General features: G+C 51.2%; 182 protein-coding genes, 1 tRNA gene and 1 pseudogene. 98 read left to right on the plus strand and 86 right to left on the minus strand.

Features of this window, described 5'->3' with window-relative positions; genetic code table 11:
• Positions 1-73 (minus strand) — tRNA-Gly (locus L975_RS13390).
• Between the two features lie 368 nt (positions 74-441).
• Between L975_RS13390 and L975_RS13395 the strand changes: the two genes are divergently transcribed.
• Both L975_RS13395 and pfkB read left to right on the plus strand, forming a co-directional pair.
• Positions 442-1,431 (plus strand): VirK/YbjX family protein, encoded by a 990-nt coding sequence (locus L975_RS13395; protein ID WP_081995698.1) that lies wholly within the window; start codon positions 442-444, stop codon positions 1,429-1,431.
• Between the two features lie 170 nt (positions 1,432-1,601).
• Positions 1,602-2,534: a 1-phosphofructokinase gene (gene pfkB, locus L975_RS13400; protein WP_010863820.1), complete on the plus strand. Its 933-nt coding sequence runs from the start codon at positions 1,602-1,604 to the stop codon at positions 2,532-2,534.
• A gap of 156 nt (positions 2,535-2,690) precedes the next feature.
• On the opposite strand, the gene L975_RS13405 is transcribed toward pfkB, so the two are convergent.
• A complete protein-coding gene (locus L975_RS13405) occupies positions 2,691-4,346 on the minus strand; it encodes an ATP-dependent endonuclease (RefSeq protein WP_047709016.1) in 1,656 nt (551 codons plus the stop codon).
• A gap of 229 nt (positions 4,347-4,575) precedes the next feature.
• Between L975_RS13405 and L975_RS13410 the strand changes: the two genes are divergently transcribed.
• From L975_RS13410 to hcr, 3 genes are all read left to right on the plus strand, one after another.
• Positions 4,576-5,475 carry a lysine exporter LysO family protein gene (locus L975_RS13410; protein ID WP_010863822.1) on the plus strand — a complete coding sequence of 300 codons (900 nt, stop codon included), beginning with the start codon at positions 4,576-4,578 and terminating at the stop codon, positions 5,473-5,475.
• A gap of 328 nt (positions 5,476-5,803) precedes the next feature.
• Complete coding sequence (gene hcp / locus L975_RS13415; RefSeq protein ID WP_047709017.1) at positions 5,804-7,459, plus strand: hydroxylamine reductase; 1,656 nt, start codon at positions 5,804-5,806, stop codon at positions 7,457-7,459.
• Between the two features lie 117 nt (positions 7,460-7,576).
• Positions 7,577-8,701: an NADH oxidoreductase gene (gene hcr / locus L975_RS13425; protein WP_081995699.1), complete on the plus strand. Its 1,125-nt coding sequence runs from the start codon at positions 7,577-7,579 to the stop codon at positions 8,699-8,701.
• A 165-nt stretch (positions 8,702-8,866) separates the two neighbouring features.
• On the opposite strand, the gene kch is transcribed toward hcr, so the two are convergent.
• From kch to L975_RS13445, 4 genes are all read right to left on the minus strand, one after another.
• Positions 8,867-10,132: a voltage-gated potassium channel protein gene (kch, locus tag L975_RS13430; RefSeq protein ID WP_072033080.1), complete on the minus strand. Its 1,266-nt coding sequence runs from the start codon at positions 10,130-10,132 to the stop codon at positions 8,867-8,869.
• 185 nt (positions 10,133-10,317) lie between these two features.
• Entirely contained in the window at positions 10,318-10,770 is a 453-nt protein-coding gene (locus L975_RS13435) for a nuclear transport factor 2 family protein (protein WP_052181477.1), read from the minus strand.
• A 165-nt stretch (positions 10,771-10,935) separates the two neighbouring features.
• Positions 10,936-12,186 carry a uracil-xanthine permease family protein gene (locus L975_RS13440; RefSeq protein WP_039044817.1) on the minus strand — a complete coding sequence of 417 codons (1,251 nt, stop codon included), beginning with the start codon at positions 12,184-12,186 and terminating at the stop codon, positions 10,936-10,938.
• Between the two features lie 364 nt (positions 12,187-12,550).
• Complete coding sequence (locus L975_RS13445; RefSeq protein WP_170919720.1) at positions 12,551-12,892, minus strand: Grx4 family monothiol glutaredoxin; 342 nt, start codon at positions 12,890-12,892, stop codon at positions 12,551-12,553.
• Positions 12,893-13,291: 399 nt separating this feature from the next.
• Here L975_RS13445 and sodB point away from each other — a divergent pair, with 399 nt between their 5' ends.
• The 3 genes from sodB (at position 13,292) to L975_RS13460 (ending at position 17,596) form a co-directional block, all read left to right on the plus strand.
• Positions 13,292-13,873, plus strand: coding sequence for a superoxide dismutase [Fe] (gene sodB, locus L975_RS13450; protein ID WP_010863829.1), 582 nt, complete (start codon positions 13,292-13,294; stop codon positions 13,871-13,873).
• Positions 13,874-14,162: 289 nt separating this feature from the next.
• Positions 14,163-14,879, plus strand: a complete 717-nt coding sequence (aphA, locus tag L975_RS13455; RefSeq protein ID WP_010863830.1) for an acid phosphatase AphA — start codon at positions 14,163-14,165, stop codon at positions 14,877-14,879.
• Between the two features lie 539 nt (positions 14,880-15,418).
• Entirely contained in the window at positions 15,419-17,596 is a 2,178-nt protein-coding gene (locus tag L975_RS13460; RefSeq protein ID WP_047709021.1) for a hypothetical protein, read from the plus strand.
• A 111-nt stretch (positions 17,597-17,707) separates the two neighbouring features.
• Here L975_RS13460 and pnuC read toward each other — a convergent pair whose 3' ends face one another.
• The 4 genes from pnuC to miaE form a co-directional block, all read right to left on the minus strand.
• Positions 17,708-18,436 carry a nicotinamide riboside transporter PnuC gene (pnuC, locus tag L975_RS13465; protein ID WP_047709022.1) on the minus strand — a complete coding sequence of 243 codons (729 nt, stop codon included), beginning with the start codon at positions 18,434-18,436 and terminating at the stop codon, positions 17,708-17,710.
• Positions 18,436-19,185, minus strand: a complete 750-nt coding sequence (locus L975_RS13470) for a nucleoside phosphorylase (protein WP_081995712.1) — start codon at positions 19,183-19,185, stop codon at positions 18,436-18,438. Before L975_RS13470 ends, pnuC begins: the two co-directional genes overlap by 1 nt.
• Before the next feature lie 126 nt (positions 19,186-19,311).
• Entirely contained in the window at positions 19,312-20,004 is a 693-nt protein-coding gene (locus L975_RS13475) for a Crp/Fnr family transcriptional regulator (protein ID WP_081995700.1), read from the minus strand.
• A gap of 504 nt (positions 20,005-20,508) precedes the next feature.
• Positions 20,509-21,273, minus strand: a complete 765-nt coding sequence (gene miaE, locus L975_RS13480; protein WP_047709025.1) for a tRNA isopentenyl-2-thiomethyl-A-37 hydroxylase MiaE — start codon at positions 21,271-21,273, stop codon at positions 20,509-20,511.
• 224 nt (positions 21,274-21,497) lie between these two features.
• Between miaE and L975_RS13485 the strand changes: the two genes are divergently transcribed.
• A complete protein-coding gene (locus L975_RS13485) occupies positions 21,498-22,274 on the plus strand; it encodes a hypothetical protein (protein WP_052181478.1) in 777 nt (258 codons plus the stop codon).
• On the opposite strand, the gene catB is transcribed toward L975_RS13485, so the two are convergent.
• Positions 22,226-22,879 (minus strand): type B chloramphenicol O-acetyltransferase, encoded by a 654-nt coding sequence (gene catB, locus L975_RS13490; RefSeq protein WP_047709026.1) that lies wholly within the window; start codon positions 22,877-22,879, stop codon positions 22,226-22,228. The two genes, L975_RS13485 and catB, sit on opposite strands and share 49 nt — an antisense overlap.
• A gap of 292 nt (positions 22,880-23,171) precedes the next feature.
• On the opposite strand from catB, the gene L975_RS13495 reads away from it, so the two are divergent.
• Positions 23,172-24,329, plus strand: coding sequence for an iron-containing alcohol dehydrogenase (locus L975_RS13495; RefSeq protein ID WP_047709027.1), 1,158 nt, complete (start codon positions 23,172-23,174; stop codon positions 24,327-24,329).
• Between the two features lie 325 nt (positions 24,330-24,654).
• Entirely contained in the window at positions 24,655-25,377 is a 723-nt protein-coding gene (locus L975_RS13500) for a DUF3581 family protein (protein WP_039044826.1), read from the plus strand.
• 229 nt (positions 25,378-25,606) lie between these two features.
• Here L975_RS13500 and L975_RS13505 read toward each other — a convergent pair whose 3' ends face one another.
• Positions 25,607-26,026, minus strand: a complete 420-nt coding sequence (locus L975_RS13505; protein WP_039044953.1) for a thioesterase family protein — start codon at positions 26,024-26,026, stop codon at positions 25,607-25,609.
• Between the two features lie 187 nt (positions 26,027-26,213).
• Positions 26,214-26,696: a hypothetical protein gene (locus L975_RS13510; protein WP_047709028.1), complete on the minus strand. Its 483-nt coding sequence runs from the start codon at positions 26,694-26,696 to the stop codon at positions 26,214-26,216.
• Between the two features lie 598 nt (positions 26,697-27,294).
• Between L975_RS13510 and ccoN the strand changes: the two genes are divergently transcribed.
• From ccoN to uspE, 10 genes are all read left to right on the plus strand, one after another.
• Complete coding sequence (ccoN, locus tag L975_RS13515; protein WP_036769819.1) at positions 27,295-28,737, plus strand: cytochrome-c oxidase, cbb3-type subunit I; 1,443 nt, start codon at positions 27,295-27,297, stop codon at positions 28,735-28,737.
• A 15-nt stretch (positions 28,738-28,752) separates the two neighbouring features.
• On the plus strand, positions 28,753-29,370 hold the full coding sequence (gene ccoO / locus L975_RS13520; RefSeq protein WP_010863843.1) for a cytochrome-c oxidase, cbb3-type subunit II: 618 nt from the start codon (positions 28,753-28,755) through the stop codon (positions 29,368-29,370).
• 11 nt (positions 29,371-29,381) lie between these two features.
• Complete coding sequence (locus tag L975_RS13525) at positions 29,382-29,567, plus strand: CcoQ/FixQ family Cbb3-type cytochrome c oxidase assembly chaperone (protein WP_010863844.1); 186 nt, start codon at positions 29,382-29,384, stop codon at positions 29,565-29,567.
• Positions 29,564-30,586 carry a cytochrome-c oxidase, cbb3-type subunit III gene (ccoP, locus tag L975_RS13530; RefSeq protein ID WP_052181480.1) on the plus strand — a complete coding sequence of 341 codons (1,023 nt, stop codon included), beginning with the start codon at positions 29,564-29,566 and terminating at the stop codon, positions 30,584-30,586. The genes L975_RS13525 and ccoP overlap by 4 nt, the downstream gene beginning before the upstream one ends.
• 185 nt (positions 30,587-30,771) lie before the next feature.
• A complete protein-coding gene (locus tag L975_RS13535; RefSeq protein ID WP_052181481.1) occupies positions 30,772-31,260 on the plus strand; it encodes a FixH family protein in 489 nt (162 codons plus the stop codon).
• Between the two features lie 18 nt (positions 31,261-31,278).
• Positions 31,279-33,738 carry a heavy metal translocating P-type ATPase gene (locus L975_RS13540; protein WP_047709029.1) on the plus strand — a complete coding sequence of 820 codons (2,460 nt, stop codon included), beginning with the start codon at positions 31,279-31,281 and terminating at the stop codon, positions 33,736-33,738.
• A gap of 6 nt (positions 33,739-33,744) precedes the next feature.
• The gene (gene ccoS / locus L975_RS13545; RefSeq protein ID WP_047709030.1) at positions 33,745-33,972 is read left to right on the plus strand and encodes a cbb3-type cytochrome oxidase assembly protein CcoS; all 228 of its coding nucleotides are present in this window, start codon (positions 33,745-33,747) and stop codon (positions 33,970-33,972) included.
• A complete protein-coding gene (locus tag L975_RS13550; RefSeq protein ID WP_047709031.1) occupies positions 33,969-34,652 on the plus strand; it encodes a sulfite exporter TauE/SafE family protein in 684 nt (227 codons plus the stop codon). The genes ccoS and L975_RS13550 overlap by 4 nt, the downstream gene beginning before the upstream one ends.
• A gap of 65 nt (positions 34,653-34,717) precedes the next feature.
• On the plus strand, positions 34,718-35,467 hold the full coding sequence (locus tag L975_RS13555) for an FNR family transcription factor (RefSeq protein WP_010863850.1): 750 nt from the start codon (positions 34,718-34,720) through the stop codon (positions 35,465-35,467).
• Positions 35,468-35,609: 142 nt separating this feature from the next.
• The gene (uspE, locus tag L975_RS13560) at positions 35,610-36,557 is read left to right on the plus strand and encodes a universal stress protein UspE (protein ID WP_010863851.1); all 948 of its coding nucleotides are present in this window, start codon (positions 35,610-35,612) and stop codon (positions 36,555-36,557) included.
• A 146-nt stretch (positions 36,558-36,703) separates the two neighbouring features.
• Here uspE and L975_RS13565 read toward each other — a convergent pair whose 3' ends face one another.
• Both L975_RS13565 and L975_RS13570 read right to left on the minus strand, forming a co-directional pair.
• Complete coding sequence (locus L975_RS13565; RefSeq protein WP_047709032.1) at positions 36,704-37,624, minus strand: cation diffusion facilitator family transporter; 921 nt, start codon at positions 37,622-37,624, stop codon at positions 36,704-36,706.
• A 528-nt stretch (positions 37,625-38,152) separates the two neighbouring features.
• A complete protein-coding gene (locus L975_RS13570) occupies positions 38,153-38,869 on the minus strand; it encodes an SIMPL domain-containing protein (protein ID WP_039044831.1) in 717 nt (238 codons plus the stop codon).
• A 481-nt stretch (positions 38,870-39,350) separates the two neighbouring features.
• Between L975_RS13570 and ttcA the strand changes: the two genes are divergently transcribed.
• Positions 39,351-40,283 carry a tRNA 2-thiocytidine(32) synthetase TtcA gene (gene ttcA, locus L975_RS13575; RefSeq protein ID WP_369795338.1) on the plus strand — a complete coding sequence of 311 codons (933 nt, stop codon included), beginning with the start codon at positions 39,351-39,353 and terminating at the stop codon, positions 40,281-40,283.
• 99 nt (positions 40,284-40,382) lie between these two features.
• On the opposite strand, the gene efp is transcribed toward ttcA, so the two are convergent.
• Both efp and earP read right to left on the minus strand, forming a co-directional pair.
• The gene (gene efp, locus L975_RS13580; RefSeq protein WP_010863855.1) at positions 40,383-40,952 is read right to left on the minus strand and encodes an elongation factor P; all 570 of its coding nucleotides are present in this window, start codon (positions 40,950-40,952) and stop codon (positions 40,383-40,385) included.
• 44 nt (positions 40,953-40,996) lie between these two features.
• On the minus strand, positions 40,997-42,142 hold the full coding sequence (gene earP, locus L975_RS13585) for an elongation factor P maturation arginine rhamnosyltransferase EarP (RefSeq protein WP_047709034.1): 1,146 nt from the start codon (positions 42,140-42,142) through the stop codon (positions 40,997-40,999).
• Positions 42,143-42,375: 233 nt separating this feature from the next.
• Between earP and L975_RS13590 the strand changes: the two genes are divergently transcribed.
• Entirely contained in the window at positions 42,376-43,971 is a 1,596-nt protein-coding gene (locus tag L975_RS13590; RefSeq protein ID WP_039044833.1) for an ABC-F family ATPase, read from the plus strand.
• Between the two features lie 69 nt (positions 43,972-44,040).
• Here the strand turns inward: L975_RS13590 and L975_RS13595 are convergent, their stop codons facing one another.
• From L975_RS13595 to lolC, 7 genes are all read right to left on the minus strand, one after another.
• A complete protein-coding gene (locus L975_RS13595; RefSeq protein WP_039044834.1) occupies positions 44,041-46,065 on the minus strand; it encodes an EAL domain-containing protein in 2,025 nt (674 codons plus the stop codon).
• A 324-nt stretch (positions 46,066-46,389) separates the two neighbouring features.
• On the minus strand, positions 46,390-46,926 hold the full coding sequence (locus L975_RS13600; RefSeq protein ID WP_010863866.1) for a YaeQ family protein: 537 nt from the start codon (positions 46,924-46,926) through the stop codon (positions 46,390-46,392).
• A gap of 189 nt (positions 46,927-47,115) precedes the next feature.
• Positions 47,116-47,574 carry an NfeD family protein gene (locus L975_RS13605; RefSeq protein WP_010863867.1) on the minus strand — a complete coding sequence of 153 codons (459 nt, stop codon included), beginning with the start codon at positions 47,572-47,574 and terminating at the stop codon, positions 47,116-47,118.
• Entirely contained in the window at positions 47,571-48,479 is a 909-nt protein-coding gene (locus L975_RS13610) for an SPFH domain-containing protein (protein ID WP_369795339.1), read from the minus strand. Before L975_RS13610 ends, L975_RS13605 begins: the two co-directional genes overlap by 4 nt.
• 118 nt (positions 48,480-48,597) lie before the next feature.
• Complete coding sequence (gene lolE, locus L975_RS13615; protein ID WP_039044835.1) at positions 48,598-49,842, minus strand: lipoprotein-releasing ABC transporter permease subunit LolE; 1,245 nt, start codon at positions 49,840-49,842, stop codon at positions 48,598-48,600.
• Positions 49,842-50,546 carry a lipoprotein-releasing ABC transporter ATP-binding protein LolD gene (gene lolD, locus L975_RS13620; protein ID WP_010863870.1) on the minus strand — a complete coding sequence of 235 codons (705 nt, stop codon included), beginning with the start codon at positions 50,544-50,546 and terminating at the stop codon, positions 49,842-49,844. Before lolD ends, lolE begins: the two co-directional genes overlap by 1 nt.
• The gene (lolC, locus tag L975_RS13625; protein ID WP_047709035.1) at positions 50,539-51,744 is read right to left on the minus strand and encodes a lipoprotein-releasing ABC transporter permease subunit LolC; all 1,206 of its coding nucleotides are present in this window, start codon (positions 51,742-51,744) and stop codon (positions 50,539-50,541) included. The genes lolD and lolC overlap by 8 nt, the downstream gene beginning before the upstream one ends.
• 289 nt (positions 51,745-52,033) lie before the next feature.
• On the opposite strand from lolC, the gene L975_RS13630 reads away from it, so the two are divergent.
• Together L975_RS13630 and mfd are read left to right on the plus strand one after the other, a co-directional pair.
• Positions 52,034-52,600 carry a PilZ domain-containing protein gene (locus tag L975_RS13630; RefSeq protein WP_010863872.1) on the plus strand — a complete coding sequence of 189 codons (567 nt, stop codon included), beginning with the start codon at positions 52,034-52,036 and terminating at the stop codon, positions 52,598-52,600.
• A 3-nt stretch (positions 52,601-52,603) separates the two neighbouring features.
• Entirely contained in the window at positions 52,604-56,074 is a 3,471-nt protein-coding gene (gene mfd, locus L975_RS13635) for a transcription-repair coupling factor (protein ID WP_047709036.1), read from the plus strand.
• A 187-nt stretch (positions 56,075-56,261) separates the two neighbouring features.
• Here mfd and L975_RS13640 read toward each other — a convergent pair whose 3' ends face one another.
• The 9 genes from L975_RS13640 to hinT form a co-directional block, all read right to left on the minus strand.
• On the minus strand, positions 56,262-57,554 hold the full coding sequence (locus L975_RS13640) for an NAD(P)/FAD-dependent oxidoreductase (protein ID WP_010863874.1): 1,293 nt from the start codon (positions 57,552-57,554) through the stop codon (positions 56,262-56,264).
• A gap of 131 nt (positions 57,555-57,685) precedes the next feature.
• Positions 57,686-58,228, minus strand: coding sequence for an alpha/beta hydrolase YcfP (gene ycfP, locus L975_RS13645; protein WP_010863875.1), 543 nt, complete (start codon positions 58,226-58,228; stop codon positions 57,686-57,688).
• A gap of 361 nt (positions 58,229-58,589) precedes the next feature.
• Positions 58,590-59,441 (minus strand): glyoxalase III HchA, encoded by an 852-nt coding sequence (hchA, locus tag L975_RS13650; protein WP_047709037.1) that lies wholly within the window; start codon positions 59,439-59,441, stop codon positions 58,590-58,592.
• A gap of 344 nt (positions 59,442-59,785) precedes the next feature.
• Positions 59,786-60,394, minus strand: a complete 609-nt coding sequence (locus L975_RS13655) for a sugar O-acetyltransferase (protein ID WP_039044839.1) — start codon at positions 60,392-60,394, stop codon at positions 59,786-59,788.
• A 57-nt stretch (positions 60,395-60,451) separates the two neighbouring features.
• Positions 60,452-61,858 carry an EAL domain-containing protein gene (locus L975_RS13660; RefSeq protein WP_177326646.1) on the minus strand — a complete coding sequence of 469 codons (1,407 nt, stop codon included), beginning with the start codon at positions 61,856-61,858 and terminating at the stop codon, positions 60,452-60,454.
• 644 nt (positions 61,859-62,502) lie between these two features.
• Positions 62,503-63,534, minus strand: coding sequence for a beta-N-acetylhexosaminidase (gene nagZ / locus L975_RS13665; RefSeq protein ID WP_047709039.1), 1,032 nt, complete (start codon positions 63,532-63,534; stop codon positions 62,503-62,505).
• A 179-nt stretch (positions 63,535-63,713) separates the two neighbouring features.
• Positions 63,714-64,652 (minus strand): phosphotransferase, encoded by a 939-nt coding sequence (locus tag L975_RS13670; RefSeq protein WP_047709040.1) that lies wholly within the window; start codon positions 64,650-64,652, stop codon positions 63,714-63,716.
• Positions 64,649-65,098, minus strand: a complete 450-nt coding sequence (locus tag L975_RS13675) for a YcfL family protein (RefSeq protein WP_156121217.1) — start codon at positions 65,096-65,098, stop codon at positions 64,649-64,651. Before L975_RS13675 ends, L975_RS13670 begins: the two co-directional genes overlap by 4 nt.
• A 152-nt stretch (positions 65,099-65,250) precedes the next feature.
• Positions 65,251-65,601: a purine nucleoside phosphoramidase gene (gene hinT, locus L975_RS13680; RefSeq protein WP_010863882.1), complete on the minus strand. Its 351-nt coding sequence runs from the start codon at positions 65,599-65,601 to the stop codon at positions 65,251-65,253.
• A 308-nt stretch (positions 65,602-65,909) separates the two neighbouring features.
• On the opposite strand from hinT, the gene L975_RS13685 reads away from it, so the two are divergent.
• On the plus strand, positions 65,910-67,907 hold the full coding sequence (locus tag L975_RS13685) for a methyl-accepting chemotaxis protein (RefSeq protein WP_052181483.1): 1,998 nt from the start codon (positions 65,910-65,912) through the stop codon (positions 67,905-67,907).
• A gap of 287 nt (positions 67,908-68,194) precedes the next feature.
• Complete coding sequence (locus tag L975_RS13690; protein ID WP_047709042.1) at positions 68,195-69,544, plus strand: dihydroorotase; 1,350 nt, start codon at positions 68,195-68,197, stop codon at positions 69,542-69,544.
• A 168-nt stretch (positions 69,545-69,712) separates the two neighbouring features.
• Here L975_RS13690 and ptsG read toward each other — a convergent pair whose 3' ends face one another.
• The 14 genes from ptsG to yceD form a co-directional block, all read right to left on the minus strand.
• On the minus strand, positions 69,713-71,170 hold the full coding sequence (ptsG, locus tag L975_RS13695; protein WP_047709043.1) for a PTS glucose transporter subunit IIBC: 1,458 nt from the start codon (positions 71,168-71,170) through the stop codon (positions 69,713-69,715).
• 928 nt (positions 71,171-72,098) lie between these two features.
• Entirely contained in the window at positions 72,099-72,887 is a 789-nt protein-coding gene (locus tag L975_RS13700; protein WP_047709044.1) for a YchF/TatD family DNA exonuclease, read from the minus strand.
• Between the two features lie 10 nt (positions 72,888-72,897).
• Positions 72,898-73,878 carry a DNA polymerase III subunit delta' gene (gene holB / locus L975_RS13705; RefSeq protein ID WP_047709045.1) on the minus strand — a complete coding sequence of 327 codons (981 nt, stop codon included), beginning with the start codon at positions 73,876-73,878 and terminating at the stop codon, positions 72,898-72,900.
• Between the two features lies 1 nt (position 73,879).
• Entirely contained in the window at positions 73,880-74,515 is a 636-nt protein-coding gene (gene tmk, locus L975_RS13710; RefSeq protein WP_039044847.1) for a dTMP kinase, read from the minus strand.
• On the minus strand, positions 74,512-75,528 hold the full coding sequence (mltG, locus tag L975_RS13715) for an endolytic transglycosylase MltG (protein ID WP_047709046.1): 1,017 nt from the start codon (positions 75,526-75,528) through the stop codon (positions 74,512-74,514). The genes tmk and mltG overlap by 4 nt, the downstream gene beginning before the upstream one ends.
• Positions 75,528-76,337, minus strand: a complete 810-nt coding sequence (gene pabC, locus L975_RS13720) for an aminodeoxychorismate lyase (protein WP_047709120.1) — start codon at positions 76,335-76,337, stop codon at positions 75,528-75,530. The genes mltG and pabC overlap by 1 nt, the downstream gene beginning before the upstream one ends.
• Before the next feature lie 186 nt (positions 76,338-76,523).
• Positions 76,524-77,762, minus strand: a complete 1,239-nt coding sequence (gene fabF, locus L975_RS13725; RefSeq protein ID WP_010863891.1) for a beta-ketoacyl-ACP synthase II — start codon at positions 77,760-77,762, stop codon at positions 76,524-76,526.
• Between the two features lie 79 nt (positions 77,763-77,841).
• Positions 77,842-78,075 (minus strand): acyl carrier protein, encoded by a 234-nt coding sequence (gene acpP / locus L975_RS13730; RefSeq protein WP_010863892.1) that lies wholly within the window; start codon positions 78,073-78,075, stop codon positions 77,842-77,844.
• A gap of 158 nt (positions 78,076-78,233) precedes the next feature.
• Positions 78,234-78,968: a 3-oxoacyl-ACP reductase FabG gene (fabG, locus tag L975_RS13735; protein ID WP_010863893.1), complete on the minus strand. Its 735-nt coding sequence runs from the start codon at positions 78,966-78,968 to the stop codon at positions 78,234-78,236.
• Between the two features lie 78 nt (positions 78,969-79,046).
• The gene (gene fabD, locus L975_RS13740; protein ID WP_047709047.1) at positions 79,047-79,976 is read right to left on the minus strand and encodes an ACP S-malonyltransferase; all 930 of its coding nucleotides are present in this window, start codon (positions 79,974-79,976) and stop codon (positions 79,047-79,049) included.
• A 219-nt stretch (positions 79,977-80,195) separates the two neighbouring features.
• Positions 80,196-81,155 carry a beta-ketoacyl-ACP synthase III gene (locus L975_RS13745; RefSeq protein ID WP_047709048.1) on the minus strand — a complete coding sequence of 320 codons (960 nt, stop codon included), beginning with the start codon at positions 81,153-81,155 and terminating at the stop codon, positions 80,196-80,198.
• A 6-nt stretch (positions 81,156-81,161) separates the two neighbouring features.
• A complete protein-coding gene (gene plsX, locus L975_RS13750; RefSeq protein WP_072033081.1) occupies positions 81,162-82,187 on the minus strand; it encodes a phosphate acyltransferase PlsX in 1,026 nt (341 codons plus the stop codon).
• A gap of 16 nt (positions 82,188-82,203) precedes the next feature.
• A complete protein-coding gene (rpmF, locus tag L975_RS13755; protein ID WP_010863897.1) occupies positions 82,204-82,371 on the minus strand; it encodes a 50S ribosomal protein L32 in 168 nt (55 codons plus the stop codon).
• Positions 82,372-82,390: 19 nt separating this feature from the next.
• Positions 82,391-82,912, minus strand: coding sequence for a 23S rRNA accumulation protein YceD (gene yceD / locus L975_RS13760; protein WP_010863898.1), 522 nt, complete (start codon positions 82,910-82,912; stop codon positions 82,391-82,393).
• 155 nt (positions 82,913-83,067) lie between these two features.
• Here yceD and L975_RS13765 point away from each other — a divergent pair, with 155 nt between their 5' ends.
• On the plus strand, positions 83,068-83,655 hold the full coding sequence (locus L975_RS13765) for a nucleoside triphosphate pyrophosphatase (protein WP_047709050.1): 588 nt from the start codon (positions 83,068-83,070) through the stop codon (positions 83,653-83,655).
• A 193-nt stretch (positions 83,656-83,848) separates the two neighbouring features.
• Here L975_RS13765 and rluC read toward each other — a convergent pair whose 3' ends face one another.
• Positions 83,849-84,811, minus strand: a complete 963-nt coding sequence (gene rluC / locus L975_RS13770; RefSeq protein ID WP_047709051.1) for a 23S rRNA pseudouridine(955/2504/2580) synthase RluC — start codon at positions 84,809-84,811, stop codon at positions 83,849-83,851.
• Between the two features lie 489 nt (positions 84,812-85,300).
• Between rluC and rne the strand changes: the two genes are divergently transcribed.
• Positions 85,301-88,819, plus strand: a complete 3,519-nt coding sequence (gene rne / locus L975_RS13775) for a ribonuclease E (protein ID WP_047709052.1) — start codon at positions 85,301-85,303, stop codon at positions 88,817-88,819.
• 198 nt (positions 88,820-89,017) lie between these two features.
• Here rne and L975_RS13780 read toward each other — a convergent pair whose 3' ends face one another.
• The 6 genes from L975_RS13780 to apbC form a co-directional block, all read right to left on the minus strand.
• Positions 89,018-89,821, minus strand: coding sequence for a hypothetical protein (locus L975_RS13780; protein ID WP_039044854.1), 804 nt, complete (start codon positions 89,819-89,821; stop codon positions 89,018-89,020).
• A 206-nt stretch (positions 89,822-90,027) separates the two neighbouring features.
• Entirely contained in the window at positions 90,028-91,119 is a 1,092-nt protein-coding gene (locus L975_RS13785) for an anhydro-N-acetylmuramic acid kinase (RefSeq protein WP_081995704.1), read from the minus strand.
• 116 nt (positions 91,120-91,235) lie between these two features.
• Positions 91,236-93,212, minus strand: coding sequence for an AsmA family protein (locus L975_RS13790; RefSeq protein WP_047709054.1), 1,977 nt, complete (start codon positions 93,210-93,212; stop codon positions 91,236-91,238).
• Positions 93,213-93,272: 60 nt separating this feature from the next.
• Positions 93,273-93,854: a dCTP deaminase gene (gene dcd, locus L975_RS13795; protein WP_039044857.1), complete on the minus strand. Its 582-nt coding sequence runs from the start codon at positions 93,852-93,854 to the stop codon at positions 93,273-93,275.
• Positions 93,855-94,019: 165 nt separating this feature from the next.
• On the minus strand, positions 94,020-94,664 hold the full coding sequence (udk, locus tag L975_RS13800) for a uridine kinase (RefSeq protein ID WP_010863906.1): 645 nt from the start codon (positions 94,662-94,664) through the stop codon (positions 94,020-94,022).
• 84 nt (positions 94,665-94,748) lie between these two features.
• Positions 94,749-95,861, minus strand: a complete 1,113-nt coding sequence (gene apbC, locus L975_RS13805) for an iron-sulfur cluster carrier protein ApbC (RefSeq protein WP_010863907.1) — start codon at positions 95,859-95,861, stop codon at positions 94,749-94,751.
• Positions 95,862-96,126: 265 nt separating this feature from the next.
• Between apbC and metG the strand changes: the two genes are divergently transcribed.
• Entirely contained in the window at positions 96,127-98,172 is a 2,046-nt protein-coding gene (gene metG / locus L975_RS13810) for a methionine--tRNA ligase (protein ID WP_047709055.1), read from the plus strand.
• 108 nt (positions 98,173-98,280) lie between these two features.
• Here the strand turns inward: metG and L975_RS13815 are convergent, their stop codons facing one another.
• From L975_RS13815 to L975_RS13845, 7 genes are all read right to left on the minus strand, one after another.
• Positions 98,281-99,243, minus strand: coding sequence for a D-2-hydroxyacid dehydrogenase (locus L975_RS13815; protein WP_039044860.1), 963 nt, complete (start codon positions 99,241-99,243; stop codon positions 98,281-98,283).
• A 191-nt stretch (positions 99,244-99,434) separates the two neighbouring features.
• Positions 99,435-99,968 carry a [NiFe]-hydrogenase assembly chaperone HybE gene (gene hybE, locus L975_RS13820; RefSeq protein WP_010863910.1) on the minus strand — a complete coding sequence of 178 codons (534 nt, stop codon included), beginning with the start codon at positions 99,966-99,968 and terminating at the stop codon, positions 99,435-99,437.
• A 30-nt stretch (positions 99,969-99,998) separates the two neighbouring features.
• Positions 99,999-100,199 (minus strand): rubredoxin, encoded by a 201-nt coding sequence (locus tag L975_RS13825; protein ID WP_010863911.1) that lies wholly within the window; start codon positions 100,197-100,199, stop codon positions 99,999-100,001.
• The gene (locus L975_RS13830; RefSeq protein WP_047709056.1) at positions 100,192-101,052 is read right to left on the minus strand and encodes a hydrogenase expression/formation protein; all 861 of its coding nucleotides are present in this window, start codon (positions 101,050-101,052) and stop codon (positions 100,192-100,194) included. The genes L975_RS13825 and L975_RS13830 overlap by 8 nt, the downstream gene beginning before the upstream one ends.
• Complete coding sequence (locus tag L975_RS13835) at positions 101,045-101,479, minus strand: hypothetical protein (RefSeq protein WP_047709057.1); 435 nt, start codon at positions 101,477-101,479, stop codon at positions 101,045-101,047. Before L975_RS13835 ends, L975_RS13830 begins: the two co-directional genes overlap by 8 nt.
• Positions 101,466-102,107: a hydrogenase 1 maturation protease gene (gene hyaD, locus L975_RS13840; protein WP_072033075.1), complete on the minus strand. Its 642-nt coding sequence runs from the start codon at positions 102,105-102,107 to the stop codon at positions 101,466-101,468. Before hyaD ends, L975_RS13835 begins: the two co-directional genes overlap by 14 nt.
• 269 nt (positions 102,108-102,376) lie before the next feature.
• Positions 102,377-103,021: a S24 family peptidase gene (locus tag L975_RS13845; protein WP_218185603.1), complete on the minus strand. Its 645-nt coding sequence runs from the start codon at positions 103,019-103,021 to the stop codon at positions 102,377-102,379.
• 193 nt (positions 103,022-103,214) lie between these two features.
• On the opposite strand from L975_RS13845, the gene L975_RS13850 reads away from it, so the two are divergent.
• The 42 genes from L975_RS13850 to L975_RS17355 all read left to right on the plus strand — a co-directional run bounded on the left by L975_RS13850 (position 103,215) and on the right by L975_RS17355 (position 133,749).
• Positions 103,215-103,451 carry a helix-turn-helix transcriptional regulator gene (locus tag L975_RS13850; RefSeq protein ID WP_047709058.1) on the plus strand — a complete coding sequence of 79 codons (237 nt, stop codon included), beginning with the start codon at positions 103,215-103,217 and terminating at the stop codon, positions 103,449-103,451.
• Between the two features lie 11 nt (positions 103,452-103,462).
• A complete protein-coding gene (locus L975_RS13855; RefSeq protein WP_047709059.1) occupies positions 103,463-105,475 on the plus strand; it encodes a transposase domain-containing protein in 2,013 nt (670 codons plus the stop codon).
• 47 nt (positions 105,476-105,522) lie between these two features.
• Positions 105,523-106,470, plus strand: coding sequence for an AAA family ATPase (locus L975_RS13860; RefSeq protein WP_230400818.1), 948 nt, complete (start codon positions 105,523-105,525; stop codon positions 106,468-106,470).
• 66 nt (positions 106,471-106,536) lie between these two features.
• On the plus strand, positions 106,537-106,908 hold the full coding sequence (locus tag L975_RS17340; protein WP_052181485.1) for a hypothetical protein: 372 nt from the start codon (positions 106,537-106,539) through the stop codon (positions 106,906-106,908).
• Positions 106,905-107,222 carry a hypothetical protein gene (locus L975_RS13870; protein WP_047709061.1) on the plus strand — a complete coding sequence of 106 codons (318 nt, stop codon included), beginning with the start codon at positions 106,905-106,907 and terminating at the stop codon, positions 107,220-107,222. The genes L975_RS17340 and L975_RS13870 overlap by 4 nt, the downstream gene beginning before the upstream one ends.
• A complete protein-coding gene (locus L975_RS13875) occupies positions 107,212-107,841 on the plus strand; it encodes a DUF3164 family protein (protein ID WP_047709062.1) in 630 nt (209 codons plus the stop codon). The genes L975_RS13870 and L975_RS13875 overlap by 11 nt, the downstream gene beginning before the upstream one ends.
• Positions 107,842-107,848: 7 nt before the next feature.
• Complete coding sequence (locus tag L975_RS13880) at positions 107,849-108,238, plus strand: hypothetical protein (protein WP_156121219.1); 390 nt, start codon at positions 107,849-107,851, stop codon at positions 108,236-108,238.
• Positions 108,228-108,503: a hypothetical protein gene (locus L975_RS13885; protein WP_047709064.1), complete on the plus strand. Its 276-nt coding sequence runs from the start codon at positions 108,228-108,230 to the stop codon at positions 108,501-108,503. Before L975_RS13880 ends, L975_RS13885 begins: the two co-directional genes overlap by 11 nt.
• Entirely contained in the window at positions 108,493-108,762 is a 270-nt protein-coding gene (locus tag L975_RS13890; RefSeq protein ID WP_072033076.1) for an ANR family transcriptional regulator, read from the plus strand. The genes L975_RS13885 and L975_RS13890 overlap by 11 nt, the downstream gene beginning before the upstream one ends.
• Positions 108,759-109,259 (plus strand): hypothetical protein, encoded by a 501-nt coding sequence (locus L975_RS13895; RefSeq protein ID WP_047709065.1) that lies wholly within the window; start codon positions 108,759-108,761, stop codon positions 109,257-109,259. The genes L975_RS13890 and L975_RS13895 overlap by 4 nt, the downstream gene beginning before the upstream one ends.
• Entirely contained in the window at positions 109,225-109,452 is a 228-nt protein-coding gene (locus tag L975_RS17720; RefSeq protein WP_047709066.1) for a hypothetical protein, read from the plus strand. Before L975_RS13895 ends, L975_RS17720 begins: the two co-directional genes overlap by 35 nt.
• Entirely contained in the window at positions 109,427-110,086 is a 660-nt protein-coding gene (locus tag L975_RS13905; RefSeq protein ID WP_218185604.1) for a gp16 family protein, read from the plus strand. The genes L975_RS17720 and L975_RS13905 overlap by 26 nt, the downstream gene beginning before the upstream one ends.
• A 118-nt stretch (positions 110,087-110,204) precedes the next feature.
• The gene (locus tag L975_RS13910) at positions 110,205-110,624 is read left to right on the plus strand and encodes a Mor transcription activator family protein (RefSeq protein WP_047709067.1); all 420 of its coding nucleotides are present in this window, start codon (positions 110,205-110,207) and stop codon (positions 110,622-110,624) included.
• Positions 110,624-111,088: a hypothetical protein gene (locus L975_RS13915; RefSeq protein ID WP_047709068.1), complete on the plus strand. Its 465-nt coding sequence runs from the start codon at positions 110,624-110,626 to the stop codon at positions 111,086-111,088. The genes L975_RS13910 and L975_RS13915 overlap by 1 nt, the downstream gene beginning before the upstream one ends.
• 93 nt (positions 111,089-111,181) lie before the next feature.
• A complete protein-coding gene (locus L975_RS13920) occupies positions 111,182-111,652 on the plus strand; it encodes a glycoside hydrolase family protein (RefSeq protein ID WP_047709069.1) in 471 nt (156 codons plus the stop codon).
• A gap of 330 nt (positions 111,653-111,982) precedes the next feature.
• Positions 111,983-112,591: a hypothetical protein gene (locus L975_RS13925; protein WP_047709070.1), complete on the plus strand. Its 609-nt coding sequence runs from the start codon at positions 111,983-111,985 to the stop codon at positions 112,589-112,591.
• Positions 112,588-112,824, plus strand: a complete 237-nt coding sequence (locus L975_RS13930; RefSeq protein ID WP_047709071.1) for a TraR/DksA C4-type zinc finger protein — start codon at positions 112,588-112,590, stop codon at positions 112,822-112,824. The genes L975_RS13925 and L975_RS13930 overlap by 4 nt, the downstream gene beginning before the upstream one ends.
• Positions 112,814-113,137, plus strand: coding sequence for a DUF2730 family protein (locus L975_RS13935; RefSeq protein ID WP_047709072.1), 324 nt, complete (start codon positions 112,814-112,816; stop codon positions 113,135-113,137). Before L975_RS13930 ends, L975_RS13935 begins: the two co-directional genes overlap by 11 nt.
• A gap of 11 nt (positions 113,138-113,148) precedes the next feature.
• Positions 113,149-113,442 (plus strand): hypothetical protein, encoded by a 294-nt coding sequence (locus L975_RS13940; protein ID WP_047709073.1) that lies wholly within the window; start codon positions 113,149-113,151, stop codon positions 113,440-113,442.
• A gap of 19 nt (positions 113,443-113,461) precedes the next feature.
• Positions 113,462-114,046 carry a DUF3486 family protein gene (locus L975_RS13945; RefSeq protein ID WP_047709074.1) on the plus strand — a complete coding sequence of 195 codons (585 nt, stop codon included), beginning with the start codon at positions 113,462-113,464 and terminating at the stop codon, positions 114,044-114,046.
• Between the two features lie 145 nt (positions 114,047-114,191).
• Positions 114,192-115,805, plus strand: a complete 1,614-nt coding sequence (locus L975_RS13950) for a terminase large subunit domain-containing protein (protein ID WP_047709075.1) — start codon at positions 114,192-114,194, stop codon at positions 115,803-115,805.
• Complete coding sequence (locus L975_RS13955; protein ID WP_047709076.1) at positions 115,802-117,364, plus strand: DUF935 domain-containing protein; 1,563 nt, start codon at positions 115,802-115,804, stop codon at positions 117,362-117,364. Before L975_RS13950 ends, L975_RS13955 begins: the two co-directional genes overlap by 4 nt.
• Positions 117,357-118,142: a phage minor head protein gene (locus L975_RS13960; protein ID WP_047709077.1), complete on the plus strand. Its 786-nt coding sequence runs from the start codon at positions 117,357-117,359 to the stop codon at positions 118,140-118,142. Before L975_RS13955 ends, L975_RS13960 begins: the two co-directional genes overlap by 8 nt.
• Before the next feature lie 366 nt (positions 118,143-118,508).
• On the plus strand, positions 118,509-119,465 hold the full coding sequence (locus tag L975_RS13965) for a phage protease (protein WP_218185605.1): 957 nt from the start codon (positions 118,509-118,511) through the stop codon (positions 119,463-119,465).
• A gap of 2 nt (positions 119,466-119,467) precedes the next feature.
• The gene (locus L975_RS13970) at positions 119,468-120,367 is read left to right on the plus strand and encodes a Mu-like prophage major head subunit gpT family protein (RefSeq protein ID WP_047709079.1); all 900 of its coding nucleotides are present in this window, start codon (positions 119,468-119,470) and stop codon (positions 120,365-120,367) included.
• 119 nt (positions 120,368-120,486) lie between these two features.
• Entirely contained in the window at positions 120,487-120,909 is a 423-nt protein-coding gene (locus L975_RS17345; protein WP_052181486.1) for a hypothetical protein, read from the plus strand.
• Positions 120,909-121,343, plus strand: coding sequence for a gp436 family protein (locus L975_RS13980; RefSeq protein ID WP_047709080.1), 435 nt, complete (start codon positions 120,909-120,911; stop codon positions 121,341-121,343). The genes L975_RS17345 and L975_RS13980 overlap by 1 nt, the downstream gene beginning before the upstream one ends.
• Positions 121,343-121,900: a phage virion morphogenesis protein gene (locus tag L975_RS13985; protein ID WP_047709081.1), complete on the plus strand. Its 558-nt coding sequence runs from the start codon at positions 121,343-121,345 to the stop codon at positions 121,898-121,900. Before L975_RS13980 ends, L975_RS13985 begins: the two co-directional genes overlap by 1 nt.
• Positions 121,897-122,517 carry a hypothetical protein gene (locus L975_RS13990; protein ID WP_047709082.1) on the plus strand — a complete coding sequence of 207 codons (621 nt, stop codon included), beginning with the start codon at positions 121,897-121,899 and terminating at the stop codon, positions 122,515-122,517. The genes L975_RS13985 and L975_RS13990 overlap by 4 nt, the downstream gene beginning before the upstream one ends.
• Before the next feature lie 7 nt (positions 122,518-122,524).
• A complete protein-coding gene (locus tag L975_RS13995; protein ID WP_047709083.1) occupies positions 122,525-122,728 on the plus strand; it encodes a DUF2635 domain-containing protein in 204 nt (67 codons plus the stop codon).
• Positions 122,729-122,731: 3 nt separating this feature from the next.
• Positions 122,732-124,210 (plus strand): phage tail sheath subtilisin-like domain-containing protein, encoded by a 1,479-nt coding sequence (locus L975_RS14000; protein ID WP_047709084.1) that lies wholly within the window; start codon positions 122,732-122,734, stop codon positions 124,208-124,210.
• Positions 124,211-124,219: 9 nt separating this feature from the next.
• Complete coding sequence (locus L975_RS14005) at positions 124,220-124,576, plus strand: phage tail tube protein (RefSeq protein ID WP_047709085.1); 357 nt, start codon at positions 124,220-124,222, stop codon at positions 124,574-124,576.
• 2 nt (positions 124,577-124,578) lie between these two features.
• Positions 124,579-124,950, plus strand: coding sequence for a phage tail assembly protein (locus L975_RS14010; RefSeq protein WP_047709086.1), 372 nt, complete (start codon positions 124,579-124,581; stop codon positions 124,948-124,950).
• 139 nt (positions 124,951-125,089) lie between these two features.
• Positions 125,090-126,898 carry a hypothetical protein gene (locus L975_RS14015; protein WP_047709087.1) on the plus strand — a complete coding sequence of 603 codons (1,809 nt, stop codon included), beginning with the start codon at positions 125,090-125,092 and terminating at the stop codon, positions 126,896-126,898.
• A gap of 11 nt (positions 126,899-126,909) precedes the next feature.
• Complete coding sequence (locus L975_RS14020) at positions 126,910-128,304, plus strand: DNA circularization protein (protein ID WP_047709088.1); 1,395 nt, start codon at positions 126,910-126,912, stop codon at positions 128,302-128,304.
• Complete coding sequence (locus tag L975_RS14025) at positions 128,297-129,379, plus strand: phage baseplate assembly protein (protein ID WP_047709089.1); 1,083 nt, start codon at positions 128,297-128,299, stop codon at positions 129,377-129,379. Before L975_RS14020 ends, L975_RS14025 begins: the two co-directional genes overlap by 8 nt.
• A complete protein-coding gene (locus L975_RS14030; RefSeq protein WP_047709090.1) occupies positions 129,370-129,915 on the plus strand; it encodes a phage baseplate assembly protein V in 546 nt (181 codons plus the stop codon). Before L975_RS14025 ends, L975_RS14030 begins: the two co-directional genes overlap by 10 nt.
• Positions 129,916-129,922: 7 nt before the next feature.
• Positions 129,923-130,375 carry a phage GP46 family protein gene (locus L975_RS14035; protein ID WP_047709127.1) on the plus strand — a complete coding sequence of 151 codons (453 nt, stop codon included), beginning with the start codon at positions 129,923-129,925 and terminating at the stop codon, positions 130,373-130,375.
• Complete coding sequence (locus tag L975_RS14040; protein ID WP_047709091.1) at positions 130,365-131,432, plus strand: baseplate J/gp47 family protein; 1,068 nt, start codon at positions 130,365-130,367, stop codon at positions 131,430-131,432. The genes L975_RS14035 and L975_RS14040 overlap by 11 nt, the downstream gene beginning before the upstream one ends.
• A complete protein-coding gene (locus L975_RS14045; RefSeq protein ID WP_047709092.1) occupies positions 131,417-131,998 on the plus strand; it encodes a YmfQ family protein in 582 nt (193 codons plus the stop codon). Before L975_RS14040 ends, L975_RS14045 begins: the two co-directional genes overlap by 16 nt.
• Before the next feature lie 2 nt (positions 131,999-132,000).
• A complete protein-coding gene (locus tag L975_RS17350) occupies positions 132,001-133,371 on the plus strand; it encodes a hypothetical protein (RefSeq protein ID WP_052181487.1) in 1,371 nt (456 codons plus the stop codon).
• Between the two features lie 3 nt (positions 133,372-133,374).
• Positions 133,375-133,749: a tail fiber assembly protein gene (locus tag L975_RS17355; protein ID WP_052181488.1), complete on the plus strand. Its 375-nt coding sequence runs from the start codon at positions 133,375-133,377 to the stop codon at positions 133,747-133,749.
• A 177-nt stretch (positions 133,750-133,926) separates the two neighbouring features.
• Here the strand turns inward: L975_RS17355 and cybH are convergent.
• The 10 genes and pseudogenes from cybH to ylqF all read right to left on the minus strand — a co-directional run.
• Positions 133,927-134,667, minus strand: a pseudogene (gene cybH, locus L975_RS14060) (Ni/Fe-hydrogenase, b-type cytochrome subunit); the annotation flags it as partial.
• 29 nt (positions 134,668-134,696) lie between these two features.
• Positions 134,697-136,490, minus strand: coding sequence for a Ni/Fe-hydrogenase large subunit (gene hyaB / locus L975_RS14065; protein ID WP_047709093.1), 1,794 nt, complete (start codon positions 136,488-136,490; stop codon positions 134,697-134,699).
• An 11-nt stretch (positions 136,491-136,501) separates the two neighbouring features.
• A complete protein-coding gene (locus L975_RS14070; protein WP_010863917.1) occupies positions 136,502-137,629 on the minus strand; it encodes a hydrogenase small subunit in 1,128 nt (375 codons plus the stop codon).
• Between the two features lie 210 nt (positions 137,630-137,839).
• Positions 137,840-138,871, minus strand: coding sequence for a lipoate--protein ligase (locus L975_RS14075; RefSeq protein WP_047709094.1), 1,032 nt, complete (start codon positions 138,869-138,871; stop codon positions 137,840-137,842).
• A 150-nt stretch (positions 138,872-139,021) separates the two neighbouring features.
• Complete coding sequence (gene hdhA, locus L975_RS14080; protein WP_010863919.1) at positions 139,022-139,789, minus strand: 7-alpha-hydroxysteroid dehydrogenase; 768 nt, start codon at positions 139,787-139,789, stop codon at positions 139,022-139,024.
• Between the two features lie 98 nt (positions 139,790-139,887).
• A complete protein-coding gene (locus L975_RS14085; protein ID WP_047709095.1) occupies positions 139,888-140,451 on the minus strand; it encodes an ABC-type transport auxiliary lipoprotein family protein in 564 nt (187 codons plus the stop codon).
• 15 nt (positions 140,452-140,466) lie between these two features.
• Positions 140,467-142,104, minus strand: coding sequence for an intermembrane transport protein PqiB (gene pqiB, locus L975_RS14090; protein ID WP_010863921.1), 1,638 nt, complete (start codon positions 142,102-142,104; stop codon positions 140,467-140,469).
• Positions 142,094-143,323, minus strand: a complete 1,230-nt coding sequence (locus L975_RS14095) for a PqiA/YebS family transporter subunit (RefSeq protein WP_039044866.1) — start codon at positions 143,321-143,323, stop codon at positions 142,094-142,096. Before L975_RS14095 ends, pqiB begins: the two co-directional genes overlap by 11 nt.
• Positions 143,324-143,702: 379 nt before the next feature.
• A complete protein-coding gene (locus tag L975_RS14100) occupies positions 143,703-145,277 on the minus strand; it encodes a lytic polysaccharide monooxygenase (protein ID WP_047709131.1) in 1,575 nt (524 codons plus the stop codon).
• Positions 145,278-145,731: 454 nt separating this feature from the next.
• Entirely contained in the window at positions 145,732-146,652 is a 921-nt protein-coding gene (gene ylqF, locus L975_RS14105) for a ribosome biogenesis GTPase YlqF (RefSeq protein WP_047709096.1), read from the minus strand.
• 481 nt (positions 146,653-147,133) lie between these two features.
• On the opposite strand from ylqF, the gene L975_RS18220 reads away from it, so the two are divergent.
• Both L975_RS18220 and pykF read left to right on the plus strand, forming a co-directional pair.
• Positions 147,134-147,307 (plus strand): hypothetical protein, encoded by a 174-nt coding sequence (locus L975_RS18220; protein ID WP_156121220.1) that lies wholly within the window; start codon positions 147,134-147,136, stop codon positions 147,305-147,307.
• 567 nt (positions 147,308-147,874) lie between these two features.
• Positions 147,875-149,287, plus strand: a complete 1,413-nt coding sequence (pykF, locus tag L975_RS14110) for a pyruvate kinase PykF (protein WP_039044867.1) — start codon at positions 147,875-147,877, stop codon at positions 149,285-149,287.
• Positions 149,288-149,407: 120 nt separating this feature from the next.
• Here pykF and L975_RS17940 read toward each other — a convergent pair whose 3' ends face one another.
• Positions 149,408-149,794 carry a hypothetical protein gene (locus L975_RS17940; RefSeq protein WP_010863926.1) on the minus strand — a complete coding sequence of 129 codons (387 nt, stop codon included), beginning with the start codon at positions 149,792-149,794 and terminating at the stop codon, positions 149,408-149,410.
• A 115-nt stretch (positions 149,795-149,909) separates the two neighbouring features.
• On the opposite strand from L975_RS17940, the gene L975_RS18470 reads away from it, so the two are divergent.
• Together L975_RS18470 and L975_RS14120 are read left to right on the plus strand one after the other, a co-directional pair.
• Positions 149,910-150,065, plus strand: a complete 156-nt coding sequence (locus L975_RS18470; RefSeq protein ID WP_156121221.1) for a hypothetical protein — start codon at positions 149,910-149,912, stop codon at positions 150,063-150,065.
• 203 nt (positions 150,066-150,268) lie between these two features.
• Positions 150,269-151,603: an NCS2 family permease gene (locus L975_RS14120; RefSeq protein WP_036769848.1), complete on the plus strand. Its 1,335-nt coding sequence runs from the start codon at positions 150,269-150,271 to the stop codon at positions 151,601-151,603.
• Positions 151,604-151,725: 122 nt separating this feature from the next.
• On the opposite strand, the gene L975_RS14125 is transcribed toward L975_RS14120, so the two are convergent.
• Together L975_RS14125 and L975_RS14130 are read right to left on the minus strand one after the other, a co-directional pair.
• Entirely contained in the window at positions 151,726-151,983 is a 258-nt protein-coding gene (locus L975_RS14125; protein ID WP_039044868.1) for a YoaH family protein, read from the minus strand.
• Positions 151,984-152,145: 162 nt separating this feature from the next.
• Positions 152,146-153,660: a fumarate hydratase gene (locus L975_RS14130; RefSeq protein WP_047709097.1), complete on the minus strand. Its 1,515-nt coding sequence runs from the start codon at positions 153,658-153,660 to the stop codon at positions 152,146-152,148.
• 203 nt (positions 153,661-153,863) lie between these two features.
• On the opposite strand from L975_RS14130, the gene pabB reads away from it, so the two are divergent.
• The 4 genes from pabB (at position 153,864) to L975_RS14150 (ending at position 158,977) form a co-directional block, all read left to right on the plus strand.
• A complete protein-coding gene (gene pabB / locus L975_RS14135; RefSeq protein WP_072033078.1) occupies positions 153,864-155,408 on the plus strand; it encodes an aminodeoxychorismate synthase component 1 in 1,545 nt (514 codons plus the stop codon).
• Positions 155,383-155,955, plus strand: a complete 573-nt coding sequence (locus L975_RS14140; RefSeq protein WP_047709098.1) for a CoA pyrophosphatase — start codon at positions 155,383-155,385, stop codon at positions 155,953-155,955. Before pabB ends, L975_RS14140 begins: the two co-directional genes overlap by 26 nt.
• Positions 155,956-156,155: 200 nt before the next feature.
• Positions 156,156-157,430, plus strand: coding sequence for an HAAAP family serine/threonine permease (locus L975_RS14145; RefSeq protein WP_039044871.1), 1,275 nt, complete (start codon positions 156,156-156,158; stop codon positions 157,428-157,430).
• A gap of 179 nt (positions 157,431-157,609) precedes the next feature.
• Positions 157,610-158,977, plus strand: a complete 1,368-nt coding sequence (locus L975_RS14150) for an L-serine ammonia-lyase (protein ID WP_010863933.1) — start codon at positions 157,610-157,612, stop codon at positions 158,975-158,977.
• Between the two features lie 103 nt (positions 158,978-159,080).
• Here the strand turns inward: L975_RS14150 and L975_RS14155 are convergent, their stop codons facing one another.
• Together L975_RS14155 and cysB are read right to left on the minus strand one after the other, a co-directional pair.
• Complete coding sequence (locus tag L975_RS14155; RefSeq protein ID WP_052181489.1) at positions 159,081-160,316, minus strand: methyltransferase; 1,236 nt, start codon at positions 160,314-160,316, stop codon at positions 159,081-159,083.
• Between the two features lie 393 nt (positions 160,317-160,709).
• Positions 160,710-161,684 (minus strand): HTH-type transcriptional regulator CysB, encoded by a 975-nt coding sequence (gene cysB / locus L975_RS14160; RefSeq protein WP_010863935.1) that lies wholly within the window; start codon positions 161,682-161,684, stop codon positions 160,710-160,712.
• A gap of 291 nt (positions 161,685-161,975) precedes the next feature.
• Here cysB and L975_RS14165 point away from each other — a divergent pair, with 291 nt between their 5' ends.
• On the plus strand, positions 161,976-162,737 hold the full coding sequence (locus L975_RS14165) for a hypothetical protein (protein WP_010863936.1): 762 nt from the start codon (positions 161,976-161,978) through the stop codon (positions 162,735-162,737).
• A gap of 543 nt (positions 162,738-163,280) precedes the next feature.
• On the opposite strand, the gene topA is transcribed toward L975_RS14165, so the two are convergent.
• Positions 163,281-165,896: a type I DNA topoisomerase gene (gene topA / locus L975_RS14170; RefSeq protein WP_047709099.1), complete on the minus strand. Its 2,616-nt coding sequence runs from the start codon at positions 165,894-165,896 to the stop codon at positions 163,281-163,283.
• 292 nt (positions 165,897-166,188) lie between these two features.
• Between topA and astB the strand changes: the two genes are divergently transcribed.
• Positions 166,189-167,562 (plus strand): N-succinylarginine dihydrolase, encoded by a 1,374-nt coding sequence (gene astB / locus L975_RS14175; RefSeq protein ID WP_047709100.1) that lies wholly within the window; start codon positions 166,189-166,191, stop codon positions 167,560-167,562.
• Between the two features lie 123 nt (positions 167,563-167,685).
• Positions 167,686-167,952, plus strand: coding sequence for a YciN family protein (locus tag L975_RS14180; protein ID WP_039044963.1), 267 nt, complete (start codon positions 167,686-167,688; stop codon positions 167,950-167,952).
• Between the two features lie 110 nt (positions 167,953-168,062).
• Here L975_RS14180 and L975_RS14185 read toward each other — a convergent pair whose 3' ends face one another.
• Together L975_RS14185 and sohB are read right to left on the minus strand one after the other, a co-directional pair.
• Positions 168,063-168,485 (minus strand): DUF805 domain-containing protein, encoded by a 423-nt coding sequence (locus L975_RS14185; protein WP_081995709.1) that lies wholly within the window; start codon positions 168,483-168,485, stop codon positions 168,063-168,065.
• A gap of 193 nt (positions 168,486-168,678) precedes the next feature.
• Positions 168,679-169,743 carry a protease SohB gene (gene sohB, locus L975_RS14190; protein ID WP_047709102.1) on the minus strand — a complete coding sequence of 355 codons (1,065 nt, stop codon included), beginning with the start codon at positions 169,741-169,743 and terminating at the stop codon, positions 168,679-168,681.
• Between the two features lie 145 nt (positions 169,744-169,888).
• Here sohB and L975_RS14195 point away from each other — a divergent pair, with 145 nt between their 5' ends.
• Positions 169,889-170,650: a YciK family oxidoreductase gene (locus tag L975_RS14195; RefSeq protein WP_039044874.1), complete on the plus strand. Its 762-nt coding sequence runs from the start codon at positions 169,889-169,891 to the stop codon at positions 170,648-170,650.
• Between the two features lie 220 nt (positions 170,651-170,870).
• Positions 170,871-171,434 carry a hypothetical protein gene (locus L975_RS14200; RefSeq protein WP_047709103.1) on the plus strand — a complete coding sequence of 188 codons (564 nt, stop codon included), beginning with the start codon at positions 170,871-170,873 and terminating at the stop codon, positions 171,432-171,434.
• Positions 171,435-171,526: 92 nt separating this feature from the next.
• Here the strand turns inward: L975_RS14200 and rluB are convergent, their stop codons facing one another.
• From rluB to L975_RS14215, 3 genes are all read right to left on the minus strand, one after another.
• Complete coding sequence (gene rluB / locus L975_RS14205) at positions 171,527-172,393, minus strand: 23S rRNA pseudouridine(2605) synthase RluB (RefSeq protein ID WP_010863944.1); 867 nt, start codon at positions 172,391-172,393, stop codon at positions 171,527-171,529.
• Between the two features lie 130 nt (positions 172,394-172,523).
• Positions 172,524-173,144, minus strand: coding sequence for an L-threonylcarbamoyladenylate synthase (locus L975_RS14210; protein WP_047709104.1), 621 nt, complete (start codon positions 173,142-173,144; stop codon positions 172,524-172,526).
• 1 nt (position 173,145) lies between these two features.
• A complete protein-coding gene (locus L975_RS14215; protein ID WP_081995710.1) occupies positions 173,146-174,069 on the minus strand; it encodes a PHP domain-containing protein in 924 nt (307 codons plus the stop codon).
• A 541-nt stretch (positions 174,070-174,610) separates the two neighbouring features.
• Here L975_RS14215 and L975_RS14220 point away from each other — a divergent pair.
• The 8 genes from L975_RS14220 (at position 174,611) to L975_RS14255 (ending at position 182,951) form a co-directional block, all read left to right on the plus strand.
• The gene (locus L975_RS14220) at positions 174,611-176,239 is read left to right on the plus strand and encodes an anthranilate synthase component 1 (protein WP_072033079.1); all 1,629 of its coding nucleotides are present in this window, start codon (positions 174,611-174,613) and stop codon (positions 176,237-176,239) included.
• Between the two features lie 53 nt (positions 176,240-176,292).
• Entirely contained in the window at positions 176,293-176,901 is a 609-nt protein-coding gene (locus L975_RS14225) for an aminodeoxychorismate/anthranilate synthase component II (protein WP_047709136.1), read from the plus strand.
• Between the two features lie 66 nt (positions 176,902-176,967).
• Positions 176,968-177,966 carry an anthranilate phosphoribosyltransferase gene (trpD, locus tag L975_RS14230; RefSeq protein WP_047709105.1) on the plus strand — a complete coding sequence of 333 codons (999 nt, stop codon included), beginning with the start codon at positions 176,968-176,970 and terminating at the stop codon, positions 177,964-177,966.
• Positions 177,967-177,968: 2 nt separating this feature from the next.
• Positions 177,969-179,354 carry a bifunctional indole-3-glycerol-phosphate synthase TrpC/phosphoribosylanthranilate isomerase TrpF gene (gene trpCF / locus L975_RS14235; RefSeq protein ID WP_010863950.1) on the plus strand — a complete coding sequence of 462 codons (1,386 nt, stop codon included), beginning with the start codon at positions 177,969-177,971 and terminating at the stop codon, positions 179,352-179,354.
• Complete coding sequence (gene trpB / locus L975_RS14240; protein ID WP_047709106.1) at positions 179,351-180,544, plus strand: tryptophan synthase subunit beta; 1,194 nt, start codon at positions 179,351-179,353, stop codon at positions 180,542-180,544. The genes trpCF and trpB overlap by 4 nt, the downstream gene beginning before the upstream one ends.
• Positions 180,541-181,350: a tryptophan synthase subunit alpha gene (gene trpA, locus L975_RS14245; RefSeq protein ID WP_047709107.1), complete on the plus strand. Its 810-nt coding sequence runs from the start codon at positions 180,541-180,543 to the stop codon at positions 181,348-181,350. The genes trpB and trpA overlap by 4 nt, the downstream gene beginning before the upstream one ends.
• Positions 181,351-181,698: 348 nt before the next feature.
• Complete coding sequence (locus L975_RS14250) at positions 181,699-182,076, plus strand: YkgJ family cysteine cluster protein (RefSeq protein WP_010863953.1); 378 nt, start codon at positions 181,699-181,701, stop codon at positions 182,074-182,076.
• A gap of 149 nt (positions 182,077-182,225) precedes the next feature.
• On the plus strand, positions 182,226-182,951 hold the full coding sequence (locus tag L975_RS14255; RefSeq protein WP_047709108.1) for a YciC family protein: 726 nt from the start codon (positions 182,226-182,228) through the stop codon (positions 182,949-182,951).
• A gap of 172 nt (positions 182,952-183,123) precedes the next feature.
• Here L975_RS14255 and L975_RS14260 read toward each other — a convergent pair whose 3' ends face one another.
• Together L975_RS14260 and L975_RS14265 are read right to left on the minus strand one after the other, a co-directional pair.
• Positions 183,124-184,842, minus strand: a complete 1,719-nt coding sequence (locus L975_RS14260) for a SulP family inorganic anion transporter (protein ID WP_039044880.1) — start codon at positions 184,840-184,842, stop codon at positions 183,124-183,126.
• Positions 184,843-185,082: 240 nt separating this feature from the next.
• On the minus strand, positions 185,083-187,131 hold the full coding sequence (locus L975_RS14265; protein WP_047709109.1) for a S9 family peptidase: 2,049 nt from the start codon (positions 187,129-187,131) through the stop codon (positions 185,083-185,085).
• A 95-nt stretch (positions 187,132-187,226) separates the two neighbouring features.
• Between L975_RS14265 and L975_RS14270 the strand changes: the two genes are divergently transcribed.
• The 5 genes from L975_RS14270 (at position 187,227) to L975_RS14290 (ending at position 192,391) form a co-directional block, all read left to right on the plus strand.
• Positions 187,227-188,102, plus strand: a complete 876-nt coding sequence (locus tag L975_RS14270; RefSeq protein ID WP_047709110.1) for an NAD(P)-dependent oxidoreductase — start codon at positions 187,227-187,229, stop codon at positions 188,100-188,102.
• Between the two features lie 122 nt (positions 188,103-188,224).
• Positions 188,225-188,794, plus strand: a complete 570-nt coding sequence (locus L975_RS14275) for a septation protein A (protein WP_047709111.1) — start codon at positions 188,225-188,227, stop codon at positions 188,792-188,794.
• 110 nt (positions 188,795-188,904) lie between these two features.
• Positions 188,905-189,345, plus strand: coding sequence for an acyl-CoA thioester hydrolase YciA (yciA, locus tag L975_RS14280; RefSeq protein WP_010863959.1), 441 nt, complete (start codon positions 188,905-188,907; stop codon positions 189,343-189,345).
• Positions 189,346-189,580: 235 nt separating this feature from the next.
• The gene (locus L975_RS14285) at positions 189,581-189,982 is read left to right on the plus strand and encodes a MerR family DNA-binding transcriptional regulator (protein ID WP_010863960.1); all 402 of its coding nucleotides are present in this window, start codon (positions 189,581-189,583) and stop codon (positions 189,980-189,982) included.
• A 516-nt stretch (positions 189,983-190,498) separates the two neighbouring features.
• Positions 190,499-192,391: a methyl-accepting chemotaxis protein gene (locus L975_RS14290; protein ID WP_047709112.1), complete on the plus strand. Its 1,893-nt coding sequence runs from the start codon at positions 190,499-190,501 to the stop codon at positions 192,389-192,391.
• A 180-nt stretch (positions 192,392-192,571) separates the two neighbouring features.
• Here L975_RS14290 and nuoN read toward each other — a convergent pair whose 3' ends face one another.
• Positions 192,572-194,035, minus strand: a complete 1,464-nt coding sequence (gene nuoN, locus L975_RS14295) for an NADH-quinone oxidoreductase subunit NuoN (RefSeq protein ID WP_039044885.1) — start codon at positions 194,033-194,035, stop codon at positions 192,572-192,574.
• A gap of 4 nt (positions 194,036-194,039) precedes the next feature.
• A partial coding sequence (locus L975_RS14300) for an NADH-quinone oxidoreductase subunit M (RefSeq protein ID WP_047709113.1) occupies positions 194,040-194,752 on the minus strand: 713 nt, incomplete at its 5' end.

Raw genomic sequence — 194,752 nt, forward strand, 5'->3', positions numbered from 1 at the left:
AGCGGGAAACGAGACTCGAACTCGCGACCCCGACCTTGGCAAGGTCGTGCTCTACCAACTGAGCTATTCCCGCATATCGCTTTCAATTACCACTTTTTATTTTCCCTTTAACATCAAAACGTTATGTTTTCATGTCCCCGGGAACGGATGCAGATACTACCTGATTCCTGCGTTATGTCAACACCCGAAACCAGAATTAACGGCCATCTGGCTGACATTCATGCACAATGTGCAGTTTTCAAGCAAAAAAGTCTAGAAGAGCGGTAAAAATCACATTAATCGTGTTTTGTGACGACTTTTATCTCTTTCTATACCGCTATCGCATGCGGTGTCTATCTGATTGTTCAGATATGCAACAAACCTCAGTTCAGTTGTCCTACCGTTTAGGTGACAGCGCGTATATATGGCGCCATTGATCCACGGCTATACGACAGAGACGTTATGAACCACCTGCTTTTTTCACCTGAACTTTGCCCTTCCCTACGTAATACTGATACCCCAATAACGTCTGCCGGTGTGCGGATGCTGTTTAACCTCAGTAGTGGTCGCCTGACTCAGCAAGGTTGTTTGCATCATCCTAAAAATCGGATCAAGTTTTTCCTGCGCTCATTGCTCACCTTTCCGTGGACGCTACGCTGGCTGAGTACGATTGGCCAAACCGATGCGCTGTGCTCGTTGGCGCAAAAAGAGCCGTCGGTTGCCTTACGTTTGCATCGCCCGTACTTAAGCCGAGGCTTGAATCTGAGCCAGCGCCTAAATTTACTCAGCCAGCACTATCAACTGCTGCTAAATCATCTGCCAAGTGATGTGGTACAAGCGTGCTTGTCCAATGAGGGTTTTACGCTGGCAGAGCTGGAAGGCAAATCAGGGGAGTTTTATCCGGTACAGATCTCCGCGCTGCACTCATTTGATAAAGAAGGCGAGCTATCTTTACGCTTATACAACCCGCAGGGACAAGTACTAGTCACCGTCACCTTCAATTTGATTGAGCTGGAAGGTCGCCCGGCTATCTATATTGGTGGCTTACAGGGACCGCGCCAAAGGACGCCTCATGAAGTGATCAAAGTCGCAACCAAAGATTTACACGGTTTGTTCCCGAAAAAATTGGCGATTGATGCCCTCGCAGCCTTTGTCATGGCTCTGGATGGTCAGCAAATTATCGCCACCAGCAACCAAACGCATATCTACCGTTCACTGCGCTATCGCAAGACCATTCAAGCGGATTACGACAGTTTCTGGGAAACGTTTGCCGGCGAAGCACTCAACTCCGGCCATTACCGATTGGCACTGCCTCTGCCGCGCAAAGCACTGCAAGATGTGGTGAGTAAAAAACGCGGCGAATATCAGCGCCGTTATGCACTAATAGATCACATGAGTAACGAAATTACTCTAAAAATGCATAATAAATCTGCTATTATCCGCACGCCCTGAGCGCAAGGCTAAAAAAGCGATTGCGCGCATTATAATCAGCTAGTGCTGATTCGGTTCAGCCTGTACTATAATAAAGAACTGAACAACTGGCGGTATTACATTGATTGCGGAACATCAGTGACAGTGCTGTGACGTTGTCACTGATTTTTACTTTTTAGGAGTCATCGCGGATGCAGCGCGTCATTGCGGTAACGTTAAATCCGGCTATCGACCTCACCGGTAACATTGATGAATTACACCCGGGTGAGCTGAATCTGGTTAATGATTTCAGCCGTCACTGTGCGGGCAAAGGGATCAATGTCGCTCGTATTTTGGCCGATCTGGGTGCCGACGTTACAGTCACCGGCTTTCTCGGCAATAACAACCAGATGGGATTTGAGAGCCTGTTTGAGCAAAAAGGACTGAAAGATCAGTTCTTACGCGTCGACGGCCGTACTCGAGTCAACATTAAGCTGGCTGAAAGTAATACCCGCACAACCGAGATTAACTTTCCCGGCTTCCATGTTGATACGGCCATTCAGCAACGTCTGTTTGATCAGCTGCGTCATCAGGCGGGTCCTGACTCGTTGTTTATCCTCAGTGGTAGCCTGCCACAAGGTGTCGAGCCGTGGTTCTATGCCGAATTGATCCGCGCCCTGCGTGCCAAAGGCGCGACGGTTTACTTCGACTCCAGTTCAGCCGCGCTGACGGAGGGTGTAAAAGCCGGTCCGCATTTGATCAAACCGAACCTGAAAGAGCTGTCGCACTGGTGCGGTAAAGAGATCACCACCTTAGAACAAGCTCTGCCATTCGCTCATCAGTTACACCAAAACGGTGTAGCGCAGGTGGTGATTTCGGCCAGCTGTCAGGGGGCGATTACGGTCAGTGGACAAGGCGTCTTCCGTAGCACGCCACCGAAGGTCAATGTGGTCTCTGAAGTGGGTGCCGGTGATACTTTGGTAGCCGGTCTGGCTTGGGCGGCCATTAAAGGCTGGGATATTGCCCAAGGGCTGCGTTTTGCCACTGCGCTGGCAAGCTGGACAGTTTCCGATCACGGCGTGCATGTTCCATCTATGGAAGCGCTGGACTATGTGCTGAACAACACGCAAGTCGAGTCGCTCTAAGGCTATGCGGTCTTAAGATTCAGCGCCTACTCTACGCCTAGGCCGTGCGGAGTTATCCATAGATAATCCGTGACCGGCGGTACAAAACAGGAGACCTAGGTCTCCTGTTTTATTTTGCGCGCCTTATGTTTTACTTCTCGACGTTGTGCCTCGCGCTTAACCGGCTCGTCCGCGTGATAACCAGACTACCCGTGAGAACATCTGTCGCAGCAAACGTGGCACGGAATCGGCTCCACGCTGCTCCGCCGCTTCCACAATCGCCAGCGCCAAATCTGGTTTCGAACTTTTGTGGATCGCTTTATCGATCACTCGCCGTGGAGACATCGGAATGCCCTGCGGAATTTGCGCCACTTGGTGAAACACGCTAGCAAATCCTTCCCGATACAGATACATCTCCATATCCGACACCGGTAAGAAGGTTAACCGCTCTCGCTCAGTGTCATTGTTACGCAGCGCGCCTCGCACCGTTGCGGCATATTTTTTCCCCGCATCATCGCCATCGGTCAGCACGTGCCACTCAATCCCCATCCCGCGAGCAAATTTGATCAGCGGTTTTAAGCCACACTGCGCAAACTCGATGATTTTGATCCCTTCCGAATGGAAATGATAACCAGACAAACTCGCAAGCTGGGTCAACAACCACACCTCCGTCTCCCCTTCCACTAGCAGCCAACTGCGTGCAAATAAAGAAGCTGCGCGGTTAAAACAGATATGGAAAGCGATGCGGCGGCTGTCCTCACGACTGAGCATGCCAGGGAATACCCGATACGCTGAAACCTTGTTAGAGTTACGCACTAGGCGGCAAATACGCTCCACCGGCACATAGGAAAGCAGCTCACCCGAGTTAGTGGTCGTCAGACGTTGTAACGGTAGTTCCGATAAAACACCCCATGCCACCGACAACATAATCGGGTGCAATCGGGTTTCTGGATCTTCGATAATCAACAGTGGCCTTGCCTCAGGCGCAAGCGCGTCAATGCCGCGCGAATGCAGTAAGCTGGCAAACATACCCAAAAACAGCAGACGGATATTGCGATTCTCTGGCCGTTTCGCCAATCCACGCAAAATCTCCAATGATTGCCATGAGTTATGCTGAGTTAAATCAGGAATACGGCGCCGTTTTTGCGGCAAAGGGGCTGAGTCATGAATGGCAAAATAGTGCTCTAACAGTTGGCGCGCGGCCTCCAAGCCTTCACGGATCTCACGGTTGGTAATATTTTCTGGACATTCACTTAAGCTGTGCGCTAACCGGTCGGTTATCTCAGAAAAACCTTCGAGCGGGACCCCGTTCTCGGTCAACTCTTGCACCCGATGGCGCACCTGCCGCGCATCGCGTAAACGCAGAACTGGATGCAAGCGGATCAGTTGCCGGATCAGCACATCAATATTAGCCACGTGAATCGAGCGCCCTGCAGCATCGATAAAATTGCGCCACGTCGCGACGCTACCGTCTTCGCACCACTCGCCTTCGAGGCGAAAGTGGATCCGGTGCAGATTATCGACCCCAAGCGTACACACCGGGCTAAATAACTGGTATTTGTCCGCAGACCAATGTCCCACGGTGTGCTCGCAAAAGGTCAGTACAATGTGCAGATGACGCTCTTTGGCCGTCTCTTCTCCCGGCGGGTGATAAAAATCACTGACCTGAAAACGATACAACTCTTGCGCAGGCGAAAGGATCAGGCGCAAGGCATCCAACAAACTGGATTTACCCCATGCGTTTTCCCCGATCAGCACCGTGTTGTCATCCAGCTGCAGTGACAGGCGGTTGATCCCACGAAACCCTACCATCTCAATCCGTTCGAGAAACATCACTCATCCCCATTACCTGCAATGTAGTTAGCATTATAAGACAGCCTAACTCGGTCAAGTCTTTTGGTATTTCATCCTGTGGCATCTCACAGATATTGGTAATAATTTGGCGACGTTCCCGCCAAGTGCGTTATAACATGCTATCGCTGACACATTTCTTTACACGAGTAACCGTTTGCTATAGCTTGGTACAGATATGTCTGTCTGATTTATGGTTAAGGGTTAAAGGATGTACTCCGGCCTTCTGATTGTAATTGTTCCGCTGTTAATCGGTTATTTGCTCCCCGTTCGTCATCCGCGTTTTGCCCCTTGGATCAGCAAAGTCTGTGGTTGGATGGTGTACATCATTCTGTTTTTGATGGGCGCCAGTCTCTCTTATCTGGATAATTTGACCAGTAACCTACAGCACATTTTTAGCACCGCAGTGGTCTTTTTTGTCTGCATCTGCGTTATCAATATGCTGGCACTGTGCATCATGGATAAGCGCTGGGAATGGCGCGTCAAACTGCACCAACAAAAACTGCCTTCGCGCCTGCGGATGGCGGTTGATTCTTTGCAACTGCTCGGGGTGGTCGCCGGCGGTTTTATTCTCGGCTTGATGACGCAACCTTTACTGGCCAATGCCGGAAAAGCCAGTGAATATGCGCTGATATTCCTGCTCTGGCTGATTGGTATGCAGCTGCGCAACAGTAATATGCCGCTGCGCCAAATCCTGCTTAATCGTCGTGGGTTGGTGATTGCCGTGGTGGTGTTTTTCAGTTCATTAGGCGGTGGCGCACTGGCCGCTTGGTTATTGGGGCTGCCTTGGAATACCGGTTTAGCGATCGCATCCGGTTTTGGCTGGTATTCACTATCAGGCATTATGCTGACTGATGCGCTGGGGCCGGTGTTAGGCAGCGCAGCATTCTTTAATGATCTGCTGCGTGAGTTAGTCGCGATTATGCTGATCCCATCGTTGATACGCCGTTATACCTCCACTGCCGTCGGCATTGGTGGCGCTACTGCCATGGATTTCACCCTTCCGGTTATCCAGCGCGCAGGCAGCGTTGATTTAGTGCCCGCCGCGATTGTCAGTGGCTTTTTACTCAGCCTGAGCGCTCCGGTATTAATGGCGCTATTTGCGCTCTAATAATAAACGCCAAATCTACTGACTGAACTTATCAGCATAAACTTCAGGATGCCGTTATCTCTGCAAAATGCAGCAAAGTACAGCGGCTTCCTGAAGTTTACCTCACTCGTCCTACCTTCCCTTTCGTTTATCTGCTTGTTTTTGCTTATTTCTTCGCTTCAGTACACTGATTACGCCAACGCTTGGTAGCGTTTCACCGCATGCGATTTTTATCGGCTAAATTGATGTACATCAACTGACCATTAAGTTGCATTTGAAATGTTATTTTATTACCCCTATCCTCGCTCAATAAGAAGCATACTAAATACACCTTATAAGAGGGATAGCAATGTACTGCGTACAATGTGAGCAAACTATACGAACTCCAGCCGGCAATGGCTGCTCCTACGCACAGGGTATGTGCGGTAAAACCGCCGAAACCTCTGACCTGCAAGACTTGCTGGTTGCAGTGCTGGAAGGCTTGTCCGCTTGGGCATTAAAAGCGCGTGAACTGAATATTATTGATGATGCTATCGATGCGTTTGTCCCAAAGGCATTTTTCTCTACGCTGACCAACGTTAACTTCGATTCTGCGCGCATCATCGAATACACCGAACAAGCCATTGCCATGCGTGAAGCATTAGCTGCACGTTGCCGGCAGGTTGAACCGAATGCCCATGTTGAGCTACCCGTTGCCGCAATTACCTTAAGCGATCTGAGCATACCAGCGCTGCTGGCACAATCCGCTGACTATGCCCTGAACAAAGACAAAGCCGAATGCGGCGATGATATCCACGGCTTACGCATGCTGTGCCTGTACGGCCTCAAAGGTGCGGCAGCCTATTTGGAGCATGCCCGTGTTTTAGAACAACAAGATCGCGCTATTTACGCGCAGTTCCACGCGTTTATGGCGTGGTTAGGCAGCAATCCTACCGATGTCGCCACCCTGCTGGATAACGCCATGGCAATTGGCCGCATGAACTTTGATGTAATGGCGATGCTGGATACCGGTGAAACCGCACTGTACGGTAACCCAGTGCCGACGCAGGTGAACGTGCGTCCGGTAAAAGGCAAAGCGATTTTGATCTCCGGTCACGACCTCAAAGATCTCAAAGCCCTGCTGGAGCAAACCGAAGGCACCGGTATCAATGTGTACACCAACGGTGAAATGCTGCCAGCTCACGGTTATCCCGAACTGAAAAAGTACACTCATCTGGCCGGTAACTACGGTAGTGCTTGGCAAAACCAGCAAGCGGAATTTGCACGCTTCCCTGGCCCTATCATCATGACCTCCAACTGCATTATCGATCCGAATGTGGGTAACTATGCTGACCGCATCTGGACTCGCAGCATTGTCGGCTGGCCAGGTGTACAGCATTTGGAAGGCGAAGATTTCTCTGCCGTGATCGCGCAAGCGCAAGCCATGCCAGGCTTCCTGCATACCGAAATCGAACAGCTGATCACCGTGGGCTTTGGTCGGGAAACCCTGCTCGGTGCAGCCGATACCGTGATCGATATGGTCGCCGCCAAGCAACTGCGTCATGTTTTCTTGGTGGGGGGCTGTGATGGTAGCCGCGGTGAGCGCCATTACTACACCGATTTTGCCCGCGCCGTACCGCAAGATTGCCTGATCATGACGCTGGCATGCGGTAAATATCGCTTCAACACCTTGGATTTCGGCACCATCGGCGCGCTGCCGCGCTTGCTGGATGTCGGTCAATGTAACGATGCCTACTCCGCCATCATGCTGGCCGTGCGTTTGGCTGAGAAGCTGGGCTGTGGCGTGAACGATCTGCCATTGACGTTGGTGCTGTCATGGTTCGAGCAAAAAGCCATTGTGATCTTGCTGACTCTGCTGGCGCTCGGAGTGAAAAATATCTATACCGGCCCAACCGCGCCAGCGTTCTTAACCGACAATTTGCTCGCCATTTTGAACGAAAAGTTTGGCATGCGCCCAATCACCACCGTGGAAGCTGACTTAGCCGAGATGCTGCCAACCGCCTGATAACCGTGCGCACAGGCTGGAATAACGGCTTATCTCTCGGCTTTTTCGCCAACGCCTCACAAAGGCCGCTCTGCGGCCTTTATCATCTCTTTTGTTCATTTTGCCGGAATTAGTCCCATGACGTTGACTGAAACTCGCGCCCCTACCGCCTCGAACACCCATAATACATCCGCTGCCGATTTCAGCGCCGCAGTACAGGATCTGTGCCACCATCCAATGCAGGTGCTGGATATCCATCAAGAAACCCGTGATGTCTGGACTCTTAGCCTTCAACCAGCAACGCCTTATGCCTATCAGCCCGGTCAATATGCGCTGGTGCGTATTGGCCATGAAAGTCATACCGTTCGCGCATACACCTTGTCTTCTTCGCCTGATGTTTCCACCAATTTAAGTATTACCGTGCGCCGTATTGCAAACGGGCAAGGCTCGACATGGCTTACCGAAGAAGTGAACGTCGGAGATACGCTGTGGCTCAGTGATGCCCAAGGTGAGTTTACCTGTGCATCGCACCCTGACAATGCACACTATCTGATGCTGGGAGCCGGTTGCGGGATCACGCCGCTGATGTCAATGGCGCGCTGGCTGTTAGCGTTTCGGCCACAGACGCACATCACGCTGCTGTATCACGCCAGTGATGTTGAAGATCTGATTTTCGCCGACCATTGGCAGCAACTGGCCGCCCGCTTTCCACAGGAACTCACGGTTCATCTGCTTGCCCGTCAGCCGTATTGGCCTGATGAGCTGCGCTCACGGCTAAATCAAGCTACCTTGGAAATGCTGGTGCCGGATATCCGTGAGCGAATTGTGATGACTTGTGGCCCTGAGGGCTACATGCAAAGCGCGGTACAACTGGCTAAGACGTTAGGTGTACCGGCGGAGCAGATCCATCAAGAAGCCTTTTTCACTGCAACTGCCAGTGAAACGATCACTCATACAGATAACGAAAACGCCTGTTCTTTTAATGAACAAGCCGCCGCCCCTAACGCGGTGCGTATGCATATTCGCCATGCCTTGCGTGACATCGATGTGCCAGTGGGTACGTCACTGCTTGCCGCCATGGAGCTGCATAATCTACCAGTATTTGCCGCTTGTCGCGCCGGTGTTTGCGGCTCATGCAAAGTGCAAATTATCGAAGGCGAGGTCGACTCCACCAGCCAAAGTGGACTGACGCAAGCAGAGATCGAGCAAGGTTATGTATTGGCGTGCAGCTGCCGAATTAAACAGAACATCACTTTGGCCTAAGTGAATATCTTACTGACATCTCACTAAGCGAATAAAGAAGCCAAGTTATCCGCAGATTTTCTGCGCGGCACTCGCCGTGAGCAAACCACCTTCGAGATCCCGTACAAAAAAACGGCCAACATTGTTGTTGGCCGTTTTCTTACGCAAACAGTAAAAGTATCCGTATTACTTTTTGTCAGATGAATCACTGCTGGTAGCACTATCGTCACTGTTTTTGTCGCTGTCTTTATCAGTAAAGATACCGTGTCCAGAGTTGAGTAGCATCGAAACCAACATATTATTGTCGATTTCTTCACCGTTTAAGATCCGAGCTAGAATCTCGCTACCAAATAATTGCGGCGACAAAATGATATCTGGCTGAACTTTCTTAATCTTATTCAGGTTTTTGCTGTCACTGACCGCCAATACAGTTTTGACATCTTTGCTCAAATCTTTGGCTGACAAGACCACAAACGCATTATCGGCATCATTATCGCTCAAGGCCAAAATCGCTCGGCAGCTATCGATACCGGCTTTTTTCAGCACAGCGCTGTCATTACTGTCACCAGAGATAATATCGAACTTACCACCTAAACGCTGTTCCAGTTGATTGGCTTCATCTTCCGACAAATTAGTGATAACGGTAACATTTTGACCACGTTGCTTGAGCTGCAAAATAGTATTGATAGCCAAAATGGAATGTCCGCAGACAATAAAGTGATCTTTACGATTCATAGTATGCTTGTTCCCTTTCACTAGTCGGTTCAGCCCTCCGCTGATCAGCGGGCCGAAAATAGAAGTCATGGATGTCGCAAATACGGTAATGCCAGAAATGATGACCGAGATGGTAAACAATCGCGCCGCCTCAGATACCGGCACGATATCCCCGTAACCCACCGTGGTCATGGTCTCTATCGAGAAATAAAATGCCGTCATCAGACTATGAATTTTAGGGTTAAATCCTTCCCCTAAATACAGCGAGCCATAGGTTGAGTAAAACAACAAAGTCGCAAAACTGATGAAGGCAAAAATACTACCGGCAGTAGCACTGCTATGGGAAAAATCTTTACGCAGTAAAACCAGCACCAGAATAGAAAAAATACAAAATCCGATACTGAATTTTAAATAAGGATAAAAATGGATAGTGTAGATCAGCGTGATCAATAGCAGAATAATACTAATAGCCCACGCAAGTTTGGCCCGAAATAGCAAACCTAACGAGTTCAGGACGAGGAATACCCCCAACATAAACAGCGGGGCATTTGCCAATAATGACAAATTCAAACCAGAGAAGGCATGGATATGGAAAATATCCAGCAGATTGACCGACATGCCATAGATGGTTTTAAAAATCAGCAACCCATTCAGCAACACGGCCAATGCCGCAATGTCGTGCCGAACGGCCATCCACAAATTTACCGTTGTTCGTTTAAATACAGCCCAGTGACTCACTGATACCTCTGCAACCACAAATACTGTTTATCATTTTCTCGCCGATTCAGCACCGATCTGACTCGCCCGATGCCCGAAGCATGCGCGTTATACTAGATGAGGTTATCCGCAGCAATCAAAAGCTTTTCACTGGATTATGTAACGATTAATCACAAAATCATAGCTAACATTGAGGTCTAAATCCGTCAGTCATTACGGTTAAAACCGGCAATTTTCCCCTTCATATAATGCACTACACGGCTGATCAGCGGGATATGCTCATACAACATGGCTCCCATGTCATAGTAGTTACGCTGAAAAATGATCCGTTCGCCTTCCCAGCGCAAGTGTGAAGCTCCTTCCACGGAAATATCATCCCCTTGCTCCAAATTGGCATGGGCGTAACTGAGCTCCCAGAGGATAAACAGATCATTATCACTGCTAAAGGCACGAATAACTTTTACGCGGTGATAATAGGTTTGCTCAATGATGCGAAAAAAATAGACCTGCAAATCTTGTACGCTGTAGATTTGCTGTACTGGGTCCATAAACACCACATCATCGGCATACAAATCAGGGAAATGCGCGATTTTCTCGGCAGTCAGTTCGGCATACGCGGCGCTGAATTTATCAATCATGGCTTGATGTTGCGCTAACATTTTCCCCTCCTGTCGATAACATCACCGTTAAAAGTATATGTCATCTACCGCCAAGTGCCGTTAACCGCCAGACAAATCGCTCACCATACACAATAAAAACCACACAATAAAAAACCGCCTCATGGGCGGCTTTTTATCTGACTCGTTTTGATTTATGCCATCAGCTTACTTCACTTCCTCAATAGAGGAGTTGTCCGAGCCTTCGGTATTCACTTGATGCGGTAAAATCAGGTTCAGTAACACCGCCACCAGCGATGCCAGACCTACACCAGCCAGCGCAAAGCTGCCGATTTTCAGCTCCAGCGAGCCAATACCGATCGTCAAGGTAATCGCCACGATGGCAATATTGCGGGAAGCGCCTAAATCCACTTTCGCATCAACCAGCGTTTTCAAACCAATTGCCGCGATAGAGCCGAACAGCAGCAGCATGATCCCGCCCATCACAGGCATCGGGATTGAGGTCAGCAGCGCATTGAACTTACCGAAGAATGCCAAGATGATGGCAAAAATCGCCGCCCACGTCATGGTGCGCACATTGAAGTTACGGGTGATCATCACCGCACCAGTCACTTCCGCATATGTGGTCACTGGTGGGCCACCAATCAGACCAGCAAAACATACGCCCAAACCATCACCAAACAGCGTGCGGTGCAAGCCCGGGGTCTTGGTGTAATCCTTACCGGTTACGCCACCAATCGCCATGACGCCACCGATATGCTCGATACAAGGCGCAATCGCCACCGGTAACATGAAGAGCGCCGCCGCCCAGTTCACTTCCGGCGTAATAAAGGTTGGCACCGCCAACCATGCCGCGGATTGCAGACCGGTGAAATCTACCATGCCAGAGAATGATGCTACGGAATACCCCACCACGACACCGGATAAAATCGGCAGTAAGCGCAGCCAGCCTTTACAAAAGACGGCGGTGACCAGCGTGGTCGCCAGCGATACGCCAGCCAGCGCCAGTGCAGTATCCAACGGGATGATCTGCTCACCGTTCACGCGGCCCATCGCCATGTTACAGGCCACTTGCGCCACTGATAGACCGATAACCATGATCACAGGCCCAATCACTACTGGCGGCAACAAACGGTGCACAAAGCCCACCCCTTTGGAGCGGATAATGCCAGCAAACAGGAAGTACATCAGGCCGGCCATGCACAGGCCAAACATAGTGGATGGCACACCCCAGGTTTGGGTGGCATAGATAATCGGGGCAATAAAGGCAAAACTCGATCCCAGAAAGATCGGCACTTGATTACGCGTTGATAACTGAAATAACAGTGTTCCCACGCCGGCGCCCAACAGGGCCATTGAAGGGTTCAATCCCGTCAACAGAGGAACGAGCACCATAGCACCGAAGGCGACAAACAGAATTTGCAACCCGGCAATACTTTGCTTTATCTGGGAGAACATGCGGATCCTTAGCAACAACAATATAAGGCAATAACGTGACTTAACCCTCGGGGTTACCGAGTGGATAAATCCGGATCCTGCTTGTAAAACGGTGTGATAGGAATAAAGGATGCGAAAGGAATATCTCGATACCCAGTAAGACACAAAACTCGCGATAGATCGCTCATTACACCTTACCGTGTTTCAGGATGTTACAGAGAAAACATCCACCGACACTCAATATCAGCAACACACAAGCATCGAGAATCAGATACTACTCGATTCAGCGGCAAATTGCAAACGTTTGCCGCAAAACAGAAAAAAACGGCACCTTGTAAGGCACCGTTTCCATAAAAAGCGTGCTCAGCACGACATACAGGCGTTTTTATTCTGCGCTGTCGTCTTTGTACTTCGCTGCGGTTTCTTTAATCAACGCTTGCAGTTCGCCCTTTTGCGCCATCTCCAGCATGATGTCGCAACCGCCAACCAACTCGCCTTCAACCCACAGCTGTGGGAAAGTTGGCCAGTTAGCAAATTTTGGCAATTCAGCACGAATATCTGGGTTTTGCAGGATATCAACGTAAGCAAAACGCTCACCACAAGCCATCAGCGCTTGCACGGCTTGGGCAGAAAAACCACAGCTCGGTAATTTTGGCGAGCCTTTCATGTACAAAATGATTGGGTTTTCAGCCAGTTGTTGCTTAATCTTTTCAATAGTTTCCATGATGCTCACTTCCGCATTGGTGTTCTGTTGGCTTGATTCTACCGACTCTGCGGCAAAATAAAAAATCACATATTTTGTGTGGTTTTGGAACAAACATCTGCTGTACACCGCAATAACACACTGATATATCAACAAGATGCATATTTATTCTGCTGAACTCACTATGCATCCAGCTGCAGCGCTCTCTGGCAGTACATTGTGCATAAAACCGGCGTATCGTCCGGATAACAGCAGATGATACACAGAAATTTAGTCTGCAGCCTTTTAATATAGAAAAAACTTGCTAAAATCCCAAACCATAACAGTTCAACAACAGCAAGCTGTGTCCAATCATCGCCAATAGGATGATTAGAGGAAGCAATTAAACCGGGCAAAGACCCAACAATAACGGAGATAACGGCAATGTCTTTTGAATTACCTGCACTGCCATATGCAAAAAATGCACTGGAACCACACCTGTCAGCTGAAACGCTGGAGTATCACTACGGTAAGCATCACAACACCTACGTGGTTAACCTGAACAATCTGGTTCCTGGCACTGAGTTCGAAGGCAAGTCTCTGGAAGATATCGTTAAAACCTCTTCCGGCCCGATCTTTAACAACGCCGCTCAAGTCTGGAACCACACTTTCTACTGGAACTGCCTGGCACCACAAGCGGGTGGCGAGCCTACCGGCGCACTGGCTGATGCAATCAACCAAGCATTCGGCTCTTTTGACGCGTTCAAAACTCAGTTCAACGACGCAGCAGTGAAGAACTTCGGCTCTGGCTGGACTTGGCTGGTGAAGAAAGCTGACGGCTCTCTGGCAATCGTGAACACCTCTAACGCTGGCTGCCCACTGACTGAAGGTCACACTCCACTGCTGACTGTGGACGTGTGGGAGCACGCTTACTACATCGATTACCGCAACGTACGTCCTAACTACCTGAATGGTTTCTGGGCGCTGGTAAACTGGAACTTCGTCGCTAAAAATCTGGCCGCGTAAGATCCTCGGCTCATCATCGGTGCTTGTCATGGGTACCGAGAGCGAATAGACCTCGTCATCCCCTGCTCAGGCGGGGGATTTTTATTTGCCACATTCCAACCTCACCTAGCCTAAATACAGGTTGTTTTTCTTCGTTTACACCATCCACCCCCGCAATCAGCAGCACTTTCCCTGAAAATATTTCACTCTGTAACAACCTGCGCAACATCACACTTTGTCGTCATACATATCCCTATCATGCCCCTGCTTTTTAAAACCATCTTACCGATAAAGGGATATAACAATAAAAATGCGTAAATTGACATTACTTGCCAGCGCATTGGCGCTGAGCTTCTCGCTAAATACTGCCGTACACGCCGCTGAAACCGCCACCACCGCACCGCTCTACAGCGGTGTCACCGTGGCCGAGCTGGCGCAAGAAAAACCCATTCATTGGGTCTCCGTAGAACAAATCGAGCACAGTCTCAAAGGCAAAGCGCCGATGGCGGTGGGTTTTGATATTGATGATACCGTGCTGTTTTCTAGCCCTGGCTTTTATCGCGGTAAGCAAATGTTCTCCCCTGATAGCTATGCTTACCTGAAAAACCCACAATTCTGGGAAAAAATGAATAACGGCTGGGATGAATTCAGCATTCCGAAGAAAGTGGGACATGACTTAATTGCGATGCACTTAAAACGTGGTGATCATATTTATTTCATCACCGGTCGCGATCAAACTAAAACCGAAACCGTGACCAAAACGCTGCAAAAAGATTTTGCGATCCCTGATAACGCGTTAAATCCAGTTATTTTTGCCGGTGACAAACCAGGCCAAAATACCAAAATCAGCTGGATGAAAGCCAAAGACATCAAAATCTATTACGGCGATTCTGACGGCGATATCAAAGCCGCCATTGCGACTAATGCGCGAGGGATCCGTTTACTGAGAGCATCTAACTCCACTTACCAGCCACTGCCGCAAGCCGGCGCCATGGGCGAAGAGGTGATCATTAACTCGCAATATTAATTCAGATAATTTACCGCATCCTCATTCAAGCACATAGGTGATCCGCTGCCCATCGCGGATCACCTACACTCATCAGTGTAAAGGGTTTTATTGCTCTTACTGTGTTGTACTTCCCTCTCGTGCTCTCTTTTTTATCGTTACTATTCTGTGCTTCTCTTTTCTGCGCTTATCTTTTGATGGCTCATCCCCGCATTTTCAAATAACGCCAGATATCTGACTTTCCTTACCTTAAAATGCCAGATTACTGACTAAGCGTAACTTAACCTACCGCACAGTTATGAAAAAAAGTGCATTAGAAGTTTGACCCACATCGCTGCACTTACGATTATGTCGAACAAAATTTTAAAACTTCAGGTTATTCACGCTCGGGATCGGGAAATGCGTGTTAAGCACACGCCAGTGCACACGATTTCTTTTGCTGTGACGAAATAATGCCTAAAGCATCGCGGGGAAAGTCACTGGAATGACAATCACTCGCTACACATCAAGGCATTATGGCTCTTCGGCAGCATCCGGCATCCAAAACGGAACAGATTATTATGGACAGCTCTACCACCAGCATGACACCGGATACGCCTACCGATAAAAATTTGATTGAGTGGTCATGCAAATACACGCCCCCCACGGGAATTAGCCCGGATACGACAGAATTCTATTACCAGCTCTTTGACGATCGATTGGAATATTCCACAATCCAATACAACGCATTGGCCAAATTCCTGTTCGGTGCTGGTGCGGTGATCATGATTGTATTTTTAACTTTCGGCTTAGGGCTAGGTCCGGTAGCCGGATTTTTAGGCTTGTGTGCCGGTAAGTTAATCTACAGTGCGTTAATCCTCAATACGGGGCCTATTGCCATTGCGCGTGCGGACATCCGCTCACTGCAATTATCAGAAGACCACCGCAAACTGAATTTGACCTTGCATGATGACAGCCAGGTACTTATCCATACCGATCCGGATATTTACCCCACACTCACTGAGCTGCTTATCGCCCAAGGCTGCACCGTTCACGGCGAAATGATTGCCGCAAGTGCAAATCACAACGATAAAATTGCCGATGCCGCCCCCCAGCCACATAAACGCACCATCATTATTGGATTAGTCGTGGTGTGGATTGGCGCGGCGATCGTATTTAGCCAAATCGATGGTGATAGCGTTGCGAGCAGTCATATCGCGTTAGAATCACCGACGTCAGACGACGCATCATCGGTTAGCAATGAGCTATTCCAGATAGAAAAAGCCATTAATGCGGATGATAGAAATTATCTGGCCGAAAAAGTTCCTAACGTGAAAGCGCTCTACGCCAATGATGGCGCATTTGCGGCCATCAAAAATGACGGTAGCCTGATCACTTGGGGCTTTAGCTTTCAAGGCGCCAATAGCAGCCCGCAAGTTCAGGCACTGCACAATATTAAAAGCGTGCTGCCCTTTAATGGTGGCTTGCATGGCATGCTCGAACAGCTCGGTTTTTTTGCTCTGACCGAAGATGATCGCTTAGTCACTTGGGGTGAAACACAAGCGCCTGCGGAATTAGAGCCACGCCTAACCGAGGTAAAAGAAGTCCTTACCACCCGCCGGATGTACGGTTTTGCCAGTGCTTTTAGCATGATAGCCGTACTCAAAAATGACGGTAGCGTTGTCAGCTGGGCCCCACCACAAGAAAAGGACAGCGACGTCGGACAGGCCAACAGCCTGACCGATATTCAAAGCATTACTACCTCATATGGCTGCTTTATCGCGCTAGATAAGCAAGGTGCCACGCACGTGTGGGGTTACACCAAATGCGAATCTGACTTAGCGCCCAAGCTGAGCAATCGGACATATAAGCGCATTCGCGCCTATGGCGACCAAATTCTGGCCGAAACCTTTGATGATACCGTATTGGTGATTTCGAACCGCGCAGAAACACAACCGCGATACGCATTACCGCAATGGGCTGCCAATATCAGCGAGTTTTATGCCGGCCACCGCACCAATGCCGCGTTATTAACTGACGGCACGTTGATGTACTGGCAGCAGCCGACCGCTAGCGATCCTAAGCCTCGCGCATACAAGCAGCTAGATCAGGTGCAGCAAGTACAATCGGTAGGCGTGTACACCGAACCCGATATCGGCTGGACCGATTTGCTGGCACTGACGGCCGATGGCGAGGTGGTGAATATTGATGAGTCAGAGAGTGCTTCAGAGCGCTTCTTTGAAAATTGTAATAACTTCAGCCAGATCCAAAAAATTATACCGCTGCCTAATCAACAACACGTGATGTTGTATGACCGTAATGAAAGCATTTATTTTTGTGGCGATGCGCCGTTAGAGCTGCGCAGTTATAACGGCACTGTGATCCCGCAGCTCCAAAGTACCGAGTTGTTCTTACAATCTTACCTGTACTTAACTCAAGGTAGTGGGCAAGTGTCTGTCCTGATGACAATGACAGATGCAGATTACGACAATTACGCGAAATTCTTCGCCGAAAACATGCAAAACAGTCAAACCCAAATCATCTCCAACGGTTCACTGCTGTCGCTCAACCAAGATCAAACCCTCAGTGCGCTCACGCCACAAGATAAACCGGCACTAAAAAATATTGGCAAAGTGCGCCAAGCCCTCGCCAATACCACCGGCTTTGCCGTACTGGATGACAACGGTACCCTCCATACGTGGCGCACCACAGGCTACATGGATGATGAGTTTATCTCAGTGCCGAAAGAAGAGCTGTAACAAGAACTCGCGCTGTTAGCCGCCTGCACCAACAAAAACACCGGCGAATGCCGGTGTTTTTTTCATTCCATCACGCATGCAATGGGCATGAGTGGGTATCTAAATGCGCAATTACAGCGATTCCGATGCCAATGGGCGCGAACCATGACGCTCCGCACTACGGATCCACGTCACCGAGCCCATCACCGCAACCGCGGTCAGCAAAATATACTCCAGCGACATCGCATACACGCCCTGAACGGCATAAATCACTACACTGATCAGGTCGATGACAATCCACAGCAGCCAGTTTTCTACATACTTACGGGTCATCAAAATCATCGCCGCAATCGACAGCACTAACATCGCCGAATCCCACAATGGGAAGGCATCCGGTTGCAGCTCAGGCATCGTCACGGCCAGCCCCATTCCCTGCATCAGGTCAATGGCGACGGTGGTCAAAAAGGCAAACACCGGATCGATAAACTGGCTCATCAGAATAATCGCCACCACGCACACACCGGTCAGCGTCAGGGCTTTACTGCGCGACAACCAGCGGATTTGCAGTGCTGCTTCGTTGTCGGCGGTTTGTCGGCTCCACGCATACCAGCCATACACGTTGGCGACAAAGAAAAACACCTGTAGCAGCAAACTTGCATACAGCTGAATTTGAAAGAAAATGGCGGCAAACAACGTCACATTGATGAGACCAAACAGATAGTTAATGATCTTCTCTTTGCTGGCAAACCAGATACACAGCAAACCAAAAATGGTGCCGATAGCTTCAATCCACGACAGTGCATAACCGCCTTCACCCAACGGAATATTCACCATCACATTGTTAATACTGAAAAAATCCATCACACATTCTCCTTATTATAATCTTGATAGATAGCGGCCAAGGCCAATTCAATCTCGCGCGCCTCACCCAGATGTCCGCAAGAGTCTGCCTCTTGGTAGGCATTAATCCCCTGCTCTAACTCTCCGCTGCTCGTCACCACCACATTCAATACCGAAGCGGTGCGCATGCCACGCAGTGCGCCAATGACCATCAACGGCGCCGTTTCCATGTCCGCAGCCAAAATGCCATAAGCAGCCCATTTAGCAGTTAATTCAGCTTCGTGGTCGGTATAAAAGCTATCATGACTACGCACATAGCCACTGTGGGTCGGGAACTGCAAACGCTGCGCTTGCGTTTGTAAGCAATGCACTAAACCGGTGTCAGCACATGCCGGATAGCCTGATGGTACATAAATCTGTGACGTGCCCTCATCCCGTACCGCGCCTGTCGCAATCACCAGATCACCAAGCTGCATCGGTGCTTGTAATGCCCCGCAACTGCCAATACGAATCAAGGTAGTAACGCCAATGCGCTGCAACTCTTCGATGGCTATTGCCGCTGACGGGCCACCAATGCCGGTCGACAATACCAACACCTCAATGCCCTGATACCAGCCACGCAAAGAGCGAAACTCGCGGTTATAGGCCAGTGGCTGTACGTCATCCAAAAAGCGGGCGACATGCTCAACACGCTGCGGATCGCCCGGCAGCAACGCGTAACGCGCGCCAGTCATCGCTCGGCTTAAACGAATGTGTGGTTGCAACTCCATCATGGGTACCTCACTTTGTTGCCTAGGCTCACTACCGCGCCATTACTATGGTCATGACTATGCCATTCGCGCAGATGCTCAAGGCAACATGGGTCAACGCCGATGCTTCACAGAAGACAATTCGGCTTACATACCGGCTTGCGCACGTAAACGTGGCGCATCCAGCAATCGAATTTGTTCATCATCCACCGCAATAATTTGCTGCTCTTTCAGCTCATGCAGGATCCGGTTAATACTGCGCGGCGCCGCCGCAAACTCATGGCTCAACTGCTGCTTATCCAGCATCGCGCAAGGGCTACCGTGGGCCTCAAAGTGCTCCCACAACGCCAGCGCCACCCGCTGATGCAGCGTATATAAGTTATCGGCCCCCGCTTTTTGCGATAAGCGATAATATTGCTGGCTAAACGTACGTAACATGCTCTGATTAAAGTGATTATCGAGTGCTAGCCACTGGCTAAAATCATCACGTGATAAGCGCAATAAGCGCGTATCTTCTGTCGCTTCAACCGAGCAGATGTAAGGGCGCTGCTCAAAAATCTCTAACTCGCCCAACATGTCGCCTTTGCCGTAATTGGCCTGCTGATAACGTCGCCCATCGTCCGTTTCCAAGAACACATCCACCCGGCCTTGTAAAATCAGGTGAAAATGGCGACAAGGTTCATGCTGACGACAAATCAGTGTTCCACGAGTTACCTGCAGTAACCGCCAACGCCGCATCACGTCCAACGGACAATGTTTTACCAGTTCATACAGCGCCGGCTCATTGCTGATCAGCTCGACAATCGCCAGCCAATCGTCCGGATATAAGCTCTTTTTCATGCTGAACACTATAAAGTTTCCTCTGCAGGTAAAGACAGGACCGTAGTCCACCCAGCTAACAGCCTGCGCAGCGCAAAATGTCGCGAAGGTCTGATATTACACACCCAAGGCGGACAAATGTCCCACACCGCAACAACTGGCAAAATTTCGTGATGGCCATCACGCGTGACATCTGTTGCATCAACGCAATACGCTCAGCGTGAAAAGCAAAAATCTTAAACAAGCGAGGGATAAAAGCAAAAGCCCATAACAGAGCGATAAGAGCTACAAGAGGGAAAAGCAGGAAAAGCAGGAAAAGCAGGAAAAGCAGGAAAAGCAGGAAAAGCACGATACGCGGTTACAGCGCAAACCAAAGCAAGCTGCCCATATTTAGCGGCCAAGCAGCCTACCTCGGGCTCATCACATAGTTATGGCAAAAAAGAACAACTCGTGGTGTTGATACCGTATAACGCACTCAGCGCGACCCAGCATCAACCTCACACTACCGCTGCGCTGATTCGCTATTTAGTGCCAAGCAGGCACACCACTGTGGAATTTAAACTCCGGATCCGGTGAGGTAATCAGCTCCGCTTCCACTGCTGCAAAGTAAGCGATACGCGCACTGATATCCTGCCCTGCCACGGCCTGCGCTAATGACAGATAATCTTGATAGTGACGCGCCTCCGAGCGCAACAGCGACAGATAAAAACGGCCTAACTCCTCATCCAAATAAGGCGCCAATTTAGCAAAGCGTTCACACGAACGCGCCTCAATAAACGCGCCGATAATCAGCTTATCGACCAACGCATCCGGCTCAAAGTGCTGCACATGACGCATCATACTCTTCGCATACCGACTCGCGGGCAGCGGCTCATAGGAGATCTGCTTTTGCGCCATGATCTCTAGCACCTGATAAAAATGATGCAGCTCTTCTTTGATTAGCAGCACCATCTTATCCACCAGATCCGCACCATAACGGCAATCTGCACGCACAATCACCTGTTTCGATGCCGCACTTTTCCCACGAAGAGTATCCACAGAGCCTAATCGGCGATACGCCAGATCCTCATAAGGCTGCAGCCACGCATTGAGCATCGCGGCACTTTCTGGCTCCACGGCATAGCGACGAATCAAAAACAGCGCACTTTGCGCCGCTTTTAGTTCGCACAACAGATGATCGCGTAAAATCACCGACAGGTTTTCGGGCTTTCTCGCCTCAATAATCCAGCTATCGGGCGTCACCGCCTGTAAAAACTGGTGCACAGGCTCAAGTAATGGTTCAACAGACATACCGTTCTAAAATAGCGTTATACAAGAGTGATGGTTTACCATAACGTGATAATAACATTATGTTTGCGCCCTGCCATCAGGCCTACGCTCCCAAAACTAAGCATGACAGCAATGACGCCTTGCCGTGCGCAATGAGCTAGTCGCAATGGATAATGGGCAATGGATTATGAGCAATGGATAATGAGCAAACACTCTCGACTGACCTCAATAGAAACCGAACTCGAATGCACAAGACACTTGCCGATTACCAAACTCGTATCGCCGCACTGCCAGATAAACCGAGCTATACCCGCGACGATCTACTGATCCCCGATTTTCTGCTAGAGAAATCCGGCACGTTGGAGATTTACTACGCGCCACACAACGAATACGCCAACTCACAAGCTCGCGTCTTTATCGTCGGGATAACGCCCGGCTTTCAGCAGATGTCACAAGCCTTTGTCACCGCGCATCGTGGGCTGGTAGCCGCAAAGCCACTGGCCACCATTCAATACGAATGCAAAGTGGCCGCTCGTTTTAGTGGCAGCATGCGCACCAATGTCATCAACATGCTCGACAGCCTGCACCTAAACCAAGCGTTAGGTCTGGCCAGCTGCGCCGCCTTATTTGATGAACAAGATCATTGGTTACACACAGTATCACTGATCCCCTATCCCGTTTTTGTCAAAGGCACCAACTACACCGGCCATACGCCCAAACTTGGTAAGACGCCGCTACTGATGAACTACGCACGCCACACCTTTGCGCACGAGTTTGGCCAGTTGCAGCACAAAGATCACGTCTTACTCATCCCGCTAGGCAAAGCTGTCGAAGAGGTTTTACAGCAACTGGCCAGCGAAGGCTGGGTGGATGCCTCACAAATTTTATCCGGTTTTCCGCATCCCTCCGGAGCCAACGTCAACCGTCTGAAGGAGTTGGAAAAACATCGCGCCGCATTAGAAACACAGATCCGTCAGTTTGCAGCTGCAATTGCACCACTTCGCACCTGCTCACACCAGTAAGCATATAAACCGGCTACGTCACCGGCACACAGTCGCGATACCGCTGGCGCAATCACTTCATCCGGCCACAGCCACCACTGTATCTCCTGCAACTGCGCAATGGCCGCCTCGTCAAAACGAAAACGGATATGCTTGGCCGGATGCCCACCGACAATCTCATACGGAGCGACATCCTTGGTCACCAAAGCTCGGCTAGCAATCACCGCGCCATTGCCGACTTTAACCCCCGGCATGATCATCGCCTCGGTACCAATCCACACGTCATGCCCAATTTCGGTGTCTCCTGCGCGCACAAAGCCATCTTGCGCCGCGGCAAACAGCGGGTTATCCATATAGAAAAAAGGAAACGTTGATACCCAATCAGTCCGGTGCCCTTGGTTGCCCGCCATCATAAATACCGCCCCAGATCCGATAGAGCAGAAATTGCCGATGCGCAGCTTATCGACATCATCCCTCTCAGGACTTAGGTAGCGCGCACAGTCATCAAAACTGTGACCATGGTAATAACCAGAATAATAGCTATGTCGACCTGCAATAATGTTCTTATTGGTAATTTGTTCTTGGAGCGATTTACCCTCAAACGGGCTGGAAAAATAATTTTGCATAATACTGTCGATACCTTACGTCGATGATGCCCACAAATATGTAACGTAAACCTTGTCAGCCAGCAAAACAAAACAGTGTCTAAAACGTCATAACTGCCACGTCTATTGCAAAATACCGCCAAAGACAAAAAACCAGCAAAATAATGTCGCCACTTTACTTAGATAGACAGATAATCTTTCATTACAACCGGCAATCAATAAAAACATCACCGGTAGCCATTTTGGATTAGGCTGGAGCACATCTGATAGCAGGTCTCCCCGGCAGCATGTAGACATTTAAGGAGCTGATCTCATGGAGTCTTTTGTTTTTTATAACCCGACCGAAGTCTTGTTCGGTCAGCAGCAAATTGCCCGGCTGGCCGAACGTATTCCGGCCGATGCGCGGATCCTGATCACTTATGGTGGTGGCAGCGTGATCCGCTTTGGCACGCTGGATGAAGTACGCCAAGCCCTGCACAAACACACATTCTTTGAATTCGGTGGCATCGAGCCGAATCCGTCTTACGAAACCTTGATGCAAGCTGTCGCGGCCGTTAAAGAGCATCAAATTGACTACCTGCTGGCTGTTGGTGGTGGATCTGTGGTGGATGGCACTAAATTCATTGCCGCTGCCGCCTGCTTTACCGGCGATGATCCGTGGGACATCCTGAGCAAACAAGCACCGGTTGAGCACGCACTGCCGCTGAGCTGCATTCTGACCCTGCCAGCCACCGGTTCAGAAACTAACTCCTTTGCCGTGATCAGCCGTAAATCCGATCACAGTAAACTGGCTTTCGCCAGCCCACGCGTCTATCCACAACACGCGGTACTTGACCCAACCAAAACCTATACCTTGCCAGAGCGGCAAATCAGTAACGGCGTGGTCGATGCGTTTATCCATATTCTGGAGCAATACCTGACCTATCCGGTCAATGCCAAAGTGCAAGATCGTTTTGCCGAAGGTCTGTTGCTGACCTTGCTGGAAGAAGGCCCACGCGCGCTGGCCACCCCAACAGATTACGACATCCGCGCCAACATCATGTGGAGTGCCACTATGGCACTAAACGGTTTGATTGGTGTGGGCGTGCCGCAAGACTGGTCAACTCACGCGATTGGCCACGAGCTCACCGCTGCGTACGGTTTGGATCATGCGCAAACCTTGGCTATCGTTTTACCTGTATTGCTGGATGTACAGCGCGAGCAGAAAAAGCAAAAACTGCTGCAATATGCCGAACGCATCTGGGGCTTGCGTGATGGTAAAGACGAGCATCGCATCAACAAAGCCATCGAGAAAACCCGCGAGTTTTTTGAAATGATGCGCGTAAAAACGCATCTGGCCGACTACGGTATCAATGCCAAAGATGCTGCGGAAAAAGTGGTTGCCTCACTCAAACGTCACCACATGACGGCGCTGGGTGAGCATAAAGACATCACTCCTGAAGTGGTCGCGCGTATTTTGCTAATGGCTTAATTATTCAGGTGTTATGTGGTTTAGCGTAGCCACAAGGGCGTGCTATCCGTTGATAAAATTGATAAATATCGATTAAACATACCGCCTAAAAAACCATACAATCAGAGGACACAGATAATGCATCTGATGTCCTCTTTATTTTCCCATTTCTCATTCGTTTCTCCTCACACATCTCTGCCGCTCAAGCACTCGTAATTCGCTCATCACCGCACAACTGCGTTAGCCAGTAACAGGCCACACCTCCGATCACTTAACTGGCTAGACCATTTGACCACGAAAATTTAGCTACACTGCTGTCATGTTATTAATCAGAAGATCTGATGCCATGTTCCTTCAGCCGTATTACCAATCAGCCGCAGACAGCTTTCACTTCAGCCGCGAGCAGGCCAGTCACTTTGCCAAACGCATCGCCGGCGACTTCAATCCCATCCACGATCCCGATGCCAAGCGCTTTTGTGTACCGGGTGACCTGCTGTTTGCCCTGATCATGAGCAAAATCGGCCTGAGCCAACACATGCATTTTGATTTTGCGGGCATGGTTTCTGATGGTGTGACTCTTAGCCTCAATAGCGAAGATCAGCAGCTGTGGTGTGTAACCGATGACAGCGGTAAAAACTACCTCAATGTAGCCACATCTGGGGAGACGACCTTTGATAGCCACATCACCGAGCAAGTGATCCGCAGTTATGTGGCATTTTCTGGTATGAATTTCCCACATATCATGGTTCCGCTGATGGAACAAACCCAGCACATGATCCATCCAACGCGCCCATTGGTGATTTATGAAAGCATGTCACTGGAGATGTCATCACTGGAGCTGGCGCGCCCAAGCGTACGCTTGAGCAATGCCAGTATGGATATCGAAGGGAAACGCGGCAATGTAACGCTGGAGTTTGTCTTTACCGAAAATGGTAAAGAAGTGGGCATGGGACGCAAGCGCATGGTCGCCAGCGGTCTGATCCCGTATCAGCAAGATGCCGTCAACGACTTAGTCAGCCGCTTTGAGCAACGCAAACATGCCTTTTTAAATCAGGCACTGGTCGCGTAAACCTACGACTTGCGGAGCTATTGCTTCAAAGTACGGTCTTAAAGACAGTTTTAAAAGCCACAGTTTGAATCATCACGACATCAAACTGCGGCTTCAGATAGCATTCCTGCTCAGACACAGCCGCTAAACTACTGTTTCTTGGTATTACTGTTATTGGCTATTGCTTGGCTGTTGCTAAGCCTCTGCGACTAAATCCGGCGCGATTAAACTGCTTAGTTTAAGTTATAGATCAGGTCGTTGCCCCACAACCACGGGCGAAGCCTTGCTCCAAACGCTCACGTAAATCACCCTCTAGGGCCAACACCTTTTGCGTTTTCATATCCACGCAGACAAAGGTGATCGCCGCATCGGCAATCAGATCGCCACTTTCGACACATACAATGCGTTGTTGTAACACCCCACTGCGCTCCCCCAGACGCTCCAGATGACAATCGACGCTCAAATGCTGATTGAGCAGCGCCGGCTTGCGATAATTAATATTGATATTCGCAATCACAAAGCCAACACCACGCTGCATATACCAAGCTAAATCACCGCTGGTTTCCAACCAATGCCAACGCGCTTCCTCCAAAAACTCCAGATACCGCGCATTATTCACATGCTGATAGGCATCCAGATGATAACCCCTAACCCGAATGCTAACCGGCAATATCGCCTTATTTCCATCGCTCATCGCTAACTCCTTGCTGGATCTTTCCTCGATCCTAACGGGATATCACGGAGGAACTGCTGATGCCTCGCGTTGTGTTATTGCACTGCTTAATTCCCTTTTACGCACTAACTTTCAAGATGTGCGAGTGATTGTATTACCGTAATGCAATCACGCGCATACTTCTCTATTTGGCAACATCAAATAACACCGGATAGCTCTCGCCTGCGGCTACCACATTCACCAGCCATACCATCTTGTCACTGGTGCAAGAGCCCACTTGGAAAGAGGCAATCCAATCATCGCCTTGGCGAGTAAATACCAGCGGGATCACGCCCATATACATATCGCGCCCTTCAACCGTACCTTGCGGTACTACCGTAGCCGGTAAGTCAGATACACGTAACTGCAACTCACTTTCGGCCTGTGGCGGCAGCGGCGATAATTCCAAGGTTACCGCAGCGCCAGCTTTACTTTCCAATGCGCAGATCTGCTGATTTAAATTGCACAGCGTACTGGCTGATGGAGCACTGCCGTTCGTCATATCGGTTTGTTGTTGTGCGCGGGTTTCATAAAATGACCACGTCCGCCACGCCACTAACGCCAGAAAGATAATTAACACCACAATCAGCTGGATTAACCGTGCACGGGTGAGTTTCTCGGCAGCCACATTTACTCCTTTATTGCTATTACTGAATGTTCACGTCATTACGCATAACGCACGTAACTAAATTGGCGCTGATGCGATTGCTACTGATGCGCTCTCAACTCTCGCTCTATTGTACTGATTTATGGTGCTTTGGTTATCGATGTTGATGCTAATTATTTCGCTGATATCGCTATTGTCAGTGATAAAAGCCAGCGAGTTAGCGCGTGTCATAACACCCGTATTGATCGCACCTCAGTGTGCTAAGTAGATTAACCCGCACACTTAGCTAGCAGCGCCGGCGGTGGCAGCGCTATTTAGCCACTCAACCACACGAGCTGAATCACACAAGCTATATAAGCGCTTAGCACTATAAGTGCCTTACAACCTCATACACCGTTACGACACCCACAAATTTGTTATCTCACCGTAACAAATGTGTGCTTTTTTTGCTGCACTTCATGCATGACTCAAGTAGAATCGGAAACGGAAAATGCCGCGTTTACAGTAAGTAGCAAAAAAACCGGACAGAGCCTCTCTTCCGGACGCGGCAAAACAGAGATGTTCCTGCACAGGGATACATTAGTGTAGTTGATAGTGACAACAGCGGAAGCACGTCATCATGACCCAACAGATGAATACGCTTGAGCAAACTTACAACTATACAGTCGTGCGCCAATTCGCCATCATGACCTTGGTCTGGGGCATTGTGGGCATGTCTGTAGGTGTTCTGATTGCTGCGCAACTTATTTGGCCTCAGCTTAACTTCGAAACACCGTGGCTGACTTATAGCCACTTACGTCCGTTACATACCAATGCGGTCATCTTCGCCTTTGGTACCTCGGCGTTGATGGCAACATCGTTTTATGTTGTCCAACGAACATCGCAAACCGCTCTGTTTGCGCCCAAATTAGCGCAATTTGTGTTCTGGGGCTGGCAGTTAGTGATCCTGTGCGCAGCGATCTCGCTGCCGATGGGATTTACCACGTCCAAAGAGTACGCCGAGCTGGAATGGCCGATTGATATCCTGATTGCCATTGTGTGGGTGGCCTATGCTATCTGCTTTTTTGGCACCATTGCCAAACGTAAAGTCTCCCATATCTATGTTGCCAACTGGTTCTTCGGTGCCTTTATCATCACCGTGGCCGTGTTGCACATTGTTAACAGTATGGCGATCCCACTGACCCTGACCAAATCCTATTCCCTGTACTCCGGTGCAGTCGATGCGATGGTACAGTGGTGGTACGGGCACAACGCTGTAGGCTTCCTGCTGACCGCCGGTTTCCTCGGCATGATGTACTATTTCGTACCGAAACAAGCGGGCCGTCCGGTGTATTCATACCGTCTCTCCATCGTGCACTTCTGGGCGCTGATCTCCTTGTATATCTGGGCCGGTCCGCACCATTTGCACTACACCGCGCTGCCTGACTGGACGCAAACCCTCGGTATGGTGATGTCCGTGATCCTGTTCGTGCCTTCTTGGGGCGGTATGATCAACGGCATCATGACCCTGTCTGGTGCTTGGCATAAGCTGCGTGATGATCCGATACTGCGCTTTTTGGTGGTATCCCTCTCCTTCTACGGGATGTCGACCTTCGAAGGCCCGATGATGGCGATCAAAACCGTCAACGCCCTGTCCCACTACACCGATTGGACAGTCGGCCACGTGCACTCTGGTGCGCTGGGCTGGGTGGCGTTGGTCACTATCGGCTCGCTGTATCACCTGATCCCAGCCTTATTCCACCGCGAGAAGATGTACAGTACCCGTCTTATCAACGTGCACTTCTGGCTAGCGACCATTGGTACGGTGTTGTACATCGTGTCGATGTGGATCTCCGGTGTCATGCAAGGGCTGATGTGGCGTGCTGTCAATGCCGATGGCACCCTGACCTACTCATTTGTGGAAGCGTTACAGGCATCTTATCCGTTCTATTTCATCCGGTTTGTCGGCGGCTTATTCATCATCACCGGCATGTTTGTGATGGCCTATAACACCTATAAAACCATTACGGATAGCAGCACGGAACTCGATCCAGTGAACAAAGCTGCCGGTGAACCAGCCTGACAGGGAAGAATAACAATGAGCAGTCAGAACAACCGCCACGAGATCGTGGAAAAAAATATCGGCCTGTTAGCGATCCTGATCGTGGTTGCGATCAGCCTCGGCGGGCTGGTAGAGATTGTGCCGCTGATGTTCCAGAAAGAGACCACTCAACCGGTCTCCAACCTCAAGCCTTACACCGCCTTACAGATGGAAGGGCGCGATATTTATATTCGCGAAGGTTGCCACACCTGCCATAGCCAGATGGTGCGTCCGCTGCGCGCCGAAACCGAGCGTTACGGCCACTACTCTGTGGCCGGTGAATCGGTCTGGGAGCACCCCTTCTTGTGGGGCTCTAAGCGTACGGGCCCGGATCTGGCGCGCGTTGGTGGCCGTTACTCCGATACTTGGCACCGTGAGCACCTGTTAGACCCGCGTTCCGTTGTACCGGAGTCCAACATGCCCGCCTTCCCATGGTTGGAAGAAAATGTGCTGACCGGTGAGCTCACCGGTAAGAAGCTGGCACTGTTTCGCGATAATTTCGGGGTTCCTTACACCGAAGCGCAAATTGCCTCTGCCGGCGCGGATGTAAAAGGCAAAACCGAAATGGATGCGCTGATTGCCTATCTGCAGTCCCTCGGTCTGGCGATGAAATAAGGAGTATGCAGATGGATTTCGGAGTCATTCACAGCATCTACACTGTGGTGGTCTTTGTCAGCTTCCTTGGCATCATCGTCTGGGCTTACAGCAAAAAACAGAAGGCCCGTTTTGACGAAGCCGCCAATCTGGTTTTTGCCGACGAGCAGACACCACCACAGGAATCACAGACGCCTGCAGGGAGTAAGCAAGCATGAGTCTTTTCTGGACACTTTGGATCACCATCATCACGCTGGCCACGATCTTTGGCTGCGGCGTACTGTTGTGGTGGTGTACAAAAGATAAAATGGGCGTCGATGAAGGCTCTGACATGGGCCACAGCTACGACGGCATTAAAGAAATCAACAACCCGCTACCAAAGTGGTGGCGCTACATGTTCTGGATGACCATCGTGTTTGCGTTAGGCTATCTGGTGCTGTATCCAGGCTTAGGTGCATGGGGTAACTTGCTCGGCTGGCACAGCGCTAACCAGAGCGTGTTGTCGTTGCAAGAGTCGAATGCCGCGGTCGAAAAAGCCAAGGCCTCTGGCCAATACGTGCAATACGACCAAGAAAAGGCTCAAGCCGACAAAACCTTCGGTGAAACCTTTAAAAAGCTGGCTTATCAGGCTGATGGCACAACCTTCCGTCCGTTGACCGAAGTGGCAAATGATCCGAACGCCATGAAAGTTGGGAAAGCGTTATTCTTACAAAACTGCGCCCTGTGCCACGGGTCAGATGCGCGCGGACAAAAAGGCTTCCCGAATCTGACCGACAATGATTGGCTGTACGGCGGTGAGCCGGAAGTGATCAAAACCACCATTTTGCATGGTCGTATCGGTGCAATGCCAGCGTGGAAAGACACCTTAGGCCCAGATGGCGTTCGTGAAGTCGTCAGCTACGCCTTAAGTTTGTCCGGCCGTAAGGTCGACCCACGGGAAGCGGAAGCCGGCAAAAAACGTTTTGTTCTGTGTGCCGCCTGTCATGGTCCGGATGGTAAAGGTAACCCTGCTGTCGGTGCGCCAAACCTGACTGACCAGATTTGGCTGTACGGCGGAACCCGTGCCAATGTCGAAGAAACGGTGAAATATGGCCGTAATGGACAGATGCCAGCATGGCAATCCATTCTGGGTGACGATAAAGTCCATCTATTGGCTGCTTATGTGTTTAGCTTGAGCCAAAATAACGGCGGACAAACCGGTATGGCAACCAATGAACCGGCAAAAGCCGCGCATTGATTAACCGTTACCCGCTAAAACATCGCTAAACGCAAACATAGCTAGACGTAACACAATGAAAACACGATTGCCGGACGACGCAGCACTGCTGTACGTCCGGCAACCGTCTCAACAGGAACCAACTTGCGTGCGTTAATGTGCATGAAGCAATTTGGACGAAAAACTCACAGGGACGGATAAACACAATGACACAACAGGTCTGGTATAAGCAGTTCTGGCCTTGGTTTCTGATCCTGCTCCCCCTTGCCGCGGTTGCAGCCAGTTTTTACACCCTAAAATTGGCCATTACCCACCGTGACAGTCTGGTGGTAGATGATTATTACAACAAAGGCAAAGCCATCAACGAAGATATCAGCCGTTTGCAATTGGCTGAACAACTGCATATCCAAGGCGATTTGCTGATTGTCGGCGAGCAAGCGCGCTTAACCCTGAAAAAAGGTGATCTCCCCGCCTTCCCTGCTCTTAAGATCTATTTCTATCACCCGACCTTGCAAGATCATGATTTCAATCTGATGATCAACGCCGATTACCATGGGGTGTACCGCTTTGATCTGCCATCGGCGATCACCGGCAAGTGGCAAGTGAGTATCGAGCCGTTCGACTCGCGCTGGCGGCTACAAGAGTCCATCACATTGCCATCTAGCGCGCTATTTTCCTTCTCCGGGCACCGTTAATAATGGAAGTTGTATATTATGGATGCTGTTCATGCCTGCTATCACTGCGGGGAGCCGGTTCCACCCGGTAGCCGCTATGAGGTTATTCTGTTCAATGAGCCGCGCGCTATGTGCTGTCCCGGCTGCCAAGCCGTCGCTCAGACCATTGTCGACAGCGGACTGACATCCTATTACCAGTACCGTACAACGCCTGCATCACGAAGCGAGTTGGTTCCGGACGAGCTGAAAAATCTGCAACACTACGACTTGCCTGAAGTACAAGCCGAATTCGTGCACCAAAATAACCAAGGCAATGAAACTCGAAATGAAATCAGCCTATCGCTTGATGGCGTGACGTGTGCAGCCTGCGCATGGCTGATTGAAAAGCACCTTGGCCAAAGCGATGGCGTGCTCAGTATTCAGGTCAATGCCACCGCACAGCGCGCATTGCTGCGTTGGGATCCGGCGCAAGTGCGCCTCAGCGAATTACTGGCGCGCCTGCGCCGCTTAGGTTACCAAGCCGCGCCATTTGAAGTTGCTAGCCAAGAGCAGCAATACCGGCGCGAAATGAACAGTTACCTGCGTAAACTGGGAATCGCCGGTTTAGCCAGTATGCAGGTGATGATGGTCGCCGTTGCCCTGTATCTTGAAATGTTCAGTGATTTGGATGCGACCCAGCGTTGGTATTTTCGCTGGGTTAGCCTCATCATGTCGACGCCGGTGATCCTCTACGCTTCCCTGCCCTTCTATTACAGTGCTTGGCGCAGCCTCAAGGCACGCACACTGAATATGGATGTTCCGGTCTCTTTTGCCTTAATTGGTGCCTACATTGCCAGTGCTTACGCCACTATCACCAATCAAGGCGAGGTGTACTTTGAATCCATCAGCATGTTTGCCTTTTTCTTGTTACTGGGGCGTTTTCTGGAGATGCGCGTGCGGCGCTTAGCCACTGAGGCCACCAGCAATTTGCTTAAATTGGTGCCCAGCATCGCCACACGGGAAAACGGCGAACAAGTGGCAGCCAAAAGCCTCCGCCCGGGCGATCGCATTATTATCCGCCCCGGCGAGCGAGTCCCGGCCGATTCTTGTATTACCGATGGAATCAGTGACGTCAACGAATCCATGCTGACCGGTGAATACTTACCGGTCACTAAACAAAAACACGATCCGGTGTACGCAGGTACCGTTAACGGCGAAGGCAGCTTAACGGCGCAAGTCACCCATACCGGTGCCGACAGCCTGCTAGCATCCATTTTACGCCTGCAAGATCAAGCGCTGCAGACCAAACCGGCCATTGTGCTGATTGCCGATCGGATTGCCCGTTACTTTGTGTGGGCCTTGCTGCTGATTGCCGCCATGACATGGTTCGGCTGGCACCTGTATGAGCCCGAAAAAGCGTTCTGGGTGACGCTTTCCGTATTGGTGGCTACCTGCCCGTGTGCATTAGCCCTAGCTACGCCGACAGCCGTTACATGCGTCATCTCGCGCCTAAGCCAAATGGGGCTGTTAGTCCGTAAAGGGCATGCGCTAGAGACCTTATGTCAGGTCAATCGGATCGTACTGGATAAAACCGGCACCATCACCGAAGGACGCATGTCACTGGTGCGTACTGATGTGCTAACAGCACAACGCTCAAGTGCCGACGTACTGGCTCTGGCCGCTGCACTGGAAGCGCACAGTGCCCATCCGATAGCGCGGGTGTTTCAGCATCTCAGTGATGTCTCGGTGAACTCCGGCTCACCGCTCGCGTACAGCGCCGAACAAGCAGAAATCGTTACCGGTAATGGTATCCGCGCCCGTATTAACGGCACGGTTTATCGTATCGGACACTATGATTTTGCTTGCGCAGCGTTGGCCAACACAATCGTTACTGCCACTGAGCAGGCTCACCGCCAGCCTAGCGACGTGCCGGCGGGAATTTTGCCGGTCTATCTGGCAAACGAAACACAGCTGCTAGCCTGCTTCTGGCTACAAGACCCATTACGTGACGATGCTCTGGCTAGCCTCACCCACTTAAATCAGCGCGGCATTCAACTTTCGCTTCTCACAGGCGATCGCTCCGGCGCCGCCGATTACATTGCTGCACAATTGCCGCTGGCCGATTGGCATAAAGGATTATCGCCACAAGACAAGCTCGATTACCTACAACAACGTCAGCAACAAGGTGAGATCGTGATGATGGTCGGCGATGGCGTGAACGATGCGCCAGTCTTAGCCGGTGCGCACTTATCGGTGGCAATGGGAAGTGGAACCGACTTGGCAAAAAACGCTGCTGACATGGTATTGCTGTCCGATAAACTGGATCGTTTACCGCAGGCGCTGCATTTGGCACGCCGAACTCGCCGAATTATCCGTGAAAACTTGGCGTGGTCACTCGGCTACAACTTGGTGATTTTACCCCTGGCGATCAGCGGCATGCTGCCCCCGTATTTGGCCGCTATCGGCATGTCGGCCAGCTCGCTGATTGTGGTGCTTAACTCGTTGCGTTTAATGAGGTAGCGCAAGATGGACATTATTTATGTACTGGTTCCGATTGCCATGTTGTTCGTGCTGGTGGCAGTACTGGTGTTTCTGTGGGCGGTGAAATCTGAGCAATTTGAAGATTTAAATCGCCAAGGGATGCAAATTTTGTTTGAGGAAGATGAGCAGCCTAGCGCTGCGCGTCCGGCAGCAGCTAACAAGCCAGATAGCAAAACACAAAGCAAAAACCCAGATCAGGGGCCATTAGCATGATCACCTTGAGTGCCACCGGAGCGGTATTGGTCGGCTTAGCTGGCGCAGGCCACTGCTTGGGCATGTGCGGAGGCGTAGCCGCCGCCTTGACCTTTGCTCTACCGGATCAAAACTCGCTCTGGCGTAAAACGGGCTATCTGCTGCTGTACAATGTCGGCCGTATTTTGGCTTATTCTTTAGCAGGCTTACTGCTCGGCGGGCTCTTTGCCTCACTGGCCGATCTCACCGCCGGCAAAACCTTATTGCTGGTTTTACGCTTGCTAGCCGCCGTGATGATGATTGCGCTTGGTCTGTACATGGGACAATGGTGGTTTGGGCTACAGCGTTTTGAAGCTCTCGGCCAACATGTGTGGAAACGCGTTAAACCACTGGCTCAAGCGATGATCCCACTGAAAAATCCGTTTATGGCGTTGCCCCTTGGCTTTGTCTGGGGTTGGTTGCCGTGCGGATTGGTGTACTCCACTCTCACGTGGGCATCCGCATCCGGCAGTGCGCTGTCTGGCGCGGTCATCATGTTGGGCTTTGGTCTGGGCACCTTACCGGCCATGTTAGTGGTCGGACAAGCTGCGTCTCAGCTGCGAAATTTTCTCTCAGGGATACTATTTAAACGCACATCTGCCGTGCTACTTTTGTTATATGGCGCACAAACTGCGTATATCGCTATTCAGCAGTTGACATAGTTAACAATTCTGCGCTTAAACATGGTAAAATTGACCCATATCAATGTCAGGTAGTGTTATACGTTATGATCCCAGAGAAAAAGACGATACGACGCATTCAATCCGGTGGCTGTGCCATCCACTGTCAGGACTGCAGCATCAGTCAGTTATGTATTCCTTTCACGCTGAATGAAAGCGAACTGGATCAGCTCGATAACATTATTGAACGCAAGAAACCGATTCAAAAAGGTCAGGCGCTGTTCAAAGCAGGTGATGAGCTTAAATCCCTGTACGCGATCCGCTCCGGCACGATCAAAAGCTACACCATCACCGAACAAGGTGATGAGCAGATCACCGCCTTCCATCTGGCCGGCGATCTGGTGGGCTTTGACGCCATCAATAACATGGCGCATCCAAGCTTTGCTCAGGCGCTGGAAACCTCGATGGTGTGCGAAATTCCGTTCGAGATCCTCGATGACCTGTCAGGCAAGATGCCTAAACTGCGTCAGCAGATGATGCGTCTGATGAGCAGCGAAATCAAAGGCGATCAGGATATGATCCTGCTGCTGTCTAAGAAAAACGCGGAAGAGCGTTTGGCGGCGTTTATCTATAACCTGTCACGTCGTTTTGCGGCGCGCGGCTTCTCACCACGCGAATTTCGCCTGACTATGACCCGTGGTGATATCGGCAATTATCTGGGATTGACTGTCGAAACCATCAGCCGTCTGCTGGGCCGCTTCCAGAAGAGCAACATTCTGGCGGTGAAAGGTAAGTACATCACCATCAATGACATTGATGCTTTATCGGTGCTCGCCGGTAATAATAAACAAGCCTAAGCTCACACTTTGTTCTATCTGGGTCAAGGATGATCAAATTCTTGACCCGTATCTCCCCCTCCAGCTGTCTCTTCTGGTATCTATACATTACGCTTTAGTTATTGTTTTGTAGCGACAGATAACATCTGTGTGGGAGGTATCTATGATTAAATACCGCAACATTCTGGTCGCCATCGATCCTAATCAGGAAGCGCAACCGGCACTGAGCCGAGCTTTATACCTCGCCCAGCAAGAAGAAGGCGCGGAAATTACCGCCTTTTTATCCATTTATGACTTTTCCTATGAAATGACTTCGATGCTGTCTGCTGACGAACGCCAAGCGATGCGTGATGGCGTGGTTGGGCAGCGGATCAATTGGGTACGTGACTTACTCAAAGATTACACCGATACCAACGTGCCGATTCATATCAAAGTGGTATGGCACAACCGCCCTTTTGAAGCGATTATTCGCGAAGTCATTCAAGGCGGGCACGATCTGCTGATCAAAGCCACGCACCAGCATGATGGTCTAGAATCGCTGATCTTTACCCCAACCGATTGGCACTTGCTGCGTAAGTGTCCGTGCCCAGTGCTGATGGTGAAAAACAATGAGTGGCGTGAATACAGCAAGCTGTTAGTAGCGGTGAACCTCTCGAGTGATGAAGAGTATCACCAGAGCCTGAACGAAAAGCTGATTTGCGAAGCGCAAAGTTTAAGCGTGGCGCTGCAACCCGGCGAAGTGCATTTGGTGAACTCGTACCCGTCTACCCCAGTGAATATCTCGATTGATATTCCTGAGTTTGATCCGAAAGCCTACAACGACGCAATTCGCGGACACCACTTGTTAGGCATGAAGACACTGCGCCAGCAATACCATATCAGCGCCGAATGTACCCATGTGGTGGAAGGGCTCCCCGAGGAAGTGATCCCAGATGTTGCCGACAAGATTGATGCTGAGTTAGTTATTTTAGGCACCATTGGCCGTACCGGTATTTCAGCCGCGTTCATCGGTAATACCGCAGAGCATGTGATTGATCGCTTAACGTGTGATTTGTTGGCGGTGAAACCAGACGGGTTTGTTTGCCCAATTACAGACAGTTTAGCCAAATAGCCTCAAGCGCCTTTTAGCTCCGAGTTTGTTAACTGCCAAGTTTAGCTATACCTGTAATTGTATATGCCTTAACGATCACTATCCCTTAGCTATCCCTTAAAGATAACCGCCGACACATCTGTCGGCGGTTTTTTATTGGCGTGCGGTTATAACCAGCGTGATTCACTGGTAAAACAAAGTGACAGCCAAGGGTCATTGCCCAGCTCCTCACCCAGCTCATCCCACAACTCTTTGCGGATATGATCCTGACGGTGGATCCCCCAGTCGCCATCGCGGGGCACTAAGATGTTCACTTCCACCTCGTAGCGCCGGCCTATTTTGGCCAGATGGCTGGAATATTCGATAAATCCGTGACGATTGGCGATCCGCGACAGGGTTTCATCCAAATGCGCCGAAAGCGGGCTACGCGGCGCAACTAATAATACTTCACTGAGATTACGGCGCAGTACGCTAATCGGGATAAACATCGCCACCAGCGCCAATGCGGCAACCATGACCGAGTCAATATACACGTTGACCCACGCCAAGCTGGTGCCTTCTAACACTTTAGCCAGCGCAAAACCCAGCAAAATCGTGCAGCTTAAAATGCCATCCACTAGCCACTCTTTCGCATCCACGCGTACCAGTTCGGAGTTTACCGAGCGTGCGACACGCAATTCAACGCTGTAAACACCAAAACAAAATATAGTCGAGACCAGTGCATACAACAGCGCACTGTCTAGATTGATGACATGGCCACCTTGGCGGATAGAAGAGATTGCATTTACAAATGCAAAAATACAGGTCAGTAAGATCACGCCTCCATTGACCACATTGATCAACGGCTCAAGGTGCGCATATCCATACTGAAAACGGTGATCATCGGGACGGGAAACCAGATAAGCGGTCAATAAGCCCAACCCAGTCATGCCCATGCTGAGCAAGGAGAACAAGCCATCCATAAAAATGGCGTTGGAGCCAACCAGCAAACCATAACCAATGCCAAAGCCTGACATCACGATGGTGCCTGCTAACGACAATTTTAATGCTCTGCGTTCCCTAATAAGTGCATGGTTAAGATCAACCATAGATGTCCTCCACGTTGTGTGTTTAAAAAATATATGCCTGTAAAAAAGGCTGCTAAGCAGCCTTTTCTGATCGTCATTAGCCTACTAAAAGCACAAAACATTTCAATACTGCTACGCAACAACTTGATAGTGCCAATTGTTATTACACGCGCCGTTTTGAATGCAAAAAGCCATAACAGCATACGAGAGCCACCCGTACAGGCTCTACTGCATGCCGCGCCAATCCCTGCTCTGATGCGGGTTTGCGGTTCTTCAAGGGGATAACGGGGCTCATTGCAGATTCTACGCACTGTCTAGTTGCTGTCACGTTCCTGCGGTATAGTCGTGGCGTACCTGATTTGGGTACACCGTTATTTCAGGAGTAAGCCATGACTCGTGAAGAGTTACTTGAATGGGCTGCAATCGAAGCAGCCAAAGCCAACGGAGTGGCTGCCCTGAACAGTTTTCACGGAAAAGAATGACACCATCGCCCGCAGAAACTGCGGGCTTTTTTTTGCGCGTAGCTTTCAGCTTTTACTGAAGTGAGCATTAATCCACTAACTGATATTTAATGGTCGTGACAACGCGAATGGTTTTGTCGATTTGCTGATCTTCTTGCAGCATCGGCGCATTATCACGAGGTAAAATCTGGAAAACCCCTTGATCGGCTACCAAAATACGCCCCAGACGACTTTGTGAATCATGGGCAAACTGCTGCGCTGCCTCACGGGCATTTTTGGTCGCTTCCGCAATCATGGCCGGCTTCAACGTGGTCAGCCCGTTATACAGATAAACTGGATTACCCGATCCCACGCCTTCGTTACTTAAGATCACCCCACTGTCCACCAGCTGGCTACTTTGCTTGTACGCCTCATCTATTTTGGCGACATCTTGAGTACGCAGCATGATGGTGCGGGTAATGATGAAGCGAAACGGCACATTGCCATCGCCATACTGCTGTGCATTGCGGTCAGTCACATCCATGCCACGGAAGGATACTGCATCCGCTAAGCCATTTTTCTGCAAAAAAGCCGTCACGGCCGTGTCATCGCGCTGGATCTCATCACGCACCTGCGCCAAATCATTCCCCGCACGCACAAAGCGAATCGGCCATAACGCCAGATCAGCCTTTACATCCTGCTCTGCCAATCCTTTCACGGTTACCGTGCGTACTGGTGCGCGACTTTTCTCTACCCCATAACCGGCTAGCCAACCACCGGCCGCCAAGCCCAGCGCTACCAGTAGCGCCATCACAATTCGATTCATCGTTTCGTATCCTTATTTGTGATTATTTGTTCTGATTCTTGTCTTGCTTGGTCTTTCTACTGTCTTTGCTGTTCGCTCATCTCATCAGGTCACTTTATCGCTATGCTTAGCCTATCGGCGACGAATATAATACGCAACTTCGTGCGTTACAGCATGCTCAACAATAGGCGCAGTTGAAGGCATAACGAATGCCTAGTCACTTGCCCGACATCTCGCCATCATGCTTGGTGTCTGCGGGATATACGCTGAGTGTAGATGCGTATTCGGCGATTTTTCCACACGTTTTCTACCAGAGCGCAGGAAAACGCATTGGTATTCGCCGCAGAAAACCGTACCATACGCGGCACGCTTTATTGGTGCGTTTTATTGGCGTGTTTTGAGCGCAACCAGATAGACCCGATAACCGACGGCACGGTAGCGATTGTCTTTGACATCCCCCACCACACCGCCGATTACATACAGTTCGATACGATAGATGACTATGACTCAGCCACTGAACCAGAAACAACAGTACAACTTCAATAAACTGCAAAAGCGCCTGCGCCGTGAAATCGGCAATGCCATTGCTGACTTCAACATGATTGAAGAAGGCGATCGCATCATGGTGTGCCTGTCCGGCGGTAAGGATAGCTACACCCTGCTGGATATCCTGCGTAACCTGCAGCAAAGTGCACCGGTGAATTTTGAGCTGGTGGCTGTGAATTTGGATCAGAAGCAGCCAGGTTTCCCGGAAGATATTCTGCCGGCATATCTGGAGAGCATTGGTGTCGAGTATAAGATTGTCCAAGAAGACACTTATTCCATCGTAAAAGACAAGATCCCAGAAGGTAAAACCACCTGCTCTCTGTGCTCACGTCTACGCCGCGGTATTTTGTACCGTACCGCCACTGAGTTGGGCGCAACTAAGATTGCGCTTGGCCACCACCGTGATGACATTCTGGAGACCATGTTCCTGAACATGTTCTACGGCGGTAAACTCAAAGGCATGCCACCGAAACTGGTAAGCGATGATGGTAAGCATGTGGTGATCCGCCCGCTGGCTTACTGCCGCGAGAAAGATATCGAGCGTTTCGCTGAAATTCGTGAGTTCCCAATCATTCCATGCAACCTGTGTGGTTCGCAGCCAAACCTGCAGCGTCAGGTGATCAAAGAAATGCTGCGCGATTGGGACAAGCGTTACCCTGGCCGCATTGAAACCATGTTCAGCGCAACCCAGAACATCGTGCCATCACACATGTGTGACAGTAAGCTGTTTGATTTCAAATCCATCAAATCCGGCAGTGAAGTAATTGACGGCGGTGATATCGCGTTTGACCGTCAGGATATTCCACTGCAACCGGTAGGATTGGAAGAGGAAGAAGACTATCAGCCGGTAAATGTGGGCGAGCGTCTGGATATCATTGAGCTGAAATAAGCTGGCCTGATGGCCAAATGCCAGAGACAAAAAAAGAGAGCCGATTGGCTCTCTTTTTTATTCAGTGTCAGCATCCGCAAGCGGTATGCGACAGCACCATTACTTGTTGATACGGCGCTTGAATTCGTTGGTACGAGTGTCGATCTCGATCATGTCGCCGATCTGAACGAAGTCAGCAACAGACAGAGTGTAGTCAGTACCTTTCAGGGTAGCTGGCTTCATCACTTTACCAGAAGTATCACCACGAGCGGATGGCTCGGTGTAAGCAACTTCACGAACGATAGTCGTTGGCAGCTCTACGCTGATCGCTTTCTCGTTGAAGAAAGTTACCTGGCATACGTCTTCCATGCCGTCTACCATGTAGTTCAGCATGTCGCCCAGGTTTTCTTTCTCGATATCATACTGGTTGTATTCGCTGTCCATGAATACATACATTGGATCAGCAAAGTAAGAGTAGGTGCACTCTTTACGATCCAGAATGATGTCTTCCATTTTTTCATCTGCTTTGAAAACGGTTTCGGTACCGGCACCGGTCAGCAGACCTTTCAGTTTCATCTTACATACTGCTGCGTTACGACCGGATTTGTTAAATTCGGTTTTCAGCACGATCATTGGCTCGCCGCCAATCATTACTACGTTACCGGCACGGATTTCCTGAGCAACTTTCATTCGTATATCCTGTGTTCAACAAGAGTTTTAAAAAGCGCAGTATTCTAACTGCTTTCGGAGAAATTCACTAGCTGACAGGCTAAATCTTCTGTCTCAGCGAGTAAATCTGCCCATTCAATCGCGTTTTTTTTCAACAACTCACGCTGAATGAACAGTGAATTCCAGTCTGAGGCGCTGATTTTACCCTGATTATAGCCACGGCTAAAGCGGCGCATCAGGTCAGCACTGGCCTCATCCCAGCGCGCCAGATAGCGTTCTAAAAACGCATCCAGCTTTTCCATGTGAGCCTCTTCTTCTTGTGGGTAGATATGCCAAATCACTGGCACCGCAGCCCACTGCGCGCGGACAAACGAGTCTTCCCCACGAATGAAGTTAAAATCGCAGCTCCACAGCAAGCGATCAAAGCCGCGCTGGTCGGTAAACGGCAAGACTTGCAATGACAGATTACCGCGCTGCCAACAATCACCGGCTTTAGGCGGCACTTGGCTATAACGCGCCGCGATGTAATCAAGCGTGCGCCCTTGCGGCACCCACAAGCGAATCGGGTCTGGCGATTGCTCCCACGCCTCAAGTAGCGTAAAGAGCGCTGGATTTTCATAGGTAAACAGACTGATCCAGATCTCTTGCTGACGCTGACCGACAGGAATACCCAATTCGGCCCAGTATGCACTCTCTTCAGCACTGCCACGCCACTGGTCACGCGCAGCAAATAGCCCCTGCTCGCGCAGCAAGCCACCGGTTGCCGGTGTAAAGCCAGGGAAGAAAAAGTATTTAGTCAGCCCGTCAGGCTGCCATGATGGCAGACGATGACAGCCTTCCACCCACTCTTCCGCACTCAGGTATTCCAGATTCAGCCACAGCGGTGCCGGTGACAAAGCTTTCATTTGCTGCCGAAACTCTGGCGGCAATTCACAAGCAAATGCTTCGATCACCCGATGCGCCGGCGTGACTTGCGCGGTAAACGGCTTATCCCAGCGACAAATGTGTACGCCGTCATACACTTGGGATGCGAGTGTTGCATCCAACCCTGGGCAGATCCGCGCAGTAGACTGTAAATCGTCCACCCACAGCCGCACCTGCTGCTGATAGTCATGGGCCAGCTGGCGGGCCAGACGCAGGGTTACCCCGATATCACCGAAGTTATCGACCACGGTGCAAAAGATATCCCAGTCATAACGTGTTGCTGTCATGGTTTGGTCCTTTATCAAGAAGGCGCTAGTGTACGGGATTTTTCTCTGCCGACGTAATATCTGCACAGTTAAAGTAGGCGCTTAAAGCCATTTTTATGCTGTTTTGCCCACCGATAACGGTGCAAAGAGACCATTTTGATAGGATTTTTTGCCCTTTCGGTTGCTCAAAAGCCGTTCAGGATGTAGTCTGCGCGCTGATTTATTTTCCATTCTTTTCTTTCAGGTACACTGCCTTGCTTTCCACCGCCAATATCACAATGCAATTCGGCGATAAGCCGTTGTTTGAAAATATCTCTGTTAAATTCGGAGAAGGTAACCGTTACGGTCTGATTGGAGCCAACGGTTGCGGTAAATCCACATTCATGAAAATTTTAAGCGGCGAGCTCGAGCAGACCGCCGGTAACGTGAGTCTGGACGTTAATGAGCGGATGGCAAAGCTGGGTCAGGATCAGTTTGCCTACGAAGAGTACACCGTCATTGATACGGTGATCATGGGCCACAAAGAGCTGTGGACCATCAAGCAAGAGCGTGACCGCATCTATAGCTTGCCGGAAATGAGCGAAGAAGACGGCATGAAAGTGGCCGATCTGGAAGTGCAATTTGCCGAGATGGATGGCTACTCCGCTGAAGCGCGTGCAGGTGAACTGCTGCTGGGTGTGGGCATTCCATTGGAGCAGCATTTCGGTCTGATGAGTGCGGTTGCTCCGGGCTGGAAACTGCGTGTGTTGCTGGCACAGGTTCTGTTTGCCGAGCCAGACATCATGCTGCTCGACGAACCAACCAACAACTTGGATATTAACACCATCCGCTGGTTGGAAGACGTGCTGAATCAGCGTAACTGCACCATGATCATCATTTCGCACGACCGTCACTTCCTGAACAGTGTCTGCACCCATATGGCCGATTTGGACTACGGTGAGCTGCGTCTGTACCCAGGTAACTACGACGAGTACATGATGGCCGCGACCCAAGCCCGTGAGCGTCTGCTGGCCGATAATGCCAAGAAGAAAGCACAACTGGCCGAACTGCAATCGTTCGTCAGCCGCTTCTCGGCTAACGCGTCTAAGGCGAAACAAGCCACCTCTCGTGCTCGTCAGATGGACAAGATCAAGCTGGAAGAAGTTAAAGCTTCTAGCCGTCAGAACCCGTTCATCCGTTTCGATCAGGAAAAACCGCTGTTCCGTAACGCGCTGGAAATTGAAAATCTGGCCCAAGGTTACGATGAGCTGCTGTTCTCCAAGCTGAACCTGATGGTTGAAGTCGGCGAGCGCGTGGCGATTATCGGTCAGAACGGTATCGGTAAATCAACCCTGCTGCACACGTTGGTAGGCAACATGGCGCCAAAACAAGGCATCATCAAGTGGTCCGAAAACGCCAACATCGGTTACTACGCGCAAGATCATGCCGATGAGTTTGACTGCGATCTGAACCTGTATGACTGGCTGGATCAGTGGAAGAAGCCGGGCGATGATGAGCAAGTAGTGCGTGGTATGCTGGGCCGGATGCTGTTCTCACAAAACGATATCCTGAAATCTGTCCGCGTGATTTCCGGTGGTGAGCAAGGCCGGATGCTGTTTGCCAAGCTGATGCTGCAAAAGCCGAACATTCTGGTAATGGATGAGCCGACTAACCACATGGATATGGAATCCATCGAGTCACTCAACCTGGCACTGGAAAACTACAAAGGCACCCTGTTCTTCGTCAGCCACGACCGTCAGTTTGTATCCTCACTGGCTACCCGTATTATCGAGCTGACCGCTGAGGGCATCGTTGACTTCAACGGTACTTACGATGAGTACCTGCGCCGTCAGGGCATTGAAAGCGCCTAATCGCGAACAAGACACAGCTTATTTGTCTGTAGATTAAAGAAACCGCTTCCTCTGGAGGCGGTTTTTTATTTATGCCCCATGGTTTTCCTCATTCACCATCGGCTGTACACCAAACCCTTGAAAGCCATTTACCCCCAGCGACATCAGATACTGACGCTGCGCATCATTTTCAATACGTGTCGCTATCACCCACTCCGAACGCTGGCGAACTAAACGGCACAATGCCGAAATCACTTTGCTGACCGGCGCTTCTTCTGCCGTATGGCTATAGCCATAATCCAATTTCACATATTCAGGCGCAAAACGTGCCAGATATTCTGTGCCGGCATTGCTGCGTCCGACTTGATCCAATCCCCACCGCCAACCCATAGCTTCTAAGAGGCGTATCAAATGTGCTGCCGCAACTGGCATTGCGAGCATTCCTGACTCAGCAATCTCCAACATCACTCCGTGTAACCCGTGCGGTATCTGCTGTGCCGCAAGATGTTGGATCCCATTGATAAAATCAGCACTCTGCAAACTGATATTGCTGATATTTACCGCCACCGGCGTCTCATACGGTTGCTGGATGATGTGGCGTAGTACGGCCAAATCGATGGCTGCGCCTAATCCGAGCGCTTCAGCCATCGGTAGCCAATCTGCAGCGCTAACCCATTGCCCAGCGAGTTTTAACCGAACAAACGCCTCTTGATGTAACACCGAGCCTGTTGCACTTAGCACCGGCTGTAACACCACATGTAACGCGGCAGGATCAGCCAATGCGGCTAAAATAGCCGGTCGCCATGCCTGCTTACCTTGTAATACAGGCTGATAATCCCCGGTATATAAGTAAAATGGTGGCATTTCTCTACGAGCGCGGTGCAATGCCATATCTGCCGTCGCTAAGAGACTGTTGGCGGTGATATGTCCGTTGCTGATAGCAGCGCCCAGATAAACGGGGATTTGCGCGTCCAAATCGCTCGATATAATTTGCTGTTTCAGCACCGCTAAAAGTTTAAGACCGATACTTTTCGATGGCTGCGCTTCCATCTCTAACTCCAAGCCCGGACACCAGAGCGCTAACTCCGTTAAGCGGGTGCGCGCCAATAGCGCGTGTGGATAGGCAGAAAATACATCACGCACGGCCCCAGCCAAGCGGCGAGCCAGCTGATCGGCAACATGGGGATCTGTTAACTGATAGCTGCGCCCCAATACTGCCAGCTCCAATAAAAACAGCGTTCCCGGCACATTTTCTGCGGCGGCCACATCAATCTGCTGGCGAAACCAACGCCGATTTGCCAATCCCGTGGTTACATCCTGATAGGCTTCGCGGTGTAATGCTGCCACGGTATCGTTTTGCGCTTGAAACGCTTGGCTAATCTCCCTTTCCATCAAGTTAAAAGCACGGGTTAATGCTCGCAGTTCCGATTCAGCGGGGAGCGAGAGCGGATCGGCGGAGAAATGGCGATGAGCGACCTGCTCCGCTCGCGCTTCTAATGCCGCCAAAGGGCGCAGGCGGCGACGTAAAAGCGCAGCTTGCAGCGCCAGAGCGATAACGAATATCCCCGCAATCACCGGGAAGACATGGCGACTCAACCGCCAGAACGTGTGATATGACGGGATAGCCGCGCTTTGTAACGTCAAGTACCCATCGGGTAACCCTGCTGTACTCAGTCTCTGCTGTATCAGCAGTGGTTCAAATAAAGGTAAGCTCAATAACCAGCGTGGAATCGGATGTTCCCGAGTATTTGCCGCTTTTGAGACCGGAGGCAGCATTACAATTATGGGAGAGCTGTTATCAAGATGCAGTTGCACTACCGCATACCGCCCCTCGGCCAAAACGCGGCGCATAATGGTTTCAACGCCCATCAGATCGTAGCGTAATAAATACGGGCGCAAGGTGTCTTCCAATCGCAGCGCATCGACAGCCATGATGCTACGCTGCTGTTCTATGACGGTGGTGCGGATCACGGCTAACATTAATCCGCACAGCACTACGCAAAGGAAAAAAATCAGCAACATCTGCTGATGCAGCAAAATTCGCAATAAAGAGTGTCCAGCCGTAGGCTCTTCACTGAACAGGTGTTGCGGCGCAGTCACCTTTGCTTCGGCCATAAATAATCGCCATCCGTTATTATGCATCCATGCTAATCGCGAATATGAAGAGTACTTACCTTCATAATTGCTGTGCGTTTTTCGCTATTCAGAGAAACGTTGTTTTAGTCTCTTTGAGTATTAATCCTGTTGGTTAAAGCCTCAAGCAAGAAGCGCATAACAGATGTCAGAAAAATTACGGATAATAAAAAGCCCACAATCTGCTGTGGGCTTTTAAGCAAAAATCAATGTGCACAAGGTCTGATGGCGGTGCGCCATCACGGCGTGATGTTATCGTGCTTACCTCATACCGGATACTGACTTAATATCACGCCAAGATTTCCATTACTGCCAAATTTCAGGCTGAATTTCTGCGTTATGTACTGCATCCGACAACCAAACTAGGCCATCTTGCAATGTGGCTTGCAGGTTCATAGTGCGGTTAACCAATTGAGTTAAACGGCTGACTTGCTCATCGGAAATGAAAAAGACGCGGACATTAGAATATTGACGGATTTTATTGCTGTTTTGCTCCCACCACACTTTGGCAGCGCGATCACCGTATGCGTATAGCACCACCTGCTCAGATTGATGCGAGGCTTTTTTCAACCGCTTTTCATCCGGCACGCCGACGTCAATCCACAGGTCGATTCCATCATGATAGTTTTTGAGCCAAATCTCCGGCTCATCATCGGCGCATAAACCTTTAGTGAACACCAAACGTTCATTAGCATGACGAACCCATGCCAGTAGACGAACCATCATGCGTTGTTCGGTTTCGGAAGGATGTTGTGCCAGCACCAAATCGGCACTCTGATAATAATGCCGATCCATATCAGCGATATTGATGTTTGCTTTATAGACTGTTGCTTTAAGTGCCATAAACGACTTCCGAAATCTCACATACTGACCGCAATCAACCGGTCATAGAACCCTAAAATAAGAGCCCCGACATCAGGTCGGGGCCGAACACGCATGTTATACACGCCATGACACGGGGCTTACGCCAGTGAAATTCACTAAGGCACAACAAACGCCCCGTGGGCATGGCGCAATATATTCACTATTCATTTATCCAATGTCTATCGGGCGCACGAGCAAAGTAATGCCTTGCACGTCCACCACTTCAACGGCAGTTCCTGCTGGCAAATCCTGCTCAACTTGTACCCGCCACGTGGTGTCGCCCAGATTCAAACGCCCCACGCCGTTTTCTGTCGCTTCGCTGAGGGTAGCTTGTCGGCCAATCAAGGTATTACGCCGTTGATTGAGCGAGGTGTGATCCTGATCTTGTCTATCTCGGGTGTGCTGCCAACGCCACCACAACAGCGAAGCCAGCAGTGCCAAGATGGCGAATAAGATCCACTGCCCGACAAATCCCAGCGGCCATAGCCAGAGTATTGCCGATACCAGTAGCGCCGCGACACCAATCCATAGTAGATAACCAGCCGTACCTAACAGCTCGCAAGCCAGTAGCAGTAGGCCGAATACCAGCCAGTGCCACTCGGCCCAACCGGAAAATAGCGGCATCATGCCTGCTTCCCTTGGTCTGAATTTGGATTGTTCGTTTTGAGCAGCTCCGCAATGCCACCGACAGCGCCAATCAGGCTGCTGGCTTCCAATGGCATCAAGATCACTTTGCCGTTTTGTGACTGCCCAATGGCTTGCAATGCTTCGGTGTATTTTTGCGCCACGAAGTAGTTGATGGCCTGCACATTACCGTCAGCGATAGCATCCGAAACCATTTTGGTTGCCCGCGCTTCCGCTTCTGCCGCACGCTCTCGGGCTTCAGCTTGCAAGAATGCCGCTTGCCGCTCACCTTCAGCTTTAAGGATCTGCGATTGCTTTTCCCCTTCCGCGCGTAAAATCTCGGCCTGACGCACGCCTTCCGCTTCCAGAATATCGGCACGCTTGTTCCGCTCGGCTTTCATCTGCGCATTCATTGAGGCAATCAGCTCTTGCGGCGGACGCACATCACGAATTTCGATACGGGTGATCTTCACGCCCCAGCTGTTGGTTGCTTCATCAATAATACGCAGCAAACGGCTATTGATGGTATCGCGCTGCGACAACATCTCATCCAGCTCTAACGAGCCCAGCACGGTACGGATGTTGGTCATGGTCAGGTTGCGGATTGCATCTTCCAGATCATTGACTTCATACGCGGCTTTGGCTGGATCGAATACTTGCACAAAACACACCGCATCAATTGTCACACTGGCGTTATCTTTGGAGATCACTTCCTGCGAAGGGATATCCAGAACCCGCTCCATCATGTTGATTTTTCTGCCCACACGATCGACAAATGGCACCACGAAGTTCAACCCGGGTGCTAACGTGTGGGTGTAACGCCCAAAGCGTTCGATGGTCCACTGATAGCCTTGCGGCACAATTTTGAAGGCCGTGATAATCAACACTATCGCGACGACAACAATCATAAGAACCGGAGAAAACACACTGATATCCATATACATTGGCCATCCTCTGTGGTGTTCTTTCCCTGTTGCGGGAAATCATAAAACATACGGGCGCTGATGCGCCCGCGAGTTGAGTCGATTACTGTCCGCTAAGAACCCGAGCCGGATCGATGCGGGTCGCTCGCCATGCCGGATAGATACTGGCGAGCAAACTCAAGCCTACGGCGGTGAGCACCACCAGTATCACATCTTGTGCTTGCAATTCGCTGGGAAGAAAATCAACAAAATAGATATCGCCGGAGAGAAACTTATGCCCGATCAGCGTTTCGAGACCCCGAATAATCTGGGTCAAATTTAATGATAGCAAGATACCGGCGATCGTACCGAATACGCAGCCGACCATACCGGCCATCATGCCGTACCAGATAAAGATATTTCGCACCAAACGGTTATTCGCGCCCATGGTACGCAAGACAGCAATGTCGCCTTGCTTATCTTTCACGGCCATCACCAGTGTGGAGACAATATTAAAGCTAGCCACACCGATAACCAGCACCATCGCCAGATACATGATCACGCGCACCATCTGGATATCGCGGTACATGTAGCCGTAAGTGCCCATCCAGCTGCGCACATAGCCATACACACCGGTCAAACGACCCGCATCACGGACAATTTTCGAGGCTTCGAAAACTTTATCCACCTTCATGGCCACGCCGCTGACGTTATTGCCCAGATCCAAATATTGCTGCGCATCGGCCAATGGCACCATGGCAAAGCTGTGATCCAGCTGACCATGCAATTGCAACAGCCCACTGACTTGTAAGCGAATACGCTTGGGTTGACGCAGTTTCATTTCCGGATCAGGGTTTGGAATCATCAAAGTCAGCCAATCGCCGACCTTCAACCCCAACGAATCCGCAACGCCCTTGCCTAAGATCAGCTGGTTTTCACCGGCACGGAAATTTTTCCACGCATCGCCCAGCACAAACTGAGGCAAGGCACTGATTTTGGCTTCTGCCTGCGGATCTACCCCTTTCACCTGAATCGCTTTCAGTTTAGTGCCTTGATCAGCCAACGCGGTGAAAGAGACATACGGCGCGGTAGCCACAATGCCAGGATGGCGCTGTAAACGGGTTTGCACCAGCTTCCAATCAGATAAACTGCCTTCAACTGGGGTAATTTCACCGTGCGGTACTACCGCCAAAATGCGGTTATTCAGCTCACGCTGAAAGCCGTTCATGGCACTTAAGCCCACAATCAGCACCGCGACCCCCAGTGCGATCCCTAAAGTAGAGATCACCGAGATAAACGACACCATGCCGCTGCGACGAGTCGCGCGGCTGTAACGTAAAGCCAGAAAAAGTGATAACGGGCGGAACATCAACGTCCTCCCGCACTTAAGGAGAGTTCACGGGTCAACAGACCATCACGCATTTCCAACTGACGACTCAAACGCGCCGCCAAGTTCAGATCGTGCGTCACCACCAAAAATGCCGTGCCGTGGCGGGCATTCAACTCGCCAAGCAGCTCAAAAATACCATCGGCGGTACGTTGGTCCAGATTACCGGTAGGTTCATCGGCCAGCACTAACGAAGGCTGATTGACCAGCGCACGGGCGATGGCGATTCGCTGGCGCTCACCACCAGACACTTCCGACGGACGATGATGAATCCGGCGCGCCAAGCCGACAGCAGTCAGCATCTCTTGCGCACGTTGTGACGCAACGGACGGTTTTTCCCCTGCAATCAGCAGTGGCATCGCCACGTTTTCCAACGCGGTAAAATCAGCCAGCAGATGATGGAACTGATACACGAAGCCGATGTGCTCGTTACGCAGCTTTGCTTGCGCACTGTTGCTCATGGCATACACATCTTGCCCTTGAAACAGCACACGGCCATCACTGGGTTTATCCAGACCGCCTAGCAAATGCAGCAGCGTACTTTTACCGGAGCCGGAACTTCCGACCACCGCCACCAGCTCACCCTGCTCCAGCCCAAATGAGACACCGCGTAAAACCTCGGTTTCCATGTTGCCTTCGCGGTAAGTTTTGACCAGATTCTCACAGACTAATAAGGGCTTATTCATAACGTAATGCCTCGGCAGGTTTGACAGCTGATGCGCGCCAAGCAGGATATAAAGTAGACAGCAGTGCCACTAGCACCGCAAAAACAACAATCGCAGAAACTTGCCATACCGACACATCAACCGGCAAACGCGCGCCCTGCAGCAGGTTCACGCCCAACAGGGACAATATCGGGTTGAGATACACGGCAATCAGGCTTCCTAAAATGCCGCCACACACAGCACCAACCACACCGGCCGACGCCCCTTGCGTGATAAAAATCATCATGATCTGACGTGGTGTGAGGCCCAAAGTTTGCAAAATCGCCACTTCACCTTGTTTTTCCATCACCATCAGACTCAAAGAAGTAATGATGTTAAACGCCGCGACCGTGATGATCAGGCTCAGTAGCAGGCCCATCATGTTTTTTTCCATGCGCACCGCTTGGAACAGCTCGCCTTTACGGGCGCGCCAATCCTGCCACACCAGCCCTTTCGGTAATGGGGCATCGGCGGCGGTAGCCACATCAAACGGATCTTGCATAAATAAGCGCCAGCCGCTGATATGCCCAGCCGGTAAGCGCAGTAAGCGCGCCGCGTCTTGAATGTTGACCAGCACTTGGGATGAATCCACATCACTGCCCGCCGCAAACACGCCGGATACCGTGAACAGACGCTGGCTTGGGATGCGGCCCATTGGTGTGAATTGTGACGCATCGGTAACCATCAAGCGCACTTTGTCACCCGGCAACACACCGAGTTGACCGGCCAAGGTATCACCGAGGATCACGTGGTATTCGCCTGCTTTAAGCGAATCCAAGGAAGAGTCCACCAGATAAGGCGCTAACGGGTCGCCATCTTTCGGATCAATGCCCAACATGACGCCAGCACCGATACTTTGGGCGCTTTGGATGATCACATCCCCCATCACCATCGACGTGTGTCGCACGACATCAGGGATTTGACTTAAGCTGGAGAATGGCACCGCCTTCGGATCAATCGAACCGCTTTCAGAGGTCACCAACGCTTGTGGCATCAAGCTCAGGGTGTTGTTTTTCAGTTCCTGTTCAAAGCCGTTCATCACGGAAAGAACAATAATCAGAGCCAATACCCCAAGGGTGATCCCGATGGTGGATAAACGGCTGACAAAGCGTCCGAACCGGTCGCCGGTACGTCCGCGCAGATAACGCACCCCGATAAAAACAGAAGCCGGATTAAACATAGGAATATGCTTGACCGTAAAAAATGAAAATTATATCAACCCGATGAAACAGAAAAGAATTTCCTTTTCGCATCCTGCGGATTAAACACGTAACCTGATAGAGTGATATTATTCACTATTTAAAGCAAAACTTACACAACTATACTTCCACAACGCGTTTTCATCGGACACAAAGCAAACAATATGGCACTTTTTGCCAAGCTTCGACTGTGTACCAGTCGCTCTGTCTTTCATCTGTCAGCATCTTCCCTGATAATGGAAGCAATACCGCATGAACCGGAGTATCGCTATGGAACAAGCGCAGTTTTTCTCTGTCCATCAACACCTGTCGGTCAACATTATTCCGCTCCGTGCCGATGAAACCTTACCGGATGACGCCCGGTTTGATGAAGAAATTCCTCTGCCGTTTCGCATTGCCGCCGAAACTGCGCATCTGGATATCAGCAGTATCCGCTCGCTGCGCAATATTGGCAGTGCCGCCGATGATTTGATGGGATTTTTGCGCATTCAGCAGCAGAAAATCGATCTGGTCGTAAACTATATTCTGGCGCAAGAAGATCAACCGCACTTACGGCACCTGACGCACTCTTTCAGTGCCGGTGGTTTTAGTTATTTTGCCGATACGCCGCCTGCCAGTGGCAGTATCATGCGTATTAAACTGTTTTTGAGTCAGCCTGCCGCCGCCGTGTATGCCTATGGCGAAGTGAGTGAAGTCAGCATTGAAGACGGTCGGCCGTTGGTGCAGATCCGTTTTATCCGCCTGCGCGACAAAGATCAGGACTTACTGATTCGTGCCGCCCTGCACGAGCAGCAGCAGCAACTCAAGCAACGTGCCGAGCTCAGGGTCAAAGACTAATCCATGACGTTACCATTTCTGAATCTGAGCCTGCCAGATAAAGCAGGCGACCACCGCTATTTTGGTCAATTGCAGGGCGCTGCGCTGGCACTGGCCGCCGCGCAAATCAGTACGCAGCATCAAGGGCCGGTGCTACTGGTCACCAAAGACAGCCAGATGGCACTGCGTCTTGCCCAAGAAATTCGTGAGTTCAGCGCCCAGCCGCTGGAGTTATTCCCGGATTGGGAAACCCTGCCGTACGATAGCTTCTCACCACACCAAGATATCATCTCGGAACGTTTATCAACGCTGTATCGCTTGCCGACCTTGCAACAAGGGCTGCTGATCATGCCGGTCAACACCTTGATGCAGCGGGTATGTCCGCGCGAGTTTTTGCTGTCGCATGCCTTGGTGGTAAAAAAAGGTGAGCGATTATCGCTGTCGAAACTGCGGGGTCAGTTAGAGCAAGCTGGGTATCGCCCAGCCGAGCAAGTGATGGAGCACGGTGAGTTTGCCACCCGTGGCGCACTGCTGGATCTGTTCCCGATGGGCAGCCAGACACCGTTTCGTCTTGATTTTTTCGATGACGAAATTGACTCGATTCGCACCTTTGACCCTGACTCTCAGCGCACGCTGGAAGAAGTGGATCACATCAACTTGTTACCGGCGCGCGAATTTCCAACCGATAAAAATGCCATCGAAGGATTTCGCAGTCGCTGGCGCGAGCAGTTTGAAATCCGTCGCGATCCGGAACACGTCTATCAGCAAGTCAGCAAAGGCACCCTGCCCGCCGGTATCGAATATTGGCAGCCGCTGTTTTTCGAGCAGATGACTACCTTGTTCGACCATCTGCCAAGCAATACGCTGATTGTCAGCGTCGGCGATATTCAAGATGCGGCGACCCGCTTTTATGCCGATGCCGAACATCGTTACCACGATCGCGGCGTCGACCCGATGCGGCCGCTGCTGGCACCGCCCGTTCTCTGGCAACGTTTGGATGAGCTCAATGCCAACCTGAAAAGCTACCCCAATGTCCATCTGCAAAAAGACGCGGTAGAGCCGCGCGCAGGACGCAGCAATTTGCCGCTTAGCGCGTTGCCGGATATCCGTTTACAACATCAACATAAAGAGCCACTGCAGGCTCTGCGCCGCTTCTTAGAAGAGTTTCGCGGCAATGTGGTGTTTTCGGTAGAAAGTGAAGGTCGGCGAGAAACGCTACTCGATTTGCTGACACCGCTGAAATTGCGTCCGCAAACGATCCAGAATTTGGCCGACAGCCGCACCGTCTCGCGGGCGCTGATGATAGGCGCTGCTGAGTCGGGGTTTGTACTCACGCCAGAAAGTGAGTCAGAGGCTGACGCAAGTAGCGCGCTGGCCTTTATCTGTGAAAGCGATCTGCTCGGGGCGCGCGTCAGCCAGCGCCGCCGTGATAACCGCAAAGCCATCAACACCGATACCATCATTCGCAACTTAGCCGAGCTGCGTATCGGGCAGCCCGTGGTGCATCTGGAGCACGGGGTTGGTCGCTACGGTGGCCTCACCACGCTGGAGACCGGCGGGGTCACCGCGGAATACATGATCCTCACCTATGCCAATGACGCCAAGCTGTATGTGCCGGTGTCATCGCTGCATTTGATTAGCCGCTATAGCGGCGGCGCGGAAGAAAGCGCACCACTACACAAACTGGGCGGCGAAGCCTGGGCACGAGCGCGCGGTAAAGCAGCAGAGAAAGTGCGCGATGTGGCCGCTGAATTGCTCGATATCTACGCACGCCGCGCTATTAAGCCCGGTTTTGCGTTCAAGCACGATCGCGAGCAATATCGCCAGTTCTGCACCAGTTTCCCGTTTGATGAAACCGATGATCAGCTCAATGCAATCAACGCAGTACTGACTGACATGACCCAACCGGTGGCGATGGATCGACTGGTTTGTGGTGATGTGGGCTTTGGTAAAACCGAAGTGGCGATGCGCGCCGCGTTTTTGTCGGTCATCAACCATCGCCAAGTCGCGGTATTAGTGCCCACCACCCTGCTGGCGCAGCAGCACTTTGAAAACTTCCGTGACCGTTTTGCCAACTGGCCGGTGCGCATTGAAGTGTTGTCTCGCTTCCGTACCGCTAAAGAGCAACAGCAAGTGCTGGAAGATGTGCGCGAAGGGAAAGTGGATATCCTCATCGGCACCCACAAACTGCTGCAGGGCGATGTGAAGTTTAAGCAGTTAGGTCTGCTGATCGTGGATGAAGAGCACCGCTTTGGGGTGCGTCAGAAAGAAAAAATCAAAGCGCTGCGCGCCGATGTGGATATTCTGACCCTCACCGCGACGCCGATTCCACGTACGCTGAACATGGCGATGAGTGGCATGCGCGATCTCTCCATCATCGCGACTCCACCGGCACGCCGGATGGCAGTGAAGACCTTCGTGCGAGAGCATGATGAGCGCACTATTCGCGAGGCCATTTTGCGTGAAGTACTGCGTGGTGGTCAGGTCTATTATCTGCACAACAGCGTAGAGACCATTGAGAAAACCGCAGAAAAACTGGCGAAGCTGGTACCGGAAGCGCGCATCACCATCGGTCATGGCCAGATGCGTGAGCGCGATCTGGAGCGCGTGATGTCGGACTTCTACCACCAACGCTTCAACGTGCTGGTATGTACCACCATCATCGAAACCGGTATCGACGTACCGACCGCCAACACCATCATCATTGATGATGCTGACCACTTCGGTCTGGCACAGTTGCACCAGCTGCGTGGCCGCGTGGGTCGTTCACACCATCAGGCTTATGCGTACTTACTCACGCCACCACCGAAGCGCATGACCGACGATGCGCGTAAGCGCTTGGAAGCGATCGCCTCGCTGGAAGATTTGGGTGCGGGCTTTGCCTTAGCAACCCACGATTTGGAAATTCGCGGCGCCGGTGAGCTGCTGGGCGACGATCAAAGCGGTCAGATTGAGTCGGTCGGCTTTAGCCTGTATATGGAAATGCTGGAAAACGCAGTCGACGCGCTGAAACATGGTCGAGAGCCGTCACTGGATGATCTGACGCGTGGTCAGACCGAAGTGGAGCTGCGAGTGCCAGCTCTGCTGCCGGATGACTATCTGCCTGACGTTAATATGCGCCTTTCCCTGTATAAGCGCATTGCCAGCGCTGAAGATGCCGCGCAATTGGATGAGCTGAAAGTCGAAATCATCGACCGCTTTGGCTTATTGCCAGATGCCACACGCAACTTGCTGCAAGTGGCGAAAATCCGCCTGCGCGCACATCAGCTGGGCATTCGCCGTATCGAAGGCGCTGACAATGGCGGTTATGTGGAGTTTAACGATCAGCCGAATATTAGCCCGGCGTATCTGATTTCCTTGCTGCATAATCCGCATGAGTTCCGACTTGATGGGCCGAACAAGCTGAAGTTCTTCGGGATCTTCACCGATCGCGCCAAGCGATTGGCCTATATCGAGCAGTTACTGAGTGGTTTTGAAGCCCACAAAATCAGCTAATCGAGCGTAACAGCGCACAAGCGCATAACCAAAACACTGGCATAAAAAAACACCGCTCATTGAGCGGTGTTTTTGCCTATCCGGTATGACTGCATGATCTTAACAATAATCACTGAAATTATGGCCAAGAAGTCATACGGCTATCCACACAAAGTAAGCATAGCCGTAGCCGCAGTAAAACGCGAAATCAGTGCAGTTTCAGTGTCGGACGGATCACACGGTTGATACCGCCTACCAGCATCATCAAGCCGGTTTTCACGTAACCATGCAGCGCCATCTGGTGCATACGGTACAGTGAAATATACGCGATACGCGCGATACGGCCTTCAATCATCATCGAGCCGCGCATCAGGTTCCCCATCAGGCTACCCACGGTACTGAATTTAGACAGGGAAACCAAAGAGCCTTTGTCGTTATAGACATAGTTCTTCAGGGTACGCCCTTCCATCAGTGCCACGATGTTCTGGTAGCACAGGCTAGCCATCTGGTGCGCTGCTTGCGCGCGTGGCGGTACAAAAGTACCGTCAGTTTGTGGACAGCTAGCACAGTCACCAATGGCGAAAATGTTGGAGTCGCGCGTGGTTTGCAGTGTTGGCTCAACTACCAGCTGGTTGATACGGTTGGTTTCCAGACCCGCGATATCCTTCAGGAAATCCGGTGCCTTGATACCTGCGGCCCATACCATCAGCTCAGCGGGGATAAACTCACCATCTTTGGTATGCAGACCGTTGCTTTCCGCTTTGGTCACCATGGTGTTGGTGCGCACATTCACGCCCAGCTTGGTCAGCTCCAGATGCGCCGCAGAAGAGATACGCACTGGCAGTGCTGGCAGAATACGCTCACCGGCTTCCACCAGCGTGACGTTCAGGTGACGGCTATCCAGCGCATCAAAGCCATAACGGTGCAGCTGTTTAACCGCATTGTGCAGCTCAGCCGACAGCTCAACGCCCGTCGCGCCACCACCCACAATGGCAATGTTCACTTTTTCCTGCTTTTCTGGCTGTGCCGAGAACTTCATAAACAGATTCAGCATCTGCTCATGGAAGCGATTCGCCTGATCTGGGCTATCGAGGAAGATACAGTTATCAGCCACACCTTCAGTGCGGAAGTCGTTGGATTTGCTGCCCAGCGCCATGACCAGAATATCAAAGAACAGCTCGCGCTCTGGCACCAGCAGTTCGTTGTCTTCATCACGGATTTCCGCCAGCTTGACCGAGCGACGCTCACGATCGATATCTACCAGAGTGCCCTGCTGGAACTGGAAGTGATGGTTACGTGCCTGAGCGCGGTAGCTCAGCGCATCAACGCCATCATCCATAGAGCCAGTGGCCACTTCGTGCAGCAGAGGTTTCCACAGGTGGGTCTGACTGCGGTCAATCAGAATGATTTCAGCTTTGCCCTTACGGCCCAGTTTATCGCCCAGACGGGTAACTAACTCAAGTCCCCCGGCGCCGCCGCCAACAACAATGATTCTTTTCAAGGCGTAGCCCTCGTTACAACTTATTTGGTCAGAATGAAAAAAACTTACACCAACCGCGCAAGGCTACCTGTTCTAACTGCATCACGTCTGAGTCACCGGAACGGGCATTTTTTACCGGTTCCGGTCGCCCCTCAATCCTGCAGCTTAAACGCCTTAATGCGCTGAAGGTGATGAGAAATGTTTTTAAATTTATGGGATTGCTTGTCATCCCAGACTATTTCGTAAAAATCGTTCAGCTCTTCCTGAGTAAGCCGATTATCCAACACTTCATCCTGAGTGGAAAGGATCACCAGACAATTTCCCTCATTTTTTTTACGGAAGTTTTCTACACACTTGGTCGCAATATCTTCATATTCTTCCGGCCGGTCAATCTTTCCGGTCATGTTTTGTTCGGGATGCAAATTCGGGTTAAACATCACCTGACGTAAGCCACACAGGTAGCCAATTCGCTCAGCCCAATATCCCCCCAGCCCCACACCGCAAATCAGTGGTTTTTGATCACCGCACAGCTGTACTGCTTTGTGCACTTCTTTGAGCAGGTGCTGCATGTCATGCCGCGGGTGCAAAGTGCTGTAACTGATAAACCGCACATCCGGATCGATAAACTGCAATTGCAGTACTTTTTCGTGGTTACCCGGACTGGTTGAATCAAACCCGTGCAAATAGATGATCATGCTTGTTACTCCTTGTCTGATGCTTGCGGCCAGAAGGCTCTGTAGATACACCGCCTACACTGACACTCTATCATTACAAGGGTTATAAAGTTTTGAGGAGAAAAGCAAATTTGCTATCGCTTATGGGGAGTAATTTGATGACATGTCATGTGCATAAACGTAACGCTTGCTCATAGTTCAGCATGAGCGCTTCCCCGTCACACCGAGCCCCGCCGCTTAACCAGCTTAATAACCTGAATCACCCATAAAAAAGCCAGAAAGCGGACCTATTATCAACGGGTGCACTCTCCGGCTTATTTTTCATTGGTGCCTATTGGGTATTTGCCCGTATTTGGAATCGGCTTTCCAAATTACGAGAAACTTAGTCTACGTAAGCCTTGAGCAGCTCCTCGGCGGCCAGTTTACCCAATGCGTTGGCGGCAAATGGGCTGTCCCCGGTCAGCACTTTGCGGTCTTTATGCACCATCCCGGTAATATCTTGGTTCATCAGTGTCAGTCCCATTTTCTGCAGCTGCTCACCAAAGAACCAGGTTAACTGCCCTGGCATATACCCGATATCGGGGGTTTGCTTATCGGCGGCATCTGGGAAGGCACAAATCGCGTAACCTTGCAGTGGGTTTGCGCCGTGCGACAACGCCAAAAATGCTGCCGGACCATGGCAAAGAGAAATCACATAACGATCATTGGCCAATGCCCAACGCAGTGTCTCAGCGATCGCCTCACTGGATGGCAAACCAATCAGCGCGCCATGTCCACCAGGAATAAAGACCCCTGCATACTCACTGTCTGGCGTGAGCTGGCTGACCACATCCTGCAATTTACGCGGGCGCATAAACTGTGGCAGATAGTGGTTATACAAACCGACAATCGCCTCATCTTCGTTCGGCATCGCCCAATGTTCAAACTTGACCATCAAACCAGATACCGTCGCGACCTCGAATTCAAAACCGGCCTGATGCAAGTGATACATCGGCAACAGCGTTTCGACTGGGTGGTTACCGGTTGAGAACAGCGCACCGGTATCGGTCGGCAAATAACGCTCGTCGGCAGCAATCAGCAAGATCTTGTGCTTGCCGCGGTACGGTTTGGCGTAATCTGCCCCGCTGAGATCAGATTTAGAGCTGGTAAACTGACTTAACGAAAATGCTGAAGGGAAAAATGCATTGTGCTCAGCATGATCTGGAGTTGGTAACTTGCTAGGTTGCGTTGTCATATTTCCTCCACGCCCGTTTTCCGTGCGTTTGATATAGCCATTTCTGAGTTACTGTTTTGATTCCACGCGATACAGAAATCTTTCGCCTCGCGCTTGAGTTTTCTCAGCATAATCGTCACAACAGCGCCGACCATAGCGTTATATTGTTACGATTCGCTAACGCTTGCATAAAATGTAATCATCAAATCCAATCTATCAAGCATAGCCGTGCCATCGAGAGATAAAATCCCGCCTCACCAATGACAAAAGACAAGCGAGAAAATGGGAGGGAAGGAAGAAAACGAAACATACGCAGGCCAACCAACAACGAGCTGACCTGCGCGACAAGCTAAAAAGAGGGAAAATCAGGACAGCGGCAACGTTATCCGACGATCTTTATAGTAAAACTCACGATCGCGCTCACTGATCGGTCGCACCACAGCGCATGGGTTACCGAAAGCCACCACATTGGCAGGAATATCACGCGTCACAATGCTGCCAGCACCAATCACGCTGTTTTCACCGATGGTAACCCCCGGCAACACCACGCAACCGGCGCCAATCCAAACATTGTTCCCGATCCGCACCGGTAAGTTAAACTGCGCCAAGCGCTTGCGATACTCGGGATCAATCGGATGACCTGCTGTCGCCAGCGTCACATTCGGCCCAATCATCACGTGATCGCCAATGTAGATGTGGGTGTCATCCACCAGCGTCAGGTTAAAATTGGCATACACATGATGGCCTAGGTGGGTATGTCGCCCCCAGTTAGCCCGCAACGGCGGTTCAATGTAACAATTGGTGCCCACTTCGGCCAATAACTGCTCAAGTAGCGCCTGACGCCGAGGCATCTCCGATGGGCGTGTCTGGTTAAAGTCATACAGAATTTCCAGACACTGTTGCTGTGCTTGTGCCAGCGCTTCATCAGTACAAAAATAGACGTCTTGGCTGTGCAGTATATCGGTAATGCTCATTGGCTCCTCGGCCGTTCACGGCAAATTAGTTCATCCACGATGATGCTTAATTTACCATTAGTGCCGTCTGGGTTCTGTGAGCCACACTTTCAAATGCTCAAAAGAGAGCGGTTTGGCATATATAAAGCCCTGAATCAAATGAATTCCACGCGCCAGTAAATACGTGAGCTGTGTTTTGGTTTCTACCCCTTCTGCAATCACATCCATATGCGACTCTTTAGAAAAAGCAATAATTGAATCCAATACATCACGCTTGAGATCATCGACACCAATGGTATCGACAAACATTTTATCTATTTTTATTTCATCCACACCCAGTTTTTGGATATAGGAAAACCCTCCATAACCCGTGCCAAAATCATCCAACTTAAATCGATAACCAAACAACTTTATTTTAGCTATTTCTCGCGCAGCAGTTTCGAAATCATCGACTTTAATGCGTTCAGTAATTTCAAAGCACAAGCGATTGCTATACGGCCAGCGATTTTTTGCTAGCATCTTATACAGCGAGCCATTTTCTATCTGCTCAGGCACCACATTGATACTCACCCACAAGGTGTCTGGAATGTTTTTCAAATCATCAATCACACGCTCCATCAATTGCTCAGTAATTGGCAGGATAATGCCTTTTTTCTCAGCATAATCAATGAAGGTACTCGGGCAAATCGTATCGCCTTTATGCTGCCAGCGCAGTAAAGCCTCAAAACCGACGACCTTATCAGTAGAGGCATCCACAACAGGCTGATAAAAAGGCACAAACTCACGACGTTTTAGCCCTGTATGCAGTAATCCACTTAATGATTTTTGATAATTGAAAATGATGGCATAAAAGAAGCCCATTAATCCTAGCGCTATCACGATAAATAAATACACTATGCTCTGGATTTTGGCATAGGTATAATCCATTAACTCCTGCCCTGCATAGAGTTTATAGATCATGCCATTATATTCCCTTGCCACACTAAGTTGCTGCTCTTCCGGCTGCATTAAAATGCTATAATTCCCAGTTGAGAAAGAGAGCGCTTTATACTGCAATGATTTCGGATGATACTCCATATAAAAACAATCTTTGCATGGTGTCTGTAATTGCTCGTAAGTCCACGCACCGTTCAGCACCCAATAAACATAGTTACCGTTGATATTAGCAAAAATAACTTGCTCACCATGCACGCCATAGCTTTGTGCTGTACTGGTTATCCCGATATTATAGTTATCCAGCTTATACATAGATTGCTGCATTCGCGACCGAGAAATAATATCCAGATCGGGGCCTAAACTAGAACAACCTGAGCCGTTAGCCAGCTTTATCCCTTGCACCCGAAATTGGCTATTATAGAGGTTCAAGTTACGCAATGTTTCAATGTCATCTTTACCGCAATCAAATTTAAGATCTGCAATATCCTGTATCATCGTATGCTTAATCAGCTGATCGCGTTTTAATGCCATGATCTCGAGCTTATCCATTTTCCAGATCAGTATATCTTTGGCAACCCGCTCATTGAGCAATGAGGGTAACAACAGGGAACTCAACAGCACAATAAAAATACACACGCAAATGCTGATATGTCTTTTTCCCCATTTCATTATGGATAGAACCCCAACAACCTGATTTTTCGATGTCAGCCGATGGCTGAATAAATGATGACTTACGCCTGTAGCATGGTTGTTGATAATACAATTCAAACCATAAAAAAACCAGCGTGTCGGTAGATAAACATAGCGTTCAATATGGTTTTTCTTCTTTTATATTAATTAGTTGAATAGTTATACAATCAGACGAATCACACACATACGCATAACCTGAAAACTAGGTTAATCAATAGCCAATTAAAAATGTGAAATGTTGCCCTGTGCGGATAAATACGTATAGAAAGAAAATAAAATCAGCGCCGCATTACAATAAGGCTATGAGTTGAGGTTAATACAATCTTACTGTACACATAAAAACGGCAATTTATCTGCACACAATTGCGCAAGGCAAAGGTTGGAAATGTAAAATGCGTGCTTTTACTGACACATGACTCAGGTTAGCTATCAAAAAAGCGCGGTTAAAAACCGCGCTCAATACGATTAACACAAATAAAGAATACGCATAAACAGGGTAACAATTAGCCGTGCATATGTTCTTTATGCGCCTGCCAAGCAGCAGCCAGATTTTGTAAACGCTCATGGGCATTGATCCAACGTGCAGTGGCTTCCAATTCGCTGCGCGATGGAGCCGGCTTATGCAGCAGACGCGATATACGCCCAGATGTTTGATGCGGCAAGGTATCGAGCACTTGTACCGCACCCGCGCGATTATTGCACACCAGCAGCATGTCACAGCCCGCGGCTAATGATGCCGCAGCGCGCTCGGCGTAGGAGCCCATGACCGCCGCGCCTTCCATCGACAAATCATCAGAGAAAATCACGCCATCAAACTGCAACTCTTTACGCAGCACATCCTGCAACCAGTAGGATGAGCCGCTGGCTGGCCGTGGATCGCAATCGGTATAGATGACGTGTGCAGGCATCATCGCATCCAGACGCCCTTCTTGATTTAACTGACGGAACAATGACATATCGCGGCTAAAAATCTCCTCTTTCGAGCGATTATCGCGCGGCGTTTCTTTGTGTGAATCCGCCAATACTGCACCATGGCCAGGGAAGTGCTTACCGGTTACCGCCATCCCCGCACAGTGCATACCATCGATATAGCTGCGTGCCAGATCCAGCGCTTTTTTCGGGTCTTCATCAAACGCCCGATCACCGATCGCCGCACAGGTATGGCCCAAATCCAGCACTGGCGCAAAACTCAGATCGATATCCAGCGCCAATAATTCCGCTGCCATCATCCAGCCACTTTCAAACGCCAGCTCCAGCGCCTGTGGCCAGCTGTTTAACGCGGAAAATGCCTGTGGTGCAGGTAAACGCGTGAAGCCATCACGAAAACGCTGAACACGCCCGCCTTCCTGATCCACCGCCAGCAACAGTGGACGCTGCACCGTGCGACGAATATCGCTAACCAATGCCTGCATCTGCTCACGATCATGGTAATTACGGGCAAAGAAAATCACGCCCCCCACCAACGGGTGACGTAAAATTTCGCGCTCTTCGGCATCCAGCTCGTAACCGAGCACATCGAGCATTACCGGACCCACATTGTCTCTCCTTTCTTACCCATCGCTAACGCGCCAGTCTATTCTTCGCACCGTTAGCAAAGAGGTTGTCCAATCTACTGACCGGCATAATCGAGCACGCTGGTCATCGTTTAAAATCTATTCCGTTAGGAAGCACTAACTATGCGACCTAGCAGCCTATCGGGATAAATTCTTCGCCTTTACTCACGTTTGCCTAAAGATTGCTCCGCGGCCTTTAGATAATTATCGCGCCACACAGCGTACTGCGCATCATCAGTTTGCTCAAAGCGGATCGCACTCCACATCGCCATAAGCATTTCACACCACGGCTGCCAGCTGACGATATCCTGTTGTAACCGGTGTAACCAATCCTCCAGTGCTGCAGCAGATGAGTCATCGCACTCGCTATCTGCGGCATACACTGTCTCGGTAGAATAGATAGCCTCGGCGTAATAGCGACAAAACTGCTGACGCTGCGCGCGATTAAATCCATTAGCCTCAAACAGCAAAATTAGCTCACAGGCTAAGGGGCTGCGCGCTGCATATTCCCAGTCAATCAGCGCCAGTGTAGCGCCATCAGACACTAAATTTCCGGGATGGATATCATGATGTGCCAGTACCGGAAACCACCAGCAGGGCGAGCGAAGAGACGCAAAACGCGCACACAGGGAAAACAGCGCTTCAGGTTGTTTTTCTGCGCTAAGTTGCTGACGATAAAATTGCAAACGGCTGGGAATATCTAGCTGCAGTTCGCTATCAACCGGATGGAAGCGACGCATCAAGGTAACAAGATGGCGTTGTGCGCACGTATCGTCAGCCAGTGTATGCGGCCACGGCGAACCTTCTAGCCAGCTCACCACTAACCAACGGGCATTGTAAAACAGTACCTGCGGTAAAAAATCCGAACTTGCTACCTGCTCGCCAATTGCACATAGCAGGTGCCGCTCGCGCTCACGACTGACACCTTGCATCTGCAGCTGCGTATTTTGGCTACGTGCAACATAGCGCCGCCCATCGCACAGCTCAATCAATAGACTACCACCAGATAACCCGGTTAACGGACGAATCGCCTGCACCGGCGCTGGCCAACACGGCAGTGACTTTAGCTCATGCACCAACGAGTCTTGCGCATCATTCATGGCGCAATATTGCCAGTTGGCAGCGATGCCGCTTTACTGAGTGGGCGCACATGCAAACGATAGGATGTGGCTTGCGGCTCTTGCGCGGTGATACGGGTCGTCCAGACCTGATGCGCGCTCAGTGTGACTTGCTGCCATGGCGTCGGATCATTATCCAGCTCAATGCCCTGCGCGTCATACCAGTACAAACGGTATTCCAGCGTCAGCGGCTGCGCCTGACGATTTTGCAGCTGTATGCCGACGCGCAGTGGCTGGCCAAATCCTTCACGATAGCTTTGCACGTTAACCTGCTCGCTCAAGTCGGCATCGGCCAACACTAATGGCTGCTGCGCGACCTCAAAGCCAGTAAATCCACGGCTAGCACACCCAGAAAGCAGTGCGCACATAAACCAACCGACAATGGCTAGGGTGCGACGCGGATAAAAGTGCGAAATCTTTTGGCTCACAGTCACTGTTTGCTGCTCTTCTTGATACTTAATTGATACTTAAGCACTGAGACATACGCTCTGATACATAAGTCAGCGATACATCCCAATAATAACAGCGCCGGACATCGGCCGGCGCATTATGTTTCCCTTAAAGTGCACGGATGCGTGCCTCAGCGAGCCAGCAGTGGCCCTAACGGACGGCCACCCAGCAGGTGCATGTGAATATGGAACACCTCCTGACCGGCGTGACGGTTACAGTTCATCACTAAACGGTAGCCATCTTCGGCAATGCCTTCTGCCGCTGCAATCTTGGCCGCGGCGGTGATCATACGACCCAAGGCCAGCTCATCTTGCGCCTGCACGTCATTGGTGGTTGGGATCAGATGATTGGGCACAATCAGAATGTGAGTCGGCGCCTGTGGGCTAATATCTCGAAATGCGGTCACCAGTTCATCTTGGTACACCACATCCGATGGGATCTCTCGGCGGATAATTTTACTGAAAATAGTTTCTTCTGGCATGACTCACTCCCCTCACTTTAGCCATAACGCTCAATCATTCACAATGCCGGTTAGTATGGCTGACTTAGCCGGTGCATACAACGGTGTCACATTACTGCAAGTTGTCTGAAACGAGGTTGCAAATTCGTTATTTGTCTCGAAAAACCAACACGCCAGTTACCGTTACAATTCAACACGCTTGCCGCCCTGCCGATACCCGAATTAAAGAAGGTCAGGCAGACCCTCTTCTGTACTTACAGGCTATGTTTACCATAAACAGTAAGCATGATACCGGATGTCGCACATTCATATCTGTGATGTTGAATTCTATGGACAAGAAAAAAAACGCTTCTGTGATTCGCCATATGGTGATCGGTTTTGTGGTACTGGTAGCGGCATTCATTGCGGCTAACCTGTTTGCACTGAATGTCTCTGGCCAGATGAAATACAGTCTGGACGAAGTCACGCAAGAGGCTGTGCCGGTCACCGAGGTCGCTTCTGAGCTGACCTTGTCCTTACTCACCGCTGACAAATGGCTCAAATCCTTTGTCGCCAGTCGCGATCCTGCGCTGCTTTCTAGCAGCCAGAGCGCGTTTGAGCAGGGAAATCGTGATTACCTGCAACAACTCGAAGCGTTCAAGCAACTCAATGCCGAGCATGAAAATATGCCGGTTTCCCAGTTGGCGGAGGTCGAAAAACACTACTTCGCGCCAGCATTACAAACCTTCCAGCAATATGATGCGATTTTACGTGGTCGCCAGACCATCAGCGCGGCTGTGCAAAGCTTCCAAAATAAAAAGATGGAGCTGCAATACGGCCTGAAAACGCTGATTGATAACGGTGATAACGAAGTCATCAAACTCACCAGCGGCTCATTTTTCAATAGCTTACGCGAGATGGATCAAACCACCTCCGATGCACTGGCCAGCCAAGATCCGCCCGCCATCGAAAAAGCGATGAAAGCCAACAAAGTCAACATTGGCCGCCTTGGCTACGCCTTTAAAGGCTTAGTCGCGCAAGTCCCGATGCTGGGCGAGCGCTATGGTGAAATGTTTGAAGCCTTCCTGACCGATGCCGGACGCAAAAATGGCGTCTTACAGCAGCACTACGATTTCATCTTGCAAGAACAGCAAGTCAATCAAGACATTGCTGCGCTGTCTGCCGCCTTAGAACAAGCACTCGGCATGCTGCAAACGCTGCGAGACAACGCGAAAAATCATATGTCATTGCTGGCGGAACAAGCGGATACCAGCTACAAACGCAGTTTCTGGGTAGCCAGTGCGCTATCACTTGCTGTAGTGCTGATCGCTGTCATCACCGGCTGGTTACTGGCACGCTCAGTGCGCAAACCGGTTCAAGCCATCTTACAAACCTTGCGCAACATTGAGCGCGGTAACATGACCGAACGCGTGGCGGTTAGCAGTGATAACGAGTTTGGCTTGATTGCCGAGCACATCAACAAGATGGTGGCACAGCTGCACCATATCTTGGAGCAGATCTCTCACTCCTCAACCCAGCTAACCCATGTGACGTTGCTGAATCAGGATAACGCTACGGTCGCCAAAGCCGCGGTGGAGTCACAGCGCGAACAAACCGCCAGTGTCGCCACGGCTATGTCACAGATGGAGCACTCGGTTAAAGAGATTGCCCGTAGCGTGAATCATACGCTGGATCAGGTCCTGCAACTGGAAGCCACCGTGACGCAAAGTGATGCGCTAGTACAGGAAAATGTGCATACCACCCAACAGCTCTCTGATCGCCTGCAAAGCACGGCTGCCGTGGTCAAAACCGTGGCGGGTATGAGCGAGAAGATTGGCTCCATCTTGGATGTGATCCGCAGCATTGCCGATCAAACTAACTTGCTGGCACTCAACGCCGCCATCGAAGCGGCGCGCGCAGGTGATATGGGGCGCGGCTTTGCGGTGGTAGCCGATGAGGTGCGGGTCCTAGCTAAGCGCACCACAGATTCCACCGGCCAAATCGAGCAAATGATCTCCGAGCTGCAAAATGGCACCCGCTCGGCGCTCAATACGGTTGAAGGCTGCTTAAATGATATGGCACTCAGCACCAGCCAGACCACCCAAACTGGCGCAGCGATGAAAGTGATCGCCGATGGTCTAGGCCAGATTAGCGATATGAACTCACAAATCGCCAATGCCGCGACCGAGCAAGAAGCCACCTCAACCGATATCGCCCGTAATCTGGAAGAGATCTCGCGGCTGGCCGACCAGAACTTTGCCAGCATCGAGCAAATGGCCGGTAACAGTACCCAACTGGAAAATCTGGCAGCATCCCAAGAAACCTTGGTACGTCAGTTCGTATTGTAACCTCGGTTAATCCCGCTAATTGTCGCGCCGGGCTTGCTCGGCGCTTTTTTTAGGCAAACTCCGGCCTTATATCGCTCAGCATTTAGCTATGCGCGCAAACATCCTCCCTCCGCTATCTCACCACATAGCGAAAGCCTACACGCTCAATCAGTTAGCTCGCAAGCAAGACCTTGTTTGCGATCCTGCCCAAACGATTGCATATCCAGTAAACCAAGGCACAAATTACACTCCCCGCCCGATTTCAATTCCAGTATAGTTAGGCAAATTCTGCGGAAAGGATGTAAGCAATGACGACGTTATTGATAAAAAATGCCACCATGATCAACGAAGGCCGCCGTAGTGAAGGCGACATGCTGATTAAAGATGGCCGTATCAGTCACATCAGCAGCAGCATCAGTGCGGCGGACAATGCCGAAATCATTGATGCAAAAGGGAAGCTGCTTATTCCGGGGATGATTGATGACCAAGTGCATTTTCGTGAGCCTGGCTTCCCGCTAAAGGGCACCATCGCCAGCGAATCGCGCGCCGCTGTCGCCGGTGGCGTGACCTCCTACATGGAAATGCCGAACGTCAACCCGCAAACCACCAATCTGCAAGCACTGGAAGATAAATACGCGCGGGCAGCAAGCTCTTCCGTGGCTAACTTCAGCTTCTACCTCGGGGCAACCAACGATAACCTCGACGAAATCCGTCGTTTATCAGTCGATCAGGCCTGTGGCGTGAAGATTTTCATGGGCGCATCTACCGGTAACATGCTGGTGGATAATGCCGATACCTTAGCCGCCATTTTTGCTGAAAGCCCCGTGCTGATCGCCACTCACTGCGAAGATACGCCATCGATCAAATTGCTGGAAGATGAGTATCGTGCTCGTTACGGTGACGATGTACCAGCCCGTGAGCATGGCCGCATTCGCTCCGCGGCTGCGTGCTTGAAGTCATCACGTCTGGCTGTTGAGCTGGCGAAAAAGCATGGTACGCGTCTGCACGTTTTGCACATCACCACCAAAGAAGAGCTGGCGCTGTTTGACGCCGCGCCAACACTGGAAGATCTGCGGAAAAAGCAAATCACCGCCGAAGCCTGCGTACATCACCTGTTCTATAACGAAAACGATTATGACCGCTTAGGCCACTTGATTAAGTGCAACCCAGCGATTAAAGGCGTGGAAGACCAACAGGCATTGCAAGAAGCAGTGCGTAATGGCGTGATTGATATTATCGCCACCGACCACGCGCCTCATACTTGGGATGAAAAGCAAAATACTTACTTCGGCGCGCCATCGGGTCTTCCGTTAGTACAGCATCCGTTGCTGGCACTGTTTGACTTACATCGTCAAGGCGCGTTGTCACTGGAGTTGCTGGTGCAAAAAACCAGTCATGCCGTGGCCGAACGTTTCCAACTGCAAGATCGCGGTTACCTGCGTGAAGGTTACTGGGCGGATTTAACCTTGGTTGATCTGGACTCACCATTTACCGTCAACAAAGAAAACCTGTTCTATCAGTGCGGCTGGTCTCCGTTTGAAGGCCATACCTTCCCTGCGCGCATTGATACCACATTGGTTAACGGCGAAGTGGTGTTCCGCAATGCGGCTCACACTACCGCGCGCCCAGGGCAGCGTCTGCGCTTTAACCGTGGTTAATAATCGTGGCTAATCGCTTTTCACTCGTGACACTCTAATCTTCAGTCCCCTGCTTGCAGGGGATTTTTTTATCTCTCATCCCCCATCATTAAAAAAACAGCAAAACAAAAAAGGAGCCCTTAGGCTCCTTTTTCTTTCGCTTACGTGATTGCACATCACTGCGGGTAATTAGTTACCACGCATGTAGATGTCCATATCAGTTTTCAGGTTGTCAGACTTAGTACCGAAGATAGCCTGCACACCGGAGCCGGCAACAACCACGCCCGCAGCACCCAGTTTCTTCAGACCAGCTTGGTCAACCTTGGAGACATCCGCCACACCCACACGCAGACGTGTGATACAGGCATCCAAGCTGGTGATGTTTTCTTTACCACCAAAGGCTTCAACCAGTGCTTTCGCCATTTCGGAGCCAGAAGCTTCGTTTGCACCAGCAGTTTCGTCTTCACGACCAGGCGTTTTCAGATCCAGCTTAACGATAGCTACACGGAATACGATGTAGTAAATCGCAGCATAGATAGGACCAACGATGAAGAACATCCAGCCATTAGTAGACAGGTGATAGAACAGACCGAAGTCGATCGCACCGTGGGAGAAAGTCATACCGTGCTTCATGCCCAGCAGGATCAGCAGGACGTATGCAGAGCCAGCCAGCAGTGCGTGGATGATATACAGCACTGGCGCTACGAACATGAACGCGAATTCGATTGGTTCGGTAATACCGGTCAGGAATGAAGTCAGCGCAGCTGAAATCATGATACCACCGATCTTAGCGCGGTTTTCTGGCTTAGCAGTGTGCCACATAGCGATAGCAGCAGCAGGCAGGCCCCACATTTTGAACATGTAGCCACCAGCCATGTTACCTGCAGTTGGGTCACCCATCAGGTAGCGCTGAATTTCACCAGTGATCCACTTACCACCTTCTGCCAGACACGCAGGCTCAGAGGTAATCGCCGCCACAACCTTACTGTTCACCACACAAGCTTCACCGGCTTGATAGAAGAACGGTACGTTCCAGATGTGGTGCAGACCGAATGGGATCAGAGAACGCTCAACCACGCCGTAGATACCGAACGCCATCGCTGGGTTCTGGTGAACAGCCCAGTTAGAGAACGCTTGGATACCAGCACCGATTGGAGGCCATACCACTGACAGCACTACGCCCAGTACGATACAGGTAAACGCAGTGATGATAGGTACGAAGCGCTTACCCGCAAAGAAGCCCAGATAATCTGGCAACTGAATGCGGTAGAAGCGGTTAAACATATAGCCTGCTAGGGCACCGGCGAGAATACCACCGAGAACCCCGGTATCGATCTTCTCAACGCCCATCACACCAGCCATTACGGTCAGTGTTGCAGCCATTACGCCGTAACCGACGGTCGCCGCCAGCGCAGCAACACCATCGTTATTGGTAAAGCCCAGAGCTACACCGATGGCGAACAGAAGAGGCATCTGGCCGAATACGGAACCACCAGCCTGCTCCATAATGTTAGAGACAATTTCCGGCAGCCAGCTGAAGTTAGCGGCACCGACACCGAGCAAAATACCAGCAACCGGCAGAACCGATACTGGCAGCATCAGTGCTTTACCTACCTTTTGTAGGCCAGCGAATGCATCCTTTATCATGTGAGTATGTGCTCCTGAGTGAGTATGTTACTAAGAGGTTTTTATTATTACAGTTATTACCAAGAACTCTGTTTGTAATTTAGTGACATAATAGAAAAATAAATGTCGATATTGTTTGACGGCTGTCATATTAAAATAAGCCGACAAATCACCAGTTCGCATTTCTTTTAGCTTGATCACATCTCAGTTTGGGTCCAAACAGCCGCTCTAAAAGCCTTCAAACTTCACAAATTAAATATTTCACGCCCTAAAGTAATTATTTTTAGCGAAAAAACTTTTTATAAAATGTTATGTTGTCAGGTTTGGTGCGATTCTCGCCCGCATACGCTGGCATATCTGTCACATTCAGCGATTGCGGTTTGAACATTAAAAGCTGAAAGTAAATGACATATTTTTTCTCAAAAAATAACATTCACTCACTGCCGATTTAATGTACACCGATTTATTTTACGCCTAATAATAATAGATTATCGCTATTCCTGCTAATCCCGTTCTTCGACAAACGCTCTGGCGTCACAATAATTTTACACCCAAAGAACAAAAATACCGGCCTAATGAGCAGTGCATGCTTAGCTATTAGCGCAAGCGCTTCTGTATCGCCTATTTTTTCAGCGCAACGATAAAAATAACGCTCCACGACGCACAAATTGCGCATTAATCAATCAGCTATGCATCCAAACTCATGTCATTGGATGTAATAATCGGGCGTAATCAGGAGTACAACGCAAAACAACGTCTACGGTTGGCAAGCGATATAAGAAGGGAACGCCATTTATACAACACTCAGTCGTAAATAGTGAGCAGCAGAGGACAACAGCAAAAGAAAGATTAAAAAGACAAACTATTGACGATAAAAAGGCAGGAAACAAACTCCCGTTTGCTCCTGCCCTATCAGACGCTCAGATGAGCACTGTGATAACAGCGGATATCAGCTACTCTCTACCTGCGCCGTAGCAAATAAGCGACAGAAGTTTTCCGTCGTTACTTGCGCAAGGGTCTCCACAGAAACGCCTTTCAACACCGCCAGATACTCAGCCACGTCACGAACAAACGCCGGCTGATTTTCTTTACCACGGTGCGGTACTGGGGCCAAATACGGAGAGTCTGTCTCCACCAGTAAGCGCTCCAACGGCACTTCACGGATCGCTTCACGCAGTGCTTCTGCATTACGGAAGGTGATGATCCCTGACACCGAGATATAAAAGCCCAGCTCCATCGCCTGACGCGCAAAATCAGCATCTTCGGTAAAGCAGTGGATCACCCCACCGCATTCTTGCGCCTGCTCTTCACGCAAAATACGTAATGTATCCTCACGCGCATCACGGGTGTGGATAATCAGCGGCTTATTCACTGCCCGCGCAGTACGAATGTGCTCACGGAACACCTCTTGCTGCAACGCAACGGTATCTTCGCTGTAAAAGTAGTCCAGACCGGTTTCGCCAATGGCTACAACTTGCGACTCTGCCGCCAGCTCACGAAACGCGACAGCATCAAACGGCTCATCCAGATCCAGTGGGTGTACGCCGCATGACAAAGAAACATCACGACGATGGCCGACCAGTGCTTTTAACGCCTGATAGCGGGTTAAGGTCACTCCGACACTCAAAAAATGCTGTACTCCACACTCACGTGCTTTATCCAGTACCGCATCCACGTCCTTATGCAGATCGTTATAATTCAGCCCATCCAAATGGCAATGGGAATCGATCAGAAACAAGGGAAACTCCTCAGATATCACTACTCAGACGCAGCCACAAAGTGGTTAATAGCAATTCGCTATTCAAGCTGCCTGATGTCAATAATTCATGGCGCAGTGCAGTCAGCACCTGTAGCCAATGCTGCAACGTCACCACATCAATCCGTTGCAGCAGTTGCTCCATCACCGGTTGCATATCTTGATTAATGCGCACAGTTTGGCTTCCCAGTGCTAATGCACTGGTTTCCAGCAACAGACTAATAATCCAGCTCAAATTTTCGGCTGGATTCTCTTTCACCAACTGCGCAATAAAGGTCGGCACATCCGCGGTTTGCAAAAACAACAACAGCCCCTGCAACACATCAGCCCGGCGCTGCATATGATTACCGGCAAGCAAGTCTAGCGCCGCCAGTGGCGCTCCGCGGCTCAAGCGTAACGCTTGCAGTGCTTGTGCGTGATTAAATCCACTCGCCTGCGGTTGCTGCTGCATCCAACCAAGGGCTTGCAACTCGTTCGGCACCGTTAAACGCCAACGTTGGCAACGGCTCGCAATGGTCGGCAGCAAACTGGCCGATTCATCCAAACCAAGAATAAAAAACGTATTCGCCGGAGGCTCTTCCAATGTTTTGAGCAGCGCATTGGCCGATGCTTCATTCAAACGTCCGGCATCCGGCATCCAAATCACTTTAGCGCCGCCTTGCTGGGCGTGGGTATAGAGCCTTTCGCAGACTTGCCGTACTCGCTCGACCCCTATCTGGCTTTTGCCGCTTTCCGGCTCAAGCTGATAAAAATCAGGATGATTACCCGCCGCCATTAACTGACAGCTATGACAATGCCCACACGGCTGCTCACCCACTGGCTGCATGCAGAGCAAGCGCACAGCTAACGCACGCGCCAGTGCATCCAAGCCCAGACCGGGTAAGGTGCGCAGCAACAGTGCATGGTGCCCCTGACCGCGCAGGTAACCGTGCATAATCTGCTGATAGTCAGCACTCAGCCACGGATAATACATCTCAGAGCCCCTGAGCATCGAGCCACTGGTTCAGCGTCGCTTCAATCGCCGCTGTCACCACGGGCAGCGCCTGACCCGCATCAATGATGCGAGTATTCGGATCATTTTGCGCCAGTTCAAGATAGCGGACACGGGTACGCTCAAAGAACGACAAGTCTTGCTGTTCAATCCGGTCCAATTCACCGCGCTGTCGTGCGCGCTGCAAACCGAGTGCAGGTGCAATATCCAAATACAAGGTCAGGTCTGGGCGAAAATCCCCCAACACGGTATCGCGCAAGGTTTGCAACAGCACCGGATCAATCTGACGGCCACCGCCCTGATAGGCTTGAGATGACAAATCATGGCGATCGCCAATAACCCACGCACCACGTGCCATTGCCGGTAAAATCACGTTCTCCACCAACTGAACGCGCGCGGCATACAGCATCAGCACCTCAGCCTTATCAGTCAACGGCTCGTCTGGATGGCCTTCTTTGATCAAGCTACGCAAACGCTCCGCCAACGGCGTCCCGCCCGGCTCACGGGTAAAGACCAAATCCGCAATACCACGAGTACGTAAGGTCTGTATGACTGTGTTTTGTGCCGTGGTTTTGCCCGCGCCTTCCAGTCCTTCGATGACGATGAATTTACCGGTCACTGTTTTTTCTCTCTTAATTGTTTTACGTAATTACGTACAGCCTGATTATGCGCATTCAGGTTGGTGGAAAACTGATGGCCACCCGAGCCATCGGCCACAAAATACAGATACTGGGTAGTATCTGGATGCGCCGCCGCATTCAAAGAGGCTAATCCCGGCATGGCAATCGGCGTCGGCGGTAATCCATTAATGGTGTAGGTATTGTACGCCGTTGGCGTTTGTAAATCTTTACGGGTGATATTGCCGTTATACTGCTCCCCCATCCCGTAGATCACGGTCGGGTCAGTTTGCAAACGCATCCCCAAACGCAAGCGATTGACAAACACCGAGCTCACCCGTGTGCGTTCAGACTCAATCGCCGTCTCTTTTTCAATGATGGAGGCCAGCGTTAACATCTCATACGGCGACTGCAGCGGCAGACCTTTTTCTCGGCCATCCCATGCTATCGTCAGCTCTTTTTCCATCCGGCGATGCGCGCGGCGTAAAATGTCCAAGGCCGAGGTGCCCGCTACATAATGATAGGTATCAGGGAATAACCAGCCTTCCACCGAGCCTTGTTTGATGCCCAACTTTTGCGCAATTTCTGTGTTGGTCAACCCTTGTAGATCATGCTCTAAGTAAGGTGCTTGCTGCAAAATCGGTAACCACTCACTAAAGCGGGTGCCTTCGATAAAACGAATGCTGAACTGCGCCTCACGGCCACTGACTAACAATTGCATCAATTGACGCACCGTCATACCCGGCGTCAAACGGTATGTGCCCGCCTTATAATGGGCCAAGGAAGGATCAACGCGTAATAGCCACGGCAGCCACTGCGCATCGGCCACTAATTTTTGTTCTTCCAGCAAGCTGGCCAGCGCGACACGCCCAGTACCGGGTTTAACAGTCAATAATTCTGCCGAATCAGGATTCAACGGCTGCTCAGCAAAACCGAGGATCCGAGAATACAACGAATAAGCCACTGCAGCTGCCAGCGCGACAACTATCAGGCCAGCAAGGGCGATTTTCTTCATCACAAACTATCGTCCAAAAAACGTTGGAGTTGCCGACATAACGTGAAGTCATGTAACTCACGTTGCCGGTAAATACGCACCGGAACCACCGGTAGTAGCGCATTGCATAATAAAATTTCGTCAGCCTCATCAAGGGCCGCACGCGTGGCATCCACTTCGAGACATGTCTGCCCACAGGACGCGAGATACGCCATGATAGCTCCTCGCATGATCCCACTGACTCCCGCACGCTCAAGGCGTGGGGTAAAAATGGTATCACCACAGCGCCATAGCAGATTGGCCGCACAGCATTCCACCAGCCGCCCCTCAGTGTCAAGCACAGCGGCCTCATCCCAGCCCTGTTGGTCAATCTGGCGCCGGATCAAGACTTGCTCTAGGCGATTAAGGTGTTTGATCCCCGCCAGTAACGGCTGGCAAGACAGTGCAATACTGCTATCCCCCAGCACAATGCCGTGTGCTTGCCAGCGGGCATAATGCGTGGGCCATGCAGAGGTAAAAATAATACGCTGCGTTTGGTGACAGCCTTGCGCGCTATAACCACGTCCACCACTGCCACGGGTCAGCAATACTTTAAGCACGCCCTCTTGCACCAGCTCGGCTTGCTGGCGAATCTCACGCTGCAACACAATCTTATCTGGCGGCGTCATAAACAGCCGCTCACAAGCTAGCCACAATCGCTCTACGTGCGCTTGTTCGAGCTGCAAACGGCCGGCTCGCACTCGCCCAGTGGTAAAACAGCCATCACCGTATGCCAGCCCGCGATCGGTGGCCGCAATGCTCTCGACCGGATTGCCATTGATCAATATCACTTCTGCCTCCTGCTGCGGGTGAACGCCGATGATGGCGCTGCCAGAGCCTGTTGCTAATGCACTAAACATAAACAGAATCCTGCAGACAAAAAAAGACCTGATGCAGTATCTGCATCAGGTCTTATCATATCAGCTATCAGCGCTACGCAATAATCGTCGCCAGACGATGCTCTACGTAGCCACTAATCAGATTTTGCGAAACAGCAGTGAGCCGTTAGTACCACCAAAACCGAACGAGTTACACAGGGCATATTCGAGTTTTGCCTGACGCGCTTCGTGCGGTACATAATCCAGATCACATTCGTCATCCGGATTATCCAGGTTGATGGTTGGCGCAATGGCCTGATCACGCAAAGACAGCACAGTGAAGATCGCTTCTACCGAGCCCGCCGCTCCTAACAGGTGACCAGTCATCGATTTAGTTGAGCTCACCATCACTTTGTGGGCGTAATCACCAAACACGCTCTTCACGGCACGGGTTTCGGCCACGTCACCCGCAGGTGTCGAGGTACCGTGTGCGTTCACGTACTGGATGTCAGCAGCGCCAACACCGGCATCGTTCATTGCATTCAGCATCGCCAGTGCAGCACCAGAGCCGTCCGCCGGAGGCGAAGTCATGTGGTACGCATCGCCGCTCATGCCAAAGCCAACCAGCTCAGCATAGATTTTCGCGCCACGGGCTTTAGCATGCTCGTACTCTTCCAGCACCATCATGCCTGCGCCATCGCCCAATACAAAACCGTCACGATCACGATCCCACGGGCGGCTCGCCTGTTGTGGTGCATCGTTACGTGTAGACAGCGCTCGCGCGGCAGCAAAACCGCCCATCCCCATTGGGGTACTGGCTTTTTCAGCGCCACCGGCCAACATGGCATCTGCATCACCGTAAGCGATCATGCGTGCAGCGTGACCGATGTTGTGTACCCCGGTAGAGCAAGCGGTAGAGATCGCAATGTTCGGACCACGCAGCCCACGCAGAATGGACAGGTGACCGGCGATCATATTGACAATGGTAGACGGCACGAAGAATGGGCTGATTTTACGTGGGCCGCCATTGAGCAGCGCCGTGTGGTTTTCTTCAATCAGACCCAGACCACCGATACCGGAGCCAATGGCAACACCCATGCGGTGTGCGTTGGCTTCGGTGACTGTCAGGCCGGAATCATCCAGTGCCTGCAGACCGGCAGCAATACCGTATTGAATGAAGAGATCCATTTTGCGCGCGTCTTTGCGCGACAGATACTCTTCACAATTAAAATCTTTTACCAGCCCAGCAAAACGGGTTGCGAAAGCGGTAGTATCAAAGTGTTCGATCAGGCTGATGCCACTCTGGCCGGCGAGCAGGGCTTTCCAAGAAGCCTCAACTGTATTACCGACAGGAGATAACATGCCCATACCAGTCACAACGACTCGACGTTTAGACACGTTTGCTACTCCAAGGGGGGAAGCTGTTACGGGGTATAGAAAAACTTAGGCGGTCGATTGACCGCCTAGGTGTGTTCGATTACTGATTGTTCTGGATATAGTCGATAGCAGACTGAACAGTAGTGATCTTTTCAGCTTCTTCGTCTGGAATTTCGGTATCGAATTCTTCTTCCAGTGCCATTACCAGCTCAACGGTGTCAAGAGAATCTGCACCCAGGTCTTCAACGAAAGAAGCTTCTGGCTTCACTTCGTCTTCTTTAACGCCCAGTTGCTCGATGATGATTTTCTTAACGCGTTCTTCGATAGTGCTCATACTCTTAATTTTCCTATCAAACTCGCTCAATAGCGCGATGGTTTCCGTAGTGTATTCAATGACGCGAAAGTTGCAACCAATACCACGCTGGTCAAACCACGATTTTACGAAATTTGACCGTAAATTCACGGTATTAAGTCAAAACATTTGCAAATTTATTACACCATATACATGCCACCGTTGACATGAATTGTTTCACCGGTGATGTAAGCCGCACCGTCAGAGGCCAAAAATGCCACAACAGATGCAATCTCTTTTGCCTCACCCAGACGCCCTGCTGGCACCTGAGTCAGAATACCTGCCCGCTGATCTTCATTCAGCGCACGGGTCATGTCTGTTTCAATAAAGCCCGGAGCTACCGCATTCACGGTAATGCCACGAGAGGCCACTTCACGGGCCAAGGACTTGGTAAAACCAACCAGACCGGCTTTCGCGGCAGCATAGTTAGTTTGTCCTGCGTTACCCATTGTACCAACAACTGAGCCGATACTGATAATACGACCGTGGCGTTTTTTCATCATGGCACGCAAAACGGCTTTCGACAAACGGAACACGGATGTCAGGTTAGTATCCATGATATCCTGCCATTCGTCATCTTTCATGCGCATCAGCAGATTATCACGGGTAATACCGGCATTATTCACCAGAATATCCACTTCGCCAAACTCTGCGCGAATGGTATCCAAGGTTGCTTCAATAGATGCAGGATCGGTCACATTCAGCGCCAGACCTTTGCCCTTGTCACCCAAGTAGCTGCTGATCGCTTCTGCACCGCTTTCGCTGGTTGCAGTACCGATCACACATGCGCCCTGAGCAACCAGTGCTTCGGCAATCGCACGACCAATACCACGGCTGGCACCGGTCACTAAGGCAATTTTCCCGTTAAGGCTCATCGTATTCCTCTTACTCGTTTATCGCTCGCGCGTTTATCGCCCGATGCTTATTGTGATTCTTTGCTGATTAGTCGCTGATTATTCGCCTAACGCTGCAGCCAGTGACGCCACATCATTCACGGCAGCAGCGGTCATGCTGTCAACGATACGCTTGGTCAGGCCGGTGAGAACTTTACCTGGGCCCATCTCCAACAGGTGAGCAACACCTTGTGCTGACATGCTCTCTACAGTTTCCGTCCAGCGAACTGGGCTATACAGCTGGCGTACCAGTGCGCTGCGGATAGCGTCAGCATCAGACTCAGCCGCCACATCCACATTATTGATAACAGGGATGCCTGGCGCATTGAAGGTGATCTCTTGCAGTGCAACCGCCAGTTTATCGGCTGCCGGCTTCATCAGCGCACAGTGAGATGGCACGCTAACTGGCAATGGCAACGCGCGCTTCGCGCCAGCGGCTTTACAAGCCGCGCCCGCACGTTCAACGGCTTCTTTGTTACCAGCAATCACCACCTGACCTGGTGAGTTGAAGTTAACCGGCGCAACCACCTGCCCTTCGGCAGACTCAGCACACGCTTTGGCGATAGAATCATTATCCAGACCGATAATGGCCGCCATCGCACCGGTGCCTTCCGGTACGGCTTCTTGCATCAACTTACCGCGCAGTTCAACCAAACGCACCGCGTCTTTAAAATCCATCACACCGGCACACACCAGTGCAGAGTATTCACCCAGGCTATGGCCAGCCATCACGACCGGCATCGCGCCGTTTTTCTCTTGCCATACGCGCCAGATAGCAACAGAAGCTGTCAGCAGCGCTGGCTGGGTTTGCCAGGTTTTATTCAGCTCTTCGGCTGGACCTTGCTGCACTAACGCCCACAGGTCATAACCCAATACGGCAGACGCTTCAGCAAAAGTCTGCTCAACAATCGGGAACTGCTGTGCCAAATCAGCCAGCATACCGACAGACTGAGAGCCTTGACCTGGGAATACCATCGCAAATGTTGTCATGTTCATTTCCTGTTGTTCTGGAGTACCTGCGGCTAACTACCGCGATACTGAAGCTCTTGTTCAAGCACACGCCGGTAAACCCACTTCGTTGGCTCGAACAAGATCTCAAATCGTTGCACCGAAAAGAGCCGGAGGCTCAGTGTTGCGCTAGCGAGAAACGATTCAGGGCTAATCGCCGCAAAACGGCGATAAAGCGGTTATTAAAACAGCGATTAAAACCTAGAAGCGCACCAGCGCCGAGCCCCACGTGAAACCGCCGCCAAACGCTTCCAGCAAAATCAGTTGTCCGCGCTGAATTCGGCCATCACGTACCGCTTCATCTAATGCAGTGGGCACAGAAGCAGAAGAGGTATTCCCCTGTTTATCCAGCGTAATAACCACTTTATCCAGCCCCATGCCTAACTTGCGCGCAGTCGCATTGATGATGCGCAGGTTCGCTTGGTGTGGTACCAGCCAGTCCAACTGCTCTTTTGGCACGTTGTTGGCCTGCAAAGTTTCTTCGACCAGATTGGCCAGCTCAGTCACCGCCACTTTAAAGACATCATTGCCTTTCATGGTCAGGTAGCAGCTATCGCTCAGCTCAGGTTGTCCGCGCTCGCCGTATGGCAAAGACAGCAACTCACCGTAGCGGCCATCGGCATGCAGATGGGTAGACAAAATGCCCGCCTCTTCTGATGCGCCCACGACCACCGCACCGGCCGCGTCACCAAACAGGATCACGGTACCACGATCTTGTGGATCCAGCGTGCGCGATAACAGATCCGAACCGATCACCAATGCATTTTTCACTGCGCCAGTACGGACAAACTGATCCGCCACGCTCAGTGCGTAGGTAAACCCTGCGCACGCAGCAGCCAAGTCAAATGCGGCCGCATCTTTAATACCCAGTATCGCTTGTACCTGACAGGCAGCGCTTGGGAACGCATGCGTGGCAGACGCCGTTGCGACAATGATCAGACCGATATCATCTTTATTGATTCCGGCCATTTCGAGCGCATTACGTGCTGCTTCAGCCGCCATTGTGGATACGGTTTCGTCAGCAGCCGCAATACGGCGCTCACGAATGCCTGTACGGCTAACAATCCACTCATCGGTCGTTTCTACCATCTGCTCTAGATCAGCATTCGTGCGGATTTGGGCAGGCAGATAACTCCCCGTTCCTAGAATTCTTGTATACATGAACGATTAGTCACTCTTGAGTAATACTGCATCAAGCCGGGCAGCAATCCGTGCCGGTACAGACCGGTTCACTTCCTGCGCTGCCTGCTCAATGGCACAAACCAGTGCCTGTTGATTGGCCCCACCGTGGCTTTTCACGACAATACCGCGTAATCCTAACAGACTTGCGCCGTTATACTGGTCGGGGTTCAACTCCCCCATGCGTGAAAAGGCCTTTTTTAACAACCATCGCCCTAAAAAGCGCAGCAATCCGTTAGTTTGGGTTTTGCTACGCAGCTGGGATAAAAATAAACGGGCTACGCCTTCCATGGTTTTGAGCGTCACATTTCCCACAAAGCCATCGCACACAATCACGTCAGCTTTGCCAGTCAGGATATCATTGCCTTCGATATAGCCTTGATAGTTCAGCGCCGAGCACAGTTTTAAACGCTCGGCTGCCGCTCTGATTGTATCATTTCCTTTGACTTCCTCTTCACCGATATTCAGCAGCGCCACACGCGGTGCTGGCATCGCGTATAATTCCTCAGCCAGTACGGCTCCCATAACAGCAAACTGGAACAGCATACTGGCTGAAGAGTCTACATTCGCACCTAAATCCAGTAACAAGGTTTTTCCGCGCAAGGTATTGGGCAACGCTGCAACCAGCGCCGGACGTTCGATGCCCGGTAACGGTTTGAGGATCATTTTCGCTAGGCCCATCAACGCGCCGGTATTCCCAGCACTGACACACGCTTGCGCCTCCCCTTCTTTCACCGCTTCCAGCGCAATACGCATAGAGGTATCACGACTATGACGAATAGCCTGCGATGGACGCATTTCATTAGGGATAACTTGGGCAGTGTGAATAATTTGGGTACGAAGACGTACGGAGTCTGACGCGGATTTAAGATATGAGAGAATGATTTGCTGATCGCCGATCAACAGCAAATGCAAAAAAGGATTGGATGTCAGAGCCTGCAAGGCAGCAGGAAGGGTGACACGGGGACCGAAGTCCCCGCCCATGACATCTAACGCTATGGTTAGACGAGTCAAAGTAGCACCTAAATAATTAGGCAACTACCTTGCGGCCACGGTAGAAACCGTCGGCAGTAACATGGTGACGCAGGTGAGTTTCACCGGAAACTTTGTCTACGGACACAGCTGCAGTAGTCAGTGCATCATGAGCACGACGAGTACCACGCTTTGCACGAGATTTTTTGTTCTGTTGTACGGCCATTGACCTTACTCCTCGAGAATTACTTTCGCTTTAAACTAGCTAGTACGGCGAATGGATTTGGTTTATCGGCCTCAGGAGGTAATTCGCCAAAAACCATCTCCGCTGTGGACACTTCACAGTGTTCGGGTTCATGCACCGGAACCTGTGGCAGAGCGAGGATGAATTCGTCTTCGACCAGACCCAGAAGGTCAATCTCGCCAAACTCATTGAACTCGACCGGCTCATAGATTTCCGGCAATGCTTCAACCTGTGCATCATTGGCAACTGGGCTGTAGCAAAACGTTACGTGTACAGTATCTTCGTAAGTCTTATTGCAGCGCTGACAGATCAAACGGACAGTTACCTCTGCCTGACCCTTAATCACCGTCAACTTCTGCTCATCTATCTCAAAAGACAGAGTGACTTGCGCGTCACTGAGCACGCCATCCGTTGCTTCGGCAACCCGTGTCAAAACGCTCTGAGGGTAGACACCTTCATAATCGAGACGTTTTAGCGCGGTTTTTACCGGATCAACCGATAGGGGTAATTTAACCTTTTGCATAGGATTTACCTTTTGCATAGGGCGCGCATATTAACTTTGTAATGCCTTGGAGTCAAAGAAAAAGGGAGGTTTTACGCCCCTTTCTCATTCACTCGCGATAAATTGCGCACAAGTCTAGAATAGGCCAACCACTTTATCCACTGACAGAGTGTAAAATGCAGCCAAAATTAATCCTTGCATCAACCTCTCCTTTCCGCAAGCAACTGCTGGAAAAACTAGGCATTCCGTTTCAATGCGCCAACCCTGACATTGATGAAACGGCCCGGCCCGATGAAAGTGCCGAGCAATTGGTTGTTCGTTTGGCACAGGAAAAAGCCCGCGCCGTTGCCACCTTGTATCCTGAGCATCTGATTATCGGCTCTGACCAGGTGTGTGTACTCAATGGCCACATCACCGGTAAACCGTTAACCGTGGAACGCGCAGAAGAGCAACTGAGCCTTGCCAGCGGCCAATGCATCACCTTTTATACCGGCTTATGCCTGTATGACAGCCGTAGCGGCCAATACCAGAGCCACTGCGAACCCTTTCACGTACACTTTCGCTCGCTGTCTACCGCTGAAATTCACGCCTATGTAGCCAAAGAGCAGCCGTTATGGTGCGCAGGTAGCTTCAAGTGCGAAGGATTAGGCATTACCTTATTTGAACGCTTGGAAGGTGACGATCCCAATGCGCTCATTGGCCTGCCGTTAATCCGGCTAAATCAGATGTTGATCCAACAAGGTTGTAATCCACTGCTAATCTAATTGCAGCACTGACCACAGCCCAATACCGCTTCAGCAGGCCGACACCATTCTATCAGTGGATTTATTGTCGCAAAATATTGCTATAAACAGAATAAGCGCCTATCGGCGCTTATCCATTCGAGCTTATCGTCTATTTTAGCAACACGTGTAGTCACACTCACGTTGAGCAAAAGACTGGTTTAACCGTGCCCGTTCAATATGAGCCGCGCTGATTGCGCAAATATTGCACGGTGCGTTTGAGTATGCCGTCTAGCGGCGCTTCAATCAGCATCTCTTGCCCGGTTTGCGGATGACGAAAACGGATTGCCGCCGCATGCAAGAACAGACGGTTTAGCCCACTCGCTGCAACCTGCGCATCAAAGTCACGATCGCCATACTTATCATCGAACGCAATCGGATGACCGGCATGCAAGGTGTGTACGCGGATCTGGTGAGTACGACCAGTCACAGGGCTTGCTTTTACCAAGGTTGCCTGCTCAAAACGCTCCACAACCTCAAAGCGCGTTTCTGACGGTTTGCCTTCCGCGCTCACCCGTACAATACGCTCGCCACTTTGCAGCACGTTTTTCATTAGCGGCGCTTGTACCACTTTGCAGTGCTTCTGCCACTGACCACGCACTAAGGCCAAATAATCTTTCTGCACGGTTTTAACGCGCAGCTGCTCATGCAGATCGCGCAGCACCGAGCGTTTTTTGGCTACTAACAGGATGCCGGATGTGTCTCGGTCCAAACGGTGCACCAACTCCAAGAAGCGCGCTTCCGGGCGCAGAGCACGTAAACCTTCAATCACACCAAAGCTCAGCCCACTACCACCATGCACGGCAGTGCCTGACGGTTTATTGAGCACAATCAGACCGTCATCTTCATATAAGATGCAATCGGCTAACGCAGCAACACGTGTCAGCTTGGCAGATACCGGCGCTTCTTCTTTTTCTGAAACCCGAATCGGCGGCACCCGCACTTCATCTCCGGCTTGTAATTTGTACTCCGGTTTGATGCGTTTTTTGTTTACCCGCACTTCCCCCTTACGCAGGATGCGGTACAGCAAACTTTTCGGAACGCCCTTCAAACGAGTGCGCAGATAATTATCAATTCGCTGACCCGCTTCATCATCGGCAACGGTCAGTATTTGTACTTTTGTATTAATTTCTTTCATATGAATGATTTTAGCATGAGGCCGATCTCAATTTCTGTAAAAAAGTAACCTTGCCTAACATACTTTATGAATGGGATAATGTCGTGATTTTCCACGATTGTATTTGTCGTTGCACGCAACCGATGGAATTTTAAAGTTTGCTTGCCTGCGATAACGCTGCAATGGCGTAAGACGTTAAGCATAACAAGCACTTAGTGAGTCACGGGTAGCAGCACTGCCGACTGTAGTAACCATTATACAGTCATACCTTGAAGAATGTGCACCCATCCCTGTGTCGTCGCTGAATCCTTGTCGTATGTAAAATGACCATACACGGACTCATCAGCGAAGGAGACGCAGGCTAAATTGCGCACCGCATTATCAATGCGCCCCATGCGTGTGACAGCCGGGAGGCTGACGTCCATGCTGTAGACTCGGGGTCGATAATGTCCGGCAGACTGGATTCGCCCGCTGGCTCTGATGCCAACGAAAGAATAATGAGTAAACTGCATGAAAAGAATGTTGATTAACGCGACTCAGAAGGAAGAGTTGCGGGTTGCCCTTGTTGATGGCCAAAAACTGTACGATCTGGATATTGAAAGTCCAGGCCACGAACAGAAAAAAGCTAATATTTACAAAGGTAAAATCACACGAATCGAACCAAGTCTGGAAGCTGCCTTTGTTGATTACGGCGCTGAACGTCATGGTTTCCTGCCACTTAAAGAAGTTGCCCGCGAATATTTTCCAGCCAATTACTCCTACCACGGTCGTCCGAACATCAAAGATGTGCTGCGCGAAGGTCAGGAAGTTATTGTTCAGGTTGATAAAGAAGAGCGTGGTAACAAAGGCGCGGCCTTAACCACTTTCATCAGTTTGGCCGGTAGCTATCTGGTACTGATGCCAAACAACCCTCGTGCTGGCGGGATCTCTCGCCGTATCGAAGGTGAAGAGCGTACTGAACTGAAAGAAGCCCTGTCCGCGCTGGAACTGCCAGACGGTATGGGTCTGATTGTTCGTACTGCCGGTGTGGGTAAATCTGCTGAAGAACTGCAATGGGACCTGAAAGTTCTGCTGCACCATTGGGAGTCTATTCGCCTGACTGCGGAGAGTCGCCCTGCGCCGTTCTTGGTGCACCAAGAAAGTGATGTGATTGTTCGCGCAATCCGTGACTATCTGCGCCGCGATATCGGTGAAATCCTGATTGATAACCCGAAAATCTTCGAGAAAGCCAAAGAACACATCAAACTGGTGCGTCCGGATTTCTTGAACCGCGTGAAGCTGTATCAAGGCGAAGTGCCGCTGTTCAGCCACTATCAAATCGAATCACAGATTGAATCAGCCTTCCAACGTGAAGTGCGTCTGCCGTCTGGTGGCTCTATCGTTATCGATACGACCGAAGCCTTGACCGCTATCGATATCAACTCCGCCCGTGCAACGCGCGGTGGCGATATCGAAGAAACCGCGCTGAACACCAACTTGGAAGCAGCGGATGAAATCGCACGCCAATTGCGTCTGCGTGACTTGGGCGGCTTGATTGTTATCGACTTCATCGACATGACGCCAGTGCGTCACCAACGTGAAGTAGAAAACCGCATGCGTGATGCGGTGCGTCAAGATCGTGCTCGTGTACAGATCGGTCGCATCTCTCGCTTTGGTCTGCTGGAAATGTCGCGTCAGCGTCTGAGCCCATCTCTGGGTGAGTCTAGCCACCACGTGTGTCCACGTTGTAGCGGTACCGGTACTGTACGTGATAACGAATCACTGTCTCTGTCCATCCTGCGTTTGATGGAAGAAGAAGCCCTGAAAGACAATACCTCTCAGGTGCATGCGGTGGTTCCGGTTCAAATTGCGTCTTACCTGCTGAACGAAAAACGTAAGTCTATTGGGGTGATTGAATCACGCCATAACGTGCGTGTGGTCGTGGTACCTGATAACCGCATGGAAACGCCACACTTTAACGTTGTGCGTATTCGTGAAGGTGAAGAGAGCAACGCGCTGAGCTACCTGTTGCCACAAATTCACGAAGCGCAAGCGTTGGCTGAAGCGGAAGAGCAAGCCTCTGAGCGCCGTAAGCCGGCAACTGTGGTTGAAACGCCAGCGTTGTCTGGTCTGAGTGCACCTGCAGAAACGCCGGTAGCGTTGGTAACCCCAGCGATCCAAACTCCGGTTGCACCGGCTCCAATGCCGCGCAAACCAGAAGCGGAGAAAACCTCCTTCATTGGCGGTATTGTGAAGTTCTTCAAAGCTCTGTTCGGTGGCTCTTCTGCACAAGTCGAGCAAGAAAAAGCCGAGCCGGCGAAGAGCGAACAACGCGATCAACGTCGTAATCCGCGTAACAATCGTAACCGCGATGGCCGTCAACCACGTCGTGACCGTAATGAGCGCAGTGAACGTGGTGAGCGTAATGAGCGTGGAGATCGCCCAGAGCGTACTGAGCGTAACGAACGCACTGAACGTCAGGACAATGACAACCGCCGTAACCGTCGTAATCAAGACGATCGCAACCGTCAGATCGCCGATGACAAAGCACTGAACGAGCAGGACAAGTCTCAAGAGCGCCGCAAACCACGTGATAACCGTGAAGGCCGTGAAGACAACCAGCAGCAACCACGTCAAAACCGTGGTGAACGTCAGCAGCGTCGTCGTCAGGATGACAAGCGTCAATCCCAAGATGTGGTGGAAGCGAACGCAGTAGCTGAAAATGCTGCCGCGAACGTTGAAGTCGCCGACGATGAGAAGCAGCAGCAAGTAGCACAGCGCCGTCAGCGCCGTCAGCTGCGTCGTAAAGTCCGTATTTCGGATAACGACAACGGTAACAACGCCACTGAAAGCGTAAATGATGCTGCCGTTGCCACCGCGCCGGTTGCTGATGCAGCTATCGCCCCTGTAGCACCAAACGCGCCAGCCGTAGACGTTAAGGTTGCGCCAGTGGCTACCGATGCGGCGACTGCCGATGCTGCTGCAACAGATGTGGCGAACAATGCTGCAGATGCCGAGCAAGAGCGTAACTTCGAAGGTCATCGCCGCTCACGTCGTTCACCACGCCACCTGCGTGTGAGTGGTCAACGTCGTCGTCGCTATCGTGATGATCGTCGTAACGCGCAATCTCCAGTACCATTAGAAATGGCGGTGTTCTCACCAGAACTGGCCAGCGGTAAAGTCTGGATCCAGTATCCAGTGCAGGTTGCTGAGCGTCAGGTTGAGCACAATCTGGCTCCAGAAACTCCAGCGTTCGTACCAAACGAAGTGCTACTGGAAAATCAGGCTGCGCAAGCTGCCGAACAGCAAGCCGCTGAGTCTGCTGCAATGGCCGAAACTGCAGCACCAGTAACTGAAGCGCCAGTGACTCAAGCGGTAGTAACTGAAGCCTCTGCTGCTGTCACGCAAGCTGTCGAAACACAAGCGGCTGTAACGCCAGTGGTCGAAAACGTGGCTAACACCGCCGTCGAGACCGCGGTTGCTCCAGCTGAAGCGGAAGTGCGCACAGCACCTCGCTCGGTACTGGTTGCACCAGTGCTGTCTGCAGAGCCAGCGCCAGTGGCCACAAGCCCTGTCGCATCTACAGCCAGTGTGGCGGAAGTTGCTCCGGTTGCTCAGCCTACTGAAGCAGTTGCTCCAGCAAGCAGCACCGTGGAAAGCGCTGTCACTGCGCCAGTCACTACCGCGCCGGTTATCGACTCCGAGCCGGAAGTGCCAGCGATCATTGAAAAGCAGCCTGCGGCCACTCCAGTGGTTGATACTGTGGTTGCCGAACCAGTGAGCGCACACCACGAAGCCGGTGAGTGCGTTGTGCCTGCCGCCGTGTTGGAAGACGCTGTGATTGAAATCAATCCCGTTGAAGCGGCAGTACGTGGTCATGCACGCGCCGGTATGACTAAGGCCCCTGCACCGGCTTATACGCCGTCAGAGCCTGTAGTTAGCACTTGGGTTCGTCCTGCGTATGAGTTCAGCGGTCGTGGTGCTGCCGGTAGCCAAGCGGCTACTCATCACGCCAGCGCTGCAGCAGCTAAGCCGCAGTCAGTCGAGTAAGTGGTAGTTCCGGTTATCCCTTTTTATACAGGGATAACCGGTTTTACTGACCTTGTCTGTAGCTTGGAAGAATTACCATTGGCTCGCTGTCTGTCAGATCTAATCATGACCAAAGCAACCGTGAGTAACCGAGTCAAAAAAGCCGCATTTATGCGGCTTTTTTATTGGCTCAATGCCTGCGACTTATGTTTGTGCAAATTACATTTGCTGCAATAAGCAATGTTTAAGGCTAAGTAACAGAGCCGGTAAAGATAATGATTTGGGATGTCGGCAAGCAATTTGAAGTGTTAGCTCCGGTGATTCATTACCATTTAGGCTCAGTAACGACACTTCCACCATCCGCTGCAACACGACATTCATAATCGGCGCAATACGCTGTGTATGAATGCCGGCTGGTAAGGTCAACTCACACTCCAACCACTCTGCGTGCACTTGTTCGCGATGAAAACCATGCAAATCCGCCCAATGCCATACGGCAGGCAAAATAATACTGTGGCTGTGCCGGATCAGCTCGTATTCGCTCCGCTCCAGATCGATCACACTTGAGCAGGTCGGCGACTCCGCCAGCGTATCATCCGCGGTGAGAAACTCATAAAACGGCAACTCATGCACCAAATTACTGTTCAGCGATACCAGCGATGAATTATAAATTTCCGCGACCTGACACAAGAGATCCAACACCTCTTGGCGACTGATGTACTGGCGCTGCCAAGTGATAATCAGCTGTAAGTGCTCCGGCTCTACGTGCACAAACAGTGTTCGCAATCCGGCCGATGAAGGTCGATGCAACCACGCAGGTAAGCCCTGCTCAAGTTCAATCAGCGGAATATCATGCCCACACAGACTAAGCTGCTCCAGCTGTAGGGGCAAAAAGTGGCGAAAAGCCTGATGATAGGCTGCAATAAAGTGTTCAACATCCAAGTCGCCCAACAATACCCAACGCAGACTGTGCATCGGTATCAGGCTCGGATTGGAGATAACCGGTTGCTGTTCCGTCAGCATGGCTGAGACCCATCCTTAAATTTCATATCAGCGCGAATGTCATGCCAGCGCATTAGTTTCGCAGAGAAACTTATTTCATATCAGTGAGTAATATTTCACCATAGCTACATTACACATCCGCGACACAGTTAGCAAAATATGCTGTATCGATGCAACAACCCATTGAAATATTAATGATTATAGATACACGCTAAACATGAATAAGATTAGGCGGGATAAATAGCCCCCAATACTGCCAAATGACTCGCCCCCGTCACCGCAGGCAAATTACCCGGTTGATGATGCATGCCACACCAAGCTAACCACGCAAAAGCCATCGCTTCCATATAATCAGGGTCTACGCCACGACTGGCCGTAGAAAGAACCGTGCTCGATGGTAGCAAGGCCTGTAACCGAGCCATTAAGAGAGGATTATGAACCCCACCGCCGCACACGAGTACTTCCGACAAAGCGCGATGCTGCAGCTGCTCGGCTATCGTCACGGCGGTGAGCTCTGTCAGTGTAGCTTGCACATCGACAGCTGAGAGGTGTGCAAAAGCGTGCAACTTCGGTAACAACCACGCAGGATTAAAGAGTTCGCGCCCCGTGCTCTTTGGCGCTGGCTGGCTAAAATAAGGCTCTTGCAACAAACACTGCAATAACGCCTCATTCACCTTCCCCTGTCGAGCAAATTCTGCATCACGATCAAATGACTGCCCGGTATGCTGCATAACCCAGTAATCCAACAGCACGTTACCCGGGCCGGTATCAAATCCTAAGACGGGACCTTGTGGCTGCAGCAAGGTAATGTTTGCCATACCGCCAATGTTCAGTACCGCCCGCGCGGAATGCGCGCCAAATAGCGCAGCATGAAAGGCCGGAACTAACGGCGCGCCTTGTCCGCCGAGTGCCACATCTTTACGGCGAAAATCGGCCACGGTGCAAATTCCGGTACGCGCCGCGATGATATTGGCATCGCCCAGCTGTAGGGTGAAAGGATACGGACCTTGAGGATCATGAAAAACGGTCTGCCCATGACTGCCAATGGCGCGAATTTGGGCCGCCTCAACCCCACTCTTTACCAGTAACTGCTGCACGGCATTGGCGAAAAAGGTACCGAGGCGCTGATCTAACTGACCGATAGCCACCAGCGTGGTGCTTTGCCCATGACAGACATCCAACACAGCTTGTTTAAGCGCGGCGGGCATCGGCAAAAAATCATTGGCCAACAACGTCACTTGCTGACCATCGGTTTCAATCAAGACACTATCTACACCATCGAGACTGGTGCCTGACATCAGGCCAATATACTTTTCCATCACTGACTCCGCCTGCCCTGCTTGCATACCGTTGTTCGGGTTGTAGATTATGGTTTAAGAACTATATGGTTTAAAAAAATAGATGGTTTAAAAAACATTGGCTAAGAACGCTTAACTCAGAGCTCACTCAGCGCTTTTTTCTCACTGTCAGACAGTTTGTCGCTGCTTTGCAGCCTGTCGAGCAATCGCTGTTTGTTCGCCCGCAATTGCTGTTTGAGGACATTGGCAGCATCGATGCGATAGCGCAAATCATTAAAGCTGCCATAGACCTGCAGTGGAATGCTCAGCTGCGACCACTCTGGCCCTAAATCTAAGCGGTTATTAATCTGCAACTGGCACTGCTTAGCCGCCCAATCCAGTGTACCGGTAGCATTCAACAGCAGTTTGTCATCCTGCGCATTCAGGCGCGCGATTTTGATCTGCCCATTTTGCAAATTCAGATCTGCCAGTAAACGGTTAAGGTGGGTCGTATAAGCCACGGGCTGGCCGGAAAACTGTTTACCACGTAACCGCTCAACAGTACTGCTTAGCAGATAAGATAGATTGATGCCATCAAACGAGACATCCGAGGCCTGGAGAGTCAAAAAACCATGGCTGGTCTGCAGACTTGGCCAACCACTGAACTGCCAACGCCCACTGGCGTTAAACATGCCACTGGCGTTAAATCCGGTATTCAGCCATGCCATCACCGATGACACCGGCATACTGCGGATCACTGGATTGAGAGAAAACTGCGTCGGTTCAGACAATAGATTAATGCGTCCGGTAGCACTGACACCGCCGCCCAAACCCTGCATGCTAAATTGATCGATATCGACCACGCCTTGTTGGACGGTGGCATCCAGTGACACTTGCTGGAATGGCTGCTGCCGCCAGCGGATCTGCTGAATGCGCAACGTGACAAAGCCGTCGACCTGATACAGATCGCGCAATGAACGCTCTGGCTTCTCTGCCGATACGTCAGCTGGTGCTGATGACATCACCTCGGCATCATCGGAGCTCTCGGCTGTCTGCGAGGCTATCGCAGGGTTATCCGGCTGATGACTGGTTGATGTTATTCGGGATGCGGTTTTATCGCCAGACAGAGACAGCTCACGCCACAACGGTAGCACCTCATCCAAATCCAGATATGGGCTATTCAGATTGATATCCACAAAGCCCGGCACTGGGCGAGATTTCAAAATGAGCTCACCGCCCAATTTGACGATCGGTGAATCAATACTGATGTTACTGAGCGCCAATCGCCCTTCACGGCGATCCAGCAGTACGCTAAAGCGGCTATCAATCAGCTGCGGCTCGCGCTCGGGTTGCAGTTTGGATTGCAGGCTCAAACGCAGTTGATTTTCAGTCAAGCTCAGCACGCTGATATCGTGATTGAGGCTCAGTTGCCCTTGGTAACTGAGCTGAATCAGATCGTCTGGCAGATGAATTTCGGAGGTGATCTCAATCGGATAACGCCCTTTGACAGGCTCGCTCAACATCATATTCAGATGTTCAAAATCGACCTGATGCTCGCCTTTGCGCCAGATCAGTTTGCCGTCATTAATGCGAATGCTGCGTAACGAGACCTGCCAGCCATCGTGGCGCTCCGGCACGGCAGATTTGGATGCGGGAGTTTCCGTATTAGAGCCAGATATGCTCAGCAAGCCGTCATCGCTATTTTCTGATGAGGCGCTATTGGAAGTGTCAGCCGCATCGGCTACCGGCTCGAGCAGCGCATCCCAGTTACTGACGCCATTGGCGGCTACTTCAATCGCGGTTTCTGCTTGATCGAATTGCACACGTTTGATGACCAGATCTTTGGTCAACAAAGCCGGCAAGCTGATATGCAGTGAAAGTTTTTTCGCTTGTAGGATGTAAGGATCTCGATAGCCTGCCGGACTACTGAGGCGAGTCTCCCCCGCTTCCAGTTGCAGGCCATGATAAAACCCCCAGCGCAGAGGGCCGTCGATGTGTAACGTCTGGCCGGTACGGACTTTGACCTTATCGACCAGTAGCGTCTTTAATGCCCGAGTATCAATGGACAATATCAGCAGTGCTATGCCTAACCCAAAAACGGCGATAACACCGGCCACTAACGCCAGCTTTCTCATCCTTGCTCCGCGCTGTTCTGAGATTAAATATACTGAGATTAAAGTTACAAGTTCAGGGTATCAATCTTTATCGATACGGCTCGCGACCGCCCCTTGCTGGCCTTTGTATTTGGCATCAGCACGGCTGTTATATGGACGCGCAGCAGGGCCAGTCAATGGCTCGAAGCTCAGGGCTCCAATCAACATTTTAGGACGCAGCGCCAGCGGCAATTTACCGGAGTTGTAGAACTCCAACACAATACGCCCCTGCCAACCCGGATCGATACGATGGGCGGTCACGTGTACCATCAATCCCAGACGGGCCAGCGATGAACGACCATCTAACCAGCCTACCACATCATCCGGTAAAGTAACCGATTCATGGGTAACGGCGAGAGCCAGCTCACCTGGGTGCAGGAAAAAGGGCTCATTCTCTTCCAGCACAATCTCGTCGCTCATCACACGTTCAAGAGCGGCGGTGACTTCATCTTTCGGCCCACTCAGATCGATAAACGCCGCTGTATGATCCCGGAATACGCGAAATTTATTGCCCAAACGGACATCCACGGTGGCTCCGTTAATGCGCTCAACTGGCGGACGCGGTTCTATCTGGATCCGCCCGGCATCCAACGCGGCTTCAATATCGGTATCACATAAACGCATGGTTGATCTTCTCCAAACTGGGCTGCCTTTTACAGCGGTTTCCTTTAAAAAACAGGCTGGTAGAACCAGCCTGTTTTTAAGCAACGTATCGACATGTCTAATGCGGTTTCAAACGCGATAACCTCGATACCGTTGCCGCGCACTATCTTGTTATCATCGTCAGGCTTAGTCGCTCAACATCTGAGTGATTTTGGCCTTGAGAATATCGATCGCAATCCGGTTTTTGCCGCCACGCGGTACAATGATGTCAGCGTACTGCTTGGATGGCTCGATAAATTGCAAGAACATTGGACGCACGGTTTTCTGATACTGCTCGAGAACCGATTCCATCGTCCGGCCACGCTCAGTTACGTCACGCTTCACACGGCGCAGCAGACAGATATCCAATGGAGTATCGATGAAAATCGAGGCATGCATTTCGCCGCGCAGGCGTGCATCCGTCAACAACAGAATCCCTTCCAGAATAATGACCTTCTTCGGCTCGAAGTGGATAGTTTCCTGCTTACGGGTATGTTCAACATAGCTGTACTGAGGAATTTCTACCGCTTCGCCACGCTGTAACATCTGCAAATGCTGCAGCAGCAAATCGTGGTCCATGGCTTTTGGGTGGTCATAGTTGGTCTTGACCCGCTCTTCCATGGCCAGATGGCTCTGATCTTTGTAATAGCAGTCTTCAGAGATCACGCCGATCTGAGCGTCTCCCAGCTGTTCGCACAGCTCACGGTAAATAGTGCTAGCAATAAGACTCTTACCTGACGCCGAAGCGCCCGCAATACCGATGATGAGACACTGCTGAGATTGTTCTGTCATATGAAAAGCTCTGATTACTCTGGTGGCGTGAAAATAAACCTTATGATTATAAGAAATTTGACCCTTATCACGCCAGCGTTGTTTTTAACTTATGTTACGAACTGCAATCTCTGTGGCGATTGATTCGCCAGACCAGTACATTTTGGCGGCAATTTTGGCGGCCAACTGGCGATAAATCAGAGCAAACTCACTTTCTGGTGCGGCCACGACGGTCGGAGTGCCGTTATCCAAATCTTCCCGCAAGCGAATATGCAGGGGAATTTGTGCCAGCAGTTCAGCGTGATATTTCTCCGCTAAGCGTGCTGCGCCGCCGGTACCAAAAATCGCTTCATGGTGACCACACTGACTGCAAATATGCATGCTCATGTTTTCCACCAAGCCGAGCACCGGCACATGCACTTTTTCAAACATGGCGATGCCTTTGGCCGCATCCAGCAAGGCCACATCTTGCGGCGTCGTCACCACCAGTGCTGCGGTTACCGGTGTTTGCTGAGATAAGGTCAGCTGAATATCCCCGGTACCCGGCGGCATATCGATCACCAGATAATCCAGATCTGGCCACCAGGTTTCATTCAGCAGTTGCCCCAGCGCGCGGCTAGCCATCGGCCCACGCCAAATCGTGGCGCTATCTTGATCGACCAAATAACCGATAGAGTTCGCCACAATACCGTGCGCACTGACCGGCACCATATGCTGACCATCGGGCGAGGTTGGACGCTGATCTTCACTGCCGAGCATCAAGGGAATCGATGGACCGTAGATATCAGCATCCAACAAACCGACTTTGGCGCCTTCGGCGGCCAGCGCCAATGCCAGATTGACGGAGGTGCTGGATTTGCCCACCCCGCCCTTACCGGAGCTCACCGCGATGATATTTTTGACGCCTTTAACGCCAGGCTGCTCATTCGCGCGTTTCAAGGTTGCGATTTGGTATTCCAGTACCCAGCGCACCTGACGCACGTCAGGCAATTGCAGCAACGCCGCATCAATGGCTTGTTGCAGAGCAATAAAGCCACTTTGCCACGCAAACGGCATTTGTAAGCGCACGGTCAGCTCGCCGCGACGCAATGAAGCTTGCTTAAGGGCATTCAGGGTGCTGAGTGGTTGTTGCAGTGTTGGGTGAGAAAAACCATCCAACAGCGGTAATACTTGCGCACTCAGATCAGTTTCGGAGCTAAAAAGTGATTTGAGACCCATCCCGTGTTCTCCTTTTTTGTTTGTCCGCTATCCCTGTTGGCCGTAATGGCGTGTGGTGTGCTCGCGTGGTTTGAAGCCACGCATCGACACCGTCATGACCACAGGGGATCGTCGGATCGGGTTTTGTTCTCATGACCGCCCAAGGTTGGGCGAATTTGACCGGCAAATCAACCCCATTGATTGCAGGGTGGTAGCGGTGTGCCGGATGATGGGGTAACATCACGGGATCCGTAAATCCAATGACAAGACAGCAGAACTAACCATTATGTCTCAAGATGCTAAGGCTCCTTCAGCGAGAAAACTTCTGGTAACGTGCGCTCTGCCGTACGCTAACGGCTCTATCCACCTCGGCCATATGCTGGAACACATTCAGGCAGATATCTGGGTTCGTTTCCAGCGCATGCGCGGCCATGAGGCTTATTTTGTCTGCGCTGATGACGCGCACGGCACGCCTATCATGCTGAAAGCCCAGCAGATGGGGATTGCACCGGAGCAGATGATTGCTGATGTGAGCGCCGAGCATCAGGCCGATTTCGCGGGCTTCAATATCAGCTTCGATAACTACCACTCTACGCACAGCGATGAAAACCGTGAATTAGCTAGCCTGATTTATGGCCGCCTGAAAGAAAACGGTTTTATCAAGAGTCGCACTATTTCCCAGCTGTTCGACCCAGAAAAGAGCATGTTCTTGCCTGATCGCTTCGTAAAAGGCACCTGTCCGAAGTGTAAAGCCGAAGATCAGTATGGCGATAACTGCGAAGTGTGTGGTGCAACCTATAGCCCAACCGAGCTGATTAACCCACGCTCAGCGGTATCCGGTGCCACTCCGGTGATGAAGGAAACCGAACACTTCTTCTTCGACCTGCCCTCTTTTGAAGGCATGCTGAAAGCGTGGATCCGCTCTGGCTCCCTGCAAGATGAAGTGGCGAACAAGATGCAGGAATGGTTTGAGTCTGGCCTGCAGCAGTGGGATATCACCCGTGATGCGCCATACTTCGGCTTCGAGATTCCTGATGCGCCGGGCAAATATTTCTACGTTTGGCTGGATGCGCCAATCGGCTACATGGGTTCATTCAAGAACCTGTGCGACAAGCGTGGCGACATCAACTTTGATGATTTCTGGAAAACCGACTCTGAGGCCGAGCTGTATCACTTCATCGGCAAAGACATCGTGTACTTCCACAGCCTGTTCTGGCCAGCAATGCTGGACGGCAGCCAATTCCGCAAGCCGACCAACGTCTTCGTGCATGGTTATGTGACCGTAAACGGTGCCAAGATGTCTAAGTCACGCGGCACCTTTATCAAAGCCGGTACTTACCTCAAGCACTTAGACCCTGATTGCCTGCGTTACTACTACGCCGCCAAGCTGTCTGCTCGTATCGACGATCTGGATTTGAATCTGGATGACTTCGTACAGCGTGTGAACGCCGATATCGTGAATAAGCTGGTTAACTTGGCTTCCCGTAACGCCGGTTTCATCACTAAGCGTTTTGACGGTAAACTGGCCGACATGCTGGCTGATGCCGCGCTGTATCAGGAATTTACCGCTGCCGCTGAGCTGATTGCCCAAGCCTACGAGAGCCGCGAATACGGTAAAGCCATTCGTGAAATCATGGCGCTGGCTGACAAAGCTAACCGCTATGTTGACGAACAAGCTCCGTGGGTGGTGGCGAAGCAAGAAGGCCGCGATGCCGACCTGCAAGCCATCTGCTCAATGGGTATCAATCTGTTCCGTGTGCTGATGACTTACCTCAAGCCTGTCATGCCACAGCTGAGCGAGCGCGCGGAAGCGTTCTTAAACAGCGAACTGACATGGGATGCGATCGCCACGCCACTGCTGGGCCATCAGGTCAATCCATTCAAAGCGCTGTTCAGTCGTATCGATACGGACAAAGTGAATGCTATGATTGAAGAGTCCAAAGAAGAGGCTGCAGCGGCTATGCCAGCGAAAGAGCCAACTGAACTGGATAAAAACCCAATCAGCGAAACCATCAGCATTGATGACTTCAGCAAAGTGGATCTGCGTGTTGCACTGATTGCGAAAGCAGAATCTGTGCCTGAAGCCGACAAACTGGTTAAGCTGACGCTGGATCTGGGCGGTGAAACCCGTCAGGTATTTGCCGGTATCAAAGCCGCGTACAAGCCAGAAGATCTGGAAGGTCGTATGACCGTAATGGTCGCTAACTTAGCGCCACGTAAAATGCGCTTCGGTCTGTCTGAAGGGATGGTTCTGGCTGCCGGTGCCGGTGGTAGCGATCTGTTCATTCTGAGCCCAGATAGCGGTGCCAAACCAGGCCAGCGCGTTAAGTAATCGCCTGTTAATTAATTGCTGTTAACTAAGCTGTTAATTAAGTAACGCTGAACAAAAAGAGCACGCATTGCGTGCTCTTTTTACTGGTGTGGATTGCATATCGCTTTTTTATAGCGTCACCACATTTTGTGGCTTACGCGCCACATAGGCTTCGATATTGTGTACCACCTGCGCCAACACTTCACGAATTGCCGAATCTGACGCCCACGCCACATGCGGTGTGATCAGTAAGTTGTTACGCTGCGCGGCAGCCACGAGCAGTGGATGATCCGCTTTCGGCGGCTCTTCGCTGAGCACGTCCAACGCTGCACCACCTAAGCGACCACTGTCCAACGCTCGCAGTAACGCCGCTTCGTCTACCAACGCACCTCGGCCGGTATTGATTAAGAGCGCCCCCGCCTTCATCGCACTGAGCGTCTTATCATTCATTAACTTGGCGGTTTGTTCGGTAAGCGGACAATGCAATGACAACACATCCGCCTGTGCCAGCACATCGCTAAACGCAGTGTAACCTTCACGCACGAACTCAGCATCTGGCCGCTCGGCATACAGCACCTGCATGCCCACCGCATGCGCTAACGCGCCGGTTGCGCGCCCTAAAGAGCCTCGCCCCACAATCCCTAATGTGCTGCCACGCACATCGGTAATCGGATAGTTAAACGCACAAAACTGACGGCTGCTCGCCCAACGTTTTTGCTTCTGATCGGCTATCCAACCTGCCAAATTGCGCTTCAGGGCAAAAATGAAACTCAGCACATGTTCAGGCACGGTCACTTGCGCATAGTCACGCACATTGCACACCGTAATACCGTGCGCGCTAGCGGCGGCCAAATCGATATTGTTTATGCCGGTAGCAGAAATGGCCACCATCTTCAGGCGCGGCGCTAAAGACAATGCCTCGGCATCCAGCATCACTTTATTGGTGATGATGATATCCGCATCGCCGATACGCTCGGGTAATTTGCTTTTAGGGGTATAGGAGTACTCATGCCACTGATGAGGCACTGCCGGACGAGGGATTTCAATATCGGCAGGGAAGGTTTCACGATCCAGAAAAACAATATTCAGCATGATGTTCAGCCATGATGGGGTGTGATCGCTAATCAGCGAGAAGCAACCGTGCTAGCGGTTTCTCGCTGATGCCATGGAGCCTATCCTAATCGGCTAAATACTGACTCTCCATACTTGAGTATCCGCAATAGGATAGGCGCATAATGTAGCGATCAAATCACAGTTGACTCAACTTGCAAATAACGCGGTGATCAGTTTGCGCTGCCGAGCAAAAATAACCGGCGACGCTGCAGATCCATTCCCTCTTCGGACACGGGGAACAGCTGACGAATCACCTCTTCCCCCGTGGCTCTGGCCGCCATATGACTTTCAAACAAGCGCATGTCTGAAAAGAGCGAGCTTTGCCAAAATGCGCCCGTCACCCCAACCGAGGAGGCCACAAACGGGAACCAACCTTGTGGTAAAGGATACTGCGACTCACTGCCTTTGCTGGCGTGGATACAACCCGCTTCACACGCGGGGATCAACAGCAGGTTCATGCTCCAAGGCGTCAGCATCATTCCACGCCAGAAATGCTGCCAGCGACCGACACCAATCAGCTCAATTTGAATTTGCCGATTAATAAATGGGATATCCTGCATCGATTTTTCATAAACCTGTCGGTATGCCTGCTCAAAAATACTGGCAGGGTTGGATTCATACCATCGCAGATTTTCATCATATACAGAGCGGTGTTCCGGACGACATAACTGTGCTTGGCTTTGCTTACCCAGTTCCTGAAACATGATCACTCCTTAAACTTGGTCCACCTCGGGTTATTCCTGCAACAAAAGAAACTGTGATTTAGGATTGTCACATTCCGGGCAACACCAGTGCTCAGGGAGCGCGCTAAACGCCGTCCCGGGAGGGATTTGCCAGACCGGGTCACCCCGCTCAGGGTGATACACCCAACCACAAATCTTGCACTCCAGCTGCGCGGAAGGCGTTAGCGCCTTGCGGTAACTGCCCTCAAACATGTGTCAGCTCCTTAAACCACAGATATGTATCACGCAGACGCTGGGCAGAATCTTCAATATCCTCCACCGACGCCAGTGCGACCTCTGGTATACAGCTCACTTCATATGTTTCCAGCAAAATGCCTTTTAATCCGTTCAAACAACGAATGTTCCAGACATTTTTCAGTCCGGTGGAAACAATCAAACTTTCTCCGTAGCCACGCGTACGGATACGCACGTTACCTTGTCCAGCGGTGTCAGCCAAGAAACTGCGATCATCATCGGTCAACGGTAAAGACGTTAGATTAATCACATGAGCCGGCTGTGGCGCTTTCCCTGCTTGGGATAACAGCTCATGGGCCAACGGCAACGCATTCATCAACTGACGCTGTCCAATCGGCGGCAATAACGCCGACTCGTGCGCATAAAGTTGCGCATGATAACAGACACAGGCCGGAATGGGACAAATCTCAATGCGATCGGCCACTCTCTGACCATGCTGGATTTCCCACACGCGCCAAAACCCACAAAAGATAGACTCCTGAATCTGGATTTCAGTCGTTTCATTCACCTGCACGACGATGGAGACTTCCCCTTCCCCGAGTAACACATCAAGAAAATGGCGGTTGTTATCATCCAGAGCGGTGACATCTGCCACAGGATAATGCACCGGATCGCCCTGATAATCTGTGCACTTGCCCAGCAAATATTCAATTAGTTGCAGAGCCTCTGTCACGTTGTGGTACTGCTCTAACGTTGCCATTGGCGGTTCGCTCGCTACCCCCACCGTAATCGGCAACGGGTTCATGGCAAAATCCGGATCATCTGGCTGGGAGCCTGGCCCGAGCAGGTGAAAATAGGTGTTGTCAGACATGTGAGATGTTTCCAATCTGAATGATGTCTTGCGCTGCAGGCTGTAGCAGCGCATGAAATTGATGGATGATCTCGCCCCAACCATGTACGCCGCACACTGCGCCCAGATAATGTCCGTGCGCAAAGACCAGCACGGCAGGACGCTTGAGGATCTGATACTGATCCGAGAGCAATTCGCTGTTTTCCAAATCGGCAGTGGCAATTTGCCAATTAAGGTGAGCAAACTCCGCCAATACCTCCGGAATGATCACGACGTTGTCTGACACTTCCGGTACAGTCACCGGATCGGTGCTCAACAGCACTGCAACATACTCCTGACCTGCCACCCATGCATTGAGTGAATCGGCCGTGATCGGATGCATGCCGCGCTGCATCATGCGCTGCCATAAGGTGGCAAAATGCGTTAACGCCGCCTCAGAGTAACGCATGCTTACGCTCCTCGTTCGGTGCGGTTTGAGGCTCAGCTTGCGGCGCTTGATACGGCGGCAAGCTGTATTGACGCGGACGCTCGCCTTCGTATTTTTCCATCGCTAAGCTGGCATCATTCAAGCGGCGCTGCGTCGTGGCTGGTTTGACCGGCACTTGCCAACGCGCTAACCAACCTAACGCTTGTTGCACCGCGGGCTCCAGTTGCGCCTTGACCGGCTCGGTCAAGCTACCACCGTAGTCATCCAGCAATACCGGCTGCACGCCAATCAGCACCACATGCTCTGGATAGGTATCTTTGATTTCCGCCAACGCCAACACTTCCGAGAAGCTGCTTTGGTGCAAACTCATTTTCTTGGCGCTGAGGTAGGCTGGGATCGCCCGACCTTCGTAGGTGTGCAACGAGGCCGGCTCATGGCCAAAATCAATGGCATCCAAGATGATGAGATGCGTGGCTCTGGCCACGTATTGCAGCAGGTTATAACCTTGCGTACCGCCGTCGACCACTTCCACATAGTCAGGCAAATCATACTCGGCATAAATTTTCTCTGCCGCCCGCACGCCGAATCCTTCATCGGCCCACAGAATGTTGCCCAGCCCCATAATCACAACCTGTTGCTGTGTCGTCATTCTGGATTTCCCTGTTTATCGGTTGTAAGGACTCTATTGAATTGATCACTAGGTAAGACTTAGGGAATAAGTGGGAATACTGGGAAGTAAGTGGGATCCAAAGTCAGACTTGGCGCGGCCTGAAGAGCAACTGACATTCTTCAGGCCGTATTCATTTAGGTGTTTGGAAAAATGATCAATACATCAATGAACAACTGGAAACGGCTAGTGATTTGATCAACAGCATTTTCAGAAACGACACATTTAAAACCGATTTAAATCTGCTTCATTCACTCTCCAACGTCATGCGATATGTGAACCACTTGGCCGATGATCTCAAAGGTGTGCTGCTGGTCTTTAGGCACTTCGATCGGCTGATAGTGTTTGTTGTCGCTGAGCAGTAGCCAGGCGTTCGGCAAGACCTGTAGTCGCTTAACCCATAGCTGGTCAGCATTACGCACAACGTAGATGTGACCGTCCACAGGACGCGTTCTGCCGAGGTGTACAACGAGCGTATCGTTGTTGCTTATGGTCGGCTCCATGCTGTCGCCTTTGCTCCAGACGATGGCTAATTCTTTTTCATTAAACCCGCGCCACCTAAGCCATTTACGCCTAAACGCTAAATGCCTGCACGGTTCGCAGTCAGTCTGCGTGATTGTGCCGTGTCCTGCTGATACTTGGACGCGGTAACCAGGTATTAAAGCGAACTCTTCTAGAAACTTGTTTTCATAAACGGGTTCCGGTTCATTCAGCGCCTGTGGCCTTTCTAAATCCTCATCGACGCTATACCAGTACTCAATGCCTGGTCCTTTGACTCCTTCCTGTTTTCGCCACTTCCAACCCTCTCTCTTCGCTTTCTTGTGTATGCCTTGTGGTGTGCTTGGCATTCCTGGTAACTCGGAGAGCTCCTTGGCCGTCATCCATTCGTTTCTCAAAACACCCTCTTTAGGAAACTGAGTTTCCGAAAAACATTTATAGTTTCTTTAGTTATATATCAATGGCTTATCAATTTCTTGATGGAAACCATTGAGAAACAGCTTGATGTTAACAGGTTTCTGAATAAACTGATTACAGAAACTGATTACAGAAATTGATAACTGATGGTAATTCAGAAGTGAGGTAAACGAAATGGAAACTGAAATCAGAGCTAGCGATTGGCACCGTTCTGATGTGATTTCAGCCCTCAAAAAGCGGGGTACGAATCTATCTAGGTTGTCACGTGAGAACGGCCTTGGCAGTCAAACGCTGTACAACGCATTGATGCGTCCATGGCCAAAAGGCGAAGGGATTATCTCTGCTGCTATTGGTGTGCCAAAAGAAGAGATCTGGCCATCACGTTATCCGTCACTGAAAGAAGCTGTATGAGGAGCACCTCCATGGAGTGGTTTTCAGTCACAGACGTTGTTGGTTTGCCAGGTCTTCCAGGTACTCCTCAAGGCGTTAGAAAAATGGCCAAGAGTCAAGGATGGGAATCTCGCCGCAAGGAAGGTGTTCAGGGTAAAGCGTTTGAGTTTTCTGTTTCGTGTTTGCCTACAGCAGCCCAAGCCGCGCTGCTGCGTAAGAGCGGCAAAGTTCAGATTGGTGGCATGACATTGGATCTGCCTAAGCCTAAAGCACCACGTTATTGCAAAGAGCAGTTGTGGGCGCGTTGGGGTAAGGCAAATGAAAAGGCCCATGAAAAAGCGAAGGCTCGGGTTGCTGCTGTGCAGGCTGTGCATGCGTTAGTTCAGAACGGCAGTTCGTTGATGGATGCGTATAAGCACATTTCTGACGAGTTCGCGATTGCTCTGCCCACTCTGCGCCGTTATTGCGCTGCGGTTAAGGGCTTTGAGTCTAGCGATTGGTTGGCGGTGTTGCTGCCGAAGCATCAGGAATCGGCCACGGCTAATCGTGTTGCGAAGTTGGCTCCGGTCAGTGCTGAGGCGTGGGAGTACTTCAAGGCGGATTACTTGCGTAATGAGCGGCCAAACGCCAGCAGTTGCTATGACCGTTTGTGTTTGGCTGCCCGTGAGTACGGCTGGTCTGTTCCGAGTTTAGACAGCTTGATGCGCCGTTTGGGGTTAGAGGTTTCAACCGCTCAACGCGTGATGCTGCGTGACGGTGAACATGCGTTGATGCAGCTCTATCCACCGCAAGAGCGAACCATTGCTGAATTGGATGCAATGAGCTGGTTAAACGGCGATGGATACCAACACAACGTGTTTGTGAAGTGGTTCAACGGTGAAATTCTGCGCCCAAAAACATGGGTTTGGCAGGACGTTTACAGCCGGAAGATTGTGGCATGGCGTACTGATGTTAGTGAGAACACCGACAGCATTCGCCTGAGCTTAATGGATGCGTGCAGCAAGTACGGTATTCCGCGCGAAATCACTATCGATAACACGCGTGCTGCGGCCAACAAGTGGATGACCGGCGGTGTGCCAAACCGCTATCGCTTCAAGGTTAAAGAGGATGACCCGCTCGGGATCATTCCGATGCTGGGCATTGAGCTGCACTGGACAAGTGTGCTGCTGGGGAAAGGTCATGGTCAAGCGAAGCCGGTTGAACGTGCGTTCGGCGTGGGTGGCCTTGATGAAATGATCGATAAGCATCCGCTGTTAGCGGGTTGCTACACCGGCCCTAACCCGATGGCGAAGCCGGACAATTATGGTGAACGGGCGGCTGATGCGGCGGAGTTCATGCGGATCATTGCTGAGGGTGTGGCGCTGTACAACAGCAAGGTTGGCCGTGAAACAGAAGCCTGTGGCGGTGTAATGAGCTTTGACCAGGCATTTGAAAACAGCTATCGCCAAGCGTCTATCCGTAAAGCTACTGATGCTCAACTGACGTTGATGCTGCTGCAGGCTGAAGCAACCCGCGTTAGCAAGCACGGCACTATCAAGCTGGAGTCTGGCGGCAGTATTGAGAAGCGCAGTAACCGCTATTACCACCCTGATTTGGCGCAGTATGCCGACCAAAAAGTGGTCGCGCGGTTCGACCCACAGCGACTGCATGAAACGGTACTCGTTACCACATTGAACGGCCTGCATATCTGCGAAGCGGAGTGCATGGAGAAAGTCGCGTTCGGCGATACCCAACAGGCCCGTGAACACAAACGCAAACGTACTCAATTCGTTAAAGCCAATAAAGCAGCAGCTCTGGCTAAGAAAGGCATGTCTGCATTGGAGGCTGCGGCGCTGTTACCGAGCATCACTGATGAAGAGGTTCCAGAGGCCAAGGTTGTTGAGATGGTACGCCCGATGATGCAAGGCAATGCGGCAGTAGCGCTGCAGCCACGCACTGAACTGAGTACGCAAACCGCTGAGCCAGCGACAGTGATCGACTATGAATCACGCTACCAAGCGAATGTTGCAACGCTCGCTGAGCAGTTAAAGAAAAACAGCCTGTAACTGGCATTTAAACCGTATTGGCCAATTGGCCCGAAAAGGAGTTTTCCATGACTACAACTTCAATGACAAACGTGGTGTCTCTCGTGAATAACACGGCAGCGGAGCCACTGGAACGCGCTAAAGCTTTGCTTGAATCCGGTGCGGTAACGCAGGCGGATATGGCTAAAGAGATCGGCGTTAGCCCTACTACGATTAACCAGTTGGTTAAAGGGACATACTCGGCTAACCCTACCGCCATGCTGCAAAAGATTGCTAACTGGCTGAACTCCCGTGACCAGCGTAGCTGCGCCCCGAAAGACCCCGGCTTCGTGCTGACAGAAACGGCACGTCAGATTGCTGCTGATATGACGTATGCGCATGTGACCCAAAGTATCGCGGTTATCCACGGTGCGTCAGGTGTTGGTAAGACACAAGCGCTGCTGGAGTACCAACGCAAAAACAACAATGTCTGGTTAATCACGGCTAGCCCGAGCCGCGCCACGATGACCGAGTGTCTGTATGAGTTGGCGATGGAGCTGGGTATGGAGAACGCGCCGCGCTTGCGTGGCCCTCTGGCTCGTGCACTGCGTCGCAAGCTGCGTAATACCAATGGCCTGATTGTTGTTGATGAAGCCGACCACCTTGATCGCCCAACACTTGAAGAGCTGCGCATTCTGCAAGAGGAAGTCGGCGTGGGCATGGTGTTGGTGGGTAACTCTCGTGTTTACACCCAGCTGACCGGTGGCCAGCGCAGTGAAGACTTCGCCCGTCTGTATTCCCGTATTGCTAAAAAACGCGCGCTGACCAAGTGCAAAAAAGCCGATGTGATGGCGATTGCTGATGCGTGGTCGGTGACGGGCAGTGATGAGCGTGCACTGCTGCTGAAAATCAGTGAGCGCCCAGGTGGTCTGCGGATGGTGAGCAAAGTACTGAAACTGGCGGTGATGTACTCCGTGGGTGAGCCACTGAATGAAGGTGATTTGCGCCATGCCTTCAAAGAGCTGGAAGGCGAGTAAAGACAGGCAGCGGGTTGCCTCTACTGGCAACCCTGAACCAATACCGAGAACAGCAAGGAATCCACTATGAACGGAAGTATGAACGGCAATGTGAATCACCAGGCGCTGAAGTCTGCCCTGTTCAGCTCAGTGAAAGAGCTTCGTCGTATGGGCTGCCATGTGTTGAAAGTTACCCGCACTCCGGCGCGTCCGGTCATCGAAATTGAGTTTCCCAGCCAAGTGCTGTGTGACCGTGCCGTTGAGATTGATACCACTATCGAGGGCATCAAGCGCCGCGTTATGGCGACGCGTTTGGATTGCGGTTCGATGGTGTTTTGGGCGGAGCGTTATGCCGTGGCGAACGCTCATGACTATCAGGATGACGGCGCAGAGTTCGCAGCAGCTCTGTACCTCGACTCTAAGCAAGCTCCAGTCTTCGGCATAAGGAAGTGGCTATGAATTATTTATGCAAAACGTGCCAGCGGTATTTGCCTGCTGTGCTGGATATAAAGCCGTTTGCACCAGGCGACAAGGTGACGTTCTCACGCGCTAGCCTGCGTGGCCGTGGTCGGATTCACATTTCAAGTTGCAATGGCGTTGTGCTGGAAATTTCAGGGAACAGCGCTGTGGTGAAAGTTAGGGGAAAACCAGAGCCGGTATCACTCAGCCGACTGCAGCATAAAGACATGCCCAGTTCGCTTGGTATCTCATTCACCGGTTTGTGCGAATGCAACATCTCTCAATCTCGTAAGGAACATGACAATGACAAATGAAACCCAAACCACAACAGCACCAGAGCATGAAATGCGCACGAATTCGCTGGGTCATTTGGTGCCGGTGCACCTGATTAAGCCGATTGATCTGCTGCGTGATGAAGTGGTGATGGAGCTGATTGCAATGGGCCATCAGCAACAGGAGTTGATGCTGGCGTGCAAGCAGGCCATGCAAAAGCGGATTGTCGATTTTCTCGACCTGAGTGCCAGCGAATATGACGTTACGTGGGGTGGCGCTAAGGGGAATGTGACGCTGCTTTCGTTTGACGGCAAGTACAAGATTGAACGCGCCATTGGCGAGCACCGTGTTTTCAACGAACGCATTCAGGCGGCGAAAGCAAAAATTGATGCGTGCATCGAGCGTTGGTCACCAGGTTCAAGCGCGGAGATTCGTGCGCTGGTTGACCATGCGTTTCGGGTTGGTAAGCAGGGCCGCATTGATGTGAATCAGGTTCTCTCTCTGCGCCAGCTGGCAATTGATGACCCAGAGTGGATGGAGGCGATGCAGGCGTGTGCAGACGCTATCACGGCGGTGAGTAAGACCGAATATATCCGCCTTTATGAGCGCCTGCCGTCAGGCAAGTACACGGCGATTTCTTTGGACTGGGCAAAGCTGTGAGGTGGTTATGAAAATGACAAGTATGACCCCTGAGTTTTTTCAGCAGCTTATGTTGGCCACCTTGCTAGCAGATCGTTGTGATGAAAACGGGACTGACTATGAAGAATCTCACTACGAGCATGGCGTACGTGATGCTCTGCAATGGGTTGCTGGTTTGGTAAATGCAACACCACATAACCCTGATGAATACAAAGATTTGTCTATGCCACTGGACGATGCCGAGGCGTTTCTTGCAGAGCGCGGAGGAATGGCAATGCGGCGGGTGTGGAATGAGCTTGATGTTAAAAGCGTCTGCAAAACTCTGGGGCCAACGTGCAAAGGGTGTCCTGATTGTGGGCCGGTGATGGGTGATGCCACCTACCAAGAGATGTTCGGTCATCAGCACGATGGAGTTTGAAACGCGCTATGGCCCGCTGTACCTCACCCGTCACGCGATGCAGCGTTGGGTTGAGCGTACCGGTCGCAGCGAATTGGAAATGTTGGGGGCCTTGTCTCGCGCAAGGCGTCCAAGCAAAAGCCAGCTGCGGCGGATTCGGCAGCGTGAAGCGGGATGGAATCCGCGCCGAATCCTCGAATGTGACCTTGCGTATTTCATTCTCAAGAATGGCTCTGTGGTCACCGTTTATGAAAAGAACAATATGGAGTTACATCATGGAAATTGAAGTGCTGAACACCCCGCAATCTGAATACGCATCACTGTCTACTGAGGCTGCCTTACTGGAGCGTGAAGGCCGCTACACGATGGCACAAAACGTGTGGCTGATGGCTAGCAAGGTGGCCAAGAACGCGGCTAATCACGAGTGGGCCATTCGCCGTGCGGCGCTGTGCCAAACCTGTGTTATTCGCTTTGGCGCTGATGCTGCAGTGGACGGTTGTGCTAACGGCGTTGGTGCCGTTCGTGACGTTGCAGAGGTGGCATGATGACTATCAGCAAAGAGCAATGGAAGGCGATTCAAACTCGGTTAAAAGAATTTGTGGTGCATTTGGAGTTTAGCCTGAGCGGTCATGCCATTACGATTCAGCGTGTACGCAAGAGCGAAAACACAACCGCGTTGGCGGTATACATTGACCACAAAATCAAAGGTGATTGGGTCGGTAGACTTGATGAAATTTCACCTGACGATGCGTTTATTAACGGTGTGGTGAAGCAAGTTTGGCATCACAGGTTTGTCGCTTTTTATAACAGAAAAGAAATTCAGCAATTGGAGAAAGTAAAAAAACGCATTGGTGTTAAGCGCTTCAAAGAGCTGTATTCCACGACAGACCCTAAAACGCTCGGATTTACATACCTTACGCCCTATTTTGGATCCTCTGCCGTTTTGGTGCGGCAGTTTAAAAAGATTGAGGGGTTGCAGTTAGTGACTGAGTTGCAGGAGGTGGCCGATGAAACTCAGCCCCTATCGCCGCAACTTAGTTGATTATGTAAAGGCTAATGGCCCACGGGTTTTGGTTAGTGGGTCAAAGAAGCCGGTGATGATGACCGATGAGCAAGCAATGCAATGGCTTGATGACCGTGTTCCAAAGTGGCGAGATGGACGACCACCGGCAGTTAAGCGTATCTGGGTCGAAACACTGAGTGAGGAAGATGATGATGAACATGACGCAAAATAAACCCCAGCGCGCCGATGTGACTCGCTTTCTGAAGTTGGTGCAGGTTGGTCGCCGTGAGTTGGGAATGACGGAGGATGATTACCGGTCATTGCTGGAGCGTGTTACAGGCTCACGTTCTGCGAAAGGGTTAAGTGCAAAAAAGCTGGACGATGTGGTGCAGGAAATGAAACGTCTTGGCTTTGTGGTCAGAGTATCGAAGTCTCGCCGCCACTCGCCGCCGAGCTCTGCACGCGTTCGCGCCCCAGAGGTACGCAAGATTCGCGCTATCTGGATTTGCATGCACCATGATGGGTTTGTGCGGAACGGTTCAGAGGATGCGTTGAACGGTTACATCAAGCGCATGACGGCTCGCAATAATGGTGGTGCTGGTATCGAGCGCGCTGAGTGGTTGACATCAGAGCAGGCGTATCAGGTTCTGGAAGCTCTGAAAAAATGGCACGTTCGGTTGATGTCAGAGGTTATATTGAAACGCGGAGATGTGCTGCCAGAGTCGCGTTCGTATCAGTCTAAGGCGATGCCAGGGTATGATTTGATTCGTCTGGTGTATGAGAATCCAGGTTGGCGACCAGGCATGAAGTTGCTTTTAAATGGGGTAATAATTAATCCTGATAAACAACCTGATGCATCTCAATAATAGTGACTTTAAAGGCCCCGTAAGGGGCCTTTTCATTGATAGCGTAGATCTGGTGCTGTATGATCTTTAACACTCAGTCACTGCTGGGTATTTATTTATCTGGCGTCAGGAGGGATGTATGGAGACAGACGAGCAGACCATTGATATGTTCGGTGAGCAGCTCAATAGCAGCATGCTTAGCGATACAATTAATATCATAGAAAATGAAAAGTCAGCCCGTTGGCCTGAAACTATGCGGGAGCTTTACGATCTGTTTTCATGCACCGTAGAAAAGCATGGTGGATCTCCTGAGCTGGCGTTAGTCATGCTATCAGAACTGTGCCGAGTGTACGGCGGACTGCAGTTTTATTTGCCACGAGGCAAGACGCTGCAAAACACGATTCGTGATTTGCGGGTGTGGCAGGAGTTTAACGGTAACAATTCCTTTGAGCTGGCGCAGAAGTTCGATGTTACGCAGCGGGAAATCTGGCGCATTACCGCGCGTATGCGTTCATTTGAGACCCGCCGCCGCCAGCCTGACATGTTTGGAGATAGCTGATGAAACGGATTATTTATAGTACTTTATTTTTTTGCTCACTGCTCTCCGGTGGCGTTAACGCTGAACCTATTGATGTGGTGAAACAAAGCTTTGAGGCTTCACACATTGTAGAGTCTGACTGGATGCAGCTAGGTGATTACCAACAGGCAAGTGTCTCAGACTCGTATCGCCATCTTCAGGTGAAATTAAACCCTACAGACGGCATTGTGAAAGCTGAGTTTACTGAGAGTGAAAAAGACCCATTGTTTATGGCTGAAGGCTATTGCTGGCGATTGGCGGCGTTATCACCAATTGAGCAATCTAGTGATTGGTCATCCATTTCACCAGACGAGAAAGCGTTGTCAGATGTATACTCTGGCGACATAAAAAATGGCGAGATGAAAAAGGCTGTAATTAAGGGGTGGGAATTCACACGAAGTAGAAATAAAAACACAATATACTGTTCAGTTAAAAAGGGAGCTTAGGCTCCCTTTCCATTTTTAGATGAAAAATCACATTACAAAGTAATTATCCTCTTAGCGCACACTTAATTAAATTCTTATTAATTAAGGTGTGTCATGTCTTCTCTATTTTCCCTCATTGATTTTGAAGAAGGTTGGCGAGAACGGCCATACCTTTGCAGTGAAGGTTATCCTACCGTTGGCTTTGGTTTTCGTATTGGGCCGCAAGGTGCAGATATCAAACTGTATCAATTCACTCTGCCTCTGAAGGCCGGTGAAGCGTGGTTGGGTGAGTTTATAAATAAACTCGAGTCGGATATGCGTAAGTTTCCGAATCTGGCTGCGGCGATGAATGCATGTTCGCAGTATCCCGCACGTTATGCCGTGTTGCAGTCAATGGCGTACCAAATGGGGCCGCAGGGGTTAGCAAACTTTAAGAATACGCTTTCTGCCGTGGCCAATGGTAATTGGAATAAAGCCGCTGCTGGCATGCTGGATAGCCGCTGGGCAAAACAAACACCGAACCGCGCCAAACGCCATGCGCAGCAAATGCGTACCGGCGAGTGGGCAAAAGAGTACGGGGTTTGATATGGGCCGTAATTGGTTATGGAGTGTTTCTCACGGTCGAACTAAACGCTTGGCGCTAGAGCGCGAAGCGGCAGAACGTGGAATTGCGGAGGATGCTGTTGACCGCACTCCGCCTCTTCATAGCCATGACGGCACCATGCAAGATTTGTTTGTACGCGGGTGGCTGTCTGTTACCCCAACTGAAATCTATCGTGTCAGGTCTGGCGTTACTGCGCCGGTCAGTCATAGCACTTCCTTTTTTTCTCCTTCAAATGAGGCGGATTCGGCCATGCAATATGGCCGTGATAAGTGCGCGAGCCTTCGGGCCATTCTTAACAATAAGGACATGTCATGATCCCGTTAATCTCTGCTATCGCTGCGTTGGCTGTGCAAAGTGGCCCTGCGCTTATCCGTGGTATTTCATCCATGTTTGGCGGTAGTGCTACTGCAGATAAGGTCGCTGATGTTGTCGAGCAGGTATCCAATCTCGGCATGAGTACCAGCCAGCAAGAGGCTGTGATTGCCGATCGGCTGAGTAGCATCGATGACCCCGCCGTGTTGGCTGATTTGCAGCGTTTGAAGGTAGAGCTGGAAAAAGAACAAACGCGCCGACAAGAGTTGCAGCTGCAAGACAATCAAGCCGCGCATGCAGAAGCGCAGCAAACCATTCGTGAAGGTGATAACGCGAAGGATGAATACGTGCGGCATACGCGGCCAAAGATGGCGCGCCAGTCGTGGTATATGACCGCCCTTTATGTGCTTCTGATGTCAGTGTTGAAGGCGTTTGGTTATGGCTCTGGCCCTGATTTTGATATGGCAATGATGCTGATTTCTATCGCGTGGGCGTATCTGGGCTTGCGGACTCTGGATGGCTTCGCCCCACACCCGAAAGCGTCAGGACAAAAGGTGCAGTCTGTTGTAACGGGTGCAGTGTCTCAACTGGTGGCGAGGATTAAATGATCGACTTATTTGACCGAGCACAAGAGCTGGAACAGAAGACGCGTGATATGGCGATTGCGCACGTTGTTAATCGCCCGAACGAAACACCTGATGAAGACGCTGCCGGTAATCGTTTTTGCTTGCGCTGCGGTGAGCAGATTTCGACTGAGCGTTTAAACGCTGCACCGAACGCGGTGCGCTGCGTGCCTTGCCAATCGGTTCAGGAACGTGCGGGGGTTCACTATGGAGTTTGATTGGATCCCCAAGTGGTGGGGTGTCATTACCACGATTGCGGCTCTGGGTATGGCCGTGGCGATGCTGTGGTTGAGTAAGACCTTTGCGCGCCGTGAAGAAATCAAAGTGATTGAGACATCTATGGATGAACTGAACTCGCGTGTTGATAGCCTCGAAAATCACATTAGCACGTTGCCCACGCAGCAGGAGTTTAGCCACTTGAGCCTGCAGATGGAGAACGTGCGCGGGGACATGAAGGCGTTAACCGCTCAATTAAAGCAAACCAATCACCTGAATAATTTGCTGTTGGAACAGCGTTTAAACGAGAAATAAGCGGGGTTTGTATGTCGTTAAAAGAGTTGGTCACTGCAGATCAGCGGTTGGTGATGTTGCGCTCTCTGGAAGAGATGCCGGGCTATGAAGCGAACGAGTCTATTTTGGATGCCTGTCTGGATCAGTATGGCCACAAGATTAGCCGTGATGCGGTGCGCACGCACATTTGCTGGTTAGCGGAGCAAGGTTTGATTACGCAGCGTGAGCTGGGCAATACGATGATTGCCAAGTTAACCGGTCGCGGTATTGATGTGGCGACGGGATCGGCAACTGTGCCTGGCGTCAAGAAACCACGCCCAGAGTAATCCTGATATTGGGGTGGCTATGACAGTCAAGAAAAAGAACACCAAGTCAAAGATTCAGCAGTTGCCGGATGATATTCGCAGTCAGCTATCCGCGATGCTGCGTTCTGGTTCTATGCAGCAGAAAGACATTCTGGCTGAGGTTAATCAGCTGATTGTTGATGCCGGACTACCGCCCGAAGAGCAGATCAGCCGCACGGGTCTGAACCGGTTTGCTAAGCGTATGGAAGAAGCCGGTAGCCGCATGGCGCAAGCCCGTGAAGTGGCCGAGGTTTGGACAGCTAAGCTGGGGCAAGCGCCGACCTCTGAAGTCGGTAAGCTGCTGCAAGAGTTTGTGCGCACGATGGCGTTTGAAACTTCGATGAAGATGATGGACGCCAGCGAAGGCGAAGACGGCAAGATGGTTGACCCTAAATCGCTGGGGCAGCTGGCGTTAGTGATTCAGCGTGTCGAGCAAGCAGCGATGACCAGCCATAAGGTTGAGAAAGAGATTCGAGCGGCGTTTGCGGAAGAGGCTGCGGCCAAGGCTGAGCAAATCGTTAAGCGTGCTGGATTGACGGCGGAAACCGCCACACAGATCAAGCAGCAAATTCTGGGGTTGGCATGATGTCTATCTGGTCACTGTGGCTTTGCTTGGTTGCACCATTCATTGTGCTGCGCATGTTTTCTGATTGCGTGAAGCTGGATTCATTTTGCTACGGGTGGATGACGGCCAGTTCAGTGTTCTGCTTTGCGCTGTGGAGTTTCTTTGGATGAGCGGGCATTTAACGTCAGCAGAAAATGAACTGCGCAACCAGTCTGCGGCCGCCATTATTGGCGGTCAGTTCAATCACAATGAGGTGCTGCTGGGGTATCAGAAGCGTTGGATAGCTGATGACTCAGACCTGAAGATTTGTGAAAAAAGCCGACGTACAGGGATTACGTGGGCAGAGGCTGCTGATGCTGCACTCACTGGCTCTATGTCATCGTCAGCGGGCGGCTGCGATACCTTCTATGTAGGTACTACAAAAGACATGGCGCGTGAGTTTATCGACGCATGTGCCATGTGGGCACGTGCGTATAACTGCGCCGCCAGTGAAGTGAGTGAAGAAGCGCTGGCTGATGAAGACAAAGATATCTTGGTCTATGTCATCAACTTTGCCAGCGGGTTCAAAATCAAAGCGCTGAGTTCTAACCCCAGCAACCTGCGTGGTATGCAAGGTAACGTGGTTATTGATGAAGGTGCGTTTCACAAAGACTTGGCCGCCATTCTTAAAGCTGCTCTGGCGCTGACGATGTGGGGTTGTAAGGTTCGGATTATCTCGACGCATAACGGTGTCGAAAACCTCTTCAATACGCTGATTCAAGACAGCCGCGCCGGTAAGAAGCGATATAGCATTCACACGGTGGATATCGAAACAGCAATCAATGAAGGCTTGTACAAGCGGATTTGCCAAGTCACTAAAAAGCCGTGGAGCCAAGCCGCGCAAGATACGTGGTTACAGAACCTGCTCAAAGATACAGCGACTGAAGAGGATGCGCGGGAAGAGTACTACTGCGAACCGAAAAGCGGTGGTGGTGCTTATCTTCCCCGCGGGTTACGTGAGCGTGCCGCACGGGGTGAGCCTACCGTTCTGCGCTTTACTGGCTCGACTGCGTTTAATGCCGCTTCTGAAACGGAGCGCGTGAACGAGATGCAGGAGTGGCTAGATCAATATGTGCAACCTGAGCTGGATAAATTAGACAAGAGCTGCCGTCATGCGCTGGGCGAAGACTTCGCGCGCACGGGTGACTTGACGGTATTAGCACCGATTGACGTGCAGCCCAATACCCGCCGCCGCGTGCCGTTCTTGGTTGAGCTGAAGAATGTTCCGTTCAAACAGCAAGAGCAAGCGTTGTTCCATGTGTGTGATCACTTGCCGCAGCGTAATGGCATTTGGTTGGATGCGCGCGGTAACGGCCAGTATTTGGCCGAGCAAGCCAGTTACCGATACGGCGAGGAGGTTGAGCAAGTCATGTTGTCGCAAGCGTTCTATCGCGAAAACATGCCGCGCTTTAAAGCCGCGTTCGAAGATGACGAGCTGGACTTGCCAAAGCATGAAGACGTGATCACTGACTTGGGGCAGATTCAGCTTTATCGCGGTGTGCCTGGCATTGATGACAGCCGCACAGTGGGAAGTGATGGTAACACGCGTCACGGTGATAGTGCGGTGGCCATTTTCTTAGCGTATCTGGCCAGCCGCGCAGAAAACTATGTTTACGCGTTGCACAACATAGGCAAACCCAACCCAGAGCAATCGCCGTTTTACGTTAACGTGAGCGAGCGTGATAGAGCCGATGATATGCAATCTAAGATGGCCGCGCGTGGCCGAGGAGTAATGCTGTGACAACTATCCTTGATTCACGGGGCAACCCGATTAAACCGGATAAGCCAACGCTCGGTGCTGATGTTGCCAAGGCGCATGTGACTAGCGTGCGTAACCCTCGCCCTTCGAGTGTGGCCAGCACAGTTACGCCATTACGGTTGGCGGGTTTGTTGCGCTCAGTAGTCGATGGGAATAACCCGCAAGACTACATGACGCTGGCAGAAGAAATTGAAGAGCGTGATCTGCATTATGCTTCGGTGCTGCGTACCCGAAAGCTGGCGGTTGCAGCACTCAAGCCCAGTGTAGAAGCGGCCAGTGATGCGCCTGCCGATATCCGGTTAGCCGATGAAGTGCGTGAGCTGATGGCCAGTGATGCCATCCCTGAGTTGTTTTTTGATCTGCTTGATGGTCTGGGCAAGGGGCTGGGCGTTTGCCAGATTCTGTGGGATACGAACAGCACGCCGTGGAAACCGTATGACTATAAGTGGGTTGACCCGCGCTATCTGCGCCCAGACGCGGATTCGCTGGATGACATTTTACTGATTAGTGATGCAGCGCCACAGGGTAAACCATTAGAGCCGTACAAGTTCATTGTGCATCTGCCCCGTTCTAAGAGCGGCAGCGTGTGGCGCAATGGCCTGACCCGCTTGTGTGCCGTGATGTACATGCTCAAGAGCTTTACGGTGCGCGACTGGTGGGCGTTTGCCGAGGTGTTCGGCATTCCGGTGCGCATTGGTAAGTACGGCCCCAACGCGACGCCTGATCAAATCGATACACTGAAAAATGCCATTGCGTCGATTGCATCTGATGCCGGTGCAGTTATTCATGATTCAATGAAAATTGAGCTGGTAGAAACCGCGAAAGGTGACGGTGGTAATACGTTATTCGAGAACCAAGCACGCTGGTGTGATGAGCAAATCAGTAAAGCTGTTCTCGGCCAGACGATGACTACCGATGATGGCAGCAGTAAAGCGCAGGCAACCGTGCACAACGAAGTGCGGTTAGATATTGCGAAGTGGGATGCGCGCCAGCTGGAATCCACCATCAATGAATATCTGGTCAAGCCGTTCATCATTTTGAACTGGGGTGTGCAGGCATCATACCCACGTGTGACGATTCGCGTGCCTGAACCGGAAGACCTGAAGCTGTTGGTTGAGAGCCTGACCCCGCTCATCGATCGCGGCTTGCGTGTGAGTGAAAGTGAGATTCGCGACAAGTTCGGTTTGGGCGATCCGGATAACGAGGCGCTGTTGCTGCAGCCTATGTCTGCGATGAATGCCGCTGCTCTGACACCCGTTGCGATGAACCGAACCGCACGCTTGGCGATTAATCGGGTGCAGCAAGAGTCAGAACAACTCATTAATGAGCTGACCAATGACGCCATGAGCGATTGGGTTGAAGTGGGTGGTGATGAGTTTATGAACCCTATCATCAAGCTGGCTAATCAGTGTGACAGCTACGAAGCGTTTAATGCTGCGCTGGCTGATCTGCAAACGACACTGGCCCCTGAGCGTTTCACCCAGCAGTTGGCTGATTACATGTTCCGTATGCGCGGCGTGGGGGATGTACACGATGCCTGAATTCGAGGCGTTCCCACCGAAAGAGGCGCTGGCGTGGTTTAAGAAAAAAGGGTTGAAGCCTGCGTTTGATTATCGGGATGTGTGGAAGGAAGAGCACGCTAATGCGTTCACCGTGGCCAAGATGTTGAATGCGGATCTGCTGGTTGAGGTGCGGCAGCTGGTAGAGAATGCGATTGCTGAGGGGCAAACCTTTCAGCAGTTCGCCGCCGTTCTCAAGCCATTGCTGGTTAAGTCTGGTTGGTGGGGCGTTCAGCTGATGGATGACCAGCTGACCGGTGAGGCAAAGCCAGTTCAATTGGGCAGTGAAGGCCGTTTAAAAATCATTTACCGGACAAACATGCGTACTGCCCGTGCCGCTGGACAGTGGGAGCGCATAGAGCGAACCAAGCGCGCCATGCCCTATTTGGTGTATCAGTTGGGCCCTGCACGTGAGCACCGTGCGCTGCATGTTAGCTGGAATGGTATTACGTTACCGATTGATGACCCGTGGTGGCAGAGCCATATGCCGCCAAACGGTTGGGGTTGCCATTGTGGTGTTCGGCAAATTAGTAAGTATGAGTATGCGCAGCTGCAGGAGAAAAAAGGCTATACGTTTTCTGCGCCTGATGACGGTTCGCGGGAGTGGGTCAATAAGCGAACCGGTGAAGTTGAAACGCTACCCACTGGCATTGAACCTGGTTGGAACTACAATCCGGGGAAAGCTCGGGAACAGGCACTAAAAAGCGACTTGCTCGCCAAAGAAAAAGTATTGTCTAAAACGCTCTCTAAGCCTCTGTAAGCGTTTTTGGCTACCGTCGTAAGCATCAACCTGTCCCATGCCAATCTGAGGCGATTTAAAGATAGTTTAAAGATGGTGTGGGAAAAGGTTGCGGGTGTATTTTTCGGTTTGTCGGCTGCTTCGTGCTTGCCTGATAAAAAAACCTGTGTACCCTGTGCAAAGTAAGTTTGGTTTATCCCTCTCGTTCTGCTCGTTAATTTTCATCCCCCGTTGTCATTCTTCCCCTGTTTTGCTGCACCTTTCCTGAACTACGTGTTCGGAGCGAAATTAGTCATCTGCGTTATTTCCCGTTATCCCGTCATTATCAATCCGTCTTAACCATTCAACCTGAGCCAGTTGGCAGGAGGTTGTTATGTAACGGAGCGAATGATGCAACAACGAACCCATAAGGCTATCTGCTTTGACATGTCACGGATGGTTGCCGCAGACCAAGGATGCTGGCTGCCAATGATCCCCGCAGGCATGTTTGCTGGCCGTGATGGCCGTAGTTGGAATAACTCTAATCCTGATGGTGTGGTGGCAGCATTCAATATGAAGCTGCCATTTGATATCGAACATGCCACGGAAACCCGCGTAGGTAATACCGAGGCTATCGGCTGGATCGTTGCTCTGCAAAACCGTAACGGTGAAGTCTGGGCCAATGTTGAGTGGAATTCCGAAGGGAATGAGCTGATTGAAGGTAAGAAGTTCGGCTTTTACTCCCCCGCGTTTGATTACTCACCTGAAAGCGGTCAAGTGCTGGCGCTATCCAGTTCTGGGTTAACGAATAAACCCAATCTCTATGTTCCTGCCCTCAATAACCAAGAGGATAACAATGTGAAACTGCCTCTCATCATCACTCAGCTGCTGGGTTTACCTGAAGAAGCGACACCCGAGCAGGCGGTGACGGCCATCAATACGATGAAGTCTGAGCATCAAACGGCACTGAATGCGCAGCAAGACCCGACTAAATATGTGCCGGTAGCGACTCACCAGCTGGCGCTGAACCGAGCGCAAGAGCTGCAGGGCAAACTGGACCAGATCGAAAAAGACAAAGTTGAATCCTTAGTCGATGAGGCAATTGCTGCCGGTAAAGTCGCTCCAGCAGATAAAAACATGTATGTGGGCCTTTGCAGTACGGAGAACGGACGCGAGCAATTTACTGCGTGGTGTTCTCGTGCCCCTGTCATTGCTGATGGCAAGCAAGTTAAGACCGCCGGTGCAGGTGACTCCGACGCATTAAGCGCCGATGAGCTGGCCATGTGCCGGAAAATGAACCTTTCGGCAGACGAGTACGCAGCGTCTAAGAAGGCCCTGAATGCCAAGAAACAAGGGAGTAACTGAGAATGGCGTTTACTGAAGCACAGGTTTTGGAAGCACTGACGATTTCGATGTCAGGTGCGTATACGAAAGGACTGGGCGTTATTAAGCCACAGTGGAATCGTGTCGCAACGCAAGTACCAAGTAGCGGTTCAAGCAACTTTTATGGCTGGCTGAAAGATTTACCAGGCATTAAAGAGTGGGTCGGCGAACGCCAGCTGGCTGAGATGGGTAGCCATGGCTATCAGATCCAGAACAAGACCTTTGAAGCATCTATCAAAATTAAACGTGAAGATGTTGAAGATGACCAAATCGGTAAGTATGCCGTGGTGGCTGAAGGCTTTGGCCGTGATGCCGCGGTATTCCCTGACAAGAACGTGTATGGCTTGTTAGCCGCTGGCTTTAGCACGCTGTGTTATGACGGCCAGAACTTCTTCGATACCGATCATCCGATGGGGACAACCCCAGCAACGACGTTCTCTAACGTAGTTGGTGATCCAAGTACTGATACCGGTGCGCCGTGGTTCGTGATCGACGATATGCAGATTGTGAAACCGGTCATCTTCCAAGAGCGTCGCCCGTTCAACTTCCAAACCATGAACGCCACCAGTGAATACACCTGGTTCAACAATAAGTTTGCTGCCGGTGTTGATGGCCGCCACGGTTACGGCTTCGGTTTCCCGCAGACCGCCATTGGCTCCAAGGCTGAGTTGAATGAAGCCAACTTTGCTGAAGCTAAAGAAATGCTGGGCAGTATGAAAAAGGCTAGCGGTTCGCCGATCGGCACGATGGCTCGCGTTCTGGTGGTTGGCCCATCTAATGAATCTGCCGCGCGTAAATTGATCTCGCGTGAGTTTATCGGAAACGGTGAAAGCAACATCTATTTCAACAACGTGGAGATTGTTGTTAGCCCGTACTTGCCGTAACGCATTCCGCACTCGTTGTAAGCGTTTATAACCTCTGGCAGCGGGCTCCGCCCTCTGCCTAAACCACCACTCGCAACGGTTTAACACATCACCAATGCGACGTTATAGGACGTTTAAACATGGCTAAAGCCGCAACAGTTAGAAAAGGTCAGCCCGTGGAGGCCGACAAAAGCACGCAGCTGGCAGCTGCAGCAATGGAAGGCTGTTCCGAGCTGGGCGAAACGTCGTCCGAACCGGAAGCAAACGTAACACTGGGCAATCAAGCTGATTGGGTTTGGTGTCTCGGTTCATTTTTGGTCACCGCGAAGAACCCATCAGGGTTTTGGCGCAGTGGCGTACAGTTCCTGCACTCCGCCCCAACCCGTGTTTTTGTTGTTGCCAGTAAAGAGGATGTGCCAGCGGATCATAGCTGCACCATTCCATGCTGCTATCTGACGCCGGAAGAAGCAAAGCGGGTGCACAGTGAACCGTGGCTAACCATTCAGGAAGAGCCTGGGTTGGATGAGCAGAAAGCACCGGATGAGCCGGAAGCGAGCGAATAATGGCGACTTACGCAACCAAGCAGGACTTGCTCGATCGTGATGAGGGGATGCTCTGGAACCTCGCCGTTGATCGCAGCACCAATGAGCTAAACGAAACGTGGATTGATGAAGCACTGCGAACTGCAGATGACGAAATTAACGGTCGTTTGGGGCGTCGTTACGTTCTGCCGTTGCCTCAAGTGCCTGACATGCTCAAGCGGATTGCGATTGTTATTTCTCTCTATTGGTTGGCAGACCGCGACCAACAGGCCACTAACCTGATGGACGAGCGATACAAGCGCGCTATTGAGCAGTTGAAAGATATTGCCAGCGGCAAACTTGAGTTAGGTCTGCCAACCCCCGAAAAGCCGCTTGAGGGGCCAGTAGGCAAAGCCGAACTGGTGCAGCAAAACGAACGTCTGTTTACCCGCAAGAGCTTGCGAGGCGTTCTGTAATGGGCGTTTCGGTTGCGGTTGATACCAAAGGTGTTGAGCTGGCGCGCTATGAGCGTCTGCTCGATACCCTTGGCCGCCATGACTACAAAGCCGAGTTGCTCGACAGCATCGGTGCCGTGGTTGAAAGCCAGACTCGCCGCCGAATTGCTGAAGAGAAGACCACGCCAGACGGTCAGAAGTGGCAGCCGTGGTCAGAGAGTTACGGGAAAACCCGCCATGAGAATCAATCGCTATTGCGGGATGAAGGTGATGTGCTCGACAGCATTGAGTATCAGGTTGAACGTTCGCGTGTTCGGGTTGGCTCTGCGTTGATTTACTCACGTGTACATCAGTATGGGTTCTCGGGAACGGTACGGGTTCCCGCGCATATTCGGCGCATCTCACAGGCGTTCGGCAAGGCACTGAAGTTTCCGGTTTATCAATCTGTCGGGGCGTTCTCTCGGCAGATGGATATCCCAGCCCGTACATACCTGGGCTTATCAAGTGATAACAAGACGGAGTTGCTGGCAGTGATTGGTGACTTCTGGGCTGATGTGATGGCGGAGGCTGGATTATGAGTCGCCCTGATTTTGGCACCATCGGTACGAGTGTGTCTGCGAGTGAGTCAGTTGTTAAGTACTTAAAGCCTTATCTGGAAGCCAATGGCGCTGGCGCGAATCGGATGATTGACCGCGTGCAGACAGTTGAGCGCCATGTGGGGCCATTCGATAAAGCCTCTGAGCTGAAGCGCTGGCTGGGTGCTCGTGATGGCGGTGTACGCATCGCGGCAATGCGCATCATCGGTATGCGTAATCAGGGCACCAGCTTGATTGGCACTATCGAGTTTGCGGCGTTTGTATTCATGACGGATGCATGGGGTTATGCCCGTGACCAACGCGCCGAAGTGATCGCCTGCCGTTTGGCCAAGGCGTTGATGCTAAAAGGCGGTTGGACTGGTACAGGCGCAAGCACATCACCAGAACGTGTTCGAGCCGACAACTTGTACAGCAAAGAGATAGACGAAACCGGCGTGGCGATTTGGTCAGTGACATGGCAGCAAGACTGGCCGCTCGATGACCCGATTGATATCAACACACTTGATGACTTTTTACGGTTCAGCCACGTCTCGAAAGTTGCCGATGGTGCACCCGAGTGCGAAGGCTTAATCACGCTGCCTGGTCCCGACTCAGAGTGAGGAAACGATGTACGTGAACGTTAAGCCAGCCGATGGGCTGATTGTCAAGAAACCCGATGGCTCTGTGTTATCCGCTGACGGTGAAGCTGTTCCGCGCACGGCCTTCTGGTTACGACGATTCGCTGATGGTGATGTGGTCATCAGTGAAAATAAGCAGGTAGCCAAGGCTGCCAGAACGAATAAAGACAAAACCCCTTCAAATAAGGAGTGATCCATGGCCCTTGGCACTATTGCTAATGATGTGCGGGTTCCGCTGGTTTATATCGAAATCGATAACTCGCAAGCGTTGAGCGGCAATATCGCTCAAGATCAAAAGGTGTTGCTGCTCGGTCAGATGACCTCTAGCGGCACAGCGTCACCGCTGCAGGTGGTTGAAGTACCGGTCAGCGAATCAGCTATCGATAGCCTGTTTGGTGTTGGCTCTATGATGGCGCTGGCCTCTAAGCGTTATCGCAAAGCGAACGGCTATACACGAACCTTTGCCATTCCCATTGCCGATCTGACTGAAGGTGCTGCGGCGGAAGGTGCATTCACGTTTGCAGGCCCAGCTGTGCAAGCCGGTACGCTATATCTGCTGGTCGCCGGACAATCAGTGCAAGTGGGTGTTGCTGCCAATGCGACTGATGAAACGATCGCAACCAGCGTGGCTGCGGCTATCAATGCAAAAACAAATCTGCCTGTGACTGCCGTGGTAGACAGCGCTACGCCTAAAAAAGTGAAAGTGAAGTCAAAGCTCAAGGGCCTGACGGGTAACGATATCGATCTGCGATACAACTACTACAGCGGTGAGCAGTTGCCGAGTGGTGTAACGGTGACCGTTGATGCAATGACCGGTGGTGCGGGAACGCCCGATATGTCTGCGGTAATCGCGGCCATGCCGGACGAATGGTACAACCACATCATGATGCCGTTCTCTGACACATCCAGCTTGAACACCCTGCGTGATGAAATGCTGGAGCGTTGGGGCCCGTACAAGATGATGGAGACGATCGCCTATTCCTGCTATCGGGGCACCTACGGTGAAACCATCACGTTTGGTGAATCACGTAACGACTTCCTGATCTCCACCATGATGAGCAGCACCATGCCAACGCCAACGTGGGAAATGGCCGCAGCCTATTGTGGTATCGCCGCTTATCACTTGGCTATCGACCCTGCGCGTCCACTGCAAACCTTGGCGTTACCAGGCGTTATTCCTCCGGCCAAAGAAGACCGTTTCGGCTGGCCTGAGCGTAACAATCTGCTGAAGTCAGGCATTGCAACGTATCAGGTGCAGCCAGGTGACGTTGTAGCGATTGAGCGTGAAGTTTCGATGTACCAGAAAAACAGCTATGGCGACCCTGACCCAAGCTATCTGGATATCACGACTCCGGCCACGCTGGGCAAGATTCGTTATGACGTTAACGTCATGGTTTCTAACCGCTTCCCGCGTCATAAGTTGGCCGATGACGATGTGTTATCACGCATTGACCCTGCGCAGCCGATCGTAACTCCAAAACTGATGACGGAGGCCATTTTTGAAGTGGCAGAACGTTGGGTAACTGAAGGGCTGATTGAAGATTTCGATTTGTTCAAAAAGACGTTTAAGTGCTACCGCGATGCGTCAGACCGGAATCGACTCAACTGCGTGTGCCACCCAGATGTAGTTAACCAGCTGCGCGTATTTGCTGGCCTGATTCAATTCAAACTGTAAGGGACGATCATGGGACAAATTCTTGGCGAAGTGACGATTCGAGCGAATGGTAAGCAGCTCAAGACGAAGCCTGGTGCAGTGCTGAACCCAGGCGGTTATTCCCGCACTCAACATATGGGGCCTGGGCGCGTATGGGGGAAAAGCAAAAAATTCAGCCCCCCCAGCATTGAGCTGGTGATTGCCGCAGATGAAGACGTTGACGTTATGGACATCAACGCAATGGAAAGCGTTACCCTCGTTTGGGAAGGTGATAACGGCGTGTCTTACATGATGACTCAATCGTCTGTTAACGACCCAGCCCAGTTGCGTGAAGAGAGTGGCGATATTGCGGCCACGTTCTTCGGTGACAAGGTAGTGAGGATCTGATTGTGGCATTGCTGACCTTTGAACTGACTCACGGCATCACTGTCGTGAGCAGTGATGATAAACCCATCACCTATCATGAGGTGGGGTTACGAGAGCTCACTGCCGCTGATTTGATTGATGCGCAGCTGGAATCTGAAAAAGTGGTAGTGAACGCCGGTAAGGCCGTGGCTTATACCAGTGATGTGCTGTACGGCCTGAATTTGTTGTGCCGTCAGGTTGAGTACATCGGTGATGTCAAAGGCCCACTGACTATCAAGATGCTGAAGAAGCTGCATATCGACGATTTAGATCTGCTGCGAGTCAAAACCGAAGAGCTGGACCGAGCCTTAACCGACGCAATTGCTGCGCGGGGGCGATCTGATTCAGCTGGCTGAACCGGTCATGGGGTTGATGCTTGCCATGAGCAAGCACATCCCCACAGCTGAGCTGAAACACCTTCCTTTGCGCCACTTGCTGCGCCGCTTTGACCTGTTAAAGCAAGTGATGACTCCTAAAAAGTAATCAGGAAATTCTATGTCTAAGCAGCTGGCTACAGATATTGTTATTAATCTTTCCGGTAATTTATCGGCTAAGGCTCGGCAATATGGCCAGAGCATGAGTCAGTTTGCTGCTAATAATCAGCGCGCCATGAACTTAGTGAAAATGTCTACCTCTGCCGTTGGTCGAGGTTTGGATAATATTCAAAACCGATATGTTGCTATTGGTGCTGGTTTAGTGGGTGGCGCAGCTGCTCGTGAATATTCACAGCTTGACCGACGACTTTCCCGTATTGCTATTTCTGCTGATATTTCACGTGAAAAATCAAAAGAACTGTATGACCAAATACAGCAGGTCTCAAATTTAAAAAATATTCGCGTAGACCCTAGTGATGTCACATCCGCTATTGAAGAAATACTGACGAAAACCGGCGACTTGGAATATGCCATTGCAAACCTGCCAAATATTGCGGCGGTAATGCAAGCAACCGGTGCAAGTGGTACGGAAGTCGGCGGTATTTTTACTGAATTTAAAAAGCTGGCCATTGATAGCAATGAGGCGGCAATGCGCGCTATCGACACGCTGAACCTGCAAGGTAAGCAAGGTGCATTTACGCTTGGCAATCTGGCCAAAGAAGGCCCGAAAATCTTTGCTGCGTATGCGTCAACCGGCCGACAAGGCACCGCTGCAGTCACTGAACTGGGTGCAGCACTGCAGATTATTCGCCAAGGCGTAGGCTCTGATTCTGAAGCGGTGACTGCGTTTGAATCCCTTATTCGAGATATCACCCGACCTGAAACCGTTAAGAAGTTAAAGCAGCTGGGCGGAATTGAAGTATTTGACCCTGAGCAGCTTAAGAAAGGCAAAGAGGTTATGCGCTCTCTGCCCGTTCTGATTGAAGAGATTGTCACTAAGTCAAAGGGCTTATCTACCAATATCGCAAAGCTCAATTTAACTGATGAAGCCAAACGTGCATTGAAGCCAGTGATCGCCGAATACATTCAGACTGGCGATGTGAAGTCATTTGACGAATTTATGAAAGTTGCTGGCGATGGGAAAACAACCCTGAACGATGCAGCCAAAGCTGCCGGTGATTTCGCGGGTAGTTTGCAGCTGCTGAAAAACAGTTGGGGTCAATTCTCTAATCAACAACTTGCAACTCCTATTGCTGAATTAGCTGATGCCATTAATAGCCTTGACCCAGCAGCCGTTCAGAACTGGCTTGAAACGGGGAAAAATATTGCATTGGTCGTTGGTGGATTAATTGCGGTTAAAAAAGGTGTTGATGCCGCACGCTGGACTAAAGGGGTATGGGACGCGGCCAAGCCAAAAGGTAGCGGCGGCGCAGCTGGCGCTCTTGGCTCAATGGCTGGATTAGGGGCAACACCGGTTTATGTTGTGAATATGCCAGGCGGTGGTTTTACCGATATGGCGGGTATTCCAGATGGTAAGCCTGGCAAGCCAGGAAAGCCTGGGCGCTTCTCTGGCCTCAAAAGTTTATCACCAGGCATGATGGCCATGGGAACACTTGGCCTTTTATTTGCGGCTAGCCAAGCTGAGGAAGGTCAGCGGTTAGGTGCTGAAAACAATGCGGCACAGGCTGCTAAAGCCACGCTGCCAATGCCGAAGGCACTGAATAATCAAGATGCGTTTGCCATGATGGCGATGCAGTTACAAAAAGAAGCCTCTGCATTGCCAGTGAGTAACGGAAGCAATGCGTTTGAACAGCGAGTAAAAGCATCGCTGGATGTGAAAGTCAGTGATGACCGAGTGACTGTAACCACCCGCGAAGCGGCACCTGGTCTTAAAGTTAATGTGGATACCGGCCCTTCATTGATGCCGTAACGGGGGTTTAGATGAGCTTTAAAGAGCGTTTAACGGCCTCAGTTCGTGGCGTTGAGTTCCTACTGAATACCGTGGACGGCAAAGGTGGCCGTCGTGCTATTCCGCGTGAATATCCCAAGCGTGAAACTGGATGGACAGAAGATAACGGCGCTGTTCTGACAAACGAGCAGATCGTGGGGAAAGTGGTCGGCAAAGATTATCTGTCTAAACTCCGTTCGCTGTTGGATGCACTGAACCAGCCTGGTACGTGTGAAATGATTCACCCGTGGTGGGGCGTGCGTACGGTGCAAGTGGGCGAAGTCAGTCACCGGCTCGATAACGAAGAAGACGGCGTGGCTTACGTCACGTTCACTGTCTGGGAAGCCGGTACGCGGTTGTTCCCGTCATCGGCTATCGATACGGCGGGTGCGCTGGGTAATGCTGCAGGTGCTGCTATGGGAGCCTCTGAACAGTCGTTCATGGATAGCTTTATCACTGGCATCGATAACATGGGGACCATGGTTGATACCTTTCTCGATGATATGGATGAGTTCACCCGTGGCTTGCCTACACTGCCCGATCAATTCCGTGAATGGACTGACCGCCTCATCCGCACAAAAGATAGCGTGGGTGGGCTGCTCGCGTATCCAGGTAGTCTAGCCCGTGAAGTCACCGGTATCGTGGAAGATGTAAAAGGTGTGGTTACTGACCCTATTCGCGCGTTGGGTGTCTATGACCAGATTAGCCGTCGTTGGGAAGGTATGCGTGCAGAACTGGCCATCACAGGCGGTTTGCCAACAAGCATCAGCGCAGATGTGAAAACACGTCTGGCATCGTCAGTACCCACCATTGATACGCCGACAGAGCTGAATGCTGCATTGTCAAATGGGCAGCAATTCACCCAGCTAATTGACCGCGCCGCGGCAATATCAGCGGCCAGTGCCATTGCTGATGCCAATTTCACCAGCACCCGAGACTTCACCAAAGACAGCATGGCCACGGTGACTATCGGGCAATCGCTAACCGGTGATCAGTCTAATAATACGGTGAGTCGTCCTGTCGTAATTGATGGTGTAGTGGGCGCAGATCGTAACGTGCAGCTGACTGCTGATGAAGTCGAAACAATGAACAATACGCTCGCAAATCGCTTGGCTGAGTTGGCCGTTGATGCGGTGGAATCCGGTGACAGCGAGGTGTGGCGTGCATTACGTGATCTACGTTTGGCGCTATTAAATGACAATAAAGAACGGGCAGCAAAATTGCCGCGCCGCCGCCAAATTACGGTTAACACGACTACACCATCGGCATTATTAGCGTGGCAGCAATATGGTAATGCGGAGTACCGCGATCGGATTGTGAGCAGTAATAAACTGCGTAATCCAACATTCATTACGCCAAGCACTGCGGTCGAGGTGATCGATGTCTGAGCCCATTACGCTGTTGGTTGACGGAAAAATTTATGGTGGCTGGCAAAAAGTGCGTATCACGCGCTCGCTGATTGATGTTGCGGGCTCATTTGAGTTGTCGTTAACGCGCAAATGGGAGGATGCCAAACCATTAGAGATTAAGCCGTTGAGCAGCTGTGTCGTGAAAATCGGTGATGACACCGCGCTAACCGGATACGTTGATGACTTCATCCCCAGTTACGACGCCAAAGAAGTCTCATGGGTCGTGAATGGTCGTAGTAAAACTGCGGACTTAGTGGACTGTTCGGCGATCTATAAATCAGGTCAGTGGAGTAACGTTAAGTTTGATCAGGTCGCCCGTGATATCTGCTCACCGTTCAATATTACTGTATCCGTTGAGTGTGATGTTGGTGCGGCATTTCCTCGTGTCGCTATCGAACAAGGGGAAACAGGATTTGAACTGTTAGACCGTTTGGCCAAGCAGCGAGCTTTATTGTTAACAACCAATGAACTCGGTCAGCTCGTTATCACGCAAGCCAGTGAACAGGATATGGGGACAACGCTTGAACTTGGGGTTAATGTCTTAGCCGCCAGAGGCCGATTCAGCACAAAGGATCGGGCATCAGAATGGATTGTAAAAGGCAGCAGCTACGGTGGTGGTGAAACGTGGAGTAACTCGGCACCCAGCACGTTAGGCGGCCAAAAAGCCGTGGTTACTGACCCAAGTATCACTCGTTACCGACCTCGAATTATCATTGCCGAAGATGTGACAACTGCTGCAGGTGCGAGTATTCGCGGTCAGTGGCAAATGCAACGAGCCTTGGGCGAAGGGACGCAAACTGAAATCACGGTGGCAGGCTGGCGAACTCAAGGAATCGAGGGTGATACTGGCCCTCTGTGGCAAATTAACCGCATGTGCCCAGTAAAAGATGATATTCAGGTCTTAGATGCAAAATGGCTCATTAGCGTGGTGACGCTGATTGAGGATGATAAAAGCGGCCGGATATCTATCATTAATCTGATGCCCCGTGAGGCAATGCTCATCCCAGCCGAAGTATCGAAAAAACGGACGAAGGAGGTTGAAACATGGGCGTAAGTTTGCGTGATGTGCAGAAGCTGCTTGCGCCACTGCAGCGCCGGATTCGACTGCTGGCTGACCGTGCTGTAATTACGTTGGTTAATGATGCCCTGCAGCGGCAAAATTTGCAGCTCAAAGTACTGGCCGATGAAAGCGCGAGTGATGTTGAACGTTTTCAAAATTATGGGCATACGAGTGTGCCCCCAGCAGGCTCAGAGGCTATCGTTCTTAGCGTTGGTGGTTCGCGCGCGGGGTTGGTTGCTATCTCCGTTGAAGATAAATCTGTACGACCAAAAGATCTGGCTGAGGGTGATAGTTGTGTATACCATCTTGAAGGTCATCGCATCATTCTGCGTGAAAATGGCTTAGTCGAAATTCAAGCGAAATCAGTCATTTTGAACGCAGCAGAGAAACACACCATCATTTCCCCCATGACAGAAATTCAAGGCGCTTTACATGTGACCGGACTAGTAACTTCAGATGAAGATATGAAAGTCGGTGATATCTCTGTGAAGGGCCACGATCATGAGAAAGGGGTTGGTGCCCCTGTGTGAGGGGCAATTGACTACAGCAATCATCTGGAACAACGAAACCGGCCGAGGCGATATCGAAATCACCTCGGCCGGTTTGCGTCAGGATGATGGGCTGGCCACACTGGTTTTGATGATTCTTTTCACCGATGCCCGAGCTGATGAATCTGATGTGTTACCGGATGGCTCTGGTGATCAACGCGGCTGGATTGGCGACACCTTCGCAGATGAACCGTGGGGCAGCAAACTCTGGTTACTAGACCGCTCTAAGCTCACCACTGATGTTCGCAATAAAGCTGTAACCTATGCTCAAACCGCCCTTGATACCCATTTAAAGCCCGATTACGCCCGAGATATTGTGGTGACTGGCTCTATTCCTAAGTTTCAGCTACTGCAGCTGGATATCGTTATTACACGTCCAGACGGAACCAAGGTGCCTATGACTATCAACAAGCGATGGGAGGCGCAGGCGAATGCCGTATAACATTCCTACTCTCCGCCAGCTAATCGCGTCAGGACAGCTAGATCTTGAGTCGTCACTGGATACGTTGCTGCCAAAGTTTGGTATTGAAAAAGCGCTGAATACCGTGGTGGCGAGTGGTGTACGTGACCTGTATGACCATCAAATGTGGATTGTCAGACAGATCATTCCAACGACCGAATCCGAAGACCAAACGATTGTTGAAACAGCGCAATATGAGGGTGTCATTCGTAAGTTGGCCAGCTATGCCGTGGGGCCGGTGACTCTGCAATCATCGGTGCCGGTCCCCGTTGATACCGTTTTACAGCACAAGGACGGCAGGCAATACACTGTCACTTCCTCTGGTAGCCCTAGCGCTGGATCGGTTGTTGTGCGTATTCAAGCCAAAGTCGCTGGCGCATCCGGCAACATCCTTGGCGGAGAATCGTTATCACTAGTTACGCCAGTGCCTGGTGTTCAATCAACGGGGACGTGTGGAAGTATCAGCGGTGGTGCCGACATTGAGCCCATCAGCCAAGTTCTTGAGCGCCTGCTATTTCGTAAGCAAAATCCGCCATCAGGTGGAGCTGTGCATGATTATGTTGCGTGGATGCGTGAGCTGCCTGGTGTAACCCGTGCGTGGTGCTATGACGCATGGCATGGCGGTAGCACGGTAGGTATCGCATGGGTTTACGATGACAGAGCGGATATCCTGCCGAACGCGACTGATAAAACTGCAATGCAGGCATACTTATTTCGACATTCTGACCCCGCCACAGGCGTGCTAGTTGGTCGGCCTGGAGGCATTGAGCCTGTCGATATGGGTATTCAGCTTAAACGTACTGATTTAGTCATTACGCCAACACCTGACAATGCAGCCACCCGAGCCGGTATTAATAAAAATCTAATTAGCTACCAAAGCACGTTATCCCCTGGACAAACAATGCTTGTCTCTAAGGTGCGAACGGCGATTGGTTCGGCAGTTGGCGTGGAGAACTACACGTTAAATCTGTCCAGTGACGTAACAGCGCTGCCTAACCAGTTGAACGTTATCGGAGGTATCACGTGGCCCACTCAGTAGAAGAATGGCATAACGCGCTTCTACAGCTCATGCCGCGCGGGAAAGTATGGCCTCGTGACCCAGATTCTGATTTATCAAAATATGTGTTTGGCTTTGCTCAGCGTTTGGTCGATGCAGAGGTTAGCGCAGATCAGCTTTACCTTGAAATGCGGCCAGAAACCACGGTGCAGCTGTTGCCCGAGTGGGAAAGCTATTTAGGGCTTCCAGAGTGCAATATCCAGGGCCAGTCATTTGAAAGTCGCCGTGCGGCTGTAGTTGAAAAATATCATCGCAAAGGTGGCCTACAGACGTGGCAAATCAAAGCTATGGCTCTGGCTCTCGGCTTCGTTGTAGAGGTTAACGAACACTTCCCGCACCACGTTCTACGCAGTGTCATGTATCCAATCTGGCCTAATCGCTGGCGGCATACGTTGGAAGTAGTTGTTTATGGCATGCCGGACGGGCGATTTCGTGTGACCGACAATGTGCTAACACCACTGAAAACGCAGACGGCGTTGCTGCTCGAATGCACCCTGTCACGCTACAAGCTGGGCGGGTTTACTTATGAATTCATCTATGAGGTCTGACTATGTATTGGGTCGATAATGGCACTGGTGTCACGACAGCTCCAGCAATTCCGCCTGTTCAGTCATCAGTTCGCCAATACTTCACCGAAGGCGGGCAAGGCCAGCAACCAACCATTCCTGGTGGTGATTGGTTCAATATGGTGACTGATGAGTTGATCAACGTGTTATCAGCTGCTGAACTACAGCCTGATAAACTCGATCACTCTCAGTTAAAGAAAGCATTAACTAAGCTATTTTTGGGTAGAGAAAACCCAGGTGCTGATATCAAAGCTGATAAAAAAATCGATGTTTTTTATGAAAATATCGGCTTAAAAAAGATATTGGATGACTTAGCAAAAAAAACAGATATACCAGTTCTGCATCGTGATTGGGCATCGTGCCGCGCTGCAATTCCTGTTGGGCAGGCTCCAGCAGACGGCCAGCTCATTGAGAATGGCCGCACTCTTTACCCTGATGCATGGGCCGCCATTCAAGCCGGTTTAGTGCCAGTTTGTTCCGAGGCGGAGTGGCTCGCTAACCCGTCAAAACGTGGCTGTTACACAGATGGTAATGGGAGTACAAACTTTCGCGTACCTGATTATAACGGTAAGTACGCGGATTCCATCGCGGCAGTTGTATTCAGAGGCGACGGGAAGAATTCGGCGCCTGTCGGTGATATTCAAGCCGATGCGGCTAGACCCATTAAGGCAGCGATCGGTGCTATTTATGTCGGGGAGTTAAGACAGACAAGCAAAATATTAAAGCTGGTGCCGTATGGCAACTCTCCAGCAAAAGTCGGTGTCATTGGTGGTGATCCAGGTGCTAATTATACTCTTGAGCTGGATACATCAGAGGGCGGATATACAGCAATTGAAAATAGGATGGTCAACGTTGCAGGTGTTTGGACGCTCCATCTATTCGGTGCTGTGTTGAATTCCGGATCTGTTGATGCAGCGGCCATGGCAACTGCAATTGCCGGTTTATCAGCGCGTGTATCAACGTTGGAGTCAGCTGTTAATGCTCGCAAATCAACGTGTCTGGTTAATGCAGTAGGCACTGGTGCACCGCATGAAACGGTTGTTTCTCAAATCCCATCGACAATTTCAAACAACACTAGATACGTAATACCCAATCCGTTCGGTAATAACACTCCGGTTATGTGCACTGTTGAGTTGCTATTTAATGGTAAATGGATAGACCCCGGCTGGGCGTATGTAAGCTCTAGTGCAGTTTATGGAGTTCGTGCGGGTTATGTGCAAGGAGAGGGCATCGTAATTCAATCTGGCAAAAACTATCTTATAGGTGCAGCGGCTGACCTGGGCGGTTTAGGTGGTGGAACAAATCCTGCGACATCTGCACCATGCCGTGTATTTATTCGAAAATTAGAGGCGTAATTAATGCCATTTATTGTTTATGCGAAAGTCGGTGATTCGTTTCAACAAATCGGCGGTGAGTGCCCCGCTGGATTTATTCAAATGAGCGGGATGCGCCCAGATGACGGCGACTACATAGCTGCAGAAACTGGTGAATGGATTCCGGTACCTCCACCAACTCAAGAACAATTGGTCTCCGATGCTAATGCCAAAAAACAGCAATTTGCTGTAGATGCGGAGGCAGCAATTAAACCACTTGAGCGAGCTAAACTACTTGGCATAGCAACTGAGTCAGAGCTGGCGCTGCTAAATGAGTGGATGCGCTATTCAGTTGAGCTTATGCGCGTAGACACATCAACTGCTCCTGATATCCAGTGGCCACTAACCCCCACTTGCTAATGATTTTCTGCTAGTGAATTGATCACTTAATGTTTTGATCAATTCACTAGCTCTCTTTGCTCAATATGCCCGCCGCGCTACATCGGTTTTATTTTTTGTTGTGGCTGCCGCTTTGGATTCCGCAATATCTGACTGCGTTACCTGCATGTTGGCTACCTGGATTTTGCGGCGTTTAACTTTCGGCGAGCGATAGCCGTTCACCATGGTGGAGATCATGGTGTCGTTAGACATGATGTCTTCGCGAATGGCCAGATAGACGTGACCTAAGATAAACACACAGATCATCCACATACCTAAACGGTGCCAGCTGTGGATATCAATGGAGTTGCCGCCAGTCCAGTAGAAGAATTCCACCACCGCACGAAACGGTTTGAAAATCGCATACTGAGTGTTTTCGCTGTACAGCGCCAAACCGGTCAACGCCATATAAATCGACAGCAAGATATAGCCAAACATGGCAGTTTGCGCGATCGGGTTATGGCCAATGGTCGAATGCGGTTTTTTCTCTAAAAACAGGTACCAGCGCACTTCGTAGAAAAAGCGATGCCACCAATCTTTTTCCCACACATGCGGCACAAACAGCTCACGGGAGTATTTGTTCCCGACAAACGCCCAGTAGATCCGAAACAGCAAACCGACAATAAACACTAATCCAGCCGCAAAATGCGCAAACCGGATGTAACCCATGTAAAACAGATAGGTCGCTTCCCCCTGTACGGACGGCAGAGGCTTGCCAATCCAGTAACCGGTCGGGATCAGCACCATCATGCACAGCACCATCCCCCAGTGCCAAATACGCACTGGGGCTTCAAAGACATAATGGCTCTGTACTTCAGCCGGCAAAGTCACCTCAACCGACTGCGCTGCTGCCCCTTCCCTGTTCTGTAGCGGCACGGAAGCTTCTTTTTCATGTTGCATGACAGACTCCTTCGCGTGATTGGCGATGATCAGCTGATTTTGACGCTGACCAGCTCGCTGCCATCGTCACCCAAAACGTGGGTAGAACAGGCCAGACACGGGTCGAAACTGTGCAAGGTGCGCAGGATCTCCAGTGGCTGCTCCGGAATGGCCATTTTGGTCCCCAGCAGCGCCGCCTCATACGGGCCAATCTGACCTTTCGGGTCACGCGGACTGCCGTTCCAGGTGGTCGGCACAACGCACTGATACAAGTCCACTTTCTCATCTTTGATGATGGTCCAGTGTCCTAACGCGCCGCGTGGCGCTTCGGTAAAGCCCAAACCACGGGCTTGGCGTGGCCAGGTAGACGGCTCCCACTTGCTGGTATTGGCAGTGGCAAAATCGCCGTTTTTCAGGTTGGTGATCAGCTTGTCGAAGAAGTATTGCAGTTTACCGGCTGCCCACTGCGCTTCATGGGCTCGGCACAAAATCCGTCCCAGTGTTGATTGCATGCCAGACAGTGGCATTTTCAATGCTGACAACATGCGATCGACAGACTCTACAGTCGCGGCATCTTTCTTGTGATAGCCAATCAAGGTACGTGCCAATGGACCCACTTCCATCGGATGACCACGCCAGCGCGGCGCTTTAATCCACGAATAACGGGCTTGCTCGTCCAGCTGCAAGATATTGGTGTCAGAGCCTTTTGCCGCGCCAACGTTGAAGTATGGGTCAGTCAGACCATCAAATGGGTGACGCCCTTTGTGGTCATCTGGATATTGGTACCATGAGTGATCCACAAACTCCTGCACCTGCTCTGGATCGTACAGGTCAACCGGCAAGATATTGTTGAAGTCGCCGTTGATCACCGCGCCGCGCGGCAGTAACAAGCTGCTATCACCAAAATCATTGGCGATATCGGGGAACGCCCCGTAACTGAGTACCGATTGGTTGGATAAGCCGGTGCCTATTTTTGACCAATCTTTGTAGAAATGACCGATCGCCAGCGCATCAGGCATCAGCACCTGATTGATAAATTCGGAGGTGCGAGTGATCACCGATTGCACCAGATTCAGGCGCTCCATATTCACTGCGCCAACCGCACCACTGTCATCAATGTTAATCGCGCACGGCATCCCACCCACAATCCAGTTCGGGTGCGGGTTTTTCCCGCCAAACACGGCGTGAATTTTCACAATCTCTTTTTGGAAATCGAGCGCTTCCAGATAGTGGGCAAAGCCCATCAGGTTGGCTTCTGGCGGCATCTTATATTCTGGATTGCCCCAGTAGCCATTACGGAAGATCCCAAGCTGTCCGGATTCGACAAAACGCTTCAGGCGATTTTGCACATCGAAGAAGTAACCCGGAGAAGACATTGGCCAAGAGGAGAGGCTTTGCGCCAACTCGGAGGTTTTCTTCGGATCGGCTTTCAACGCGGAAATAACATCAATCCAATCCATCCCCGCCAGCTGATAGAAGTGCACCAAGTGGTCGTGACACCACAGGGTGGCCAGCATGATGTTACGGATGATGTTGGCGTTATCCGGCACGTTAATTTTGAGCGCATCTTCAACCGCATACACCGAAGCCAGTGCGTGCACGCCGGTACATACCCCGCAGATCCGCTCAATGAACGCCCATGCATCACGCGGGTCACGGCCTTGCAAAATGATTTCCAGACCACGGAACATGGTGCCGCAAGACACCGCATTGGTGATCACATTATTGCTGTCGATATTCACTTCGCAGCGCATGTGACCTTCAATACGGGTGATAGGGTCAACCACCAGCCGACGACCGGCATTGCTTAAGGTAAAACCCTGAGTCTGATATTCATAGGACATGCTGTGCTTCCTTATTCTTTATCCTGATTGTCAACGCTGTCCGATGACGATTTATTCCGCATGGTTTGTTTAACGGCGCTGATGGCCGCATGAGCCGCCACACCTGCACCGGCTACACCCAGCACGCCAAGACCAATCTTGTCGGCATTTTCGTGGATCCCAAATTGTGGGATATCCACTACGCGATCATAGAAGGAGCCGCGATCCCAGAAGCCGTTTTCGGCGCACCCCAAGCAACCGTGACCGGACTGGATCGGGAAGGACACGCCGTTATTCCAACGGGTAGACGAACAGGCGTTATACGTGGTTGGCCCTTTACAACCCATCTTGTAAAGGCAATAGCCTTTACGCGCGGCATCATCGTCCCACGATTGCACAAACTCACCGGCGTCAAAGTGGGCACGGCGATAGCATTTATCGTGAATACGCTGACCATAGAACATCAGTGGACGCCCCATGCGATCGACATCCGGCAGACGGTCAAACGTCACCATGTAAGTAATAATGGCGCTCATCACGTCAGGGATCGGTGGGCAGCCTGGCACCTTGATGATGGGTTTATCGTGGATCACTTTATCAATCGGCGTGGCTTGGGTTGGATTAGGTCGCGCGGCCTGCACGCAGCCCCATGATGCGCAGGTGCCCCAAGCAATAATCGCCTTAGCACCCGCCGCCGCAGTTTTGAGTTTCTCGATAAACGGTTTACCGCCGCTAATGCAGAACATGCCGTTAGCGCCCAGAGGTGGGTTACCTTCCACGGCCAGAATGTACTCGCCGTGGTGTTTTTCCATTAGCTCTTGCAGCAGGCTTTCTGCCTGCGCACCGGCAGCGGCCATTAAGGTGTCGTCATAATCCAATGAGATCAGCGACAGAATCACGTCTTTGGCGAGGGGGTGCGCTGAGCGGATAAACGCCTCGGTACAGCACGTACATTCCAGACCGTGGATCCAGATAACCGGAACGCGTGGTTTATTTTCCAGTGCGTAGGCAATCTTGGGTGCAAAGCCGGAGCCAAGTCCGAGCGTAGTGGCAGCCAAGCTGCAAAATTTAAGAAAGCTGCGGCGGCTTACACCCTGCCGGCGCATGGCCTGATAGAAGGTTTCTTCTGTTTTATAACCTGAAGATAATGTGGCCGGCATGCGACCCTCCAACTATTTTGTGGGTTCGATGGGAATATTAACCATAAATATCAGAGGGGAATTATCTTGCGCGTGACCTGCATCACTGTATTACATTTCTTTGCATTTAAGTGATATAAGTTATTTTATTTTTATAAAAAGAAAATAAATGCTTACCAAGAGATACAGGCAAGCATTTAATTATGATTGAATATTTATTCGAAGCAGTGTTTAACTAAGTTCATTCTCTAACCACTGCGTGAACTGTTGCAGCTCAGCGCTATGGCTTGGAAATTGTGCGTTCAAGCTCGCCAAACGCTGTTTCACTTCTACATGGTTGTAGATACAGCCCACTAAACACGTCTCTACCGCTTCAATCAGCTCCGGATACAGGCTATCGGTATAGCTTTTTACCTGACTAATATGGCCTTTATGCACATCAAAATGCAGCTCTACGCCACCCCAATCAAAACGCTGCTCAAGCAAATGGGTAAACTCGGGGGCTTTGCCAAAATTCCATTCCCAACTTTTTTGAATCGCATATTGCTCAGCAAACTTTGGTAAGTCTGGCATATTTTCTGGCGAGATATATTCAACGATTGGCATAGTGGTATCATCCGAAGAATAATACGCAATAAAAGCATGCTGAATGGCTTCACATATTATTTCATGGTCAATATCGGCACGAATTTCATTTAAATTCGCGACACGAGAACGCACCGAGGCAATCCCTTTACTGGCTAATTTTTTCGGATCCGGATTAAGATAATTGGCTAAACGCGATAAATCTGCACTCAGCAATAACGTGCCATGATGAAATCCGCGATCTGGCGTTTCACGATAGGCTGAACCGGAAATTTTGCGTTCACCCTGTTCGGTCTGAACAATTAAATCATTGCGGCCAGAGGCACTGGCGTTAATGCCTAGCGAGGCCAACGCGCGCAAAATAATGGCGGTCGATACGCTTTTATCATAACCCGGTTTACCAGCCATGAACGTGAAATTAGTGTTCCCCAGATCGTGGAATACTGCGCCGCCGCCGCTTTGCCGGCGCGCCAGCTTCACCTGATCGGCTTCCATACGCCGCGTATTGCACTCTTTCCACGGGTTTTGTCCACGCCCAATCACTACCGTATCGGCGTTACGCCACAGATACAGCACCTTCTGATTTGCCGGCATCTGCCGAAAAATGCACTCTTCAACCGCCAGATTAAACCAAGGGTCCGTAGACGCTGAAATAAAGATCCGCAATTGTTCAGTCATGTCTGTTCTTCTGTCGAAATAAGTCCGTGATTACACCCGCGCTATTATGACAGCCGTGTGACTCCGATGTCTCAATCTCGGCCATCAGAAACACAAAAACCACCGCAAGCGGTGGTTTTTATTCGATGAAGCGATGCTATCTGCCGTGGATCACTCCAGCTCTTGCGAGCCGCCACCGCTGACTGTCAGCACTTGACCGCTGATCCAAGAGGACGCTGGCGATGCTAAAAACAGCGCTGCATAGGCGATATCCGTTGGCAAGCCCAAACGGCCAAGCGGCGTGTGCTTGAGCATCTGGAACTCGACTTCTTCGGTCAACACAGTCGACAGCGCATGAGTACGGATCGCACCCGGTGCTATGGCGTTAACTCGAATTCCGTGCGCGCCCAGATCAAACGCGATATTGCGAGTCAGATGGTTAACTGCAGCTTTAGAGGACGCATAAGACGCCATATTGCTGTTGCAGTTTTCACCGGCCATGGAGCTGATATTCACAATAGCGCCACTGCCGTTATCCGCCATGTGCGGCGCACACAGCTGACTCAAGCGAAACGCCGAATACACATTCAGCTTGTATGCCCATTCAAACTCTTGCATGGACATCTCAAACGGCTTTGGCCCACCGCCACCGGCGTTGTTGACCAAAATGGTCAGCTTGCCCCATGTAGACAAAGCACAATCAACCAGCGCTTGCAGTGAAGACTCATCCGTCACATCACACGCAATCGCGACGGCCTGACCACCAGCACGACAAATCTCGTCGGCAGTGGCTTGTGCAGCTTTAAGATCACGGTCAGACACCACAACCGCTGCACCGGCGTCAGCAAATACGGTCGCAATAGAGTGCCCAATCCCTGCTCCGGCACCGGTCACGATGGCGACATCCCCTTCCAACCGGAAAATTTCTTCTATTGGCATACGCTTTTCACTCAGTTATTCGTGTACAGAAGGAAATAGTAGAATGCGCGCCCTCATCCCTATTAGGCCGAAGATGCGCATTCATTCGGTGATACCGGTTAGGGTTGACCGGCTGCGATCTGAGTCACCTCACGGGCAATCGCGGCGGCTTGTTGCTGCCAACCTGCGCCCATCACACGCACCATCTCTGGATAACCATCCGCATTTTGTGGCAGTACCAGCTCGAAATTCTTCTGCCAGCGCTGGCTACCGTGCGTCAGTAACCAGCGACCACTGATCACCACCTTGCCATCATAGCGCCCTTGGAAGCGCTCGACTTGGGTATTCAACTGCCAGTCATTGGCACTGGCCGAGGTTGGCGTAACCTGCCAGCCCGGCAGGTCATGGGTCAGGTTCGCGGTCAGCGTTCGCGTTAACTGCGAACCAAGGTTATCCACCCATTGGTTTTGCTGCGTCAGTACCATTTCCACATCATTGGTCTGATACGCCAGCCCCGTACCGGACAGGTAATCGGCAACAGACACCGGATTAACCACCAGCACTTGCTGCTGCTGCGCAACCTGAGTGACTGCCGGCTGTGCCGGCAGTTGGTAATAAGAGACACCGGAAGTACTGCTGCATGCTGCCAGCAATAACGTACTGGCTAAAATCCACTTTTTCATCGTTACCGGCCTCACTTATTTTGCTTTTCGCGGCTCAGGATCGGTGCCTTGTGAGGCACCAAAGATCAGAGCATTCGGTTTACGGTTAATTTGCTGCATCACTGGCTGCGTATCACGCAACACTTTATCCAGCGATTGCAGATTGTTATTCAGACGCTCATAAACCGGTGAACCTGGGCTGACGCCATTAAGGGTAGCACGCAGCTCTTGCAGCGTTTCACGCAGCTCTTTTGGCAACTGCTGGCTGTCGGCTTGTACCGCCAGTTTATCCAACGTAGCCGCCAATTTAGCAGTCTCATGCAGCATCTTACGGGCTTCTTTAGAAGTCGCGGTCGTTTCCGTCAGCAATGGCTCAATCGGCAACTTATTCAGCTTATCCAGCACCTGCTGCACTTTGAGCTCAATGGAGCTAAAGCCACCCGCGATGGTCGGCATCACCTGAATCCCTTCCATTTCGCGCATCTTCTTGACCTTCTTGGCGTTATCCACCATGTTCAAGTCAACAAACAACTGGCCAGTCAACAAGTTGCCGGTTTTCAGCATGGCTCGCATACCTTGCTGTACCGCAATTTCCATGTCTCGACGCAAATCTGCCACTGTCAGGCGATCTGGCAGACGACCGACTTCCAAACGGATCAGCACAGGAATGCTGCCATTTGTTTCGGAAATCGATAGCTTGTTATCAAAGTAGTACGGCACTTTCATCACGGTACCGATACGCACACCACGGTATTCAACCGGCGCGCCAGCACTCAAACCACGTACCGACTCATCGAAGAACAACACATACGGCACATACTTGTCATACAGCCCTTGAGTGATGCTCTGCTGGTTCGGATACAGATCAAACGAGGTATTTTGTGCAACCTTGCCGCCCATCTCCCAACCATCGGGCACTTCAAAGCTGACGCCGCCACTGATCAGGGAGCTCAATGACGCCATATCCACCCGCACACCTTGCGCCGACAAATCAACGGAAACGCCGCTGGACTTCCAGAAACGGACATTGCTAGTGACTAAGCTGTCATACGGCGCATTGATGAACAGTTTGTAGCGCATCTTACGCGCTTTAAGGTCAAACTCGCTCTGCTCCACGGTACCCACGGTATAACCCCGGTACAGCACCACGTCGCCCACATTCAGGCTGGATGCATCATTACTCAGCAGTTCAATACGTAGCCCCGGCGCATCTGCCGGCGCAATAGGTGGCGCATCCAGCAAATTAAACGTGTCTTTGCGCGTATCGGTATTTCCCGGTTTCAACTCAATGTAAACACCAGAAAGCAACGTACTTAACCCAGTCACCCCTTCACGGCCAATTTGCGGTTTTACTACCCAAAACTGGCTTTGCTCGTTAAGCATTTTTTCGGTGCCCGGATTAAAGCGCGCAGTGATGATCACGTGCTTCATGTCTGGTGCCAGTTTTACGGTTTGTACCGTACCGACCTGAACACTACGGCTTTTGATTTCGGTTTTCCCCGCCACAATGCCTTCAGCGTTATTGGCGGTAAACGTAATCAATGGACCTTGGTGACTAAAGGTGTAATACACCATCCACAGGCCAATCACTATCGCAACAATCGGTACTATCCACACCGGAGATAATTGCTTTATTTTTTTAACTTGAGCCTCAGACTCATTGTTATGACTCACGACTTAACTCCTGTGAATGAGAAGAGGAATCCCAGAATAATCTCGGGTCAAAGGCAAACGCCGACAGCATAGTGATGATTACTACGCCGGCAAACAACATTGCCCCCATACCGGGATAAATACTCATCAAACGTCCAATACGGACTAACGCAGCCAGAATTGAAATCACAAAGACATCCACCATTGACCAACGGCCGATGATCTCCACCATTTCATATAAAAAGTGCTGCGTTTTCTTGTGTGCGGTATCCGGCCGTGACGCCGTCCAACACAACCAAAACAGCACCAGCATCTTACTGAGCGGCACTAAAATACTGGCGATAAAGATCACCAAAGCCACCGGATACGATTTCATCCCCCACAGCAAAATCACCCCTTCCATGATGGTGGAGTAAGAGACATTGCCCAACGCTTCCGTGGCCATCATCGGCAAAATATTCGCGGGGATATAGAGCACCACGGCGGTGATCAACAGTGCCAATGTCATCTGCAAACTATATGGGGTTCGGGCATGCACGCGCGCATGGCAACGTGGACAATGTTTTTCTGCCAGCGGCAATATATTCGAACAGCAGCGGCAAACCTTGGCGCCTTGTGCGATACCCGGCTTCCCCGCCTCCAACGGCATCCGAGAAGTCAGCGGTTGGATCTGATCCCATAACCACTCTTTATCCACTTGTTGGAAGGCACGAATTTGCAGCACGCAAAACAAGCAAAATGCCCAGAAGCTCATGTCTAAACTAATTTCGGCCAACGCCACCAGCTTAACGAAGCTAACCAAAATGGCGATGAGGAAAATTTCCACCATGCACCACGGCTTGAGCATAAACAGCAAGCGACAGAAAAAGACTTTGCCGGGTAATTTTTTAAAACGCGTCGCTATCGACAGATAAATCACCAGCAGCATGCAAAAGGCCGGAATGCCCTGAATACAGGCCAGAACAACCAGCGACAGCAGCTGATAGTGCTCATCAAACAGCACCGTACCGGCTTGGATGAATAACATAGTATTACTGTTACCCACTGCCTGCATGGTGATAAACGGATACAAGTTCGCCATCAGCAACATAATCAGGCTGCTAATAGCAAATAATGCCGGACGCAATGCCGGCTCTGGGTGACGCGCTGTCAGCTCAGTGTGGCAACGCGGACAATCGCACCGCTGACCCACACTCAGCGGCGGAATGTTCACCACCAGATCGCACTGCGGACAAAGCATTTGCGTGTTTGTACCGGCGCCTGTATCACCAGTAGCTGAAACTTTCACATATCTCACGGTATCAATGGCCAAACAGTCGAACAAAGGACTGATTATATATGAACTTCATTTTGAGTTTAGCGATATGTGCGTTTCGTTCCATTACCACGGGATTCTCTTGTGAATCATCAGCGGGAATGGCGTGATTTTCTGCGGAATGACGCGGCGTTAAGCCACACGCAGTTTTCGGTTTCAGCTTGTAACAAACAAGCCACCAGCCGCGGCTGGTGGCTCATTATGAGGTTTTATTGGCGGCACACGAGCACCGTAACGATACCAACGAGAGGCCAACTCGGTTCCAAACAGATGCCAACCGTGACGCCGACGAGAACTCTAATACCTACTGTTTCTGCCATACCGCAGAAGACGATGGGGTTTCGCCTTTCGTCCACCAACGGGCTTTATAGCTACTGCCTTGGTAAGTCACCACTTGCCCCGCCGTATAAGCAGTCTCTGATGACCACTCACCATTTTGCCCGCTGCCAGTGGATACCACTTTCAGCCAAACACTGCTGACGCCCGGCGTTTCACCTTTGGTCCACCACTGCGCTTTATATTGCACCCCGTTGTAAGTCACCACCGCATTCGCTTGGTAGGTGCTGTTTGCATCCCACACTTGAGGTTGTTCCGGCGTAACCGCACCGCTGCCCTGCACTGTTACCGCTACCGACGTGACCACACTATTAACACCATCACTAACCGTAATGTTAATGGTTACCGCGAGATTATTGCTCGACACCGGCGCACTGTACGTAACCGAGGCTTTATTACCACTGACCAATACGCTGCCGGCAGAGCTCGTAAAGGTCAACTTATCGCCCTCAGCATCAGTAGCCTGCACATCAAACAGCAGATTTTCACCGCTTTTGACCGTCAGGGTCGCCGGAGCACTGACCACTGGCGCTACATTGCTGGCACGCAGATCCAACTGATAGGTGTAATCTTTGTTTTTGGTATAAACCTGATTGCTGTACAAGTCTGCGCTGGAATACGCGACATTGCCACGGCTATCCACGACGCCAACTTGCGCCAATGTGACATACGCTGAATTCACTTTGTTCGCTAATTGCTGCGCCCATACAGATTCAGCCTCATTCGCGGTAGTCACCGGCAATTTATCAAACACCACCTCTTTACCTGACGCATCAAAAATCCGGAACCACACCGTTTCACCAGCACGCGCATCGAGGCCGGCTTTGACAAAGTTTCCTTTGTTTATCCAAGCCGTGGCCGTTGATGAACCGGTAAACGTAATATCACTACAGTTATAAAAACCTTCACCCGCAGGATCTACACGCTGCCAACGGGTATAGAGCACCGCATCACCGGTACGATCGGTGGGCAGTTGAATCTCCATCTGATAATACTTTTTGCCATCAAGCGTGGTCACCGCAACATCGTTGAAATTGGCGATTAACTCTAAATCCGCCCATGCCAATTTTTGTGTCGCAGCATCAAAGCCTGGTTTGGAAAGGAAAATCTGCCAGAAACTGGGATTATGCGGCGTCGCTGCTAAGAAACGTACAGTTACTTTGCCGCCTTGGGTGACATCAATTAGGGTTTTCTTCCATGCCGCAGACGGCATATCGATGCCTGCTTTTTTAGTGTCACCCGCAGCACACAGCGTGCCATCTGGGATCGCCGCCTTTACCGCAGTTAAATCACGGTAATTACTGACCAAACGCGAAAACTCCGGCTTTTGTACGAAAGGATACCAACTGGATTGCTGATAAGCCTGACGACACGCTAAGTTGGGGATGGTCGAACCATCTTGCGAATCCCAATAGCCGCCATCTTTATCACAAATCTCTTGGCGGGCCGCCGGATATTCCACGTACCCATGCGCAGCAGCGAACTGCGGCACTGCCAATAATGTAACCAGTGACAGCCACGCTCCTGCCCCTGTCTTAAGCATAGCGCCTCGTCGTATAGCCTCTTGTAACACAGCGTTTTGCGACATAGCTCTTCCTGACCCTGATAAACAATGCGAAAGAAACAGAACAAGGCCAACGCAGGGTAATTTGCATTCACCCCACACACCTTATCCAAATTGCATAAACGCCACGCACAGAACATTGCCCATGCGCAACTATGCACCCTTAATTTGTTTACGAGATGTTAATTACAGGCAAGCCGATATTTTGGTTCTGCGAAATGCTGCGGAAGGTTAGGTGTAAATGGTTGCAACGCGCGTCATCATTAACCGCGAGATAAGCAAGTCAAACAGGTCGGCGAGGAATTTAGAGGAATTAATATAGAGGAATAAACGAATAAACACAGTGACAGAAAAAAGGAGCCTATCGGCTCCTCTTATTCATATCAAACACGCAGTATTTGCTAGTTACTTATATTTCATTACCTAGATTGAGTTACTTACGTTTTTTCTTTTTCTTCTTGTTCAGCTCATCTTGCTCGGCTTTTTGTGCCAAGCGGATCGCTTCGGCTTCGCTTTCACGCACAATCATCTCTGGCGTTTCTAAGCTGATGCGGCCAATGGTCGCGGTACGAAATTCGTTGAGCAGCAAGGTCGCCACTTTATTCAAGTCCGCAATCCCGCCGCGGCGCAGACAGCCACGCTGACGGCCAATCTCATCCATCAGTTCTATATCACTTTCAGGCAACTCATCCAGTTGGAAACGTGCTTTGAGATACTCAGGATAAGCCTGCAAGAAATACTCCGCCGCAAACATCGCCACTTCTTCGTGATCGATCACCGTATCTTTGATTGCGCCGGTGATAGCCAAGCGGTAACCACAGGCTTCCGGTGACAATTTCGGCCACAAAAATCCCGGCGTATCATGCAGCACAATATTGTTATCCAGCTTGATACGCTGCTGCATCTTAGTCACACCGGCTTCGTTGCCGGTTTTGGCAATCGTACGCCCAGCCAAGGTATTAATCAGCGTGGATTTGCCGACGTTCGGGATCCCGAGGATCATCGCACGCAGTGGCTTATCCGGCGTGGTACGGTTTGGCACCATCTGCACACACAGATCCAGCAAGGCACGGATTTGGTCCGGTTGCTGCTGCGTTAATGCAATCGCTTTGATGCCTTTTTCTTTTTCCAGATGCGCCATCCACTGCTGAGTCACCACAGGATCGGCCAAATCGGATTTATTCAAAATCTTCAGGCACGGCGTATCACCACGCAAAGCCGGAACCAGCGGGTTTTCACTGCTGAACGGAATACGAGAGTCGAGCACTTCGATAATCAAATCGACATTTGGCATGGCTTCGGCGATTTCTTTACGCGCCTTGTGCATGTGCCCCGGAAACCAGTTAATGGCCATTTTCAGACTCCTTCGTCTCATTCCGCCGGATACCGTCGTGCGGCTGCGGGTTTTAGCTGTCAGTAACCTACGCCAGAAAGTGTACGCCAACGCTAATCAAAACGGCGCACTCTCTTGCAAAGGGGGCGATTGTAATCGCTCACTGGCAATAGACCAAGCCCTTCCCGCGCCTTGCTGCCACCTAAGTGCTCTTAGCCAATAAATAGCCCTCCACAAGAGGTCTTAACCCTGACCCGCTAAGCACGGCATACGCCGCTTAAAAGCGTTAATGGGATAAAAAACAAAGAGCCAAGAGCACCATTCCATGCTGAGTCACTGCCCACCTCACATTATCAGACAAATTGTTAACTTTATTCAGAAAACTCAGCGCAATAGCGGTTGTGTTCACCATCGAATTACACTACACATTAGATAAAACCGAGAGATGAAAAACGACCGGCTGCGGTCAGCTCGAAATACCACCATCTGATTAGGAGTGCATATGACCAAAAAAGTGTTGTATATCGCATTACTAATCTGGTGTGCACTCTACCTGCTCAACATCGTATTGAAGATCGTCTCACCGCCAGCGGTGTTGTGCGATCCCGATGTCATTCATGTAGAGAATGTCGATAAATATTTTGACGCCCTGTACCGTTGCAACATTTACGACTGATTCATCACACCTGAGTTTGTGAAGGCAATCGTAAAAGTCGCTTTACTGTATTTTTTTCGCGGTTAAAATAAAATCATGCTGTTACGTGCCACAACTGAATCGATTCAGATCGCTTGAAAATCCTCTTTTCCTGCCTATAATGGTCATCGCCGACGAAAGTGTGACCGTTATTTCACATACGCTCTACACTGATTTGATGAAACGTCAGCACATAACATGAGTGATTCCGTCGACCGGATCACCGCCCCACAGGTTGAACAATCAGGTATGTTATTTACGTCTTTATGATGATATTAACCGGTTATTCTCGCGATCTTCAGGCCTTCCACGTGCACACATGCACGGCGACTGCCCCGCGAAAACCTGCCTATCATCTTTGTTCACCTCGTTTCTCTATTGTTCTTTTTTCCCGCTGTCAGGAATCACTTCTGGCTCTATTCAAGAAGTGTTCACATTCTTATGGCGATATAGCGTTATCAATCTGTTCTGTTAGCCGTCTGCATTTTCTGAGCACAGTGCAGATTGGTAACCCGAATCCATTCATTACTAGTCGCAGATAATTTGATCATGAAAAAAACTAAGATCGTTTGTACCATCGGCCCGAAAACCGAATCCAAAGAGATGCTGGGTAAGCTGCTGGATGCAGGCATGAATGTCATGCGCCTGAACTTCTCTCACGGTGACTATGAAGAGCATGGTAACCGTATCCGCAATCTGCGTGCAGTAATGGCAGAAACCGGCAAGCGTGCCGCTATCCTGCTGGACACCAAAGGTCCGGAAATCCGTACCATCAAACTGGAAGGCGGTAACGACGTTTCTCTGGTTGCCGGCCAAACCTTCACCTTCACCACTGACAAATCTGTCATCGGTAACAAAGACCGCGTAGCGGTAACTTACGAAGGTTTCGCAGCTGACCTGAAAGAAGGCGATACCGTTCTGGTTGACGACGGTCTGATCGGCATGAAAGTGACTGCGGTAACCGACAAAGAAGTTATCTGTACCGTTCTGAACAACGGCGATCTGGGTGAGAACAAAGGCGTTAACCTGCCAGGCGTTTCCATCCAGCTGCCAGCTCTGGCTGAAAAAGACAAGCGTGACCTGGTCTTCGGTTGCGAGCAAGGCGTAGACTTCGTTGCTGCTTCCTTCATCCGTAAGCGTGACGACGTACTGGCTATCCGTGAGCACCTGAAAGCACACGGCGGCGAGAAGATTCAGATCATCTCCAAGATCGAAAACCAAGAAGGTCTGGACAACTTCGACGAAATTCTGGAAGCCTCTGACGGCATCATGGTTGCACGTGGCGACCTAGGTGTTGAGATCCCAGTTGAAGAAGTTATCTTCGCGCAGAAGATGATGATCCAAAAATGTAACCGCGCACGTAAAGTGGTTATCACCGCGACTCAGATGCTGGATTCTATGATCAAGAACCCACGTCCAACTCGCGCAGAAGCCGGTGACGTGGCTAACGCCATCCTGGACGGTACCGATGCCGTTATGCTGTCTGGTGAGAGCGCCAAGGGTAAATACCCTCTGGAAGCGGTTACCATCATGGCGACCATCTGTGAACGTACTGACCGTGTAATGCCAAGCAACCTGTCTGCTTCTAACGATAGCGCCAAGCTGCGTATCACCGAAGCCGTATGTAAAGGTGCGGTTGAGACGGCAGAAAAACTGCAAGCTCCACTGATCGTAGTTGCTACCGAAGGTGGTAAGTCAGCGAAGTCTGTTCGTAAGTACTTCCCACAGGCCAACATTCTGGCGCTGACCACTAACGAGAAAACTGCTCAGCAGCTGATCCTGAGCAAAGGCATTACACCAATGGTAGTTCCAGTTATCGCGTCTACCGATGACTTCTACCGTCTGGGCAAAGAAGCCGCGATGGCTTCTGGTCTGGGTGAGAAAGGTGATGTGGTTGTTATGGTTTCCGGCGCGCTGGTACCAAGCGGCACAACTAACACTGCCTCTGTACACGTACTGTAATCCAGTATTGATACTGTCTGTACGCGGTTAAGACGTACACAACAAAAAAGCATGCCGTAAGGCATGCTTTTTTTATGGGGCAGACAACTCAACGTACAGCGTAGAATAAACGCTTCGCTATTACGCTTTATCGCGATGACGATACTCTTGCGCCAAACTCAGCGGGATGATGAACAGGCTCACGCCAGGGTAACGGCTGCTACCGTCTTCGTGCTCAAACTTATGCACCACATCCAGATAACGTGGGTTATTTTCATCCACCGGCACATCAATAAACAGCTCGCCCAGATACGGCACATCCGCATCATTATCCGGCCATAAATCAAAACATTCACGGTAACCGATACCTTGTTGATCAAACCATGCCAGCGCCTTGTTACGCACCGCGCAGGTTGCGTAATCAAACTCATCGAGCTCAGATTCTTCTGGACGGAAAAACGTAACCATCAGCACATCTGACTGACGTTGGCGGGCAATCGCATCAATGGTGGTCCACTGTTCTGACATTTTGATTCCTGTGTTCTACGTAAAAAAAACTCTTGCTCATTGTGGATGCTCAGGCTGCTGATGTACATCTCGATTGTTTAGATTTTAAAACTGCCGCACACTCGCGTAATGCCCGATGAGCATAGATGGCCGCCAGATGATTGTCAGCCTGCCAAATAACGGTTTCATCGCCTCACCACGCCGTGTATCCCCCTCTCCGCGCGCCATTGCTGAACATGTCGAGCAAGAGCTGCAAAATTTGCCAGATAGCTCACACTGTCATAGAGGCTGAGCGTTGCATATGCATGAAATTTATTACGCGGAGCAGGCACAAGCAAAAGATCTGGTATCAAACTATGTCACATCACATTTTTATGTAAAAATACGCAGAGTGTGATGCCTCTCACTGTCTGTCACTTCCCCCTCGGCGACGGCCACACCGCTTTTCGGAGAACAGAGCGCATACTTTTCTCTTATTTAAATTAAGACTGAGCAATGAATACTCACGTAGATACTGCAAGAAAAGATGGCTTGCTGGAAAAATTTTTTCAGCTAAAAGCACACGGCACCAATCCTCAAAAGGAACTGGTCGCAGGAATAACCACCTTCCTGACCATGGTTTACATCATCTTCGTAAACCCGCAAATCCTCTCCAGTGCCGGTATGGATACCCAAGCTGTTTTCGTCACCACCTGTCTGATTGCTGCCTTGGGTAGTATCCTGATGGGGATATTTGCCAACCTGCCAATTGCACTGGCACCGGCCATGGGCCTGAATGCCTTCTTCGCCTACGTGGTGGTTGTAGGTATGGGTTACTCATGGCAAATCGGCATGGGCACCATTTTCTGGGGTGCAGTGGGCCTGTTATTGCTGACCATTTTCCGCGTCCGTTACTGGTTGATATCGAATATTCCAATGAGTCTGCGCATTGGTATCACCAGTGGTATCGGCCTGCTGATTGCCCTGCTCGGCCTGCATAATGCTGGGATCGTGGTGGCTAACCCTGCAACCATGGTCGCCGTGGGTGATCTGACCTCCATCCCATGCGTACTGGGTGCCTTGGGCTTCTTCCTGATTGTCATTCTGGCTGCCCGTGGCGTTTATTCTGCAGTGCTGATCTCTATGGTAGTGACCACCACGCTGGGGATCTTGTTCGGTGATGTCAAATTCCAAGGTCTGGTGGCTCTGCCGCCAAGTATTGCGCCGGTATTTGGTCAGCTAGAGCTGGCAAAATCACTGGATATTGGTCTGGCTGGTATTATCTTCTCGTTCATGCTGGTTAACCTGTTTGACTCTTCCGGCACACTGATTGGCGTGACCAATAAAGCCGGTTTGACCGACGAAAAAGGCCGCTTCCCACGCATGCAACAAGCGCTGTATGTGGACAGTATCAGCTCCGTCAGTGGTGCTTTCATGGGCACGTCATCCGTGACTGCCTTCATCGAAAGCTCTTCAGGGGTTTCCGTGGGTGGCCGCACCGGTTTAACCGCGATCGTAACGGGTCTGCTGTTCCTGATGGCGATTTTCTTCTCGCCTCTGGCGGCAATGGTTCCGGCCTATGCCGCTTCCGGTGCGCTAATTTATGTGGGCGTGCTGATGACCGCCGATTTGGCGAAGGTGAAGTGGAGCGATCTGACTGAAGCGGCGCCAACGTTCATCACCACCATCATGATGCCGTTTAGCTTCTCGATCACCGAAGGTATTGCGACAGGCTTTATCTCCTACTGCGTACTGAAAGTAGGTACCGGTCGCTGGCGTGAACTGAACCCGTGTGTCGTGGCGGTTGCTGCGCTGTTCTTGATCAAATTTATTTGGGTCGATGCGCACTGATTGCAGCCAAATGATTTGATACCCAGAGATAAAAAAACCGGTGCTCGTCACCGGTTTTTTTATTGTCCTACACAGTTTGCCCAACAAAGGCTGACTCTCGGTGGAACACGACACGCATCAACTCAATAGCCGTGCTCGTCGTCTTCATCCTCATCATCGCGGTCGTCGTCGGCACGCTCATCCCATGCGTCGTGCTCTTCATCCTGTTCATCATCTTCAAACAGAACGCGTGTACTTTCCCCCTGACGACTGGCACGGATCTCGGCTGCAACCTGCGCAATCGCCTGTCCGCTGGATAATCCCTGAGCCATCAGCTCATGGATCCGCTCTGCCGCTTGCTGTTGTTCACTGTGGCTCAGCGCCGGCATATCTGCAAACATGATCTCTCCTCGCAATAGCGTTTGGTGTCACAACTGCGGCTGATTATAGGGGAAGTGACGCAAAATACGATAAGCGCGATAAGAAAGAACGCCAACAAAAAAGGCGCCGCAGCGCCTTTTTTGTTCATCATAGTGAACAACATGCCAAATATTGACGCCGTATCAGGCATTCATTTCAGCAATTTTCACTTTCCAGATATCTGGACCAATCTGGTGCACATTCGCGCCGGTACTGTCGACCGCGACCGTAACTGGCATATCTTTCACATCAAATTCGTAGATGGCTTCCATCCCCAGATCGCCAAACGCCACCACGCGGGATTTCTTGATGGCTTTGGCCACCAGATAAGCAGCCCCACCCACAGCCATCAGATAGACAGCTTTATGCTTTTTGATGCTCTCGATAGCCGCCGGACCACGCTCAGACTTACCAATCATACCGATCAGACCGGTTTCAACCAGCATCATCTCGGCAAATTTATCCATGCGGGTAGAGGTTGTCGGGCCAGCCGGGCCTACCACCTCATCACGTACTGGATCGACAGGGCCCACGTAGTAGATAAAGCGGTTGTTGAAATCCACGCCATCCGGCAAGCCTTGGCCGCTACGCAGCATGTCTTGAATACGCTTGTGCGCCGCATCACGACCAGTGAGCATCTTGCCCGACAGCAAAATGGTTTCGCCCACTTTCCAGCTCTGGATCTCTTCTTTAGTGATGGTATCCAGATTCACGCGACGCACGCTATCACCGGTTTCCCAGCTGATATCCGGCCATTCATCCAGTGATGGTGGAACCAGCTCCGCTGGACCATTACCATCCAACGTAAAGTGGATGTGGCGAGTGGCTGCGCAGTTCGGGATCATCACCACCGGCTTAGACGCTGCGTGCGTTGGCGCGGTTTTAATTTTCACATCCAGCACAGTGGTCAGGCCACCAAGGCCCTGAGCACCAATACCGAGTTTATTTACGCGCTGGTAAATATCCAGGCGCAGCTTTTCCTCTGCGGTTTGCGGGCCACGCTCAATCAGCTCTTGAATATCGCAGCTTTCCATCAAAGCTTCTTTGGCCATCACCGCGGCTTTTTCCGCCGTGCCGCCGATCCCAATGCCCAGCATGCCTGGTGGACACCAGCCCGCGCCCATGCTTGGCAGGGTTTTCTCCACCCACTCAGCAATGTCATCGGAAGGGTTCAGCATGACCATCTTGGTTTTGTTTTCCGAGCCGCCGCCCTTAGCTGCAATCAGTACTTCGACTTTGTCACCCGGCACCATCTCAACATGCACCACTGCTGGGGTGTTGTCTTTGGTATTTTTACGCGCTCCAGCCGGATCGGCCACCACGGACGCCCGCAAGGTATTATCAGGGCAGGTATAAGCGCGGCGGGTACCCTCATCAATCATTTCCTGTACGGTCATGTCAGAATCCCACTGCACCTGCATGCCGATTTTGACAAAACAGGTCACGATACCGGTATCCTGACAGATAGGCCGTTTACCCTCTGCACACATCCGCGAGTTAATCAGAATCTGGGCAATCGCATCCTTGGCGGCCGGATTCAGCTCTTTGTTGTAAGCGTTTTCCATCGCTTTAATAAAATCGAGCGGATGATAATAAGAAATGTACTGTAATGCGTCCGCGACACTGTCAATGAGGTCATCTTTGCGGATGATGGTCATTCGGTCGATCCTCTTGTCGTTTTAGGCTTCCAAAGTAAGCAGGGGTCATTGATAAGAATTTTTAGATTTAGAAGTAGAGTAGAAAGAGAGAACAACATCCTTATCGAATCCATCCCCTACAGCGTGAAGCTATGATACTCTTCCGAATATGACGTGACTATGTCCTGCCTCACACGCCAATTAACCTACATCACAAAACTGAGATGTTTATAAATAACAATAGCTTTCCCTCGTGTCTGGCTCTCGAATATCAGCACGATGCGTTACATAACCATTTCCGCAGCGTTGCGCATTTGCCATGGGCCATGTTACTGAGCTCAGGACATGCTGCGCATCCGCACAGCCGCTACGATATTTTGGTGGCCGAGCCGCTGGCTACGTTATGCACTACCGGTGAGCACACCTGCATTACGCAGGGCGAGGCACAAACCACATATCAAGATGACCCACTGGCTTTATTGGCGCAGACGCAAGCGGCGTTGCTGCCAAACTTACCGGCGCATCCTACCCTGCCGTTTTTAGGTGGCGCTCTGGGCCTATTTGGCTATGATTTGGGGCGACGTTTTGAACAGCTACCAGAACATGCAATAAGCGATATCAGTGTGCCGGATATGGCCGTAGGCATTTATGACTGGGCCTTAATTGCCGATCATCAGCAACAAACCCTGACGCTACTGAGCCACGGCGATATTTATGCGCGCTGGCATTGGCTGTTGGCCGCACAAGAAAGCTATGCCGACCGTGCAGCAGAAGAAATGCCGTTTACGCTGACCAGTGAGTGGCAAGCCAACATGAGCGCCGAGGAATACCGGCAAAAATTTGATCAGGTGCAAGCCTATTTACATGCGGGTGATTGCTATCAGGTCAATCTGGCGCAGCGTTTTTCTGCCGACTATCAAGGTAGCGAATGGCAAGCGTTTGAGCGACTAAATGCCAGTAACCAAGCGCCTTTTTCGGCTTTCTTGCGTTTACCGCAAGGCAGCATTCTGAGCGTTTCGCCGGAGCGTTTTCTGGCCGTTGAACAGCAACAGGTCACCACTCGACCAATTAAAGGCACGCGCCCACGGCATAGCGATCCGATTTCTGATCGCGCTGAGGCCGCCGCGCTGACCATGTCGGAAAAAGATCGTGCTGAGAACCTGATGATCGTCGATCTAATGCGTAATGATATCGGGCGCGTCGCGGTACCCGGCAGCGTCAGCGTACCAGAGTTGTTCATCGTAGAAAGTTTCCCTGCGGTGCACCATTTGGTCAGCACCGTGCAAGCGAGCTTGCCAGATACCTGCAGTAATACGGATTTGCTACGCGCCTGCTTCCCCGGTGGATCAATTACCGGAGCGCCGAAAATTCGCTCAATGCAAATCATCGATGAGTTAGAGCCGCAGCGGCGTAACGCCTATTGCGGCAGCATCGGCTATTTAAGCTGTTGTGGCCGGATGGATACCAGTATCACCATCCGCACCCTGATTGCGGCGCAGGGGCGTCTGCACTGCTGGGCCGGCGGCGGTCTGGTCGCTGACAGCCAGTGGGGGTCGGAATACCAAGAAACGCGGGATAAAGTTGCTAAGATTTTGCCGATTCTGAGTGCGACTCCCTGTGAGCCCAGCGAGTCGAGCGCGATGGCGTCCAAGGCACAAGACGAATCGCAGACGGCGCATGAATCGGCACCGCAAGACAACACTTGCACACGGCTCGGCGATAACAGCGGTGATGAGTCATGCCATGACGCACATACCGAACCTCAGTAGCCTGCATAGCCGCTTTAACCTGACACTGCCCGCTACGCATCCGACGATGCCGTGGCGGGGTGGTGCGCAGGCAGCGGTGCTCATCCCGTTGGTTAATCGACCGGAGCCAACGCTTCTACTCACACAGCGGGCGCTGCATCTGCGCCATCATCCTGGACAAATTGCCTTTCCCGGCGGTCGCGCGGAAGCCCAAGACCGCTCGCCAATTTGTACGGCGCTGCGCGAAGCACAAGAAGAAACCGGTTTGCCACCGGCCAATGCCGAAATCTGGGGATGCCTACCCGCACTGAGTACGGTCAGTGGCTATCAGGTGACGCCAGTGGTGGCACTGATCGAGCCGCCGTTTACGTTATCGGCTGATCATAATGAAGTTGCAGGCATCTTCGAGATCCCCCTCGCCGCCCTCATGAATCCCCACCACTATCAGGTGCTACGTTTTTGGCGCAAGCATAAACTGCACACCGTTTATGCGATCTCTGTTCAAAAAAAGTTCATCTGGGGCGCTACTGCCGCTATAATGCGCAACCTTATGCTGCAGATTGCATAAGAAATCCGTTTTTTCCTTCGCCCAACCACTAGTTGTAGTTACGCAATCGGATACATAGTGATAAGAATCACACTAATTCATAAGACTATTCGGTCAGATCACAGAATGTGCGTGACGCCATATCTTTGACGATATAACTCTCTATACTCCCGCGCCAACTGACAAACAATATAGTTTTATCCTGCAAAGGTGGTAGCCAGATGAAATCAGACGTAAGCATCAATACAGCAGCAAACGCTGCCAGTATTCCCTGGAGTAAGCAAGACACCACATGGGTGCTGAGCCTGTTTGGTACCGCCGTAGGTGCCGGTATTTTGTTCCTGCCAATCAACGCCGGTATGGGTGGTTTTTGGCCGCTGGTTGTCATGGCGCTGATCGTAGGCCCAATGACTTTCCTGGCTCACCGTGGTATGTGCCGCTTTGTTCTGTCTTCTTCTAAGCCAGGCAGCGACATCACTGAAGTAGTAGAAGAGCACTTCGGTAAAACCGCAGGTAAACTGATCACTCTGCTGTATTTCTTTGCTATCTACCCAATCGTGCTGATTTACGGCGTAGGTATCACTAACACCGTGGATTCTTTCATGGTGAACCAGCTGGGCATGGAATCTCTGCCACGCGGCGTACTGTCTATCATCCTGATTCTGGGCATGATGTCTGTTATGATCGCCGGCGAACGCCTGATGCTGAAAGTGACTGAATTCTTGGTATACCCACTGGTTGGTATCCTGGCTTTCCTGTCCATCTACCTGATTCCGGACTGGAACACCTCGATGATCAGCGCGCCGTTGCCATCATTTGCTAGCTTCGGTTCTACTCTGTGGCTGACCATTCCAGTACTGATTTTTGCATTCAACCACTCACCTGCTATCTCTGCCTTCTCTATGGCACAGGAGCGTTCCTACGGTAAAAATGCAGAACAACGTGCAAGCCAAATCCTGAAGCGCACTTCTATGATGCTGCTGGGCTTCGTAATGTTCTTCGTATTCAGCTGTGTACTGAGCCTGAGCCCGGCCGATCTGGCTGCCGCTAAGCAGCAGAACATCGCAGTTCTGTCTTACCTGGCTAACAAGCACGAAAGTCCATTTATCTCTTACTTAGGTCCATTGATTGCCTTCGTTGCTATCGTAAGTTCTTTCTTCGGCCACTACTTAGGTGCTCGTGAAGGTCTGAATGGCTTAATTATTAAGCAAATGCGTGCAAATGGTAAAACTCCTGATGTTAAGAAGATTGACCGTTTCACTGTAGTGTTTATGATTGCAACCCTGTGGATTGTTGCCACCATCAACCCAAGCATCCTGGGTATGATTGAGTCACTGGGCGGCCCGATTATTGCCATGATCCTGTTCATCATGCCAATGTATGCCATCCGTAAAGTACCTGCGATGCAGAAGTACCGTAGTGACAAGCTGAGCAATGCATTCGTAGTTCTGATGGGTTCTGTAGCGATTTCTGCGATTGTCTTCAGCCTCATCTGATTACTGAAAAAGACAAAACATCCATGGATGGAGGGGAGCTGGGTTACCGGCTCCCCTTTGTGGTTTGTAGATAACCACAGCAAGAAATTTTAGAAACTCACCTTTAATGCAGGATAATCTGCGTTAATAATTAAACCTGATTGACCAATTCGGCCGCAGGCCTGATTGAGGAGAACACCGTGATTAGCGTATTCGACATGTACAAAATCGGCATCGGCCCTTCCAGTTCGCACACCGTCGGACCGATGAAAGCCGGTAAACAATTCGTCGATGAGTTGGTAACCATGGGACGTCTCAAGGATGTGACTCGCATTGCCGTCGATGTGTACGGTTCGCTGTCCCTGACCGGTAAAGGTCACCATACTGATATCGCCATCATTATGGGTCTGGCGGGTAACATGCCAGATACAGTGGATATTGATTCTATCCCTGGCTTTATCAAAAACGTGGAAGCTAGCGAGCGCCTGCTGCTGGCTAAAGGCGCGCACGAAGTGGAATTCCCACGTGAAGGCGGCATGAATTTCCACAGCACTAACTTGGAGCTGCATGAAAATGGCATGCAAATCCATGCGTTTGCCGGTGACCAACTGGTTCTGAGCAAGACCTACTTCTCTATCGGCGGCGGCTTCATCGTTGATGAAGAGCATTTCGGTAAAGCAGAAACCTCTTCTGTGGTAATGCCATACCCGTTCCAGCATGCTGCTGATCTGCTGGCGCATTGCCATGCGACCGGTCTGTCACTGTCTGGTCTGGTACTGAAAAACGAGCTGGCCATGCACAGCATGGAAGAGATCACTACCTACTTCAACGCTATCTGGAAAACCATGCATGACTGCATGGAGCGCGGCCTGAATACTGAAGGCTACCTGCCAGGTCCACTGCGTGTACCTCGCCGTGCGTCTGCCCTGCACCGCCTGCTGTCTACTTCTGACAAGCTGTCTAGCGATCCAATGAACGTGGTTGACTGGGTAAACATGTTCGCACTGGCTGTGAGCGAAGAAAACGCCGCCGGTGGCCGTGTGGTAACCGCCCCAACCAACGGTGCATGTGGGATCATCCCTGCGGTACTGGCGTACTACAACCACTTCATCAAGCCAGTCACTGAAGAAGATTGCCGTCGTTACTTCCTGACTTCAGGTGTAATTGGTGCGCTGTACAAGATGAACGCTTCTATCTCTGGTGCCGAAGTTGGCTGTCAGGGCGAAGTGGGCGTAGCTTGTTCTATGGCCGCAGCCGGTCTGGCTGAGCTGCTGGGCGGCTCACCAGAGCAAGTATGTGTGGCAGCCGAAATCGGTATGGAGCACAACTTGGGTCTGACCTGTGACCCAGTGGCCGGTCAGGTACAAGTACCGTGCATCGAGCGTAACGCAATTGCGTCCATGAAAGCGATCAACGCTGCTCGTATGGCGATGCGCCGTAGCAGCGAGCCACGTGTATCTCTGGATAAAGTTATCGAAACCATGCTGGAAACCGGTAAGGACATGAACGCCAAATACCGTGAAACTTCCCGTGGTGGTCTGGCCATCAAAGTGGTTCACTGCGACTGATTTTCAGCGCTCAGTGCATCTCACTGACCAGTTATACTCATAAAAAAACCGGTGCCTAGCACCGGTTTTTTTATCTCTGCTCTATTAACTTAATTAGCTACGCTTATTCATGAGTGCGGCTATTCACGATGAGCGAATCGCTCACACAAGAATGCGGTGCACGGCGCGCATGAATCATCACATTACGCGGCGTTAAGTGGCGCTCGCAAAACGTCCCCAAATGCACCTGATAACCATGCTCTTGCAGATACAACGCCCGATCCAGCACCAACCAAATCTCCAGTGGCCGCCGGAAAAGATGGCGAACCAATTCGGTACGACTCACACACAGATAACGCTGTTCGCCGATGGCTTCCCAATACGACCAATCCACTTGCTGCGGTAATCTGACGCCACGCTTATCGGCAGCCCAATGACAAAACGCAGCAAAGCCCTCCCCAAGCAGCGCTTTCGGCAAATTCGGTAGATTTAAGTACTCATCCACACCACGCACCATGCGCTGCAAAGCATCGAATCCTAACCGATAACTCACTTCCAAGCGGCGTAAGCGGCGGATGCGCTCACCGCCAGTCACCGATTCTTGCAAGCTCAGGCGCAAATCATGGCGACTTAGCTGTAATGTCGACTGATTGGCCACCTGCGACATCGGCTGATAATGCTCGGCACTGATTTTATGGTAGCAACACGGAGAGATCGTCATTGCCTCACAGGCGGCATGGATACCGTGGCGCAGCAACTGCATGTGTAGCTCGCCGCAGGCATGGAGTCCCACCGCATGCAGTTCTGGGCGGAAAAAGCGCTGCGCTGTCGGACAGAGTGCATCTTGCTGATGCAAAATCAGGCTAATCCCTTCGGCCTGCGCCAGCTGCGTACCGCTTGCGCACAACTCCGCTTGTAACTCGATACCCTCCACCGATTGCGTGGTATGTCGTGCCAGTGTGCGCGCCAAATGCCCCTTCCCTGCACACCACTCTAAGAGCGGCAACGGGTACGAGGGCAATACGGCAATGAAATCGTGGATCTGTTGCTGCTTACGCTCTGATAACCCGGGTGCGGAACGCGCAGTCAGTTTCTGCTGCGCCGCCAATGCCGGCAGCACGCACAGCGCCTCCAGCTCAGAGGCGGCTGGAATATGAGGCTGTAAAAAAGCACTGAGCGCAGCACTATCTGCATCAAGCCGGTCGATATCATCGAGGGTCAGCGCGTCTAACGCCGCCTGCAGTGCCGGAGCCTTATCGGCAAAATAGGCCGACGTATAGTGAAAAGGGGAAAACTGCCAGAACTCGCGTAACTGCCCTAGCAAGGTGTCTAACCTGTCAAACCGCTCATGCAACGTCATGGCCGAAGATTCGTATCCGCACAAAAGAATTTGCAAGAATGCGCAGTGAAACCTCATGTTCACCCGCGCCAAATACCAAAAACAGGTATTCGAAGCTGATGCTATTCACGGCGCTGTGATTGAAAACGCGCGTATCTTAGTCGCTCGTTATCGGCTCGCCAATGACTATTTCACGCGACTGCTCTCTCACTCCGCACATAGCCTGATAACCGAGTAACAATGCGCACAAATCAACAATTATCAGTAAGCAAAAATGAGCGTAAATGCGCGGAGGAGCCTAAGACAAAAGACAAAAATAAGAAGTGAAGTTGGGATTAGAAAACGCCAACGCACAAGCGCCTATGACAGGCCACCTGTGCGTGCGTATTAGACGTGCGGTGTAGTGCTCTGTGCTTAGCGCACCGGCAGTTTGATGTCTTCAAACATCTCTTCGATTTCTTCATTCGAGCGTAATGAAATCGCAGTATTGACCAGATCCTTGGTCAGGTGCGGAGCAAAACGCTGCATGAAATCGTACATATAGGTACGCAAGAAGGTGCCTTTACGGAACCCAATTTTAGTGGTGCTGGCATCGAAGATATGGCTCGCATCAATGGCGATCAGATCTTTATCCAGCGCGGGATCTACCGCCATCGAGGCAATGACACCGACCCCAATGCCTAAGCGGACATAGGTTTTAATCACATCCGCATCGGTCGCGGTAAACACAATACGCGGCGTCAACCCAGCGCGATTAAAGGCTGAGTCCAGCTCAGAGCGCCCCGTAAAACCAAAGATGTAAGTGACAAGCGGATACGCCGCCAGATCATGGATGGTAATTTGCGATTTATGCGCCAGCGGATGATTCGGCGACACCACAATCGAGCGATTCCAGTGATAGCATGGCAACATCACCAGATCGTGATACAGATGCAACGCTTCAGTGGCAATCGCAAAGTCTGCTGCGCCCTTGGCCACCGCTTCAGAAATCTGCGCCGGCGTGCCCTGATGCATGTGCAAAGAGACTTTCGGATAGCGCTCGATAAACGCTTTAATCACTTTCGGCAGCGCATAGCGTGCTTGGGTATGAGTAGTGGAAATGTTGAGCGTTCCGCGCTCAGGATGAGTATGTTCACCCGCCACTGACTTGATACTTTCCACCTTGGCCAGAATATCGCGCGCAATACGGATAATGTCGCGTCCAGCAGGTGTTATCTGCGTCAGGTGTTTACCACTGCGCTCAAAAATCTGGATGCCCAGTTCGTCTTCCAACATCCGAACTTGTTTGCTGATCCCCGGCTGTGAGGTGTACAGCCCTTCTGCCGTAGAAGAGACATTCAGATTGTGGTTAACCACTTCTACAATATATCGAAGCTGTTGTAATTTCATAGCCAACTCAACCGTTATTCCTTTAACTCTATTGGCATTATTGCCGATACAACCTTTGCAAGTATGCCCAGTTCCCAACAGCGCATACTCTTGACATACAGTTTATTAATAAAAGCAAAAAATTGCCATGCGAATAGCGCATAAGCCTATACCAGATTTTGAGAATCTGATTTATCGCTTGTTTTTCTGTATGCATGTACAAGAATAGAAACACAACCACTATCATGAAATCCCATGATCGTGTATCTTTGACAGAGTTTTTACTAAAATTACAGATTCAGAGCACCGTCTATGAACTTAATGCTGTTTTTCGTCTTGCTTGGTGTTCTTTTACTCCTCGTTATTGGCTATAACGTTATTGTGCAAAACCGAGCAAGAATTGAACACGAAAAGAAAATTGAGTCACAAAAATTAAAAGCAATCATTGATGAGACAGACCAACTGCTCTCCCAAATCAATATCATTCCCTTCAGTAAAGACCTGCTGCTTTGCCTGCAGGTTCGCAGTTTTACCGCCATTAAAGGCCTCGCTGCACTGGACAATAAGAATGCCGATTTGGCCCAACAAGTGATTGCCACGCAAAGTCAGATCGAACAATCAAAACAATCCTTTAAAGGTCAAGACTTAAGCAGCTTCACGCAACCAGAAAACGATAAGCAAGCGCTGGCATTACTTAAACTTATCCGTCGTCTGCGTGCCGTGATCCGCGCCGAGCATGGCTATGGCCGTATGGAAACGCGCTCATTTATCACGGAAAACCAGCGCTTAGAGCGTCTGCAGTTGATGATTAATATCGACAATCTGTACAAGCGCGCCCGTGAAGCCTTAACAGCCAATCAGTGGTCTAATGCCAAACAACTGCTGACTAAAGGTCTCAATGCACTGGCGAAATATGAAGATGATTACGCCGAGAAAATGACTTCGCGAATGCTGGCTGATATCGAAGAAATTAATCGTCATCAGAACGAAATAAAGAATAAGCTGGATAAACAAAACCGTCAGAAAGAAACCGATGAGTTAGATATATTGTTCCAGCCGAAGAAAAAATGGTAATTACCGAATCGTAGTAGGGATATTTGCTACATAAGGATAAATTATCCGCACAGCAATCTATAAAGAGTCAGAATAATAACGCCATAATGACAATAATCTGACTTCCCTCACGACCTGTAATGTATTTTGTAAATTACCTCATCATTTAAAAAGCCGCTTTGCGGCTTTTTGCTTTCTTATTCCCACGCAAAGCATCATCCCTGTATTGACGTATCCCATGCGAACTTCACGCGCGTGCTGGCATTAACGCCAGCCGGTATACCACAAAAGATATTCTTATTGTCGCAATGAGTTGTGTGCGCAGGATTAGGCGAGCCATTGAAGGGAGGAGTTACCGTGTTATGCCGGTCTAGTAAGACTACAACGCTTACCACCTTAAGGCATCCATGCACGAACCCACGGCCTCACACTCAATAGAAACCATAGAAACGCGAAGCTATAGAAACAACAATGGCCGGGAAACCGGCCATTATTTATACGAAGTGAGCGTTATCTAACGGATGAGCTCTGTGCTGTATAGCAACTAGCTGCCCATCCGGATGATTACTTTTCTTTAGCAACCCACTTGCCATCAACATAGAATGCTGACCAGCCGGTCGCTTTACCCTCTTTTTCGGATGCCACGTACTGCTGTTTAGTCTTGCGGCTAAAGCGCACGGTGGTTTTGTTACCTTCCGGATCGGCTACTGGGGCATCGGCTAAATAGCGCAGTTTTTCCGGCAAACGCTCTTTAAAGCGGACTAACTCTTCCACCAGCGGAGCACGTGTTTCGCGCGATTTCGGGAAGGTATTAGCCGCCAAGAACACACCAGCCGCACCATCACGCAGCACGAAATATGCATCCGATTTTTCACATGCCAGCTCTGGCAGAGGTACAGGATCTTCTTTCGGCGGCGCGATCTCACCGCTCTTCAAAATCTTACGGGTGTTCTTACAATCTGGGTTAGTACAACCCATGTATTTACCGAAACGGCCCACTTTCAGGTGCATTTCAGCGCCACACTTGTCGCACTCAATCACCGGACCATCATAGCCTTTGAGACGGAACTCGCCGGTTTCAATCTCATAGCCATCACAGCTTGGATTATTACCGCACACATGCAGTTTACGGGTGTTATCCAGCAGGTAGCTATCCATCGCCGTGCCACACTTTGCACAGCGGCGACGCGCCATCAGTGCGTTGGTCTCGGCCACGTCCCCTTCCAGAATGTTAAGCAGCTCAGCTTCTGGGATCAGGTTGATGGTGGTCTTGCAGCGCTCTTTCGGTGGCAGCGCGTAGCCAGAGCAGCCCAGAAAAACACCTGTGGTCGCCGTGCGGATCCCCATTTGACGGCCACATGTCGGGCAATCGATGTCCGTCAGCACCATTGGGTTAGCACGCATGCCACCTTCGGTTTCATCTTTTTCGGCTACTTCCAAGCGCGAGGTGAAATCTTTAAAGAAGCGATTCAGAACCTGACGCCATTCTTCTTTGCCGTTTGCCACATCATCCAGTTCACCTTCCATATGAGCAGTAAAATCGTAGCTCATCAGCTTGGTGAAGTTCTCTTCCAGACGATCGGAAACAATCTCACCCATCTTCTCGGCGTAGAAACGGCGGTTCTCAACACGCACATAACCACGATCTTGGATGGTAGAGATAATCGCTGCGTACGTTGACGGGCGGCCAATACTACGCTTTTCCAGCTCTTTTACCAATGACGCTTCGCTAAAACGTGCTGGCGGCTTGGTAAAGTGTTGGCTTGGATCCAGTGCGATCATACTCAAGATCTGACCTTGCTCGACGTGCGGCAGAGTCTGATCTTCGTCATTTTTACGCATCGCCGGTTGCACACGAGTCCAACCATCAAAACGCAGAGTACGGCCCTTAGCTTTCAAGGTGAATTCACCCGCCGACACCAGCAAAGTGGTGGAGTCATATTTGGCTGGCATCATCTGGCAAGCCACAAATTGACGCCAAATCAGCTGATACAGCTTCTGCGCATCTTGCTCCATGTCTTTGAGCTGTTCGGCCAGTACATTGACATCAGAAGGACGAATAGCTTCGTGCGCTTCCTGAGCGTTCTCTTTGCTTGAGTACACCACCGGATTGGTTGGCAAGTATTTCTCACCAAACTCCGATTCGATGTAACCACGCACCATACCCAGCGCATCTTGGCTCAAGTTTGTGGAGTCAGTACGCATATAGGTGATGTGACCGGCTTCGTACAGACGCTGCGCCAGCATCATGGTCTTTTTCACGCCATAGCCCAGACGTGTACTGGCCGCCTGCTGCAATGTTGACGTGATAAACGGCGCGGATGGCTTACTGGAGGTCGGGCGATCTTCGCGTTCGGCCACCACGTATTGCGCACGTTGCAACAAAGAAACCGCTGCCGCAGTTTCTTCACCGGTAACCGGCTCGAAGGCTTTGCCGTTACGCTGCGTCACTTGCATGCGCAGTGGAGTTTCACCCACATTCAAATCTGCATGCAGCTCCCAGTACTCTTCTGGGATAAACGCTTTGATTTCGCGCTCACGCTCTACCACCAGACGCACCGCAACTGACTGCACACGACCTGCTGACAGACCACGCGCAACCTTTTTCCACAGCAGTGGCGAAACCATATAGCCCACCACGCGGTCGAGGAAACGACGCGCTTGCTGAGCATTAACGCGATCCAGATTTAGCTCAGACGGCGCTTCAAACGCCTGCTGAATCGCATTTTTGGTAATTTCGTTAAACACCACACGTTGATAACGTGTGTCATCGCCACCGATCACTTCCCGCAGGTGCCAAGCAATGGCTTCCCCTTCGCGGTCCAAGTCCGTTGCGAGGTAAATTTTATCGGCTTTTTCGGCCAAGGTTTTCAGTTCGGTAACCACCTTTTCCTTGCCTGGCAGGATCTCATAATGCGCCTTCCAGTCATGGTAAGGATCAATCCCCATGCGAGAGATCAGCGAATCACGTTCTTTTTTCTTGGTGACGATCGCTTTTTCTTCCGGTGACAGGCCCTTAGTGCTTACCGGCGCTTTTTTAGCGGCGGTCGAAGCCGAACCACTGGTCGGTAAATCGCGGATATGACCCACGCTGGACTTAACGATGAAATCGCTACCCAAATATTTGTTAATTGTTTTTGCTTTCGCAGGGGACTCTACGATAACGAGCGATTTACCCATAGTGGTGATTACCTAAATTTATCCTTTCCGACCGCATCGCTCACTGTAAGCTGCTGGCCCGTAAAAATGTCTCTTATTTATATTGCGGTACAAACTCAGGAGATCAACCTCTTTTTCGTTATCCACTGATTTGTTGTTTAGTACCTATACAATCCTGACCGTGCAACTTGCACAAAACCAAGACTACTGTTATTCCTTCAAGAAGGCATGCCACATCGCATGACACAGAACGAGAGCGCTTCCCTAGGCGTGAATGTCCCTATGCTGGTTGTCACTGACAGGATGACTGCCTATGCCACGACCACGGAACACCAGTTGCGAAATCAACTTCGACGGATTAGTCGGCCCGACGCATAACTACGCTGGACTTTCTGCCGGTAACATCGCATCTACGCACTTTGCTCACCACCCTTCCAACCCGCGCCAAGCCGCGCTGCAAGGGCTAGAAAAGATGCGCCTGATGCTAAATCTAGGGTTGGCGCAAGGCATTTTGCCTCCGCACGAGCGGCCATTACTGAGCGCGCTACGCCATTTAGGGTTTTCGGGTAGCCGAGCCCAAATCTTGGAGAAAGCCTATCAGTATAATCCGCGCTTGCTGGCCGCTGTTAGCTCTGCCTCATCCATGTGGGCGGCGAACGCTGCTACTGTTACCCCCAGCGCCGATAGCCATGATGGGAAAGTACACTTTACCCCAGCCAATTTGCTGAATAAATTTCATCGGTCATTGGAATCAGAAATAACAGCGCGCATTCTGCGTGCCGTTTTTGCGGATGACAAGTACTTTACTCATCATCCCGCATTACCACCGCATGATATGTTCAGCGATGAAGGTGCGGCCAACCATACCCGAATATGCCCCACGCATGGAATGTCAGGTCTTCACATTTTTGTGTACGGGCGTTCTTTTTTTGATGAAAGCCGCACTTTCCCGCACCGTTTTCCTGCCAGACAAACGCTGGAGGCCTCACAGGCCATCGCTCGTCAACACGGCTTAGATCATGATAATGCGATATTCATTCAGCAAAATCCGCAAGTCATTGATCAGGGGGTATTTCATAACGACGTTATTGCCGTGGGCAATGAAAGCGTCCTGTTTTACCACCAACAGGCCTTTTTGGCGACCGAAAGCCTAAAACAAGCGGTAACAGAACGTTTAAGCGCTGCAGATATCGCCTTTATCGAAGTTCCAGAACAACAAGTGAGCGTAACCGATGCAGTACAAAGTTATTTGTTTAACTCACAATTAGTGACCTTGCCGGACCAAAGCATGGCCCTGATCGCGCCTTACGAATGCCAAGAACATCCGGTCATCCGTGCCTATCTGCAAGCTTTGCCAGAGCGCTATCCGCGGCTCAGTCAGATCACTTATCTGGATTTGCGCCAAAGCATGCAAAATGGCGGCGGGCCCGCCTGCCTGCGCTTGCGCGTAGTACTCACTGCCGATGAGATGGCTGCCGTTCAGCCCCATTGCCTGCTTGATAACGCGAAAATCGATCAACTCACACATTGGGTGAACAAGCATTATCGCGACCGACTGACTCTGTCAGACTTGCGCGATCCGGCCTTGCTGGACGAATCATGCCGCGCCCTAGACGAACTGACACAAATTTTGCACTTGGGCAGCCTCTATCGCTTTCAGCAAGTCGGACACTCCGCCGAGGAGTAATTGAATGGTGAATGGTGAATGGTGAAATAGTGGAATCATTAACGTCAGGCATGCGAGTGACCGCAGTCATGCTAGAATAGAGGCTGTTTGTGTTACACCGCTGTACAAGGAAATAAAATGACGATGTCTTCTGCTACTCATACTGACGAAAAACAACCAATCACCCGTGCCGCCATGCTGGAGCTGGCAAACAAGATGATTGCGGAACACGAAGATTTTATGCACGGCATGCATGCTGATGATGTAGAGCAAAAAAATGGCGTGCTGATTTTCCGTGGTAACTACTTTCTGGATGAGAAAGGCATGCCTACCGGAAAAAGCACCGCAGTATTCAACATGTTCAAGCATCTGGCGCACCGTCTGTCAGAGAAATACATTCTGATTGACTAAAGCGCCCTGCGGGATGACGCCGACATAACACCGGCTTAGCACATCCGGCCATCAGCGCCCCGCCAACAGCGCAGCGATATCACCATCGTGAACCGCTGGCGGCGGGTTATTCACACGCGACGCTGTTGTAACGCATCCGTTGTAGCATCCGTTATAGATAGAGCGCTAGATTGACTCACTGATGATGCAGAAATGCCCGTCTGGTTCGCCGATGCAGGCACAGTGCCGCGAATTAGCACCACACACAGCAGCAATAATGTTCCCCCACCAGGCAACACATTCAGCCATAACCATGACGCGCTCAACCCCGCATCGCGCAGTCGCTTAACCAGTAAGGCCAGTAAGGCGCAGACCATAAATACGGCCAAACTGGCATCCATCCAGTTTAAGTCCATCCCCGGCCATAGCAGCGTAACAAACCCGCCCAGACCGTGGAAAAACAGCATCACCCCAACGGCAAACCCTAATCCCAAACCAAATTGCATCCTTGAAATCCGGCCGCGAAACGACAACACCAACCACGCCCAGTACATCACGGTGACCTTTATTTCAATTAATCAATTGGATAAGTGCACAGCATGTTTTGATCCCGGCAGATTCAAGCCGAGGAAATGACTTCTGCACGCATATTCTTATGGATGCAGTAAACCACATCCCGCTCCGATATGGCAGTAGCCATACCGGAGCAGGTTAGCCACAACGCATTACATTTTGTCGTACGTTGTCTTACAGCAGTGGACGCTGTCCGCGTTGCATCCAGCGTAGCAGCAGGCGATCAGCGCCCTCTTCCACACTGTGGGCCAGTTTGTCTGTAAGCTTTTTCCGCAAAATATAGCGGACTTCTAGCACATCTTTTTCGGCAATTTCGCGCAGCAACACATCATCGCTCGTGGCAATTTCATCCACTAAGCCTTTATCCAGCGCCTGCTGGCCGAACCAGTGTTCACCGGTCGCCACACTGTTGATATCCAAAGAAGGGCGATATTGAGACACAAAGTCTTTAAACAGCTGATGGGTTTCTTCCAACTCTTGACGGAACTTCTCACGGCCTTTGTCGGTATTCTCACCCAACATGGTCAACGTACGTTTATACTCACCCGCCGTCATCAGCTCCACATCCACATCATGTTTTTTCAGTAAACGATGGATGTTGGGGATCTGCGCCACCACGCCAATAGAGCCGATAATCGCAAAAGGTGCCGACACAATATGATCCGCGATACAGGCCATCATGTAACCGCCACTGGCAGCCACTTTATCCACGGCGACTGTAACTTTCAGCCCTTTGGCTTTCAACCGTGCCAACTGCGATGCGGCTAACCCATAACCATGCACCACACCGCCTGGGCTTTCCAAGCGTACCAGCACTTCATCTCGCTCAGAGGCAATCGCCAACACCGCGGTGACCTCTTCGCGCAATGACGCCACTTCATGGGCATCCATGCTGCCTTTAAAATTCAGAACGTACACACAAGGCTTACCCTCTTCGCGCTCAGCGCCCTCTTTTTCAACGATCTTTTCGGCCTTTTTACGTGCCTTTTCCTGCGCTTTTTCCTCTTTTTTCTGCTTTTTACGCTCCGTTTTCAGCGCATGCTCATCCAAGCGCATCTCTTTGAGCTCATCCACCAGTTCACGGTATTGCTGGCCTAGGTCGGTTACCTGCAACTCACCGCGTTTGCCCGGTTTGCTTCGCTGCGCCAAACCAAACACCAGCAACAGTAATCCACCGATAACCGCAAATACGGTGAGTGATTTGGCCAGAAAAACACCGTATTGATAAAGAAATTCCACAGTTCACCTTATTTATTTGGCATATCCTGTGTACATCCTAACAAATGCTTGGCCAATGCCCAATGTCGCGATTACGTCACAATCAGGTTACAATGCGCAAATATTAACAATGAGTCATTGTCTGACTGTCAAAAGAGGGTATTACGTGGATTATCAAGCCCCTGAAAACTTACTGACTGACCGTATTATTCTGGTCAGTGGTGCCGGAGATGGGATCGGAAAGGAAGCCGCACTCACGTATGCCCGTCATGGTGCAACGGTGATCCTGCTGGGTAAAACGGTGCGCAAACTGGAAGCGACCTACGATGCCATTGTGGCGCAAGGCGGCCAAGAGCCAGCCATCATCGCCCTGGATATGATGGGCGCGACTGGTCAGCATTATCAGCAGATTGCCGAGTCAATTCGCGAACAATTTGGTCGCCTTGATGGTGCGCTGCTGAACGCCGGTATTTTGGGGGTGCTGTCACCGCTTGCCCAATATGATGAGAAAACGTGGCGGGAAGTGATGCAAGTGAATGTCACGGCGCAGTTTTTACTGGCGCAAGCCTTGCTGCCACTGCTGCATGCGGCTCCGTCTGCTTCCTTGATTTTCACCTCGTCGAGTGTCGGGAAAAAAGGGCGTGCGTTTTGGGGAGCCTACGCGGTATCCAAATTTGCAACCGAAGGGATGATGCAAGTGCTGGCCGATGAGCTGGAAAACACGCAAGTGCGAGTCAATTGCATCAATCCGGGCGGTACCCGTACCGGAATGCGCGCCAAAGCTTTCCCTGCGGAAAATCCAGAATTACTGAAAACCGCCGCTGAGATCATGCCAGTTTACCTCTACTTGATGGGCGATGACAGCAAACAGGAAAACGGCCAAAGTTTTGATGCGCAGCCTAATCGTTTACCGGGAATCGCGCGCTAAGAGCACGCGTATTGCGCTTTCACACCTGCGTTTTACAGCGCGCATTCATCAACTAAGCATAACCGGCATCAAGGGAAGCGGTATCATGTAATACCGCTTCCCCATTAATTAGACAAATCAGCTTACATAATCACCGCACAAAATCCTGCCACTACGGGAATCTCGGCCTAAAATCGTGGTCATAAATGACAGAACATCATAAAAGCCGTGAGGTTACTCTATGAACCGTCAATTACTGATTGCTGTGTTAATGCTGTTCAGTGGCAGCATAGCAACCGCACATGCCGAAACCCTTTCTCGTCAGTATGATCAGGCGGTAGCGACGTCTACTGAAGCACTGGAGCAAGCAGCGGATACCACCAAAGAGTGGGCAGGCAAAACCAGTGAGCAGCTAGAGCTGCCGCAAAAATACGATGCGGCGCGTAACTCGGTCGACAAGGCTGCCGAACAAGTCAAAACCGGCTGGGACAAAACCAGTGAAAAGCTGCAACTGCAGCAAAAGTATGACTCGGTGAAAAGCTCTGTAGACACCACCATTGGCAACGTGCAAAACACATGGAATGCACCGGAGAATAAAGCGGCCCGCGCAGAAGCAGAAAATCAGTTAAAATCGTCGTGGGATGGCATGATGCTGCAAGGCAAAAAAGTCTGGCAGAGCGTGACGAATCAACCTGCGCAGAGTGAGAATGGCAGCACCAATGCCGCCTCACCCGCTCCGGCCAGTAACGCACATCCAGCACAACAACTGGATGCCAGCGGTAACTATCCTGATCCCGCTCAGTAAGCGCTGACCACAGATAATCGTTAATTAGTGCTGATAAAAAAATACCCGCCAATTGCGGGTATTTTTGTTGTTCGCTGTATTTGCATATCCAATTAAGCAGGACGACGCGGACGGCGCTGCTGCTGTTGCTGAGTATGACGGCGCACTGCACGACGGATCTGGTTCGGATTCTTGGTCCGACGCTGATGCTCCACCGCCACTTTGGTCTGAGTCTCTTCCTTCAGACCCACCAGCTCACGCAAGTAGTTCACATCTTTCAGTTCCAGCTCTGCCCAGCCACCACGCGGCACCAGCTTAGGCAGCTTGATGTCACCGTAGCGCACACGGATCAGACGGCTCACCTGCACGCCCTGTGATTCCCACAGACGACGCACTTCACGGTTACGGCCTTCGGTCAGGGTGACGTTAAACCACTGGTTGATACCCTCACCGCCCTGGAACTTGATCGACTTAAAGGACGCCGGACCATCTTCCAACTGCACGCCCAGACGCAGACGTTGCAACATGGCATCATCCACCGCGCCAAACACACGTACAGAGTACTCACGTTCAACTTCTTGGCTTGGGTGCATCAGACGGTTCGCCAGTTCACCATCGGTCGTGAACAGCAGCAGACCTGAGGTATTCACGTCCAGACGGCCTACGGCAATCCAACGCGCCCCTTTCATACGTGGCAGACGATCGAATACGGTCGGACGACCATCCGGGTCTTTACGCGTACAAAGCTCACCTTCCGGCTTGTAGTACGCCAGAACGCGACAAATCACTTCGTCTTTTTCTTTGATGGAAACAATATGACCGTCAATACGCACTTTCAGCGGTTGGCGAGTATCAACACGATCACCGAGTGTCGCTACTTTGCCATCGACACTGACACGTCCCTGCTCGATCATTGCTTCAATTTCACGTCGGGAACCGTGACCGGCACGGGCCAATACTTTTTGCAGTTTTTCGCTCATTGAGCCAACCTCTCATTGTCGCCTTCACAGGCGTCGCTAGTGTGTTTCGTTTCGGATTTCGTTTCGGTAAGCTGCCCGATTGAGGCTTTACCCAAAGGGGGCAGCATCATACCTGATGCACCGCCGCGCATCAATGAAATGGCGCGCTATCGGCAACCCCTTCACGCACGATAACCGGTGCATCTTCGGTCAAATCAATCACGGTGGTAGGCTGTTGGCCAAGGTAACCGCCGTTGATGATCAAATCGACCTGATGTTCTAAGTGATCGCGGATCTCTTCTGGATCAGACTCAGTAAAATCATTGCCCGGCAGAATCAGCGAGGTGGACATCAACGGCTCACCCAACGCTTCCAACAAGGCTTGCGCAATATTGTTATCAGGCACCCGCAGACCAATGGTTTTACGCTTTGGCGTCATCAAGCGGCGCGGCACTTCTTTAGTCGCCTTCAAAATAAAGGTGTAAGCGCCCGGCGTGTTATTTTTGATCAAGCGAAAGGCGGAGTTACTGACCTGTGCGTACAACGAGATCTCAGACAGATCGCGACACACCAAGGTAAAGTTATGCTCTGGGTCTAATTGACGGATGCGTACAATTCGATCCATCGCATGCTTATCGCCCAGCATACAGCCCATGGCATAGCCCGAATCGGTCGGGTACACCACCACCGCGCCTTCGCGCAGCAAAGCCACCGCCTGGTTAATCAGACGCGTTTGTGGGTTATCGGGATGAATGTAAAAAAACTGGCTCATATTATTCCTCCTGCCGTGTGTCAGAGTCTGGCCACTGATGCCACACCGGCGTGCAGTCTGCTGGTAGCCACAATTTCCGCCCCAGCTCGATCCACGAACAAGGCTGATGGAAATCAGATCCCTGTGAAACCAGCAGATTAAATTCTCTTGCATACGCCGCCAGTTGAGCCCGCTCCTGCGGGGCCTGCTGGCACTGTGCAATTTCCATGGCATCACCGCCGGCTTGCGAAAATGTCTCTAACAATTTTCGCAGCCATTTTGCCGATAAACCATAGCGCCCCGGATGAGCCAGCACGGCCTGTCCGCCAGCAGCGTGAATCACGCTAATTGCTTGATTTATTGTACACCATTGCGGCGGAACATATCCTATTTTCCCTTTTGCCAGATATTTCTTAAACACGCCTTGCATGGTGGACGCTACGCCCAGCTCCATCAGGTAACGGGCAAAGTGAGCTCGGGTAATTGCACTGCCGCTTTGCACATATTTACGCGCTCCTGCCAAGGCATCAGGAATGCGGTGTTTTTCCAAACGGCGCGCCATCTCTTCCGAGCGCTCGGTACGTTTTTGCTGCTGCTCGCCAATCAATTGCTGCAATTCAGGATGCGTTGGCGCAATGCCCAAACCCACAATATGAATTTCGATATTTTCCCAACAGGTGGATATCTCAATGCCATTAATCAAACGCAGCGCAAGCGCATGCTGCGCAATGGCGTGATGGGCCGCGTCTAACCCGCCCACCGTATCATGATCAGTCAACGCCAACACGGTAACGCCTTGCTCGGCTGCCCGTAGGACCAATTCTTCCGGCGATAAACTGCCATCAGAAGCCTGACTGTGGCTGTGTAAATCAAACAAAGGCACTAAGTTCTGTCCTGCGCGCTGTTCTGCACCCTGCTCTACGCCGCGTTCTGCGTTGTCGGTCATGACTCATTTCCGTTTTCCAAAAAATTAACAGCAGCCTTATAACACACATCCCTTACTCGCCGCCCAAACAAAATGATGTTCAAACGGTACAATGCAAACGGATATTCGTTACCCCTGAGGTTGTGACACATCACGCAGCCAAACAGTAAAACAACCCGTCACTAACACCATCGCAGCGTTTTTATAATAAAAACTCACAATCAGGGATTGACAACACCCACTCGTATCAGCTTAATAGTACACAAGCCAAGCAAGTTTGGCATGCCGAATAACCGTGTAACACACCCGGCACCACACCCACTCTTGCTGCTGTGACCAATGAGGAGTCTGTTATGTCAACGCTGTTCGTCCGCCACTACCACACAACTATCTGCACTCTACCTCTGGCAGGTTGGTGGCGTGATACCTATGCGGGCAGCGTTGTGGCACGTACCTGAGGTTAACTCAGCTCGTCACACCATCAAGCCCGCACTTTGCGGGTTTTTTTATGCGTGTTTATACGCGCCACGAGATAACAGAAGTATTAAAGGAATAAAACGATATGGCCTCACTGATTCAGATTTTACAGCGCGATGTTCCGTATCATCAGGATCCCACCCTGATTTTTCAGGCTCTGTGCGCCGAACAAGCGGCCTGCTTACTGCTGGATTCAGCTGAAATTGATAGCAAGGAAAACCTGAAAAGTTTGCTGCTGATTGATGCCGCATTGCGCATTGTGTGTCGAGGGAATCAGGTCAACGTGCAGGCGCACAGTGATAACGGACGCCGCCTGCTGGATGTGTTGCAACACACGCTACCAGACAGCGTGGATGCCCAGCGTGAGCCTGCTGCGCTTACGCTACGCTTTCCCACAGGAGCCGCCCACTCCGCAACGGCGCAAGATGAAGATTCACGGCTGAAAAGTTTGTCAGTTTTTGACAGCGTGCGCGCGTTACTGCACGGCTTGAGTTTTAACCCTCAGCACCCGCATGCCCTGTTTATCGGTGGACTGTTCGCCTACGATTTAGCGGCCCAATTCGAGCCAATGCCCGAGGTGGGAAGCCAGCAGCAATGCCCTGATTTTTGCCTTTATGTGGCCGAAACGTTGCTGATCATCGACCACCAGCACCGCCAAGCGCACCTGCAGGCGTCTTTATTTGCGCACTGCCAGCATGAGCTACAGCGCTTAAGTGACCGCTTATTGCAGCTCAACCAACAGCTGCACCACTTGCCAGCGCCGGCGCAGGCACCAGAAGCGAGCATCGCCCACTTGCACCTTAGCCAATCGGATGCGGAATTTTGTGCCACCGTGCAAACGCTGAAGCAGCATATTTTGTGCGGCGATATCTTTCAGGTCGTACCGTCTCGCCGTTTCAGCTTGCCGTGCCCACACCCGTTAGCGGCTTACCGCGAACTCAAGCGCAGTAACCCCAGCCCATACATGTTTTACCTGCAAGATCCGCTGTTCACGCTATTTGGGGCTTCCCCGGAAAGTGCCTTGAAATTCAGCGCCGATACCCGCCAAGTCGAAATCTACCCCATCGCCGGCACCCGTCCACGCGGTAAAACTGCACAAGGCGAAATAGACCGCGATCTGGATAGCCGACTGGAGCTGGATTTACGGCTGGATAAAAAAGAGCTGGCCGAGCACATGATGCTGGTTGACTTGGCACGCAATGACGTTGCCCGGATCAGCGAACCGGGTAGCCGCTATGTGGCCGATCTGCTGCACGTCGACCGCTATTCCCACGTCATGCATTTAGTCTCACGTGTTGTTGGCACTCTGCGTAGTGATCTTGATGCCCTGCACGCCTATCAAGCCAGCATGAACATGGGCACCCTGACCGGCGCGCCCAAAATTCGCGCGATGCAGTTGATTTACCAAACCGAACAAACTCGCCGCGGCAGTTACGGTGGCGCAGTGGGTTACATGAATGGCCAAGGCGATCTGGATACCTGCATCGTGATCCGCTCAGCCTATGTCGAAAATGGTATCGCCTGTGTGCAAGCCGGTGCCGGTGTGGTGTACGACTCGGTGCCACAAGCCGAAGCTGACGAAACCCGCGCTAAGGCACAAGCGGTGATCAGCGCTATCGCCCGCGCTCATCAATTTACGCTGCACGAATCAGTGCCGCAGAGCCAAGCAGCATTGCTCGGGCAGACCAACGTACAGGAGGCATCATCATGCTAAATTCATCGGCCACTGTATCCGGCACCATGATGTCCAACGTCAATACCGCTGCGATGCCGCATGTCGTGCTACTCGATAACTTTGACTCGTTCACCTATAACTTAGTCGACCAATTCCGCTTACTCGGATGCCCAGTCACCGTATTTCGTAACAGTGTCGATGCCAAGCACATCGCCGCGCAATTACGTGAGCTAAACCAGCAATCGAGCGCCGTCTTAGTGCTCTCGCCAGGGCCTGGAGCACCGAGTGCGGCGGGCTGCATGCCAGCCTTGATTGCAGACGTCAAAGGACACGTACCGATTATCGGCATCTGCCTTGGCCATCAAGCCCTGATCGAATCTTATGGCGGCACCGTCAGCACGGCCGGTGAGATTATTCACGGTAAAGCCTCCGCTATTAGCCATGACGGGCAAGCCATGTTCGCCGGCCTGCCACAACCACTGCCCGTGGCCCGTTACCACTCGCTAGCCGGTAGCAATCTACCGAGCACACTGACGGTCTGCGCGGAATATCAAGGGATCCCGATGGCTATTCGCCAAGATAGCGATCGCGTCTGCGGTTTCCAGTTCCATCCGGAGTCGATTCTCACCACACAAGGTGCTGTCTTGCTGGCGAATGCACTGCGTTGGGCCAGCGCCAAGAGCGCCATCCCAACAGCTTGAGGCTAGCTCAACAGCCCGAATCACGACACCGACCGAATACGGAACTGCTCGAAGAAGGAATAGACGATGCAAGCCATTCTGGACAAATTATTCCGCCGCGACAGCTTAACGCGCGACGAAAGCCACACTCTGTTTGACAGCATCATTCAAGGCGCTATGCCGCCAGAATTGCTGGCTGCAGTCTTGATCGCATTGAAAGTGCGTGGCGAGACGCCGCAAGAGATCGCCGGCGCGGCTTCAGCGCTGCTGGCCCATGCCCAGCCGTTCCCACGCCCAGATTATCTGTTTGCCGATATCGTCGGCACTGGCGGCGATGGCAGCGGCAGCATCAATATCTCCACCGCCAGCGCATTTGTTGCCGCCTGCTGTGATGTTCGCATTGCCAAACATGGCAATCGCAGCGTATCGAGCTTAACCGGCTCTTCTGATGTGTTAAGTGCACTGGGTATTCGCATTGATTTACCGGCCGAGCAAGCACGTGCAGCCATGAATGACTTAGGCGTGTGCTTTTTATTCGCGCCGCAATACCACGGCGGCGTGCGCCACGCCATGCCGGTGCGCCAGCAGCTAAAAACACGCACCATCTTTAATGTGCTCGGCCCCTTGATTAATCCTGCGCGTCCACCGTTGGAATTAATGGGTGTCTACTCGCCAGAGCTGCTGTTACCGATTGCCGAAACACTGCGCGAATTGGGCTTTACGCGCGCCGCGGTGGTCCACGGTAGCGGCCTAGATGAAGTGGCACTGCATGGCCCAACCCAAGTAGCTGAGCTGCGCGACGGTGATATCCACACCTATACCTTAACGCCGGACGATTTTGGTTTAACCGCTGCGCCACTGGAGAGCTTACGTGGTGGCGATGCCGGTGAAAATGCGCGCATTCTCACGCAATTACTGCAAGGACAAGGCACTACCGCACAACGTCATGCCGTAGCAGCTAACGTTGCCTTACTGCTGCGGCTATTCGGGCACGAGGATCTCAAGCACAATGCAGAACAGGCATTAGCTGTGCTGGCCGGAGATCAGGCCCTGCGCAAAGTTCAACTTCTTGCAGCCCGAGGTTAAGGATGAAAGAGACTGTATTAAGCCGCATTGTCGCCGACAAACACCATTGGATTGCGCAGCAAAAAAGCGCGCAGCCATTGGAAAGCTTTATTCTGGATATTCACCCCAGCGATCGGGATTTTTATGCGGCGCTACGCCAAAACCGACCGGCATTTATTTTGGAATGCAAGAAAGCTTCCCCCTCTAAGGGGCTGATCCGCGCTGATTTTGATCCCGCAGCAATTGCTCGGGTCTACGCACCTTATGCTTCGGTCATTTCGGTACTGACTGACGAAAAATACTTTCAGGGCAGCTTTGCGTTTTTACCGCAAGTCAGACAAGAAGTGCGCCAACCTGTCTTGTGCAAAGATTTCATCATTGACCCATATCAGATTTATCTGGCACGCCATCATCAAGCCGATGCCATCTTACTGATGCTGTCTGTGCTCGATGATGAAACCTACCGCACGCTGCACGCGGTGGCCGATCGCCTACACATGGGCGTGCTGACTGAAGTGAGCAATCGAGAAGAAGCCGAACGCGCGGTGACTCTCGGGGCGCGAGTAGTTGGCATCAATAACCGCAATCTGCGGGATTTGAGCATTGATACCTCGCGCACGGTTGAATTAGCCGCCATGTTACCGCCAGATGTGCTGGTGATCAGCGAATCCGGTATCCACCAACATCGCCAGATCCGTCAACTCGGGCAAGTCGCACATGGCTTTTTGATTGGTAGCGCCCTGATGGCCGAGCCTGATTTGAATCAAGCGGTGCGCCGCGTGCTGCTGGGGGAAAACAAAGTTTGTGGTTTGACGCGCCCTGAAGATGCCCTGGCCGCCTATCAAGCCGGCGCTTACTACGGCGGGCTGATCTTTGTTGGCAAATCGCCGCGCTATGTGGATATTGCCACAGCAAAAACCATTCAAGCCGCCGCACCGCTGCAATACGTTGGCGTGTTTCGCAACGCCAAACCAGAAACCATCGCACTGACCGTTGAGCGCCTAGGTTTACATGCGGTGCAACTCCACGGCAGTGAAGATGCGGCGTATATCCACGCCTTACGGCAAACATTACCGACCCAGTGCCAAATTTGGAAAGCGCTGCCCGTGGGCGAGCATGCCCCTAAACTGGATCTGCCGGATGTCGATCGCTATGTGCTCGACAGCGAAGCACAAGGCCAGTTCGGCGGCACCGGACGCACCTTTAACTGGGCGTTATTAGAAGGGTTACCACTCGACAACGTGTTGCTCGCCGGTGGTCTAAACCCCGATAACGCCGAATCAGCGCAGCACTTAGGTGCCGCAGGCCTCGATTTTAACTCCGGCTTAGAAAGCGCGCCGGGGATCAAAAGTCAGGACAAAATCAGTACCGTATTCTCACGTTTACGTCAGCAGGGAGTTTCAGCATGACCAAGCTTAATCCGTATTTTGGTGAATTTGGCGGGATGTTCGTCCCCCAGATTTTGATCCCTGTCTTGCAGCAGCTGGAAGAAGCGTTCATTGAGGCTCGCCAAGATCCTGCGTTTCAAGCTGAACTGCACGACCTGTTGGTCAACTACGCCGGACGCCCGACCGCCTTGACCCTGTGCCGTAATCTCACCGCCGGCACGCGCACTAAGCTGTACCTCAAGCGCGAAGATTTACTGCACGGCGGCGCGCACAAAACCAACCAAGTGTTGGGACAAGCCCTGCTGGCGCGTCGCATGGGCAAAACCGAGATCATCGCAGAAACCGGTGCCGGACAACACGGCGTCGCCACCGCGCTGGCCTGCGCGCTGCTCGGACTCAAATGCCGCATCTACATGGGCGCGAAAGATGTGGAACGTCAATCGCCGAATGTATTTCGCATGCGACTGATGGGCGCAGAGGTGATCCCGGTAACCTCAGGCTCGGCAACCTTAAAAGATGCTTGCAGCGAAGCAATGCGCGATTGGTCTGCCAGCTATGCCTCCGCACACTACTTATTGGGCACGGCGGCAGGCCCTCATCCCTTCCCCACCATTGTGCGTGAATTTCAGCGCATGATTGGTGAAGAAACCAAGCGCCAAATTCTGGAAAAAGAAGGCCGACTGCCGGATGCTGTGATCGCCTGTGTCGGCGGAGGCTCCAACGCCATCGGCATGTTCGCGGACTTTATCGATGAAACCTCCGTGCGCCTCATCGGTGTCGAGCCAGGTGGACTCGGCATTGCGAGCGGCCAACATGGTGCGCCACTCAAGCATGGCAAAGTGGGGATCTTCTTTGGGATGAAAAGCCCCATCATGCAAGACACAGAAGGACAAATTGAAGAGTCCTACTCCATCTCTGCCGGTCTCGATTTCCCTTCCGTGGGCCCGCAGCATGCACACCTGAATAGCATTGGCCGCGCAGATTATGTGTCGATCACCGATGACGAAGCGTTAGACGCATTCCAAGAAATTGCTCGGCACGAAGGGATCATTGCCGCGCTGGAATCCTCACATGCGCTGGCGCATGCCCTGAAAATGGCACGCGAAAATCCGCAGCAAGAGCAATTGCTGGTGGTTAACCTTTCCGGTCGTGGCGACAAAGATATTTTTACCGTTCACAAAATTTTGCAAGCGCGCGGGGTGATGCAATGAGCCGTTATCAAACACTGTTTCAGACACTGGCCGAACGCCATGAAGGCGCATTTGTCCCCTTTGTTACGCTGGGCGACCCCAACCGTGAACAATCGCTGGCAATTATTGACACCTTGATTGCAGCTGGTGCCGATGCTCTAGAGCTGGGCTTTCCGTTCTCGGATCCGTCTGCCGACGGCCCCACCATTCAAGGTGCCAGCTTGCGCGCGTTGCAATCTGGCATCACGCCAACTCAGTGCTTCGCTATGCTGAGCGAAATCCGCGCTCGCCATCCCAAAATCCCCATTGGGCTGCTGATGTACGCCAATTTGGTCTATGCCCGCGGCATTGATGCGTTTTACGCTGCGTGTGTACAAAGCGGCGTAGACTCCGTGTTAATTGCCGATGTGCCCGTTGAAGAATCACTGCCGTTTCGTGTGGCGGCGCAAGCGCATGGCATCGAAACCATCTTCATCTGCCCACCGAATGCGAACAGTGCCACCGTGCAAAGTGTGGCGGCATGCTCACAAGGCTACACCTATCTGCTCTCGCGCGCTGGCGTAACCGGTGCTGAGCAAAAAGCCGTGATGCCACTGGAGCACATTATGGCGCAGCTGCGCGATCATAATGCACCGCCAGCCCTGCTCGGCTTTGGAATTGCAGAGCCAGCTCAAGTCAAAGCAGCACTGGATGCCGGCGCGGCAGGCGCTATTTCCGGCTCGGCGGTGGTGAAAATCATCGAACAGTACCAAACCCAGCCAGAGCAGATGCTGCAACACTTGCATGCGTTTGTTCAGGCCATGAAAGCGGCCACCCATCGCGGCTAATTTGCAGCATAACTGGGCGTTACCCCAATCCCCGATAACAGGTCGGCGCCACCGGCCTGTTTTTTTCCACATCCAGAGGATTGAGCGCATCGGCTTTTCCCATGCCCTATTTCACACCGCTGCCGCGGCAGTTAAACGCATACTTACGAGCCACATCCCGTCATCGCACTGATTTACAGCGATATTTCTTGCCCCCTCTTGAAGAGCGGTAGCCGCCGCGCTATAAAACGCAGCAGTGAATTAGTTCGTTGAAAACACCCCTTTCGCCCGCCCGCTCATAGAAATGAGCATTGAGGCATACGAAAGGCGTGGTGGTCTGCTCCATAACAGTGAAGTTTGTGTGCAATCATGAGTGATGAGTTAAATCCCTGCGTCAGCTGCGGCGCGTGCTGCGCCTATTTCCGCGTTTCTTTCTACTGGGGCGAAACTACCGAAGGCGGTGGTTTAGTACCCGAACATCTCACTGAACAAGTGACTCCGCATCTGGTTTGCATGCAGGGCACCGGTCAACGTCCGGCGCGCTGTGTGGCGTTAACTGGTCAGATTGGTGAGTCGGTCAGTTGCAGTATGTATCATCAACGCTCCAGCACCTGTCGGCAATTTGCCATGTCCGGTGAAAACGGCGTCCACAACCCTGACTGCGATAAAGCCCGCGCCGCACATGGTTTACCGCCCTTACCGGTTCCCGTTTGGCAACCGTCTCTACCGGAGGCTGAACCGGCCTGAACCTTAATCTAAAACTGAAATTTTCAGAAAATTAGCCCACATCAGCGAACAAACACCGATTACCACACTGCAGCCCTTTCATTTGAGGGCTGCTACCCGCTACAATCAGCCCCCGAAACAGAATCTTGCATGAACTGTGGGGAGACTTCATGCCTATCACCGCTCAAACTTTATTACGCGACAGCGCTAACTTTATCCGTAATCACCTGAATACGGTGCTGCTGCTTTCACTGATCGTTGCTGTGATTGTGGTTCTGGCAGAATACCTGATGATAGGAACTCCAGACTCCATCGAACTGTCGCAAGACCAAATCATGATGCAAAGCATGCGCACACAAACTTTGCTGAACATCCTGACCACTCCGCTGTTTAGCGTCAGTCTGCTGAGTCTGGTATTGCTAAGCTCCCGTGGTTTTCAAGCTAACACCATGACCGCACTGAAAGCCGGTGTGCCGCTCTATTTCTCGATGTTAGGGCTGGAAGTATTATCTGGACTGGCGACCTTTGTCGGCTTTTTAGCGCTGATCCTGCCAGGGATTTATGTGGCGATTCGACTGTCTTTCGCCCCTTGCTTTTTAGTCAGCGAACGTTTGCACATGCTAGATGCCATGAAAGCAAGCTGGGCCGGTGCGACACCGTGGATGCGTTTGGTCTTACAAGGCTATTTGTTTATCTACCTAGGCCTGCGCCTGCCATCGGTTTACATTCTGGGGCTGATTGATAATGCGCTGAACCTGCATCCATCACTGTTTGCACTGCTGGTGAGTGTGGTCTATAACCTAACCAGCGCCCTGATGCTGATTTTCCTGTTCCGTCTGTATATGCTGAAATTAGCACCACAACAGGAGCAAGCCAGTACTGCAAGCGTGGAATAATCATCAATCGCTAGCGCGAGCAAGTACCTCGAGAAAACGGCATTGCATAAAAAACGGCAGAGAAATCTGCCGTTTTGCGTTTTTGCTCTCGGGGTATTCGGGGATATTTGAGCAGACGAAGAGGTGATCTCTATTCCCTCTCTACACACAAATCCCACATGCAGTAATCAGATTACGCCGTACCGCCACCATCCAGTGAACACTCCACACACTGCGCACTTTGTACCAGCCGTACCGCCAGATAAATATCCGGTACCAGCACCATGCCATCGTCACCACTTTGCAAATCGGAGTTTTTAATCCAACGCGAGATTTCCGTTGTACGCCCAGCCATGACTAAACGAGTACGCCGTTTACGCAATTCATTTTTCAGCTCTTCCAACACCGCCATGACGCTAACGTCAGCGTGAGTAAAGCTAGATACCGCATCCACCACGACCCAACGCACCGGCTCTTCGGCCTCATCCACCAGCTCCAGCACCCGCTTTTTAAAATAGGGCGCATTAAAGTAGGTGAGCGGTGAGTTGAAACGGTACATTAATACCTCTGGCAGCGGACGGATCCCATTACCGTTACCGCGCGAACGCACCAGCCCATTGCTATCGAGGCCCAATTGCTGTTCGGTCGGACGAAACACCGTTTTCATAAACTGCGCTAATGCCAGCAATACCGCCATCATGATGCCGGGGATCACGCCAATCACCAGTACGCTGATAAAAGTAAACACGGCCAGACCAAACGCGCCTTTATTGCGTTTACGCAACGCCCATAACCCGCGCAGGTCCATCAGATAAAACGAGGAGTAAATCAGCACCACGCCCAGCGCCGCGGTGGGCACATACTGCAAAGGATTGGTCAGGAAAAACATCACAAAGGCAATCATCAACGCCGCAACGATCGACACCAACTGCGATTTACCGCCATTGGCATCATTGACTGCGGTACGCGAACTTGCGCCACTAATCGCAAAGCCTTGGGAAAACGCCGACGCCAAATTGATAATACCAAGCGCGCGAAACTCCTGATCGGCATCAATATCATAGCCATTACGGGCAGCAAAACTGCGCGCTGTCAGCATCATGCTGACAAAACTGACCACCGCCAAGTTCAGGGCTGGCATCACCATATTGCGCAGTAACTCAGGTGGAAACACCGGCCATTGCACAACCGGCAATCCGGCCTGCACATAACCAATGGTCGCAACGCCCTGCTGGCCTAAATTGAGCAACCAAACCGCCGCTGCCGCGACAATCATCGCCACCAGCGCGTTAGGCCACCGTGGGCGCAAACGCCGGCACACCAAAATGGTCGCCAACGTCAAGATACTGAGCGCAGTCGTCACCACATGTGAATGCTGCAAATACTGCGCCCCAGCCAGTACCCGCTCAATCAATCCGCGCTGCTCATAGGTAAAACCAAACACTTTACTGAGCTGACCGACGATAATGGTCACCGCCACGCCGTTGAGTAAACCAGCCAAAATCGGACGCGAAAGAAAATCGGCCAACATCCCTAAGCGAAAACGGCTGGCAATCAGACACCAGATGCCGGTCATCACCGTCATCATGACCACCAACTGCCAATAACGCTCGCTATCTCCCATCGCCAAAGGCGCGACGGTCGCCGCCACCACCGCGCACGTTGCCGCATCCGGCCCCACAATCAGCTGGCGGGATGAACCAAACACGGCATACGCCAGCATCGGCAAAATACAAGAATAAAGCCCTGCCGCCGCCGGAACCCCGACCAAACTGGAATACGCAATAGCGACCGGCAACGCAACCGCCGCCACCGAGATGCCGGAAAGGATGTCCGTGCGTAACCACTCCTTTTGATACTGGCCTAATGCGGCCAAGCCGGGAAACCAGCGAGCCATGACCTTACGGAACATCGGTGACACTCCTTGTATAAATGCAGTAGCCTGCCACGCCCGAGCTATACCCACGCGCTCAGCAACTTTACTTTAATAGCAATAGCGCAATATTTACTCCGCGCTATAAAGTTACGTTAGCAGATCCCAGCACAGATCGCTCACGTCCTCCGCTACATTACAGTGCTTTATTTATCTGCCGTTGAGTGCGTTATCAGCGAATCAAGCGGCCATAAATACTGTCGCCATTACGTTTACCAATTACACCCCCGAAACCTGCGGCTCGGTCTTGGCCTGCAAAAAGCGAATTAAAAACGCATCAATCAAGGCCGCTTCCTCAATCCAGCCATAGCGACCCGATGCTCCACCGTGCCCCGCTTCGGTTTCGGTGCGACACAACAGCGGCGCGTTGCCCTGCTGCATATCGCGCAACTTGGCAATCCACTTTAACGGCTCCCAATAGGTTACACGCGTATCGTGCAGCCCAGCCGTAGCCAAAACCGGAGGAAAATCATTCGGCTGCAGATTGTCATACGGGGAATAGGCGCGGATCCACTGATACGCATCCTCCTCTTCTGGGCAGCCCCACTCATCATATTCCAAGCAGGTCAGCGGTAAAGAAGGGTCCAGCATGGTAGTCAACGTATCGACAAACGGCACAGCCGCCACCACTGCCCCAAACAGCTCTGGGCGCAAATTCAACGCCGCCGCTACCAATAAACCACCCGCGCTACCACCTGAAATACCGACCATCCCTGCGCGGGTGTAGCCTTGTGCAATCAGGTATTCGGTGCAGGCAATCAGATCGCGGAAACTGTTTTGTTTATGGGCAAGTTTACCTTGCTCATACCAATCACGCCCCAACGTCGCCGAACCGCGCACGTGTGCCTGCACACAAATCATGCCGCGCTCCAGCAATGGCAACCAGCTACGAGCCAACCCCAAGTCGTCCACCTCGCCATACGCACCATAACCGCACAGCACCAGTGGCGCCGCCCCAGTTACACGCGTTGGCTTCACCATGGTCAGGGGAATTTTAACCCCGTCATGGCCAGTGGCCCACAAACGCAAAATCTCATACTGCTGCGGATCAAATCCCGGCAAAGGATATTGCTGTAACAAGGTCGTCTCACCGCTATCCACATCGTATTCCGAGATAGCCACTGGCTGCACGAGCGTCGAGTAGCTATAACGCAAACGCCGAGTCATAAAATCAGGATTGGAGCCAAACCCGCACTCCCAAGCCGCATCGGCAAACTGCAATTGCTGCTCGGGCCGATCCTCAAACCAGACATACAGCGCACTTAAGCCTTCACGTACCGAGCTATAGGCCACAAACCCAGCAAAGCAAGAGACGCTATCCAGCAGCCGTTCATCACTGCCCGCGATCACCGTCTGCCAGTGCTCCGCCGATGGGGTAGCAACCGCAGTACGAGCAATTCGGAAATTCGGGTGCTCATCGTTGGTCAACAGCCAAAACTCGCCAAGGCGGTGGTCAACGTAATACTCCACGCCTTCGCGCAGTTGGCTCACCAACTGTGGCTGCGCCTGCGGATTATCCGCCGGCAAATACCAGCACTGGCTGCAACTCGAACCACCGGCCGTAATAATCAGATATTGGTTGTCGCGCGTGCGCTCAACCGACAAAAACAGATCGCCATCTGGCAAATCCAACAAGCACACATCATCGGCTTGTGTGGTTCCTAAACGGTGGCGCCACGCCGAAAGCGGTCGGTTTTGCTCATCTAACCGAATATAGACAAAATGTCGATTATCATTAAACCAACAGAAACTCCCAGAGCATGCCGCCAGCGTCAGCGGTAAATCCGCCTCTAACGTCAAGTCACGTAAATGCAGGGAAAACTGCTCATCGCCTTGCTCATCGGCTGCCCATAATAACAACCGATGATCCGGGCTCACCTCAACGCCGGCCACATCAAAATAGGCTTTGTCCTGCGCATACTCAGGTTCATTGAGACACACTTCCTCAACGCCATGCTCACCTTGACGACGACAAAAAAGCGGATACTCCGCCCCTTGGGTATAACGCGAATAATATTGGTAAGGCCCATCGCTCACTGGCACCGAGCACCACTCTTCGCGGATCCGACTGCGGATCTCATGGGCAATCTGCGTCTGCAGCGTCGCAGTCGTCGACATCACATGCGAACAATACGCATTTTCCGCCTCAATGTGCGCCATCACCGCGGGTGAGGTGTCCAACTCTCGCATCCAGTAATAGGGATCATGGCGGACTTCACCATGTTTGACGTGGGTACAGGGGATTTTTTTCGCTTTCGGTGCCTGCAAAACGTTTTCCTCAAAAAGCTGATCGATGCTGGTGTTGTATACCCTACTCCCCTCATAATGCGAATACACCAGAAAACACACAAGGAGTTGATAGCATGGCAAACGTGAGTTTTATCGGGCTGGGCGTAATGGGATACCCAATGGCTGCTCATTTATTAAAAGCCGGACATCAGGTGACCGTGTATAACCGCACCGCAGCTAAAGCTGCGCAGTGGGTCGCTGAGCACGGTGGTAAAGCGGCCGCCACACCACGCGAAGCCGCGCAAGATGCCGATTTTATCATGACCTGTGTGGGCAACGATCAGGATGTTCGCTCCGTCTATTACGGTGACGACGGCATTTTTGCCGGCGCCAAAAGCGGTGCAACCTTAATTGACCACACCACCGCCTCGGCAGATTTAGCCCGTGAGCTGGCCGAATACGCCACCGCTCATCAGCTGAATTTCATCGATGCACCCGTCTCTGGCGGCCAAGCGGGCGCTGAAAATGGCGTGCTGACTATCATGTGTGGTGGAGATGCAAATCATTTTGCGCCAGCGCAGCAAGTGATGACCGCCTATGGCAAAGCCGTGACCCTGATGGGCCCTGCGGGCAGTGGTCAGCTGTGCAAAATGGTCAACCAAATCTGTATCGCCGGTGTACTGGCCGGATTATCCGAAGGCGTGCGTTTTGCGCAAAATGCCGGCTTGGATGTCGAGCAAGTGCGCGATGTGATTAAATTGGGCGCCGCCGGCTCTTGGCAGATGGAAAACCGCGCCGCCACCATGGCCGCCAATCAGTTTGATTTTGGCTTTGCTATCGACTGGATGCGTAAAGACTTGGCCATTTGTTTTGACGAAGCCGCGCATAATCAAAGCCAGCTACCAATCACCCGTCAAGTAGACCACGCGTATGCCGCACTGCAAGACGCCGGCTATGGCCGCTGTGACACCTCAGTACTGATTCGCGCGCTCGATAAGCTCGATAAGTAAGTCAGGTGCGTTCGTCAGCCCGACATCGAACAATTAAGGGCAATTTATCTCTGACACGGATTTATCTTGCCCCACATCATGGAGTATAGTTTGCCCTCCATTACAACCAAGAGACGGATTTAATGAAGCAGCTGTTAGATTTCATTCCTCTGATCGTCTTTTTTGCGGTCTACAAACTTTATGACATCTACGCCGCCACGGGTGCGCTGATTGTTGCAACCGCCGTGCAGATTATCCTGACATGGTTCTTGCTGCGTAAAGTGGAAAAGATGCAGCTGATTACGTTTGGCCTCGTCACCGTGTTTGGCGGCTTGACCATGGTCTTGCATAATCCGGTATTCATCAAATGGAAGGTTACCGCCGTATACGCCTTGTTTGCGGTTGCATTACTGATCAGCCAGTGGATGACCAAAACAACACTGGTACAACGCATGTTTGGCAAGGAAATTACCCTGCCTGACGCCATTTGGAAGAAGTTGAATCTGGCGTGGGCGTTATTCTTTACCACCTGTGGACTGGTCAACATCTATGTGGCGTTCTATCTGCCGTTATCGGTCTGGGTTAACTTCAAAGTGTTTGGCCTGTTACTGCTGACACTGGCCTTTACCCTCCTCAGTGGAGTCTATATCTACCGCCATATTCCGCAGACAGAACAATCTGACAATTCGGCCTCCAACGATAAGCAGCCGTAGTCAGCCACGCCGTTGTAAGCGATAATTACCCATTAACCTGAATAAAAGACCTCCCTTGTGGAGGTCTTTGCTGATGTCCGGGCCTGCCCGTTAGCATTTGAGATCTCTGTATGACTGAACAACCTCGCAAACCTGAAGGCATCTTATTGCTGCGCACCCTTGCCATGCCAGCAGATACCAATCCAAACGGCGATATCTTCGGTGGCTGGATCATGTCCCAAATGGATATTGGTGGCGCCATTTTGGCGAAAGAAATTGCTCACGGACGAGTGGTTACCGTCGCTGTTGATGGTATTACCTTCCTCAAGCCGGTCGCTGTTGGCGATGTCGTGTGCTGTTATGGAAAAGCCGTCCATGTCGGTAACAGCTCCATGAAAGTACGCATGGAAGTCTGGGTGAAAAAAGTGGCCAGCGAGCCTATCGGCCAGCGTTATTGTGTCACCGAAGCCACCTTCACCTATGTAGCCGTTGACCCTGAAGGTCGCGCACGTCCAGTGCCAAAAACGGACAATCCGGAATATGAATTAGCCATGTCCGGAATCCAAGCCTAATCTGCGGCGCTCCGCTCTGCCTATTGTTCTGGCAGAGCGGCCCCTGACTCTTCCCCTCGAATCTGCGCATATCCACTCTTCCTGAACCGATTCGTGCCTTTTTGTATGACCAGCATCACAAGCAAGCGGTGAGATAACCGACACAAATTTACCGCTATTTCGCGCAATTCGTTGAAATAAAGGGAGATCTCGTTTATCTATAAAGCAACCGTTTATCTTGCAAGGATCGCAGGTTATGCCGGACTCCATCCACTACAGTATCTCCGAACTGGCTAATGAGTTTGAGATCACTACCCGCAGCATCCGTTTTTATGAGGATGAAGGCCTGCTTTCGCCTCGGCGCAAAGGCAATACCCGTATTTATGGCAAACAAGATCGCATCCGTCTGCAGCTGATCCTGCGTGGCAAGCGCCTTGGTTTTACCCTCGCGGAAATCAAAATTTTGTTTGATTGGTACGACTCAGAGCGGGATAACCGCGCGCAAATCCGCAGCATGCAAAATCTCATCGAAGATAAACGCATCCAACTGCAGCAACAAATCGAAGATGCCCATTTGGTTCTCAGCGAATTAAATGCAGCCGATAAGCTGTGTGATATGGCATTGAAGAAAATGGAAGATCGGCGCTTAAAGAAATAAGTGTTTAAACGTTTATTTACACGTTACTATTGTTATTACTGTTGTTAATATTCACTCGTATGTTACTCAAAATATATATCCCATGTAATTAATAAACTCCGATAAAAATATACAGAGGGATAATCAAACAAAAACAAAAACAGAACACACACAATAAAAACAGGTGATACTGATAGAAAGCCAATCATTCACGCAGCAGATATCACAACAAGCCTCAATCTCAGAATATGAAACACTGGGCATCAAACGCTTACGCTAGCATCATGCTATTTCCCTCATAAAAAAACCACTCGGAGCGTCAAAAATAAATCGTTCCGCCATTAAAATGACGCACCTTTGATTATTTCATGTATAAATACTTAATTAAGACCATTTTGATAGTAAAGCAAACAGCCAACGCTGGCCTATTTCTTGTGATCCTATTCAAAGATAAAACCCGCTTAATTACTTACACTCCCCATATTATTCCTGCCCGCCGTTTTACGGAAAATAACCCTATACATAACGGAGTATATTATGCGCCTTTCGCTTAAAGCGAGGCTGCTTATTTGCAGTCTCGCTGCAGTTATTATTACTGCGCTATCTTTATCGCTGATCTCCAACAAAACGGTAACAGACGATGCTCTAAACAATGCCTATATCGAAGTTAACCGTCTGGGAAAAACCTACTCACAAAGTGTCACCGATTGGATAGCCGATCGGCAAAATGCGTTGTCCGCCTTAAAGTACCATCTGGAGAAAACACCGCCCGCCGATATGGTGCCTGCATTACTGCAAACCCATCAAGCCGCTAACTTCAGCCTGACCTACTACGGCACCGCTGATGGCAAGATGTACCGCCAAGACCCGTCGTTAAACCGTGCCGGTTACGATCCACGTGAACGCCCTTGGTATAAATCTGCCATCAGTGCAGGGCAACTGACCACCACCGCGCCTTACATCAGCGCCACCCAGCAAGTTATGGTTGTCACCATGGCCGAGCCGGTAAAAGAAAATGGTCAAATTATTGGCGTCGTGGGTGCAGATTTATCTTTGCAGCAGCTGGTCGACGAAGTGATTAACATGGACGTGCCGGGTAATGGCTATGCCATTTTAGTTAGCAACGATGGTTCCATCGTCGCCCACCCGCAAAAAGAGATGTGGCAGAAGAATATCAACGCCATCAGCAGCGTCTTTACCCCCGATTATATTCATCAGCTCGACAGCACGCATGCTCTCACCACACTGATGCTCGGCGATGATGAAAAATTGATTTACGCCACTCCGATTAAAAAAACTGACTGGTCCATGATTTATATTATGGATAAAGACGCCATTCTCGCTCATGCCAATAATTTGATTTTATTGCAAAGCGCGATCGCATTGGGCATTTTGATCGTCTTTAGTATTTTCCTCGTGATCTTTTTCCGTAGCCAATTTAAAGATCTCGAACGCGTTGCTACCGCGCTTAATGACATTTCTGAAGGTGAAGGCGATCTCACCGTTCGCATCAATACTCAACATCCACACGATGAAATCGGGGTGCTCGCCGCCGGATTTAACCGCTTTACTGAGCGTTTGCACGCCATGGTCAGCCGCTTGAGTCAGATCTCCGATGAACTGACAAATCAGTCCAGTGCAGCCTTTAATATTGCCAATAGCAACAATGTGGCCATCTCCACCCAGCAAGACGAAATCACCATGGTCGCCACAGCCGTCACCGAGATGGCCAGCGCCACCCAAGAGATCGCTAACCATGCCGAGGAAACCGCCCACACATCGCAAAACGCAGTATCTCTGTGTCAACAAGGCCAAACGCAGGTTCAACAAAGCCAAAGCTCAATTCGCGATCTGGCCGCCGAGGTCGCCAGTGCCGGTCAAATCATTAGCGAGCTAAATCAGCATGCGCATGCCATCAGCTCGATTTTGGCCACCATTACGGGAATTGCAGAGCAGACCAATTTGTTGGCGCTGAATGCGGCCATCGAAGCGGCGCGTGCTGGCGAGCAAGGTCGTGGCTTTGCGGTCGTGGCCGATGAAGTCCGCGTTCTGTCGCAGCGTACTCATGCCTCTACCCAAGAAATTCAAACCATGATTGAAACGCTGCAAAACACCACCAACCGCGCAGTGAACACCATGACCACCAGCCATGAGTTGGCAAATACCAGCGTTCATGATGCCGATTTGGCCAGTGAAAACCTGCAATCCATTGGCGGTGCCATTACTAAAATCTCCGACATGGCGAGCCATATTGCTACTGCGGCAGAAGAGCAAACCTCGGTAACGGCAGAGATCAACACCAATACGGAATCCATCCGTGAAGTCTCCGCTATGTTGGCGCAAGAAGCGCAGCACTCCGCCACTCAAGCGGAGCACCTGGCCACTCTGACCCGTCAGCTGCAACAGGAAGTGGGTCAATTTAAACTGTAAGCCGTTTAAACTCAGGGAAGACAGCCGCTCACCGTCATGGTTGAGAAACGCAGTCGCTAATCAGTTTAGTGTAATAGCACGAAGAGCAAGGATACCGGATAAACACTAAGCGCCCCTTCTGGGGCGCTTAGTGTTTTTAACATGCCAGCACGGGCACAGGGTTAGCGCGCAGGATGACAATTACAGCAGCGGGAAAATCCGTACCATAGCAACCAGCGATAACAGCGGTTGTGGGTACACCCCCAACAACAGCACCAATGCTGCTGACAGCAACAGCACCACCCCGCCAGCGGTACGCGCCCAATTATCCTGAATATCACGCACGCGCTGCACTTGCGGCGCCAGATATAACGCAACCATCACACGCAAGTAATAGTACAAACCTATGGCACTACCCAGCACCACCGCCAACGTTAATCCCCATAGCTCGGACTGCACACCGGCCGCAATCACATAAAACTTACCGATAAAGCCCAGCGTCAAAGGGATACCAGCCAAAGCCAACATCATCACGGTTAACACTGCAGCGAGTACCGGACGATGCCAGAACAAGCCCCGATAGCTATACAAAGAATCCACATCACGCCCTTTGTAAGGGCTCGACATTAAACTCACTACGCCAAACGCACCCAGCGCCGTGAACATGTAGGCCACCAAATACACGCTAACGGCCTCTTGGGGCAGACGCAGCGTATCAGCAGCAATCAACGCCACCAGCACATAACCAAAGTGCGCAATCGAGGAGTAACCGAGCAGTCGCTTGATATTGTTCTGGTTCAACGCCAACAAGTTACCGAACAAGATAGACAATACCGCCAACACACCCAGGACTTGCTGTAACACGCCGTTATCGGCTACCGGTGTGGTCAGTAAAAACCGCACCAGTACGGCAAAAATCGCCACTTTGCTGGCGGTCGCGATAAACGTCGCCACCGGAGCTGGCGCCCCTTCATACACATCTGGCGTCCACAGATGAAACGGCGCTAAAGAGAGCTTGAAACCAAAGCCAACCAACATCATGCCAAGCCCAGCCAGCAACACCGGCATAAAGAGCTCTTTGTTTTGCAGCAGAGCGCCGATTTCACCGAAGACCAAGGTTCCGGTCTCGGCGTACAACAATGCCATGCCAAACAAAATAAACGCCGACGCCGCGGCAGACAGCACCATGTATTTGATACTGGCTTCAAGAGAGCGTTTCTGTCGATACGCATAACCAATCAGGCCAAATAGCGGCACCGACATCAACTCGATACCGATAAACAGTGCCGCCAGATGCCGCGCCCCCGCCAAGACCAAGCCACCACAACAGCCAATTAACAGCAGCAGGTAAAACTCTTCTCGATTGTCGGGATAATCTTGCAGCCACAAGTAAGCAAACGTGCAACAGGCCAAGGTAGCAATTAGCACCAACGCGGAGAAAAACAGGGTATAGCCATCCACCTGTAAAAGTGTCGTTACCTGCACCGGGATCACTTGCGCACAAATAAACAGCGATAACAGTGCCAGATTTAGCCCCACCACAGACACTGTGGCAACCAGCAAGTGATGACGTTGCCATGCAATCAACAACATCAATAACACCACGGTGAGACCGGTAATAATCAATGGCAACTCGGCGACTAACGACTGTAATGACAATGCCATATTCTTACACCTTACTCAGAGACAAAGGCACAAACCACTGCTGCACACTCAGCATCACGGTATTCGTGGTATCCAAAATCGGTTGAGGATACACGCCCAGCAATACCAGTAATACCGCCAGCAGCAGGACAATAAACAACTCGCGTGAACTCATCGCCGGTAATGTTGACGCTTCTTTGGCCGGCCCGAAAAAGGCGCGTTGCACCATAATCAAGGAATAGACCGAGGCCAACACCAAGCCAAACGTTGCCACTACCGCCACTTTTGGTAACAACTGGAACGTACCCAGTAAGATCAAAAACTCACCGACAAAGTTACCGGTTCCCGGTAGCCCCAACGACGCGGCCGCAAAAAACAGCGATATCGCAGGCAAGAACTTAATCCGCCCCCACAAGCCGCCCATCTGACGCATATCTCGGGTATGCAAGCGCTCATACAGCTGACCACACAGAATAAACATCCCCGCCGCCGATAAGCCGTGGGCAATCATCTGCACCACCGCCCCTTGCAGAGCTTGCTGACTGCCTGAATAAATCGCAATCAACACAAATCCCATGTGGGAAATACTGGTGTATGCCACCAACCGCTTGATATCGGTCTGTGCAAAAGCCAATAACGCGCCGTAGAAAATCCCGACAATCCCCAGCGCCATCGCCACCGGAGCAAATTCAATAGAGGCTTCTGGAAATAACGGGATCCCAAAACGCAGCAAGCCGT

This window comes from Plesiomonas sp. ZOR0011 (assembly GCF_000800945.1).
Taxonomy (GTDB): Bacteria; Pseudomonadota; Gammaproteobacteria; order Enterobacterales; family CAMTGL01; genus Plesiomonas; species Plesiomonas shigelloides.

What these genes read in the sequence shown, in the direction of transcription:
- L975_RS13395 (WP_081995698.1), top strand. Translation starts at nt 442, where the DNA reads ATGAACCACCTGCTTTTTTCACCTGAACTTTGCCCTTCCCTACGTAAT.
- pfkB (WP_010863820.1), top strand. Translation starts at nt 1,602, where the DNA reads ATGCAGCGCGTCATTGCGGTAACGTTAAATCCGGCTATCGACCTCACC.
- L975_RS13405 (WP_047709016.1), bottom strand. Translation starts at nt 4,346, where the DNA reads ATGTTTCTCGAACGGATTGAGATGGTAGGGTTTCGTGGGATCAACCGC.
- L975_RS13410 (WP_010863822.1), top strand. Translation starts at nt 4,576, where the DNA reads ATGTACTCCGGCCTTCTGATTGTAATTGTTCCGCTGTTAATCGGTTAT.
- hcp (WP_047709017.1), top strand. Translation starts at nt 5,804, where the DNA reads ATGTACTGCGTACAATGTGAGCAAACTATACGAACTCCAGCCGGCAAT.
- hcr (WP_081995699.1), top strand. Translation starts at nt 7,577, where the DNA reads ATGACGTTGACTGAAACTCGCGCCCCTACCGCCTCGAACACCCATAAT.
- L975_RS13435 (WP_052181477.1), bottom strand. Translation starts at nt 10,770, where the DNA reads ATGTTAGCGCAACATCAAGCCATGATTGATAAATTCAGCGCCGCGTAT.
- L975_RS13440 (WP_039044817.1), bottom strand. Translation starts at nt 12,186, where the DNA reads ATGTTCTCCCAGATAAAGCAAAGTATTGCCGGGTTGCAAATTCTGTTT.
- sodB (WP_010863829.1), top strand. Translation starts at nt 13,292, where the DNA reads ATGTCTTTTGAATTACCTGCACTGCCATATGCAAAAAATGCACTGGAA.
- aphA (WP_010863830.1), top strand. Translation starts at nt 14,163, where the DNA reads ATGCGTAAATTGACATTACTTGCCAGCGCATTGGCGCTGAGCTTCTCG.
- L975_RS13460 (WP_047709021.1), top strand. Translation starts at nt 15,419, where the DNA reads ATGGACAGCTCTACCACCAGCATGACACCGGATACGCCTACCGATAAA.
- pnuC (WP_047709022.1), bottom strand. Translation starts at nt 18,436, where the DNA reads ATGGATTTTTTCAGTATTAACAATGTGATGGTGAATATTCCGTTGGGT.
- L975_RS13470 (WP_081995712.1), bottom strand. Translation starts at nt 19,185, where the DNA reads ATGGAGTTGCAACCACACATTCGTTTAAGCCGAGCGATGACTGGCGCG.
- L975_RS13475 (WP_081995700.1), bottom strand. Translation starts at nt 20,004, where the DNA reads ATGAAAAAGAGCTTATATCCGGACGATTGGCTGGCGATTGTCGAGCTG.
- miaE (WP_047709025.1), bottom strand. Translation starts at nt 21,273, where the DNA reads ATGTCTGTTGAACCATTACTTGAGCCTGTGCACCAGTTTTTACAGGCG.
- L975_RS13485 (WP_052181478.1), top strand. Translation starts at nt 21,498, where the DNA reads ATGCACAAGACACTTGCCGATTACCAAACTCGTATCGCCGCACTGCCA.
- catB (WP_047709026.1), bottom strand. Translation starts at nt 22,879, where the DNA reads ATGCAAAATTATTTTTCCAGCCCGTTTGAGGGTAAATCGCTCCAAGAA.
- L975_RS13495 (WP_047709027.1), top strand. Translation starts at nt 23,172, where the DNA reads ATGGAGTCTTTTGTTTTTTATAACCCGACCGAAGTCTTGTTCGGTCAG.
- L975_RS13500 (WP_039044826.1), top strand. Translation starts at nt 24,655, where the DNA reads ATGTTCCTTCAGCCGTATTACCAATCAGCCGCAGACAGCTTTCACTTC.
- ccoN (WP_036769819.1), top strand. Translation starts at nt 27,295, where the DNA reads ATGACCCAACAGATGAATACGCTTGAGCAAACTTACAACTATACAGTC.
- ccoO (WP_010863843.1), top strand. Translation starts at nt 28,753, where the DNA reads ATGAGCAGTCAGAACAACCGCCACGAGATCGTGGAAAAAAATATCGGC.
- L975_RS13525 (WP_010863844.1), top strand. Translation starts at nt 29,382, where the DNA reads ATGGATTTCGGAGTCATTCACAGCATCTACACTGTGGTGGTCTTTGTC.
- ccoP (WP_052181480.1), top strand. Translation starts at nt 29,564, where the DNA reads ATGAGTCTTTTCTGGACACTTTGGATCACCATCATCACGCTGGCCACG.
- L975_RS13535 (WP_052181481.1), top strand. Translation starts at nt 30,772, where the DNA reads ATGACACAACAGGTCTGGTATAAGCAGTTCTGGCCTTGGTTTCTGATC.
- L975_RS13540 (WP_047709029.1), top strand. Translation starts at nt 31,279, where the DNA reads ATGGATGCTGTTCATGCCTGCTATCACTGCGGGGAGCCGGTTCCACCC.
- ccoS (WP_047709030.1), top strand. Translation starts at nt 33,745, where the DNA reads ATGGACATTATTTATGTACTGGTTCCGATTGCCATGTTGTTCGTGCTG.
- L975_RS13550 (WP_047709031.1), top strand. Translation starts at nt 33,969, where the DNA reads ATGATCACCTTGAGTGCCACCGGAGCGGTATTGGTCGGCTTAGCTGGC.
- L975_RS13555 (WP_010863850.1), top strand. Translation starts at nt 34,718, where the DNA reads ATGATCCCAGAGAAAAAGACGATACGACGCATTCAATCCGGTGGCTGT.
- uspE (WP_010863851.1), top strand. Translation starts at nt 35,610, where the DNA reads ATGATTAAATACCGCAACATTCTGGTCGCCATCGATCCTAATCAGGAA.
- L975_RS13565 (WP_047709032.1), bottom strand. Translation starts at nt 37,624, where the DNA reads ATGGTTGATCTTAACCATGCACTTATTAGGGAACGCAGAGCATTAAAA.
- L975_RS13570 (WP_039044831.1), bottom strand. Translation starts at nt 38,869, where the DNA reads ATGAATCGAATTGTGATGGCGCTACTGGTAGCGCTGGGCTTGGCGGCC.
- ttcA (WP_369795338.1), top strand. Translation starts at nt 39,351, where the DNA reads ATGACTCAGCCACTGAACCAGAAACAACAGTACAACTTCAATAAACTG.
- efp (WP_010863855.1), bottom strand. Translation starts at nt 40,952, where the DNA reads ATGAAAGTTGCTCAGGAAATCCGTGCCGGTAACGTAGTAATGATTGGC.
- earP (WP_047709034.1), bottom strand. Translation starts at nt 42,142, where the DNA reads ATGACAGCAACACGTTATGACTGGGATATCTTTTGCACCGTGGTCGAT.
- L975_RS13595 (WP_039044834.1), bottom strand. Translation starts at nt 46,065, where the DNA reads ATGGCCGAAGCAAAGGTGACTGCGCCGCAACACCTGTTCAGTGAAGAG.
- L975_RS13600 (WP_010863866.1), bottom strand. Translation starts at nt 46,926, where the DNA reads ATGGCACTTAAAGCAACAGTCTATAAAGCAAACATCAATATCGCTGAT.
- L975_RS13605 (WP_010863867.1), bottom strand. Translation starts at nt 47,574, where the DNA reads ATGATGCCGCTATTTTCCGGTTGGGCCGAGTGGCACTGGCTGGTATTC.
- L975_RS13610 (WP_369795339.1), bottom strand. Translation starts at nt 48,479, where the DNA reads ATGATTGTTGTCGTCGCGATAGTGTTGATTATCACGGCCTTCAAAATT.
- lolE (WP_039044835.1), bottom strand. Translation starts at nt 49,842, where the DNA reads ATGTTCCGCCCGTTATCACTTTTTCTGGCTTTACGTTACAGCCGCGCG.
- lolD (WP_010863870.1), bottom strand. Translation starts at nt 50,546, where the DNA reads ATGAATAAGCCCTTATTAGTCTGTGAGAATCTGGTCAAAACTTACCGC.
- lolC (WP_047709035.1), bottom strand. Translation starts at nt 51,744, where the DNA reads ATGTTTAATCCGGCTTCTGTTTTTATCGGGGTGCGTTATCTGCGCGGA.
- L975_RS13630 (WP_010863872.1), top strand. Translation starts at nt 52,034, where the DNA reads ATGGAACAAGCGCAGTTTTTCTCTGTCCATCAACACCTGTCGGTCAAC.
- mfd (WP_047709036.1), top strand. Translation starts at nt 52,604, where the DNA reads ATGACGTTACCATTTCTGAATCTGAGCCTGCCAGATAAAGCAGGCGAC.
- ycfP (WP_010863875.1), bottom strand. Translation starts at nt 58,228, where the DNA reads ATGATCATCTATTTGCACGGGTTTGATTCAACCAGTCCGGGTAACCAC.
- hchA (WP_047709037.1), bottom strand. Translation starts at nt 59,441, where the DNA reads ATGACAACGCAACCTAGCAAGTTACCAACTCCAGATCATGCTGAGCAC.
- L975_RS13655 (WP_039044839.1), bottom strand. Translation starts at nt 60,394, where the DNA reads ATGAGCATTACCGATATACTGCACAGCCAAGACGTCTATTTTTGTACT.
- L975_RS13660 (WP_177326646.1), bottom strand. Translation starts at nt 61,858, where the DNA reads ATGGATAAGCTCGAGATCATGGCATTAAAACGCGATCAGCTGATTAAG.
- L975_RS13670 (WP_047709040.1), bottom strand. Translation starts at nt 64,652, where the DNA reads ATGAATGATGCGCAAGACTCGTTGGTGCATGAGCTAAAGTCACTGCCG.
- hinT (WP_010863882.1), bottom strand. Translation starts at nt 65,601, where the DNA reads ATGCCAGAAGAAACTATTTTCAGTAAAATTATCCGCCGAGAGATCCCA.
- L975_RS13685 (WP_052181483.1), top strand. Translation starts at nt 65,910, where the DNA reads ATGGACAAGAAAAAAAACGCTTCTGTGATTCGCCATATGGTGATCGGT.
- L975_RS13690 (WP_047709042.1), top strand. Translation starts at nt 68,195, where the DNA reads ATGACGACGTTATTGATAAAAAATGCCACCATGATCAACGAAGGCCGC.
- ptsG (WP_047709043.1), bottom strand. Translation starts at nt 71,170, where the DNA reads ATGATAAAGGATGCATTCGCTGGCCTACAAAAGGTAGGTAAAGCACTG.
- holB (WP_047709045.1), bottom strand. Translation starts at nt 73,878, where the DNA reads ATGTATTATCCGTGGCTGAGTGCTGACTATCAGCAGATTATGCACGGT.
- mltG (WP_047709046.1), bottom strand. Translation starts at nt 75,528, where the DNA reads ATGAAGAAAATCGCCCTTGCTGGCCTGATAGTTGTCGCGCTGGCAGCT.
- acpP (WP_010863892.1), bottom strand. Translation starts at nt 78,075, where the DNA reads ATGAGCACTATCGAAGAACGCGTTAAGAAAATCATCATCGAGCAACTG.
- fabG (WP_010863893.1), bottom strand. Translation starts at nt 78,968, where the DNA reads ATGAGCCTTAACGGGAAAATTGCCTTAGTGACCGGTGCCAGCCGTGGT.
- fabD (WP_047709047.1), bottom strand. Translation starts at nt 79,976, where the DNA reads ATGACAACATTTGCGATGGTATTCCCAGGTCAAGGCTCTCAGTCTGTC.
- L975_RS13745 (WP_047709048.1), bottom strand. Translation starts at nt 81,155, where the DNA reads ATGTATACAAGAATTCTAGGAACGGGGAGTTATCTGCCTGCCCAAATC.
- rpmF (WP_010863897.1), bottom strand. Translation starts at nt 82,371, where the DNA reads ATGGCCGTACAACAGAACAAAAAATCTCGTGCAAAGCGTGGTACTCGT.
- yceD (WP_010863898.1), bottom strand. Translation starts at nt 82,912, where the DNA reads ATGCAAAAGGTTAAATTACCCCTATCGGTTGATCCGGTAAAAACCGCG.
- L975_RS13765 (WP_047709050.1), top strand. Translation starts at nt 83,068, where the DNA reads ATGCAGCCAAAATTAATCCTTGCATCAACCTCTCCTTTCCGCAAGCAA.
- rluC (WP_047709051.1), bottom strand. Translation starts at nt 84,811, where the DNA reads ATGAAAGAAATTAATACAAAAGTACAAATACTGACCGTTGCCGATGAT.
- rne (WP_047709052.1), top strand. Translation starts at nt 85,301, where the DNA reads ATGAAAAGAATGTTGATTAACGCGACTCAGAAGGAAGAGTTGCGGGTT.
- L975_RS13780 (WP_039044854.1), bottom strand. Translation starts at nt 89,821, where the DNA reads ATGCTGACGGAACAGCAACCGGTTATCTCCAATCCGAGCCTGATACCG.
- L975_RS13785 (WP_081995704.1), bottom strand. Translation starts at nt 91,119, where the DNA reads ATGGAAAAGTATATTGGCCTGATGTCAGGCACCAGTCTCGATGGTGTA.
- L975_RS13790 (WP_047709054.1), bottom strand. Translation starts at nt 93,212, where the DNA reads ATGAGAAAGCTGGCGTTAGTGGCCGGTGTTATCGCCGTTTTTGGGTTA.
- dcd (WP_039044857.1), bottom strand. Translation starts at nt 93,854, where the DNA reads ATGCGTTTATGTGATACCGATATTGAAGCCGCGTTGGATGCCGGGCGG.
- udk (WP_010863906.1), bottom strand. Translation starts at nt 94,664, where the DNA reads ATGACAGAACAATCTCAGCAGTGTCTCATCATCGGTATTGCGGGCGCT.
- apbC (WP_010863907.1), bottom strand. Translation starts at nt 95,861, where the DNA reads ATGGGTCTCAAATCACTTTTTAGCTCCGAAACTGATCTGAGTGCGCAA.
- metG (WP_047709055.1), top strand. Translation starts at nt 96,127, where the DNA reads ATGTCTCAAGATGCTAAGGCTCCTTCAGCGAGAAAACTTCTGGTAACG.
- L975_RS13815 (WP_039044860.1), bottom strand. Translation starts at nt 99,243, where the DNA reads ATGCTGAATATTGTTTTTCTGGATCGTGAAACCTTCCCTGCCGATATT.
- hybE (WP_010863910.1), bottom strand. Translation starts at nt 99,968, where the DNA reads ATGTTTCAGGAACTGGGTAAGCAAAGCCAAGCACAGTTATGTCGTCCG.
- L975_RS13825 (WP_010863911.1), bottom strand. Translation starts at nt 100,199, where the DNA reads ATGTTTGAGGGCAGTTACCGCAAGGCGCTAACGCCTTCCGCGCAGCTG.
- L975_RS13830 (WP_047709056.1), bottom strand. Translation starts at nt 101,052, where the DNA reads ATGTCTGACAACACCTATTTTCACCTGCTCGGGCCAGGCTCCCAGCCA.
- L975_RS13835 (WP_047709057.1), bottom strand. Translation starts at nt 101,479, where the DNA reads ATGCGTTACTCTGAGGCGGCGTTAACGCATTTTGCCACCTTATGGCAG.
- hyaD (WP_072033075.1), bottom strand. Translation starts at nt 102,107, where the DNA reads ATGACGACACAGCAACAGGTTGTGATTATGGGGCTGGGCAACATTCTG.
- L975_RS13850 (WP_047709058.1), top strand. Translation starts at nt 103,215, where the DNA reads ATGGAAACTGAAATCAGAGCTAGCGATTGGCACCGTTCTGATGTGATT.
- L975_RS13855 (WP_047709059.1), top strand. Translation starts at nt 103,463, where the DNA reads ATGGAGTGGTTTTCAGTCACAGACGTTGTTGGTTTGCCAGGTCTTCCA.
- L975_RS13860 (WP_230400818.1), top strand. Translation starts at nt 105,523, where the DNA reads ATGACTACAACTTCAATGACAAACGTGGTGTCTCTCGTGAATAACACG.
- L975_RS17340 (WP_052181485.1), top strand. Translation starts at nt 106,537, where the DNA reads ATGAACGGAAGTATGAACGGCAATGTGAATCACCAGGCGCTGAAGTCT.
- L975_RS13870 (WP_047709061.1), top strand. Translation starts at nt 106,905, where the DNA reads ATGAATTATTTATGCAAAACGTGCCAGCGGTATTTGCCTGCTGTGCTG.
- L975_RS13875 (WP_047709062.1), top strand. Translation starts at nt 107,212, where the DNA reads ATGACAAATGAAACCCAAACCACAACAGCACCAGAGCATGAAATGCGC.
- L975_RS13880 (WP_156121219.1), top strand. Translation starts at nt 107,849, where the DNA reads ATGAAAATGACAAGTATGACCCCTGAGTTTTTTCAGCAGCTTATGTTG.
- L975_RS13885 (WP_047709064.1), top strand. Translation starts at nt 108,228, where the DNA reads ATGGAGTTTGAAACGCGCTATGGCCCGCTGTACCTCACCCGTCACGCG.
- L975_RS13890 (WP_072033076.1), top strand. Translation starts at nt 108,493, where the DNA reads ATGGAAATTGAAGTGCTGAACACCCCGCAATCTGAATACGCATCACTG.
- L975_RS13895 (WP_047709065.1), top strand. Translation starts at nt 108,759, where the DNA reads ATGATGACTATCAGCAAAGAGCAATGGAAGGCGATTCAAACTCGGTTA.
- L975_RS17720 (WP_047709066.1), top strand. Translation starts at nt 109,225, where the DNA reads ATGAAACTCAGCCCCTATCGCCGCAACTTAGTTGATTATGTAAAGGCT.
- L975_RS13905 (WP_218185604.1), top strand. Translation starts at nt 109,427, where the DNA reads ATGATGATGAACATGACGCAAAATAAACCCCAGCGCGCCGATGTGACT.
- L975_RS13910 (WP_047709067.1), top strand. Translation starts at nt 110,205, where the DNA reads ATGGAGACAGACGAGCAGACCATTGATATGTTCGGTGAGCAGCTCAAT.
- L975_RS13915 (WP_047709068.1), top strand. Translation starts at nt 110,624, where the DNA reads ATGAAACGGATTATTTATAGTACTTTATTTTTTTGCTCACTGCTCTCC.
- L975_RS13920 (WP_047709069.1), top strand. Translation starts at nt 111,182, where the DNA reads ATGTCTTCTCTATTTTCCCTCATTGATTTTGAAGAAGGTTGGCGAGAA.
- L975_RS13925 (WP_047709070.1), top strand. Translation starts at nt 111,983, where the DNA reads ATGATCCCGTTAATCTCTGCTATCGCTGCGTTGGCTGTGCAAAGTGGC.
- L975_RS13930 (WP_047709071.1), top strand. Translation starts at nt 112,588, where the DNA reads ATGATCGACTTATTTGACCGAGCACAAGAGCTGGAACAGAAGACGCGT.
- L975_RS13935 (WP_047709072.1), top strand. Translation starts at nt 112,814, where the DNA reads ATGGAGTTTGATTGGATCCCCAAGTGGTGGGGTGTCATTACCACGATT.
- L975_RS13940 (WP_047709073.1), top strand. Translation starts at nt 113,149, where the DNA reads ATGTCGTTAAAAGAGTTGGTCACTGCAGATCAGCGGTTGGTGATGTTG.
- L975_RS13945 (WP_047709074.1), top strand. Translation starts at nt 113,462, where the DNA reads ATGACAGTCAAGAAAAAGAACACCAAGTCAAAGATTCAGCAGTTGCCG.
- L975_RS13950 (WP_047709075.1), top strand. Translation starts at nt 114,192, where the DNA reads ATGAGCGGGCATTTAACGTCAGCAGAAAATGAACTGCGCAACCAGTCT.
- L975_RS13960 (WP_047709077.1), top strand. Translation starts at nt 117,357, where the DNA reads ATGCCTGAATTCGAGGCGTTCCCACCGAAAGAGGCGCTGGCGTGGTTT.
- L975_RS13965 (WP_218185605.1), top strand. Translation starts at nt 118,509, where the DNA reads ATGATGCAACAACGAACCCATAAGGCTATCTGCTTTGACATGTCACGG.
- L975_RS13970 (WP_047709079.1), top strand. Translation starts at nt 119,468, where the DNA reads ATGGCGTTTACTGAAGCACAGGTTTTGGAAGCACTGACGATTTCGATG.
- L975_RS17345 (WP_052181486.1), top strand. Translation starts at nt 120,487, where the DNA reads ATGGCTAAAGCCGCAACAGTTAGAAAAGGTCAGCCCGTGGAGGCCGAC.
- L975_RS13980 (WP_047709080.1), top strand. Translation starts at nt 120,909, where the DNA reads ATGGCGACTTACGCAACCAAGCAGGACTTGCTCGATCGTGATGAGGGG.
- L975_RS13985 (WP_047709081.1), top strand. Translation starts at nt 121,343, where the DNA reads ATGGGCGTTTCGGTTGCGGTTGATACCAAAGGTGTTGAGCTGGCGCGC.
- L975_RS13990 (WP_047709082.1), top strand. Translation starts at nt 121,897, where the DNA reads ATGAGTCGCCCTGATTTTGGCACCATCGGTACGAGTGTGTCTGCGAGT.
- L975_RS13995 (WP_047709083.1), top strand. Translation starts at nt 122,525, where the DNA reads ATGTACGTGAACGTTAAGCCAGCCGATGGGCTGATTGTCAAGAAACCC.
- L975_RS14000 (WP_047709084.1), top strand. Translation starts at nt 122,732, where the DNA reads ATGGCCCTTGGCACTATTGCTAATGATGTGCGGGTTCCGCTGGTTTAT.
- L975_RS14005 (WP_047709085.1), top strand. Translation starts at nt 124,220, where the DNA reads ATGGGACAAATTCTTGGCGAAGTGACGATTCGAGCGAATGGTAAGCAG.
- L975_RS14015 (WP_047709087.1), top strand. Translation starts at nt 125,090, where the DNA reads ATGTCTAAGCAGCTGGCTACAGATATTGTTATTAATCTTTCCGGTAAT.
- L975_RS14020 (WP_047709088.1), top strand. Translation starts at nt 126,910, where the DNA reads ATGAGCTTTAAAGAGCGTTTAACGGCCTCAGTTCGTGGCGTTGAGTTC.
- L975_RS14025 (WP_047709089.1), top strand. Translation starts at nt 128,297, where the DNA reads ATGTCTGAGCCCATTACGCTGTTGGTTGACGGAAAAATTTATGGTGGC.
- L975_RS14030 (WP_047709090.1), top strand. Translation starts at nt 129,370, where the DNA reads ATGGGCGTAAGTTTGCGTGATGTGCAGAAGCTGCTTGCGCCACTGCAG.
- L975_RS14040 (WP_047709091.1), top strand. Translation starts at nt 130,365, where the DNA reads ATGCCGTATAACATTCCTACTCTCCGCCAGCTAATCGCGTCAGGACAG.
- L975_RS17350 (WP_052181487.1), top strand. Translation starts at nt 132,001, where the DNA reads ATGTATTGGGTCGATAATGGCACTGGTGTCACGACAGCTCCAGCAATT.
- L975_RS17355 (WP_052181488.1), top strand. Translation starts at nt 133,375, where the DNA reads ATGCCATTTATTGTTTATGCGAAAGTCGGTGATTCGTTTCAACAAATC.
- hyaB (WP_047709093.1), bottom strand. Translation starts at nt 136,490, where the DNA reads ATGTCCTATGAATATCAGACTCAGGGTTTTACCTTAAGCAATGCCGGT.
- L975_RS14070 (WP_010863917.1), bottom strand. Translation starts at nt 137,629, where the DNA reads ATGCCGGCCACATTATCTTCAGGTTATAAAACAGAAGAAACCTTCTAT.
- L975_RS14075 (WP_047709094.1), bottom strand. Translation starts at nt 138,871, where the DNA reads ATGACTGAACAATTGCGGATCTTTATTTCAGCGTCTACGGACCCTTGG.
- hdhA (WP_010863919.1), bottom strand. Translation starts at nt 139,789, where the DNA reads ATGCCAATAGAAGAAATTTTCCGGTTGGAAGGGGATGTCGCCATCGTG.
- L975_RS14085 (WP_047709095.1), bottom strand. Translation starts at nt 140,451, where the DNA reads ATGAAAAAGTGGATTTTAGCCAGTACGTTATTGCTGGCAGCATGCAGC.
- L975_RS14095 (WP_039044866.1), bottom strand. Translation starts at nt 143,323, where the DNA reads ATGCTTTGTCCGCAGTGCGATCTGGTGGTGAACATTCCGCCGCTGAGT.
- L975_RS14100 (WP_047709131.1), bottom strand. Translation starts at nt 145,277, where the DNA reads ATGCTTAAGACAGGGGCAGGAGCGTGGCTGTCACTGGTTACATTATTG.
- ylqF (WP_047709096.1), bottom strand. Translation starts at nt 146,652, where the DNA reads ATGGCCATTAACTGGTTTCCGGGGCACATGCACAAGGCGCGTAAAGAA.
- L975_RS18220 (WP_156121220.1), top strand. Translation starts at nt 147,134, where the DNA reads ATGACCAAAAAAGTGTTGTATATCGCATTACTAATCTGGTGTGCACTC.
- pykF (WP_039044867.1), top strand. Translation starts at nt 147,875, where the DNA reads ATGAAAAAAACTAAGATCGTTTGTACCATCGGCCCGAAAACCGAATCC.
- L975_RS17940 (WP_010863926.1), bottom strand. Translation starts at nt 149,794, where the DNA reads ATGTCAGAACAGTGGACCACCATTGATGCGATTGCCCGCCAACGTCAG.
- L975_RS18470 (WP_156121221.1), top strand. Translation starts at nt 149,910, where the DNA reads ATGAGCATAGATGGCCGCCAGATGATTGTCAGCCTGCCAAATAACGGT.
- L975_RS14120 (WP_036769848.1), top strand. Translation starts at nt 150,269, where the DNA reads ATGAATACTCACGTAGATACTGCAAGAAAAGATGGCTTGCTGGAAAAA.
- L975_RS14125 (WP_039044868.1), bottom strand. Translation starts at nt 151,983, where the DNA reads ATGTTTGCAGATATGCCGGCGCTGAGCCACAGTGAACAACAGCAAGCG.
- L975_RS14130 (WP_047709097.1), bottom strand. Translation starts at nt 153,660, where the DNA reads ATGACCATCATCCGCAAAGATGACCTCATTGACAGTGTCGCGGACGCA.
- pabB (WP_072033078.1), top strand. Translation starts at nt 153,864, where the DNA reads ATGTTTATAAATAACAATAGCTTTCCCTCGTGTCTGGCTCTCGAATAT.
- L975_RS14140 (WP_047709098.1), top strand. Translation starts at nt 155,383, where the DNA reads ATGACGCACATACCGAACCTCAGTAGCCTGCATAGCCGCTTTAACCTG.
- L975_RS14145 (WP_039044871.1), top strand. Translation starts at nt 156,156, where the DNA reads ATGAAATCAGACGTAAGCATCAATACAGCAGCAAACGCTGCCAGTATT.
- L975_RS14155 (WP_052181489.1), bottom strand. Translation starts at nt 160,316, where the DNA reads ATGACGTTGCATGAGCGGTTTGACAGGTTAGACACCTTGCTAGGGCAG.
- cysB (WP_010863935.1), bottom strand. Translation starts at nt 161,684, where the DNA reads ATGAAATTACAACAGCTTCGATATATTGTAGAAGTGGTTAACCACAAT.
- L975_RS14165 (WP_010863936.1), top strand. Translation starts at nt 161,976, where the DNA reads ATGAACTTAATGCTGTTTTTCGTCTTGCTTGGTGTTCTTTTACTCCTC.
- topA (WP_047709099.1), bottom strand. Translation starts at nt 165,896, where the DNA reads ATGGGTAAATCGCTCGTTATCGTAGAGTCCCCTGCGAAAGCAAAAACA.
- astB (WP_047709100.1), top strand. Translation starts at nt 166,189, where the DNA reads ATGCCACGACCACGGAACACCAGTTGCGAAATCAACTTCGACGGATTA.
- L975_RS14180 (WP_039044963.1), top strand. Translation starts at nt 167,686, where the DNA reads ATGTCTTCTGCTACTCATACTGACGAAAAACAACCAATCACCCGTGCC.
- L975_RS14185 (WP_081995709.1), bottom strand. Translation starts at nt 168,485, where the DNA reads ATGTACTGGGCGTGGTTGGTGTTGTCGTTTCGCGGCCGGATTTCAAGG.
- L975_RS14200 (WP_047709103.1), top strand. Translation starts at nt 170,871, where the DNA reads ATGAACCGTCAATTACTGATTGCTGTGTTAATGCTGTTCAGTGGCAGC.
- rluB (WP_010863944.1), bottom strand. Translation starts at nt 172,393, where the DNA reads ATGAGCGAAAAACTGCAAAAAGTATTGGCCCGTGCCGGTCACGGTTCC.
- L975_RS14210 (WP_047709104.1), bottom strand. Translation starts at nt 173,144, where the DNA reads ATGAGCCAGTTTTTTTACATTCATCCCGATAACCCACAAACGCGTCTG.
- L975_RS14215 (WP_081995710.1), bottom strand. Translation starts at nt 174,069, where the DNA reads ATGACCGACAACGCAGAACGCGGCGTAGAGCAGGGTGCAGAACAGCGC.
- L975_RS14220 (WP_072033079.1), top strand. Translation starts at nt 174,611, where the DNA reads ATGGCCTCACTGATTCAGATTTTACAGCGCGATGTTCCGTATCATCAG.
- L975_RS14225 (WP_047709136.1), top strand. Translation starts at nt 176,293, where the DNA reads ATGCCGCATGTCGTGCTACTCGATAACTTTGACTCGTTCACCTATAAC.
- trpD (WP_047709105.1), top strand. Translation starts at nt 176,968, where the DNA reads ATGCAAGCCATTCTGGACAAATTATTCCGCCGCGACAGCTTAACGCGC.
- trpCF (WP_010863950.1), top strand. Translation starts at nt 177,969, where the DNA reads ATGAAAGAGACTGTATTAAGCCGCATTGTCGCCGACAAACACCATTGG.
- trpB (WP_047709106.1), top strand. Translation starts at nt 179,351, where the DNA reads ATGACCAAGCTTAATCCGTATTTTGGTGAATTTGGCGGGATGTTCGTC.
- trpA (WP_047709107.1), top strand. Translation starts at nt 180,541, where the DNA reads ATGAGCCGTTATCAAACACTGTTTCAGACACTGGCCGAACGCCATGAA.
- L975_RS14250 (WP_010863953.1), top strand. Translation starts at nt 181,699, where the DNA reads ATGAGTGATGAGTTAAATCCCTGCGTCAGCTGCGGCGCGTGCTGCGCC.
- L975_RS14255 (WP_047709108.1), top strand. Translation starts at nt 182,226, where the DNA reads ATGCCTATCACCGCTCAAACTTTATTACGCGACAGCGCTAACTTTATC.
- L975_RS14260 (WP_039044880.1), bottom strand. Translation starts at nt 184,842, where the DNA reads ATGTTCCGTAAGGTCATGGCTCGCTGGTTTCCCGGCTTGGCCGCATTA.
- L975_RS14270 (WP_047709110.1), top strand. Translation starts at nt 187,227, where the DNA reads ATGGCAAACGTGAGTTTTATCGGGCTGGGCGTAATGGGATACCCAATG.
- L975_RS14275 (WP_047709111.1), top strand. Translation starts at nt 188,225, where the DNA reads ATGAAGCAGCTGTTAGATTTCATTCCTCTGATCGTCTTTTTTGCGGTC.
- yciA (WP_010863959.1), top strand. Translation starts at nt 188,905, where the DNA reads ATGACTGAACAACCTCGCAAACCTGAAGGCATCTTATTGCTGCGCACC.
- L975_RS14285 (WP_010863960.1), top strand. Translation starts at nt 189,581, where the DNA reads ATGCCGGACTCCATCCACTACAGTATCTCCGAACTGGCTAATGAGTTT.
- L975_RS14290 (WP_047709112.1), top strand. Translation starts at nt 190,499, where the DNA reads ATGCGCCTTTCGCTTAAAGCGAGGCTGCTTATTTGCAGTCTCGCTGCA.
- nuoN (WP_039044885.1), bottom strand. Translation starts at nt 194,035, where the DNA reads ATGGCATTGTCATTACAGTCGTTAGTCGCCGAGTTGCCATTGATTATT.